The sequence below is a fragment of the Micromonospora sp. DT63 genome (assembly GCF_049841615.1).
Classification (GTDB): Bacteria; Actinomycetota; Actinomycetes; order Mycobacteriales; family Micromonosporaceae; genus Micromonospora.
Genome location: NZ_JBNCKQ010000001.1, coordinates 504159 through 732436, shown reverse-complemented (window position 1 = coordinate 732436; position 228278 = coordinate 504159). Strand labels below are relative to the sequence as shown.

The window sequence follows — 228278 nt, the reverse complement described above, 5'->3', positions numbered from 1 at the left end:
CGACCCCGTACGTGGCGATCATGTCGGCGGGGTAGCCGCGACCGTGGATCGGGTCGAGCCACCAGCGGTTGACGTGCCCGTCGGCCCGCCGGGCCGCCGCGACGTCCTCGGGTCGGTCGGTCGCCGGCTCGATCGGACTGAGGTTGAGCACCAGACCGACCGACGCCGCGCGGGCGGCGTTGGCCCGGATCGCCTGGGTGGCCAGGCCGTGCCCGAGCAGCGCGTGGTGCGAGGCGTGCACGGCGCGGGTCAGGTCCCGCTCGCCGGGGGCCATGTTCCCGTCCAGGTGCCCGATCCAGCACACGCAGAGCGGCTCGTTGACCGTGTTCCAGTCGGCCACCCGGTCACCGAGGCGGGCGGCGACAACCGCCGCGTAGTCGGCGAACGCCTCGGCCGTGGCGCGCTCCGGCCAACCGCCGCGGTCCTGCAGAACCTGCGGCAGGTCCCAGTGGTAGAGCGTGACGAACGGCCGGATCCCGTCGGCGAGCAGCGTGTCCACCAGCCGGTCGTAGAAGTCCAGCCCGGCGGGGTTGACCCGCCCGACACCGTCGGGCATCACCCGGGGCCAGGCCACCGAGAACCGGTACGCGTCCACGCCGAGCCGGCGCACCAACGCGAGATCCTCCGGCCACCGGTGATAGTGGTCGCAGGCCACCGCTCCGGTGTCGCCGTTGTCGACGTTGCCGGGGACGGCCGAGAAGGTGTCCCAGATGGACGGCGCCCGGCCGTCGACGTCGACGGCCCCCTCGATCTGGTACGCCGCCGTGGCGACGCCCCAGAGGAAGTCGGGTGGCAGCTTGGACAGGTCGGGCACGGGAAGGCTCTCCTCTGGGATGGGGTGACTCACTTGACGGCGCCGGCGGTGAGGCCGGCGACGAAATACCGCTGCAGGGCCAGGAACCCGGCCACGACCGGGATGCTGACCACCAGCGAGGCGGCCATGATCTGGTTCCAGTAGACGTTGAACTGGGTGGAGTAGCCCTGCAGGCCCACGGCCAGGGTGCGGCTGCCCTCGTCGGTCATCACCGAGGCGAACAGCACCTCACCCCAGGCGGTCATGAACGCGTACACGGTCACCGCGACCACGCCGGGCACGGCGGCCGGCAGGATGACCCGGAACAGGATGCGCAGCGGCCCGGCCCCGTCGACCTGCGCCGCCTCGTCCAGCCCGCGCGGGATCGAGTCGAAGTAGCCGACCAGCATCCAGATCGAGAACGGCAGCGAGAAGGTCAGGTACGTGATGATCAGGCCGGTGCGGCTGGCGTACAGCTCGATGCCCGTGGCGTTGCCCAGGTTGACGTAGATGAGGAACAGCGGCAGCAGGAACAGGATGCCGGGGAACATCTGCGTGGACAGCACAGTCACCGAGAAGACCCCCCGGCCGCGGAAGCGGTACCGGCTGACGGCGAACGCCGCGAAGATCGCCACGGCCACCGAGCAGACCGCCGCGACGCTCGACACCACCAGGCTGTTGACCAGGTAGCGGGCCAGCGGCACGGTGCTCCACATGTCGACGAACGGTTGCAGGGTGGGCCGGCTGGGCAACCAGGTGAACCCGTTCTGCACGTCCCGCAGCGGCTTGGCCGCCGAGGTGACCATCACGTAGAGCGGAATGACGACGAAGAGAGTGAGCAGGGTCAGCACGATGCGCCGGCCCCAGCGCTCACCTGCGGTCTCACGCATGGTCGTCCCTCCGGCGGTTGGTGATCAGCAGGTACGCGGCCGAGACGACCAGCAGGAACAGCAGCAGCGCCACCGACATCGCCGAGCCCGACCCGAAGTCCCAGGTCTTGAAGGAGCTGCGGTAGATGTGGATGGAGATCAGGTCGGCCTGTTCGGGCGCGGACCCGCCGAACAGGACGTACGGGGTGTTGAAGTCGTTGAACGTCCACAGGAACAGCACCAGCAGCAGCACCAGGTTCACCGGCCGCAGCATGGGCAGGGTGACCGAGCGCAGCCGGCGCCAGAACCCCGCGCCGTCGATCGCGGCGGCCTCGTACAGCTCGCCCGGCACGTTCTGCAGGCCGGCCATCAGGCACAGGAACGCGAACGGCCAGTTGCGCCAGACCGACACCACCAGCAGCGACCAGAAGCTGTTGTCGCCGATCAGCCAGAACGGGCGCTCGTTGAGCAGCCCGAGCTGGTCGACGAGCACGTGGTTGACCAGGCCGGTGTCGCGCTGCAGCAGGAAGCTCCAGGTGATCACGGCGGTGTAGACCGGCAGGGCGTACGGGGTGAGGAACAGCGCCCGCAGGATGGCCCGCCCGCGAAACGGCTTCTGGAGCACGACGGCCGCCGCGATGCCGAGCAGCCAGGCGAACCCGACCGAGAGCACGCTGTAGATCAGGGTCACCCAGAACGAGTGCAGCAGCTCCTTGCCGGCGGCGGAGTTCAGATCGAGCGTGGCCCGGTAGTTCTCCAGGCCGACGAAGGGCGCGGTGGACCAGTCCCGGATGTGGAACTGGGTCAGCTCCAGCAGACTCATCCAGACCCCGACCACCATCGGGATCACGTGGACGGCGAGTTCCAGCACGATGGCCGGGGCGAGCAGCAGGTACGGCAGGAGGGAACGGCGCGGGCCGCGCGGCCGGCGGGCGGCCCCCCGGGCGGGTGACCCGGCCCGGGGTACGCGCCGGTCGGCGTCCGGCGCGGTGGTGCTGGTTGCCATCGGGGTCCTCTCGGAGGCGGTGGCCGTGGTCGGGCTCGTCGCCCGACCACGGCCACCGGCGCTGCGTGGGTCAGCGCATCTTCTGCTGCGCGTCGGTCAGCTTCGCCTTCACCGATGCCTCGGTGACCGGCTTGCCGCTCGCCGCGTCGGCGAACAGCTCCTTCATCGCGGTGCCGACCAGGGTCTCGAAGGTGCTCTCGTCGGGCACCTGCGGCAGCGGGGCGGCGGTGGTGACGAGCGTCTCCTGGATGCTCTTCTGCTCCGGGGCGCTGAACGCCGGGTCGGAGGCGGCGGTCTTGACCGCCGGCAGCGACCCGTACGTCTTGTTGAGGATCGTCTGCTCCTCGTCGCTGGTCATGAACTTGACGAAGCTCAGCGCGCCGTCCTTGTTCTTGGTGTGCTTGAAGACCGCCATGTTGATGCCGGCGACCATGCTGTTGACCTTCTTGCCGCCGGCCGGCGGGCTGGCCAGGAACGGCACCGGGGCCACCCCGTACGCGTCGGCGGGCATGTTCTGCGTCTTGAGGTTCGAGCCGGCGGACTGCCAGAGCAGCATGGCGGCCTTGCCGTTGGCGAAGTCGGAGACCGACTGGTTCTGCGCGTACTCGGCGTTGCTCGGGTTGGTGATCTTGTCGGCGGCCATGAAGTCGATGTAGCGCTTGATGGCCGAGACGTTCTGCGGGGTGTCGAAGGTCGGCTTGCCGGCCGAGTCGAACCACTCGCCGCCGTACTGCTGGCTGAAGGTGAAGGCGTGGTGCGCGTTCTCCGACGGGTTGGCGCCCTCGATCGCCAGGCCCCACTTGCCGCCCTTGGTGAGCTTCTTGCCGTACTCGGAGACCTGCTCCCAGGTGGTCGGCGGCGCGGTGATGCCGGCGTCGGCGAACGCCTTCTTGTTGTAGTACAGGCTGTACGCCATGCTGTAGAGCGGCACGGCGGCCGGCGGCTTGCCGGGGGCGCCGGCGGCGGCGAGCGCGGCGGGCACGATCCGGTCCTTGCCGCCCACGGCCTGCAGGGTGGCGTCGTCGAACTCGACGAGCGCGCCGGTGGCCTGCAACGACGCCGACCAGGTGTTGCCGATGTTCACCACGTCCGGGCCCTTGCCCGACGCGGCGGCGGCGAGCAGCCGGTTGAGCAGGTCCGACCAGGGGACGACCTCGAGGTTGACCTTGATGCCGGACTGCTTCTCGAACTTGTCCAGCTCCGGCTGGAGGGTGGTCTTGTCGACCTCCAGGCTGGCGCCCTGGTTGCTGGCCCAGTAGGTGAGGGTCTTGGGCGATGCGGCGGAGTCGTCGCCGGAGCCGCCGCAGGCGGTCAGCGATGCGGCGGCCAGTACGGCGGCGGTGAATATCCCGAGGTGTCGTCTCGACACGGTCAGCCCTTCCGGTGCGTGGTGGGGGTCCGCCGACCGCCGTCGTCGATAGGGGTGCGGCGACGGTTGCCGGCTGCGGACGGGGTTTCTCCGGATGCGCCGTCGGGGGTCCGTCGGCGTTTCCCGGGAGTTACATCACGGCTTAATGAATGTCGTCATTAAAGTTGCTGGCAGGTGGGTCGTCAAGCACGGTGCGGTTACAGTCGCCACCAACGGCCGACGGGAACGAGGTGACGAGTGGAGCTGGCGCGTGCCACCAACCGGAGCGTCCGGCTGCGCAACCGGTCCGCCCTGCTGACGAAGCTCTTCCTCGATGCCCCGCTCACCCGGCAGGACCTGGTGCGCAGCACCGGGCTGAGCCAGCCGGCGGTCAGCAACGTGGTGGCCGATCTGATCGACGAAGGCATCGTCGCCGAGGCCGGTGCCGCCGAGTCCGACGGCGGCCGCCCCAGCATGCTGCTGCGCGTCGCCCCCCGGTACGCCTTCGTGATCGGCGTGGACGTCGGCGAGACCCGGGTCCGGGTGGAGCTGTTCGACTTCGCGATGACCCTGCTCGCCAGCATCGAGTACCCGCTCGACCCCGCGCGCACCGAGCCCGACGTGGTGGCCGGGCACGTGCTGGCCGGCATCGAGGTGGTCACCGGCAAGGCCCGGGTGGCCACCGCCGACGTGCTCGGCGTCGGCATCGGCGTCTCCGGCGTGGTCGAGCAGGGCGTCGAGGCCGTCGTGCACGCCCAGGCCCTCGGCTGGGACCGGGTGCCGCTGGAGCGGCTCATCGGCGCCGGCACCGACCTGCCGCTGCACATCGACAACGGCGCGAAGACCCTCGGCCAGGCCGAGATGTGGTTCGGCGCTGGGCGCGGCGCCCGGCACGCCGTGTTCGCCCTGGTCGGCTCCGGCGTGGGCGCGGCAGTGGTGACCAACGGCGCCACCTACCGGGGCGCGTCCAGCAGCGCGGGGGAGTGGGGGCACACCACCCTGGTGTACGGCGGCCGGGCCTGCCGGTGCGGCGCGCGCGGCTGCCTGGAGGCGTACGTGGGGGCGGAGGCGATCATCGACCGCTACCGCGAGGCGCGTCGGGGTCGCGCCGTGCCGGGCGAGGACGAGGAGTCGCAGCTCGCCGCGCTGGTCAGCGCCGCCGATTCGTCGGCCACCGCCCGCCGGGTGCTGAACGACACCGCCGGCTACCTCGGCGCGGGGGTGGCCAACCTGATCAACCTGTTCAACCCGGAGCGGGTCGTCCTCGGCGGCTGGGCGGCGATGGCGCTGGGCGACCTGCTGCCGGCCGTGCGCGAGGCCGCCGGTCGGCAGGCGCTGCGCCAGCCGTACGAGCAGGCGTCGATCGAGCTGTGCCGCCTCGGCGTGGACGCGGTGGCGCTGGGCGCGGCGACCCTCCCGATCGCCCGCTTCCTCACCGAGGGTGGTGTCCGCCGCTGAGCGGGTACGACGGCGCCGCCGACGGCAAATTACACAAAGTCGAGCTCTCGGGATAAATAACGAAGTTATAGATCGATGTCTTGACGCCGTCGCAATCTCGCCGCAACACTCCTACGAGAGCGCTCTCCTCCCCGCGGCGTCGCATCGGCGGCTCCACCCACGGCACCACGGGCGAACACCGATCCCCACCCTCTGGCGTCCGTAACGCCCTATCGACAGGCGATGTCATGACATCTCGTGCTACATCCGTACGCCCGCGTCCCCGGCGGCGGACCGTCCGGCACCTCCTCACCGGTGTCGTCGTGGCCCTGGTGGCGGCCCTGACCCCGGCCGTGGCCAGCACCGGCGCGCAGGCCGCGCCCACCCTGCTGTCGCAGGGACGCCCGGCGACTGCCTCGTCCACCGAGAACGCCGGCACCCCCGCGTCGGCAGCTGTCGACGGCAACACCGGCACCCGCTGGGCCAGCGCCTTCAGCGACCCCCAGTGGCTCCAGGTCGACCTGGGCGCGCGGGCCACCATCAGCCAGGTCAACCTGCTCTGGGAGGGCGCCTACGGCCGCGCCTTCCAGCTCCAGACCTCGGACGACGCCGCCACCTGGACCACGATCTACTCGACCACCACCGGCGCGGGCGGCACCCAGAACCTGACCGTCACCGGCACCGGCCGGTACGTGCGCATGTACGGCACCGCCCGGGGCACCGGCTACGGCTACTCGCTCTGGGAGTTCCAGGTCTACGGCGAGACCGGCGGTGACACCTCCACCTGCGGCAGTGCCAACGTGGCGCAGGGCAGCCCGGTGACCGCCTCGTCCACCGAGAACGCCGGCACCCCCGCATCGGCAGCTGTCGACGGCAACACCGGCACCCGTTGGGCCAGCGCCGCCAGCGACCCGCAGTGGCTGCGCGTCGACCTCGGCAGCACCCGCACGATCTGCCGGGTGACGCTCACCTGGGAGGCCGCGTACGCCCGGGCCTTCCAGCTCCAGACCTCCGCGGACGGGTCCACCTGGACCACCATCTACTCGACCACGACGGCAACCGGTGGCACCCAGAGCCTCACCGTCACCGGCAGCGGTCGCTACCTGCGGGTGTACGGCACGGCCCGGGGCACCGCCTACGGCTACTCGCTCTGGGAGCTGGCGGTGAACACGACCGGCGGCGGCACCACCGAACCCCCGGTCGGCACCACCGACCCGTACAACCCCAACCTCGGGCCGAACACGTACGTCTTCGACCCGGGCACGCCGACGTCGACGATCCAGAGTCGACTGAACACCCTCTTCACCCAGCAGGAGACCAACCAGTTCGGCCCGCAGCGCTACGCCGTGCTGTTCAAGCCGGGCACCTACACCGCCGACGTCAACCTCGGCTTCTTCACCCAGGTCGCCGGGCTCGGCATGGGCCCCGACGACGTCAACCTCAACGGCCACGTCCGCACCGAGGCGTTCTGGATGGGCGGCAACGCCACCCAGAACTTCTGGCGGGCCGCGGAGAACCTCTCGGTCACCCTGCCCGCCGGGCAGACCGTGGAGCGCTGGGCGGTGTCGCAGGCCGCGCCGTACCGGCGGATGCACCTGCGCGGCGCGCAGAACCAGATCCAGCTCTGGAACGGCGGCGACGGCTGGTCCAGCGGCGGCCTGCTGGCCGACACCCGCATCGACGGCCTGGTCGTCTCCGGTTCGCAGCAGCAGTGGTACTCCCGCAACAGCGAGTTCGGCAACGGCTGGACCGGCTCGGTGTGGAACATGGTCTTCCAGGGCGTCGTCGGCGCTCCGGCGCCGAGCTTCCCCAACCCGTCGCACACGGTCATCGCGCAGACCCCGCAGGTGCGGGAGAAGCCGTTCCTGTACGTCGACGGCAGCGGTGAGTACCGGGTCTTCGTGCCCGCCCTGCGCACCAACTCGACCGGCACCAGCTGGTACAACAAGACCCCCGCCGGCTCGTCGATCTCGCTGTCGCAGTTCTTCGTCGTGCAGCCCGGCACCAGCGCGGCCACCATCAACGCCGCCCTCGCCCAGGGCCGGCACCTGCTGTTCACCCCGGGCGTGCACCACGTGACCGAGCCGATCCAGGTCAACCGGGCCGACACGGTCGTGCTCGGTCTCGGCCTGGCCACCATCCAGGCCGACAACGGCAGCGTGGGCATGCGGGTGGCCGATGTGGACGGCGTCAAGGTCGCCGGCCTGATGTTCGAGGCCGGCACGACCAACTCGCCGGTGCTCATGGAGGTCGGGCCGTCCGGCTCGGCGGCGAGCCACGCCAGCAACCCGACCTCGCTGCACGACGTGTTCTTCCGCATCGGCGGCCCGCACGTCGGCAAGGCCACCAACACGCTGACCGTCAACAGCGACAACGTGATCGGTGACCACATGTGGCTGTGGCGGGCCGACCACGCCGCCAGCGGCGTACCGACCGGGTGGACGTTGAACACCGCCGACACCGGGCTGACCGTCAACGGCGACAACGTCACCATGTACGGCCTCTTCGTCGAGCACTACCAGAAGTACCAGACCGTCTGGAACGGCAACGGCGGCCGGACGTACTTTTATCAGAACGAGCTGCCGTACGACGTGCCCAACCAGGCGGCCTGGATGAACGGTTCGACCCGGGGCTACGCCGCGTACAAGGTCGCCGATTCGGTAACCAGCCACGCGGCGTGGGGGCTCGGAAGTTACAGCTACTTCAACGTCAACCCCGCGGTGGTCGAGGAGCACTCCTTCGAGGTGCCCGTCAACCCGAACGTGCGATTCACCAACATGGTCACCGTCTCGCTCGGTGGCGTCGGCACCATCAACCGGGTGATCAACAACGCCGGTGGCACCGCGAACGCGGCCAACCAGACGGTGTACCTGACCACCTACCCCTGACCGGGGCGCCCGCGCCGGCCCGCTCGCACGAGCGATCGGGCCGGCGCGGGTGGCACCCAGGGCCGAGCCGGCCCGGTCCCGCCGAAGACCGGGCCGGCCACGGTCCTGCCTCAGTACGCCAGCACCTCGGCCGCCGCGCGCTCACCGGCGCGTACCGCCCCCTCCAGGTAGCCGGCCCAGCGGGTCGCCGTCTCGGTGCCCGCCCAGTGCACCCGCCCGACCGGCGCGCGCAGCCGCGGCCCGTACGTGCGCCACGCCCCCGGAGTCAACACGCCGCCGAAGCAGCCCCGCGTCCACTCGTCGGCCGACCAGTCGTACTCCACCAGCGCCACCGGATCCGCCGCGCGCGGCCCGACCACGGCGGCGAACGCGTCCAGCACGCACTCGCGCCGTCGCGCCGGGGACATCTCCCGCAGCGCGGCGGCGTCGCCGGCGTAGCTGAACCCGGTCAGCACTCCGCGCGGCGAGGTCGGGGTGGAGTTGTCCACCGTCTCGGTGAGCGGTCCGGCGCTGCTGGTGGACACGCCGGAGCGCCCGTCGGCACGCCAGAACGGCTCGGCGTACACGGCGTGCACCTTCCACGCCGACCCCATCGGCATCCGCTGCGTCAGGCCGTCGCGCACCGCCGGCAGCGGCGGGTCGTACCGGATCCGCCCGGCCAGCGCCGGCGCCAGCGCGACCACCACGGCGTCGCCGTCGACGCGCCCGTCGTCAGTGCACACCGTCACCCCGTCGGCGTCCTGCCGGATCGTGCGCACGGCGACGCCCAGCCGCAGCGTCTCCGGCGGCAACCCGGCCGCCATCCGTTCGGCCAGCGCCGGTGGGCCGCCCACGATCCGGTCCTGCTGCGCGCCGCCGGCCATGCCCAGCAGTGGCCCGGTGCCGCCCGCGCTGCGCAGGTAGAACAGCAGGTGCAGCAGGGACAGCTCGTCCGCTCCGGTGGCCAGCAGCCCGCCGGCCAGCAGCCGCCCCAGGTAGTCGGCCGTGTCGGCGTCCCCGGCCGTGGCACGCAACCAACCGCCGAGCGTCGTCGCGTCCCACCGCGCGGCCTCCGGCGCCCGCCACGGCTCGGCCGGGTCCAGGACGGAGGCGTACTCGTCGAGCAGCCTGAGCACCCGGGCCACCTGCGCCGGCGGATCGGGTCGCCGCCCGCCGGCCCACAGCACTGTGGACGCGCCGACCGCCGCCGAGGCGAAGGTGACCAGGCCGTGCTCGGCGACCAGCGCGTACATCCGGTCCTGGGTCGGGCCGATCCACTGGGCGCCCAGGTCGAGTTGCGTGCCGTCGGGCAGCCACCGGGTCAGCACCCGCCCGCCGACGCGGTCCCGGGCCTCCAGCACCCGCACGCGCGCGCCGGCCCGGTGCAGCGCCGCGGCGGCGGCGAGACCGGAGAAGCCGGCGCCGACCACGACCACCCGGATGCCCTCGGACACGGCCACGGTCTACCCCAAAGCGTCGGGCATATGACTCTGCGCGGGCCAGCGGCGATGATCGCGGCCCGGGTGAGGTGGCATCGACGGTCCTATACTGTGCCTACCGGTCGTGGAACCCGTGAGCGGAGGCGGGCGTGCCACTCTTTTTCCTGAGTTACGCCCAGGAGGACAACCGCAACAGCCAGATCCAGGAGTTCTTCGTCGATCTCAGTGAGGCCGTCGCCGGGCTGGCCGCCCTCCATTGGGACGAGGCAGGGTTCATCGACGGGCACATCCCGCTCGGCAGCACCTGGCCGGACACCCTGTCCGACGCGTTGTCCACCAGCGCCTGCCTCATCGCGCTCACCTCGCCCCGGTACGTCGTCAGCGACTACTGCGGCCGGGAGTTCCAGGTCTTCGTCGACCGGATCGACGAGCACGAGCGGCAGTTCCGCGTCCGTCCACCCGCGATCGTGCCGGTGCAGTGGCTCCCGTGCGACCGGCTGCCCAAGGCGGTCGCCGGCTTCCAGTACCGCAACTTCCACACCGGCACCGCCTACGCCCAGGACGGCCTGCTCACCCTCAAGCAGCGCAAACGGCACGAGGACGACTACAAGGACTTCGTCGACGCGCTCGCCCGGCACATCGTGCAGACCGCCCGCGACCACACCCTGCACCGGCCGGCGCAGCGTCCCGTGCTGTCCAAGGTGACAAGTGCCTTCGACCGGCCGACGCGGCCGCAGGCGCACCACGGCCCGAGCGTGTCGACGACTGTGCAGCGGGCCACCAGCGCCCGGCACGTGCACATCGTGCTGGTCGCCGGCAGCTCCGCCGAGCTGGCCGGCAGCCGGCCCGGCGCCGAGGAGCGCTACGGCGCGGTCTCGCGGGACTGGCGGCCGTACCGGCCCGAGCTGGAGGTGCCGATCGGCAGCTGGGCCGGGGCCATCGCCACCACCAAGAGCTACGGCTGGACGGTGGAGGACGCCGAGGAGCTGGCGGCGGTCCGGGAGTGGGCGCGGGCGCACAACCAGATCGTCGTGCTGGTGGTCGACGTCTGGTCGGCCGACCTGCCGCGTTACCAGGTCAGCCTGATCGGCTACGACCGGGACGTGGACTCGCCGCGGGCGCCGGTGCTGGTGCCGTGGACGGCCGCCGACGACGCGGCCGCCGGCGGCAACCGCAAGATGTGGGACACCCTGGCCCGGGTGCTCCCGCATCACGTGCTGCACAACACCCGCGACGTGTGGCGCACCGAGATCGCGACCTCCGCACGCTTCCAGGAGGAACTGGAGGACGTGCTGGTGGTCGAGCAGGGCCGGATCTACCGCACGGGCACGGTCTACCAGGAGCCGCCCACCGACGGCTCCGGTCTGCGCCCGATCCTCGAAGGTCCCTAGGGGAGGCACGCCATGGCGGTGAACGAGACGGCACGCGGCCAGATCGTGACCTTCTACTCGTACAAGGGCGGCACCGGCCGCACGATGGCGCTGGCCAACGTGGCCTGGATCCTGGCCAGCCAGGGGTTGCAGGTGCTGGTCGTCGACTGGGACCTGGAGTCTCCGGGCCTGCACCGCTACTTCCACCCGTTCCTGCGGGACAAGGAGTTACGCGCCACCCCCGGCGTCATCGAGATGATCTGGGATTACTCGATCGCCACGATGCAGCGCAACCGTGACGAGGACTCCCAGGAACTCCTCACCGGTCACGCCAAGATCCAACGTCGTGCGGTCTCGCTGAACTGGGACTTCAGCCACGGCGGCGTGATCGACTTCGTGGCCGCCGGGCAGCAGGACTCGGCGTATTCGCGGCTGGTGAGCACCTTCGACTGGGCCAACTTCTACGAGCGCCAGGGCGGCGCGTCGTTCATCGACGCGGTCCGGGCACAGATGCGCACCGAGTACGACGTGGTGCTGATCGACAGCCGCACCGGTCTCAGCGACGTCGCCGGCATCTGTACCGTCCAACTGCCCGACCTGGTCGTCAACTGCTTCACCATGTCCACCCAGAGCATCCGCGGCGCGGCGGCGGTGGCCCGGTCCATCCGCAGCCAGCGCCCGGACGACCCGCCGCTGCTGCTGCCGGTGCCGATGCGTGTGGAGGACGCCGAGCTGCGCAAGTTGGAGACCGGCCGAGACCTGGTCCGCGCCGAGTTCGCCCCGTTCCTGGACCACCTCTCCGACGCGGCGGCCGCCCGCTACTGGAACACCATCGAGGTGCCGTACCGCACCTTCTACGCGTACGAGGAGATCCTCGCCGCGTTCGGCGACCGGCCCGAGCAGGTCGGCACCCTGCTCGCCGCGTACGAGCAGCTCGCCTCGGTGATCACCGACGGGCGGATCACCCAGCTGCACCCGATCGGCGAGTCGGACCGTCGCCGCTCGCTGGCCGAGTTCGAACGGAGCCGGCTCACCGCCGAGCAGGCCGTGCTGCTCAGCTACGCCTCCGCCGACCGGCTCTGGGCCGAGTGGATCACCGACCAGTTGGAGGACGCCGGGTTGCGGGTGGACCGGCGCGCGCTGGACGTGCCGCTGCTCGCCGGCGGGCGGGCCGAGTTCGACCGGGCGGTCAGCGGTGCCAGCCGGGTGCTGGCCGTGCTCACGCGGCACTACGCGAGCACCCCCCTCGCGGGTGAGGTGTGGAAGAGCGCCACCGGCCGCGACCAGCTCGGCGGCGGGGGAGTGCTGGTGCCGCTGCGGGTCGACGAGTCGCGGCTGACCGCCCCGTACAGCGAGCACAGCCCGGTCGACCTCACCGACAGCGACCCGTCCACGGCACGGACCCGGCTGCTGGAGGCGGCGGGAACGGCGACGGTCACGGCCGGCGGCCGCGCGGTCGGCCGGTTCCCCGGCCCGTTCCCGGCGATCTCCAACGTCCGCCAGCACGGCACGCCCTTCGTCGGCCGCGCCGCCCAGTTGGAGGCGCTGCGCGACCGGCTCACCACCTCGCCGGACTCGGCCACCCAGGTCGTGCACGGCCTCGGCGGCGTCGGCAAGACCCAGCTCGCCGCCGAGTACGCGCTGCGCTTCGGCCGCGACTACGACCTGGTCTGGTGGATCCCGGCGGACAGCGAGGACCGCATCCGCGGCGGTCTGGCCGACCTCGGCCAGGCGATGGGTCTGGGCACGGGCGGCGGCGCCGAGGCGGCCCGCCGGGTGCTCGACACGCTGCGCCGCGCCGGGCCCGACCGGCGCTGGCTGATCGTCCTGGACAACGCCGACAAGCCCACCCGCGCCACCCGGGCGCTGCTGCCGCAGGGGCCCGGCCACGTCCTGCTCACGACCCGCGACCAGAGCTGGAGCGAGTACGCCACCGCTACCGAGCTGACCGTGTTCGACCGCGCCGAGAGCGTCCAACTGCTGCGCGACCGGGTCCGCGGGCTCACCGACGCCGAGGCCGCGCAGGTGGCCGAGAAGCTGGGCGACCTGCCGCTCGCCGTCGAGCAGGGCGCGGCGTACCTGCGGGCCAGCGCCATGCAGGTCGAGAAGTACCTCAGTTCGCTGGACACCCCCGGCCTGCTGCGCATCCTCGACGGCCGGCAGTCCGCCGGCTACTCCAAGGCGCTCGCCGCGACCTGGCTGTTCACCCTCGGCCAGTTGCGCGAGGAGAAACCGGCGGCGGCCCGGCTGCTGGAGCTGTGCTCGTTCTACGCGCCCGAGCCGATCCCGGTCGCGATGCTCACCGGCGACCGCTTCGCCAGCTTCATGGCCCCGATCGACCCGACGCTCACCGACCCGATCCTGCAGGGTCTGGTCACCGCCGAACTGGGCCGCTACGGTCTGGCCCAGGTCGACGCGGAGAACAACTCGGTGCGGATCCACCGGCTGGTGCAGCTCGTCATCCAGGACCAGTTGGACGACCCCGACCAGGCCCGCCGGGAGGCGCAACTGCTGCTCGCCGCCGCCAGCCCGCGCGACCCCGACAAGCCGGTCAACTGGCCGCGGTACGCCGAGCTGTGGCCGCACGTACGCCCCAGCGGTCTGCACCTGTCCACGATGGACGAGGCCCGGCAGCTGGTCGTGGACATCGTGCGCTACCTCTACCGCCGGGGTGACTACGACACCAGCCGTGCGCTGGCCGAGGAGTCGCTGGCCGCGTGGCGCGACACCGACGAGGACGACCCCACCACGCTGCGGATGCGCTTCCACCTGGCGAACGTCCTACGCGCGCAGAGCCACTTCGACCGGGCGTACGAGATCGACCGGGACGTCTACGACCGGCAGCGGCGGATCTTCGGCGAGGAGCACCTCTACACCCTGATGACGGCCCGCAGCCTCGGTGCGGACCTGCGCGCCCAGGGCCTGTACCACGAGGCCGAGGCACAGGACCGGCGCACCCTGGAGCTGAGCGTACGCAGCTTCGGCGACGACAGCGGTCGTACGCTGACCGCGGAGAACAACCTCGCCGTGTCGCTGCGCCTGGTCGGCGACTTCCGGGGCGCCGCCGCGCTCGACCAGCACATCCACGAGCGGCGGCGGGACCGCTTCGGTGAGGAGGACCCGTCCACCCTCGCCTCGGCCAGCAACTACGGCCGCGGCCTGCGCGACACCGGCGAGCTGTGGCGGTCGCACAGTGTCCTGCAACGCACCTACGCCACCCAGCAGAAGGTGATCGGCGCGGACCATCCGGAGACCCTGCGGACGGCGAAGGAGTTGGCGCTGACCCTGCGTCAGCTGGGGCGCTTCGCCGACGCGCACCGGCTGATCGAACGGACCGTGGTCCGCTACCAGCGCACCCTCGGCGGTGAACACGCCGACACGCTCTCCGCCGAGATGGCCCTGGCCACCACCTGGTCGGCGGTGGGCGACAACCAGACCGCCCTGCGGGTGGCACGCCGCCTGCGCGACGGCTACAACGAGGTGCTCGGCGAGTCGCACGCCATCACCCTGGCCTGCCTGAACAACCTCGGCGTGCTGCTGCGCAAGCAGGGCGACCACACCCAGGCCCGCGAGCTGTCCCAGCGGGTCCGTGACCAGTTGCTGACCAACCTCGGCGAGCGGCACCCGCACACCCTGCTGGCCACCCTCAACCTGGCCAACGACCTGTTCGCCCTCGGCGACGGCGACAACGCCCTGCTGCTGGACACCACCGCGTACGTGGAGCTGACCCGGGCGCTGGGCGCCGAGCACCCGGACACGCTCTCCGCCTCGGTCAACCTGGCGCTGAGCCGGCAGGCCACCGAGAGCGAGGCGGACGCCGGCCGGGCCCTCTACGACGAGGCGTTCGGCCAGTTGGTGCAGCTCTTCGGCGGTGACAACCCCCGGGTGACGCAGGCCCGCCAACGCGAGCGCTCCAACGCCTACATCGAGCCGGCGCTGCTCTGACCCGTCCCGCCCCGCCGTCCCGCCCCGCCGCCCCGCCGCCCCGCCGCGCCGTCCCGCCCCGCCGTCTCGCGCTGCCGTCTCGCGCTGCCGTCTCGCGCTGCCGTCCCGTGCCGCCGTCCCGCGCCGTACCGGGGCCGCCGTCCTGTGCCGCCGCCCGCCGCGCCGTCCCGCGCGGCCCCGCCTCGACGGCGTCGCGGTCCCGCCTCGGACATCTCTCGTGCGTCCTTTGCTCTGCTTCACTCCACGCAACACCTCTCGGCCGCAAGTGTTGCGCCCGTTGAAGCAGAGCAAAGGACGCAACTGCCCCCTGCCCCCTGGCCTCGCGGCCGGGCCGGGGCAGGGCGGGGGCAGGGGGCAGGGGCGGGCCGGGGCGGGCAGGGGCGGGCCGGGGCAGGCCGGGGCAGGGCAAGGCAGGCCGGGGCGGGCCGGGGCGGGGCAGGGCGAGGCAGGCCGGGCCGGGGCGGGGCAGGGCGAGGCAGGCCGGGCCGGGGCGGGGCGGGGCGGGGCGGGGCGGGGCGGGGCGGGGCGGGGCGGCGTTACTGTCCGCAGCCGACAGGTCAGGCGGGCTGCGCCAGCCAGGTCGCGAGCGCGAGCGGGTCGGCATCGGGGAGCGTGTGGCTCAGCGCCCGCACCAGCTCGGGCCGGCTGGTCAGCACCCCGGCCGCGACCGGCTGCCCGGTGTGGTGGGCGGTCAGGGCCAACCCCACCCAGGCGTCGACGTCCCCGCAGTCGGCGGCGACACGTCGCCGGTACCCGGCCAACGCGTCCTCGGCGTTGCCCGCCGCGTACGCCTGGTCGCTCGGGCTCGACCCCGGCGGCCCGCCGGAGCCCAGGAGCCGATGGCGGACGGCGCCCTCGGGACCGCTGCCCATGGTGAGGGCGGGACGCGGCGCGGCCGGGACGACCGTCGACGCCTGGCGACCGGTCTCCGGCGGCACGCCCTGTCGCCAGGCGTGCGCCAGGCGGGCGACCTGGTCCGGGTCGGGGAGCAGGTTGGCCAAGCCCCAGCGCACCGCGCTGGCGTCCGCCACGTCCCGCACGGCCGCCTCGACCGCGCCGTCGACCGGGTCACGCCAGCCGCGCAGGGTGCTCGCCATGTCTGCCACGAAGGACCGGCCGGCCGCGGTCAGCTCGTCCGCGTCGGCGAGCTGCCGGACCGCGCGGATGGTCTGCTCCCGCCAGTACGCGTACTCGAACGCGGCGGCGGTCCCCTCGTGCCGCCGGCAACGCCACACCTCGGCCACCCCCAGGTGCGCGTACGCGCCTTGCAGCAGCGCGCCGACGGGGCGTGGGTCCAGTCGCCAGGGCGCCCGGTAGCGGGCCGGCCCACCCGGGCGGTGCAGCGGCACCAGATCGGAGAGCGCGCCGAGTTTGGTGTGCTGCAACTCGTGCACGAGCAACAGCGCCAGGGTCGGCGCGTCGGCGGGCACCGAGAGCGCGATGGCACCGAGAGCGTCCCTGCTGGTGGCGCTCACCGGGTTGCCCGAGGGCGGCGGTCGCAGCGGCACGAGTGTGCGCAGCAGCCCGGCCAGCGCGTCGGCGTGCGCCGGAAGATGGGCCCGCAGCCACCGCCCGGCCTCGGCGGTGAGCCGGGTCAGCCGGTCGGCCGACACGTCGTCCAGCCGGGGTGCCGACGGCCGGTGGTAGCAGTCGCGCCACGGGTCCTGGTCGTCGACCAGCACCTCGACCGCGTCGAACGGTGTGGTCCGGCGTATCGGCAGCCAGCCGATTGCGCCGCCACCCGCGTCGAGTAGCCGGCCACCGCCCGCCTCGATCCGTACGCCCTCGTCCGCGCCGCTGCCGATCCGCACCGTGCCCGCCTCGCCGGTGAGCCGTACCGGGCTGTCGAAGGGCAGGCCGGTCGCCGCGCCGACGGTGGGCAGGGACAGGACACCGTCGCCCGGGCGGGGCAGTGTCAGCGTGAACGTCAGGCCGGCGCGTGTCGCCGCGGCCGCCGCGAGGGCGGCCAGGTAGGCGGGGCCGGCGGCGCCGTCGAGCGCGGCGCGGGCCCATCCGGTCACCGGTGGGTGGGTCAGCACCGCGGCGACCGTTGCCGGGTGGGCGTGCTCGGCGCGGGTGAGCAGCTCCAGACTCTGCCGGACCAGTGGCTCGCCACGGCAGGCGCGGGCGGCGGCCACGGTCAGCAGCCGACGGCGACCGAGCTGCCCGCCCCGCAACACCGCGATGGTGGAGGCGTCGCCGTGGCCCTGGGCCAGTCCGGCGAGCTGCGCCGCCGACAGGGGGCCCGTCACGGGCGTGCCACAGGCGTCGGCGCGCTCGCCCCGGCGACGCGGCGGCGCAGCGCGTCCAGGTCGGCGGTCACCACCGCCCGCACGTGCTGGATCAGCCGCAGCAGGTCGGCACAGTAGACGGACGGGTGGGTGAAGCCGGCGCCGTCGCGGAAGCGGTGCGCGTACAGGCCGCCGCCGCAGACGTCGACGACCGGGCAGGCCCGGCAGGCCGCCGCGAGCGCCGCGGTCCCGGTGGGACGCCCGGCCAGCGACGGGTGACGCAACGCCTCGTCGAAGCTGTGCCGAAAGACGTCGAAGCCGGTCCGCATCGCCGACGCGGTGGTCGTCTTGAGCGTGTCGGCGCCCTCGATCGTGCCGTCGGTCTCGATCGTCATGACGTCCGGCTCGGCGGCGCCCAGCGCCTGGGTACCGCTGCGTCCGCCCAGCAGCAGCACGATCAGTGACTCGAACAGTCGGATGCCGGTACGCCGGGGGGTCTCGGCGTACCAGCGATCGAAAATGGCGATCAGCCAGTCCGCGTACGGGGTGGCGGGGTCGTCGGGGTGGCGCCCGGGTGGGGGAATGCTCCAGTTGCCGTGCGGCAGCAGCAGATCCAGTCGGGGCGGGTCGAACTCCCGCAGGCCCTCGTAGACGGCGATCGGGTCGTTGGCCAGGTCGACGGTGCACAGCAGGCCTGCGTAGCGGGCCCGGTGTTCGGGTCGGGCCAGCAGGCGCAGCGCGGCGGCCACCTCGGCGAAGCTGCCCCGGCCGTCGGCGTGGCGGCGGTGGCGGTCGTTGGCTACGCGGTCGCCGTCCACGCTCACCCCGACGTCGATGCCGTGCGTGTGGCACAGGTCGAGCGCCGCCTCGTCGAGCAGGAGCCCGTTGGTCTGCATCGCCACGTCGAGTGCGACGCCGCAGGGCATCGCGGCGCGCAGTGTGCGTACCGTCCGGTCGAGCACGGCGGGGCCGGCGAGCAGCGGCTCCCCGCCGTGCAGCACCACCCGGACCCGGTCGGTGCCGTGCCGGGCCACGTGGGCGGCGAGCCGGTCGGCGACCCGGCTCACGGTGCCGGGTGCCATCACCCGTGGCCGGTCCCGCCAGCCCTGGTCGGCGTGGCGGTAGACGTAGCAGTAGTCGCAGGCCAGGTTGCACCGGGAGTGGACCTTCAGCACCACCTGACGGATGCGGGGCGCGGCCACGGCAGGGCGGTGTCGGGTGGCCGACGGCGGGGCGTCGGCCGGCACGGTCAGAAGCTCGACTCGAATGCCGACACGTCGCCGGGCCGGCCCGGCTCACCCTCGGCGGCCAGCGTGCCCAGCACGTGGGCCAGGACGCCGTCACCGGCGCCGGCCAGCAGGTCCGCCAGAGGGACGTCGCCGAGCTGCACCAGAGCGGCGCCGACAGTGCCTCCGATGGGTGGCTGGTCGTGGTCAGCCACCGTGGACCGTCCTTCGGTCGAAGACCGGCACCTGAGTCACCGCTGCGCTCACTCCGCCTTTCTACACCATCGCACCCGACCCCGGACGGCACGACACCGCGGCCCGTACGCGCTGGCCACCGTGCCGTTACCTGGCGTACGACAGGGCCGCCCGGCGCGGCGTGGCACACCCGGTGGCCGGGACCGCCGATTTTTCCGGCCGGCCTGTCGAGATGGGCGCTGGTCGTTCGTGTGGAGGATGAGAGGTCGGCGTCGCGCCGGCCGTCACGAGGAGGAACGATGACGCTCTACCTGCTCAGCATGCACCAGCCGCAGGGTGGGGTGCCGGAGCCGGAGTTTCTGGCACAGGTGATGCGCGAGGTCGGTGAGCTGCGCGACGAGCTGGCAGCCGCCGGGTCCTGGGTCTTCGGTCAGGGTCTGCACGGTCCGGAGACCGCCACGGTGCTGCGCGCCCGCGACGGTGACGTCCTGACCACCGACGGACCGTTCGTGGAGGGCAAGGAGTACCTGGGCGGCGTCACCATCATCGACGTGCCGGACCTGGACGCCGCCCTGCACTGGGGTCGCCGCTACGCGCTGGCCACCACCCTGCCGATCGAGGTCCGCCCCTTCCGGGCCGGGGCCGGAGACTGACCGTGCCCGACGTGGAGGCGGTGTTCCGCGCCGAGTACGGCCGCGCGGTCGCCGTGCTGGTGCGCCTTCTCGGGGACATCGACCTCGCCGAGGAGGCCGTCCAGGACGCCTTCGCCATCGCGCTGCGACGCTGGCCGGACAGCGGCCCGCCGCCCAGCCCGGCCGGTTGGATCATCACGACGGCCCGCCACCAGGCCATCGACCGGCTGCGCCGGGAGGCGACCCGCGCGCACCGGCACGCCCAGGCGGCCCTGTTGTACGCCGCCGACCCGCCCGACGAGGAGGGGCCCGTGCGCGACGACCGGCTACGTCTGATCTTCACCTGCTGCCATCCGGCGCTCGCCCCGGCCACCCGCGTCGCGCTCACCCTGCGTCTGCTCGGCGGTCTGCGCACCGCCGAGATCGCTCGCGCGTTCCTGGTGCCGGAGGCGACGATGGCGCAGCGACTGGTCCGGGCCAAGTCGAAGATCCGCAACGCCCGCATCCCGTACCGGGTGCCGCGCGACGCCGACCTGCCCGACCGGCTGCACGCCGTGCTCGCCGTGCTGTACCTGATCTTCAACGAGGGGTACACGGCCAGCGCCGGTCCGCACCTGGTTCGAGCCGAACTGTGCGTCGAGGCGATCCGGCTGGCCCGGCTGCTCGTCGAGCTGATGCCGGACGAGCCGGAGGCGTCGGGCCTGCTCGCGCTGATGCTGCTCACCGAGTCCCGCCGGGCGGCGCGCACCTCGGCGGCCGGCGAGCTGGTGCCGCTTGGCGAACAGGACCGGGACCGGTGGGACCGCGCCCTGATCGCCGAGGGGCAGACACTGGTGCGTCGCTGCCTGCGCCGCGACCGGCCGGGGCCGTACCAGATCCAGGCCGCGATCGCCGCCGTGCACAGCGCCGCGCCGCGCGCCGCCGACACCGACTGGCGTCAGATCCTTGCCCTGTACGACCAGCTGACGGTGGTCGCCCCCGGTCCGGTGGTGGCGCTGAACCGGGCTGTCGCGCTCGCCGAGGTCGCCGGCGCGGCGGCGGCGCTGGCCGAGGTGGACCGCCTTGATCTGCCCGGCTACCACGTGCGGCACGTCGTGCGCGCCGACCTGCTGGCCCGGCTCGGCCGGGGCGGCGAGGCCGTCGAGGCGTACCGGACGGCCGCCGCGTTGACGGACAACGCGGCCGAACGGGCCTTCCTCGACAGTCGGGCGGCGGCGGTGTCGGCGCTCTGACCGCGCGTTTGCCGACGGCCCGGGCCGGGAAACCGAGCCGCCCGGCCGGGGTGTCCACCCGTGGCCGCAGCAGCGGATGGAGGCGGCCATGGCGTATCGTCCGACGACCGTCGACACCGTGCCCGACATCGGCACCCTCACCCTCGGCGTCGAGGAGGAGTTCCTGCTCCTCGACCCGCACAGCGGCCGGAACCTGCCGGTGGCCGACCAGGTGCTGGCTGCGCTGCGCGGCCCGGCCCGCGACCAGAGCCGCCAGGAGTTCCGGCACAGCATGGTGGAGATGGTCACCCCCGTCTGCGCCGATCTCACCGAGCTGCGCACCCACCTGGTGACGCTGCGCCGCTCCGCCGTCGAGGCCGCCGCAGCGGCCGGGGCCCGGCTCGTGGCGGTCGGCGCCACCCCGGTGGCCGAGCCGCACCGGACGGTGCCCGACCGGCCGCGCTACCACGCGATGTCCCGGCGGTACGGGCCGGTGGCGCACGACCCGGCGGTCTGCGGCTGTCACGTGCACGTCGGGCTGCCGGACCGGGAGCTGGCCGTGCAGGTCTGCAACCACCTGCGGGTGTGGCTGCCGGTGGTGCAGGCGATCACCACCAACTCGCCGCTGCACGACGGGTACGACACCGGCCACGCCAGCTGGCGGTCGATGCAGTTGGAGCGCTGGCCCAGCATCGGGCCGACGCCGTACTTCGACTCGGTCGCCGACTACGACCGCACCGTCGACGAGCTGATCGCCGCCGGCATCATGCTGGACGCGGCGATGGTCTACTGGTACGCCCGGCCGTCGTCGGCGTACCCGACGGTGGAGGTCCGTGTCGGTGACGTCTGTCCGACAGTGGACGACGCCGTGCTGGTCGCCGCCCTGGTCCGCAGCCTGGTCGCGACACTTGCCGACGACGTACGCGCCGGTGCGCTCGCGCCGCCCGTGCGCGACTGTCTCGTCGCCGCGGCGCACTGGCGGGCGGCCCACGACGGCCTGGACGGCGAGCTGATCGACCTGCGCGCCGGCGGCACCCGACCGGCCTGGGACCTGGTGGACGAGCTGATGGCGGCGATCGCCCCGGCGCTGCTGCGTCACGGCGATCTCGGCTACGTGCTGGCCCAACTGGCCCGGCTGCGCCGCGACGGCACCGGCGCGACCCGACAGCGACGGGTGCTGGAGCACACCGGGGACCTGCTCGCGGTCATCGACGACCTCGCCGCGCACACCGCCGCCGGCTGACGGGCCGTCCTCACCGGATGTCGTGGGTCTGCAACCACAGTTCCAGCAGACCGAGCTGCCACAGCTTGTTGCTGCCCGCGGCGGCCTCGGCGCGGTCCGGCTCGGCGAGCAGCCGCGCCACGTACTCGGGGCGGAACAGGCCCCGCTCGCGCGCGACCGGAGCCTGCAACGCCTCGGCGACGAGCTCGCGCACCGGCCCGTCCACGTTGCGCAGCGCCGGCACCGGGAAGTAGCCCTTCGGCCGGTCGATCACCTCGGCCGGCAGCACCTCCCGGGCGACCTCCTTGAGCACCCCCTTGCCACCCTGGGCCACCTTGTGCTCCGGTGGGCAGTGCGCGGCGAGGGTGACCAGGTCCTGATCCAGGAACGGCGTACGCACCTCCAGCCCCCAGGCCATGGACATGCTGTCCACCCGCTTCACCGGGTCGTCGGGGAGCATCAGGTGGGTGTCCAGGCGCAGGACGGCGTCCAGCGCGGTCTGCGCCCCGGGCGCGGCGAGGTGGCCGGTGAGCAGGTCGCGGCTGGCGTCGTGTTCCAGCGCGTACGCCGGGCCGACGATGGCGCGCAGCTCGTCGTGGTCACGGTCGAAGAAGGCGGCGGCGAACGTCTCGGCGGCGCCGTGGCGGGGCGCCTCGGTCAGCGGCTGGTGGTAGCCGTAGCCGGCGAACACCTCGTCGGCGCCCTGCCCGGACTGCGCCACCTTCACGTGCCGCGCCACCTGCTCCGACAGCAGGTGGAAGGCGACCACGTCGTGGCTGCCCATCGGCTCGGTCATGGCCAGCACGGCCCGTCGTACGGCGGGCGCCAGGTCGTCGTCGGCGAGCCGGATCCGATGGTGGTCGGTGTCGTACGCGCGGGCCACCAGGTCGGAGTAGTGGAACTCGTCGCCGGACTCGTCGCCCCGGCTGTCGAAGCCGATGCTGAACGTGCGCAGGTGCTCCTGGCCGGCCTCGGCGAGCAGCGCCACGATGAGGCTGGAGTCCAGGCCGCCGGAGAGCAGCACCCCGACCGGGACGTCGGCGACCAGCCGCCGGCGTACCGCCGCGCGCAGCGCGTCGCCGATCGCGGCCCGCCAGTCGGCGGCGTCCATCCCCGCGTCGGCCGGCTCCCGCACGTAGTCGGGCTGCCAGTACACCTGCTCCCGGCTGCGCCCGTCGGCCTCGATCACCCGCACGGTGGCGGGCGGCAGCTTGCGCACACCGCGCAGCACGGTGCGCGGCGCGGGCACGATGGAGTGCCAGGACAGGTAGTGGTGCAGCGCCACCGGATCGATGCCCGTGTCGACGTCGCCGGCGGCCAGCAGTGCGGGCAGGGTGGAGGCGAACCGCAGCCGTCCCGGTGCCTCGGCGAGGTAGAGCGGTTTGATGCCGAGCCGGTCGCGAGCCAGGATCAGCCGCCGCCGGGGCCTGTCGACCAGCCCGATCGCGAACATGCCGACCAGGTGGTCGACGAAACGTTCACCCCAGTGGGCGTACGCCACCAGGATCACCTCGGTGTCGCTGGTGGAGCGGAAGGAGTACCCGGCGTTCCGCAGTTCCTCGCGCAGCTGCGGGTAGTTGTAGATGCAGCCGTTGAAGACCAGTGCCAGGCCCAGGTCGTCGCGCACCATCGGCTGACCGCCGGCATCGGACAGGTCGATGATGGTCAGCCGCCGGTGCCCGAGGAGCACCCAGTCGTCGGCGTACAGGCCCTCGTCGTCCGGGCCGCGCGAGCGCATCGCCTCGGTCATCCGGGTGACCGCCGCCGCGTCGGGCGGCCGGCCATCGAAGCGCGCCTCCCCGCTGATCCCGCACATCAGGCGGGGTGGTGGTTCAGGGCAGACATGGGCGCCTCCTGTCACGTCTCCCCGGCTGGTGGTGGCGGGGGTCCGGCGAACGAACGGGGCGGCTGCCTACCCGCGCGTGGGGCGGTTATGCGCGCAGGGTGCGCAGGATGCGGGCCAGTTCGGCGCGGTCGCTGTCGGGGAGGTGGCCGAAGAAGCGATCCGCCTCGGCACGGCGGGCGGCCCGGATGGCGGCGCTGACGCGGGTGCCCTCGTCGGTGAGCGCGACCAGGGTCGCCCGGCGGTCGGCCGGGTCGGGTCGGCGCTCGACGAGCCCTCGGGCCTGCAGATCGTCGACGACCTCGGTGGCCGAGCGGGGCGCGATGTGCAGGTGCTCGGCGAGCGTGCCGGGGCGTACCTCGCCGTGGCGGCCGAGCACCCCGAGCGCCCGGGACTGGCTGGGGGTGACGTCCCACGGCGCCAACGACTCCCGGGTCTGTCGGCGCAGACGGGACGCCACCGCCCAGAACGTCTCGGCCAGGCTCTCGTCGCCGCTGTCGGTGGTGTCCTCGGTCACCGGAATACGGTAGCAGCCGATACTGTTGTTCCCTCATGTTGAGGTAACCTCAGCATATCCCGACTGGAAGGCAGTGCCCCTTGGAACGCACCCCCATGGGCCGCGACCGCGGCCACCGCACCGTCAGCGCCGAGGAGAAGACGCAGGCCCGCCAGGTGTCCCTGCGCCGCATCGGCCGCCTGTTCACCCCCCACCGGCCCGCGCTGGCCATCGTCACCGCGATCATCGTGCTCTCCTCGATCGTCGCGATGGCCAGCCCGTTCCTGCTGCGGGAAGTGATCGACAGTGCCCTTCCGCAGGGCGACGTGACCCTGCTGGTCTGGCTGGTCCTCGGCATGGTCGCCGTGGCCGCCGTGACCGCCGCCCTCGGCGTCGTCCAGACCTGGATCTCCACCCAGGTCGGGCAGCGGGTCATGCACCGGCTGCGCACCGACGTGTTCAGCCACCTCCAGCGGCAGTCACTCGGCTTCTTCACCCGCACCCGCACCGGCGAGGTGCAGTCCCGCATCACCAACGACATCGGCGGCATGCAGTCCGTGGTCACCTCCACCGCCACCGCCGTTGCCGCCAACCTCACCACTGTGGTCGCCACCGCCGTCGCCATGGTCGCGCTCTCCTGGCAGCTCTCCCTGGTCTCGCTCGTGGTGCTCCCGCCGGCCGTCTGGCTGACCCGCCGGGTCGCCCGGATGCGCCGCGAGATCACCGACCAGCGCCAGCGTGAACTCGCCGACCTCAACGTCACAGTCGAGGAGGGGCTGTCGATCAGCGGCGTACAGCTCGCCAAGACCCTCGGCACCGGCCCCGCCCTGATCGACAGGTTCACCGCCTCATCGGCCCGCCTCGTCGACCTGGAGCTGCGCAGCGAGCTGGCCGGCCGCTGGCGGATGGCCTCGATGAGCATCATCTTCGCCGCCGTACCGGCAGTCATCTACCTCGCCGCCGGCCTGCCCGGCACCGCCGGCACGCTGAGCATCGGCACCCTGGTCGCCTTCACCGCCCTGCAGGGCGGCCTGTTCCGCCCCCTGATGGGCCTGCTCAACGTGGGGGTGTCGCTGACCGCCTCGCTGGCGCTGTTCGCCCGGATCTTCGAATACCTCGACCTGCCTGTCGACGTGGCCGACCCCACCGAGCCGGTCCACCTCGACCCCGCCCAGGTCCGCGGCCACCTGCGCCTGGACGACGTCACCTTCGGCTACCCCGGCAGCGACACCGCAGCCCTCGCCGGCATCACCCTCGACGTGCCGGCCGGCACCAGCCTCGCCCTCGTCGGCGAGACCGGCTCCGGCAAGAGCACCCTCGCCGGACTGGTCAGCCGCCTGCACGACCCCACCGCAGGCCGCATCACCATCGACGGCATCGATCTGCGCGACCTGCGCCTGACCGACCTGGCCGCGATCGTCGGCGTCGTCAGCCAGGAGACGTACCTGCTGCACACCACAGTCCGGGAGAACCTGCGCTACGCCCGGCCGGACGCCACCGACGCCGAGATCGAGGCCGCCGCCCGTGCCGCCCAGATCCACGACCTCATCGCCGGCCTGCCCGACGGGTACGACACGATGGTCGGCTCCCGCGGGCACCGGTTCTCCGGCGGCGAGAAGCAACGACTCGCCATCGCCCGCACGCTGCTGCGCGACCCGCGCATCCTGGTGCTCGACGAGGCCACCAGCGCGCTGGACACCGAGACCGAACGCGCCGTGCAGCGAGCGTTCGACGTGCTCGCGCAGGGGCGTACGACGATCACCATCGCCCACCGCCTGTCCACGATCCGCGACGCCGACCAGATCGCCGTGCTCGACCACGGCCGGATCGTCGAGACCGGCGACCACGACAGTCTGCTCAACCGCAACGGCCGCTACGCCACACTCGCCGCCTGAGAACGGCGAATACAACACCACGGTGGCGGGATGACAGGCTCAGCATATGGAGAGCGTTCTGACGCAGCTGCCCGCCCTGCTCGGCGTACTGGTCGGCACCATTGGCACGATGGTCGCCACCACGGTGACGGAGCGTGCCCGATGGCGACGCAGCCAGAACGTCCGCTGGGACGAGCGGCGGTTGGACGCGTACGCCGATTTCACCCGCGCAGTGAAGGAGATCCACCTGGTCTCCCTGGGGATGCTGAGCGGTCACCGCCCCGGCTCCCGTACGCCCACGTTGGACCGCGAGGACGGGCTGGCCCGGCTGGCCGAGGCGGACGTGCGTCATACCCTGACCTGGGAGGCGGTCCTGCTGCTCGGTGACGCGACGACCGTACGTGCGGCCTCCACCTGGCGGCGTGCCGTGCGGAACCTGGAGCAGGCGGCGCGGAGTCTGCCGACCCCACCGGACAACCTGGCAGCCATGGTCGGGCAGGCCGACGAAGCCCGCGACGACTTCTACCAGGCCGCCCGCGACGGCCTCGGCGTACGCGGCGGGACCGTGGAGCAGTTTCGGCGTCCAGTCGAGGGACGGATCCCGACGGCACGGCACTGAGCAGTGTGGAAGCCGAACTCGTTGCCACGCGAGGACCGGCTCTGATCGAACATGTCTAGACATGCTAGGTAAGTCAACGCTGCTTGTTAGGTGCGTCGCGGTGTGATCAAATCGGGTTGCCACGCGAGGAGTGCCATGCGAGAAGTGCCGGATTACTGGCGCATCGCCGATGATGTGATCGCCGACGTCAGGTCGAAGAAGGTCAAGCCGGGGGACAAGCTGCCCTCGATCGCTGAACTGCGTTCGCGATACGACGTCAGCCACGGGACTGTGCAGATGGCCTACGCCCGGTTGGAGGCGCTGCGCGTGATCCGGCGGCAGCAGGGCAAGGGCGTCTTCGTGACCGACCCGAAGACGTGGATGCGCGAGCCGTAGGTGGCGTGGGACATCTCGGAACACGCCGCCTACGCGGGCGGCCTCGCTACACGTGTGGCCAAGTTGCGGCAGCGTTTTCCCGACGCGCTCGTGACGTGCGACGTTGCCGGCAAGTTCTCCGGGCCCGAGCTCATTTGCTGGAACGCGCACCCGCGCGAGACCTGGGTGTGGGTGTTCGAGGCGGATGATTCTGCGGGGGCACGGCGTGCTTCGGCTCGGCTGGAGCAGCTCCTCACGGCTCCGCACGAGCTGACCGCTGTCGTGGACAAGCCGGTGGTGGCCGGCCCGAACGACGTCTTCGAGAAGGACTCCGTCACCGCGTCCAGCTATGTCGACGTGGACCGGCGGATCGAGGTCCGGAACGGGCCCGGAGACGGCATCCAGCTGTTCCGGGCGTTCGACATCGAGGGTTTCGACGACACCGCGGAACGGGTCGCGATCAACCTGGCGCTCGGTGCCGCCTACAAGGCGGATCGCGCCTCCCGAAGGGCGTTGGGTTTCCGGCGCGACGGTCTGTCCACGCACTCGCGTGGTGACGAACGGCATTGACACAGATCGCTTCGCATCCCATGGTCGATGGATTCATCCCTCCGTCGAAGGGCCGCAGGATGCTCAGCAGTGAACACCGGTACGTCATCGTCGGGGCGGGGCCTGCCGGCCTACAACTGAGCTACTACCTCCAGCAGCACGGCGCCGACTACCTGACGCTGGAGAGCGGCGACGAGCCCGGCGGTTTCTTCCGGCGGTTCCCGCGCCACCGTCGGCTCATCTCGCTGAACAAGGTGCACACCGACAGCGCCGATCCGGAGATCCGCCTGCGCTGGGACTGGAACTCGCTGCTCAACGACTCCCCGGACCTGCTGTTTCCGCGCTTCAGCGAGGAGTACCTGCCGGCCGCCGACGACCTGGTGCGTTACCTCGCCGAGTTCCAGCGGGTCCACGCGCTCAACATCCGTTTCGGCACGACCGTCGAGCGGATCACGCGCAGCGGCGACGGCTTCGTCGTGGGCACCGACCAGGGGGAGGTCCGCGCGCGCTGCCTGGTCGTCGCGACCGGCTGGGGCCGGCCCTTCGTGCCGGCCATCAAGGGCATCGAACATGCCATCGGGTACGAGGACATGGACGTCGATCCCACGGCGTACGACGGTCAGCGGGTCCTGATCATCGGTAAGGGCAATTCGGCTTTCGAGACCGCGTCGGCCATCCTCGGCCGCGCGTCGATGGTGCACCTCGCCAGCCGGCAGCCCCTGCGACTGGCGTGGAACACCAAGCATCCCGGGGACGTACGTGGCCAGTACGGCGCGATCCTCGACAGCTACCAGTTCAAGACGTTGCACTCGGTGCTGGACTGCACCATCGACGAGATCCGGCCCGTCGACGGGCGGTTCCGGGTGTCCATCACGTACACCCACGCGGAGGGGGAGACCGCCGAACTGGACTACCACACGGTGCTGCGGTGCACCGGGTTCCGGATGGACACGACGATGTTCGACGAGACGTCCCGACCCGACCTGGTGCGTGACGGCCGCATGCCCGGCCTGCGCCCCGACTGGCAGTCCAGCAACATCGACGACCTGTACTTCGCCGGCACGATCGCCCAGGCGCGGGACGCGAAGCACGCGTCGTCGCCGTTCATCGACGGCTTCCGGTACAACCTCCGCACCTTCACCCGGATCCTGCGGGAGCGCTACGAGGGCGTGCCGCTGTCGTACGCGACGACGCCCGCCGATCCCGTGTCGCTGACGAAGCTGATGCTCGACCGCGTCAACTGGTCGTCGGCGTTGTGGACCCAGTTCGAGTACCTGTGCGACGTCTTCGTCCGCGACGACGAGACCGGCGACATCCACCACTACGAGGACCTGCCGGAGGACTACGCCGTGGAGCGCTTCGCGGCGGCCACGCAGTGGTACACGCTCGCGTTGCGGTGGGGCCGTGACGACTACGGCGACGTCTTCGCCATCGACCGGCACCCGACGCCCGACCGGGCCCGGGAGAGCGCCTTCATCCATCCGGTGATCCGGCGTTACCGCGGCTCGGAACTCGTCCACGAACAGCACCTGCTGGAGGATCTGCTGGCCGAGTGGCGGCGCCCGGACCGGCACGTCGAGCCGTTGGTCGAGTTCCTGACCGGGGACCTCACCAGCGGATCATGATCTCGTCGAGGGGTTTGCGGGCCAGATCGGGGACGTGGGCGTCCGCTGTGGGATAACCCACGGGCATCACGACGTACGGGCGCTCCTCCGCGGGTCGCTCGCACACCTCGTTGAGGAACCGCATCGGGCTGGGCGTGTGGGTCAGGGTGACCAGGCCGGCGTGGTGCAGCGCGGTGATCAGCAGGCCTACCGCGATGCCGACGGACTCCTTGACGTAGTACGGCTTCGGGCTGTGCGGCCCCTGATGCACCTCGAACACGACGATGACGGCCGGTGCGGTCTCCAGGAACGGTTTGCGCCAGTCGGTGCCGAGCCCGGCGATCGCACCCAGCCACTCCGGCGAGGCACGGCGGTCGTAGAACGCCCGTTCCTCGGCCTCGGCGGCCTCGCGCAGCCGGCGTTTGCGGGCCGGGTCGGTCAGGACGACGAACCGCCACGGCTGCACGTTGGCGCCGCTGGGCGCGGTCGACGCCGCCCGGATCGCGGCCTCGACGACCCCGTCGGGCAGCGGGTCGCTGGCGAAGTCCCGCACCGACCGGCGCTGCGCCATCCGCTGTGCGAACGCCTCCGCCTCGCGCACCATCTCGGCCGCCGGTCGGCGGTGGTGCTGGATGGGCACCCTGGGTACCAGGTCGGTGTCGTTCACCTGTGGCCTCCGTGCTGACGTGTGCCGGCCTTCCGGTTCGTCCAGCATCTCGGAGCCGACGCCGCCTGTCGTTACGCAGGCGTGCCCTCTTCACGGGTGGGCACGTCGGGGGCGGTCCGGCTGACGAGCTCGTCGACCACGTCGCTCAGACGGCCGCGCACCGTCCGGGCGGCACGCTGACGGGTCGCGCCGTCGCCGTCCGCGGCGAGCCACTTCAGCCAGCCCTGCACCCGTTCGCGGTCACCGGCCGCGTCCAACGCCGGCCGGGCGCGCTCGACGAGCCGCTCGGCCAGGGCGGACGCGGGCAGCAGCCGGCCCGTGCCGACGTCGACGCCGTGGCCGCCCATCCCGTCGCGGGCGGCCCGCCAGTACGCGAGCCGCAGCAGGTCGGGAACCAGTCGGGGCCCCTCGTCGCCCTCATCGACGGCCTCCCCGGCGACGACGACCAGGGCCCGCACCAGGGCGGCGAGCGCCGCGGACTCGGCGGCGGTCACGGGAACGTCGGCCACCCGTACCTCGAGCGTGGGGTGGTGTGCGGACAGGCGCAGATCCCAGAAGATCGTGCCGTGGTCGACCAGCGCGCCCGCGTCCAGGAGCATGTCCACGTGGTCGTCGTACTGCCGCGCGGACGTCAGGTACGGCGGCGGGCCGGCCACCGGCCAGCGCCCCCACGTGACGCTGCGCCAACTCGCGTAGCCGGTGTCGCGCTCCGCCCAGTAGGGCGAGTTGGCGGTAAGGGCGATGAGCACCGGCAGGTGCGCGCGCAGGTGGTTGCCGATCAGCACGGCCCGGTCCCGGTCGGGCTGCTGCACGTGGACGTGCACGGCGCAGATCGCCAGCTCGTCGTGCAGCCCACGGAAGGTGGCGGTGCCCCGATCCTGCCGTGGCCCCTCGGTCAGCGGCGGCGGCACGGCACGGCCCAGCACCGGCGAGCCGCTGGCGATCACCCGCAGACCCGCCGAACGGGCCGCGGTCTGTACGGCGGCCCGGCCCTCGACGAGCTGCGCGGCGAGATCGTCGACACTCTGGCACGGGTCGGTGCGGGTTTCGAGCTGGAGCTTGGTGATCTCACCGCCCACCCGGGCACCGAGCGTCGGGCGCGCGCCGTCGACGACGGTGGCCGCCTCCGGTACGACCTCGCCCCGGTCGGCGTCGACGACGAGGAATTCCTCCTCGACGCCGAGCGGGGGAATGAGCGATTCCGAGTGCTGTCCCGTAGGCATGCCGAAGCCGACCCCTCGCTGCCGGTCACGCACCGGCGAGAAGCACGTTACGGGATGTCGTCGATGGGTCGCACCCTGCCATCCTCCATCGTGGACAGCGCGTCGACGAGTCCGGCGAGCAGCGCCGTCCGTTCGGGCATCCGGTCGAGGCAGACGTACTCGTCGGCGGCGTGTGCCCCGCCGCCGACCGCGCCCAGGCCGTCGAGGGTCGGTACGCCCAGCGCGGCGGTGAAGTTGCCGTCGGACGCGCCGGCCGCGTACGCGCCGGTGAGGCGCGGGATGCCCAGCCGGCGGGCGATCGACTGGGCCACCTCCAGCAGTGGCCGCGCGAGCTCCGGGGCCATCGGGTAGCGGTTGATTCCACCCTGCACGGCCAGCGTCGCCTCGGGCAGGAACGGGACGAGCCCGCGGATGGCGTGATCGACGCGTTCCAGTTCGTCCCTCGTCCAGGCCCGGACGTCGACGGCCAGGCTGGCGCGCTCGGGCACCGTGTTCGTCGTGGTGCCGGCGGAGAGCAGGGTAGGTGTGACGGAGGTGCCGCCGCTGTCGGCCGCGCCGAGCGTGCCCAGGGTGAGCACCTGGTGGGCGACCTCGACCGTCGCGTTGACGCCGCGCTGGGGTTCGACGCCGGCGTGGGCCGCCCGACCGGAGACGGTGAGGCGGTAGACCGAGCCACCCTTGCGGGCCACCTTCAGGTGCCCGTCCGGGGTGGCCGCCTCGCAGACGAGGACCGCGCCCGAGCGCCGCGCCTCGCGCTCGATCAGCTGCCGCGACGAGCCGGACCCGCTCTCCTCGTCGCAGGTCAGCAGCACGCCTACCGACGAGGTGTCCTCGATCAGGCCCAGGGCCGTGAACATCTGCACGATGCCGGCCTTCATGTCGCACACGCCGGGCCCCGTCGCCACGTCCCCGCGGACGGTGAACGGCCGGGACCGGATCGTGCCGACCGGGAAGACGGTGTCGAAGTGGCCGAGCAGCAGCACGCGCTGATCGACGGCCGGCCACAGCAGGTGCGGCAGGCCGTCGATCACGACCCGCTGGGCGGGCCGGCCGAGCACGTCCTTTCCCCAGTCGGCGAGCAGGTTGGCGCAGGACTCCAGCTCCGGCAGCGAGCCCGGCGCCGACTCGCAGGCGACGAGTGTGCTCAGCCGGTCGACCATGTCGGCTCGGAGCCGGTGGGCGGCGTCGAGCAGGAAGCGGGGACGGTCCATCGATCCCTCCTACCGCACGGCCGACGGGCTTCATCAGGCGTGCCCATCGACAATCGCAGGGGGATCGGGGTGCGGTCACCCGTGGTTGTGCTCAGACCGTCGGTGTCGCGGCCGCCGACCCGTAGCCGACGTCGACGATCCGCTGTGCCATCTGCGCGTACGCCTCCTGGCCCTCGGGTGCGAACGTGCCGAGCCCGTCGACGTACCTGTTGAACATGCAGAACGCGGCGGCGATCAGGACGGTGTCGTGGATCTCCAGGTCGGTGGCGCCCTCGGCGCGGGCGTCGGCGACCAGCGCGGTGGTGACGTCGCGGCCACTGATCTGCACCGCGCCGGCGATGCGCAGCAGCGCCCGCAGCTTGGCCGAGATGGGCGCGCTGTCGAGGTCCGCGCGTACCTGGTCGACGAGGGTCATGCCCTCGTCGAGCTGGGCGGCCGCGAACGCCGAGTGTGACGCGCAGCAGAAGGTGCACTCGTTGCGCCCCGAGACGTACGCGGCGATCAGCTCGCGCTCGCCGGGCGGGAGCGTGTGCGGGGCGCGCAGCAGCACCTCGGCCAACTCGTTGAGCGGTTTCGCCGTTTCCGGACGGTACCGCATCGGGCCGGTGACGCCGGGAAACTCCTTCTCGTCGATCCCGAGATCGATGTGCGCCATGGTGATCCGCCCTCCAACCGTGAACCGCGGCCCGACCGGGAGGACACCTCAGCCGGCGTACGACTGCCCGAGCGGGGCGGCGTGACAGGCGCCGCGCAGCCACGATCTCATCCCGTCCGATGTACGTCTTTCTTCATTCATGCTCTTTTCCACGCCGCAACGCGGCCCTGACCACCGCCTACCACAATCGGATGCGACGTGGGTCGTCGTCCACAGGTGTTGTCGCCGTCCACAGGGGCCTCCGGGCGAACACCTGTCGGCGGCAGGTCGGGGCAGGGTCGGTGCCATGGACCCGAGGCCGTGCGACAGGCTCGTGCGTGGCGGCGGGCTCCTCGTTCGTCGGGACGTGGCGCGTGTGGCGCCGGCGTGGACGATCCAGACCGCCTGGCGCGCGGGGCGGATCGTGCGACTGCTGCCCGGGGTCTACGTTGACGCCGCGCTGATCCGGGACCGCACGTCCGACCTGCCGCCTCTGGCCCGGGTCGAGCCCGAAATGGCCCGCCGGGCGGCACTCGCGTACGTCAATGGGCGTGGCGCGCTCAGTCGGCTGACCGCGCTCGACGCGTGGGGCCTGCGCCGGCAACCACCCGGTGAGCCGGTGCATCTCGACCTGCCCACCGGGTCGGGCCTGCGTAGTCGACCGCATCTCGTGGTACGCCACCGCGTCGGGTTCGCGATTGCGCCGCCGCAGGTGGTGGTACGGGGCGGGATGCTGGTGACGCGACTCGACAGGACCCTTGTGGACTGTTGGTCGCTGCTGGCACCGGTCGACCGGCCTGGGCCCCTCATCAGGGCGGTCGATGACCGACTCACCACGCCACAGCGGCTCGTCGTCGCCCTGGCCGACCTGCCCCGGTCGACCGATCGAGCCGCGCTGCGCGGGCTGCTGGATCGGCTCGCCGCCGGTTGCCGAAGCGCACTGGAGATCTGGGGTCACGACCACGTCTTCACCGGTCCGGACATGCCGGCGTTCACCCGGCAGGCGCGGGTGCGGGTCGGAGCCCGGACCATCTACCTCGACATGTTCGCCGAGGTGGAGCGCGTCAACGTCGAACTGGACGGTGCCACCACCCATGGCGATCCGGCCGAACGCGAGATCGACCTCCGCCGCGATGCCCTGCTGGCCACCGTCGGAATCCTCGTCGTCCGTTTCAGTCACCGTCGCCTTGTGACGAGTCCCGCCCAGGTCTGCGAGGAGACCCGCGCGATCCTCGCCGCCCGCCGTCATCTCTCCATGATCAGGTGATGAGAAGTAGGTCTCAGAAGCTCTCCGGACCTACTTCTCGTCACTTGATCATGGGGGGCTAGGTGGTGGCGAAGGCGAGGGCTCCGCAGCCGATCACCAGTACGAGCACCGTCACCAGGACGATGCTCAGGATGGCGCCCGGACGCTGGATCAGCGGCTTGCCGGGGTCGAGCGGCGCCGGCAGTGACGCCGCGACACCCGGCGTGGGCTGGGGCGGGGCGAGGCGCAGGATGCGACGCAGCCGGAAGCGGTCGACGCCGAGGAAGATCGGAATGCCGATGACACCGACTCCCCACCAGCCGGCGAGCAGGGTCTTGTTCGTGTAGTGACGGAACATCGCGAGACCGCAGCTGCGGCACATCCACCCGCGCTGGGAGGAGACGACGTACAGGATGACGATGCTCGTCATCGACTGGAAGGAGACGTGGGCGGCGGGGTGGCTGCCGCAGAACTGACATTCCCCGTCGGCGGGTGGGCGTAGGGCAGGCGGCGGTACGGGCGCGGGCATTGTCGTCACGGGTCGCTCCGGCTGGCGAGAGGGCTGGCGGGTGAAAGAGCTGGCGAGTGCAGGAGTTGCTGCGAGTGTCGTCAGCCGGCCGGTGTGGGGTAGCGGTCGCCGCCGTACTGGCGCAGGGCCGCCGCGACCTGGTCGCGCGACTGCCTGGTGCTCTTCAGGTCGGCGATGCGGTAGCCGCGCAGGCCGGTCAGCTCGACGTCGGGCGCCAGCGCGCGCTCGGTCTGGTCGCCGACCCAGACGGTCAGGATGCTCGGCTTCTCCAGCTTGCCGGCGTTGGGCCTCTTCTCGATCGCCACCCGGCTCACGTCCGACCAGGCGAAGTCCACTGTCGCCTCGCCCCTGGTCCAGGTGATGCCCTGCGCACCGATGCGGACGGCGAACGCCTGGCGGCTCTCCCGCACCGCGCCCAGCCCGCCGATCAGGGCGAGCAGCGCCATCACGTAGCCGACCCAGCTGCCGAAGGTGAACTCCCGGCCCATCGCCGCCAGGATCTCCGGCGAGAACACCAGGACGACCGCCAGCACGAGCAGTGCGGGGCCCTTGGCGTACGGCTTCCAATTCCGTTCGAGTTCCATCGTGTGTTCCTCCCCCGTGCCTCCCCCGAGCGGAAGGACGGGAGGATGCTAGCCAGCCGGGCCGGCGTTGGCGATCATGGCAGAACGCGCGGATCAGGAACAATCGGCACGAAGGTCGATGCCAACCCGATCAAGATTTGGTAGCGCGGAGATGAAGAAGTTCGCCTATCCACCGCGCGGCCTCCCGCTGGGCGGCGAGCAGGTGCTGGCGGGCGTCGACCACCTCCTGGTCGGCGTCCGCGTCGAGGTGGTCGCCCAGCAGCGTCGTCCACCGTCGGCTCAGTTCCTCGGCGTACGTCGCCCGGCGCAACTGCTCGTCGAACTGGTACTCCAGTTTCACCATCCGGTCGACGTGCGGCCGCAGCGCCGGCATGATCCGTTCGTCGAGCCGGACGGCGGCGTCCGGTCGGCAGGTGATGACGACGTCACCGCGCTGGTAGCGCCACTCGGGCTCGTCGGCGAGCGCCCGCTGCAACGCCACCTCCAGGTCGGCTGCCCGGTGCGGCGGCAGGTCCCGGGCGGCGTCGGCGGCGAGCCGGGTCAGCCGTTGGACGGCGTTCGGTTGGAAGTACTGCACGTACCAGCTCAACACCTCGGCGCGCAGGCTGGCCGGTGAGGACCAGGCGAACGTGGCCCGGACGTAGAACGAGTAGACGTATCCCCGCGCGGGGACCGCGATCGGCCGGGGCGCGTCGCGCTGTTCGATGAGCGGACCCGGTGGGGACGGTCCGGCCCCCGCGCCGACGGGCGCCTCGTCCTGGAGCGCCGCCACCAGCCGATCCCACGTCCGCGCCCACCACCGCCAACCCCGGGCACTCACGTCCCGGACGATGGTCAGCCCACGTACGCCCCGCCGACGCCACAGGTCCGCGGGCCTCGGCCTCTCCTCGGGAGCGTCCGTCATGGCACCCCTTCACGGTCACCGATCCGCTTGCCACGCTAACAACCAATGACCGATATGCCCGTAGCCGCGCCGATGGCCCCGGTTGGGTCGGCACTGGTCTGGGCGGGGTGCGCCCGCGGGGCCGTCGTCCGGGGTTCACCGATCATTGTGGAGCAGTTGAGGTGGCGCGGGCTGTCGCTGACGGCCCGCACGGGCGAGACTGAGTCCGGTCCGCCAATCACGCGGATCGATGGATCGGATGGTCTGGAGGCAGCCTGTGTCCACCCTCGTGTCCCCGCTGGCCACGCTCGGCGCGATCCGCCGGCGTACCACCACCCTCGCCCTGCTCCTCACCATGATCGCCGCCGCGCTGGTCGGCCCGTCCGTGGTGGCCCCACGGTTGACCGACTCCGCGTCGGCGGCGGTCTACAGCTCCTGCACCGTCAGCCGCTGCGCGGACGCGCGCACCGCCCGCTCCGGCTGGTCCGCCAAGGGCTTCCCGACCAGCCGCGGCTGGTACTCCTGGAGTGGCGGGCTGTCCAACTTCGCCGGCGGCCGGTTCTACAACAACGAGGGTCAACTGCCCGCCAACGCCACCTACTACGAGTACGACGTGTACCCGCGTACCCAGGGCGCCGCCCGCGACGCGTACCGCATCGTGGTGAACCGCAGCAGCGGCGTCACCTGGTTCTCGCCCAACCACTACACCGACTTCTACCGGCTCTGACCGACCCGAGGGCCGGCCGGTCGCGGTCGGCCGGCCCTCGAGTCGTCGCCCCGGCCGGATCGGCGCGCTCGGTGCCGGCCCGCTCGCACGCGTGACCGGGGCCGGGCAGCGTCGGGTCGCGCGTCCCGCCGGGACCACGCCAGCCCGAAGACGCCCTGGGCGCAAACAGCCGGCCCCGACTGTGCGGGTGCTCAGTTCCCGACAGTCCGGGCCGCGTCCGGGCGCGGTGACGGTGGTGGTGACGCTCGGGTGACGGCCCCTTCGCGATCCTCGTGCCCAGCCGGGCGGCGTGCCCTGGCCGGGGCAGCGGGGAGGCCGGTGCGGTGGACTTCGTCGACGGGGTGCTGGTGCGGTTGGCCGATCCGGGCACCCGCGCCGCCGTCTTCGACGACGCGTCGCTGGCCCACCTGGTCGAGGCCGCGTACGACACCGAGGCGATGCCTGTCGCGCCCCCGTACGCGGCGGTCTTCGACGAGCTGACCCTCGGCTTCGCCGCCGCGCCCGCGACGCTGGCCGAGGGGGAGTGGCTGGGCTCCGGCGGCACCACCCGTACCGAGCTGCGCGTCCGGCTGCACGGACTCGGCGGGTCGGCGCTGCGCATCGACGCGCTCTGGCGGGGCAGCCTGGTGGTGCGTACGAGCCTCGCCCGGGACCGGGTCGAGGACCTCGACGTGGCGGTGCCGGCCTTCGACGTCGACCCGCAGATCATCGCCGACCTCGGCGCGTTGCCGACCGACCCGGCGCTGCTGGAGACCGAGCGGCGCACCCGACTGGTGGCCCGGCTGCGCGCCGGCCTGCACCAGCCGGCCGCGTTCACCGACGCGCACCTGGACCGGCTGCTCGCCGGCGTCGGCGCCGCGAACGCGGGTGACCTGGTGGCGCGGATGCGCGGGCAGACCGCCGGCGCCACGGTACGGCTGCGGTACGCGGCGCCGCCGGCCGCGCCGCCCACACCCCGTCCACTGCCGTTCGCCGCCGCCGTGCTGATCCGCGACCGGGGCTTCTCCCTCGCCGACCTGCTCGTCGAGACGCGGCTGGTCCGGGCCCGCGCCGAGGAGTTGGGCCTGGACGTGCCCGCACCCGACGACGTCCGGCGGCGGCACCGGGTGGTCGCCGTCTGGGTGGTCCCCATCGAGACGTTCGACGACGACGGTTGGCCCGGCGGTGACGCCGGGACCGCCGCGCAGAAGCGGGCCACCCGGTTCGCCCGCGCCGGCCAGTGGCTCGCCCGCAGCGGCATCGGACTGGCCGCCGTGCCGACCTGAGAACCCAGACCAGCAGCAACTTCGTCCGGGAGGACCCGTGGCACCGACAGCAGCATTCCCGTTCATCGAGGTCCGGATCGTGCCGCCACCGGCGCCGCTGGCCCAGCGCTCGCCGGGCGTCATCGCCGTGGTGGGCAAGGCGCCGTCCACGGCCGACGGCGGCTCCGCAGCGGCGAACACGCCGGTCCGGATCGAGACCCTGGACGACGCGGTCACCAACTTCGCCCGCCGGCAGGCCGGCAACGTGGTCCGCAACGCCCTCTACAACTCCCTGGAACTGGCGTTCCTGCAGGACCCGCGGCCGGCCAAGGTGTACGGGGTCAAGGTCGCCGGCGACGACTACGCCGCCGCGCTCGGCGGTCTGGAGGCCGCCGACGACGTGACAATGGTGTCGCTGGCCAACGAGTCGACAGTCGGCAACCCGGCCGGAGCCGGAGCGCCCACCGGGTTGCAGGCGCTCAAGGCGCACGTCGAGACGATGTCGGCCGCCGGCCAGCGGCGGATCGGCTTCGCCATGGTCAACCCGGCCACCGAGAAGAGCCCCGGCTACGTCGCCGACATCACCACCGCGGCGAACCCGCTCAAGAGCAGCACCAGCCGGATGGTGATGATCGCCGCCCGGGGCGCCGACGGCGACGCCGCCACCGCCGCGATGGCGGCCGTGGCCGGCCTGCCGGTGCACCACAGCATCGTCCTGAAGAAGATCCGTGGGGTGGCCATCCCGGTCGCCAAGCAGTACAGCCCGGCCGAGATCAAGGGCCTCTCCGAGGCCAACCTCACCCCGATCATCGACCCGACGCTGATCACCGGCGAGAGCCTGCACTTCGCCGACGGGCGGCTGTTCACCACCGACGCGAGCCTGCTGCACGTCGATCTGGTCCGCACCCTCGATGCGATCGAGTTCATGCTCCGCGCCGGTCTCATCGGCCTGGTCGGCGACGCCCGCATCACCAAGCCGGGCATGACCCTGCTCAAGACCCAGGTGGACGGCATCCTCGGCCCGCTCAAGCGGCAGGCGGTCATCGACGACTACCGCGTCGAGATCCCGGTGCTCGACATCCTCACCATCCCCGAGGTGGCCCGTACCGCCACCGACACCTCGATCGTCACCGCCGCCCGGGCCGACCGCACCGTCGACCTGGTCGTCACCGTCACGTACGGCCCGGCCGTGAGCCGCCTGCTGGTCACGCTCGTGGCCAAGTTCTGACCGGAGGAACCAGACCATGGAGTGGAAGACCCGCCTCGCGGTGCAGTACACCAAGGGCACCGAGACGGTGTTGATCAGCCCGATCGACTCGTTCAGCCCGTCCTTCTCGCTCAACGTCGAGGCGCTGCACTCGTGCGAGGTGACCCACATGGGCGTCATCCACGCGCCGGTGTCGATGAACTTCACGATGACCGTCAAGGCGATCGGGGACGTGGCCGGCCGGCTCACCAAGCTGGCGCTCGACGGCGAGCTGTTCGACATCGCCCTGCTGGAGCACACCGGCGACGACTGGGCGTTCTCGTCGTTCGTGCTGCGGGACTGCCTGATCACCAGCGCGACACCCACCACCGCCACCATCTCCGGCGCCCCGGCGGCGACCTTCAGCGGTTTCAGCCTGGCCGCCTCGGTCGACCCGAAGACCGGCGACCCGTCCGTCCTGCCGTAACCGACCGACGAGGAACCGGAGGTAGCAGATGGCGACCGGAGCTGGCCGCGCCGCGCGGGTCACCCGTACCGGGCTGGCCCTGGTGCACGCGGGTGAGCTGGTGCTGCCGGCGGCCGGCAGCGAGGCGGAGGCCGAGCAGGTGGCCGAGGACGACCGTGCGGTCATCGCGTACCACTTCCCGGTGGAGATCGAGGTGGTCGCGGCCGGCGGCGCCCTCGACGCCGACGCGCTCGCCGACCTCGCGCTGGCCCGCCTCGCCGAGCACCTGGACGGGCGGTTCTGACGGTGGCCATCTCGGTGCACGTGCCGGTGCGGATCCGGCTGGACGCCCGGTCGGTGACCGAGCGGCCGGCGGTCGTGAGCGACGCGCTCGCCGCGGCCCTGGCCCGCGCCCTGGAACGCTCCCGGCAGGAGGTGGTCGCGCCGCGCGGCGGCTATCTGGAGGTACGCGCCGCGGCGCCGGACTTCCGGTGGACCGGCGCGGCAGCCGAGCGGGTGTCGCCGGACGATCGGCGGGCCTTCGAGGCCCGGCTGCGCCGGCGCATCGACGAGGTGGTCGGCGCGGCGCGGTTGGACCCGGGGCTGCCCGCCGGGGTGGCCGCGCCGCTGAGCCGACCGGCTACCGAGCTGTTCGACCCGCAGCGGATGCGGCACCTCCTCGCGGTCTACCGGGTGCCGTCCTACGACGACGGTGGTGACGCGGCCGAGGTGCCGGTGGACGGCGACGAGCCGCCTCCGGTGACCTACCAGTGGCTGCTGCGACCAGCCACCTACCTGGCCGATCACTTCGCCGAGCTGGCCCGCGAGGCGGTACGCCAGCACGGCGGCCTGCCGTCGGGCGCACCACAGGGGATCATCGCGCGGGTGGTCGGCCCCGACGGCCGCCCGGTCTGGGCGATCATGGTGACCACCACGCCACTGTCGGTCCTGACCTTCGAGCGGTTCGGCGAGACGGTGTTCCGGGCGACGCCGCAGCCGCACTTCGAGGTGGAGGAGCGGGTGCCCAGCCCGCAGCCCGGAACGGTGCAGCGACGGCCGGTCGCCGACCGGAGCGCCCTGGTCGCCATGGTGGACGAGGAGCTGAGCGCGGACATCCGGCAGCGGCTGCGAACCGCCTCGCCGCGCGGCGAGACCACCAGCGCCGAGGAGTACCAGGCGCAGATCGAGCGGGCCGTCGACGCGGAGGTGACCCGGCGGGTCGACGCGATCCTCGCCTCGGTGGGCGGGGCGACGCCGACGTGCCTGGTGGTGGTCAGCATCGGCGGGGTGTCCCTGCTGCTGGTCGGCACCGAGGAGACCGACGCCACCCTGCACTGGACCGGTACGGCAAACCTGCTGCCGATCACCGTCGAGCAGCACCCGGCGGCCCCGCCGGACCCGAACGCGCCACCCGGCACCGGCACCGGCACCGGCACCGGGACGGGCACGGGCACCGGGACGGGCACGGGCACCGGGACGGGCACGGGCACCGGGACGGGCACGGGCACCGGGACGGGCACGGGGTCGGGTGGCGCCGGCGGCACCGGGGACGGCAGCGGCAGTGGCCGGCGGGGCGGGTTCGTCTTCGACCCGAGCAGCCCGAGCGCGCCGGCCGGCGCCGAGGGCAGCCGGTTCCCCGTCGTCGGCGCCGGGCACTCGACGATGCCCGCGTGTGCGTCGTTCAACGGGGAGCCGGAGCTGGCCGCCCTCGGGCCGGACGGCGACGAGCTGCGTCGGCTGATGGACGACATCGCGTTCCGGCTGCAGATGGGTGAGCCGTGCCGCTACCCGGCGAACTTCTGCCTCCAGGCCGCCGCCGTGCTGCGCGGCCGGGCCGCGGCGATCAGCCTGCTCGTCGGCGCGGCCGAACGCGAGGCGTTCACCCGACCCGTCCCCGAGGGCTCCGGCCGCCTCGGTCCGCTGGACTTCCGGCCGGTCGCCTCGCCGGCCGTGCAGTTCCTGCGCCACCTGGCCGGCGTGGTGCCCCGCCTGGACCACCTCGCCCAACTGGTCATGCGCCGTTACAGCCAGCCCGAGCACTTCGCCCGCGTCCAGGGCGGCTGGATCGACACGTCCGCCTCCTGGAACCTGCACTTCGTCCAGGCGCTCAGCCCGGCCGTCAAGGCAGCGGTGGGGCAGCTGTTCGTCGTCGGCAGCCAGGCCATGCTCGTGCAACTGCTGCTCAGCTCGCAGAGCGGCATCAACGCGCGGATCACCAACTTCGACAGGTACGCGCCGATCTTCGAGCGGTTGATGGTCTCCCAGCTCACCGACTACGCCGAACTGCAGGGGCTGCGCGAGCGGCTGCGCCGGCACGAGGCGGCCCGGTGGACGGCCCAGCACACCGACGCCGGCGGCGGCGTCCTCGCCACGGTGAGCATGGCCAACCCGTCCACCGCCTGGTACGGCGCGGCCCGCGCCATCTCCACCGCGTTCCTGGCCACCGAGGCCGCCCTGACCAGCCCCGGCGCGGCCGGTGAGATCGTCGAACGCGACGGCGTCACCCGCATCCGCGACTCGCACGCGGTGCTGTGGACCCTCGCCGAGATCGAACAGGCGCTGGTCATCCAGCGCGGCGAGGCCGAGGGCGTCGACCCGCTGGTCAAGCAGATCACCGACCTGCCCGACGTGCTGGAACGCTTCGCCGGGAACCGGTCGGCGATCCGCGACGAGTTGTGGCGGGTGCTGCAGGACATGCGGCGCAACAACACCGAGATGCTGGGCCGCGCCCGCACCGACGCGCACTTCGCCTTCCGGTCCAGCCGGATCAGCGAGCACATCCCGTCGGCCACCATCGCCGGCGGACGGTTCGCGTTGCAGGGCATCCACCTGGTCACGCACCAGCAGCTCGGCGAGTTCTTCGGCGGCAACCTCTACTACGCCACGGGCGTCGACAGCCTGTTCAGCACCGAGCTGGGCCGGGAGGCGCTGAGCGCGTTCGCCATCATGGTGGGGATCATCGCGCTGTCGCTGCTCTGCCCGCCGCTGGGCTTCGTGGTCGGGGTGGCAGTCGCCGCCGTCGACGTGGCGCACGCCCACCAGCGGTCCCGCCTCTACTCCTCCATGCTCGACCCGGAGCTGGTGCTCACCCGCACCGAGGTCGAGGTCGAGCTGTTCGCCGCGTACCTCGGGCTGGCCCTGTCGCTGATCCCGGAGGCCGGCACCATCGGCGGCGCGGCCGTGCGCGGCGGCCGGGTCGCGCTGCGCTTCGGCGTCCGCGCTGGGCTGCGCGCCGCCCGGGGGTACGTGGTACGCCGGGTCACCCGGCAGATCGTCGAAGCCGCCTCCCGCGATCTGCTCCAGGGGTTCCTCACCGAGATCCTGCTCAACGAGGTGCTGGAACGGGTCGTGCAGAAACTGATGGAGCCGATCCTCGCGTACGTGGAGCGCGAGGCGATGCTCAGCGGCGCGGTCGGCGGCCCGGAGGGCGCCCGGTTCATCCTCATGGTGCTCGACTCGCAACACGCTGCCGGGGCCGGCCCGCGCGTGCCTGTGGTGCGGCAGTGACCGGGCCCCGCCGGTTCCGCGCCGGCCGGTTCCTCGACGCCGCCGCCGTGCACGCCGCCGCCGACGCGAACCCCCGGCTGCGCCGGTTCATGCGGACGATCGCCGAACACAGCGAGGCCGGCGAGGTGCGGTCCCGGCGGCTGCTGGAGCACCTCATCCGCCGCATCGTCGACGACGTGGGTGACCTGCACCTGGGCAATGCGCTGAACCGGCTGGAACGCATCGCCGTCCTGCGGGACAACATCGCCGCGATCCTCGACCACGTGCTGGAGGGCGGCACCCTGCCCGACGGGGTGCGGGTGGCCACCCTCGGGGAGTACTTCGACCAGCTCAGCACCGAGATGCGCGAGCTGAGCCGACCTCGCGAAGGCATCGTCGGCGACGCGCCGCTGCGGTTGGCCGACGACGCCGGCGCGTACGCCGACTCGCTGCTGCGCGAGTTCGACGGCGGCGGCGCGGCCGGTCGGCACGTCGAACCGGCCGCGATCGTCGGCGACGCGTTCCGGGCCATGCCGGCGGACCGGCAGGCGGCGCTGCGCCGCGCCGCCGAGCTGGAACCGGCCGCGCTGTGGCGCGCGGTCGCCGCCGAGAGCGAGGGTGGCAAGCGGGCCGCAGTCGCCGCCCTGGAGACGCGCCTCGGCGGCCGGCTCACCCCCGACGAGCTGGCCCGGCTGCGCACCGCCGTCGACGACCTCGGCCGGGCCCGCTCGCGCGGCCTGCAGATGAGCGACGCCCGCCTCGCCGACGCGCTGGCCCGCATCGGCGATCCGGACCTGCGGGCTGTGGTGGCCGGCGGTGACGTCTGGCTCACCCAGCAACTCGCCGTGCACAACCCGGAGGCCCTGGCCACCCTGTGGCGGCGCTTTCGCGAGCGGGGCGGACGCGCCGACGACGGCCCCGGTTTCCGCGCCTACCTGCGCCACGACATGGTCACCTACGGCCGGGGCGTCCTGGGTGAGTACAGCGCCGCGTTCTCCCTGAGCAGCGTCGAGCTGTTCCTCAAGGGACCGGACGCCAACGTCAAGGTCGCCGGCACCGACCTGGTCGGCATCGGCCACGACGGCTGGGTGTGGCTCCTCGACGACAAGTCGCACCGGGCGAGCAGCGTCGCCGGGGTCAGCGCGCTCACCGACAACCTGGCGGTCAACCTGCGCCGCGACGCCGCCGACTTCCGTGACGCCATCGCGCGGCTGCAACGCGACGACCCGGGCTTCACCCCCGACCCGCGCATCCTCGACGCGATCTCCCGGATGGAGGACGCCGCCGCCGAGATCGACCGGATCAACCGGCGCGGCTCCGCGTCCACCCGACCCGCCCGCATCAGCGCGGCGTTGGAGGAACGACGGCTGCGGCTGCGGGTCACCAGCGCCGCGGGCGAGGTCCGCGAGATCACCCAGGCGCTGCGCGACCTGGGCCTGGCCGTCGAGCCCACCGGTACGCCGGTGCCGCTGCCACCCACCGGAGGGCGTTGAGCATGGCCATCACCAGCAGCTTCATGCGCTACGGCACGGTCCCGTCGGCGATCATCAGCGACGGGGTGCTGCCGATCCCACTCTGGGCGGTCACCGCCATCTCCCTCGCCCAGACCTACCACCTGCCGCCGATCGGCTCGACGGCGCACAAGGCCATCGTGGCCACCCACGACGACACCATCACCCTGACCGGCGTGCTGGTCGGCGCGGAACGCTACGCCTGGAAGTTCGCCCTGGAGACGATGGCCGAGGCCAGTAAGCGCGGCACCGCCCTCGCGGCGTACTCCGGGGGCAAGTTCGGCGGACTCATCCTCGTCACGTCGATGACCATCCGCACCGACATGCAGGTGCAGTCGCTGACCTTCAACGCCTCGGCCGCCCGCCGCGACGTCCTGGACACCACCATCACCCTCGTCCACGTGCCCCGTCCCAGCCTGCTCGGCAAGCTGCTCGACGTGGCCAGCATCGGAGTCGGCGCGCTCGCCGACGGGTTGGGCAACTGATGCCACAGTTTCCGATCGACCGCTACCTGCTGCCGGAGACGCCCATCGAGGTGCCCGACGGATTCACCGAGGTCCGGCAGAGCCTCACCGCCGGCCTGCCGCACCGCGTCGAGCTGGGCGCCGGTGTGCACGGGGTGCTGATCCTGCCCACCGGGCTGGCCCGGCAGTGGCTGACCACCGACCCCCTCGCGGTGGTGAGCACCTCCGCCGACGACCTGACGCCCCGACCCGCGCCGCCCGCCACGCCCCGGGCGCCGGCACTGGTCGGCCGGGTGCCGCTGCGCCTGGTCGTCCGCCAGGGCACCCGGATCCTCGGCTCGGTGCCGCTCGCCGCGGGCCTGCGCCGGGTCTGCCCCGACGCCGGCACACCCGTCGACTCCGCCGGGCCCGCCCCGGTCGCCGTCGAGGTGGTCGTGCTCGCCTGGCTGCTGCACGCCGGCACGGTACGCGGCTCCGGCGACTACGGCTCCACGCTGACGGTGGCCTGGCGGCCCGCCGACCGGGCGGTCGACACCTTCGGGCCGCCGCCCATCAACGAGTTCGTCTGGCGTCGCCGCCCACCCGCGCAGCGCGTCGAGTCCGAGCTGGGCCCCGGCAGGCTGCGCTACCGCTACCTGCTCGACAAGAAGATGCGGAGGGTGCTGCGGTGACGCTCACGCCGTTCCAGACCGGCCAGGTGCGCCAGGGCGCGGTCGGCAACGACGCCGGCTGGACCATCACGTTCCACCGGGAGACGTCGACCGGGCTCAGCCCCGACGTCGCGCTCACCCTGTCCAGTGCCGACTACTACGCGGCCATCGACGCCGCGCTGCCCGACGGGCTGGGCCCCGGCGCGTACACGATCACCGTGCAGGGGCTGATCGACGAGCACTTCGCCGCGCTGCGCACCGCCGAGGGGCAGCCGCCGCTGGTGGCGAAACTGCACCTGTACTGGCGCGACGCCAACACCTCCGTCGGCGCGTTCTTCACCAACCTGATCGGCGTCAACGCCGGCCCGACCCCGGCCGAACTGACCCAGGCACTGGTCGCCGTGCTGCGGGTCACCAAGGTGCGCCGGCTCACCGGGGAGCGGACGTACGACACCGAGCTGACCCTCGTCGAGCAGGCGTACGCCCGGCTCGGGCAGCGCGTCGCCGAACGGTTCGAGGCGGCTACCTTCACCGCCGCGATCCAGGCCATCGGCGAGCGGACCCGGGTCGACGTGACCGGGTGGGGCGCCAACCCCGACGGCACGATGACCACCGGCGCCACCGAGGCGGCCGGCGACGAGCGGGTCGCCTTCGGGGCGGGGCTGCTCTACCGCGCCGCGCTGGAACGCATCGGCGGCGCGTTGCAGCAGTCGCTCAACGCGTACGGGCGGGGGATGCTGCTGATCCGCGACGGCACCGTGCACGTCGGGAAGCGGCCGATCCCGTACCCGCAGGGGGAGCCGAAGCCGCTGACCCTCGCCACCGGCCTGCTGGAGTGCACCGAGAACGGCACCCAGGACACCGACCCGTACGCGGCCACCGAGGCCGGCGGCACGGCCGCGCCGCGGCGCAGGGCGTGGACGCTGACCCTCAAGGGCCGCCCCGACCTGAAGCCCGGCGACCTGGTGCGCTTCGATCCGCCGGCGACCGACGAGGCCACCACGCTGGGCAGCGTCGGCGCGGCGCTGCTGGGCTCGTTCGCCGCGCCGTTCGCCCCGTCGACGGGGGAGCTGGGCGCGGGGGCGAAGGTGCTCTACCTCAGCGCGGCCCGGCACACCCTCTCGCGTACCGCCGGGTTCGTCACTGTCGTGCAGGGCGTCGAGGTCACCTCGGGCGCGAGCGCGTGGGACACCTGGAGCGACTCGTCAGGTGTGGCCACCGCCGAGCCGGCCGGCCCGGCGTCGTCGCCAGGGGTGGCCGCCGCCGAGGCGGTGCGCCGCGCGGCCCGGGCCGCCCGGGGCGAGACGCGCGGCCTGGAGATCGGCGAGGTGCGCGCCGCCGCCACCAACGCCAGCGGCGCGGTCGAGCCGCCCGCGCAGACCGAGACGGTGTGGGAGGGCCTGGTCCGCCCGGACGGCCGGCCCAACGCCGCCCGCCGCCTGCCGGTACGCCGGGAGCAGCCCGCGCCGCTGCCCGGGGTGACCTACCTGACCCCGTTCGCGTGGGGTGGCTGCGGGCTCATCCTGCCCCGCTACCCGGGGACCCGGGTGGCGCTGGCCTACCGCAACGGCGCCCCCGACGACCCGGTCGAGGTGGGCGCGCTCTGGCCCACCGGGCACGCCCCGGTGTCGCAGCCGGGGGACTGGTGGCTGTCGCTTCCGGTCGGGGTGGCCACGAACAGCCGCTCGTCGATCGGCGACACGGTGGTGCCCGCCGACCACGACGGCAAGGTCACGCACGACCTCACCGACGGCGACGGCAACCGGGTCATCGAGCTGGGCGAGCTGACCGTGCGGGTGGGCCGCGCCCAGTTGCAGGGACGCGGGCAGCGCCCGGCCCGCGCCGACGAGGCCGACAGCATCACCATCGAGCACGCCGCCGGCGGCTCGTCGATCGTCATGAAGCAGGACGGCTCGATCACCATCACCGCCACCCGGATCGACCTGGACGCCGGCGACGGCGCGGTGAACATCAGCGGCGGCACGGTGAGCATCGCCGCCGACGACGTCGACGTCCAGGTCGACAACGCGATGAACGTCCACTGAGGAGAGCGAGATGGCATTCGTGCTCACCACGTCCAGCGACGTGCACTGCCCCAACCAGGGGAAGGTCTCCCCGACCGGGCAGAGCAAGCTCACTGTCGATCACGTCGCGGTGACCCGGCCGGACGGGATCAGCGGAAAATCGGTGGCCGGGTGCACCATCACCACCAGCAACTCCACCAAGCAGTGCGCCACGGTGACCACGGCTACCGGCTCCGCCGGCAAGCTCAAGGCCGGCGGGGCCGGGGTGGCACTGGACACCCTCAGCGGCGCCACCGACGGCTCCAGCCCCGGCCTGTCGGCCAGCGCCGGGCAGAGCAAGCTGAAGGCGGTCTGAGATGGACCGCACCGAACGCGAACGGCAGGCCGCCCAACGCCGCTACCTCGGCTGGGGCCTCGCCTTCGAACCCACAATGCCCGGCGTCGACCTGGCCCGCGACATCGTCTTCGACGACGGCCCGAACGGCCGGGCGCTGGCCCTCGTCGAAGGAACCGGCAACGTGGCGCAGAGCCTCGCGGTGGCGCTGACCACGCTGCGCGGCTCGAACGTCTTCGACGCCACCTTCGGCTTCGACGGGCTCAACGCCCTCGCCGAGCAGATCGAGCCGAACCTCATCCGCGAGCAGGTCCGCATCGGCATCATCACGCTGCTCGACCGCGACCCCCGCGTCCGCAAGATCGTCGACGTGAACCTCGACGACGGTCGACTCGGCGCGGGCCGCGCCGACGACGCGTCGGCCGCCGCGCTGCGCGCCTCGCGCACCCTGCAGGTGCAGGTCCAGTTCGAAACCATCACCGACGACCGGCTCTCGGTGCGCCTCGGGGAGCTGCCCAGTGTCTGACCCGACCCTCCCGGCCGAGCTGGCCGACGTCCTCGCCGTCGACGCCGCCGCGCTGCGGGCCACCGGCTCGACCGGCTTCGGCATCGTCGAGACCGGCTTCGTGCCCAAGTCCTTCGCCCGGCTGCTCGCCGAGAAGCTGGCCACCGCCCGACTGCTCTTCGGTGAGGACGTCGACCTGACCAGCGGCGCGGTGCTGCGCAAGGTCCTCGAACTGGCCGCCCTGGAGGACGCCCGGCTGTGGGCGGCGCTCGGCGCGGTCTACGACAACTCCTTCGTCGTGTCGGCGACCGCCGACGCGCTGACCCGACTCGGCGAGGAACTCGGCATCGCCCGGCCGTACCTGCCGGCGCGGGGCACGGTGAAGCTGAAGCTGAAGGCGGCGCTGCCCACCGGCCACACCCCGCTCACGCTGCCCCGGGGCGCCCGGCTGTCCACAGCCGGCGGGCACCACGTGGCCCTCGACGAGACAGTGGTGCTCTCCGCCGCCGTCGCCGAGCGCGAACCGGCCGTCGCCGCCTTCTATCCCGGCCCGGCGCACAACCTCGACCCGACGCAGGCCAACCAGAAGATCGACCGCTGGAACCGGGCCGACACCCTGCTGGCCGATCTCGACGACGCCGAGCAGGCCGCCGGCAAGGAGCTGGTCGAGATCACCCACACCGTCGCGCTGACCGGGGGTGAACAGCAGGTCTCCGACGCCCGCTACCGGCAACTGCTGCTGGCCGCGCCCCGCTCGATCTGGACGGCCGAGGCGATCGGCCTGGCCGTGGCCACCGTGCCCGGCGTACGCCAGGTGCAGGTCTTCGACGGCCGGGGCGGGCTGGACCTCAACCAGTCGATCTTCGGCAACTTCAACTTCATCGAGCGGGTCTTCAGCACCGAACGCGATCTGGGCAACCCGTACTACGTCACGGTGCTCGTCGCGCCCACCGCCGCCGCGATCTGGGACGGGCCGGACGGGCTGCACGCCGCCGTCGAGTCGGTCATCGAGGACCTGCGCCCGGTGGGCATCTTCGCCTCGGTGGACCGGGCCGACGAGGTCGGCATCGGCGTCGAGGCGGACCTGGTGATCCGTGGCCTGCCGCTGCCCACCGGCTCGAAGGAGACGGTGAACGCGTCCACCGCCGCCACCGAGCTGCGCGCCCGGCTGCACGCGCGGCTGCGCCGCTACGTCGACGAGCTGCCCTTCGGCGAGCCGGTCCGGGCCGCCGAGGTGATCTGGACGCTGATGAACGAGCCGGGCGTCGCCGACGTACGCGGACTGCGCCTCGTGCGCTTCCCGGCCGACTCGGCGGTGGTGGTGACCGGCAGCGCGCCCACCGGCGACGGCGTGCAGCGGCTGCCGGTCGGCGACAACGCGGTGCTCGCCGCCAACCAGGTGCCCGTCTACGTCGACCGGGACGATCCCCGGCCGTTCCGGATCGTCTGAGCGGGGGCGCGATGACCGACATCCGGGTGCCTGTGGACGGCGCCGACCCGTCCGTCGAACGCAACCTCGTCGACCAGTTGGAGGGCCCCTATCCGGGAACCGTCCGCCGGGTCGTCGTGCCGATCGCGACCACCGGGGCCGCCGCGGTGGACTGGACCAGCCGACACCCTCTGCTCACCGTCGTGCTGCGCGGCGATCTGGTCGAGGAGTCGGTCCGGGTGACGGTCACCGTCGACCCGGGCGGCGCGCACGAGCGGGTGCTGCCGCCGGTGGTCTTCGCGCCCTGGTCCGCCGCGGGAGCGTCGGTGCCGGCGTACGCGCCGGACACCGCCGACGAGCCGCTTGTCGCGCCGTTCACCGTCGCCGTGACGGCCGAGCGGGCCGTCGACGGGGCGGCCGCCACGGCGCTCACCGGTGCGGCGCTCACCGCAGTGGTCGAGCTGGCCGTCGTCGAGGGCAACCTGGGCCGGCTGCTCTACCTGGTGTCGTACGAGAAGCACCGGCTGCGCCGCGCGGCGCGGGAGGTGCACGCGTACCGGACCCTCGCGCACGCCCGCCGCGACGCGCTGGACCGGATCGGCGCGGACGTCGGGGTGGCCCGGTTCGTCGACGAGCTGGTGCACGAGCCGACCAGCGGCGACGTGTACGCCCGCCGGCTGGCCCCACCGGCCCGCGAGCCGGACGCCGCGTACGCCCACCGGTTGGGGCTCTACCGGCGGTTCCTGCTGCCCACTCCGGGCGCGATCCGCCGGCTGCTCAACGGCCCCGGCGCGGACACCGACCCGAACGCGGGGCTCTTCGCCGACCTGCCCGGCGGCGCCCGGTTCACGCTGCGCGAGGACGACGACCGGTTCGCGGTGGCGATCCGGCTGGTCGCCGCCGGTGACCCGCAGCACCGCACGAACTTCCTCGCCCAACTGCGCCGCGACCGCCTCGTGCTGCCCGCCAACACCCCGCCGAACAACACCACGCACGCCGCCCGGGCGCTGCCGTCCGGCCGGCTGGCCGAGGTCACCGCGCTGCGCGCCAGCCTGCGGCAGTCGTACGCCTTCGACAGCGGGCACGCCATCGCGCCGCCGCTGGCCGCCGCGCTGGACCGGGCCGGGCGGGTCTGCCGGGCCCTCGGGTCGACGACCGTGTGGCAGGTGACCCGGGCCCAGGACGACACCGGTGGCAGCCGCTACGAGCTGGGTCTCGGCGTGGACGTGAGCTGGCCGACCCCCGCGCAGGCCACCGACCTGCGCAACCGGGTGCTGGACACCGGCCGCGCGGTCACCGGCGACCGGACCGCCGAGGCCCTGATCGCCGCGGCCCGCGCCGCCGGCGTGCCCACGGTCGGGGCCGACGGCGAGGTGGCCTGGCTGTGGCGCGTGTGCGGGGTGCAGACCACGCACCGGATCAGCACCACCAGGATGTACCTGTCGCACCTGCCCACCCGTGGGCTGGCCGTGACCGCGCCGACGACCGCCACGGTCGGCGCCGACGTGGCCGTCGAGGCGCAGTTCCACGCGCCCGGTGACCCGGGTGGCAACGCGCTGCTGCTGGCCGGCCTGACCGCCGCCGCGACGGCCTGGACGGGCGCGGGGGAGCCGGCGTGGACGCCGATGACCGACGCGGCGGCCCGGACCCGGTGGGCGGGCGTACCGACCCGGCCGGCCGGGCAGCCGGTCGACGCGGTCCTGGCCGCCGCCGGCCTGCCCGCCGTGCGCGACCCGGCGCCCGTGGTGGCCGCACTGAACCGCCTCCCCGACGAGCTGGTGGAGACCATCGAGCTGCCGGCGGCGCTGGCGTCCGCGCTGATCGCCGGGCAGCCGGCCGCCGCCGACCGGCTGGCCCGGCTGGTCGGCCTGCTACGCGACCAGCACCTGGCCGCCGCGCTGCCGCTCGTCGACACCGGCAACCGGGTGCTGCTGGTGTGCAGCGTGATCGGGCTGCCCCAGGCCGGGCTCAACCTGGCCGAGCGGCGGGCCACCGGCTTTCGCTGGTACACCGTGGGGCTCGGCGGCGGCACCGCGGACATCAAGGCGGTCGGCGCGCGGACCACGCTGCGCCCCACCCACGCCGGTCTGGTCGCGGTGGTGGCGCTGTCCTACGTGCGGACCGGGCTGACCGACCCGTACGAGTTCCGGGTGGAGCTGCCCGATTCGGTGGCGTTGACCCTGGCCCAGTACGAGCGGCTGATGAACACGCTGACGCGGGTCTGCCCACTCGGCGTGGAGATCAACACCTTCGGTATCCGGCATGACCACGTCGACCTCGACGCCGACGGCGACGCCGAGCCGCTGCGCCCCGCGGTGGCCCGCACCTTCCGCACCTTCCAGCAGCGCCGGCACCGCGGCGTGTACGACCAGCTCTGAGAGGGACACCACAATGGCGAGCGAGATCAACTACGACGGGGTGACCGTCACCGAGCTGTACGAGGCGTTCACCAAGCACGGCATCCCGGCCTCGGACGCCAGCGTGCTGGTCTCCTCCTGGATCTACGAGAACGTGGGCACCGCGAAGCGGGTGTTCAGCTACGCCGAGCCGTTCGCGGCGGTGGAGCCGGGCTGCGCGCCACCACCGTTCGCCCGCACCTTCGCGCACACCGACTGGGTCGACGGCGAGGACGTCGTGCAGGCCGGGCAGACGCCCGGCGAGCAGGGCTTCAACGAGCGGTTCCACCGCATCGAGCACGACCTGGACCACCTCGGCACCGACCTGGCCAAGGCGTTCTCCTGCATGGCGGCCATGCGGGTGAGCCTGCGCCGGCTGCTCGACGAGATCCGCGCCGAGATCAACCGCCTGCACTCCACGGTGCACGAGACGAAGGTCAGCCCCGGCCCGTACCAGATCGAGCAGATCCCCAACTACATCGGCACGCTCGACTTCGGCAGGTACATGGGCACCACGATGTTCATGGACAAGAAGGTCAGCATCTGGCAGACCAAGGCCGGCACGATCGTGCTGCCGGCTGTCGAGACCCTCGGCGTGGACGTGGTCGCCGGCCCGAAGGTCCGGGGCGCCGCCTACCTCGACCGGTACGCCGTCGAGAACGCCGACGTCCGGCAGCGCTTCCCGCGCGAGGTGAAGGTGGTGGAGTTCATCCGTACCTTCGGCGAGGACGAGGTGGCCGACGGCCGGACGATCCGCGACGTGCTCAAGGTGCTGCCGGCGGACAGCAGCTACCCGAGCCTGGACGCGATGGTCCTCGAGGTCAGCGAACGGGAGGCCGCCATCGTCCGGACCACGGCGGGCGCCCAGTCGGCGGTCTCCGCCGCGCTCGGCATCGACGCGGAACTGGAGAACGTCGCCGACGCCGACATCGCCATGCTCGCCGGGGTGCCCACCAAGGCCCGCGCGGCACTGACCCGCGCCGGGATCAGCACGCTCGGCAAGCTGGCCGAGGCGCCCGCCGAGCGGGTGCTCGGCATCATGAAGGAAGCCGGCGTACGCGCCGACGTCGGCGACGCCGCCGAGTGGACCGGCTACGCCCGGACGCTGAGCAAGCTGCGCTGAACGGCCGGCCATCGCTCCGGCGAACGGCTGATCCCCGCCGTTCGCCGGGTCGGTGTGACGACACTGCGCTGGCGTGCCGAACGTCCACACCCGAACGTGGAACTCCCACACCGGTGATCGGGTGCGAAGGGCGCAGGGATGGCAGTTCACGAGGCGACGCAGGGCCTCCGCTCCGGGGCGCAGGAGGCCGGTGTGGCGCGACCGACCCGGTACACGCTGCGTCTGCTCGGCGGGTTCGGGCTGGAACGCGAGGGCCGGTCCGTCGTGGTGCCGCAGGGCGCACGCCGGCTGCTGGCCTATCTCGGCGTACGCCAGCGGTGCGCCCGCTGGGAGGCTGCCGGCACGCTCTGGCCCGGCTCGCACGAGGAGCGGGCCCGCGCCAACCTGCGCACCATGCTCTGGCGGCTGCACCGGATCACTCCCGAGCCCCTCGTCGAGGAGGACGACCGGCTGGCCCTGGCCGCCGGTGTGACGAGCGACGTCGCCACGCTGGGCGCGGCGTCCGCGGCGCTGCTGGCCGGCGGGGCGCCGGCGGGTGTCGGCGCGGGTGTGCCGGCGCTGGCGACGGGCGAGCTGCTGCCCGGCTGGTACGACGACTGGGTGCTGACCGAGCGGGAGCGGCTGCGTCAGATGCAGCTGTACGCGCTGGAGGCGCTCGCCGAACGGCTCACCGCGCAGGGGCGCTTCAGCGAGGCGGTGCAGGTGGCGTTGACCGCCGTGCAGTTGGAGCCGTTGCGCGAGAGCGCCACCCGCGTGCTGATCGCCGTGCACCTGGCCGAACGCAACATCAACGAGGCGGTGCGCCGGCTGGAGCTGTTCCGTGCCGACCTGGGCCGGGAGCTGGGCGTCGCCCCGACCTCCTGGCTGGAGCACCTGGTGCGCGAGGGCCTGCGCCGGGACGGGTTCGCGCCCGCCCCAGGCGCCGGCGTCTGACGGCCCGCCCAGCGGCTCAGTGCGTGTGGGCCGGCCGGTCCAGGATGGCGCTGAACCGCTCCTCGGCAAGGTCCAGCTGGCCGAAGATGTGGGCCTTCACCGCCGGCGAGAGCGGGGTGTCCGCACGACCGATCAGGTCCCGGAAGAGCGGCACCAACGGCCGGTACTTGCGGGCCGACGAGACGACCTTCGGCCCGACGGTGTGGATCACCCCGACGCCGTTGTCGGTGAAGTCCGACACCTTGATCACCCGCGCCCAGGGCTCCCGGTCCAGGCTGACCGCCAGGTGCTCCCGGTACTGGTCGTTGCGGTCACGCTGCGGGTCGTACACCGGATTGGTGACCGCGGCGACCAGGGTGGCCACCCGCGACCCGAACCGCGCGGCGAGCGTGGCCAGCGCCGCGGCCCTCGGGTCGCCACCGCCCTCGGCCAGCTCGGCCGGGTGGTCCTCCACCGCGTCGTGCAGCAGGCCCGCGACGATCACGTCCACGTCGCGGACCTGGTAGTGGTGCATGAGCCGGATGGCGACCCGCAGCAGGTGGTTGAGGTACGGCTCGCGGACCCGCCGGTCGTCGCGGTGCAGCTCGGCGGCGAGGTCGAGCGCGGCGGACAGGCGGGCGCGTTCGCCGTCGTCGAAGCGTTCGACCTCCAGCCGGAAGCGCTCCAGCAGGCCCGGTTCGCCGTGGATCTCGGTGATCGCGTGCATCGGCATACTGCCCAGGTGCGGCGGGAAGTCCATGCGTCACTTATAGCCGATCTTCCCCACATCGATGGGCCCGTGCGTCGTCGACCCGACCACGGCGAGTCGTCACAGCGGCAGCCGGTCGGCGCCCGCGAGCGGACCCACCAGCAGCGGGAGCAGCGCCGCCGGCAGGACCGGGTCGCGGCGCAGGGTCGGTGTCCAGCCGGCGTCGGCGCCGAGGTCGGGCTCGTGCGCCGCGTTGTACGCCGCCAGCAGGTCGACCGGCCGGGCCGGGCCGGCGCCCTGGCGCACCCAGGAGCCCCGCTCGGTGAGCGCGGTGCCGCCCCAGTCGTAGAGCAGGTCGGCCGGGTCGACGCCGGCGTCGAGGGAGAAGAAGTTGTTCTGCGCGTAGATCGCCGACTGCACGCCGACGCCCAGCGCGTACTGGAAGCCGTCGCCGCCCAGCCGGTACAGGTTGTTGTAGACGTCGACCTGACCGAACCGCACCCGGGGCAGCCGTTGCAGATCCCCGTCGAAGAGGTTGTGGTGCAGAGTGACCTTCAGCCGACCCACGTCCGGGCCGACGGTGTTGGACGAGCCGATCAGCATCAGCTTGTCCCGTCCCGTGAAGCGGTTCCACGAGGCGGTGACGAAGCTGGCGGTGTGCGTGACGTCCAGCGAGCCGTCGTGCACCTGGTACGGCCGGCCGAAGTAGCTCGGCTGGGCGCTGTCCGGGTTGTCGCCGTCGGTGAACGTGGTGTGGTCGACCCAGACGTGCTCGCTGCGGCGTACCGAGATCTGGTCGTACTGGCTGTTCCAGTTGCCGGTGTCGCCGTCGGTGGGCGACCACGCGGGGAAGCAGTCCCGGGCGTCGACGAAGGTCAGGTTGCGCACGATGACGTTGGACGCCCGGTCGATCATGAGGGTGAGCCCGGTCAGTCGAGCGCCGCGCAGCCCCACGATCGTGGTGTTCGGCCCGACGTTGATCTGGGTCTGGCGGGTCTGGTTGGCCACCGAGCGCACCCGGGCCTCCTCCAGCGGCCCGGCCGGCGCCACCCGACCCCACACCGCCGGGTCGTACGCGGCCAGATAGGCGTCCAGTTGGTACGCCGGGTCGGCCAGGTCGGCGCAGCTCAGCGGCGTGCCGTCGGGCCCGGTGAAGCCGTCGACGGCGCCGTCCACGTAGATCAGTTTGGGGGTGGCGTCGGTGGCGTTGCCGGCGTTGTCACCGCCGAGGGCGTCGACCAGTTCCGCCCGATCGTGGACCACCCTTGTCCGCTCGGGCGTCGCGGCCGAACCGCCGGTGGTGCCGATGCCCTCAGCCGCCCATCCGTCGCGCTCGGGCAGGGCCTGCCGACCGAGGTGACGGGCCGACCAGGACAGCCGATCGGCGGCGGACGTGTCGGGGCGGGGAGCGGCGGCGGCCGGTGTGGCACCGACCAGGACGGCGATCACCGTCGCCCCGATGAGGGGTGCACGCATTGATTTTTCCATTCGCTGGTGGTGGTTCGGCATTCACCAGGAACGGTAGGTTCGCGGTTTTGTATCGGTCAATATAAATTGTTTGCAGGAATGTTGCAGTGGTGCCGGCCGCCAGTGGGCGGTCTCATTCCGCGCGAGTCGCACGTGCCCCGGCGGCGACCAGCACTGCGGTGACGAGAGCAGCCACCAGCAGGACCCGGACGACGATGAACAGCACCGCGTCGCCCGTGGAGTGGGGCGGGAAGATGTCCTTGACGAGCCAGCCGACCCCCAGCCCCAGCCCCAGGCAGGCGTGCATCGCGGCCCGCAGGCGGGGGAGCGGCTGCGGGCGGCCGAAAATCCGGGGTGCCACGGTGCCACCGCGGCTCCTGGCGAGCAGCACGGCGGCGACGACCAGGTTGGCCACGCCGGCCGCGACGGCCAGGGCCAGGTCAACTGCTCCCATGTGGACACACGTTAGCGCACGGACAGTCGCTCCGAGGGCCGTCTCTCCTGACGTCGGTGCTCTGCCCCGAATGCCGCAGGAGGGGCGGACACTGACCCGTCGCCTCCTTTGCTCTGCTTCAACCCAGGCAACACCTGCGGGGCAAAAGTGTTGCCTCGGTTGAAGCAGAGCAAAGGACAACAGCAGCACCCTCGCCACCGCAGGGCGCCACCACTACGCCAGGTGCGCGCGGTACGCCGGTACGGCCCACGGCACGCCCTGCTCGCTGGGCAGCGCGCCCTGCTCGGCCGCCCGACGCAGTACCTCGACCACGCCACGGATCCGCACCACCCGCTCGTCACCGTCGCCCACCACGTCGACCAGCTCCCCGTCGAGCAGTCGAGGGTCGGGCGCGGCCCGCAACGCGTCGAGCAGGGCGGTGAACGGCGCGGTACGGGCCAGCGGGGCGATCAGCGGCACTCCGGCCGGGTCGACGCGGTGGGCGAGCAGGTTCTCCAGCAGGCCCTGTCGACCGGGGACGCGGCGGGTCACCACGTCACCGGGCAGGCGCAACCGGTCCGTGGGGTACTCCAGCACGGCCCGTCCCGACGTGCCGGTCACCACCACCTCGCCGGCCACGAACTCCTCGGCTGCCAGGGTGACCGCCGCCAGCACCGGTGGGCCGGCGCGGAACCGCACCCGCAGCACCGCCGTGTCCTCCACCTCGATCGGCCGCACCCGGTAGCGCTCCACCTCGATGGCGACCGGCCACGGTGGCGCCCCGCCGAGCGCCTCGGCGACGGCCAGGCACTGCATCACCGCGTGCGCGAGCGGGTTGGCCAGCGCGCCGTCCAGCACCGGCCGGCCGTCCACGCTGCGGCGACCGGCCCACGGGGATCGGGCGTAGTAGGCGTCCGGCCGTTGCCACGCGGCGACTGTCGCGATGCCGGTGACCGCGCCGAGGCGGCCGGCGGCCAGCGCGTCGGTCAGCGCGGTCAGCGCCGCCGAACCGAGCGCCTGGAAACCGACCTGGGCCACCCGGCCGGTCGCCGCCAGCGCGCCGGTCAGCTCGTCGTGCTCGGCCAGCGACAGCACCGGCGGCTTCTCCAGCAGCAGGTCCGCGCCGGCCTCCAGGGCGTCCCGGGCGATCGGCAGGTGCGTGTGCGGCGGGGTGCAGATCACCACCACCTCCGGTCGGGTGGCGGCGAGCATCGCCCGGTGGTCGGTGAACACCCCGACCCCGGGCGGCACCGGCGCCTCGCGTTCGTCGCGCACCGGTTGGACGTCGACCAGGGCGACCAGCCGCAGCCGGCCACCGGCGTGCAGCGGCGCGATCACCCGCCGGTGCCAGTGGCCGTGCCCGTTGGCCCCGATCACCGCCACCGTCGGCGGCGGCACCGACCCGTTCACGAGCCACCAGCGAATGCCGACCCGCTCACCGGGCGCCGGCCAGGGTCGCCTCGACGCCGTGTCGTCCGAGCGCGGTCAGCCAGGCGGTCACGTCGGCACGTACCTCGTCGTCCTCGGCCACCTCGCCCGGGATGACCTCGCGTAGCGCGAAGACGGCGTCCACCGCGCCGGCCGGGCTCTGCGCGCCGGCGTCCAGGGCGGCCCGGATCGGTCCCGCGAGGGGGTCCTGCAACGGCAGCGGTCCGCCGTCGTCGGCGTACCCCAGGGCGAAGCGCAACCAGGACGCCACGACCAGCGCGCCCCAGCGCGCGGACCGTCCGGCCGCGCGCAGGTCGGCGATGGTGTGCAGGATGCGCTGCGGCAGCTTCTGCGAGCCGTCCACCGCGACCTGGAGGGTGCGGTGCCGGATCGCCGGGTTGGCGAACCGGGCGAGGACCTGCTCGCCGTAGTCGATCACGCGCACCCCGTCCGGTGGCGTGAAGCTGGCCGCGACGTCCTCGGCGATCAGCCGGCGCAGCACGTCGGTCAGGTGTGGGATCTCCAGGGCGTCGGCGATGGTCTCCCGGCCGGCCAGCGCGCCGAGGTACGCCACTGCCGAGTGCACGCCGTTGAGGGTGCGCAGCTTCAACCGTTCCCACGGTCCGGCGTCGCCGGTGAGCACCGCCCCGGCGTGCTCCCAGCCCGGCCGCCCGCCGGGGAAGTCGTCCTCGATCACCCACTGCGCGTACGGTTCGGCGGCCACCGCGGCCAGGTCGGTCACGCCGAGCGCCCGGCGGGCCGCGTCGATGGTCTCCGGGGTGCTGGCCGGCACGATGCGGTCCACCATGGTGCCGGGGCAGGTCACGTTGGCGACCACCCAGTCGACGAGCCCGGCGGGCACCCCCTCGGCCCGTTCGACCGCCTGGTCGACCAGGCCGCGCAGCCGCCGGCCGTTGGCCGGCAGGTTGTCGCAGCTCACCAGCGCCAGCGGCCCGGCGTCGGCGGCGGCGCGGGCGGCCAGCCCGCGCAGCAGCAGCCCCGGCACGGTCGTCGGGGCCTGCTGACCGGCGAGGTCCGCAGCGAGCGCGGCGTCCGGGGACAGCCGGCCGGTCACCGGATCGAGCTGGTACGCCTTCTCGGTGACGGTGAGCGTCACGACGCGCACCGCCGGGTCGGCCAGCAACGCCACCACGGCGTCCGGGTCGCTGGGAGCATGTCGTACGCCGCTGAGCGCGCCCACCACCCGGGTGGCGGTGCCGGCGGCGGACAGGGCGCTGACGCTGAACAGGTTGTCCTGGGCGGCGAGCGCCTCGACCACTGCGGTGCTGCGCGGGGCGACGGCCACGATGCCCCAGTCGCCGCCGGCCGCGCCGACCGCCGCCTCGGTGTAGACGGCCTGGTGCGCCCGGTGGAACGCGCCCAGGCCCAGGTGTACGACGCCCGTCGGCACGGTGCCCGGCCGGATGAGGGGACGGGACTCGACGGGCAGGTGGCGCAGCACCCCCAGGCCGAGGCGGGACGCGCCGACGGTCACCGCCATGCCGGACCGTCCGGGAAGCGGAACTCGGCGATCGACGACTGTTTCATGGTGGCGCTGTAGCCGGGCCGGTCGGGCAGCAGATAGCGGCCGCCGCGGGTGCGGACCGGGTCGACGAAGTGCTCGTGCAGGTGGTCGACGTACTCGATCATCCGACCGTCCAGGGCGGTGCCCACCCGCAGGTAGTCGAAGATCGCCAGGTGCTGGACGTACTCGCAGAGACCGACACCGCCGGCGTGCGGGCAGACCGGCACCCCGAACTTCGCCGCCAGCAGCAGCTCGGCCAGCACCTCGTTGACGCCGCCGACCCGGCACGCGTCGATCTGCATCACGCCGATCGCCTCGGCCTGGAGCAGCTGCTTGAAGATCACCCGGTTGGCGGCGACCTCGCCGGTGGCGACCCGGCACCGGCCGCCGGTCAGCTCGTCGACGGCGCGCGCGATCCGGGCGTGCCCGAGGATGTCGTCGGCGTGGGTCGGCTCCTCGATCCAGTACGGGTCCACCTCCGCGAGGGCGGTCATCGCCGTGATCGCCTCGTCGACGTCCCACACCTGGTTGGCGTCCATCATCAGCAGTGCGTCCGGGCCGATCTCGGAGCGGATGATCCGGGCCCGGCGTATGTCGTCGGCCAGCGGGCCGCCCACCTTCATCTTCATCGCCCGCCACCCGTCGTCGTACGCCTGCCGCGTCAACGACCGCACCTTGTCGTCGGGGTAGCCGAGCCAACCCACCGAGGTGGTGTACGAGGGAAAGCCGTCGCGTTCGAGGGTGGCCAACCGGTCGGCGAGGCCGTCGCGTCCCTTGTCGAGGATGGCGGCGGCGTCGTCGGGGGTGAGCGCGTCGGTGATGTGCTTGAAGTCGACGCTGGCGACCAGCTCGTCGGTCGGCAGTTCGGCGAGGAACCGCCACATCGGCTTGCCGGCGATCCTGGCCCGCAGGTCCCACACGGCGTTGACGAGCGCGCCGGTCGCCATGTGGATGACGCCCTTCTCCGGCCCCAGCCAGCGCAACTGCACGTCGGCGCTGAGCGAACGCCAGAACGCCACGGGCTCGGCCGCGATCTCCTCGACCGTCCGCCCCTTCACGTGGTGGGCCAGCGCCCGCACCGCCGCGCAGGTGATCTCGTTGCCCCGGCCGTTGGTGAAGGTGAACCCCGCGCCGACCGGCCCGGCGTCGGTGCCCAGCTCGACGTACGTCGCCGAGTAGTCACCCCGGTTGATCGCGTCGGACCCGTCGCCCCGAGCGGCGGTCGGGAACCGCACGTCGTGCACCTCGACGGACGTGATGGTGACACTCAATGGCCAACCCCTTCGAAGTTGAAGACCCGCTTGGGCAGCCGGTACGCCAGGTCGACGATCGTCTCGGCGGCCTCGTCCAGCGGCAGCCGGTGCTCGGCGACCAGCCGGGCCAGGAAACCGGCGTCGACCCGGCGGGCCACGTCGTGGCGTACCGGGATGGAGCAGAACGCCCGGGTGTCGTCGACGAACCCGGTGGTGTTGTAGAAGCCGGCGCTCTCGGTGACCGTCTCGCGGAACCGGCGCAGCACCTCGGGGGAGTCCAGGAACCACCAGGGTGCGCCGAGCAGCAGCGCGGCGTAGCCGCCCGCGAGGGGCGCCAGCTCGCGGGTGAAGGTGTCCTCGTCGAGCGTGTAGAGCACCACCCGCAGCCGAGGATCGTTGCCGTGGCGCTCCAGCAGCGGCGCGAGCGCGTGCACGTACTCGGTGGCCTGCGGCACGTCCCCGCCGACGTCGCGGCCGTGCCGCTCGTACAGCCAGCGGTTGTGGTTGCGCACCGCGCCGGGGTGCAGCTGCATGACCAGGCCGTCGTCGAGCGACATCCGGGCGAACTCCATCAGCATGTGCGCCCGGAACGCCTCCGCGTCGGCCGCGTCGGCCTCGCCGCGCAGGCCCCGGTCGTAGAGGCGGGCGGCCTCGGCCGGGGTCAGGTCCAGGGTGCGGGCGGTGGGGTGGCCGTGGTCCGACGAGGTCGCCCCGGCCGCGATGAACGCGGCTCGCCGGGCCCGCAGCGCGGCCAGATAACCGGTGTACGTGCCGGTGTCCTCGCCGGTCAACGCGCCGAGACGCGCCACGTTGGACGACCAGCCCTCGTACTCCATGTCCACCACGTCGTCCGGGCGGAACGTGGTGACCACCCGGCCGCCCGGCCCGCCCCACCCGTCGGCGGCGAGCTTGGCGTGCTGCGCGAGGTCGTCCAGCGGCGACTCGGTGGTCGCGAGCACCTCGATTCCGAACCGCTCGAACAGCGCCCGGGGCCGGAAGTCCGGCTCGGCGAGGCGGGCCGCGATCTCGTCGTAGACGGTGTCGGCGGTGGCCGTGCCGAGCGGGGTGTGCACCCCGAACACGGTGCGGAAGGTCTGCTCCAGCCAGAGCCGCGACGGGGTGCCCCGGAACAGGTGCCAGTGCGCGGCGAAGCGCCGCCAGATCGTCCGGCCGTCGGTCTCGGTCGGGCTGCCGTCGCGGGTCGGCACGCCCAGGTCCGACGGGGGGACACCCTGGCTGAGCAGCATCCTCGTCAGGTAGTGGTCGGGCACGATGAGCAGCCGCGCCGGGTCGGGAAACGGCTGGTCCTGCGCGAGCAGGGCCGGGTCGACGTGCCCGTGCGGCGAGATGATCGGCTGCTGCGCCGCGAGGGCGTACAGCTCCCGGGCGATCGCGCGCTGCCCGGGCTCGGAGGGCAGGAGCAGGTCGGTGTGGTCGGACGTCGGCACGGGGCTGGGCTCCTCGTCGATGGTCAGCGGGGGGTGAGCAGATCGGCGACCCGCACCGGTTGCCCGGTCTCGAAGGACCGGTTGGCGGCCAGGCCGGTGAGCAGGGCCAGCGCGCCGTCGTCGGCCGTCGCGGCGCGGCCCAGCGGATCGGGCTGGCCGCCCAGGAGCACCGCGGTCATCCGGGCGTCCGCGCCGCCGTGCCCGTGGCGGGTACGACCCTCGACGGGGATCTGCCGGGGTGGTTCCCAGAACTGGCGCAGGGTGAGCGTCGCGCCGCCCCCTTCGGCCGGCGCCTCGACGCCGTGCAGCGCCGCGCCCTTGACCGCGCCCGCCGTGCCCCGGTCGACGAAGTCGTTCTCGGTCACCTCCAGTTCGAGGCGCCCCCGGCTGCCGTTGACCATCACCCGGTAACCCTCCCAGGGGGCGTACGCCGTGAGGTGGTAGGTCATCGTGGCGCCGGTGGAGTAGCGGGCGAGCACGGCCATGTCGTCCTCGATGCTCACGCCCGGGGCGAACACGTTGCGGTCGCGCTGGTAGCCGTCCTCGGCCTCGGCGTCGAGGTACAGCTCCCGCAGCCAAGGGTGGGCGTCGAGGCGCAACGCGAACGGGTCGTCGACGGCGGCGGGGGAGCCGTACGCCCGCTCGTAGTCGCGGGCGTAGCCGTGCCGGCGACCGGCCTCGCCGTAGAAGAACAGGCGGCCGGCGGCGTACACCTCGACCGGGGTGGCCCCCAGCCACCAGTTGACCAGGTCGAAGTGGTGGCTGGCCTTGTGCACCATCAGCCCGCCGGAGGTGGCCTTGTCGCGGTGCCAGCGGCGGAAGTAGTCGGCGCCGTGCCGCACGTCGAGCAGCCACTCGAAGTGCACCGAGCCGATCTCACCGACGGCGCCGTCGGCGAGTAGGCGCCGGACCTGCTCGTGCAGCGGGTTGTAGCGGTAGTTGAAGGCGACAGTCACCCGGCCGCCGGTCTCGGAAACCGCGTCCAGGATGCGCCGGCAGCGCGCGGCGTCGACGGTCATCGGCTTCTCGGTGACGACGTCCCGGCCGGCGCGCAGCGCGGCCACCACGTACTCGTCGTGGGTGACGTCCACACTGGTCACCAGCACGACGTCGACCCGCTCCTTGTCCAGCATGGCCCGGAACTCACCGGCCGGGTACGTCGGCACCGGACGGTGACCCAGCTCGGCGAGCCAGCGGTTGTGCGCGTCCATCCGGGCCTGGTTGACGTCGGCGAAGGCGACCAGCTCGGTGGTGTCGGCGTGGTCGAGCACCAGGGCACGGACGAACATCTCGGCCCGTGCGCCGGTGCCCACGACGGCGTGGCGGACGCGGCCGTCGGATCTCGGTGACATGCGATCGCCCCCAGGTGATCCCTGCAAAGGTTTGCAGTGAAGTAACCACGATCAATGCGATGGCGTCAACGGCGACGCCGCAATCGGCGATAAATGTCCGTGTATGCGGCGTTGTATGTCACCACGGGGAGCGTCGACGCAACAGAACCGCAACCATTGACCGTTGACACTGGCGCAACCGTTTGCATTAATTGGCGGCACCCACGTGACCGTCGCCACATCGGACGAAGGGCCCGCCGTGCCAGTCACCATCCGGGACGTCGCCCGCGCCTCCGGGGTGCACATCTCCACCGTGTCCCGCACCTTCTCGGCCCCGCACCTGGTCAACCCCGAGACCCGGGTCCGGGTGCTGGCCTGCGCCGAGGACCTGGGCTACCGGCCGAACCGCGCCGCCCGGGCCCTGATCACCGGGCGGACGCACAACATCGGCCTGATCATCGCGGACATCGCGAACCCGTTCTTCCCGCCGCTGATCAAGGCGGCGGAGAGCCAGGCCCGCCATCGCGACTACCACGTCTTCGTGGCCGACACCAACGAGGACCCGACCGCCGAGGAGGAGCTGGTCCACGCGCTCGCCAAGCAGGTCGACGGGGTGCTGCTGTGCAGTCCGCGGATGAGCAACAGCCTGATCGAGCAGCTCAGCCGGGAGGTGCCGCTGGTGGTGGTGAACCGCCAGGTCACCGGCCTGCCGTGCGTCCTGATGGACGTCGGGCAGGGCGCCCGGGCGGCGATCGAGCACCTGATCGGTCTCGGTCACCGCGGCATCGCGTTGCTCGGCGGCCCCCGCAGCTCGTGGACCAACCGGGAGATGCGCCGCTCCGCAACCACCGCCGCCCGCAGCGGCGGCGTGGAGCTGACCGTGCTCGGCCCCAACGCGCCCACCGAGACCGGCGGCCTCGCCGTCGCCGACCAGGTGCGGCGCAGCGGCGTGACGGCAGTGCTCGCCTACAACGACCTGATGGCGATCGGCCTCATCGAGGGGCTGGACGCGCTCGGGGTCCGGGTGCCGCAGGAGGTGAGTGTCGTCGGGGTCGACGACATCGCCCTGAGTCGGCTCACCCGCCCCAAATTGACGACGGTGGCCACACCCACCGGGGCCGCTGGCCGGACGGCCGTCGACATGCTGCTGCAACAGGACATCGAGTCACCGCGCGGCGCGCGGGGGCCCGGTGCCGGCACGGCGCTCGGCGTCCGTCGTACCACCGCACAGGTAATGCTCCAGACCGACCTGGTCATCCGCGACTCGACCGGCCCGGGCCCGCACGCCCGACCGGCACGTCCCCTGGCCGCGCCGCCTGGCCCGGACCCGCATTGCCCTGCGGGCCCGGGCGTCCCGACCGCGGCCACCGGTGACGCCGTCGCCTCCTAATGCCGAGGAGTGAGCGCACATGCACCCCGCAACGCCCCCCACCACCGACACGTCCGTCGGGCGCCATCACGGTACCCCGGTGCCCCGGCGGCGACTCCTGCGCGGCCTGCTCGCCGCGACCGTCGCCGCGCCGCTGATGTTCGGCGCCGCGGCCTGCGGCGACGATGACGGCGCCGCCGATCCGAACGCCCCGGTCAAGCTCTCGATCTTCTGGTGGGGCGGCGACGCCCGCGCCAAGCTGACCGAGGACGCCCTGGCCCTCTACACCAAGAAGCACCCGAACGTGACCTTCGAGAAGACCTGGCAGGCCAACCAGGGCTACTTCGACAAGCTCGCCACGCTCACCGCCGGCGGCAATCCGCCGGACCTGTTCCAGATCGACGACAACTACCTCGCCGAGTACGCGGCCCGCAGCACCACACTCGACCTGAAGAGCTACCAGGACTCCGGCAAGCTCGACGTCACCAAGTTCCCCAAGAGCCTGCTGGAGTACGGCGTGGTCGACGGCAAACTGGCCGGGGTGGCCGCCGGGGAGAACACCCAGGGCCTGGTCTACAACAAGACCCTGCTGACCAAGCACAACCTGCCCGAGCCCACCACCGGGATGACCTGGGAGCAGCACATCGCCTGGGCCGCCCAGGTGTCGGAGAAGACCGGTGTGCCCGGCACGCAGGACCCCAGCGCCGACTACAAGGCGTACTGGATCTGGCTGCGCCAGCAGGGCAAGGACCTCTACAAGGGCAACGAGCTGGGCTTCGCGGCCGAGGACGTGACCGCGTGGTTCGACCTGTGGAAGGGCGCCCGGGACCGCAAGGCCACCCCGAGCGCCGACGTCATCCACGAGGGCAACTCCAGCGACGTCACCAAGCAGCTGGTGGTCACCGGCAAGGCCGGCACCAGTTGGGTCTGGGCCAACCAGATGCCCGACCTGAAGAAGAACACCAAGGACGAGCTGGGGGTCGTCGCCTATCCCGGTGACCCCAGCGCGCAGTGGGCCCGGGCCTCCATGTACTGGTCGGTGTTCAAGGGCAGCAAGAACAAGGACGTCGCGGTCGACGTGATCGACTTCTTGAACAACGACCAGGAGGCGGTCAAGCTGCTCGGCACCGACCGCGGCCTGCCGTCCAACCTGGACCTGCGCCGGGTGGTCAGCGACGACACCACCGACCCGGCGATGAAGCAGTCCATCGCTGTCGAGACCGAGCTGGCGCAGAAGTTCGGCCAGTCCCCGCAGGTGCCGATCAAGGGACACAGCAAGGTCAAGTCCGAGCTGGTCAAGGCTGCCGAGAACGTGCAGTACGGCCGGGCCACCTCCGCGCAGGCCGCCGCCCAGTTCGTCGAGGCGTGCAAGTCCGCCATCGCCTGACCGCCGCACGAGGCGAGGAGAGGAGCTGTTCGTGGCGTTGACCACGGCGCCCGACCCGACCCGACGCGGCCCCGGATCCGACCGGGCCCACGCCTCGCGGCGTGGGCCCGGCAGCATCCGGCACAGCGAAGGTCTGGCGGGGTACGTCTTCCTGTCGCCGTGGCTCATCGGCCTGATGGGTGTCACGGCGGTTCCCATGCTGCTGTCGCTCTACCTGAGCTTCACCAACTACGACATCCTCACCCCGTTCTCCGAGGTGGAGTGGGTGGGGTTCGCCAACTACGAGCGGATGTTCACCGCCGACCCGTCGTACTGGCACGCGGTGCGGGTCACCCTGACGTTCGCGCTGGTCGCGGTGCCGCTGAAGCTGGCCGCGGCGCTCGGCGTGGCGTTGCTGCTCAACCGTGCCTGGCGCGGCGTCGGCCTGTTCCGCGGGCTGTTCTACCTGCCGTCGCTGCTCGGCGGCAGCGTCGCGCTGGCCATCGTCTGGGTCAACATGTTCAACCGCGACGGCGCGTTCAACTCGCTGCTGAGCCTCGTCGGCATCACCGGCAGACCGTGGGTCAACGACCCCGACTGGGCCCTTCAGACGCTGATGGTGCTCGCCATCTGGCAGTTCGGCGCACCGATGGTGATCTTCCTGGCCGGGCTCAAGCAGGTGCCCACCGAGCTGTACGAGGCCGCCTCGGTCGACGGCGCCGGCAGGTTCCGCCAGTTCCGCAACGTCACGCTGCCGATGCTCTCCCCGGTCATCTTCTTCAACCTGGTGCTGGAGACGATCAACGGCTTTCAGGGCTTCACCGCCGCGTTCGTGCTCAGCAACGGCACCGGCGGCCCGGTCGACTCCACCCTCATGTACACGCTGAACCTCTACATCACCGGCTTCACCGACCTCAACATGGGCTACGCCTCGGCGATGGCCTGGGTGTTCCTGCTCGCCATCGCGGTCATCACCGCGATCTTCTTCAGCACCGGACGGTTCTGGGTGCACTACTCCGACGGGGAGGACCGGTGATGGTGGCGGTGAATCCGGCGGCCGACGTACCGACGCCTACCGCGCCGCCGACAGTCCGCCGGCGGCCCGGCGGCCGGTCCCTGCTGCGGCTGCTGATCCTGGTGGTGATCGTCGCCGCGGTGCTCTACCCGCTGATCTGGATGGTCGGCACATCGGTGAAGTCCCAGGAGGAGATCGTCAACAACATCGGGCTGCTGCCCGAGCGCTTCACCCCGGGCAACTACACCGCCGGGTGGTCCAACTTCGACGTCAGCTTCGGCCGGTTCTTCCTCAACAGCGCGATGGTCAGCCTGCTCACCGTCGTCGGCAACGGGCTGTCCTGCCTGCTCGCCGCGTACGCCTTCGCCCGGCTGCGGTTCCGACTGCGTGGCATGTGGTTCGCCGTCATGATCGGTACGCTGCTGCTGCCCCAGCACGTGCTGATCGTGCCGCAGTACATCCTGTTCCGGACGCTCGGGCTGGTCGGCGGCGACTGGCCGTACCTGCCGCTGCTCATCCCGCAGTTCCTGGCCACCGAGGCGTTCTTCGTCTTCCTCATGGTGCAGTTCATGCGCGGCGTCCCGCGCGAGCTGGACGAGGCGGCCCGGATCGACGGCGCCGGCCCGTACGGCATCTTCCGGCACATCATCCTGCCGCTGAGCCGTCCCGCGCTGGTCACGACCGCGATCTTCTCGTTCATCTGGACCTGGAACGACTTCTTCCGCCAGCTGGTCTTCCTGTCCCAGCTCCAGGACTACACCGTGCCGGTAGCGCTGACCCTGTTCATCGACTCGACCAGCCAGAGCGCGGTCGGGCCGATGTTCGCCATGTCGGTGCTGTCGCTGCTGCCGGTCTTCCTGTTCTTCGTCGCCTTCCAGCGGATGCTCGTCGAGGGGATCAACACCAGTGGCATCAAGGGCTGAACCGGTCGACGCCGTCGGGCGGCGGGACTGGCGCGACGTCGCCCGCGACGCCGCCGACCTCGCGCTGCTCGGCATCCTGCTGACCCTGGCGGCGGCGCCGGTGCTCACCGCCGCCGCGGCCGTCGGCACGGCCAGCGCGGCCGTGCACGACCTGACGCGTACCGGCAGCTGGCCGTCGGCGCGGACCACCGCGCGCCGGTTCGGCCGCGCGGTGCTGCCCGGCGTGCCGGTCGGTCTGCTCGCGCTCACCGTGGCCGGGCTGCTCGCCGCCGACCTGGCGGCGCTGGCCGCCGGCCGGGTGCCGGGCGGCCCGCCGACGCTGGCGGTGACCGCGCTGATCGCGGCCGGTCTGGCCGGGTACGCCGGGCTGGTCGTCGTCGAGGTGGGCGGCGACGGGGGCGGGCGGTGGCGGGTCGCGGCCCGCCGGGCCGCCCGCGCCTGCCTCGACGCGCCGATCCGCTGGGCCGCCCTCACCGGGGTGACCGCGCTGGCCGGGCTGCTCGCCGTCCTCGTCACGCCGGTCGCGGTGCCGATCCTCGCCGGCTACACCGTGGCCGCCCTGCACGCCGTCGCCGGCCGCCGACCGGCCCCCGCCGGTGTCGACGGCGCCCGGCCGGCTTGCGTCGGTGTCCACGGCGCCCGGCCGGCCCCCGCCGGGCCCCGGCCGGTCTCCGCCGCGCCGGAGCTGCCGTGAGCGCCGACCCCGCCGCCGGCGGCGGCGCGGCGGCCCGCACCGGCACCGACCCCGCCGAGGAGCCGGCGCGGCTGCTGGTGGGCGGGACGGAGGTGGCCCGGTACGTGGTGGACCCGGCGCTGGACGCGCGGCACGGACCCCGGCCGTACCTGCACCCGGTACGCACCCTCGGCGGCACTGTGGTCACCGACGCGCTCCCCGCCGACCACGTGTGGCACCTCGGCGCGTCCCTCGCCGTGCAGGACGTCAACGGCACCAACCTCTGGGGCGGGCGCACCTACGTGCGCGGCGTCGGCTACACGTGGCGCGAGGACCACGGGCGGATCGCGCACACCGGCTGGTCGCAGCGGTCCGCGGACCGGCTGGCCCACCGGCTGCAATGGCGCGACCCGGGCGGGGCGGTGCTGCTCGACGAGCGCCGCAGCCTCGCTGCCGTCGGCCTGACCGGCACGGGGCCGGCGGGGGAGCTGCCGGCCTGGCGGCTGGAGGTGGACTACACGCTCAGTGCCCCTGCTGGGCAGGACGTGCGGCTGGGCAGCCCGGCCACCAACGGTCGCCCCGGCGGGGCCGGGTACGGCGGGTTCTTCTGGCGGGCGGTCTCGGCCGAGCCCGCCAGAGTGTTCAGCGCCGGCGCGACGGGGGAGGAGGCCGTCAACGGTTCCGCCGAGCCGTGGGTCGCCCTCGTCGGCGTCGGGGCGGGCGGTGGGGCGTACACCCTCGTCTTCGACGGTCTCGGCGACGGCGACCAATGGTTCGTGCGGACCGCGATGTATCCGGGGGTGGGGGTGGCCTTCGCGTTCGAGCGACAGGTGACCATCGCGGCCGGCGCGACACGGCGCGGCCGACACCGGGTCGTCGTCGCCGACGGTGCCCTGGACGTCGCCACCGCCGGTGCCCTGGTCCGATCGGCCGGGGGTCACCGCGTTCGGTAGGCAGCCGCGTGGTCAGGACCGGCCGGCCAGCTCGGCGACCGCCACCTGGTACGCGGCCTGCGTGTGGTACGGCCAGTGCCGCTCGATCGGGGGCGGCACGGTGTCCGCCGGGTCGATGGTCAGGCTTCGGGGATCGCGGAGCCGGATGTCGACGTCGCCCGCCGCCGGGTCGACGCGCACCGGTGGTGCGTCGGCGAAGATCGGCCCACCGATGGGATCGGTGTCCCGCCACAGGTTGCGCCACCGCCACCCGATCCGCTCACCCAGGTCGACGAGCGTCGGCGGTCCCAGGTACGCGGGATAGAGCCGGGCGTACGTGCGCCCCAGCGGCGATCCGTAGGTCAGCAACGAGACCCTGGCCAGCACGGCGGGCGGTAGCTGCAGGATCGTGGCGGCGGCGAGCACCGAGCCGTGGCTGTGCCCCGAGAGGACCACCGGGCCGGCCCGGGCCAGCCCGGTGACCCGTTTCGCCAGCTCCGGGACGGCGCGGGCGGCGTAGCAGGGCGGCGCGAAGGGGTGCACCGTACGCGGCCAGAAGGTGCCGAGGTCCCACAGCACCGCCACCAGCCGCCGGGTCTGGGACGACCGGTACGCGCGAAAACCGAGGATCAGGAGGCAGATCACCAGCAGGCTGATCACCCAGACACCGGCATCGGTCAGATACGCCACGACGAGCCCCGCCGCACCGCCCTCTGCACCGACGTGGGCGGCGAGCTGGGTGGGACCGATCCCGATCACGTCGAGGGCGACGGTGGCCAGGCCGAGTGTCGCGATCACCAGAAACGCGAGCAGCACCGGTCCCAGCTCCTCGGTGATCTGGGACCGGGCGATGGTCTCCCGGACCAGCCGCAGCCGATGGGCGTCCTCGGGCGACGCGTCCGGGTAGTCCCGTTCGATGATGCTCGCGGCCAACCCGTGCCGCCGCCGACGGCTCAGCAGGAGGGTGGCCGAGGCGGCCGCCGCCCCGATCAGCAGCGCCGCGAGTCCGGCGAGCGCCGCCCACCAGTAGGCGACCGGCGGCTCCAGCGGGCCGACGACCGGCGCGTTGGGTCGCAGCGGGTCGGGGATGTCACCGTGGTCGAGGATGTCGGCGGTCCGGTAGACCAGGCTGGCGGTGAAGGCCGCGCCGATGCTCACCGCCGCCGCTGCCAGGATCGGGGTGCCGAGCCCGCGGAGGAAGGCGCGGTGGCGGCCGCCGCGTTGGCGGGCGTACGTGACGGCCGTCAGGACGATGAGCAGGACACCCTGCACCGCGACCACCCCGGCGGCGGCGCCCTCGTAGCCGGGCAGTTTGCCGGAACCGGACGGCCGCGCGCCGGCGAGCACTGCCGTACCGAGGCACAGCGCGGTCACCGCCACGACGATCGCCCACAGCGGCCGCAGCAGGCGCCGGCCCTGTGCCATGCTCGTGGGCACGGGCCGGCCGAGCAGGACGACACAGAGCACGAGCAGCCCGACGGCGGCGACGAACTGCACGACGTGCCCGGGTGCGCCGGGGCCGCCCGGCGAGATGCCCGCGAGCAGGCTGACGTCCAGGGTGCCGACGCCGAGCGCGATGTGGATCTGACGCAGCCATCCGATCGTCCGCTCGTCGTTCCAGAAACCGGCGTCGTCGAGATCGTCGGTCCCGCTGGTGGTGTGCTGGGCGGACGACGGGCCGAATCCCTCGAACGCCCGCGTGGACCGGGTGCCGATCGCCCAGACGACCTGCAGCGCGATCAGTGGGACGACCGACAGCAGGGCCAGCCGCGGGCCGGACGGCAGCGCGTAGAGCCAGGCCAGGTAGGGACGGCCGGCGCGGCAACCGGGGTACGGGACGCACTGCCAGCCGACCAGATCCAGGGTGACGCCGACGATCGCCAACACGAAGGTGACGGTGAGGGTGCCGGCGAGCAGGCGGCACAGTATGCCGAGCAGTCCCCACCGGTCCCGGCCGGGCGGCCGCATCCAGATCGCCAGGTTGCTCAGCATGAACGGCAGCAACAGCAGCATCGAGGCCGTCCGGACGGCGGCGCCGGCGGTCAGGGACCCCCAGCGGTACGCCTCGACGGCAACCCCGGCGGCGGCGCCCACGGCGGCGCCGCTGCCGCTGCGTGGTCGGAAGAAGCCCGCGTGCCGGTCCCCTGCGACGCGGACCACCATCGGGTGGTCGAGGATCCGTTCCGCGCTCACCCCGGAGATGCCGTGCACGCGCAGCTCCACCGCGTCGCGCGCCGGCGTCGGATCCACGCCGTCAGGGTCACAGACAATTCACCGGCGCGCTGGCGATACCGCGAACGTCAGCGGGTGGGCAGGGCGGCGGTCACCCGCACGGACTTGACGATGGCGGGGATGGAGCCGATCAGCAGCACCAGACCCCAGACGATGGCCACGATGGCGAAGATCAGCGCCCCCACGTCGTCGAGGATGCTCACCACGATGACCGGGACGAGCCGGTGCAGGAACTCCAGCACGACGGTGCAGAGCAGCGTGGTGAGCGCCAGCAGCACGAGGCCCTTGTTCTGGGCGAACCGTGGCTGGGCGAGCAGCAGCAGCACCGCCCAGACCAGCTTCAGCAGCAGCGCCAGGCCCAGCAGCAGGCTCGCGTCGCCGACCGGGAAGAAGCCCCACAGCGCCAGGTACGCCAGGGTGCCGAACGGCACGGCCAGGAACAGCGACACCATGATGGTCAGCTCCACGAAGGCGATGATCAGCAGCACGAGCGAGCCCAGGATGAGCAGGATCGAGAAGATCAGCGTCGCCACACCCTGGATGCGGCCCTGCACCCGTTCGGGCACGACCAGGCTCAGGCAGAACAGGCCCGTGGTCCACAGCGCCACCACGTCGATCAGCGCCAGGTAGCTCGTACCCCGCCCGGAGGGCTCGCTGATCCCGCCGGCGTCCACCTCCACGCCGAGGTCCGCCGCGCCGGCCAGCAGCGCGCCGGTGGCGTCCCCACCCCCGGTGAGCAGTGACGATCCGACCTCGACGAGGACCACAAGCGTGACCGCGACAAGCGCGAGCAGCAGGAAGGGCTTGCGCAGGTCACCCATGTCGGGCCTCCTCGCGGTCGTGCCGGCCGGCGGGCGCGGGATCGGGCCCGACCGGTGGGCGGGTCAGTCGGCGGCGACGGTGACCGTGCATCCGACACCTCCCGGGCAGCTCAGCAGCACGGTGACCGCACGGTCGACGGCGATCCGGGCGACCGCGTCGCCGCCGTCGTCCGGCTCGACCTCGGAGCGCACGGTGAGGTCGGCGTCGCCGGGCGCCGGAGCGCGCACCACGAACGGGCGACCGCTGCGCAGCACCAGCGTCCGCAGCTCGCCCGGGTCGGCGACCCGCACCGCGCAGCCGCCGACGAAGCTGAGCACGTCACCGGTGCGGTCGCAGTCGGCCTGCACTGTCGCCGGGTCGACGCCCGTGCTCGCGCCGGCGAGGCGGCCCAGCCGCTCGACGACCCCCGGCGGGTCGTCCGCGCGGCCCTGCTCGCCGCCCAAGGCGCCGACGGCGAGGACGAAGAACGCCACCAGCAGCGCCGCCACGGTCACCAGCAGCACCTTCTGCCGACCGCTCATCGCTGCGCGACCGCCCCGGTCACCTCGGTGAACCGGATCTGGTCCACGCCCGCGAAGTACCTGTCGAAGCCCTGCGTCTTGCCCACCGCCACCAGCGTGAGCGTGTGCCGACCCGGCCCGAGCCGGACGGTGCCCACGTCGGTGAAGTCCTGCAGGACGACCTTCGGCGTGAAGCCGAAGAAGGTGCCGCCGAGCTGCGCGCCGTCGACCTGCCAGATCGTGTTGGCGTAGTCGAACGAGGTGGTGCGCGTGGTGGAGAACCGCCAGAGGGCGTCCGCCGGCAGCTCGACTGTGACGCTCACCCGGTCACCGGGCGCCAGGCCGGTGAAGAACAGCTGCTTGTCGCCCGACCAGGTCACGTCGCAGCAGTTCGGCTGCGCCCCGACCGCCGCGGCCGTCTTCGCCGGGGAGTCGATCCGAGCGCCGTCGACCAGACTCTCGGCCTCCACCGTCACGACCCGTGGCGTGCCCGGCGCGGGTGTGCCGTCGGGTCGGGTCAGCAGGTAGCCGACCACGCCGGCGACCACGAGGACCAGCGCCGCAGCGGCGGCGATCCACGGCCACGGCGTCCGCTTCGGCGCGGCGACCGCCCGGACCTCGTACGTCACCCGGCCGCTGGAGCGCGAGCTCTCCTCCGGCGCGGTGTTCGCCGAGTACGCGAACCCGGTCATGTCGTAGCGGCGCGGCGCGGTGCCCGCCGGTACGGCGAGGCGGACCAGGAAGGACACCGAGCCCTGCCCGGGGACCACCCGCTGCGGTTCGGTGACCGTGAACCAGGCCCGCTGGCTGCCCTCGCCGGGTGCCACGTCGAAGACGACGGTGTCCGGCGCCAGGCCCGGGTTGGAGACGGTGAAGGTCAGCTCGCCGTGGTTGGCGGCATCCAGGGTGAACTGCGACGCGGCGGCGACGACGGCCCATTCGGTGGTCATGACGGCTCCTCTGCGGACGGTGCCGCGCTCGGCGGGGTCGGTGGCGACGAAGCGGCGACGACGATCTCGGCGGTGGTCGACGCGGGCTTCTCCGCCTCGACGATTCGGGTGATCACGGCGAGTTGACCGGCGGCGGCCGCCGGCACCCGCACCACGATGTGAAAGGGCCGCTCGTCGGGTTCGTCGATGACGAATCCCGGCAACCCGGTGGCCAGCTCCAGGGCTCGGCGCATCCCGTACGGGGTGCCGCGCCACCGGGCCAGCAACGCGCCGTTGGCCACCAGGTCGCGCAGTCGGCCCACCGGCAGCGGCAGTGGGGCGTCCGGTCGGGGCGAGGCCACCACGTGGTCCATCGCCACCCAACGGGTCAACCGCACGACCAGGTGGTCGGGCGCCCGGTACGGGTCGAACAGGGCGTCCACCTCGGCGAGGATCGCCTCGTCCGGGGCGTGCAGCCCCTCCATGACGTCCAGCAGCGCCCAGAGCACGCTGCCCGGCACGCACGCCCGCTGGTAGGCGGCGGGCAGCAGCCGCTCAATCGCCGAGCGTCGCATCCTGGCGCACCACCTCGATGTCGTGCTCGCCGGAGCAGAGCAGCCACGTGTCCGGGACGGTCACCACGTCGGCGGTGGCCTGGTTGGCGCTGGCAGTCCAGTTGACGGCGTCGGCACTGCGGTACACGCCGCGTTCACCGCAGGCCAGGACCAGTCGGTCGTCCGCCGTGGGACCGTTCGCGCCGAGGGTCGCCGGGCCGCTCACGGCGACGGCGTCCACCGGCACGAACCGGGTCCGGTCGCGCAGCGGCAGCCCGCAGTTGACCGACACCGACTGCCACTGCGGCTGGGCCGCGAGGGTGTCCAGCCGCAGCACCCCACCGCTCTGCGTGGCGGCGAGGACCTGCGATCCGGCGAACGCCAGGTCCCGGCAGGTCCCGCCGATCCAGCCGCTCTGCACGGTCTGCCACTGCACGTCGGACTCGAACAGCCGGGTGCGGTGGCAGCCCTGGCCGGGCTTCTTCGGGTCCGGCTCGCCGGCGCCGCTCCACAGCAGGGTGGCCGGGCCGTCGTACTGCACCGCGAGGACCCGGTTGTCCACGTTGGAGAGGCCGACGTGCGCGAAGCTGCCCGGGCGGCCACCGGCGGTGGACAGGTACACCCCGAAGCCGGCCTGCGCGGCGACCGCCACACCTGGGGCGCCCCGCTCGGAGACGAACGCGCGTACGGCGTAGAAGCCCCGGTCGGCGTCGGACGGATCCACGAGGATCTGCAGCGGCACCGCGCCGGGCAGCAGCGACACCTCGTACAGGCCGGTGTCGGTCGCCACCAGCAGCGCGCCGGCGCCGTCGCGGTCCAGCCACGCCACGTCCGAGATGCGCGAGTCCAGGTCGGTCAGCAGCGACCACGTCTCACCCAGGTCGGTGCTCAGGTGCACCCGGGAGCCGCCCGAGGCGCGCAGCGTCACCACGGCCACCGATCCGGGCCGCGCGACGATGCCCGGTCGCACCGGCGCGGGAGCGGGCGCCACCCGCAGCACCGTCTCGTCGTCGAACCGGCCGGCCGGCTCCCAGCCGGCGCCGGAGTTGCTGGAGCGGAACAGCACCGGGCCGCGCCCGGCGTACCAGGTGCGCGGCTGGTACGCATCGACGGCGAGCGCGCGCACGTCGGCGTCTGGGGCCTCGTCGACGACGAACCGCACCGACTCGACGTAGCGCACGCCCGGCTCGGCGTGCTCCAGCAACCGGTACACGTTGGACGCGCGCAGCGGCTCACCGAACGGCCAGCCGGTCGGGTTGAGCGCGGTGGGCAGCGGGCTGAGCGTCTGGTGCAGCCGGTCGTGGATGCGTCGCCGGACCGCGTCCACGTCCTCCTCCCGGCGCACCACCACCCGGGCCCGCACCGACACCGCCTTGAACCGGGCCCAGGTGGCCCGCGAGCGGGTGCCGACCATCCGGCGCTGTTCCAGGTCCGTCTCGACGCGGTGGCGGGCCTCGGGCACCTCGTGCTCGCGCAGCACCGCCACCGGCAGTCGGCCGCCCGGGCGGGCCGTCGGCGGCACGTACGGCACCAGCACCACCTCGACCTCACCGGGCCGGGCGAAGCTGTAGACGGCCGAGCGGGTGAACGCGCGGGCCCGCGCCACCGCGCCGGAGCTGGTGGCCAGCACCTCGAAGTCGCGGGCGGTGACGGCGCGCTGCTGGGCGAAGAACTCGTACGGGCCGCGCAGCAGCACCGATTCCAGCGCCTCCATGTCCCGGCCGCCGGCCGCGGGCGCGGGGTTGTCGACCCGTACCCCGGGCAGTGGATCGCGCAGGCTGGTGAGGGTGCCGGCCGCCACGTTGCCGGTGGGACCGCCGCCGGAGCGGTACCAGAGCCGGACCTGTCGCCCGGCCGGTGGCACCGCCGCCACCGTCACCGCCCCGCCCGCCCCGGCGGCCTCGCCCGCGCCGGCGGGCGGTCGCAGGTCGAGGGCCGGAGCGAAGGTGAGGGTCCCCGAGCAGCGGTCGACGAGGTACGACTTGGCCTGCGGGCCGAGCCCGGCGAAGCTGTCCACCGGCTGCCAGATCTCGAACGTGCGGCCGTCGTGCTCGCGGGCTGCCACCCCCAGCTCCACCGAGCCGGCCGGCACCTCCACCCCGAGCAGCAGGTCCAGCGGCTCGCCGGTGTGGGCCAGGGGAGCGTGCGCCGCCCGGAGCACCTGGCCCGGCTGGCCGGTGCCGACACCCAGCAGCTCCGCCTCGACGGGCTCGCAGTGGTGCATCCGGACCGTCACCGACGTCTCCCCGGCGGCCAGCACTGCCGGTTCGGTGGTGACGAACAGGACCGGTCGGGGATCGGCGCCGCGCGCCGCCGCGACCCGCAGGCCGGCCGGGATCCGCACCGCGCCCCGGTCGGTGCCGGCGCGGGTGAACACGACGTCCGCCCAGGCCGCGGTGGGCGCGTGCCGCGCCACCCCGAGCAGGTTCAGAAACGAGACGTACGCCTTCTCCGGCAACTGGTTCAGCCGGTAGATCATCACTTCGGTGAGGTGTGCGAACGCCTCCACCAGCGCCATGCCCGGGTCGTGCGCCGACAGGTCGGTCCAGGCGGGGCAGGACTGGTGGATCCGCTCGCGGGCCTCGGTGACGAGGTCGAGGAACCCACGGTCGTCCAGGTGCGGCACGGGCAGGGTCATGACTGGTCTCCCGGTTCGTCGTCGGCGGGGAGCAGATCCACGGAGAACACCAGCTGCCCGGGCGTCAGGCTGGCCCGCACCCGGTAGTCCAGCCGGATCACCAGCCGCCACGCGTCGTCCGGGTCCGGTCCGGCGTCCACATCGATCACCTCGACCCGGGGCTCCCAGCGGGCGATGGCCTGCCGGACGTAGTGGATGGCCAGCCCGGCCGTCGTGTCGTCGTTGGGCGCGAAGACCAGCCGGTGCAGCCGGGAGCCGTACCCGGGTCGCATCAGCCGTTCGCCAGGCGTCGTGGACAACAACAGAAACAGCGCCTGGCGTACGCTCTCGTCGCCCTCGGTCATGGCCAGGCCGCCGGCAGCGGTGAGCGCCAGCCCGCCGCCCCGACCGGCGTCGAAGCCCGCGCCGACGAAACGGAACGCCCTCATCGGTCCGCCCCCAGGAACCGCTGCCGGGGATCGCGGACGGTGTGGTGGACCATCCCCGGTGGTGTGCCGTCGGTGAACCCCTCGAGGTGTGACAGCACCACCCGGTGGCCGTCGACGCGCAGCCAGTCGCTGTAGCCGACCCGGACGGTCAACGTGTTCGTGCACGGCTTGACGGTCGGGCCGTAGTTCGGACAGGCCTTGATGGTGCGGCCCTGCGGGTCGTCGTCCACCAGCACCGGCACGGCCGTGACGGTCACCCAGAGCTGCGAGGGCTGGTTCTCGACCCGGCCGTCGTGGTCGCAGGTGATCACCGAGTCGCGGTGGATCCAGCGCATCAGCCGCCTCCTTCGTGATGGGCGCGGGCGAGCGAACGGGCCTGCTGCGCCGCGGTGCTCGCGTCCTCGGGCGCGTCGGCGTGCAGGAAGTCCACGCTGCGGGCGCGGATCACCATGGCCCGGCCCGGCGCGGAGATCACCAGGTCGCTCGCCGCGTGCAGGGTGGCCAGGTCGGGGGTGAGCTCCAGCCAACTGCCGCCCTCGGTGGCGAGGCGCAGGCTGCGCTGGACGTCGTCGACGACTATCGACTGCCCGCCGGCGGTGCGCAGCGACCAGCGGCGGGACCTCCCGTCGTCGACACCCGCGTCGTACGGCTCGACGGCGCCGAACAGCGAGCCGAGCACGATGCCCGAGGCGGGCTCGCCGCCGGGCAGCACCACGAGCACTGTGTCGTCTGGATCGGGGAGCGCCACCAGGCCCTTGCCGCGGCCGGCACCGGGACAGAGCACACCGAGCCAGCCGGCGTCCAGATCCCCGTACGCCGGCAGGGTCAGCCGCACCCGACCCAACCCGTCGGGGTCGGTCACGTCGGTGACGGTGCCCAGGGTGACCACCGCCGGGCCCGCCGCCGTGGGGGCGGGAGCCGGTGGCACGGTGGAGAACCGGGTCAGGTGCCCGTCGCCGTCCACGGTGTGCACCACCTCGGTCAGCACGTACGCCCCCGCGAGGGGGTCGGGCACGCCGGTCAGGTCGATCCGCCGGCCGGGCCGCAGCGCCGGATCGCCCTCGGCCAGCCCTTCGGCGGTGGCCAGCGCGGCGGCGCGCAGGTCCAGTCGTGCCTGGGCCAGGGCCGCCAACTCGTCGTCGCTGCGCCCGGGCTGGTCGACGGCGGTGCGTACCCCGTCCGCCCCGACGTCGGCCGCGTCCGGCCGGTCGCCGGCCGGTCGACCGCAGCGCGCCTCGTCGGCCTGCTGGCTGATCGGCTCGGCCCGCTGCGGGTGCCAACCCAGCGCGGCGCTGGCACCGCTGGCCTGGTCCGCGTTGGTGGACAGCCGCAGGGTGTGCACACCCGCGCCCAGGGCCAGCGCGACGGGCTCCCCGTAGCCGGCGAGGGTGATCAGCCGGACGTCGTCGCCGTCGGCGGCCAGGTGCAGTCCGGCCCGGCCGGTGACCTCCCGGAGCAGCTCCAGGTCGCTGTGCCGGTGCTGGAGCAGCCGTTCCAGTCGCGGTCCGTCGCTGTCCGCCGTCACGGTCAGGCCCACCGCGCCGCACAGCTCACGGGCCAGCTCGGCCGCCGTCACCGAGGTGAAGACCCGCAGGTCCTGGCGCTTGCGCAGACGGTGTAGCGCGTCGTACGCCCGCAGGCGCAGCACTGCCGCGCCGTCGGCGGCGTACTCGACCTCCACGGCGGTGACCTCGCCGGTGAACAGCGCGTCGGGGTGGTCGGCGAGCCGTACGTCGACTGTCGTGCCGGGCCGCGCCGCCGGGTCGAGAGCGCCGGCCCCGGCGGCGGTGGCGAGCACCAGCTCGGCCTGGGTCGGCTGGTCGAGCCGGGCGGCCACCCGCAGCGAGCGGATCCGCTGGCGGGCCGTGGCGTCCAGTTCCACGCCGTCCAGCAGAACTGTCAGCGCGCGGGGCGCGACGCTGGTCATGGCATACTCCCCGGGCCGGTGCCGGGCGGCGTGTCGTCCGGGTTGGTGCTGGCGGTCGCCGTGCCGGTCGGCGTGGCCCAGCTCGCGGTGGCGATCGAGGCGCCCACGTACGACGCGCCGGCGCCCACCGCGCCGGCCACCGCCCGCGCCATCGAGGCCAGCGTCGACTCCGATCCGCCACTGCCCGGCGCGCTGCTGGGGACCGCGAGGGTCGTGCCGGCGGGCACCTGGAGGGGGTCGGTGATCCGGTTGTGCTCGGCCAGCAACCGCCACCGCAGCGGCGACCCGAGCGCGTCGTTGGCCAGCAGGTCGAAGCGCACCCCGGAGTTGCCCGGCTCGGCGGCGCCGTCACCGGCGGCGACCACGGCGCTGCCCGGGGCGGCGGTCGGGGTGCTCACCGCGGCCAGCTCCTCGGCGAATCCCGCCTGTGCCTGGTCGGCGGTTTCGGCGGCCCGGACCAGCTTCAGCCGCAGCCACGAGCGCCGGGGCGAGCCCGTACCGGTGAACGCGTCGAACCGTTCGGCCACGGCGATGATCACGCCGGGCACGTTCCAGGTCTTGCCCCAGACCAGCCGGACCAGCGGCGGGCGCAGCCACCCGTGCTCGGCGGTGGAGTTCTCGGCGAGCATCCACAGCGGCCGGGTGAGCACCCGTACGTCGGTGGGGCGGACCTGGGCCTGGACGAAGTCGACGTCGAACAGCAGGTCGAGCACCAGCTCCGTACGGCCGCCGCCGGTGAAGACCAGCGGGTCGTCGGCCAGTCCGGCCCCGGTGAGCTGCCCGCCGCCCGCGCCCCGATGGCGTACCCCGGCGAGCCGGGTCACCTGCACGGTCTCCGGGTTGAGCAGGCAGTCCACCCGCTCCCCGGAGGAGTCGATGAGGAAGGCGACACGTTCCATCAGCCGCCCGCCTGTTCCCGATCCAGGCGGTCCACGTGGCGGGCGTCGAGCGCCGCCGGGGGGACCGTCCACAGCGGAGTGTCGTCCGGTAGCTCCGGCCACGGGTCGACGGCCGTGGACGCCGGGCCGACCGGCAGTTGCGCGGCACTCGGCTCGCGCTGATCGCGGTGGCCGCGGTCGTCGTGCCGGTGGTCGGGCTCGCCGCGCTGCGTGGCCCGTACGCCGCCCAGCGGTGCGCGTTCGTCCGGGAGGGCGGGCCACAACCCGCTGCCCGCGCCGCCCGCCGTCACCCCGTCAACGGCGGTGGGCGCGGTGGTGATCCGTGGTGGGAAGGTGCCCCTGGAGGGGCCGAGGTCCGTCGCGATCCCGGGCGGGGAGCCGCGCCGGGTGGGCGGGGCGGCGGGCACGCCTGCCCGGGTCGGGTCGGGTGCGTCGGTGGTCGTGGTGTCCCGTGGTAGCGGTCCCGGCGGTGCGGCGGTCCGGGTCGTCGCGCCCCGCCAGGATGGCTGACGCGCGGGCCACGCCTCCAGGATCCGGCCGGACAGGTGCCGGTTCGCCGGTGGGGACGCCGTCGGCGCGTCGTGCCCGCCCGGCAGGTGGGTGGCGTCGGAACCGCCACTCGTGCCGGCGCGGCCGACCCCCGAGCCGCCCGGTCGACCGCCGAGGCCGGAGACGTCGGGCACCCGCCCCGACCCACCGGCCCGGCCCGCCTGCCGAGATCCGTCCGGCCCCACCGCACCCGCCCGGCCGCGGGCACCCGTCCCGCCGGGGCGGTCTGCCTCGCCCGTCCGGGCGGTGCCAGCTGTCCGGCCGAGGCCGGCGGCCCTGCTGAGGCCGTGGCCCTCGGGTGCGCCGGGACCGTCCACCGTCCTCGGGTCGTCCGTCGCCCCGCGGTCGTCCGCCGTATCGGCTGCCCGGCTGCCGGCAGCGTCGTCGGGCTGGGCGGCCGGGCCGCGAACGCGGCGACCGGTCCGCCCGGCGACACGCCGGTACGTCTTCCAGGCGGAGCCGGCTCCTTCGTCGATCTCGTGAGCCGGAGTGGACGATGGCAGGCCACCGTCTCGCCTGTCGTCGCCGCCCGGCGTCCGCTCGACGCCGGTGGGGGTCGCGTCGAGGTCCAGTTCGCGCAGCAGGCCGGGGGCGTGTGCCGCGACCAGGTTCAGCCAGTGCGCGGGCGGCTCCCCGAGACGGCGCGGCACCTCCGCCGGAGGCGCCGCAGGTGCGCCGGTGTTCTCCACCAGGCCGGCGAGGCGGTGCACCGCGCCGGCCGCCGAGCGGAGCCGACCGGCCAGCCAGCTACGCGGGCGTCGGCGCGGCGGCACCGCCGGTCTCCAACTCCAGGCCCTCGTAGCGCAGCGTCAGCGACGCGATGGCGATCTCGTGGCCAACAGTGTTGAGGTGCGCCCCGCGCCACCGGGTGGGCCACGCGTCGATCAGGTTCCAGCGCAGCACCTCGGCGGTGCCCGCGGAGTCCAGCAGCACCACCGACACGTTGCGGCGGTTGAGGGTGCCCTGGGCGGTGGCGTTCACCCAGTCCCACAGCTCGCGGGACGCGGTGAGGCCGAAGTGCAGGGTGACCGGCTCGTACTCGGCCTGGCCGGGGACCATCCGCGTCGGTCCGGGGCCGTGCTCGCGGTACGGCTGCCCGGGGATGTTCACCTCCAGCCCGCTCATCTCGGTGAAGTGGCCGTTGGTGACGCCGTTGATGAGGAGCCGGAAGTTGTACGCCCGGTACGGGTCGACCGGGGCGCCCGGCTGCGGGGTGGCTGTGGTGGGCATGTGTCAGCCTCCGATCGTCTCGGTCTCGGTGCCGCCGGCCCACTGGCTCAACTTGAACACCACGAACTCGGCGGGCTTGACGACGGCGATGCCGATGTGGGCGATCACCATGCCGGCGTCGCGGACGTCCACCGGGTTGGTCTCCTCGTCGCACTTGACGAAGAACGCCTCCTCGGGGGTGCGCCCGAGCAGCGCGCCGTCACGCCACACGCGGGTCAGGAACGCCCCGATGTCGCGCCGGATCGAACGCCAGAGGGTGAAGTCGTTCGGCTCGAAGACCATCCAGCGGGTGCCGTTGGCGATGGCCTGCTCGATGGCGATGCTGAGTCGCCGTACGTTGAGGTAGCGCCACTCGCTGGCCTCGGCGGCGAGCGTACGGGCGCCCCAGACGCGGATGCCCTCGCCGGCGAAGTAGCGGATCACGTTGACGCCCTTGGGGTTGAGCACGTCGTGCTCCGGGCGGGTGACCAGGTAGCCCAGGTTGACCGCGCCGCGCACGGGTTCGTTGGCCGGCGCCTTGTGCACGCCCCGCAGGGCGTCGGTGCGGGCCCAGATGCCGGCGAGGTGCCCGCTCGGCGGGGTGAGTTCCAACTCCCCGCTGATCGGGTCGCGTACCTCGATCCACGGGTAGTAGAACGCGCCGAACTCGGACTGCCGGGGCCGGTACGCAGGTCCCTCGCCGCCGCCGGACCCACCGGGTCCGGCGCTGGCGGCCGCGCCCTCGGCGGGCTTGGCCGGCTTGCCGGAGGACGGGGTGGCGACCCGGGTCAGCGCGGAGATGTCGTCGATGTCCGGTGCCGGGTCGCAGATCGCCACCATGGTGCGGGTGCGCTCGGCCATGCTGAGCAGCGCCTCGTGGGACACCACGTCGTGAAAGCCCGGAGCGGCGATGATGGAGATCTCGTCGATGGCCTCCAGCAGTTGCAGGCCGCCGCGGCGCTGACCGGCGCCGGTGATGGCGCCGCCCTCGCCGACGTTCACCACCCAGCAGCGGGCACCCCCGTTGTCGAGGAATCCGAACACGGCCCGGGCCAGCGGGGTGCTCTCGACCTGGTTCCCGTCGGCGAACAGCCGCAGGAACTCGGTCCAGTTGTTGACCGGTACGGCCTTGCCCACGTGGGCGCCGCGGTTCGGGGCGACGCCGACGAACGCGGCGATGCTGGTGCTCGCCGGTCCGATCGGTCGGGCGCCGCTGGGGACCTCCTCGACGTAGATGCCGGGGGAGAAGTAGCTGGGCATCGGTCCTCCTGTACGGGTGGGCGTCAGTGGGTCGGTGGCGCGCAGACGATGACGATGTCGTCCTCGTCCGCGTCGACGTCGGCGGTGAGCACGAGACCGCGCCCACGCAGCCGCAGCCGTACCGGGCCGGGGTGGTCGGGGTCGTGCGGGACCCCGGCGATCAGGAACCGGCCGTCGGGGCCGGTGCGGGTCGCGGAGGCGGTGCCGGGCAGCTCGACGCGCATGGCGGCGAGCGGTTGGTCCTCGGGGCCGACGACGCGACCGGCGAGGGTGCGCATCGACAGTTGGCGCAGCCGCAGCGGTTGCAGGACCGGCGGCGCGGCCGGCGTCGGGTGGTCCACCTGCGTCGGCACGTCGATCAGCAGCGCCGGTCGGGGCGGGGCGTCGAACGCGCTCCACAGCGCGGCGTCGCCAGCCTCCAGCACCACCGGGTAGCTGCCGTCGCTGGTGGCGGCGGTGAGCACCCGGTCCAGGACGGCCAGCCCGGCGGGCCCGGCCACGCAGAGCAGGTAGCGGACCGTGAACCGGTACGGCTCGCGGACCGCGCCGCCCGAGCGCGTCTGTCGGGCCGGGCGCAGTTCGAGGGGCCACAGGGTCAGCCCGTCGGCATCGACGCCCGCGTGGGGCGGGCCGGTCGGGACGGGTTCCCCCGCCACGCCGGTCAGCCATGCGGCCAGCTCGGCGGTGGCCGTCTCGATCGGTCCGCGCCCGTCGGTGGTCATCGCGGCGGCGTCCCCTGGATCCGGTACGCGATGGCCTCGTTCCACACGTGCGGGTAGACGCCGATCTCGAAGTAGCGGGTGAACCGGTTGATCGGCGCGTTGGTGTGGTCGTGGTAGAGCAGCCAGACCGGCGCGATGGTGAACAGCACGTAGTTCGCCAGCACCAGCGGGATGTAGAGCGGGCCGAGCAGTCGCGCCTGGAAGATGTGCACGTCCTCGTGGCGCTGGATGCCCGAGCTGGAGCCGGCGCAGACGGTGCCGATGGTGGTGGCGTAGCGGGGTGAGACGCCCTCCACCACGCTGACCCGGCCGCTGCCGGCCGAGGTGGGCCGGTCCAGCGAGTGCCCGAAGATCAGGTGCACGGCCAGGTAGATGGCCCCGACGACAGTGTTGAGCAGGCTCCACGTGTGGTCGACGACGAAGAGGAAGATGCCGCGGGCGTCTGGCGCGTACACCCCGGCGGAGGTGACCGCCCAGCCGAACACCACGCCGACCACCAGGCCCACGACGGCGCCGATGAGCAGGCCGACCGGGCCGCCGGCCAGCAGGCCGAGGACGGCGCCGACAGCGACCTGGATCGCCGCGCTGAGAATTCCGAAGATCATGACGTCACCCCTCAGACCCAGGAGCGGAAGACACGGGGCTCGCGACCGCTCGCGAGCTGGGTGGGCGTCGCCTGCCGGTTGCCGGGCGGGAACTGGTTGACGCCGAGCGCGGCGGAGAAGATCACCAGCGCGTTGAAGAACGCGATGACCCACTTCTCGCCGCCGGCCTCGTCGGCGAAGGCGGCGGTCAGGTAGGACAGCAGCAGCGCGATGACGATGGCGATCCACTTGCGGAGCTTGTCGCCGCTCGGGCCGAGGAGCCCGCCGATGACGTTGGTGGCCAGCAGGGTGGCGGCGCTCGCGCCGGCGATGGTCCCCAGGGCGGCCCAGGTGAAGAGATCGTTCACGGCGATCCCCCTTTTCTGCGATGGTGCGACCGGGATGTGGTGGTGGTGAGGTCCGGTGCTCCCGCTGGGGAGCACCGGCGCCGGTCGCCGTCGTCGCGGGCGGCCGGGGCCGGACGTGGCCGGCGGGGCCGGCCACCGGATGGATCAGCCGGGCCCGGGAGCGCCGGCGGGCGGGCCCGGCGAGGTCGGTCCCGGTGCGGGAGGTCCCGGTGGGGTCGCGCCGGGTGCGGCCGGCGCCGTCGGGCGACGGCGGCGCAGCAGGAGTACGCCCACCGCGGCGAGCACCAGCAGCAGGAGTACGCCGCCGCCGACCAGCAGCCACGGGAAACCGCCGGAGTCGGCGTCGGCGGCTGCCGGTGCGGCCGAGGGGCGGGGCGGCGCCTCGGCGACGGCCCGCAGTTCCATCGGCTTGTCCTGGTTGGAGTCGACCTTCCAGGTGACCGATCGGCCGTTGACTGTGCCATTGGTGTCGATCACGCGGCCGGGAAACGTCACCGAGATCTCGAACGACATCAGCTTGAGGAAAGCCTGCTGTTGTTGGGGATTCTGCTGGGCAATTTTCCCGCCGTATTTCGCCGGGTCCAGCGGCAACGTGAAACGGTAGAATTCGCCGTCTCGGACCAGTTTGACGCTCTCGCTGTCGAAGCTCGCCAGCGGTGCCCTGCGGTAATTGATCTGGGTGCCGAAGAGTTTGCTGTCCTCGTAGCTGGTCTCCTCGCCCGGCGGCAGCGCCGGAATGTTCTGCCGCAGCTCGGCGAAGGCCGCCGGGATGTTCTTGTTCCGGGAGCTGAGCAGGGACTTCTGGGCGGTCAGCAGCAACTGCCCGTCCACCGTGTCGTCGGCGTTGACGGTGAGCCCGATGTTGAGTTGCATGCAGCCGCTCAACGCGGCGAGAAGCAGGAGGCACACCGCGACGCGGAGTGCCCTACCGCGGTTGACTCTCCTGTTCATGCGCTCAGTGTGTGTGATCGCTTTCACCATGAGCAGTCAGCGATCGGTCACAAGGCAGTCGCCGATTGTACCGGCGCGCTGTCGTATTCGCCCGCTGTGGAAAGCGGCGCGAAAGAATAAACTGGAGTTTTGCGTCCGGGTGGGGGTGACCCCCGGGCCGAGCCGATGATCGTGGCCGATTGAGTGGCCGCTCAGCCCGCCGGTGGTCGCCAGTCGACCTGCCGGGTCATGCCGCGCAGGACGGCGCCGGCGGGGATCAGGCGCAGCACGGCACCGCGTACGGCGAGGGCGAGCGGGTTGCGCAGTTGTTGGCCGTACCTGCCGGCGCGCAGCGAGGCGCGGGCGATGGCCTGGCTGCGGGGGCGACGCTGCGCGTTGTACGAGGCCAGGGCGGCCGGCAGTCCCTGCGCGCCGCCGGAGCAGGCAACCCCGAGCACTACCGCGTCCTCGATCGCCTGCCCGGCGCCCTGTCCGAGGTTCGGCGTCATCGCGTGGGCCGCGTCGCCGAGCAGCGCCACCCGTCCCCGCACGTACGAGGGCAGCGGTGTGGCCAGGTGGTGGATGTCGTTGCGCAACACCACCCCGGGTGGAGTCGCCGCCAGCAGCGCGGGAATGGGCTCGTGCCAGGCGCCGAAGTGCTCCCGTACGGCCGCCAACTCGTCCGGGGCATGACCACCCGGCGGAGCGGTGAGTGCCGCGTACCAGTAGACCTGGCCCTCGCCGAGCGGCACCATGCCGAACTCGGCGCCGGGGCCCCAGGTGATCGCCGTCGGGATCGGGTCGGGGAACGCGACGGCGGCCCGCCACGCCGTCGAGCCCGCGTACACCGGGGCCGGGATCTCCGGCCAGAGGTGGGTGCGCAGTCGGCTGTGCAGGCCGTCGGCGCCGACGACCAGGTCGGCGTCGAGGGTTCGCGGGCCGTCGGGGCGGCGGTAGCGCACGGTGGCCCGGTCGGGACCGGACTCCACGTGCTCGACCTCGGCGCCGGTGTGCAGCGACGACGCGGGCAGCGCCTCGCGCAGGATGCGGTGCAGGGTGGCCCGGTGGATGCCGAGCGCGCTGGTGCCGAGCTGCCGGATCATCTCCGCCGCGTCCAGCCGGGACAGCCACCGGCCCCGCCGGTCGCGGATCCCGCCGGGGGCCTCGGCGTGCGCGCTGGACCGCAGCGCCGGGCTCAGACCGAGGGCGTCCAGGGCGCGCAGCGAGTTGGCCATCAGGGTCAGCCCGGCGCCCACCTCGCGCAGTTCGGGGGCGCGTTCCAGCACCGTCACCCGCCATCCGTGCCGGTGCAGGGCGAGCGCCGCGCTCAGCCCGCCGATGCCGCCGCCGACCACCACCGCGTGTGGCTCACCCATGTCGCCCGCCCTTCTACACCTGTAGAAGAGTGATACTACCTGCGGACCCCAACGCCGAAGGAGACCCGTGACGGCCCGCGCCAACCGGATCGCGCTGCTGACCGACGCCGCCATCGAGCTGATCGCCGACGGCGGGATGCGGGCGCTGACCCACCGGGCCGTCGACGGTCGCGCCGGGCTGCCCGCCGGCACCACCTCCGCGTACCTGCGCACCCGGCAGGCACTGATCGAGGCGGTGGTGGAACGCCTCGCCGAGCGCGACCGGGTCGACCTGGCCGCGTACGACCTGCCGACCGGGCCGCCCTCGGCGGCGCCGGGTCCCCGGCTCGACGGCGACGACCTCGACCGGCTCGCCGCCGGGGTGGCCGAGGTCCTCGACAGCTGGCTGAGCACCGGACGCAGCCGGACGCTGGCCCGCTACGCCTGCCTGCTGGAGGCGGTCCACCGCCCCGAACTGCGCGGCATCCTGCACCACGGCACCGGGCTGCGGGTGCAGGCACGGGACCTGCTGTCCCGGGCCGGAGCCACCGATCCCGACCGGCAGGGCGACCAGTTCGTCGCCTTCGTCGACGGGCTGCTCTTCGACCGTCTGGTCGGTGCCGGCGCGCTCACCGCCCCGGACCCCGGCGGTCCGGCCAGCCGCGCCGATCTCGCGGGCGCCGTCCGCACGCTGCTGCGCGCCCTGACCGGGAGCTGAGCCTCGGGCCGGTGACCGGCAGGCCGGTGCGCCGGTCCGGCCCTCGATCGGCGGCGCGTGCGGCGGGTCGACCACCGAGCGCGCCAGGACGGCGCGGAGGCCGTCGAGCAGCCCGGTGAGCAGGTCCGGCGCGCGATGGTGGACGATCGCGAGGCGCGCTCCGGGCTGCCGCACGGGCGCCGATGACCATGGGCGGGCCTGCGTGCGGTCGAGGTGGCGGAGGTGGACGATGGCGTGGTTCGGGGGCCTGCGGGTCGCCGGTCACCGGCTGCGGCAGGGCTGGCGGCCGGTGCTGGAGGCGACAGTCGCGGCGACCGTGGCCTGGCTGCTCGCCACCCGCCTGCTCGGGCATCCGCAGCCCTTCTTCGCGCCGGCCGCCGCGCTGATCGTGCTCGGTCAGGCTCGCGGGCAGCGGATCCGGCGGGCCGTCGAGGTGGTGCTCGGGGTGGCCGCCGGCGTGCTCGTCGCGGACCTGGTCGTGCAGGCGCTCGGCCCGGGCAGCACGTGGACCGTCGGCACCGTCATCCTGCTCACCGTCCTGCTCGCGGTCGCCTTCGGCGCCACCGGCGTGACCCTGGTCCAGGCCGCGGTCTCCGCGCTCTACCTGGTGGTGGTCGCACCACCGGACGGGTCGCTGGTGCCGTTCCGCTTCGTCGACGCGCTGGTCGGCGGCGCGGTGGCGCTCGCCGTCAGCCTCCTCGTCGACGCCCGGCACCCGCTCGCCCCGCTCGTCGCCGAGGTGCGGCGGACCTTCGACGAACTGGCCGGTCTGGTGGGCGGGATCGCCGACGCGCTGGACGGTCGCGACGAGTCGGCGGCGATGGCCGCGCTGACGCGGGCCCGGGGCATGGACGCGCGGGTCGGCGGGCTGCGCGAGGGCGTGCTCGCCGCCGGGGAGGCGCTGCGGCTCAACGTGCGCCGGCGCCGCCACATCGGCCGGCTGCGATCGGTGGACGAGTCGATCCGGCAGACCGACTACGTGGTCCGCAACGTCCGGGTGCTGGCCCGCGCCGGGGTGACGCTCAGTCGACTCCGGACCCCCACGCCGCCGGAGTTGGGCGAGGCGCTGCGCTGCCTGGTCGACGCGATCCGGGAGGCCGGCGACGCGCTCGCCGCCGACCTGGACGGGCGGGAGGAGGCCGCCGACCGGCACGCCGCCCGGGCGGACGAGACGGCGCTGGCCGCCGTCCACACCGCCGGGCAGCTCTTCGGGTCGACCCAGACCCTCCCACTCGCCATGGTCATCGGTCAGATCCGCGCGACGGCCATCGACCTGCTGCGGGGCGTGCACCCCGACGACGACGCCGCCGTCCTGGCCCGCGTGGACGAGGCCCTCGGCCTGCCCGCCGTGTGACCGGCGACCCCGTCATCCGGTGAGCCACTCGACGGCCCTCGCGCGGATCGGGTCGGGGACGTCGTGGCCGCCGGGGAACTCCTCGTACGTGACGTCGTAGCCGAGGCCGCGCAGGTGCGGCACGAAGCGGCGGCTGCACACGTCGATCGGCAGGACGCGGTCGTCCACCCCGTGCGAGACGAAGATCCGCGGCCGGCCGCGGACGAGCGGCGGCGCGGCGAAGCCGGGGGAGAAGGCCAGGACCGCGTCCACCAGGTCGCCGTTGGCCAGGCCCAACGAGAGGGCGTACGAAGCCCCGTCGGAGAAGCCGCCAAGCGTCACACCACTGACGGGGTAGCCGTCGAACGCGCTGGCCAGCAGCGCGTCGACGTGCTGCACGTCCACCCCGAAGCCGCCGGCGATCAGGTCCCAACTGGTTCCCGACGACTGCGGGGCGACCAGCAGCAGGTGCTGCGCGTCCGCCACCGACAGCAGCAGGTCCAGGCCCTGCCGTGCGACGCCGCCCGCCCCGTGCAGCAGCACCACCAGCCGGTACGCGGCCCCGTCGGCCGCCGGCTCCGGCACGTACGCCATCGCCGGCCGGCCGCCGTCACCGCCGGGCAGCGGTACGAGACCGGTCGGACCCGACACCACCGGCGGGTGCGCACGGGTGGTCAACCGGCCGTGCCGGGGACCCTGCGCGGACGCTCCGGTCGGCGGCGCGGAGTCGGACACGGACCACCACTCCTCGCGGTCGGCGAACGGTGCGAGGCGCTTACCCGACCGTCCGCCGGTTAACCGGCCGGCCCGCTCAGGCGCTGTCGCGGGTCACGAGGGCGGACGGGAAGAGCGTCACCGGCGCGGCCGGGCGGCCGGCCAGCACGGCGGTGGCCGCCGCGGTGGCGATCCGGCCCACGGGGTGACTCGCGGTGGTCAACGCCGGCGCGGTCATGCCGGCCAGCGGGATGTCGTCGAACCCGGCCACCGCGACGTCACCGGGCACCCGCACACCGCCGTCGCGCAGCGCCGCGATCACCCCGAACGCGGTCTCGTCGCTGATCGCGAAGATCGCGTCCACGTCGGGCCAGCGGCGCAGCGCCTCGCCGGCCGCCGCGCGGCCACGCGCCGCCGTGAAGTCGCCGTCCACCACCCGCTCGGGCAGGCCGGCCTGGTGCATCAGATGGCGGTACGCCTGCACGGGGCGCCGCGAGCACGGCAGCCACGCCGGACCGGTCACCATGGCGATCCGGCGGCGGCCCGTCGCGTACAGGTGGCGCAGCACCGCGCCGGCGCCAGCGGTGTTGTCGACGTCGAACGACGGGACCTCGGCCGAGCCGATGCCGATCGAGGCGATCCGTCCGTGCAGCGACCGGGGTACGGCGTCCAGGAGGGCCTCGGTGGTGTTGACCAGCACGACGCCGCACACGCTGCGGTCGGCGGCGAGCTGGTCCAGGCCGCGTGGGTCGCCCAGCGGCAGCCAGTGCAGCGCCACCCCGACGCCGGCCGGCGCGCACACCCGGGCGGCCGAGCCGACGACCCGGTGGACGTACGGGTCGTCCAGCACCGCCGCGCTGGCCCCGGCGGCGGCCACCACCAGCCGTACGCCGCCGCCGCGCACCAGTGCCCGGGCGGCCGGGTTGGGCACGTATCCCAGCTGGTCGGCGGCCGTCACCACGCGCTCCCGGGCGTCCGGCGAGGCGAACCCCGTCCCGGCGATCACCCGCGAGGCCGTGGACCGGGACACCCCGGCGGCCCGGGCGACGTCCTCCAGAGTCGCCGGCCGGTGTGCCGCTGCCGTCATCGTGCCCTCCCCCCGGCGCCCGCCCGGGGCGGGCGTACGCCTGCCAGGAATCATCCTCCGGCCCGCGCCTCCCCGGTAAGGGGCCAACCCGCTTGTGGTGGTAGCGCTCTCAGGTGTGCGATCGTGCCAGGAGATCACCTGAGAGGAAGAGGACCCACAGCTGTGAGCGCCCCCACCAGCCCGGCCGTCGTCCCGGACGCCACCGTTCCCGAACGGATCGTCCGGCTCGCCCGCAACGGCGTCGCCGTCACCTTCACCCTGAACGGCCTGGCCGTCGGCAGCTGGTTCTCCCGGGTGCCGGCCGTCCGGGAGGCGCTGGACCTGTCCGCCGGGCGCCTCGGCCTCCTGCTGCTGGCGATGAGCGTCGGTGCGCTGCTGGCCATGCCGACCTCCGGGCTGCTCGCCCAGCGTCTCGGCTCGACCCGCACCGTGACCATCGCCACCGTGCTGGTCGCGGTGGGCCTGATCGTGGCCGGGGTGGGCGCCACGGTTGCCGGGTCGGTCGTCGTCGTCGCGGTCGGGCTGGTTGCCTTCGGCTACGGCTCCGGCGCCTGCGACGTGGCGATGAACGTCGAGGCCGCAGCCGTGGAGCGGCGGTTGGGGCGGACGATCATGCCTCGTTTCCACGCGGCCTGGAGCCTCGGATCGGTGGCCGGCGCCGGCCTCGGCGCCGGGGCCGCCCGCCTGGACGTGCCGGTCGGCGCGCACCTCGCCGCCGTGGCCGTGGTGGTGCTCGTCGGCACCGTGCTCGGCAGCCGGCTGTTCCTGCCGGTCGTCGACGACGCGGTCGACGGGTCGACCGATACCAGCCCGGCCGGCCGCCGCCGGGCCCAGCTCGCCGCGTGGCGGGAGCCGCGCACCCTGCTGATCGGGCTGTTCGTGCTGGTGGCGGCGTTCACCGAGGGCAGCGCCAACGACTGGTTGGCGGTCGCGTTCGTCGACGGCCGGGACTTGAGCGAGGCGGCCGGCGCGGCGGTCTTCGGCGTGTTCGTCGTCGGCATGACCCTCGGGCGCACCGCGGGCACGCTCGCCCTGGACCGGTGGGGCCGGGTGCCGGTGCTCTGCGGCACCGTCCTGCTCGCCGCCGCCGGCGCCGCTCTGGCCGTGCTGGCCGGCTCGGGCCCGGTGGCCATCGTCGGCGTCGCGCTGTGGGGGCTCGGCGCGTCGCTGGGCTTCCCGGTCGGCATGAGCGCGGCCGCCGACGAGGAGGCGCACGCGGCGGTGCGGGTCAGCGTCGTCGCGGTGATCGGCTACACGGCCTTCTTGGGCGGGCCGCCGCTGCTGGGCCTGCTCGGTGACCACGTCGGCATCCTGCGGGCGCTGCTGGTGGTGCCGCTGCTGCTCCTGCCGACGCTGGCGCTGGTGCCGGCGCTGCGCCCACCGCGGGCCGGTGGGTCGGCTCCGGAGCGGGCCGACGAGCAGGCTCCGGCAGCACAGAAAAACTAACCCAGATCTCCCCGTGGCGGTATCGGGTGCGCGGCCGAGTGCGTCGCGCGCCCGCGCTGGCTACGGTCGCCCGATGCCAACCGACGAGATCACCGCCGCCGCGGCGGGCAGCTGGACCCTGGGCGACCGCACCGTGCACCGGATGGGCTTCGGCTCGATGCGGATCACCGCGAACCCCGACCGCGACCGCGCGATCGCGCTGCTGCGCAGCGCCGTGGAGCTGGGCGTCAACCACATCGACACGGCCGCGTTCTACGTCTCGCCCGGAGGGACCCTGCGGGTGGGCAGCGGCCCCACCCGGTACGCCACCGAGCTGATCCGCGCGGCGCTCGCCCCGTACCCCGAGGATCTGGTCATCGCCACCAAGGTCGGCTTCGGCTACGACCCGGTGGCCGGATTCACCGAGGCGGAGACCCCCGCGCAGCTGCGCGCCCAGGTCGAGGAGAACCTGCGCCGCCTCGGCCGCGACCGGCTGGACGTGGTGAACCTGCGGCTCGGCCGGGGGCCGGGCGCGGTGCCGCTGGCCGAGCGGTTCGGCGCCCTGGCCGAGCTGCGCGCCGCCGGTCTGATCCGGCATCTCGGGCTGTCCAGCGTCCGGCCCGAGCAGGTGGACGAGGTGGCGGGCATCGCGCCCGTGGTCTGCGTGCAGAACAACTACGGCGTGGACGCGTACCGGGAGCAGGACGCCTTCGTCCGCGCCTGCGGCGAGCGGGGCATCGCCTACGTGCCGTTCTTCGCGCTGGCCGGCACGAATCGGGAGGCGGGTGCGCGCGCCGAGCAGGGCGCGGCAGTCGAGGCGGTCGCCTGGGCCCACGGCGTCACCCCCCAGCAGGTACGCCTGGCCTGGACGCTGCACCAGGGCCCGCACGTCCTCGCGATCCCCGGCACCGGCGACCCGGCCCACCTGCGGGAGAACATCGCCGCCGCGTCCCTGCGCCTGACCCCCGAGGACCTGACCCGCCTGGCCTGACCCTCACCGGAGCCAGACCCGGAGGGGGCCCACGGGCAGGAAGCCGGCTCGGCGGGCGGGTGCCAGGTCGGGGATGGTTTCGTAACCGACCAGGGGCACACCGGGCAGGGTGGCCACGATCGCGTGCCAGATCTCGTCCGGGTCGTCGCCGTGGCTGAACACGTTGGAGACGCCGGCCGGGTCGTCGCCGCTGACGACCGCCCCGCCGACGACAGCGCCCCGCTCATCGTGACGGGCCAGCACCCGGATGCGCCTGTCGGCCAGCAGCGCCGGGCGGAACAGCTCCCCACCGCCGTGCGCGCTCGCCCAGGCCGCCAACCCCTGCCCGGTGGTGACCGGGGTGAGCGGCGTGCCGGTCGGCGTGCCGGTCGGCGGGCGGTGGATCCACTGCGCGTCGAAGAGCACCCGGAATCCGTACGCCGAGAGGTCGAGGTCGGCGAAGCTGTCCTTCACCGACGCGCCGGGCCCGACGTCGATCCGCGCCAGCAGCGCCTCGGGGTCGACGCCGGGGCGCAGGGTGACCGCGTCCGGATACCACTGTGGGGAGCGGCGGGGCACCGACCACGCGTCGGCGTCGAACCGGCCGGCCAGCCCGTGGCTGGCGCACACGGCGTCGCACCATCGCGCGTTGTCGTGCGCCGCCGCCTCCCGTACGTCAGTCGTCACGCCCGGCAGCCTACGAGGTCAGGACCCGGTGAGGACGACGAGTTTCTGGGTCGCGCGGGTCATCGCGACGTACCTGTCGACAGCCCCCTGGACGCCCTCGCCGAACGCCTCCGGGTTGACGAGGACGACCAGGTCGAACTCCAGCCCCTTGGACAGTTCCGGGGTCAGCGACCGGACGCGGTTCGTCGTCGGCCCGAACGTGGGGTCGCCGATGACGCAGGCGATCCCGTCGGCGTGCTCCGCGAGCCAGCCGTCGACGATCGTGTCCAGCTCGCGTACCGATCCGTGGGTCACCGGAATCCCGTTGCCGCGGATCGAGGTCGGCACGTTCGCGTCCGGGAGCACGGTCCGGATGACCGGCTCGGCCTCGGCCATGACCTCCCGTGGCGTCCGGTAGTTGATGCTCAGCGAGGTCATCCTCACCCGGTCGAGGCCGACGCGCCGCAGTCGTTCCTGCCACGACTCCGTGAACCCGTGCCGGGCCTGGGCGCGGTCCCCGACGATGGTGAAGCTGCGCGACGGGCAGCGCGACAGCAGCATCTGCCACTGCGCGTCGGTCAGCTCCTGCGCCTCGTCCACGACGATGTGCGCGAACGGGCCGGCCAGCAGATCCGCGTCCGCGCTGGGGAGCACGGCCTCGTCGACCAGCGCGTCCTGCAGGTCCAGTTGGCGCAGGCTCGACAGCACACCTTCGCCGTCGTCGTAGGCGTGGGCCTCGATCAGCTCGTCGACGACAGTCGCCATGCGCAGGCGTTCGGCGGCGATGGTGGCCTCGCGGCGGCGGGTACGCCCCGACGCCTCCGGGTCGCCGAGGCGCTGCCGTGCCGCGTCCAGCAGCGGCAGGTCGGACACCGTCCAGGCGCGGGCGTCGACGCGCTGGAGCCGGCGGATGTCCTCGGGGCCGAGCCAGGGGGCACACCTGCGCAGATAGGCGGGCACCGACCACAGGTCGGCGACGATGTCCGTCGCTTCGAGCAGCGGCCAGGCGCGGTTGAACGCCGTGCGCAGCTCCCGGTTGCGCACCAGCGACCCGCGCACCAGGTCGTCCGACTCGTCGCCGTCGTACCTCCCGAGCAGGATCGCCAGCAGCTCCTGAAAGATCTCGTCACGCGCCTCGTTGTGCGGCGTGCCGGGTCCGGGCGCCTCGAACGCCTGGGCCCAGTCGTCCGCGCTCAGCCGCACGTCGGTGTCGCCGGCCGTGACCGTCATCGCCGTGGTCGGCGGCTCCTCGTAGAACCGCACGGCCGCCTCGATCGCCCGCACCAGGTCCGCGGAGGACTTCAGGCGGGCCACATCCGGGTCGGCCTCGACCGTCGCCGCGGCACCCTCGGGTACGAGGTCACACAGGGTGCAGGTCTGCACGTCGTCCTCGCCGAGGCTGGGCAGCACGTCGGCGACGTACGCCAGGTAGGGCTCGTGCGGGCCGACGAACAGCACCCCGCCGCGGCGGTGCCCGAGGCGGGGGTCGGAGTAGAGCAGGTACGCGGTGCGGTGCAGCGCCACGACGGTCTTGCCGGTGCCCGGCCCGCCGTCCACGACGAGAGCGCCCCGCGATCCGGCCCGGATGATGGCGTCCTGGTCGGCCTGGATGGTGCCGAGCACGTCGCGCATCCGGGCCGACCGGTTGCCGCCGAGGCTGGCGATGAACGCGGACTGGTCGTCGAGCGCCGCGTGCCCCTCGAATCCGTCCGGGGTGAACACCTCGTCCCAGTAGTCGCTGATGCGGCCGAGCGTCCAGCGGTACCGACGCCGGCTCACCAGGCCCATCGGGTTGGCGTGGGTCGCACCGAAGAACGGCTCGGCCGCCGGGGAGCGCCAGTCGAGCAGCAACCGCCGGCCGTTGCCGTCGGTGAGGCCGAAGCGTCCGATGTAGACGGGCTCGGGGTCGTCCGCGCTGACGATGCGCCCGAGGCACAGGTCCAGACCGAAACGACGCAGGGCACGCAGGCGATTGGTCAACCGGCGGATCTCCTCGTCCCGGACGACCGCCTGGCGGCCCTTGCCGGCCGGTGCCCGGCGCTCGACGTCGAGGCGGTCGGACAGGTCGGCGATCGACCGCTCCAGGCTCGCCGCGATGACCGCGAAGTGCTGCTCGTCGCGGGCGATCAACGCCGGATCGGCCTTGGCGGCGAGGTTGTCGGGAAGATCAAACACGCTGGTGTTCAGCGGGTTCACGTCAGGTTGCTCCGATCTGGGGTGCATGTGCCGAGCGGAGTCGGGCCGTTGCTCAGCGTGCGAGAACGTGGTCCGGCCGGCAATTCTGCGGTACGACCCGGGTCTTGCGGCAAGGCCCCCATTGCGGTATACGTTAAGAGTGGCAGGGATTGAGTGCATTCCTCTCCCTTGATCAACCCTCCTTCGAGCTACCGCCCGTTTCTGTCGGGTGCGCGTCTCGTCAGCCTGCTCTCATGCGCCGTGCAGCGTATTGCCAGGAATCGGTGCTGAACTGGAGAGGCGTCCGAGGAGAGGGGCTGAGCATGGGCTGGTTCAACCGGCGGTCACGGGGCACCGAGGCGACCCCGACGAAGCTGGACCGCGAGGCCACCCGGGACGATCTCGCCGCGCTGGAGTCGTTCGTCGCCAGCCGGCGGGGAGTGGAGTTCTACCTGGAACCGGAGACCACCGCGACCGACACCACGGTGGTGGCGATCGCCCACGACGGCGAATGGATCCGTCGCCGCACCGGCACACCCCGCGCGGCGGGCGCCATCGCCCGCAAACACGCGGTGCCGCTGTACGAGGCGGCCCGCACGGGCTACCCGGAGCGGATGCGGGTGTGGAATCGGGCCCACCCGGAGCGCCACGCCCGCTGATCGGGCCTGCTGTCCCGGTCAGGCTGCCGCACGCGCCAGCGACCGCTCGACGAGCGTGAGGATGTCCGGCAGCAGCAGATCGTTGCCGCCGACGGTGGCGGTTGCACGGGTGCTGTGGGCAGTGCCATCGAGGTCGACCACCTGAGCGCCAGCCTCCTGAGCGATCACTACACCGGCGGCGGTGTCCCAGGGCTTGTTGTTGAGCATGATGAACGCGTCGATCCTGCCCTGGGCCAACCACGCGAGGTCGATCGCGGCGGAGCCGTGCATGCGTACTCGCTGAACGTGCCGGGTGAGTTCCTCGGTAATGGCGAGTCGATCGGCGTTCTTCCGGCTGGCGTCGGCACCGACGGCGTAGTCGCCGATGGCGACGACGGCGTCCTTCAGGTCGCTGACTCGGCTGGCGCGGATGCGGTCGCCGTTGGCGTACGCGCCATGTCCCTCAACGGCGTGGTAGCGGGTGCCGAGGAACGGCAGGTCGATGACGCCGAGGACGGATCGGACGCTTTGGACGAGACCGAGCGAGATTCCGCACAGCGGTGAGCCGTGGATGAAATTGACGGTCCCGTCCACCGGGTCGAAGGTCCACGTGAGTGTGCTGGCGTTACCACTGGTGCCGTACTCCTCGCCGAGGAACCCGATGTCGGGTGCCTTCGCGGCCAGAAGCTCGCGAACCTCTCGCTCGATGGTGTAGTCCAACTCGGAGGCCATGTCACGGTCGTCCTTGAAGGTGAGAGCACCAGGCTGGACGGTCCGCATAAGGCCATGCGCCAGATCGATGGCCTCGTGTGCGAGCGGAAGGAGATCGACGTAGTCATTCATGGCTGGCTGCTGCGCTCCCAGAGCGAGGTGAAGATCCCGTCGAATACCGCGTACAGGCCGGAGGTGTGCACGGTGCGTTCGATCACCATCGTCGGGCAATCGACGCCGCGCATTCGCGGCAGATAGTGCTGGACGACGCAGAGCCGGTCGTCGATCAGGAGGACGTTGGCACGGATCGACTCGTCGTACACGCGCACGGCGAGACGGTCACGCGCGCCCGACGTGAGCTGGGTGCGGATCCGGCGCGTCAGGTTCTGAATGTTGAGGTCGGTGAGCGCGCTGAGATGCCCCTGCGGATAGTCGTCCTCGCGCTCCTGCCGTCTGATCGCCTCGCCCCCGGGGTCGAGGAAGAGGCAGCGGAGGTGACCGCCACCGTCGAGGAACCTCAGAAGCTGAGTGTCGGCGTACTGCTGGCAGATGATGTTGAGTGACAGGCCGGCCGCCCGGATGTCCCTGGCATTGTCGAAGAGGACGTGCGGAGGAAGTTCGGCGGTGAAGTCCGACCGGCTGGCGAAGATCGCGGCAACATCGGCATACCGGCCCGGAACAGTCATGTCGAATTGTCGTTCATCGACGTCGTGTATTGCGGAGGCCGATTGATGCTCGCCCAGAAGGAGTGTCATCTGAGCGTGCCTGGGCATGGACAGGCCGGCGCAGATACGGGTCAGGACGTCAATGCTGCTGACCCGTCGGGCGCCGCTGGTGATCTCGCTGACCTGAGCCTGGCTGAGGCCGGTGGCGCTACCCAGAGTGGTCTGGCTCGCTCCGGTGGCATGCTGCACGAGCCGGAACACCTGAGCGATGTCCCGGGCGGCCAACGCGTCGAGCAGGTCCGCGCTGTCCCAGAGTGACTGGGGAACGGTGAAGGGTCCAGTCGTTCGGACGGGCACGGTGGCTCCCTTCCCGCGTGGGACGAGGGTCACTGTAACCAGCGGCCGAAGTGAACTGCCGTGGCGACATCCGGAGGAAGGATGAAAAGTATCCGTCGAGGAACCACCCGCCGTGATGGGATGCGACGGCTACGGCCAGCATGGTCAGGGGGTGAGACTTCCGTGCCGCCCGCACTTGCCGATGCGACCCGCTTGGCTGTGCCGCAACTGTGCCGCCCCGTGGCCGTGCTCTCGGGCGCAACTCGACCTCGTCGGGGAGTTCTACGGTCATTCCCTCGCGCTTGCCCTCTATCTGGCGTCCTGCATGAACGAGGCGATCCAGGACCAGTTCAACCTGGGCGGTCATCCCGACCTCGTCGAGATGCACGCGCGTTTTCTCGGCTGGCTGTCTCTGACTCGTCGACCCCGCCACCGTCGGCCCGAGCGGTGAACCTCGCCGGCAACACCTCTGATCGCAATATGTCGATTAATCGTGGCCGTTGGCGTGCGCAGGGGTGGCGTTGACCGGCAGCCGACCGGTGTGGCAGCATTCGCGGCCTGACGGCAGTGAAGGAAGTCGGTGCGAATCCGACGCGGTCCCGCCACTGTCACCGGGGAGCGATCCCCCCTCGTGAGTCACGGCCGTGTGTCTGCGGTTGGAAGGCCGGGGGAGAGCGTCGATCCGGAAGCCAGGATACTTCGGCCGTCGGGACGTACCCCAGGGCGTGGACACCCGAGGAGGACCCGATGACGCTTGGCGTCTCCATCATCATCGACGGCTGCTGCCGTCTTGCGCACCGCGGCCGTGCCGTCGCCGCGATCGGCATCGTCTCCGTTCACCGCTGAGTTCCGGACCGCCCCGCCCGTCGCTCCCGGCCGCAGGCCGCTGAGCCGGCCGGATCGCGGCGTCCGCTGAACCCTGCGCCCATCCCACGTCGCCAGGCCGCTCTCGCGAGCGTGCCGACGTTACCGTCCGGAGCCTGCCGTGCGCGTTCTGCTGCTCTCCACCGCCGACACCGACCTGCTGGCCGCCCGCGCCAGTGACGCCGACTACCGGCTCGCCAACCCGGCGCGGGTGGCGGCCGACGAGGTGCCCGCCCTGCTCGACGGCGTCGACCTCGCCGTCGTACGCCTGCTCGGGGGTCGGCAGGCGTGGCCGGACGGCCTCGCCGCGGTCCTCGCCGGCGGCGTGCCGACTGTCGTGCTCGGCGGGGAGGCGGTGCCCGACGCGGAGCTGATGGCGGTCTCCACCGTGCCGTCCGGAGTGGTCACCCAGGCCCTCGCCTACCTTGTGGAGGGCGGGCCGGACAACCTCGGACACCTGGCCCGGTTCCTCTGCGACACCGTGCTGCTCACCGGCGAGGGGTTCGCCCCGCCCGCGCCCACCCCGGCGTACGGCGTGCACGGCGACCACCCGAGCGACCCGGATCGGCCCACCGTGGGGATCGTCTTCTACCGGGCGCACGCCCTCGCCGGCAACACCGCCTTCGTCGACGTCCTGGCCGAGGCCGTGCGGGAGGCCGGCGGCAACCCGCTGCCGATCTTCTGCGGCTCGCTGCGGGGCCTGACCACGGGCGCGGGCCCGCTCGGGCTGTTCGCCAGCTGTGACGCGCTGCTGGTCACCGTGCTCGCGGCCGGCGGCGCGGTCGCCGCCGACGCGTCCGGGGGCGGTGACGAGGACGCGTGGGACGTCGGCGCGCTCGCCGCCCTGGACGTGCCAGTCATCCAGGCACTCTGCCTGACCAGCACCCGGGAGCAGTGGGCCGCCAGCGACGCCGGGCTGTCCCCGTTGGACGCGGCGATGCAGGTGGCCATCCCCGAGTTCGACGGCCGGATCGTCACCGTGCCGTTCTCGTTCAAGCGCATCGACGCGGACGGCCTCTCGGTCTACGCCGCCGACCCGGAGCGGGCCGCCCGGGTGGCCGGCATCGCGGTGCGTCACGCCCGGCTGCGGTACGTGGCCAACGCCGACAAGCGGGTCGCCGTGGTGCTCAGCTCGTACCCCACCAAGCACTCCCGGGTCGGCAACGCCGTCGGGCTGGACACCCCCGTCTCGGCGGTCCGACTGCTCGCCGCGCTGGCCGAGGCGGGTTACCACCTTGGGGACGCGCCGGCGCCCGACGACGGCGACGCGCTGATCCACGCCCTGATCGCCGCGGGCGGGCACGACGTGGAGTGGCTCACCCCGGAGCAGCTGGCCGCCGCCGAGGCGCGGGTGCCCGGCGAGACCTACCGGCGGTGGTTCGATCAGGTGCCGGCCGGGCTGCGCGAGCGGATGCGGGAGCACTGGGGTGAGCCGCCCGGCGAGCTCTACACCGACGGCGGGGACCTCGTGCTCGCCGGGCTGCGCTTCGGCAACGTGGTGCTGCTCATCCAGCCGCCGCGCGGCTTCGGGGAGAACCCGATCGCCATCTACCACGACCCGGACCTGCCGCCCAGCCACCACTACCTGGCCGCGTACCGCTGGCTCGCCGCGCCCGTCGCGGACGGTGGCTTCGGCGCGGACGCCGTGGTGCACCTGGGCAAGCACGGCACCCTGGAGTGGCTGCCCGGCAAGGGCCTCGGCCTGGCCGCCGACTGCGCCCCCGACGCGGTCCTCGGTGACCTGCCGCTGGTTTACCCGTTCATCGTCAACGACCCCGGCGAGGGCACCCAGGCCAAGCGCCGCGCGCACGCCGTGGTGATCGACCATCTGGTGCCGCCGATGGCCCGCGCCGAGACCTACGGCGACCTGGCCAAGCTGGAACAACTGCTCGACGAGTACGCCACCGTGCAGGCCCTCGACCCGGCCAAGGTGCCCACCGTGCGGGCCCAGATCTGGGACCTGGTGCGCGCCGCCGAACTGCACCACGACCTGCACGCCGAGGCGATGCCCGACGCCGACGACTTCGACGACTTCGTGCTGCACCTCGACGGGTACCTCTGCGAGGTCAAGGACGTGCAGATCCGCGACGGGCTGCACATCCTCGCCGACGCGCCGACCGGCGAACCCCGGGTCAACCTGGTGCTCGCCGTCCTACGCGCCCCGCAGATCTGGGGCGGCGCCCACGCCCTGCCCGGCCTGCGGCAGGCGCTCGCCGCCGCGTACGGCCTCGACGAGCAGGAGCTGCTCGCGTCGCCCGGACAGCGGATCGCCGTGCCCACGGTGCTGACCGACGCGGTGGACGGGCCGGCCGGCACGGCCGCCGACGCCGTCGACCTGATCGAGGCGCTCGCCCGGCGGCTGGTCGTCGGCATGGAGACCCTGGACTGGGCCGTGGACGCGGTCGACGCGGTGGTCGCGGAGGTGACCGGCCAACCCATCCCGGACGCCGCCGCGGTGCTGCGGTTCGCGGCCACCGAACTGGTGCCCCGGCTGGCGCGCACCACCGACGAGCTGAGGAACACCCTCGGGGCGCTCGACGGGCGGTTCGTGCCGCCCGGCCCGTCCGGTTCGCCCACCCGGGGCCTGGTCAACGTGCTGCCCACCGGCCGCAACTTCTACTCCGTCGACCCGAAGGCCATCCCCAGCCGCAACGCCTGGGACGTCGGGGTGGCCCTCGCGGACTCGCTGCTGGCCCGGCACCTCGCCGACACCGGCGCGTACCCCCGCTCGGTGGGGTTGACCGTGTGGGGCACCAGCGCCATGCGCACCCAGGGCGACGACATCGCCGAGGTGCTCGCGCTGCTGGGCTGCCGTCCGGTGTGGGACGAACGGTCCCGGCGGGTCACCGGCGTCGAGGTGGTGCCGACCGCCGAACTGGGCCGGCCCCGCGTCGACGTGACAGTGCGCATCTCCGGCTTCTTCCGCGACGCGTTCCCGCACGTCGTGGCGCTGCTCGACGACGCCGTGCGGCGGGTCGCCGCGCTCGACGAGCCGGACGAGGAGAACTACCTGCGGGCGCACGTCGCCGCCGACCTGGCCGAGCACGGTGACGAGCGCCGGGCCACCGCCCGGATCTTCGGCTCCAAGCCCGGGGCGTACGGCGCGGGCCTGCTGCCCCTGATCGACGCCCGGACGTGGCGCAGCGACGCCGACCTGGCCGAGGTGTACGCGGTGTGGGGCGGCTACGCGTACGGCCGGGGCCTGGACGGGCGGGAGGCGCGCGCCGACATGGAACGCTCCTTCGCCCGGATCGCGGTGGCGGTGAAGAACCAGGACACCCGCGAGCACGACATCGTCGACTCGGACGACTACTTCCAGTACCACGGCGGGATGGTGGCGATGGTCCGTCACCTGACCGGCACGTCACCGGCGGCGTACGTGGGTGACTCGGCGATGCCGCACGACGTGCGCACCCGCACGCTGGGCGAGGAGACCCGGCGGGTGTTCCGGGCCCGGGTGGTCAACCCGAAGTGGATCGCCGCGATGCGCCGGCACGGCTACAAGGGTGCGTTCGAGCTGGCGGCCACAGTGGACTACCTCTTCGGCTACGACGCCACCGCCGGCGTGGTCGACGACTGGATGTACGAGCACCTGGCCGCCGCGTACCTGTTCGACGACACGACCCGGGAGTTCCTGGAGCGGTCCAACCCGTGGGCGCTGCGTGGCATCACCGAGCGGTTGCTGGAGGCCGCCGACCGGGGGCTGTGGGCCAAGCCGGAGCCGGCCACCCTGGACCGACTCCGTGACACGTACCTGGCCAGTGAGGGCGACCTGGAGGACCGAGCATGATCACGTACCCGTTCAGCGCGGTGCTCGGCATGGCCGACATGCGGCTGGCGCTGCTGCTCAACGCTGTCTCCCCGGCGATCGGCGGGGTCCTCGTGCGCGGCGAGAAGGGCACCGCCAAGTCCACCGCCGTGCGGGCCCTCGCCGCGTTGCTGCCCCCGGTGCTCCGCGTCGCCGGCTGCCGCTTCGCCTGCGATCCCGCCGAGCCCGACCCGGGCTGCCCGGACGGGCCGCACCCGGCCGACGCCACCGCCGAGACCCGTCCGGCCCGTCTCGTGGAGCTGCCGGTCGGCGCCGCCGAGGACCGGGTCGTCGGCTCGCTCGACCTGGAGAAGGCCCTCGGCGCGGGCGTACGCGCCTTCGAACCGGGCCTGCTCGCCGCCGCGCACCGGGGCGTCCTCTACGTCGACGAGGTCAACCTGCTGCACGACCACCTCGTCGACCTGCTGCTCGACGCGGCGGCGATGGGCCGCAGCCACGTCGAGCGCGAGGGTGTGTCGGTCAGCCACGCGGCCCGTTTCCTGCTGGTCGGCACCATGAACCCGGAGGAGGGGGAGCTGCGCCCGCAGCTGCTGGACCGCTTCGGGCTGACCGTCGAGGTGGGTGCCAGCCGCGATCCGGAGGTGCGGGTCGAGGTGGTGCGTCGCCGGCTCGCCGCCGACGCCGACCCGGCGGGCTTCGCCGCCCGGTGGGCCGACGCGGACGCCCAGGTCGCCGCCCAGGTGGCCGCCGCCCGCCGCCGGCTTCCCGGGGTACGCCTTCCGGACGCCGCGCTGCGGCAGATCGCCGAGGTGTGCGCCGCCTTCGACGTGGACGGTATGCGCGCCGACATCGTCACCGCCCGTGCCGCTCTCGCCCACGCCGCCTGGCACGGCCGGGACCGGGTCACCATCGACGACGTACGGGTCGCTGCCCGCCTCGCCCTGCCGCACCGCCGCCGCCGTGATCCGTTCGACACGCCGGGCCTGGATGAGAAGCGCCTCGACGAGGCGTTGCAGCGCGCCCAGGACGCCCACCCCGACGAGCCGGACGACGAGGACGGCCCGCACGACGGTGGCCCCGCCGGACCGCGTCCCGAGGGGCCGGACCCCGACGGCGGTGGCTCCGGCGGGCACGGCGGCCCGGACGACGGCAGCTCCGACAGTCGCGGCCTGGACGGCGGCGACCCGCGGAGCGGTGCCGACGGCGGCGGCAAACCCGTTGACCAGGCTGCATCCGGCGCGGCCGAGCGCGCGAGGGCAGGTGCCGACGCCGGCCCGGACGGACGCGCCGAGTCGCCGAACGGGCGGGACGACGGATGGCCCCCCACCGACGACCCGGGCGGGCGCCGTCGGAGCGCGGGGGCGCAGGTCGGCGACGACGATCCGACCCGGCAGCGGGGCTCCGGTGGGCAGGGTCAGCCGGTGGCCGTACCCCAGGGTGGCCTGCGGGCCCGGTTGCTCACCGCGCCCGGCGTCGGTGACGGCGTGCCCGGGCGGCGGTCGCGCGCCCGCACCGGGCGGGGACGCACCACCGGCGCCCGGGTGCCGGCCGCTCGGGTCGGCGCGCTGCACCTGCCGGCCACGATTCGCGCCGCCGCGCCCCACCAGGCGGCCCGGGGGAGGGTGACCGGCCCGCTGCGACTGCGCCCGGACGACGTGCGGGAGGCGGTCCGGGAGGGGCGGGAGGGCAACCTCGTGCTGTTCGTGGTGGACGCCAGTGGGTCGATGGGCGCCCGGCAGCGGATGACCGCCGTGAAGGACGCGGTCCTCGCCCTGCTCACCGATGCCTACCAGCGGCGGGACAAGGTCGCGGTGATCGCCTTCCGGGGCAGCGGTGCGCGGACGCTGTTGCCGGCCACCTCGTCGGTGCTGGCCGCCTCGACGCGGCTGGCCGAGCTGCCCACCGGTGGTCGGACGCCGCTGGCCGAGGGCCTGCTCGCCGCCGCCGACCTGCTGCGGGTGGAGCGCCTGCGCGACCCGAAGCGCCGCCCCCTGGTCCTCGTGGTGACCGACGGCAGAGCGACCGCCGGGCAGCGTCCCCTGGACCGGACGGCAGGAGCGGCGGCGGTCCTCGCGGCAACGGGCGCCCCCTGCGTCGTCGTGGACTGCGAGTCCGGCCCGGTCCGCCTGAACCTCGCCCGCCGCCTGGCCACCCAGCTCAACGCCCCACTGCAACCCCTGACCACCCTCACCCACCCCCGCGATCTTGCACGTTAGGTGCCGACATGAGGGGACGAGCTACGCAGATGAGCAACCGAAACTGCACGATCGCGCAGACGAGGGAGGACGGCTGATGCCGCAGGGACAGCCGAGCGTGGTGCCCGCTGACGGGTTGACGACCCGGCAGCGACGGCACCGGCCACTGCTGATCGTCCACACCGGACAGATGAAGGGGAAGTCGACGGCCGCCTTCGGGTTGGCGCTGCGGGCGTGGACCGCCGGCCTGCCGGTCGGGGTGTTCCAGTTCGTCAAGAGCGCCAAGTGGCGGGTGGGGGAGGAGAACGCCTTCCGGGCGCTCGGCGAGGTGCACGAGCGTACCGGCCAGGGCGCACCTGTCGCCTGGCACAAGATGGGCGAGGGCTGGTCCTGGATCCAGCGCGGCGGCGAGGCCGACCACGCCGCCGACGCCCTGGAGGGCTGGCGGCAGATCCAGCGCGACCTGGCCGCGCAGCGGTACGGGTTGTACGTGCTGGACGAGTTCACCTATCCGATGAAGTGGGGTTGGGTGGACGTCGACGAGGTGGTCGCCACCCTGGCCGACCGCCCCGGCTTCCAGCACGTCGTCATCACCGGCCGGGACGCCGACCCGCGCCTGGTCGCCGCCGCCGACCTGGTGGCCGAGCTGACCAAGGTCAAGCACCCGATGGACGCCGGCCAGAAGGGCCAGAAGGGCATCGAGTGGTGAGCGCTCCCTGGGCGCTGCCCCGAGTGGTGGTCGCCGCGCCGGCCAGCGGCCACGGCAAGACCACTGTCGCCACCGGGCTGCTCGCCGCGCTGCGCCGTCGCGGCCTGACGGTCAGCCCGCACAAGGTCGGCCCGGACTACATCGATCCCGGCTACCACGCCCTCGCCGCCGGGCGGCCCGGCCGCAACCTCGATCCGTTCCTGGTCGGGGCCGAGCGGATCGCCGGTCTGCTGCGCCACGGCGCGAGCGTGCCGACGCCCGCCGACATCGCCGTGGTGGAGGGTGTGATGGGCCTGCACGACGGCGCGGTGGGCCGGCGCGACTTCGCCTCCACCGCGCACGTCGCCCGCCTCCTCGACGCGCCGGTGCTGCTGGTGCTGGACACCACCGCGCAGGGCCGCTCGGCAGCCGCGCTGACCCTCGGCATGGCCGCCTTCGATCCGGCCGTGCGCATCGGCGGGGTGATCCTCAACCGGGTCGGCTCGCCCCGGCACGAGACGCTGCTGCGCGACGCGCTCGCCGAGGTGGGCGTACCGGTGCTCGGAGCGGTCACCCGCGCTGCCGAGGTCGCCGCGCCGGCCCGGCACCTCGGGCTGGTCCCGGTGGCCGAGCGGGCTCCCGAGTCCCTCGCGATCGTCACCGCCCTCGCCGAGCTGGTGGAGGCCACCGTGGACCTCGACGCCGTCCTCGACCTGGCCCGCACCGCCGCGCCGCTGACCGCCGCGGCCTGGGACCCGGCCGTCGCCGTCGGCGGTCCGGCCGGCGACGACCGCCCGCTCGTCGCGCTCGCCGGTGGTCCGGCCTTCACCTTCTCGTACGCGGAGACCGCCGAACTGCTCACCGCCGCCGGCGCCGACGTCGTCACCGTCGACCCGCTGCGCGACCAGGCCCTGCCCGCCGGCACCCGCGCGGTCGTGATCGGCGGCGGTTTCCCCGAGGCGTACGCGGAGGCCCTCGCCGGCAACGGCACACTCCGGGCCGAGCTGGCCGATTTCGACGGGCCGATCGTGGCCGAGTGCGCGGGACTGCTCTACCTCGGGCGGGCACTGGACGGCGTACCGATGTGCGGTCGGCTGGACCTCACCGCCCGGATGACCGGCCGGCTCACCCTCGGCTACCGCGAGGCCCGGGCCGTCACCGACTCCCCGGTGGCCCGCGCGGGCGAGCCGGTACGCGGCCACGAGTTCCACCGCACCACCACCGACCCCGCGCACGGCGAGGCGCCGGCGTGGCGCTGGAATGGCACCGACCACGGCTTCGTCGCCGGCCGCGTGCACGCCTCCTACCTGCACACCCACTGGGCCGGCCACCCCGCCGCCGCCCGCCGGCTGGTCGAGGCGTGCCGATGAACGCGCAGCGCGCCGACGCGCGGCCGACCATCGACGCGGGTCCCACCGACGCCACGCTGACCGGCGTCGGCGTCGGACCGGGTGACCCCGAACTGCTCACCGTCAAGGCCGTGCGGACCCTGCGCGAGGCCGACGTGGTCTTCGTACCCGTGATGGCGGACCGGGTCGCGCCGACCGCGACCGGCGGTGCGACGCCGCCGGGCGCGCAGGCCGGGCGGGCCGAGGCGACGGTCCGGGAGTACGTGCCGGCGGACCGGCTGCGTCGGCTGCCGTTCGCCCTCGACGACCGGGGTGGGGTGACCGCCCGCCGGGCGGCGGCCTGGGACGACGCCGCCCGGAGCGTGGTCGACGCCCTCGACGCGGGCGCGCGGTCCGTCGCGTTCGCCACCATCGGCGATCCCAACGTCTACTCCACCTTCGGCTACCTGGCGCAGGGCGTCCGCGCGCTGCGCCCCGCCGTGCGGGTGGCGACAGTGCCCGGCGTGACCGCCATGCAGGAGTTGGCCGCCCGCAGCGGTGTCGCGCTGTGCGAGGGACGCGAACCGCTCACGCTGCTGCCGGCCACCGCCGGTCTGGCGCTGTTCGCCGACGCCCTCGCCGGGCCGGGCACCGTTGTCGCCTACAAGGGCTGGCGGCGGCACCCGGAGCTGCTCGCCGAACTGCGCCGACAGGGCCGTCTCCACGACGCGGTCCTCGGGCGCAACCTCGGCCTGCCCGGCGAACACGTCGGCGCAGTCGACGACACCGCGCACGACCTGCCGTACCTGTCGACGCTGCTGGTGCCCGCCCGCCGCGACCACCGAGGAGGAAAGCTGTGACCAGCAACGGCAAGGTGTGGTTCGTCGGGGCCGGCCCCGGTGCGGCGGACCTGCTGACCCTGCGAGCCGCCCGGGTGATCGCCGCGGCGGACATCGTGATCTGGGCGGCCAGCCTGGTGCACGCCGACGTCCTGCACCACGCCCGCCCCGACGCGGAGATCGTCGACTCGTCGCAGCTACCCATCGAGGGCGTGCTCCCGATCTACCAGCGCGCCGCCGAGCAGGGGCTGACAGTGGCCCGCATCCACTCCGGCGACCCGGCGCTCTGGGGCGCCGTGCAGGAACAACTGGACCTGTGCCGGACGCTCGACCTCGCCGTCGAGATCGTGCCCGGAGTGTCGTCGTTCACCGCCGTCGCGGCGCTCGTCGGGCGGGAGTTGACAGTGCCCGAGGTCGCCCAGTCGGTGATCCTCACCCGCCTCGAAGGCGGCAAGACTCCGATGCCGCCCGGCGAGCGGGTCCGCGACTTCGCCCGGCACGGCACCACCATGGCGCTGTTCCTCTCCGCCGCCCGCTCCGGTCAGGTGCAGGCCGAGCTGCTGGCCGGCGGCTACCCGGCGGACACCCCGGCCGTCGTGGCGTACCAGGCGACCTGGCCCGACGAGCTGGTCGTGCGCTGCACGGTCGGCACGCTGGAGGCCACTGTCAAGCAGCACAAGCTGTGGAAGCACACGCTCTTTCTGGTCGGGCCGGCGCTGGCCGCCGAGGGCACCCGCTCGCACCTGTACCACCCCGGGCACTTCCACACCTTCCGTCGCGCCGAGCCGGTCGCCCGTGCCGAGCTGCGCCGCCAGTCCGGCGTCCGCGCCGGGGGAACAGGCACACCATGACGTACGCCGAGCCGCCGCTGCGCGAACCGGACCTGCCGCGTACGGCGAAGGTCCGGCCCACCGCGCTGCGGACCGGCTGGACCACCGGCGCGTGCGCGACGGCGGCGGCGAAGGCGGCGGTGACCGCCCTGGTCACCGGCGAGATCCAACCGGACGTGGAGATCGGGCTGCCCGCCGGTCGCCGGGTGCGCTTTCCGGTCGAACGCTGCCAGGTGACCGGCAGCCCACCGGTGCACGCCGAGGCGGTGGTCGTGAAGGACGCCGGTGACGACCCGGACGTCACCCACGGCGCCGAGCTGACCGCCACCGTGGACTGGACCGACGTCCCCGGGCTGCGCCTGGCCGGCGGGCCCGGGGTCGGCACCGTCACCAAGCCGGGCCTCGGCCTCGCGGTCGGTGGTCCGGCCATCAACGACACCCCACGCCGGATGATCGGCGACGCGGTGGCCGAGGTCGTCGACCTCACCGAGGTCGGGGTCCGCGTGGTCATCAGCGTGCCCCGGGGCGAGATCATGGCCCGCAAGACCACCAACCGGCGGCTCGGCATCCTCGGCGGCATCTCGATCCTCGGCACCACCGGGATCGTCCGTCCCTTCTCCACCGCCTCCTGGCGGGCCAGCGTCGTGCAGGCCGTGCACGTGATGGCCGCCCAGGGGGAGCGGACGGTGGTGCTGTGCACCGGCGGGCGTACCGAGCGGGCTGCCCGCGCGCTGCTGCCCGAGCTGCCCGAGGTGTGCTTCGTCGAGGTGGGCGACTTCACCGGCGCGGCCGTCACCGCCGCCGTGGGCGACGCGATGACCGGTGTGGTCTTCGTCGGCATGGCCGGCAAGCTCGCCAAGCTCGCCGCCGGGATCCTGATGACCCACTACACCCGCTCGAAGGTGGACCTGTCGCTGCTCGGCGCGGTGACCGCCGACGCCGGCGGCGATCCCGCACTGGTCGCCGCGGTGACCGAGGCGAACACCGGGCGGCACGCGTACGAGCTGTGGGAGGCCGCCGGGCTGCTCAGCCCGGCCGGGGACCTGCTCTGCCAGCGGGTCGGGCAGGTGCTGCGGCGCTTCGCCGGGCCTACGGTCACCGTGGACGTGGCGATGGTCGACTTCGCCGGCACGCGGGTGGTCGCCTCGTCGGGCCGGTGGCCGCGATGAGCCGGCCGACCGCAGCGCCCTCCGACCGGCCGGCGACCGTGGCCGCTACGGACCCGCCGGTGACCGTGACGTCCCCGGACCCGGTGGTGACCGTGGCGTCCCCGGATCCGCTGGTGACGGTGGTCGGGGTGGACGCGGCCGGTGCGCCACCGCACCCCGCAGTCGTTCCCGCGCTGGCCGTGGCCGGGCTGGTCGTCGGAGCGGCCCGGCACCTGGCCACCGTCTCCGTGCCGCAGGGCGTGGACACCGTCGTCCTCGGGCCGCTCGCCCCGGCCGTACGGCGGCTGAGCGCCGCCGTGGCCGCCGGCGTGCCGGCGGTGGTGCTGGCCAGCGGCGATCCCGGACTGTTCGGCATCGTCCGGCGGCTGCGCGCGGCCGGGCTGCCGCTGCGGGTCGCGCCGGCGGTGTCCAGTGTGGCCACCGCGTTCGCCCGTGCCGGGCTGCCCTGGGACGGCGCAGCCGTGGTCACCGCGCACGGTCGCGACCCGCGACCGGCCCTGAACGCCTGCCGGGCGCTGCCACTGGTCGCGGTGCTCACCGCGCCGGGCGTCGGCGCCGCCGAACTGGGCGCCGGACTGATCGGCTGGCCCCGCCGTCTGGTGGTCGCCGAACACCTCGGCACCGACGCCGAACGCGTCCGGGCGGTGACCCCCGAGCAGGCCGCCGCCGGCGCCTGGTCCGACCCGCACGTCCTGCTCAGCATCGCCGTGCCCGTGCCCGTGCCCGCCGTGCCCGTGCCCGCCGTGCCCGTGCCCGCCGTGCCCGTGCCCGCCGTGCCCGTGCCCGCCGTGTCTGCCGCGCCCGCGACTGCCGCGCCCGCCGCGTCTGCCGGGCCCGTGAACGCCGCGCCGGACCCGGTCAGGCCGGCTGGGATGCGGGTGGACAACCAGCCGGCCGCCGCGCCGGCCGGCGGCTGGGCGCTGCCGGAGGACCGGTACGCCCACCGCGACTCCATGATCACCAAGACCGAGGTGCGGGCCCTCGTCGTCGCCCGGCTGCGGCCTCGCCTGGGCCGGCTGGTCTGGGACGTCGGCGCGGGCAGCGGCTCGGTCGGCATCGAGTGCGCGCTGCTCGGCGCCGCAGTGCTCGCCGTGGAGCAGGACGCCGCCAGTGCCGCGATGATCCGGGACAACGCCGCCGTGCACGCCGTCGACGTGCGGATCGTCGTCGGGCGGGCCCCGGCGGCGCTGGCCGGGTTGCCCGAGCCGGACGCGGTCTTCGTCGGCGGTGGCGGCACCGACGTCCTTGCGGCAGTGGTGGCCCGCCGACCCGAGCGGGTGGTGCTCACCCTGGCCGCGCTGGACCGCGTCGCGCCGGCCGTGGGCCTGCTGCGCGCCGCCGGCTACACGGTCGAGGGCAGCCAGCTCTCCGCCGCCCGCCTCGCCGACCTGCCCGGCGGGTCGATCCGCCTCGCGGCCACCAACCCGGTGGTCGTCCTCACCGGGGAGCGCCCGTGCCCGACCTGACCGTCACCACCCGCGTCGGCCTGGTCGCGGCAACCGCCGCCGGCCGACGACACGCCGACACCGTCGCCGCCGCCTGGCCGCACGCGCGGCTCGTCGAGAGGGAGAGCGTCGCCGACGCGCTGCGGACCGCCTGGGCGCGCTGCGACGCCGTCGTGGCGTTCCTGGCCACCGGCGCGGTGGTGCGCATCCTCGCGCCGCTGCTCGGGGACAAGCGCACCGACCCGGCCGTGGTGGTCGTCGACGAGGCCGCCCGGCACGCGGTAGCGCTGCTCGGCGGCCACGCCGGCGGCGGCAACGACCTCGCGGAAGCCGTCGGCGCGCTGCTGGACGCCCGACCCGTGATCACCACCGCCACCGACGCGGTAGGCCTGCCCGGACTGGACACCCTCGGCTGGCCGGTGCAGGGCGCGGTCGCCGCGGTGTCCCGGGCCATCCTGGACGGCGAACCGGTCCGGCTGATCGCCGACGCCACCTGGCCGCTGCCCGCCCTGCCTCCGAACGTGCACGTCATCGCCCCCAGGGCAGCCTCCGACGACCCGGCCGGCCACCACGACCCCGCCGGCGATGCCGCCGCCCCCGCCGACCCCGCCAACAACGACCCCGCCGACGACGAACCGGCCGACGGCAACGGGTACCGGGTGCTGGTCACCGACCGGGTGGTGCCGCCCGACGGGCGGACCGCCGTGCTGCGGCCACCGTCGCTGGTCGCCGGCGTGGGCGCGAGTCGGGGCGTACCGGCCGCCGAGGTGGCGGAGCTGCTGCACCGGGTGCTTGCCGAGGCCGGCCTCGACCCGGCGAGCCTGCGCTGCCTGGCCAGCGCCGACGTCAAAGCCGACGAGGCGGGCATCCGCAGCACCGCCGACGCGCTCGGCGTACACCTGGTGACCTGGCCGGCGACGCGGCTGGCGACTGTCGACGTGCCGCATCCCAGCGAGGTGGTCCGCGCCGCGGTCGGCACGCCGAGCGTCGCGGAGGCCGCGGCGCTGCTCGGCCCGGACGGCCGGTCCGACGACGCGACGCTGCTCGTGGGCAAGACCGCGACGGCGATGGCCACCGTCGCGGTGGCGCGGCACGCGCCGCGCGGCCGGCTCGCGGTCGTGGGGCTCGGGCCGGGCGCCGCCGACCTGCGGACCACGCGCGCGGTCGCGGAGCTGCGTCGCGCGGCGGTGGTGGTCGGCCTGGACCAGTACCTCGACCAGGTGCGGGACGTGCTGCGGCCGGGCATCCGGGTGCTGTCCAGCGGGCTGGGCGCGGAGGAGGCGCGGGCCCGCGCGGCCGTCGCCGAGGCCGCCGCCGGCCGGGCGGTCGCGCTGATCGGCTCCGGCGACGCCGGGGTGTACGCGATGGCGAGCCCCGCCCTGGAGTACGCCGACGAGCGGATCGACGTGGTCGGTGTGCCCGGGGTGACCGCCGCGCTCGCCGCCGGGGCGCTGCTCGGGGCGCCGCTCGGCCACGACCACGCCTACGTGAGCCTGTCCGACCTGCACACCCCGTGGGAGGTCATCGAGCGGCGGGTGACCGCCGCCGCCGAGGGCGACTTCGTGACGCTGTTCTACAACCCGCGCAGCCGTGCGCGTGACTGGCAGCTCGGCAAGGCGCTCGGCATCCTCGCCGCGCACCGGCCACCGGCCACCCCGGTCGGCGTGGTGCGCAACGCCAGCCGACCCGGCGAGCGGCTGCACCTGGCGACGCTGGCCACGCTCGACCCGGGCATCGTCGACATGTACAGCGTGGTGGTGGTCGGTAACAGCGACACCAGGCTGGTTGCCGGCCGGATGGTCACGCCCCGGGGGTACCGGTGGCGATCGTGACCATCGACGCCTGCCAGGGCTGCGGCGCCTGCCTGCTGACCTGCCCCACGCACGCGATCCGGCCGGTCGCCGGCGGCCTGACGGTACGCGCCGACCGCTGCACCGGCTGCCTGGAGTGCCTGGAGATCTGCCCGGTCGACGCGATCCGCGTGGCCGAGTCCTGGGAAGGAGCCCGATGAGCCGGGTGGTGCATCCGATCGAGGTCGAGTCGTACCGCATCCTGCGCGAGCGGGTCGACCTGTCGCACCTGCCGCCGCTGAGCCGGGCGGTGACCGAGCGGGTCGTGCACGCCAGTGCCGACCTCGCGTACGTCGACGAGCTGGTCTGCGACGAGGCCGCCCTGGAGAAGGGGCTGGCCGCGCTGCGCGCCGGTGCGCCGGTGGTCACCGACGTGGGGATGGTCGCCGCCGGCATCACCCGCGGCGGCCTGGAGCTGGTCTGTCCGGTCGCCGAGCCGGCCGCCGCCGAACTGGGCCGCGCGGCCGGCATCACCCGCTCGGCGGCGGCCGTGCGGATCGCGCTGGACCGGGTCGGCCCCGGCGCGGTGTGGGTGGTCGGCTGCGCACCCACCGCGCTCGTCGAACTGCTCACTCTGGACGCCGCGCCCGCGCTTGTCGTCGGCCTGCCGGTCGGCTTCGTCGGCGCCGCCGAGTCGAAGGCGGCGCTGCGGGCCAGCGGCCTGCCCGGGGTGTCCAACGTGGGCGAGAAGGGTGGCTCGGCGGTCGCCGCCGCCGCCCTCAACGCCCTGCTCTACATCGAGGAGAAGTCATGACCGGTCTGGTCATCGTCGGGCACGGCACGCGCAGCGCTGCCGGGGTCGACCAGTTCGCCGCGCTCGTCGAGCGGGTCCGCCGTCGCGGTGCCGTCGCGGACGTCGAGGGCGGCTTCATCGAGCTGTCCCGCCCGCCGCTGACCGACGCGGTCGGCGCGCTCGTCGCCCGCGGGCACCGGGCCCTCGTCGCGTTGCCGCTGGTGCTCACCGCCGCCGGGCACGGCAAGGGCGACATTCCCGCCGCCATGGGACGCGAGCAGCAGCGCCACCCCGGGCTGACCTACCGCTACGGACGCCCGCTCGGCCCGCACCCGCTGCTGCACACCGCCCTCGAAGAGCGCATCGACGCGGCGCTGGCGGGTGTCGACCGGGCCGGTACGTGGGTGGCGTTGATCGGGCGGGGCTCCACCGACCCGGATGCCAACGCCGAGGTGGCCAAGGTCGCCCGGCTGCTCTGGGAGGGACGCGGCTACGCGGGTGTCGAGCCGGGCTTCATCTCCCTGGCGCAGCCGTCGGTGCCGGAGGTGCTGGACCGGTTGCGCCGGCTCGGCGCGCGGCGGATCGTCGTCGCGCCGTACTTCCTGTTCGCCGGCGTGCTGCCCGACCGGATCGTCGCCCAGTCTGCGGAGTTCGCCGCCGCCCACCCCGACCTCGACGTCCGGGTGGCCGAGGTGATCGGCGACTGTGACGCCCTCGCGGAGCTGGTGCTCGAACGCCACGCCGAGGCGCTGGGCGGGGACATCCGGATGAACTGCGACACCTGCGCGTACCGGGTGTCGATGCCCGGCTTCGCGGACAAGGTGGGTCGCCCGCAACGCCCGCACGACCACCCCGACGACCCGGTCGGCCACCACCATCACCACGGCCACGACGGCCACGACCACCACGACCACGGTTCGGTCGCCGTCGTCGGCGGCGGGCCGGGGCCCGACGACCTGATCACGGTACGCGCACAGGCCCTGCTCGACGCCGCGGACGTCGTCGTTGTCGACCGGCTCGCCCCGCAGGGGTTGCTCGCCGGGCTGCGCCCCGACGTCCTGGTCATCGACGCCGCGAAGGTGCCCCGCGGCCCCTCGATGGCCCAGGCCGCGATCAACGCGGCCCTGGTGTCGCACGCCCGCGCCGGCCGTCGGGTGGTACGCCTCAAGGGCGGCGACCCGTACGTCTTCGGACGCGGCCACGAGGAGGTGCTGGCCTGCCGGGCGGCCGGTGTGCCGGTGACGGTGGTCCCGGGGGTCAGCAGCGCCCTCGCCGCGCCGGCCCTCGCCGGCGTGCCGGTCACGCACCGGGGCGTGGCGCACGACGTCACAGTGGTCTCCGGGCATCTGCCGCCCGGGCATCCCGACTCGCTCGTCGACTGGGCCGCGTTGGCCCGTGCCCGGGGCACCGTCGTGCTGCTGATGGCCGTGGACACCATCGCCAAGATCGCTGCGGTGCTTGTCGAGCATGGTCGCCCCCCGGAGACCCCGGTGCTCGCCGTGCAGGACGCGGGGCTGCCCGGCCAGCGGTCGGTGCCCGCCCGGTTGGACGAGATCGGCGCGGTCGCCGCCGCCGAGGGCATCGGCCCGCCCGCCGTCTTCGTGCTCGGCCCGGTGGTCGGCGTCGCCGCCACCGGGCCGAGCGCCTGACGGCTACTCGCTGCGGGCGGTCTCCGGCCCGGTGACGCGTTCCAGCAGCGGCATCGTGGAGGCGATGACGCCGAGGCAGGCGACCAGCCCGACGACGACGATCACGTAGAAGCCCGGCTGCGGAGCGACGAGCGTGTAGCCCATCTGCGCCCGCAGGAACAGGTGCGCGGCGAGCAGACCCATGCCGATGGCGACGGCGGCGACGGCCAGCATCGGTACGGCGCTCTCCAGCGCCACCACCCGACGCAGGACCCGCACCGGAGCGCCGCTGAGGCGCAGCAGGCTGAACGGACGGCGGCGTTCGGTAAGGCCACCGATGACGCTTACCGCGAGGCTGCACCCGCCGAGCGCCAGGCTGGCGATGATGATGACGTTGGCCAGTTGTTCCCAGCCGCGCAGTGTGTCGGCGAAGTCCGACTCGAAGTCGCCGGGCACGTTCGGCCCCACCCAGAAGGTCGGGAAGGCGACCTCCAGCACGGTGCGGACGCGTTCGATGGCCGCAGCCGAGCCGTCCGTGCCCACGACGACCGAGCTCACCGGCAGCCGCTGGAGCTCGTCGAGCGTGATCGACGCCGCGCGCCACTCCGTTGTGGACGACGCAGACTCCTCCCAACGGCTCAGACCCGTCGGCACCTCGATGACGACGGCGCCCTGGGCGCACCTGCCGTACGCGCTCGGCAGGTCGGCGCAGGCGATCACCCCGCCCTCGCCGCCGGTGTTGATGTCCGGGGCTTCCCGGATGGCGGTCGCGGACCGCACGCCGGTGATCGCGTGCAGTTCGGCGAAGAGCGTGTCGGGCACCGACGTCGTCTTCTCGTCGAAGACTGTGGTGACAGTGCCCGCGTCGGTCGAGCCGATCGGGGCCGGGCCACGTTCGTCGACGATCGTGGTGATCACACCGACGGCGACACTGGTCACGAAGAGCGCGAGCATGATGCCGCTGATCGCCCGGAAGCCGGCCTTGGGGTTGTCGGCGAGGCGTCGCGCGGCGATGAGCGTGGCCGGACGGTTGGCGTACCGGGCCATCACCCGGGCGCCCACCATCGTCAACCACGGGCCGGCGAAGACGAGACCGGCCATGATGAGCAGCAGGCCGGGCAGGAAGATCGCGGTCTGGCCGTCGGACGTCTCGGGCCGGTAGCCGAGGGCGAACACCAGCACGGCGACGCCGAGCACCATCGGGATCAACCGGTAGGCGCGCGGCGCGCGGGGGGTGACCCGCCGGGTGACGCCCAGCGGCGAGATCCGGACCTTGCGGAGCGAGATCTGGGCGGCCAGCGCCGCGCCGGCCGGGACGCCGAGCGCCACGAGCAGGATGTTCAGCAGGCCCAGGGACATGTCGCCGGGGAAGAACGGCATGCCGGTGAACGGGATACCCGCGAGCGGCTCGCGGAAGGCGTAGAACAGGGCGAAGCCGACGGCGGTGCCGGCGACGGCGGCGGCCGCCGCCTCCACCGCGGCGACCGTCGAGATCTGCCGGGGTGTCGCGCCGACCAGGCGCATCGCGGCGAAACGCTGCTCCCGGCGGGCGGCGCTGAGCCGGGTGGCGGTGCCGATGAAGATCAGCACCGGGAAGAGCAGCCCGCCGGCGATCACGCCCAGGATCAGGTTCACCGTGGTCTCGGGGAGGGCGGGCTTGTCATCGATGGTGTCGACCTGCCGGGAGTTGGGCAGCTTGCCCACGCTGTCCGGCGTGCCGCCCACGATGGCGAGCAGCGTGTCCGGTGAGGTCAACCCGGACGGTCCGACGGTGCCGAGGTCCCGTCCCGGGTACCGGTCGGCCAGCTGGTCGGCCGGCTGTGCCGCGAACAGCTTCCGCAGCGCCGGCGAGACGTAGAACTCACCGGGGCCCGGGGTGGCCGGGATGCCGGCCGGGATCGGCGCGCTCGGCCCGGTGGCGGCGACGTCGATCCGGAGGATCGGCTTGCCGTGGAAGAAGTCGTCCCTGGTCGACCACCACAGTGGATCGGCTGCGCCGGCGGTGGAGGCCTGGGGATAGATCGACGCGTACCGGGTGAGCTGGGCGTCGACCGCGTTGACCCCGGCCAGGGTGGTCAGCAGCAGCCCGCTGCCGATCGCGACGGCGGCGGCGATGACGAGCAGGCGGGTGAGTGCCTCCCGGCCGCCGGCCAGGGCGAGGCGGAGCCCGAAGCGGATCATGAGGCGATCCGGTCCGGCGCGTTGACGCGCCCGTCGCGGACCATGACCTCGCGGTCGGCGTACGCGGCGATCCTGGCCTCGTGGGTCACCAGGATGACAGTGGTGCCCTGCTCGCGGGCCGCGCTGACCAGCAGGTCCATGACGTGCTCGCCGGTGAGCGAGTCGAGCGCGCCGGTCGGCTCGTCGGCGAAGAGCACCTGCGGCTCGGCGACCAGGCCCCGGGCCAGGGCGACGCGTTGCGCCTGCCCGCCGGAGAGCTCGCCCGAGCGGCGCTGCTCCAGGCCGTCGAGGCCGAGGCGCGCGAACCAGGCGCTCGCCCTGGGCAGTGCCTGCTTGCGGTGTACGCCGTTGAGCAGTAGCGGCAGCGCGACGTTCTCCACAGCGGTCAGCTCGGGGACGAGCTGGCCGAACTGGAACACGAAGCCGAACCGGTCGCGGCGCAGGCTGCTGCGTTGGGTCTCGGGCATGGCGTCGACCCGGGCACCGTCGAACAGGACCTCGCCGGAGCCGGGCACGAGGATGCCGGCGAGGCAGTGCAGCAGGGTGGACTTGCCCGAGCCGCTGGGCCCCATGACAGCGAGGATCTCGCCGGCCTCCACGGCGACGCTCGCGCCGCGCAGGGCGGGTGTCTGGCCGAAGGAGAACGTCACGTCGCGTGCTTCGAGCACCACGCTCATGGTCGTACCTCTTTCCGCAGGGCGTCCAGGCGGGCGCCGGTCATCTCGATCCATCGGAGGTCCGCCTCCAGGTGGTACAGGCCGTGGTCGGCGAGCAGCGCGTCGACCAGGTTGCCGGCGCGCTTGATCTCGGTCAGCTCGCGCATCCGGTGCAGGTGCGCGCTGCGCTGGGTGTCGAGGTATTCGGCGGCGGGACGGTCGAGCATCAGCGCGAGCACGACCTTCGCGAACAGCACCGTCTGCAGGTGCGGCTCCGGGTCGACCGGCTGGGTGAGCCACTGCTCGACCTCGGTCGCGCCGACATCGGTGATGACGTAGCGCTTGCGGTCGGGGCCGGAGCCGGGCGCGACGTCGCTGATCACCACCTTTCCGTCGCGGGCCAGGCGGCTGAGGGTGGAGTAGACCTGGCCGAACGGCAGCGGCTTGCCCCGGCCGAAGAACGCGTCGTAGTCGCGCTTCAAGTCGTAGCCGTGGCTGGGCTCTCGTTCGAGGAGGCCGAGAAGGGTCAGTGGCACGCTCATGCCCAGGAGAATACACCGGGGGTATACCTCGCGTATATACCCTCGGAGTATTCGCGGTGGGTCCCCTGTTCCGGGAAGGACTTTCCGAAGGTCAGCCCAGCAGGGCGCGGGCCAGGGCGTAGCCGACGGCGGCCGCGGACAGCCCGGCGGCGACGCTGCCCAGCACGTTGGCCAGGGCGAGGAACCGGTCGCCGCGCCGGGCCAGCCGCAGGGTCTCGTAGCTGAAGGTGGAGTAGGTGGTCAGGGCGCCGCAGAACCCGGTGCCGAGCAGGGCGCCGACCGCGGGGTCGACAGGCCACCCGACCAGGGCACCGAGCAGCAGCGACCCGGCCACGTTGACGCTGAACGTGCCCCACGGGAACGCCGAGGCGTGGCGGGACTGCACGGCCCGGTCGGTGAGGTAGCGCAGCGGTGCGCCGACCGCCGCGCCCAGGGCGATGAGCAGCACGGTCATCGGACCGCCCCGCGCCGCAGCAGTCCGGTGGTGACGGCGTCGCCCAGCCCGACCGCGACGAGAGCCCCGAGCACCGTCGCGGCCAGGTACGCCAGCGCGACGCCGGGTGCGCCCGCCACGAGGGCCTGCTGGACGTCCACCGCGTACGTGGAGAACGTGGTGAAGCCGCCGAGCACCCCGACACCGAGGAACGGGCGGGCCAGCGGGTGCCCGCCGCCGAGGTGCCCGAGCACCGCCATCAGCACGCCGATCAGCAGGCAGCCGGACACGTTGACGCCGAACGTCGCCCACCCGAAAGCGGTGGGCGCGTGCGGGACTAGGTGTTGCAGGCCGGCCCGGCCCAGCGCGCCGAGCACCCCGCCGGCCGCGATCGTGGCGAGAACCGTCGCGGGTCGCGCGCCGAGTTCCCGGCGGTCGGCGGTGACCCGCAGGTCGACGTCGGGGTCGGTACGCGGTTCGAGCGGTTCTGACACGGGTCCTTCCTACCAGCACGAACGCCGCGACGGCTGGTCAGCGTACCGCCGCGACGGCGGCGTCCGTTCCGCCGCGCCACACCGTGCCGACCTCGCTGAACCCGGCCTCGGTGAGCGCCGCCAGGTGCCAGGAGACCGGCGGGTTCCACTCCGGGCTGTGCCCGGTCGGGTAGATGGCGTGTCGCTGGGCGACCAGCGGGGCGAGCGTCGGGTCGGCGGCGGCGCGCTCCCACCAGTCGGACCAGGACAGCACCGAACCGGCGGCGTAGCGGGCGTCGCGCCGGTCCCGCGCCCGGTCCAGCAGCCGTTTGGTCAGCTCGGGCAGGGTGTCGTCGGGCATGTGGTCGGCGTTGATGAAGATCCCGCCCGGTCGCAGCACGTCGCGCAGGTCGGCGTAGAGCGCGCGGAGCCGGTCGGCCGGCAGCCAGTGCAGGGCGGTGGCGGTGAGCACGGCGTCGTACTCCTGGTGGGGGAGCGTCTCGCGCCAGTCGGCTGTGGTGAGGTCGGCGGTGACGATCGTGGCCCGCCCGGCCAGCGAGGCGCCGGCGATGGCGAGCAGCGCCGGGTCGAGGTCCACCAGCGTCACCTCGGCGTCCGGGAAGCGCGCCAGCGTCCGCAGCGAGATGGTGCCGGTGCCGCCGGCCAGGTCGAGCAGGCGCGGACGGCGGCCCTCGACTACCGCGTCGACCGCGTCGAGCATGGCGGCGAGGCGGTGTTCCCGGTCCGGTAGGTAGGCCTCCTGCTGACGGTCCCAGCTCTCCTGCCAGGCCGACGGATCCATGATGTAAGGACTCATGATGGCCAGGCTAGTTACTCGAACGGTCCCGGTCCAGACCTTGTTGCACATCTTTTGCAATTGCAGGATGATGGCGGGGCGATGATCGGAGTGACGCCGGGTCGGGCATCCCGCCCGACCCGGCGCCCTCACCTCGCGCCCTCGGCCGACGGCCGGCGTACGGTACCCGCAGCCCGCACCGGGACCGTCGCGCAAGGAGGCAGGCGATGCAGGACCGCACCCCTCGTCCGCACGAGCTGGAGCCGATCGAGCGTGCCGACATCGACGAGCTGCGCGAACTGCAACGCGAACGGCTGCGCTGGTCGCTGCGGCACGCGTACGACCACGTGCCGCACTACCGCCGGGCGTTCGACGCCGCCGGCGTGCACCCCGACGACTGCCGCGACCTCGCCGACCTGGCCCGCTTCCCGTTCACCGGCAAGGCGGAACTGCGCGACAACTACCCGTTCGGCATGTTCGCCGTACCCCGGGAGCGGGTCGCCCGACTGCACGCCTCCTCCGGCACCACCGGCCGGCCCACCGTCGTCGGCTACACCCGCGACGACCTGCGGACCTGGGCCCGGCTGATGGCCCGGTCCATCCGCGCCTCCGGCGGCCGTCCCGGCGACCGGGTGCACGTCGCGTACGGCTACGGGCTCTTCACCGGCGGCCTGGGCGCGCACTACGGGGCCGAGGAACTCGGCTGCACGGTCATCCCGGTCTCGGGCGGCATGACCGAACGGCAGGTGCTGCTGATCCGCGACTTCGAACCCGAGGTCATCATGGTCACGCCGAGCTACATGCTCGCCATCGTCGACGAGATGCAGCGCCAGGGCATCGACCCCCGCGCCACCTCGCTGCGGGTCGGCATCTTCGGCGCGGAGCCGTGGACCGAGGACATGCGCCGCGAGATGGAACAGCGGTTGGACATCCACGCGGTCGACATCTACGGGCTCTCCGAGGTGATGGGCCCCGGCGTGGCCACCGAGTGCGTCGAGACCAAGGACGGCCTGCACCTCTGGGAGGACCACTTCTACCCGGAGATCATCGACCCGGTCACCGGGGCGGTGCTGCCCGACGGCGAGCGGGGCGAGCTGGTGCTCACCTCGCTCACCAAGGAGGCGATGCCTGTGGTGCGCTACCGCACCCGGGACCTCACCCGGCTGCTCCCCGGCACCGCGCGGCCGATGCGCCGGATCGAGAAGATCACCGGCCGAACGGACGACATGATGATCGTGCGCGGCGTGAACGTGTTCCCCACGCAGATCGAGGAGCTGATCCTGCGTACGCCGCAGCTGTCGCCGCACTTCCAGTGCGTCCTGGACCGGCGGGGCCGGCTGGACACCCTCACCGTACGGGTGGAGCGGCGCGTCGGGGTCGCCGCGGACGCCGCCGAGCGGGCCGGCGCGACGCTCGTCGAGCTGGTGAAGAACACCATCGGGGTGAGCGTCGCGGTGGCCGTGCTCGCCCCGGACTCGGTGGAACGGTCCATGGGCAAGATGCGCCGCATCGTCGACCAGCGCGACCGAGGCTGACCACCATCCGCCGAGGTGCGGTCAACGGGGCAACGCGCCCAGCGGCGTCGACATAGGATCCGCGAGATGCGCGTGCTGGTGGTGTCCGCCCCGCTCGTCGGGCACGTCTTTCCCCTGGTGCCCCTCGCGGTCGCGCTGCGCGACGCCGGCCACGACGTGCTGGTGGCCACCGGCGGTGCGGCGATGGCCGCCGCCGACGCCGGTCTGGCCGTGCACGACGTCGCGCCGGGCTTCGACTTCGGCCGGATCGCGCGGCGGGTCCTGCTCCGCCATCCGCTGATCGCGCGCGCCGAACTGGCCGGCACCGCCGGCACCCGGGGCGCCGGCCTGCTCTTCGGCGCTCTCAACGACCAGCTCACCGACCCGGTCGTCACGCTGGCCACCCGGTGGCGGCCGGATCTGGTGGTGCACGAGCCGTTCGCGGTCGCCGGCGCGGTCGCGGCGGCGCGGCTCGACGTGCCGGCCGTACGCCAGGAGAACACCCTCTTCGACGGCCGGGACCTGGTCGCCGCGACCACCGCCCGACTCGGGGCCGCGCTGCGCCGGCACGGCCTCGCGGAGCTGCCACCGCCCGCCGCCGCCCTCGCCGTGGCCCCGCCCAGCGTGGCCACCCAGGCCGGCTGGCCGATGCGCTACACGTCCTACGTGGGCGGTGGTGAGCTGCCGGCCTGGCTGCGCGAGCCGGGCGAGCGACAGCGGATCCTGGTCACCCGCAGCACCCTGACCGGCCCCGGCGACCGGGGTCCGATGCCCGCCGTGGTGGCCGCCGCGGCCCAGGTGGACGCCGAGATCGTGCTGGTCCGGCCCGATCAGCGCTCGGCCCGTTCGCTGCCCGGCAACGTCCGGGTGGTCGACTGGATCCCACTCGCGGAGGCGTTGCCGGCGAGCGCGGCGCTGGTGCACCACGGCGGGGCGGGCAGCGCCTTCGGCGCCCTCGCCGCCGGCCTGCCGCAACTGGCCACCGTGGGCCCGGGGGACCGGCGGCACAACGCCGAGCTGGTGGCCCGCCGGGGCGCCGGCCTCGCGCTGCGTCCGGCCGACATCACCGCGCGGACACTGACCCGGCTGCTCACCGACGAGAGCCTGCGCACGGCCGCCGGGCAGGTCAGCCAGGAGATCGCCGCGATGCCACCGCCGGCGGCCCTGGTGGCCCGGCTGACGGCGTTGCTCTGACGCCCTCCCGCGTGCCACAGCCGGGTCCGCGCCCGGCTGCGGCAGGATGGCCTGATGCGACACGTCGTGCTGTTCCACTCCGTGTACGGGCTGCGGCCCGCCGTTCGTGCCGCCGCCGACCGGTTGCGCGCCGCCGGGCACCGGGTCACCGCCCCCGATCTGTACGGCGTCCCGGCCGCCGACACCGTCGAGGAGGGTTTCGCGCTGCTCGACAAGATCAGCCACGAGGTGGTGCTCGACCGGGCCCGCGCGGCGCTGCGCGACCTGCCGCCGCAGACGGTCCTGGCCGGCTTCTCGATGGGTGCCGGCGTCGCCGGGGCGCTGCTCGCCGAGCGTCCCGACGCCGCCGGCCTGCTCCTGCTGCACGGCACCGGTGGCGGGCCGGACACGGTCCGGCCCGGGTTGCCGGTGCAGCTGCACGTCGCCGACCCGGACCCGTACGACGCGCCCGACGAGGTCGACGAGTGGCAGCGGGCGATGACCGACGCCGGCGCCGACCTGAGCGTGTTCCGCTATCCCGGCGTCGGGCACCTGTTCACCGACCCGGACGTCACCGAGTACGCCCCGGACGCCGCCGCGCAGGTCTGGTCCCGGGTGCTGGCCTTCCTCACGGGGTGCGGAAATGACGACAACAGCCTTCGATGACCACGAGCGGTCGCGCTGGGCCGGGCGGGCGGCGGCGTTCGACGGCAGCTTCGCGCTGCTGTGCGCCCATTCCGCCCCGGCACTGTTGGACGCCGCCCACGTCGAGGCCGGAACCCGGATGCTCGACGTCGGCACCGGTTCCGGGACCGTCGCCGGGCTGGCGTGCGCGCGCGGCGCCAGCGTGGTGGCCGTCGACGCGGAGCCCAGCATGGTCGACCTGGCCCGCAGCCGGCTCCCGTTGGCCGACGAGGTTCTCCTCGCCGCGCTGCCCCGCCTCCCGTTCGAATCCGGGCAGTTCGACGCGGCCGTGGCGAACTTCGTGATCAACCACGTGGGTGATCCGCTCGCCGCGATCGGCGAACTCCGACGGGTCGTCCGGACGGCCGGACGAATCGCGGTGACGGTCTGGCCCGACCCGCCGCCCGAGGCGCAGAGCCTCTGGGGCGAGGTCTTCGACGCCGCCGGGGTCGACCGTCCGACGTCGGTGCCGCGGGTGGACGCGGAGAAGGACTTTCGCCGTACCGTCGAGGGGTTCGCCGGGTTGCTCGAGGCCGCGGGCCTCGCCGACGTGCGGTGCGAGACGATCACCTGGGTGCACCGCACCGACCCCGAGGCCTGGTGGAGCGGGCCGGCGAACGGCATCAGCAGACCGGGGCTGCTGATGGAGACCCAACCGGCGGACGTGATCGTGCGGATCCGTGCGGCGTACGACGAGCTGACCGCCCCCTACCGCGACCCGGACGGCAGGCTCGCGCTGCCCACCGCGGCACTGCTGGCCTCGGCGTCCGTGCCGTAGGACGACTCGGCGGCGCCCGCCCCCGCAGGCGGTGGGGCACGGCGTCGAGAATGGGTGGCATGGAATTCCTGTGTTACCACCGCGACCGGCCCGACTCGGCGGCGTTGCGCGACGAGCTGCTGGCCGAGCACTGGACCTACATGGACGGGTTTGCGGCGGAGATGATCGCCCGCGGCCCGACCCTGTCCGGCGACACGGCCACCGGCAGCGTGCACATCGTCGACCTGCCCGACGCGGGCGCCGCGCGGGCGTTCGCCTTCGACGAGCCGAACTACCAGGCCGGCGTGTACCGGGATGTGCTGGTGCGCCGGTGGCGCAACACGCTGGGCCGCACGATGTGGGACTTCGCCGGCGGCCGGACCGGCGGCAACCGGTATCTGGTGCTCGGCCTCGGCGCGGGGCCGGCCGTCGACCTGGCCGTGCCGCCGGACCCGGACGAACTGATCGCGTACGGGCCGCTGCTGTCCGACGACGGCGACACCTGGCTCGGCACCGCCGCGCTGGTGCGGGCGCCGACCCCGGACGCGGCGCGCGCCATCCTGACCGTGGACCGGTACGCCGACGTCGAGGTGCACCACTGGCAGTTCGGCGGGCGGCCGACCTGACCCTCAGGCGGCGGTGGCCAGGCCGTTCGGCCAGTGGATCAATGGCGGACGGGGTGCGGCGCGCACGACTCCGGCCGGTGGGCCGACACCGACCGGTCCGCCGCGCTCGGGTGGCCCCGGCACGGTAGGCACCGCTCGGATCGTCGCCGGGGTCCGGGCCACGTCCGCGGGCCGGGGCCCGGCCGTGCTGCTCGCCGTCGCGCACCCTCGCGTCGGTGGCCCGTCGCTGGCGGACGCGACGGCGCGCAGGCGGCGGGTACCCGCCGGGTGGTTGGTTCCGCGACCCGGCTCGGCCGGCGCGGTGGTCGTCGTCGCCGCAGGAAGACGTCGGCGCGGCGGTGCGGTTTGGCGCGTTGAGACCGTCGGGGCCACCACCGCGAGGACGGCGCCGGAGCGGCCTGCCCGGGGGTGAACGACGTCGAGACGCACCACGTCGGCGGGACGGTCCGCGACCGGGTGAGCTGCGGCGGAACGGCCTGCGGTGGGGTCGAGGGCGTCCGGGCGGACCGTGTCCAGGCGCGGCGCTTCGGCGGCACGACTGCCGAAGACGGCCCGCAACGCGCGGGGCAACCGCTCGGCGGCGACCTGGCGCAGCGCGGGCGCGGCGAACACGTACCCGTCGGTGCGGCGGGCGAGCAGCAGTCCGGCCGCGACCAGTCCGCGTAGGGCCGGTGCGGATCGGCCGGGCACCCAACCGAGGGTCCGGTCGACGGCGTCGCGGGAGACCGGCCCGCCGATGGTGGCGGCGGCCATCAGCACCGCTCGTCGTTCACCGTCGAGGTGGTCCAGTTCCGCGCCGACGGCCCGGCGGACCGCGTCGGGCAGCGGAAGCGTCAGCCGGTCGGCGCCCTCCACGATCGACCGCACGTACGCCGCCGCGTGGCCGGGTCGGCCCGCCACCAGTGGCAGCAGCCGGTCGACCAGGGCCACCGGTTGCCCGGCCCGGGTGAGCAGGTGGCGCAGCAGCCGCCCGGACTGCACCGTGGCCAGGGGACGGATCGGCACGCGGCGGGCCGGGCCGGGTCGGGTGTCGGCCCACTGCGGCTGATGCACGGTGAGCACCGCGAGCGGCAGCCCCCGCGCCGCCGCCGCGGTGAACAGCGCGTGCAGGAAGTGGCTCACGGCCGGCGCGGCGCGGTCCACGTCGTCCACGGCGACGACAAGCGGTCGGTGGGCGGCCAGGCGCAGCAGCGCGTCCCGGCAGACCGCCGCGGCGGCCAGCGTCCCGGCCGAACCGTCCGGGGTGGTCAGCAGCGATTGCAGCGCCGCCACCGCCGCCGCGACCCGGTTCGGCGGGTACAGCGGTGTCAGAGCGTCGGTCAGGCGGTCACGGACCGCCGCCGGGCCGTCGCCGTGTCGGATGCCGGCGACGCCGCGGACCAGTTCGGCGACCGGCGCGAGCACCTGGTCGGGGTACGGCGGGCAGCTCACCACGCACCAGCGCACCGGCATCCCGTCCACCGTGCGCAGCGCGCGGGTCAGCTCGTGCAGCAGTCGGCTGCGGCCGCTGCCGCTCGGGCCGACCAGGGACACCCAGCGCGGGTCGTGGTCGTGCAGCGCCCGGGTCAGCTGGTCGGTGACGCTGGCCAGTTCGCGGCGTCGCCCGATCAGCGGGCCGTCGTGCCGGTCGGCGCCCGGTCGCGCCAGGCCGGCGGCATGCCACACCGGCATCGGCGGCACCCGGCCGGCGACCGGCACCGGCGCCAGTTGACGCTGCACGATGAGACCGGCGGTGGCCCGTGCCGTGGCGGCGCAGAGCGCGACGGTGCCGGGTGCGGCGTACTCCTGCAGGCGGGCCGCGGTGGTGATCACCGCGCCGCTGGCCACGCCGTGGCCGCCGCTGACCGCGTCGCCCAGGTCGACCACCGCCTCGCCGGTGGCGACCCCGACGCGCAGCCGCAGGGTGATGTCGCCGAGGATGGGCCGGCGATCCAGCGCGGCCTGGATCTCCAGCCCGGCCCGCACCGCCCGGTACGCGTCGAAGCCGTCGGAGTGTCGCGCCCCGAACAGTGCCATCACCGCGTCGCCGACGTACTTCTCGACCACGCCGTGCCAGCGGCGCAGCACGGCGGCGACCGTGTCGAAGTACGCCCGTTGCAGCGCGCGGACGTCCTCCGGGTCGAGCCGGTCGACAAGCGCGGTGGAGCCGACGATGTCGGCGAACAGCACGGTGACCGTCCGCCTCTCCTCGGGCACCGGCCAGTGTGGGCGGTCGGTCCGCTGCGTGTCGGCGACGACAGTGATCATGGGTGCGCACCGGTCCTTCCCCCGCTGGTGGCTGACGACCCTCGGAGATTGGCATTCCTGGGCTGACGGGGGATCGGCAGAACGACGTATGTCGGCCACTCGCAACCATTAGTCGCAATGTCGACGCGAGGAGTACCACAAGCGGCAGATGGCCGTAGAACGGTACGGGGGCGTGTGATTAGGCTGCGTCCCATGGCCAGCGATGTGGACACCGCACCGCTCGTGGGCCGGGCCGAGCTGGTGCAGACGGTTCGGTCGGCGTTGCTCGGTGACGTGGCACAGGGGCAGACGGCCGCCGTCTTCCTGACCGGTGAGAGCGGTGTGGGCAAGACCCGCCTCCTCGGTGAGATCGGTGCCCGATTGCGCGACCAGGGCGCATTGGTGCTCACCGGCAGTTGCCTGGACATCGGCGACGCCTCGCCGCTGCACCCGTTGCTGCAGGCGTTGCGGCGTTTCGACGCGGACCTGTCCGCGGCGCAGGCGCGCACCTCCTCGGCGGTGCGCGGGCTGTTGCAGATGTTCGCCGACGAGACGGGCGGCCCGGACGGCGCCGGTGCCCTGCTGGAACGCGTCTCCAGGGGCCTGCACCTGATCGCCGAGGGGCGACCGCTGGTGCTGATCCTGGACGACCTCCAGTGGGTCGACCGCAGCACCCGCCAGCTGCTGCTCTATCTGCTGGCCGGTCTCGGTGACCTCCAGCTGTCGGTGCTGGCCGCGGTGCGGGCCGAGTCGTTGCAGGGCGCGCACCCGCTGCGCCGGGTGCTCACCGAGCTGCGCCGGCTGCGGACGGTCCGGGTGCTGGACCTGTCCCCGCTGGACCGCGCCGGCACCGAGCAGCTCGCCGCCGCGGTGGTCGGGCGGACGCTTGCGCCCGACGCCGCCGAGCAGGTGTGGCAGCGCAGCGGCGGCAACCCGTTCGTCATCGAGGAGTTGGCCCGCGACCTGCGCGACGGGCGGGACGGGCTGTCCGAGACCCTGCGGGAGATCTTCCTCGATCGGGTCGACGCGCTGCCGCAGCACGCGCACGCCGTGGTGCACGCCGTGGCGGCGGGCGTCGAGCCTGTGCAGCACTGGCTGCTGGCCGAGGTGCTGCGGCTGCCGGAGGACGAGCTGATCGACGCCGCGCGCGCCGCGGTCGCGCACCGGCTGCTGGTCGGCGCCGATGACGGCTACCGGCTGCGGCACCGCCTGGTCGCCGAGGTGCTGTCGCACGAACTGCTGCCGGCTGAGCGCTCCGGCCTGCACCGCCGCTACGCCGAGGCGCTGACCGCCGCGCCGGGCGAGCTGCACCAGGCCCGGTTGGCGTATCACTGGCGGCTGGCGGGTGAGCCGGCGCGGGCGTTGCCGGCGGCGGTGGCCGCCGCGCAGGAGGCCGAGCGGCTGCAGGGTTACGCCGAGGCGCACCGCCACTGGACGGCGGCGTTGCACCTGGCCGGCGACTCCGGCTCGGTGGAGGTGGACCGGATCGAGCTGCTCGGCAACGCCGCCGAGGCGGCCCACCACTGTGGGGAGCACGCCCGCGCGTTGGCCCTGCTGGAGGAGTTGGCCGCGCTGCGGGGCGGTGAGCCGAGCTGCGCGCTGCACATCCGCCGGGCCCGTTACCTGGCCGCCGCCGGTCGCTCGGCGCTGGCCGAGGAGGAGTACGAGCGGGCGCTGGAGGCGGCGGACTGCTCGCCGCGGGACCGGGCCGCCGCAGCGGCGCGGCTGGCCGAGCTGTTGCTGCACCTGGGCCGCTACGCCGACGCCGGCGCGCGGGCGCGCGAGGCGCTGGCGCTGGCCGAGAACGCGGAGGGTTCCGCCACCGAGGTCGTGCTGGCCAGCTCGGCGCTGGGCTTCAGCGACGCCTTCCTGGAAGACCCGGACGCCGGTCTGGCGGTCATGCGCGACGCCCTCGACACCGCCGAGCGCGCTGGCCAGCCCGAGGACGTGGCGTGCGCCTACCTGCACCTGGCGGAGCTGCTGACCGGGCCGCTGAACATCCTCGAAGAGGGCGTGGTGGTGGCACGGCGCGGCGCCGAACGGGTGGCCGAGCTGGGGCTGGGGCGTACCTGGGGCACCCGGCTGCTGGCCATCGCCATCAACGGGCTGTTCCGGGTGGGCCAGTGGGCCGAGGCGGAGAAGGTGGTCGCCGTGGCCCTGCGGCACCGACCGTCCGGCGCGGACGCCGTCGAGTTGCTGCTCGCCCGATGCCGGCTCTCGGTGGGCTACGGCGACATCGAGGCCGCCGGCCGGGACCTCGACGCGGTGGCGACCCTGCTCGCCGGCGGTGGGGCCCGCCACGTCATCCCGCTGCTCACCCTGCGGTCCGGGTTGGCGATGTGGGAGGGCCGGCACGACGTCGCGCGGCTGGCGGTCCAGCGCGGCCTCACCGAGAGCCGCTCCGACGACGTGATGATCCTGTCCGCACTGGTCTGGCACGGGCTGCGCGCCGAGGCGGAGGCGCACGCCAGCCGCGCCGTGGCCGTGGACCCGACGGCCGTACGCCGGCTGCGGGACGTCGCCGACCGGATGGCCCGCAAGAGCGCCGGAGCGGCCCGACCGGTGCGCTCGGTGGTGGAGGGCTTTCTGGCCCTGTGCGCCGCCGAGGTGAGTCGTCTCGACGGCAGCGACCCGGAGCTGTGGGCCACCTCGGCCGCCGAGTGGGACCGTCGTAACCACCCCTATCCGGCGGCGTACTCCCGGCTGCGGCAGGCGGAGGCTCTGCTGGCCCGGCGCAGTCGGGTGGCCACCGCGGGCAAGCTGCTGCGGGAGGCGTACCGGGTGGCGCAGGGGTTGGGCGCGGTGCCGTTGACCTCGGAGATCCGGGAGTTGGCGGGGCGGGCCCGGGTGCCGCTGGCCGAGCGCGACGCCGACGGCGCGCGGCCCGTCGCGTCGGCCGAGCCGGTCGACGACGAGTTGGCGGCCCTCACCGCGCGCGAACGGGAGGTGCTCGCGCTCGTCGCCGAGGGGTTGACCAACAAGGAGATCGGGCAGCGGCTGTTCATCAGCGAGCGGACCATCGGTGTGCACGTGTCGCACATCTTCGACAAACTCCAGGTCCGCACCCGCGTCCAGGCCAGCGCGATCATGTTGCGCAACTCCCGCGGCTGACGGCACCGGTACGTATCCCGGCGCGTGTGCGCGCCGGGATACGTCGTTCTACTGATCCGGGCGGCGGCCCTCGGCTGAGAGGCTGAGCCCCGTCGACGGCGTCACGGGGGCGTCACGACCACTATGGAGGAGAGATGACCGAACCCGTCTGGGGGCCCGTGCACCGGGACATCGTCGACCTGTTGGCCGACCACCCGGCGGACGTGCCAGCGGTGGTCGATCACCTCACCAAGCTCCAGGACATGCTGGTGCGGCTGCCACCGCTGGAGGCGAGTTGCCCGCTCGCCGACTTCAACAAGCTCTACCTGACGATCACCAGCAGCGTTCTGGACGGCCTGTACGACGACCGTTTCGTCGACCCGGTGTTCCTCTCCCGGCTGGACGTCGAGTTCGCGGCCCGCTACTTCGACGCCCTGCGGCTGTGGACCGACTCCAGCCCCGGGACGCCGAAGGCGTGGTCGTGTCTGTTCTCGCGGATGCGCGGGCCGGACGCCCGCCCGTTGCCGTCGGCGGCGGCCGGTGTGAACGCGCACATCAACTTCGACCTGCCGTTCGCGTTGGTGACGACGTTCGACCACCTGGAGTCGGAGCCGGTCGACGGCACCGACCAGCACCACGACTACCTCGAGATCAACAACATCTTCGCGGACAAGATCCCCGGCCTGCGGCGAGGCTATCTGGAGCGGTGGCAGCTGCTCATCGACATGCTCAACGGCGACATCGACGACTGGTACCAGGGGGAACTGGTCGAGTACACCCGCGATGTCGCCTGGCGCAACGCGCAGAAGATCTGGCGGTGCCGGCACGATCCGGAGGCCCGCGAGTGTGAGCGCACGCGGCTGGACGACAACGCCGCGGCGCTCGGCCGGTTGCTGCTCTCGCCCCTCGGGGCGTTCCTGCAGTAGCCGGGACGGGGGGTCCCCGCGCTCCGCCCGTGGGGGCGGCGGAGCGCGGGGGCGCGTCCGCCCCACCAGCTCCACCACCCGCGAGTCGGCCGGTGCTCACCGGCGACGGCGGGGAGTCAGCCGGTCGGCCCGGGGGGTGTCGACCGTCTGCCGCCGTCGGCCGGCCCGGGGGGTGCCGGCCGGCGGCGGGGGAGCCGGTGCGGGCCGGGCTCGCTGGGCCGGCCGGCGGCGACGGGACGGGTCGCCGGCCGGCCCAGCGGCCACGCGGGGGACGGCCGCCGGCCGGTGGCGGGGGATCAAACCGGCCGCGGGGCGTTCGGTGGTCGACAGGACACGGCCCAGGGGTGTCGGTTGGCTCGTACGGGGTACGCCCGCGCCATGACCGTCCTGGCCCGGCGCCGCCCCGCCGCCCGACCCCGACCCGCGCCGCCCGGCCCGCTACGCCCGGGCGGTCCGGTGCCGCGACCCGCCGCCCGGCCCGGGGCGCGATGAGCGCCGCTGCGGCCCGGTTCCCGTTCCGCTTCGACCCGGCGTTCCGTCCACCGTTGGCGCTGCTGGGCGTCCGGCCGGCGACGGCCTGGGTCACCGTCACCGACCAGGACCTGGTGATCCGGTACGGGCCGTGGCGGCTGCGCACCGGCCGGGACAACGTGATCGGCGCCGAGCTGAGCGGTCCGTACCGCTGGTGGCGGGTGATCGGCCCCCGCCTGTCGATGGTCGACCGCGGCGTGAGCTTCGGCAGCAGCACGGCGGGCGGGGTCTGCCTGCGCTTCGGCGTACCGGTGCCGGCCCTGGCGCCCGGCGGCCGGCTCCGGCATCCGGCGGCCACCGTCACCGTCGCCGACCCACCGGCCCTGGCGCGGCTGCTCGCCGGATGAGGACCTGCCCTGAGTAGGCCATCCGCGTACCCGGTTCCGCCGGTCGGACCGCCGCGCACCACCTACCGTCGGAGCAGGACCTGCGAGGGTGGGACGGGCGATGGCTGACGAGCACCGGGCGAGACCGCGACGCTGGAGCGGACGCCGCCATACGCCTACCGGACCGGACCCGGCGCTGCGCGCCGCCCGCGACCCGGCCCGCCCGCACTCCGGCGGCCGTCAGGGTGTCGTGGTGCCCGAGCGGGTCGACAGCCCGGCCCGGTCGGCGCCGCCGGCCAGCCCGCTGCGGCGGTGGCTCTTCGAACACCAGGTGCAGCCGCCGGGCCCGGAGACGGCCGAGGGGCAGAACCGCAGGCACGCGTGGTGGCAGGTGATGTGCCTGACCGGCGTGGACTACTTCTCGACCCTGTCGTACCTGCCGGGCATCGCGGCGGTGGCGGCCGGCGCGCTGTCCCCGCTGGCGACCCTGCTGATCGTCGCGCTGACCCTGTTCGGCATGTTGCCCATGTATCGCCGGGTGGCCCAGGAGAGCCCGCACGGGCAGGGCTCGGTGGCGATGCTGGAGCGGCTGCTGCCGTTCTGGCGGGGCAAGATCTTCGTGCTCGTGCTGCTCGGGTTCGTGGCCACCTCGTGGATCATCACGATCACCCTGTCCTCGGCCGACGCCACAGTGCACCTGCTGGAGAACCCGTACCTGCCGGACGCCCTGCACGGCCCGGCGGTGCCGGTGCTGGTCACCGTGGCGCTGCTGCTCGTCCTCGGCGGCGTGTTCCTGCTCGGCTTCCGCGAGGCCGTCGTGGTGGCCATCCCGCTGGTGGCGGTCTTCCTCGTCCTCAACGCGGTGATCGTGGTGGTCGCGGTGACCCGGATCGTCGAGGACCCCGCCATCGTGTCGGACTGGACGACCGCGCTGACCGCCGGCGGCGGGGCGGGTCACGTCCTGCTCACGGCAGTGCTGGCGTTCCCGCTGCTGGTGCTGGGGCTGTCCGGCTTCGAGACCGGTGTCAGCATGATGCCGCTGGTGTCGGCCGACGGCCCGGACCGGCCGGCCCGGCTGGCCGCCCGGATCCGCAACACCCGCCGGCTGCTCACCACCGCCGCGCTGATCATGTCGGTGTACCTGATCTCGACGACCTTCGTGACCACCGCGCTCATTCCCGCTGCCGAGTTCCGCCCGGGCGGCCCCGCGAACGGTCGGGCGCTGGCCTTTCTGGCGCACACCTATCTCGGCGAGGTGTTCGGCACCGTCTACGACGTGAGCAGCGTGCTCATCCTCTGGTTCGCCGGCGCGTCGGCCATGGCCGGGCTGATCAACATCGTGCCGCGCTACCTGCCCTCGTACGGCATGGCCCCGGAGTGGGCGCGCGCGGTACGCCCGGTGGTGGTCGTCTACACCGTCGTCAGCGTCGCCATCACGATCGCGTTCCGGGCCGACGTCAACGCCCAGGCCGGGGCGTACGCCACAGGCATCCTGGCGATGATGGTCTCCGGCGCGGTGGCGGTGACCATCTCCGCGGTCCGGCACCGCCAGCGCGTCGCCGGCATCGGCTTCACGGTGCTGACCCTGGTGCTGCTGTACGCGCTGCTGGAGAACGTCGTCGAGCAGCCGGACGGGATCACCATCTCGGCGCTGTTCATCCTCGGCATCATCGTGGTGTCGCTGATCTCCCGGGTCACCCGGACGACGGAGCTGCGCGCGGAGCGGATCGAGTTCGACGAGCCGGCCCGCCGGTTCGTCGCCGAGTCGCTGGCTCATGACGGGCAGCTGCACCTCATCGCGAACAAGCGCCAGAGCGGCTCGGTGAAGGAGTACACGATCAAGGAGCGGGCGCAGCGGGGCATGAACCCGGTGCCCGGGGCCGCGGACGTGCTGTTCCTGGAGATCGACGTGGTGGATCCGTCGGGGTTCAGCCAGGTGCTGCGGGTGCACGGCGTCGAGGTGGCGGGCTTTCGGGTGCTGCGGGCCAGCAGTCCGGCCGCGCCGAACGCGATCGCCGCGATCCTGCTGGCGCTGCGCGACGCCACCGGGGTACGCCCGCACGCGCACTTCGAGTGGTCCGAGGGCAGCCCGATCGCGCACCTGCTGCGCTACCTGATCCTCGGCCGGGGGGACACCCCGCCGGTGGTACGGGAGATCATCCGCCGTACCGAGCCGGACCCGCTGCGCCGGCCGGGCATCCACGTCGGCGGGTGACCGCACGCACCGTCTGGTGTCGTTAAAGATGAATGGCAGCACTATTCACGTTCACACCTTCCTGTCCGTATTGCGGCCATATGGTGACCTTTGGTGGTCGACGGCACGTCGAGCACCCCACGCCCCGATTGGCGTGGACCGTCACGTACCCAGGAAGGCAGGCACCTGATGTCCACGTACCGAGGAGGAGACCGCCCGGCACGACCCCGACGGCGGTCCCGATGGTTCTTAGCCGGCGGGCTCCTGGCCGGGAGTCTGGTGGTGGGAGCGGCCGGCGCCGCCGCCGCGGCCGACCGCGACCTCTCCCTCCCGGGCCTGGACAGGTTGACCAGCGCGGCCAGCCGCGACGACGACCGGCGGGACGACGACCGGTCCGGGCCGGAGCGTGACGGCGATGACGCCGAGCGGGCCAGACCGCACACCCCGGGCACCGGCAAGCGGGGCGTGGTCGCTGTGCCGTGCGACGCGGCGAAGCTGGTGGCCGCGCTGGTGGCGGCCAACGCGGAGGGCGGCGGGGAACTGCGGCTCGCGCCCCGGTGCCGGTACACCCTCACCGAGGCGTTCCACGAGACCGACCAGTACGACGGCGGGATCCGTGACGCCCGGGAGCAGGCCGACGCGGCGGAAACCCCCGGCGACGCGGACGCCCCGCCGCACAACCCGGCCGACGACACGTCCGGCCTGCCGGTGATCTACCAGGCCATCACCATCGACGGCGCCGGCGCGACAATCGCCCGTGACGCCCAGGCCGCGCCGTTCCGCTTCTTCACCGTCCGCGACGGTGGCGAGCTGACCCTGCGCGACGTCGAGCTGCACAACGGCCGTTCGGCCATCGAGGGCGGCAGCGTGCACGTCGTGCACGGCGCGACGGCAGTGGTGGAGCGGGTGACTGTCACCCAGAGCACCTCGCTCTCGCCCGAGGGCGGCGGCGGCGGGATCTTCAACGACGGCAACATGGTGGTCAGCGACTCCACCTTCATCGGCAACAGCGCCTCCGGCGCCGCGGGCAAGGGCGGGGGCCTGCTCAACGGCGGCGTGCTGACGCTGAAGCGCTCGGAGTTCCGCCACAACAGCGCCAACGGCTACGGCGGCGGGCTCGGCAACTACCGGGGCGCGGCGGACGTGGACACCACCACGCTCGCCGAGAACAGCGCCGCGCAGGGCGGCGGGCTGGCCAGCTTCTCGGCCCGCACCAAGGTGTACGACACCGAGCTGCTGAACAACACCGCACAGGTCGGCGGTGGCGCCGCCAACTCCGACGCGGTGCTGGTGATGCGCAAGATGACCATCCGCGGCAACACCTCCACCGTCAACGGCGGGGCCATCTCCACAGTCAAGGGCCTGCTGCCCCTGGACGACAGCGTGGTCGCCGGCAACACCACGCACGGCATCGGGGCCGGCATCTACGCCGAGAAGTCCAACCTGCTCGTGCGCGGCAGCGACGTGACCGGCAACGAGGCGGTCGGCGCGACGTCCAAGGGCGGCGGCATCTACGCCACCGCCGGCTCGGTGGCGCTCTACACGAGCAAGGTCACCCACAACGCGGCCACGGTGAAGCCCGGCGGCATCTTCGCCGAGCACGCCCAGGTCAAGATCGACGATGAGAGCGTGGTCGTCGAGAACGAGCCGACCAACTGCGAGGGCAGCGCGGTGCCGATCGCGCACTGCTTCCGCTGAGGCGTCGACCCGCGCGCCTCGTCCCGAGCGCAGCCATCCTGAGCCCGCCCGCCCGGACAGCCGTCCGGGCGGGCGGGCGTTTCCGTGCGCCGCTGCCGGCGTGGTCGCACGCCGCGCCCCGACCGCGGTCGGTCCAGCGTCCGAGCTGGCGGGCTCAGCTCGGCGAGCGCAGCCGGCCGGAGAGGTCGGCGGCGAAGAAGTCGAGGAAGCCGTCGGGGTCGCCACCGGCGTTCTGCAGCACGATGTGGTCGAAGCCGGCGTCGACGTACGACCGGACCTTCGCCACGTGCGGCTCGGGGTCGGGGCCGACGGCGAAGAGCTCGCGGATGTGCTTCTCCTCCACGTGCGCGCTGGCCGCGTCGAAGTTGACCGGATTCGGCAGCTCGCTCATCACCTTCCAACCGGTGACCATCCACCGGCTGGTCTGCAACACCGCCTGCACCGCCTGGTGCTCGTCGGCGGCCCAGGCCAGGGGCACCTCTGCGTAGCGCGGGCCCGACCCGTCGGCACGCCGGTAGTGCTCGACGATCGAGGGGTCCGGATCGGTGGCGAACAGCCCGTCGCCGAGTTCGGCGGCGAGCCGGGCCGATGCCTCGCCGCTCGCCGCGACCGCGATCACCGGCGGGGTGTCCGGCAGGTCGAAGACCCGGGCGTCCTCCAGTTGCAGGTGTCGTCCCTCGTACGACTGGTAGCCGCCCTGCCAGAGCAACCGGATGATCTCCAGCGCCTCGCGCAGCCGTTCGTGCCGGCCCCGCACGCTGGGAAAGCCCTGGCCCACGACGTGTTCGTTGAGCCGTTCGCCGGCCCCGACGCCGAGGGTGAAACGTCCGTCGGAGATCAGCGCCATGGTCGCCGCCGCCTGCGCGATGATCGCCGGGTGGTAGCGCACGGTCGGGCAGGTCACGCCGGTGGCCAGGCCCAGCGTGGTGGTGCGCGCCGCGATCGCGCCGAGCACGCTCCAGGTGAAGGACGAGTGGCCCTGCGCGTCCAGCCAGGGGTGGAAGTGGTCGCTCATCTCGACGAAGTCGAAACCGGCCTGCTCGGCCCGGACGGCCTGGCGGATGATCTCCTGCGGTCCGAAGCCCTCCGAGGCCAGCTTGTAGCCGATCTGCATGGCACGCTCCCGATTCCGTCCGCCCGCTGACGCGGGTCGGTTCCCGCCTGCGGGACCGACAAACGCCGCCCCGCGTCCAAACCAGCCTCCTAGGACGCCCTACGCGGTGTGGCAGCGCCCCCGGACTCCGGACAGCGGACGGCCCGCGCCCCTTTCGAAGGGGCGCGGGCCGGTGGGTCGCGTACGCGTCCTACTTGGACGGCTCGGGCAGCTTGCAGTCGACCTTGGGGTTGGCCCCGATGTAGTTCAGCGGTCCGGCCACGATGGTGACCAGGATCGTGCCGGCCTCGGCGCAGTTGGTGTCGTCGCCGCTGTAGTAGCCCCGCTGACCGCCGGCGATGGCGCCGATCACCAGCCAGATCACGACGATGACTCCGAGTATCGAGGTGCCGCGCATCGCTGCCTCCTGAAGGAATGTGGTGGATCTGAGGTGCAGGCGTTGTACCCAATCGGGTCGCGCGGCTAACGGTGGGCGTCCGACACCCCCGCCGGATCCTCCGTCCGGCCGATGCCGTCCGCCGTCGGTACCGCACCGGCATCGGCCGCCCGCATCGCGTACCGACCGTCGGCTATCGGATCGCCGACCGACCCGGCCCCCGGGCGGGCCACCGGACGTAGAACTGCGTCACGGCCCCGCCGAGGAGGACCCATGAACGCCCCGACCCCGTCCCTGTACATCGACCGCCCCGAGGACGTCGCGGTCGCGGCCCGCGCGCTCGCCGGCGGCGCGGTCGTCGCGGTGGCGTTCGCCAACTTCTACGCGATAGTCACCCGGCCCGACGCGGCCACCGTCGGCCGGGTCAACCTGGCCAAGGGCCGCCCGGTCCACCAGGTCGGCAGCATCACCACAGCCATCGGGCGGATCCCGGGAATGTTCGACTGGTCCCGGGTCTCGCCCCGGTTGCCGATCGCCCGGGTGCGGGCGCTGATGGACGCCCTCTACGGCGCCGGGCCGTTCGGCTTCCGGGGCCCCGCCGCCGACCGGCTGCCCGAGCACGTCACCCAGCGCGACCGCGGCCTGCGTACCACCCAGGTCATCGCTCCCGGTCTGACCTGCCCGTCCAACACGTTCTTCGAGCGGGCACTCGCCGAGACCGGCACCGATCACCTGTACATCACGTCGGCGAACCGGTCCCGGCACCACACCGGGGCCGTCGAGGAGCCGGCGCACTGGAAGGCCGGCGCGCTCGCCGCCGACTTCGCCCACCTCGACGACCTGCTGGTGCTGGCCCACCCGGACGAGGCGGCCGCCCGTGCCGCCTACCCCGGCTACCTCACCACGTCGGTGACCCTGCTCTCCTTCCACGCGCCGGAGTGCGAGCTGGAGGAGCCGCCGGTACTGACCGTGGACCGGCACGGTTCGCTGCACCTGGACGACGTGCGCCGGGCCGCCGCACCGCTGGGCCTTCAGGTGCGCCTCGGTACCGCCGCCGGACAACGGTTGCAGGTCCGGGGGTACGCGGGAGCGCTGGTGTGAGCCACCGCCGGGTCGGCCGGGTGGTGCCCGGCGCGGGGGCTCAGTGCGGCGGAGCGGGAGCCTCCGGCGGTTTGCCGCGACTGCGGCGGTAGTCGGCGTACGCGACGCCGACCAGCACCAGCAGGGCGCCGAGGGAGGCGCACAACGGCGGCAGGTACAGCACCCCCGGTGCGATCGTCAGCAACGCCAGGAGACCGCCGGCCCGCGACGGCGACACCCGGCTGAACACTTCGTACTCGAATGAGGACCGACCGACCAGGAACAGCGCCGGGCCGCCGAGGATCACCGCCGCCCAGGCCGGCGGCGTACGGCCGGGGTCGTCGTGCAGCACCAGGTCGAACCCGGAGGCCGTGACCACCACCCCGGCGATCATCAGCAGGTGGGTGTACGGCGCGGTGAGCAGGAACCGGCCCGGCGCTCCGGACATCTTGATCGCCGTCGGCAGCAGCTGGCCGGACTTGTGGACGTAGATCCGCCAGAGCACCAGGGTGGTCGCGAACGCCACGGCGAACGACGCGATGTTCTGCGCCTCGGAGTGGGCCAGGTTGAACATGGTGCCGATGGTCAGGATGCAGTCGCCGAGGGCGATGATGAAGAACTGCTGGTACCGCTCGGAGAGGTGCTCGGCCGTGACGTTGCGCTGCGGCTCCGGCACCGCTCCCAACCCGGGCACCGGGTACGCGAGCCGGAAGCCGCTGTAGTCGATGGCGAGCGCGATGGCCCAGCACGCCAGCCGGGCGTCGCCGCTGACGTACGCCCCGATGATCCAGGGGATCGCCGACACCGCGAACCAGACGAAGATGCGCACCGCCCTGCGCTGGGTCTGCGGTTCCCGGCGCACGGCAGGCATCAGGAACAGCCCGCGCCCGAGGTGGATGGTCACGTACGTGGCGGCGAAGACGATTCCCCGTGCGCCGAACGCCTCCGGGATCGCGGTGGTCATCAGCAGGGCGCCGAACATGACGGCGCTGATCAGCAGCTTGATCTCGGTGCGTTCCGGGTCGTACAGGTCGGTGACGAGGGTGGTGATCGCCCACGTCCACCAGACGGCGGCCAGCAGGATCAACGACTGACCGGCCCGATGCCAGTCGAGCTGGTTGACCATGCCCCGCGAGATGAGGGCGAGCGCGACCACGAACACCAGGTCGAAGAAGAGTTCGAGCAGCGTCACCCGGCGGGGGGCGTCCGGGTCGCGCACCGGCGGTCGGGTCTTGCGGTGCCCGGGCTCCGGCGCGGAGTACTGCACGATCGCTCCCGCGGTGCCGGTGGACTCGGCGAGCCGTCCGGCCCACCTTGACCGACGCTAGCCGGCGGCCGGCCGCGCCAGTGGGGATTCGTCCAGCCGTCCCCCGACCGGGGAGGGGCCCCCCGTCCGCTCCGCCGAAACGACGGAACCCCCGGGCCCGACCGTCGAGAAGACGGGCGGTCCCGGGGGTTCGCTGTCGGCACTCAGCCCTGGCTGCCGCCCGGCAACACCGCTGTCGCCTGGTCACCGGCGCCGGCCAGCACCCGCGCCTGCTGCGGCCAGGTGGCCAGTGCGGGTGCCGCACGCAGACCGGCGGCCCGGATCAGGTCGCGCAGCGCCGGCTCGTCCAGCTCGCCGAGCTGGCGGTAGGTGCGTACGCCGGCCGCCTGCAGGGCGGCCGCCATCTTCGGCCCGACCCCCTGGATCCGGCGGAAGTCGTCCGCCGGGCCCGTCGGCTCGGTGTCGACCTGCGTCGCCGTGGTGTCGGCCGTCCGCACCGGCGGGGCGGCCCGCACCGGCTCGACGTCCTCGACGTCCGCCGAGGACGCGACCGCCGCGACCGCCGGCGCCGCCTCGGCCGGGGTGGCCTCGGCGTACGTGGTCTCGGTCTGCGGGGCCTCCGCCGGCTCGGTCCCGGCGTCGGTGGTGTCCGCCGGGCTGGTCGCGGCCGGGCTGGTCTCGACGTCGGTGGTCTCGGCCGGGCTGGTCGCGACGTCGCTGGTCTCGACGTCGGTGATCTCGGCCGGGCCGGTCTCCGCCCGCGTGACCTCCGCCGGGGTCACCTCGGCGTGGGACGCCTCGGACGGCAGGGTGTCGGTGCTGTCGTCCATCGGCTGGCGCGGGGCGATCACGGTCGCCGGGGCGGGCTGCTCGTCGACCGCTACCGGCTCGGGGTCCGTCGTGAACGCGGGCACCTCGTCGACCGCGTCGGTCCGCTCGGGGGCGGGCGGCGGCGCGTCGGTGAGGGCCATGTCGCTTGTGTCGACGGCGTCCGGGGCGGAGTCGTCACGCGTGGTCACCGCGGCCGGTGCGCTGACCGTGTCCACCGGGACCGGCTCCTCGCTGACCGCGGCCGGGGGAGCGTCCACGGCCGCCGCCGGGGTGGACTCGTCGGTGGCGGCCGGCGGCACCGGAGCGTCGATCACGGCCAGGCCGGCGACGGGGTCACCGTCCACGATCGACTGACCCCGCCCGCTGGCCCGCGTGTCCTGCCGGCCGCGCAGCAACCATCCGGCGGCCAGGCCCAGCAACAACGCCAGTACCACTATCAGCGAGTGTCCGATAGACCACTCCACGGCGAACCTCCCTCTCTGCTCGTCGAATAAGTCACGAGAAAAACTCGCCGCAGCTTTGCACACGCGCTTTGCCGACGACAGAGAGGACCGGCCGTCGGGACGGTCATCCCGTGGGGTGCCTGGCGGGTGACGCAGCGTCGCAGCCCCGACAGGACGTGACAGGCAGCGGCCACGCCACCGATGTGCGCGACGACGCAGGGCCGGACCGCCGCACACGAAGCGACCCGGGCCGGCGCGGTCGCCGTGCCCGGGTCGGTGGTGCCGCGTTCAGTCCTGGTCGCCCTCGTAGGTGTGGAAGTCGTCGACGAAGCGGCGCCGCAGCGGGGGCACCCGGCTGGTCACTCCGAAGTAGCCGCGCGCACCGAGCAGCGCGAGTCGGCCCACCACCGGCCGGTACATCCGGTCGTCGCCGCTGGTGCCGCTGCGGTGCAGCGAGTCGGCGACCCGCGCGAAGCCGTACGGCACCATGGCGGCCTCGTAGTCCGCGACCGCCTGCACCAGCGTCTTGTCCCCGGCGGCGGCGCGGGTGAGGTGCTTGCAGAGCAGGCGTGCGTCGCGCAGCGCGGTGTTCGCGCCCACCCCACGCCCCGGCGTCATGGTGTGGATGGCGTCGCCGAGCAGCGTGACGGTGCTGCTCTTCCAGGGCGGCGTCGGCTCGGACGTGCTCACCTTGATCGGCAGGGCGCTGTCCGGATCGCTCATCCGCAACAGTTCCCGCAGGTGCGGATGCCAGTTGGGGGTGAGGTCCAGGGCGACGCGGATCAGGTCCGCACCTCGGCGTTGCAGCACGTCGGCCGGGAAGCGGCGGGCCGTGCTCCAGATGATCAGGTTGATGTAGTCGGCGCTGGTCTGCGCCGACAGGCCGGACCAGGCCCGCAGCAGGGCGGCGTCGTCGTCGCTGACGCCCGGCTTGATCGCCCGGTCGGCGTCCCACTTGAACTCCATCACGTGCAGCACACCCATGGTCCCGCCGGCGCCGAAGATCAGCGAGATGCCCTTGCGGACCCGTTCGGGTACGAGGTCGCGGGTCTGCGCCGTCAGCGGAATGCGGGTGGCGATGTTGATGGTGCCGGCGTCGCGGGTCACCGCGTGTGGCAGGTACTGGCGGCGGACCGCCGAGTGTGTGCCGTCCGCCGCCACCAGCAGGTCGCCGGTGGCGCTGGTCCCGTCGGCGAAGTGCGCGGTGACCGTGCCGTCGTCGTGCTGCTCGTACCGGACGAAGGTCTTGTCGAAGCGCACCACGTCGCCCAGGTCGGTCAGCAGCACCTGCCGCAGCACCATCCGGGCCACCGAGTGTTCGGTGTGCACCGGGTCGACGGCCGGCCGCAACTCGAACGAGGCGGTCTGGCGCAGCCGCTGGGTGACGACGTTGAAGTAGCTCGGCGGTCGGGCGCAGGTGGCCAGGAACGTGGCGAACAGCTTCGGCGGCAGGCACTCGCGCAGCGCCAGGCTGCCGGTGGGGCCGATGCCCACCCGGTAACCGAGCAGCCCTTCGGCGCTGTTGCGGTGGCGTTCGTAGACGGCGACGCTGATCCCGGCGCGGCGCAGCCCGTGCGCGAGGCACAGACCTCCGGTGCCGGCGCCGATGATCAGGACGTGCGGTCCGGCGGCGGACATGTCAGCCGGCCGGGTGGGGCGCTGCCACGTCGGCCGCGTCCCAGCGGTAGAAGCAGTCGGCGATGGCGTCGCGGGGGGAGCGCCAGGTCGACAGGTACGGCGAGGTGTGGGCCGCGAGCCGCTCGTTCACCTGCGCAAAGAGCGGGTGGTTGCGGGCTGCGGCGAGGGCGCCCGGGTCGACGTCCGAGGTTTCGATGAGGTGCACGAACACGTCGTGCAGGCAGTACAGGGACCGGTGCGTGACGCCGGTCAGACCCGGTAGTTCGGTGGCGTCGGACTCGGCGAAGATCTGGGCGACCCGCTCCTCCGCGCCCGGGATGATCCGGCTGACGATCAGTAGACGACTCATGGGAACCCTTCCGCCGGTGGCCGGTTCCGACCCGTGGGCCGGTGGTCACGTGCTCGTTGTGCCCACCGTGCCGCAGGGTGTGTCACGTCACCGTCACGTGGGCCGCCCGGCCGGTGACGGCCGGGCGGCGGTCACCGGGCCGACGGTCGCGGGGCGGGTGGCCGCCCGGATCGGGGCGAGCGTGTCGTCGAGCAGGGCGCTCATCGCCGGGCTGGGCTCCAGGCGCAGCTCCCGGCGCAACAGGTCGCGGTATACGTAGAAGGCGTGCACCGCCTCGAAGGCGTTGCCCTCGGCGAGATGGATACGCACCACCAGTCGGTGGGGCGTCTCGCGCAGCGGCTCGGCGGCCATCGCCTCCAACGCGGCCTCCAGCGCCTCGCCGTGCCGGCCCGCCGCGAGGTGCTGCGCGGCCACCTGCTCCAGCATGTGCAGGCGCAGTTGTCGCAACCGTTCCCGGTCCAGCAGGACCCAGTCGTCGTACCAGCCGGGCAGCAGGTCGTGCCGGCCGGCGGCGAGCGCGCCGGCGGTGGTCCGCGGGTCGTCGCCGTTGCGGACGCGGGCGGCCGTCTGGACGAGGTCGTCGACGTCGAGCCGTACCGCCGGGGCCAGTCGGACCGTGTCGCCGGCCACGACCATCGGGCAGCACGGGTCCTGCCGCAGCCGCCACAGCGCGGTACGCAGCGACGACAGCGCCCGCTCCTCCGACACGTCGGGCCAGAGCAGCCCGGCCAGCTGGCTGCGGGTGGCGCCGGGACGCAGCCCGATCAGCGCGATCACCCGTTGCAGGCCGCGCGGCACCACGATGTGCGCGGTGGCGTGCAGGAGCCGGAAGCCGCCGAGCAGATGCAGTGCGAGGTCGGCCTCGCCGGGACCTGCGGCGGTCGGCACGGACGGCTCAACGGCCACGGCGGCACCCCCTGCGGAACGCTCGTCCCGACTGTCTGCTGTGTCCCGGATCGGCTGCCGCCTCGCCACCGTCGACCCCGTCGATGGAATGCGACCACGGCTGTGAAGACGCGGCACCGCCCGCCGGAGCCGCCGGGCTGACCACCGTGAAGATTATCAATAATGGTCACGGTGAGTCAACGCCGATGTTGGCCTTCCCCCGACTGGGGGCAACCGTGAGATCGGTTCTGAACTGGTAAAACGTCATTCCTTTGGCTCGGGATGCACGCATGGGACGCATAGCTCATACACAGGTTGCGTCAACGCAGCGTCACCGTGCAGCGTCGACGGTCGGTTCGTCGCGGTGACGCCGCCGTGACGACGACTGCCGCATCGTGGCGGCAGTCGTCCAGCGCGACCGGAGGTTCACCGGCCGGCCCGGACGCCGTGGGGGGAGGCCCAGCCATGGAGCGATCGCTGATCGTCGCGAAGGTCGTACCGACCGCCGAGGAACAGGTCGCGGACATCTTCGCCGAGTCGGACGCGACCGAGCTGCCGCGCCTGGTCGGCGTCCGGCACCGCGCGCTGTACCGACTGCACGACCTCTACGTGCACCTGCTCGACACCGAGCATCCGGCGCAGGAGGCGGTGGAGTCCGCCCGTGGTCACCCCGAGTTCGTCCGGGTCAGCGAGCGGCTGCGGCCGTACGTCTCGCCGTACCTGCCGACCTGGCGCTCACCGCGTGACGCGATGGCGCACTGCTTCTACCGCTTCGACGCCCCGGACGCCGGAGGGCGCTCGTGACCGCCACCGCCGGGCCCGCGGAGCAACTCTGGTCCCGCTGCGCCGGCTGTGCGAGCCTGCTCTACCGTAAGCGGCTGCGCCGCAACCTGGACGTCTGCCCGGAGTGCGGTGAACACACCCGGCTCGGCGCCCCGGAACGACTGCGCCAGCTCGTGGACCCGGGCTCCCTGCGCCTCCTGCCCGACCGGCCGAGCGAGGCGGACCCGCTCGACTTCGTCGACGTGCTGCCCTACCCGCACCGGCTCAGCGCCGCGCGGGTCAGCACGGGCCTGGCCGAGGCGGTCCTGTGCGGCACCGCCACCATCGGCGGACAACCGGCCGCCCTGGCCGTGATGGACTTCCGCTTCCTCGGCGGCAGCCTCGGCTGCGCGGTGGGTGAGCTCATCACCCGAACCGCCGAGCAAGCGCTTGACGATCGCCTGCCACTGATCCTGGTCACCGCGTCCGGTGGGGCGCGGATGCAGGAGGGCGCCCTGTCGCTGATGCAGATGGCCACGGTCAGCCAGGCCATCGCCGCGCTGCGCGAGGCGGGTCTGCTCACCGTCAGCGTGCTGACCGACCCGACCTACGGCGGGGTGGCGGCGTCGTTCGCCACCAACACCGACCTGGTGCTCGCCGAGAGCGGCGCCCGGATGGGGTTCGCCGGACCACGGGTGATCCGCCAGGTCACCGGCCGGGCGTTGCCCGAGGGGTTCCAGACCGCCGACTTCCTGCTGCGCCACGGTCAGGTGGACATGGTGGTGCAGCGCCGGTCGCTGCGGGGTCGACTCGCGGCGCTGCTGGCCGCGGCCCGCGCCGGCCGTCCGGCGCGGGCACCCGTACCCCGTCAGGAGCCGGCGCGGCACCACGAACGCCTGGCCGGCGCGACCCCGACCGTCCCGCCGGCGGAGGCCGACGGCCACCGGCCGGCCGACGACGGCCCGACACCTGCGGTACGCGACGCGTGGGACACCGTGCGCACGGCCCGCCACCCGGGTCGACCCACCACCCTGGACTATCTCGACTCGGTCTTCGACGGGTTCGTCGAGCTGCACGGCGACCGGCTCGGCGGGGACTGCCCCGCCATCGTCGGCGGTGTCGCCCGGCTCGCCGGCCGGCACGTCATGGTCATCGGCCACCAGAAGGGACACACCACCGCCGACCTGGTCGCCCGCAACTTCGGGATGGCCAGCCCCGCCGGGCACCGCAAGGCGCTGCGACTCATGCGGCTCGCCGCGCGCCTCGGCCTGCCGGTGGTCACCCTCGTCGACACCCCCGGCGCGGACCCGGGGATCAGCGCCGAGGAGCAGGGCCAGGCGGCCGCCATCGCGGAGAACATCCTCACCCTCACCGTGCTGCCCACCCCCGTCCTCGCGGTGATCACCGGTGAGGGCGGCAGCGGTGGCGCGCTGGCCCTCGCCGTCGCCGACCGGGTGCTGATGCTCCAACACGCGGTGTACTCGGTGATCAGCCCGGAGGGCTGCGCCGCAATCCTCTGGCCGGACCGTTCCGCCGCGCCGCAGGCCGCCCGCGCGCTCCGGCTGACGGCGCCCGACCTGTGTCGTCTCGGCGTCGTCGACGAGATCGTCCCCGAACCGGCGACGGCCGCCCACGACGACCCTGCAGAGACCGCCCGACGGCTGCGCGCCGCGCTGCTGGCGAACCTGCTGCCGCTGCTGGACGTGCCGCCCGCCATGCTGGTCCGCCTGCGCCGGCAGCGGTTCCGCCGGTTCGGCGCCACCCGCGCCGGTGCCCGGGCGGGTGCCCGATGACCGCCGCGCCCACGGTCTCCACGGTGGACAGCTCGAACGGTGGGCCGGACGCCGGGGCCCGCACCGACGAGGGCCGGGTCGACGCGGACGACGGGCGCGTGGCGCAGACCGGCCCCGAGCCCGCCGACGCCGTCCTCCCGGCCGGACGTCAGCCGGCGGACGGGCAACCGGGGACCGACGCGGACGCCGAGGAGGTGCTGGCCGGGCTGCGTCGACAGGCACGGCACCTGCTCGCCGAACTCCCCGGCCCGGTGCGTCGGATCCGGCTGCGCAGCGGGACGACGGTGCTGGAGGTCCAGTGGCACCCGGACGAGCCGGCCGCCCGACCGGACGTACCCCCGGCACCGCCACCGGCCGGCGTCCCGCCCTCGGCGGGCGCGGGCGTGCCCGGCCCGCCGGCCGCGCTGATCCGGCCGCCGGTTCCCGGGCGTCCGGCGGTCCGGGCACCGATCGTCGGCACCTTCTACCGCGCGCCGGAGCCCGGCGCGAGACCGTTCGTCGCGGTGGGCGACCTGGTCCGCCCCGGCCAGCCGGTCGCGATCGTCGAGGCGATGAAGCTGATGAACGAGGTGACCGCCGACCGGGCCGGGCGGGTGGCCGCGATCCTCGTCGAGGACGGCCAGCCGGTGGAGTACGACCAGCCACTGGTCGAGCTGGATCCGGCCTGACGGCGGGAATGGGTGAGCGATGTTCGAGACCGTGCTGATCGCCAACCGTGGCGAGATCGCGCTGCGGGTGCTGCGGGCGTGTCGGGAGCTGGGCGTGCGCACGGCGGTGGTCTACTCCGCCGCCGACGCCGACTCGGCGGCCGTACGCCTCGCCGACCAGGCCGTGCGCATCGGACCGGCGTCGAGCCGGCGCAGCTACCTCAACGCCGCAGCGATCATGGAGGCAGCCCGGCAGGTGGGCGCGCAGGCCGTGCACCCCGGGTACGGCTTCCTGTCCGAGGACGCCGACTTCGCCGAGATCTGCGCGGACAACGGCCTGACGTTCATCGGCCCGCCGCCGGCGGTGATGGCGGCGCTGGCCGACAAGTCCTCGGCCCGGGCCCTCATGAGCCGGGCCGGGCTGCCGCTGCCGGCGGGCAGCGTCGCGCCGGTGGCGACCGCCGCCGCGGCGGCCGAGGTCGCCGAGGCCGTCGGCTACCCGGTCATCGTGAAGGCCGCCGCCGGTGGCGGGGGCCGGGGGATGACAGTGGTGCGCCACCCGGCCGAGCTCGCCCGGGCGTACGCGCGGACACGGGCCGCCGCGCAGGCCGCCTTCGGCGACGACCGGGTGTACGTCGAGCGGTACCTCACCGAGGCCCGGCACGTCGAGGTGCAGGTGCTCTGCGACTCCCACGGCAACGGCGTGCACCTGGGCACCCGCGACTGCTCGGTGCAGCGCCGGCACCAGAAACTCGTCGAGGAGGCGCCCGCTCCCGCGCTGTCCGCCGCCGTGCTCGACACCATCGCCGAGACCGCGCTGCGGGGCGCCCTGGAGGTCGGCTTCGTCGGCGCGGGCACGCTGGAGTTCCTGGTGGACGCCGAGGAACGCTTCCACTTCCTGGAGATCAACTGTCGGATCCAGGTGGAACATCCCGTCACCGAGATGGTCACCGGGATCGACCTGGTGCACGAGCAACTGCACATCGCCGCCGGCGTGCCGCTGCGGTGGCGGCAGGAGGAGATCCGGCTGCACGGCGTCGCCGTGGAGTGCCGCGTCAACACCGAGGACCCCGAGCGTGACTTCGCGCCCACGCCTGGCCGCCTGGAACGGTTCACCCCGCCCGGAGGGCCGTTCACCCGCGTGGACACCCACGCCAGCGCCGGCTACCTGGTCGGCCCCTGGTACGACTCGCTGCTGGCCAAGGTGATCGTCTGGGCGCCCGACCGGGAGCTGGCGCTCAATCGGCTGGAGCGTGCCCTGGAGGAGTTCGACATCGCCGGGCCGGGCGTGCACACCACCATCGGGTTCGTCCGGCGGGTGCTCGACGACGCCGCGTTCCGCAAGGGCCGCTACACCACCGGCCTGGTCGACCGACTGCTCACCACGCCGCCGCCGGTGCCCGCGCAGCGGTCGACGGCCACCCCCACACCCCGCGCCGCGCCCGCCGCGGAGCCCGACGTACCCAACCGGAGGACCCGATGACCGTCACCCATGGTCGCCCGATGACCGCCGAGATCACCGACATCCTGGTGGCGCACTGCGGGCTGGACGCCGACGCCGCCGCGCGGGCGCCCGCCGCGTCACTTGAGGAACTGGGCATGGACTCGCTCGCGCTGCTGGAACTCTCCGCGGTCGTCGCCGACCGGTGGCAGGTGAGCATCCCCGAGCAGGCCGGGCAGCTGAGCATCCCGGCGGTGGCCGACCTGGTCGCCCGGCGCACCGACCCGCCCGGGCACACCGAGAACTCCGTGGTCATCGACGCGCCGCTTCCGCTGGTGTGGGACGTCACCAACGACGTGGCGAACTGGACCGAGCTGTTCACCGAGTACGCAGTGGTGGAGATCCTGCACCGCGACGGGCACACCGTGCGGTTCCGGCTCACCATGTACCCCGACGAGAACGGGGTGTCGTGGAGCTGGGTCAGCGAACGCACCGCCGACCCGGTCAGCCGGCAGGTGCGGGCGCACCGGGTGGAGACCGGGCCGTTCGAGTACATGCGGATCCACTGGCGCTACACCGAGGAGGCCGACGGCACCCGGATGACCTGGACGCAGGACTTCGCCATGAAGCCCACCGCGCCTGTCGACAACGCCGGGATGACCGAGCGGATCAACACCAACAGCGTCATCCAACTCGCGGTGATCAAGGACCGGGTGGAACGGATCGCCCGCCAGCGCGAGGAGCAGAGCCGCACGGCGACCGCGCAGGACAGCACGGTTGCCGGCGACGAGCCGACGGGGGCCCGCGATGAGTGACCTGGGCACCCGGCCGATCGCCGCGGCGGACGTACCTGCCGACCGGCGGCGCGGCGGCGAACTGCGGGTGCTGCTCGGACCCCGCACCGTCGGCAGCACCTCCGGCTTCCTCGGGGTGGCCACCCTCGCGCCGGGGGAGCGGATCGCCGAGCACTACCACCCGTACAGCGAGGAGTTCCTGTACGTGGCGCGTGGCGCGATCACTGTCGACCTGGACGACCAGCCCACCGAGGTCGCCGCGGGTGAGGCGCTGTTCGTGCCGGTCAACGTGCGACACCGGCTGCGCAACACCGGATCCGAGCCGGCCGAGGTGGTCTTCCACCTGGGCCCGCTGGCCCCGCGGCCGGAGCTGGGACACGTCGACACCGAGCTGGTCGAGCAACGGGGCGGGTCGTGAGCGCGCGGAGTGGGCCGGGTTTGCGAGCCCCGCAGTCGCGAACAGGGGTGCCGCGATGACCGGGCGTCGCACGGTGGTGACCGGCATCGGGGTGGTCGCTCCCGGCGGCGCGAGCCGGGACCGCTTCTGGAAGACCATCACCGAGGGACGTACGGCCACCCGGCGGATCAGCTTCTTCGACCCGTCGCCGTTCCGCTCCCAGATCGCCGCCGAGTGCGACTTCAACCCGATCGCCGCGGGGCTCACCGACGCCGAACGGAGCCGCGCCGACCGGTACGTGCAGTTCGCGCTCGCCTGTTCCACCGAGGCGATCGCCGACGCCGGCCTGGTGCTCAGCGACGCCGAGCGGGACCGCACCGGTGTGGTGCTCGGCACCGCAGTGGGCGGCACGATGGCTCTGGAACAGGAGTACGTGCGGGTCAGCGAGCACGGTCGGCGTTGGCTGGTCGACGCGGCGCTCGGCGGCCCGTACCTGTACCAGGCGTTGGTGCCCAGCAGCCTGGCCGCCGACGTGGCCTGCCGGCACGGGCTGCACGGTCCGGCGCAGGTGGTCTCGACCGGCTGCACGTCGGGCATCGACGCCATCGGCTACGCCCACCAGCTGATCGTGGACGGCGAGGCGGACATCGTGCTGGCCGGCGCGGCGGACTCGCCGATCTCGCCGGTGACCGTCGCCTCGTTCGACGCGATCAAGGCGACCAGCCCCGACAACGACGACCCCGCCCACGCCTCCCGTCCCTTCGACGCGGACCGGCACGGGTTCGTGCTGGCCGAGGGTGCGGCGGTGCTGGTGCTGGAGGAGGCCGGGCACGCCCGCCGGCGCGGCGCGCACGTCTACTGCGAGGTCGCCGGCTACGCGAGCCGCAGCAACGGCTACCACATGACCGGGCTGCGCCCGGACGGGCTGGAGATGGGCCTCGCCGTCACCGACGCGTTGCGGCAGGGCCGGATCATCCCGGAGCAGGTCTCCTACATCAGCGCCCACGGCTCGGGGACGCGGCAGAACGACAGGCACGAGACGGCCGCGTTCAAGCGGGCGTTGGGCCAGGCCGCGTACCGGGTGCCGATCAGCTCGATCAAGTCGATGGTGGGGCACTCGCTCGGCGCGATCGGGTCGATCGAGATGGCCGCCTGCGCCCTCGCGATCGAGTTCGGCGTCGTGCCGCCCACGGCCAACTGGAGCACCCGCGACCCGGAGTGCGACCTGGACTACGTACCCAACGAGGCGCGGGAGGTTCCCGTCAACGTGGCCCTGTCGGTAGGCAGCGGGTTCGGCGGCTTCCAGTCGGCGATGGTGTTCCGTCGGCTCCCCCCGGTGGCGGCGTGAGCACCGCCCGGGCGGTCGTCACCGGCATCGGGGTGGTCGCGCCGAGCGGCGTCGGCGTGGACGCGCACTGGCGCACCGTGCTGGCCGGCACCCGGCGCACCGGGCCGATCACCCTGTTCGACCCGGCCAGCTACCCGACCCGCTTCGGCGGCGAGGTCCCCGACTTCACGGCCGACTCCTACGCCGACAGCCGGCAGCTGGTGCAGACCGACAGGTGGACGCACCTCGGCTTCGCCGCCACCCGGCTGGCGCTGACCGACGCCGGCCTGCCCGAGCGGGCACCCGACCCGTACGGCTACGCGGTGTCCCTGGCCAGCTCGTCCGGGGGCAACCTGTTCGGCCAGCGGGAGCTGCAACGGCTGTGGGGCGGCACGTCGCGCACCGTCGGGGCGTACCAGTCGATCGCCTGGTTCTACGCCGCAAGCGTCGGGCAGCTCTCCATCCACCACCAGTTCAAGGGGCCGAGCGGGGTGCTGGTCGCCGAGACGGCCGGCGGGCTGGACAGCCTCGCGCACGCCGCCCGCGCGGTACGCCGGGGCACGCCCGTGGTGATCGCCGGGGCGACCGAGTGTCCACTGAGCCCGTACGCGCTGGCCTGCCAACTGCGCTCCGGGCTGCTCAGCGACGTCGCCGACCCGGAGCTGGCGTACCGGCCGTTCGACGCGGCGGCCAGCGGCTACCTGCCGGCCGAGGGCGGCGCGGTGTTCGTGGTGGAGGAGCTGGGGCACGCGCTGTCGCGGGGCGCCCGGATCTACGGCGAGGTGAGCGGCTGGGGCTCGACCCACGACGCCGCGCACACCACTGCCGACAGCGCCGGCGACCCGACCCAGTACGCCCGCGCGATGCGGCTGGCCCTGGACCGGGCGGGTGTCGCGGCGGCCGGGATCGACGTGGTGCTGCCGGACGCTCTCGGTGTGCCCCGGTACGACCGCAGCGAGGCCCAGGCGCTGCGCGCCGTGTTCGCCGACCGGCCGCCCCCGGTCACCACCCAGAAACCGTTGACCGGGCGGGCACACCAGGGCGGCTCGGCGCTGGACGTGGCGACCGCGCTGCTCGCGTTCGCGCACGACACGCTGCCCGCGTCCGCCGGCCCGGACGAGGTGGCCGACGGGTGCGAGCTGGACTTCCTGCGCGAGCACCGCCGGCCGCGCAGTCGGCTCGCGCTGGTCTGCGCGCGGGGCTTCGACGGATTCAACAGCGCGTTGGTCCTGCGGGGGGCCGCGCCGACGACGGGAGAGACGCCATGAGCGAGCAGCGGGCCCGAGTGGTCTTCCTGGTCCGGGTGCCGACGCCCCGCACCGACGAGTTCCTCGCCGCGTACGAGCAGGTCCGGCATCTGGTCGCGGACGGCGTACCGGGGCATCTGGTCGACCAGGTCTGCCGCTCGTCGACCGACCCGGAGCAGTGGCTGATCACCAGCGAGTGGGCGAGCCTGGCCGACTTCGAGAACTGGGAGCGCACCGAAGAGCACCGGGACCTGGTACGCCCGATGCGGGAGTGCTTCACCGACGCCCGTTCACTGCGGTTCCACATCCACGCCCAGACCCCGGAGCGGGCCCGCGATGAGGTCACGGTCCGCTAGAACCGCCCGGCGGCGGTGACCGTCACCGCCGCCGGCCCAACACCTGCACCGCCTGCGACCGGTGGCCGTTCATCGTGGCGACCTCGATCCGGTCCTCCTCGGCCAGGTCGAAGTCGGCGAGCAGACTACGCAGGTGCGTTATCTCGTGATGCCGGCACACGGCACCGTCGTCCGTGGTGAAGACCCCGTACGGCGCCCCGAAACGCTGGGCGTGTGCGCGGTAGCGCTGACGGTTTCGCGCGTCGTCGTCCTGAAGGAGCAGATCGCTGACGTAGAGCAGTCCGCCGGGCACCAGGACACGGCTCAGCTCGGCGATCAGTGCCCGCTGAGCGTCATCGTCGGGGACGCAGGTGAGTACCGCGAACAGCACGACGGCATCGAAGCTCGCCGCGGGGTACGCGAGCGCCGGCGACGACTCCAGGACGGCGAACCGCAGATCGGGCCACACCTGACGGCCCCGCTCGATCAGGGCGGGGGACGGGTCCACGCCGGACACGTCGCGGAAGCCGTGTTCGGCCAACTCGCCCATGACCCGGCCGTAGCCGCAGCCAAAGTCCAAGATCCGCGCGGACGGCCGTAGCCCTGACAGCCACGTGAGATTGACCGGATGAGTGAACGTCTTGGTCGCGCCGACGCTGTCCCAGTACGCGATCTGATTTGCCGAACCGTTCATGCGCGGCGAGTGTACCCACGGCATCGGGGCACGCTCGCATATCACCCTCTGCACAACACCGGTTCGATCGGCGAACGTCGCGGCGACAACCCTTGGAGAGGACACGTCCGCGCCGGTACGTCCGGGTCGCCGCAGGTGCTGGAGGTGCGTAGGGTCCTGGGGTCATGAAGGTCCTGATCTCTGTTGACATGGAAGGCATCTCGGGGATCGTGCATCCCACCGAGACGAATCCGGATCGGTACGACTACGAGCGCGGCCGTGCCCTGATGACGGCCGAAGCGAACGCGGTGATCGGCGGCGTTCTCGATGCCGCACCCGACGCCGTGGTGTGGGTCGCCGACGCGCACGGACCGTTTCGGAACCTTCTGCCGGAGGACCTCGATCGACGTGCTCATCTCGTGCGCGGCAAACCCCGCCCGCTGGGCATGCTGGCGGGGCTGGACGAGCACACGGATGCCGTCATGTTGATCGGGTATCACGCTCGGGCCGGCGCCGGGCCTGCCGTACTGGCGCACACGATGAGCGACGCGATCCTCGACGTACGCGTGGCGGGGCGGACGCTGGGCGAGATCGGTCTCAACACCGCCATGGCTGGGCACCTGGACGCTCCGGTCGTCCTGCTCAGCGGAGACGACACCGCCTGCGCGGAATTCGGTGAGCTGGTGCCCTCGGCGGTCACCGTCGCCGTCAAGCAGACCCTGGGCCAGGCCGCCGCAGTGGCCCTCCATCCGCAGGAGGCACGCGAGCGGCTGCGCCGCGCTGCCGCCGGCGCCATCTCCCGACGCGCCTCGATTCCCCCGTGGACGATGGCCGGGCCGTTGGACGTCGAGGTCGACCTGTACGGCCCGTACATGGTCGACCTCGCGGTGCTGGTGCCGGGTGTGACCCGCGTCCGCGGCGGCCGGACTGTCGCCTTCCACGCCGCTGACGTCGCCGAGGTCTACCGGCTCATTCAACTGCTCGTCCAGCTCGCCAGCATCAGACCGGACTAGTACGCCAGCCACCGTCCGGTTCCTGCTGCCCCTCAGCAGCTCAGGCCGTAGGCCGACAGGGCGGCGTCGAGCATGCGTTCCTGCTGATCCGCCGGGTACGCAGCGGGATCCGCGGCGGCGAGAGCCGCGACGCCCTCGGTCATCGCGATCAGCCCCAGGGCGACCGCGCCGACCTGGTCGACCGGCCAGTCCGGGGCGGCCGCGGCGACCAGTCGTTCGACCCGTTGCCGCCAGGCTCGGTTGTTGCGGCGGTGCATGTCGGTCAGTTCGGCGTCCGCCACTGCCGCGGCCAGGAAGCCCACCCAGACGACGCTCCAGGTGATCGTCTCCGGATCAGTCGCCATGCACTGGCGGAGCACCGCGCGCAATGCTTCCCGCGGCGAGGTGGCCGCGGCCTCGAGTGCCTCGACCCGTTGCCGGGTGGTGTCGTGCAGCAGTTGCCGGGCGTGCAGCAGCAGCGCTCGACGGTTCGGGAAGCGGTGCATGACCAGGCCCGTCGTGCAGCCGGCCGCCGCGGCGACCGCGCGCACAGTCAGCTTTTCCAGGCCCTGCTGCGCGAGCACGTCCCAGACCGCGCGCGACAGCGCCTCGCCCTGGGCCGCTCGGTCTGCGGGCGGCGGTGACACGGCTCTCACCCCTCCATCGTCGTAACGAATGTTACCGTAACGCTTGTTACCGAGTCTCGGTGAGGAGCGGCATGGCCTGGATCATCACGCAGCGGCCGTGGACCGACCCGGTGGGCGAGGCGTTGCGTGTGGCGCAGAAAGCCGAACTCGACCTCCGCTACGGTACCGACGAGCATGAGCCCGGCACGCCGCCGACGGCCGAGAACATCGACCTGTTCCTGGTAGCGGTCGACGACGCCACCGGCCAACCACTCGGCTGCGCCGCGCTGCGCCGCCTCGACCCGGTCACGGTCGAGGTGAAGCGGATGTACGTGGTACCGGAGAGCCGCGGCTCGGGGGTGGCGACCGACCTGCTCCGCAGGCTGGAGGAGGCCGCACGGGAGCGTGGTTGGACGACCGTCCGGCTGGAGACCGGGACCGCCCAACCGGACGCGATCCGTTTCTACGAGCGCGAGGGCTACCGCGAGATCCCGCTGTTCGGCGCGTACGTGGGCTCCGACGACTCGGTCTGCTACGAACGCGTCCTACCCGACGGAGCACCCCGGCCGCAGCCCACAGCGCGGCTCTGATCACGCGGTGGCCGCCCTGCGTCCACCGGCCCTGACGTGGATCCCCAACGGCGGCTGCCGTACCGGCGCGAGGCGCATGATCGACTCGGGTTCCCGGAAGCCGGGGTGTCCCGCTTGCCCGGACACCCCGCCTTCACGGAACCCGAGTCGATCATGCGCGGTAGGCCGGGATGGCGGCCCGCGTGACGGTGGGCACCGGTATGTGGCAATCGGTCCGGGCGCTCTGTTTGATCTAGCCATTTGCATCTAGCGATGCTCCGCGCGGCTGTCGTAGGGTTCCGTCAGCACCTAGAAAGTTGTTCACAAACGGTTGCTATGCCCTACTTTGTGCTGCGGGTTGAACGGCGAGGGCGATGGATCAATCGACAGGAAACCTTACGGCTGAAGACCCTGGATGGGTGGACGACATCCTGTTCTCCGGCCATCCGACCGACGTTTGTCTCCGCCTGCCGGAACCGATCGACCGGGTCACCCTGCACCGGCTGGTGACCGCCGCGCAGGACCGCCTGATCGCTGCCGGCCTGCGCCCCGGTGGCGCGGCCGCGCTACGACTTCCACCGTCACTGGCGTACGTGGTGAACCTGCTGGCCACCTGGCGCGCTGGCGCACAGGCGATCCTGCTCGACCACCGGCTGACCGACCACGAGGTGGATCGGGCGCTGACCCGACTCACCCCGCAGGTGGTGATCGCGCCGCTGCGCACCGCCGGCGGCGCGCTGAAGGTCTTCGTCGACGTCACCGAGAGCGTCACCCGCCACGCCGACCGTCCGGCGGTCAGCGGGCACGCCGTGATCCAGCTCAGCTCCGGCTCCACCGGCCCGTCCAAGGTGATCGGCCGTACCGCAGCCGACCTGGTCGCCGAGGTGGGCCGCTACACCCGCATCGACGGCGTACCGCTGCCCGGCGAACGCATCATCCTGCTGCCCTCCATGGTGCACGTGCTCGGGCTCGTCGGCGGACTGCTCTACGGCCTGCACGCCGGAGTCGAACTGGTGCCACCGCAGCGACTCAGCGGCGACGCCGTGCTGGCCGCGATCGCCGCCGACCCGACACCGGCCACCGTGCTGGGTGTGCCGTTCCACATCGGTCTGCTCGCCTCCACCCGGCCGTCCGGCCCCCTGCCACAGCTGCGGCGGATGACCACCGGTGGCGAACTGGTGCCGGCCGCTGTCGCACAGGCGTTCACCGACCGGTACGGGGTGCCGCTGGGCAACATGTACGGGATGACCGAGGTCGGGGTGATCGGCACCGACCTGCACGGAGCACACCGGCCGTCGATCGCCCCGGCGCCCGGCATCGAGGTCCGCGAGTCCGAGGGCGAGCTGTGGGTGTCCTGCCCGGCGTCGCCGTACGTCGGGCTCAGCGACCCGACCCGCTGGGCCGACGGCTGGCTGCACACCCGCGACGCCGGCACCGTCGACGCCGACTCCGGGCTGGTCACCGTGCGCGGCCGGCTCGACTCGCAGGTCTCGGTGGGCGGGATGAAGGTCGACCTCACCGAGGTGGAGGCCACCGTCGCCGAGCTGCCCGGCGTGGCCGCCGCCGTGGTGGTGTGGGACGACGGCATCACCGCGTACGTCCAGCCCGACGGCCCGCTGTCGGAGGAGATGCTGGACAAGCTCCTCGCCGAGCGGTTGGCCGGCTACAAGCGACCCCGGGTGCTGCGCCTGCTCGACGCGTTGCCCCGCACCACCACCGGCAAGCTGGTCCGCTCGACCGGCGCGCTGCGGTCGGCGGCGACACCGTGACCGGCCCCCTGCACCGCCTCGACACCGGGACCGGGCCGCTGCGCCACGTCGACACCGGGACCGGGCCACTGCGCCACGTCGGCCTCGACGTCGGGACCGGGCCCCTGCGCCACGTCGACGTCGACACCGGGACCGGCCCGCTGCACCACCTCGACGGCGACCTCGACGCCCGCCTCGGCGCGTACCGCGACGGCCAGCACGAGACCGCCGGCCAGCTCCGGATGACCGACCCGCACGGGCTCGCCGCCGGGCACCTGACGCAGCGGCAGGCCGGGCGGAGGCATCTCCCGGAGCAGTCCGCCGCCGCGCAGCCCGACACCGAGCGCCTTGCCGACCGCCTCCTTGGCGGTCCACAGCCGCAGGAACTCGGCCGCCCGGCCGGCCTCGGGTCGATCGGCCAGCCAGGCCAGCTCGGCCGGCGGGAACCAGCGACGGGCCAGCGCGAGCGCGGGCAGCGCACGGACCTGCTCCACGTCCACGCCGACCGGGCCGGCCGCACGGGCGGCGACCACCACGACCCGACCGGCGCGGCTGAGGCTGACCGGCAGCTCGACGGGCCCGGAGTCCACCGGCGCGGCGACGCGTACGACCGGGTTGCCGGCGGGGCCGTGTGCCAGCACCACCTCCGCCTCGGCGCGGCCGAGCAACGCCGCGCCCGCCTGCCGCAGCAACCGCACGGCGGGACCCGGCCGACCGCCGGTGTCCCGACCGACCCACACGTACGCGGTGTCCCGATCGGACACCGTCAGTTGGTCCACGCAGAGAGGGTATCCATGAGAGCCGAGGTCCGCGCCTTCGTCGTCGAGCAGCTCGCCGACATGAACTACGACGTCGAGGGGCTCGACGACGACACCACGCTCGGCCCGTCCGGCGTCGACCTGGAATCGCTGGCACTGGCCGACCTGTCCGTCCGCGTCGAGGACCGCTACGGCGTGACGTTCGCCGACGACGAGTCGGAGAAGTTGGCCCTCATGACGGTAGGCGAGTTCACCACGATGGTCGCCGACCGTGTCGCCGAGGCGACGAGCGACAACGCCTGATGCCCGGTCAGCCCGACCTGGGGCGAGCTGACCTGCTGACCATGCTCGCCGAACTCACCGCGAAACCCGCCGCCGAGGTCCCCGACCGGATCGGCTCGATGGAACTCGCCTGGCTCGTGCACCTCATCGAGCAGCGCTACGAGCGTCGGCTCGACCTCACCGACGACGACCTGGCCGGCATCCGTACCGTCGACGACGCCCTGGCGGTCTTCCGGGCGTCGCTGACCGCTACCGCAGATGGCTGAGCCACCCGTCGCCCAGCTCACCGGTGTGTACGCGGTCAGCGCCCTCGGTCGCGGCGCCGACGCGCAGCTCGCCGGCGTCCTGGCCGGTGCGCCGGCGTTCGGCCCGGTACGCCGCTTCGACACCACAGGCCGCCGGGTCGCCGTGGCCGCCACCCTGCCCGACGTCGGCACCCTCGCCGACGAACTGGCCGACGCGATCGACGCGGCCTGCGCGGCGGCCGTCCTGACCGACGTACGGCGGGCGGGGTGCGCGTTGCTGCTCGCCGTGCACGGGGGTCCGGCGCCGGGCGCGGGGCCCGCCCCGGCCGCGCTCGCCGGCCAGCTCGCGCTGCGCACCGGAGTGTCCGGGCCGACCCGCGTCTACACCAGCGCCTGCGTGTCGGCGAGCACGGCGGTGGCCGACGCCGCCGCCCTGATCGCCCGGGGCGACCTGGACCGGGCGGTGGTGGCCGCCGGCTACCTCGTCGAACCGGACCAGTTCGCGCTCTTCGACGCCGGCAGGGCTCTCGCCGACGACGGTGCGGTACGCCCGTTCAGCGCCGGCCGACGGGGGTTGCTGCTCGGCGACGGGGTGGCCGCGGTGGTGCTCGAGTCCCGCGCGGCGGCCCGTCGACGGGACGGTGGACCGGTGGCCACAGTGGTCGGTTGGGGGCGGGCCGGGGACGCGTTCCACCCCTGCCAGCCGGACCCGTCCGGCACCGGGCTGGCGCACGCGGTCCGCGCCGCGCTGCGTCGGGCCGGGCTGTCACCGCAGGCCGTCGGCTACGTCAACGCCAACGCCACCGGCACCGCGCAGAGCGACGCCGCGGAGGCGGCGGCGCTGCGTCAGGCCCTCGACGGGTACGCCGCTCAGGTGCCGGTCAGCTCCACCAAGGCCCTGCACGGGCACGCGTTGGAGGCGTCCGGGCTGCTCGAACTGGTGGTCACCGCGCTGGCGCTACGCCACGGTGAACTGCCGGTCAACGCCGGCTGGCGAGGGCCGGACGAGGCGTGCCCGCTGGATGTCATCACGGATCGTCCCCGGAGGACGACGGCGACGCACGCCCTGACCCTCAACGCCGCCTTCGGTGGCGCCAACACGGCACTTCTGGTCGGCGCCCCGTGACCACCCCGACCTCCCCGCGGTCCGGCACCTTCTGTCCCGACGAATCCGCTGACGCCCGCGAAACGACCACCGAAACCGCACGAGCGCGCCAGGCGGGGATGCGGGAGCTGGCGCGGGCCTGCTGGCCCGAGGCCGGCGACGGGGACGTGCCGGGCGTGCCGGGGTTCGTGTTCTCCGGGTTCGCACCGGTCGTGGTGGCCGTCGCCGAGCGGTGTCTGCGGCGACGGTACGGCACGGGACCGGTGCCGGCCGCCACGCGGACGGCGATCGTGCTGGTCACCGCCAGCGGCGACCGGGCCAGCGCCGAGCACGTGCGGGCCACTGTCGAGGCCGGCGGGCGGGTCGGCCCGCTGTTCTTCTACCAGTCCGTGCCCAACAGCGTCGCCGGGCACATCGCGGCCCGCTGGGGGCTGCGCGGCCCGGTGGTCTGCCTCAGCCCGACCGGTGACCCGTACGCCGACGGCACCGCCGAGGCGACCCTGCTGCGCGACGACGGCGACGCCGACGAGGTGTTGCTGGTCCTGATCGAACAGGCGCTCGACACGTCCACCGAGGCGGTCGCGGTGCTGCTGGGTGAAGGAGCACGACCATGAGGACACGGGGACTGCGCGGCGCACTGGCCGCCGACACCGAGCTGGGCGCGGGCAACATGCTGGCCCGGGTGCTGGCGCACGGCGCCGACCCGGACGGGCCCGGCCTGACCTTCGACACCGCCGTCGACGGGCACCCGGCCGAGGCGCCGCTCACGCTGGGCCAGCTCGACGAGCGGGTCGCCGCCCGCGCCGCCTGGCTGCACGAGCGCGGGGTGCGTCCCCGCGACCCGGTCGCCGTCTGGGCCACCGCTGCCGCCGACATGGTGCTGAGCTTCCTGGCGCTGGCCCGGCTCGGTGCGATTCCGGCGCTGATGAACGGCAAGCTCCGTCCCGAGATCGCCGCCGAGTACATCCGCCGCCTGCGCGGCGTCGGTGTGCTCGCCGACGACGCGCACACCGCGCTGCTGGCCGGGCACGACCTGGGCGTACCGCTGCTCGGCACGCCCGCGCGGGCCGGCACGGGCGACCCGGCCGCCGCACCGGCGCACTACCGGCACCACAGCGACGACCCGATCGTGATCACCCACACCTCCGGGACGACCGGGGTGCCCAAGGCGGTGCTGCACTCGCACGCGAGCCTCTTCGCCGCCACCCGGCACCTGCTCACCATGCCGCAGGCGCAGGGCACCCGCCGGATCCTCAACGCGCTGCCCGCACCGCACACCGCCACCGTGCTGATGGTCAACCAGGCGCTGGGCAACCGCGCGGAGATGTTCCTGCTGTCCGAGCAGGGCGGCGAGCGGGTGCTCGACGCCATCCAACGCTGGCGCCCCGACGGGGTGTTCGGTTTCTCGGTCACCTGGGCCGAGCTGGCCCGCTTCGACCTGTCCGGCTACGACCTGGACTCGGTGCGGCTGTGGTTCAACACCGGCGACTGCTCGCACGAGCCGCACATCCGCCGGCTGGTCGCGACCGGCTGGCGGGACACCGTCACCCGCGACGGCGTGGCCCGGGTGCCCGGCTCGGTCTTCATCGACGGGCTGGGCTCCAGCGAGATGGGGCACTCCATGTTCCACATCACCCACCGCGCCGACACCGACAGGTACGGCCGCTGCATCGGCCGGCCCTACGAGTTCGCCCGGGTCGCGGCGCTCGACGCCGACGGCGAACCGGTGCCGGTCGGCGAGGTGGGTTTCCTGGGCGTGGACTCGCCGTCACTGTTCCGGGGCTACTGGAACGACTCGGTCACCACCCACCGGTTCCGCCAGCGCGGCTGGTACCTCACCGGCGACCTGGTCCGGGCCGACGCCGACGGCCGCTACTACCACCTGGACCGGGCTGTCGACTCGGTCGACGCCGGAGACGGCCGGCGGTTCTTCACCGCCCTGTCCGAGGAGAAGATCCTCGCCAGCTGCCCGGACGTCACCGACTGCACCGTGGTGATCGTCGCCGGGGCCGAGGGTGTGGTCACCGACGTGCTGCTGGAGTTGGCGGCCGGCGCCGACGAGGCGCAGGACCGCACCGAACGGGTCCGCGCGGCGCTCGGCGCGGACGTCGGCGCCACGCTGCGCCGGGTGGTGCCGGTGCGCTCGGACGACATCCCGGTCACCGTCACCGGCAAGGTCCGCAAGGTGGCCCTGCGCGAGCGCTACCTGACCGAGGCGTCGTCGTGAGCGGGCGATCCGGGGTGGCGGCGTGAGCGCGCTGATCACCGGGATGGGCCTGTTCACCCCGGTCGGGCGGGGCGTCGAGGAGACCTTCGACGCGCTGACCACCGGCCGTTCCGGGCTGACCCGGCCGCCCGCCGGTCATCCGGCGCGCGAGTCGCTGGACGTCGCCGGCCTGCTGCCGGACATCGACCCGCGCAGCGTCGTGTCCGGGCCGGAGAGTCGGGTGCTGGACCGGATCGTGGTGCTCGCTCTGCTCGCCGCCGCCGACGCGCTCGCCGACGCCGGCATCGAGGTGGGCCGCGACGTCGACGAGTCCCGGATCGGCGTGATCGTCGGCGGGGTCGGCGGGATGGCGACCCTGGAGACCCAGGTGCTCGCCCGCGCCGCGCGGGGTCGCGCGGCGGTCAGCCCGTACCTGCTCACCGGCATCCTGCCGAACATGCCGGCGGCGCGGATCGCCATCGCGCACGGCATCCGGGGCTACAGCTCGTCGGTCGGCACGGCCTGCGCGTCCGGCGCGCAGGCGGTCGCCGACGCGGTCCGGTTGATCCGGGCGGGGGAGGCCGACGTGGTGCTCTGCGGGGCCAGCGAGGCACCGCTGTTTCCCACCTTCGCCGACACCTTCGCCAATGCGCGGGCGCTGGCCCGCGCCGGGGACGACCCGTCCCGGGCGAGCCGGCCGTTCGACACGTCCCGCTCCGGGTTCGTGCTGGCCGAGGGCGCGGCGCTGCTGGTGGTCGAACGTGCCGAGCACGCCGCCGCCCGCGGTGCCACCGGGTACGCCGAGGTGGCCGGCTACGGCGCGACCACCGACGCGTACCACCCGACGGCCCCGCGCCCCGACGGCGCCGGCGCCGCCGCGTGCATCCGTGGCGCGCTGCGCAGCTCGGGCGTGCCGGCGGCCGCGGTCGGCTACGTCAACGCGCACGGCACCGGCACGAAGCTCGGCGACATCGCCGAGACCACCGCGCTCGGGGACGTCTTCGGCGACGGCGGTGTGCCGGTCAGCTCCACCAAGGCGCTCACCGGCCACCTGCTCGGCGCCTCCGGGGTGCTGGAGGCGGCGGTGACCGCGGTGGCGCTCGGTCGAGGGCTGCTGCCACCGACGTACCACCTCGACGACCCGGACCCGGCCTGCCCGGCGGACCACATCCGTGGCACGCCCCGCAAGGCCGACCCGGAGTACGCGCTGACCAACTCGTTCGGGTTCGGCGGCCAGAACGTGAGCCTGCTGCTCGCGCGGGTCGCCGAGCCGAGGAGGTGAGCGACGCGGCATCCCGGACGGGGGGCGTCCGGACGGCAACACGGGGGAAGCATGGGGAAGGGCACAGAGACATGGACATCCGTGGGATCGACCACATCGAACTCTACGTAGGTGACGCCCGACAGGCGGCCTTCTACTTCAGCACCGCAGTCGGTTTCCAGATCTGCGGCCAGGGTGGCCCGGAGACCGGCCTGGCCGGGCAGCGCTCACTGCTGCTCTGCCACGGCGACATCCGCCTGCTGCTCACCTCCGGGCTGAGCGCCGAGCATCCGGCGGCCCGGTACGTGCAGCGCCACGGCGACGGCATCGCTGTCGTCGCGGTCGAGGTCGGCGACGTCGAGCAGGCGTACGCCGAGCTGGTCGGCCGGGGCGCGACAGGCGTGACGCCACCGACCACGCTGACCGGCGCGGACGCCGAGGTGGTGACCGCCGAGGTGGACGGCTTCGCCGACGTGCGGCACCGCCTGGTGCAGCGCCGGGGGAGCCGCGCCGACCTCCTGCCCGGCGTGATCACACCGATGCCGTTCACCGCGGACGAGGGCAAGCCGGTCCTGGCCGAGGTCGACCACCTGGCGGTCTGCGTGCCGCCCGGCCAGCTGGACGAGACGGTCCGGCACTTCGAGGGGCTGTTCGAGTTCGCGCAGATCTTCGAGGAGCACATCGAGGTCGACGGGCAGGGGATGAACTCCAAGGTGGTGCAGAGCCCGTCCGGGCAGGTCACCGTGGTGCTGCTGGAGCCGGACCGGACCCGCCGGCCGGGGCAGATCGACGCGTTCCTCGACCAGCACGCCGGTGGGGGAGTGCAGCACCTGGGGCTGCGTACCGACGACATCGTGGCTGCCGTGGAGTCGCTGGGCCGGCGCGGGGTGCGCTTCGCCGGCACCCCCGCCAGCTACTACGAAGCCCTGGAGGCGCGGGTCGGCCGGGTGGACGCACCGCTGGAACGACTGCGCGAGCTGGGGGTCCTTGTCGACTCCGATCACGGCGGGCAGCTGTTGCAGATCTTCGCCGAGTCGATGCACGTGCGCCGCACGCTGTTCCTGGAGCTGATCGAGCGGCGGGGCGCGAGCGGCTTCGGCAGCGGCAACATCAAGGCGCTGTACGAGGCCAAGGAGCGGGAACTGGCCGCGGCCGCGGCGGTGGGCGCATGACCGCGACCGGGTACGACTCGACGCTCACCGAGCAGGAGCGGGCGCTGCTGCCGTCCGACGACGACGTGCGGCACTACGCCGAGCACGGCTGGTACCTGTCGAAGAAGCTGTTCACCGACGACGAGGTGGACGCGCTCGCCGCCGCCGCGCAGCGCTACTACGACGGTGAACGGGACCGGCGGCTGCCGGTGCGCCCACCGAAGCTCGCCTACTGGGAGCCCGCCAAGGGGCCGGTGCAGCGGCACAACGACTACGTCCACCACGAGCACGACGGGCTGGGCGCGATCCTGCGCAAGCCGCTGATCGGCGCGGTCGCCGCCCGGCTCGCCGAGGCCGACGAGATCCGCGTCTTCCAGTCCACGCTGATCTACAAGCCGCCGATCTCCGGCGAGCCGAGCAACATCGTGCCGTGGCACTTCGACAAGCACTACTGGGCGTCGTCCTCGTCGGAGAAGATGCTCACCGCGTTCATCCCGTTCCACGACTGCGGCCAGGAGATGGGCACCATCACCATGGTCGACGGCTCGCACCGCTGGAAGGAGATCGGCGCCGACGACACGGTCGTGCGGCACTTCGCCGACCGCGACCGCAGCCAGCTGGAGGAGATGCTGGCCGAGAATGCCGCGTACAACGGCGCGGAGATCCGCAAGATCCCGATGGTGATCCCCAAGGGACACGTGAGTTTCCACCACTGCCGCACCTACCACGGCAGCGGCCCGAACGTCAGCGGTCGCCCCCGACAGGCGATCTCGCTGCACCTGCAGGACGGCGACAACGCCTGGCGGGAGTATCCGCTCTCCGACGGCACGCTCGCCGCGTACAACCACGACGTGCTGGTCCGCCGCACCCACGACGGGCGGCCGGACTACGCGGACCCCGACTACTGCCCGGTCATCTGGCGCCACCGCGCCCAGCAGGGAGGCTGACAATGTCACGGTACGACTGGGGTAGGACGCACCCGGGCATCGAGCGGCTGGAAACGGCGGTGACCGAGCGGCGCGACGCCGTGGTCAAGCACCCGCTCTACGCCAACCTCGACACCCACGAGTCGCTGGTCACATTCATGGAGCACCACGTCTTCGCGGTGTGGGACTTCATGTCGCTGCTCAAGTCGTTGCAGCGGCAGTTGACCTGCGTGAACGTCCCGTGGATCCCGACCGGCCCGACCGGCAGCCGCCGCCTCATCAACGACATCGTCATGGTGGAGGAGAGCGACGAGCTGGGCGAGGGCTACATCAGCCACTTCGAGCTGTACGTGCGGGGCATGGTCGAGGCCGGCGCGGACACCACAGCCGTGAACAGCCTCGTCGACCTGCTGCGCGCGGGCCGGCCGGTGACCGACGCGCTCGCCGAGGCGGGGGCGCCGGCCGCGTCCGCGCGGTTCGCCGCGACCACCTGGCACATCATCGAGTCCACCCCGGTGCACTGCCAGGCGGCGGCCTTCGCGTTCGGCCGGGAGGACCTCATCCCGGACATGTTCACCCAGGTCGTCGCGGTCAACGAGCGCAGCAACCGGCTGCACGCCTTCGTCGACTACCTGGAACGGCACATCGAGGTCGACGGCGAACAGCACACCCCGATGGCCATGCAGATGCTCGCCGACCTGTGCGGCGACGACGACACCAAGTGGCAGGAGTGCGCCGACACGGTCAACACCGCCCTCGCTGCCCGCGCCCGGCTCTGGGACGACATCCTCGCGGCGATCAAGGCGCCGGCGTGACCGACGCCGACCCGGTCCGGCTCTACCGCACGGTCCGGCTGATCCGCCGGTTCGAACAGCGTGCGGTGGAGCTGGTCCACGGCGGGCAGATCGTCGGCGGCATCCACCCGTACCTCGGTCAGGAGGGGATCGCCGCCGGCGTCTGCGCCGCGCTCGGGGCCGACGACGTGCTCGCCGGCACCCACCGCGGGCACGGGCACGTCCTGGCCCGCGGCGCCGACCCGGCCCGGATGCTCGCCGAGCTGTGCGGCCGGCTGACCGGCCTCAACGCCGGGCGGGGCGGCTCGATGCACGCCGCCGATGTCAGCATCGGCGTGCTCGGCGCGAACGCCATCGTCGGCGCGTCCGGGGCGATCATCACGGGCGCGGTGTGGGCCCGTCGACGGCAGGGCCACGACACCGTCGGGGTGAGCTTCTTCGGCGACGGCGCGGTCAACGAGGGGATGCTGCTGGAGGCGTTCAACCTGGCCGCGCTGTGGCGGGTGCCGGTGCTGTTCGTCTGCGAGAACAACGGCTACGCCACCACCATGCCGGTCGCCGGCGCGGTGGCCGGCAGCATCGCCGGCCGGGCCGCCGCCTTCGGCATCCGGGCCGTCGAGGTCGACGGCCAGGACCCGGAGGCGGTACGCGACGCCGCGGCCGCCGCCGTCGACCGGATGCGCGCCGGCGGCGGCCCCGAGCTGATCGAGGCCCGGACCTACCGCTTCGACGCCCACCACACCTTCGAACACGCGGTACGCCTCGACTACCGGCCGCCCGACGAGGTGACCCGGGGCCGGGCCCGGGACCCGGTGCACATCCAGGGCGAACGGCTCTCCGACGCCGACCGCGCCGCGGTGGACGCCGAGGTGGAGGCGACAGTCGACGCGGCGGTGCGCTTCGCCCTGGACAGCCCGGAACCCGACCCGGCCGACGCGCTGGCCTACCTGTACGCCAGCGGAATGACCGCCCGCACCGGAGGTGGCTGAATGACCCTGCGCACCGGAGGTGGCTGAGGTGCCCCGACTGTCGTACCGCCGGGCCCTGACCCGGGCCCTCGCCGACGAGCTGGCCCGCGACGAGGCGGTGTTCCTGCTCGGCGAGGACATCCAGGTCGGCGCGTCACTGGTGACCACCGGGCTGGCCAAACGGTTCGGCGTCGACCGGGTCCGCGACACACCGCTGTCGGAGCAGGCGTTCACCAGCTTCGCCACCGGGGCGGCGCTGGCCGGGCTGCGGCCGGTGATCGAGTTCCAGATCCCGTCGCTGCTGTTTCTGGTCTTCGAGCAGATCGTCAACCACGCGCACAAGTTCCCGTTGATGACCGGCGGGCAGTGCGCGGTGCCCGTCACCTACCTGGTGCCCGGCTCCGGGTCGCGGACCGGCTGGGCGGGGCAGCACTCCGACCACCCGTACAGCCTCTTCGCCCACGTCGGGGTGGTCACCGTCGTGCCGGCCACCCCGGCCGACGCGTACGGACTGCTGGTCAGCGCGATCCGGCACGACGACCCGGTGGTGGTGTTCGCCCCGGCGGGCGCGATGGACGTCCGCGACGACGTGTCCGATCTGGAGCCGGTGCCGCTGGGCCGGGGGCGCATCCACCGCTTCGGCGACGACGTCACGGTCGTCGCGGTCGGGCATCTCGTGCACGACGCGCTCGCGGTCGCCGCGGAGCTTGCCGACCAGGTCTCGGTGGAGGTGTTCGACCCGCGCACCCTGTACCCCTTCGACATCGACGGGTTGGCCGAGTCGGTGGCCCGCACCGGGCGTCTCGTGGTGCTCGACGACGCCAACCGCTCCTGCGGCATCGCCGCCGAGGTCATCGCCTCGGTGGTGGAGCGGGTCCGACTGCTCGCCCCGCCGCGCCGGGTCACCCGCCCGGACGGGGCGGTGCTGCCGTTCGCCCCCGCCCTGGACCGCGCCGTGCAGCCCTCCCGGGAGCAGCTCGCCACCGCCATCCACCTGACCATGAAGGACTCATCATGATCGACCCGAACTACTCGTGGCCGCCGGCCGACCGGGCCTGGACCGACCTGCCGGAGCCGGCCCGCCAGGCCATGGTGGCCAGCGGCGCGGCCGCCTGGGAACGCGTCTTTCACGGACGGGCCACCTACAACAAGGAGTGGCGGTTGGCCCGCCCCCCGATCCTGACCGCCGACGCCTGGCGGGAGCTGAACGAGGTCTGCGACCGGCTGGCCCACCTCATCCTGGACACCTGCCGGCGCCGGGTGGACACCGCCGGCGAGTTGCGCCGGCTGCTCGGCGTCCCGGCGGGGGAGACCCGGCTGCTGGACGAGTCGGAGCCGCTGACCGAGGCGCTGCTGGCCGCGTACCGACCGGATGTGATCTTCACCGAGGGCGTGCCGAAGTTCGTCGAGTACAACATCGACAGCAGCCTCGGGGGAGGGTTCGACGCCGACACCGTCATCCAGCGGTTCGCGCAGCTCTACGCCGAGCACGGCATCCTCGACGACCTGCCGGTACGCGCCGCGCCGTCGCTGCTGGACCAGCGTTTCGTGGCGATCCGTGACGAGCTGGGGTTGCCCGACGGCGCCCGGTTGGCGCTGCTGATGGACTTCGACGCCGACTATCCAGGGCTGGACGACCCGGAGACGTTCATCCGCATCCTCAGCCCGCTCGCCGTGCGGGCCCGCGACTTCGGCATCGACCTGGTCATCGCGCCCCTGGCCACCGCCACCCTGGCGGACGACAAGCGGCTCGTGGTGGACGGTGCGCCGGTCGACGCGCTGTTCCGCCTCTTCGTGCCCAACCGGGTCACCCCGACCGCCGGCCTGGACGCGGTGGCCGGCGCGCTGGCCGCCGGCACGCTGCCGATGTTCGTGTCGGCGGCGGCCTGGCTGCTCGGCAACAAGACCACCTTCGCCTGGCTGTGGGAGGACGTGGACGCCCTGCCCGCCGACGACCAGACGCTGATCCGCCGGCACGTGCCGTACACGGTGCCGTTGACCGTCGCGGTGCTCGACCGCGCGATCGCCGAGCAGGCCGAGCTGGTGGCGAAGCCGGCGGACGGTTCCGCCGGGCACGGGGTGCTGATCGGCCCCGAGCTGAGCCCGGCGGAGTGGGCCGAGGGCCTGCGCGCGGCCGTCGACCGGGGCGGCAACATCCTGCAGCAGTACCTGCCGGCCGACCGGGTGCCGATGGACTTCGTGCAGATCGAGACCGGCGAAACGGTGACGGCCGATGTCCCGTACTCCCTCGCCCCCTACCTGTTCGGCCGTCAGGCCTCCGGCGGCCTGGCGAGGGTCGGCTTCCCCGGCGGCGACGGAATCCTCAACCTGGCCCACGGAGTCCTCCTGACCGGAGTCCTCCTGTCCGGCCCCCCAACCTCCGGTTGACCATGAAGTTGTTGCCGCGCCACACCGCGCCCGAGGGCAACAACTTCATGATCACCGGGCGCGGTGGGACGGAGGCGGTCGTCGGAGGGCGCGCAGGGTTTCGGCAGTCGCTATCGCGTCGCTGCGGGCGCTGCCGTGGCGGCCGTCGGTGCTGTAGAGGGTCGGGTCGGCCGTCAGCGGGTGGTCCGTGAGGTGCACGTGGACAGTTCCCAGGCGGTCGGCCAGCCGCGCCGTGTGCGCGGAGAGGCGGCGCATCCGTTCCCCGAGGCCGGCCCGCACGTGCTCGGGCACGGCCGGGCTGTGCGACACGTCGAACATGCCCACCGTGATCACGTCCGCGCCGACGTCCCGTAGCGCGCTGATCATCGCGGTCAGCTCGGCGTCCACCGCGTCCGCGTCGTACGCCGGGTGAAAGGCGTCGTTGCCGCCGCAGACGACCAGCGCCAGGTCCGGCTCGAAGGCCAGCGCCGGGGCGAGCTGCGCGGCCCGCACCTGGTGCGCGCGCAGCCCGCGCCGACCCAGATTGCGGTACGCCAGCTCGGGGCGCACGGCCCTCAGCTCGGCGGCGACCCGGTCCACCCACTGCACGTCCGGGTATCCCGGCGTCGGCTCGCACATGCCCTCCACGACGCTGTCGCCGATCGCCACGAACCGCCGCCACGGGTGCCCGCGCAGCAGCTCGGTGGCCTCACCGGGGCGGAGACAGTACGGGTCTGTCGATTCGTCGAGCGTCGATGGCATGCCGGCACGCTAACCGACAGGCGCCTCCTCGGCCAGGCTGACCTCGGCCAGGTGGAACTGACGACGAACGACGAGGTTCGTTGCCCCTGTCGGATTGGCGTCGTCGGGGCGGTGGCGTCGGCGCGGTGGGCCGGTGTGCTGGCACAGGTCCGCCACGATGACGGTGGGCCGGCCGCCGTGGGGCTGGCGACTCGCTCGGAGGGAGGTGGCGGTGCTCAACGCCTTTCTGCAGGCGCTGGCGAGCAAGCTGGTCGAGGCGATCCTCGGCAAACTGACCGAGTGGCTCGCGCCGAAGGCGCTGCGGGCCGTGCCGCACCGTGCCTCGCCGGACTGTCCACGCTGCGGCGGGTACGGCGTCCGGCGATGGGCCCCCGGCGGCATGTGGGCGGTGTTCCTGCTGTCGCTGCTGGCCTTCGCGTGGGGCTTCGGGTTCACCCTGCTCGGCGTGCCGATGGTCGTTGTGGTCGTGGTCGGCGCGGTGCTGTCCGACGGCGTCGGCGCCCTGTGGCCCGCCCTGCTCGCGCCGCTGGGCCTGCTGGTCCCCGGTGCCCTGATGGTCGGGGGAGCGTTCGGGCTGGCCTGGTACAACAGCTACCCGCCGAAGTGGTGCGCCCGCTGCCACAGCCGGTGGCCACGGCGCGACCGCGCCGAGTACCTGCGCTCGGCCCGGGAGTTCACCTGCGGCTGCGGGCAGCGCCTGCGCGTGCCGACCGCCGTCGCCGGGTCGAAGCTGCGCTGCCCGCGCTGCCGGACCGAACACGCCACCCCGGTCCGAACCGGTCACTGACGAGACGCCCCAGCCGGGGCCGGTGCGCGGGGGATCAGCGGGACACGGCGTGCTCGGCGAGCAGTTCGCCGAGCACCCGCCGGGCCCAGGCCGCCGTGGCCGGCTCCGGGGCGTCAAGCGTGATGAGCGCCTTCCACAGCGCCCACCCGCGTCCGCGCGCCCAGGTGGCCGCGTCGACGTCGAGCGCGTCGCGGAACGCCGCCCGGGCGGCGCCGCGCAGCAGCGTCCAGGCGATCACCGTGTCGCAGGCGGGATCGCCGACACCGCAGCAGCCGAAGTCGATGACGGCGGCGAGCCGGCCGTCGCGGACCAGCAGGTTGCCGTCCGCGACGTCGCCGTGGAACCAGACCGGGGGCCCGTCCCAGGCGGCGTCGAGCGCGGCCTGCCAGATGTCGGTCACCACGTCGACGGGCAGCCGGTCGCGGTGCGTCCCGATGGCCGCGCGGGTCTCCGCGTCGTACGTGGACAGCGGGCCACCGCGCCAGGCGCTGTGCGGGCCGGCCGCCGGGCCCTCGGTGGTGTCGACGTCTCGCAGGGCCCGCAGGAAGGCGGCGAGGTCGGTCGCGAATCGGGTCAGGTCGTCGATCCGCTCGACGGCCGCGGTCCGGCCGTCGATCCAGCCGTAGACCGACCACGGGTACGGGTAGCCGGCCCCGGGCCGGCCCTGGGCCAGCGGGGTGGGGATGTCCAGCGGCAGCTGGCCGCCGAGGAGCGGCAGCCAGCGCTGTTCCTTGGCGACCTGCTGGGCGTAGCCCTCGCCGCTGGGCAGCCGGACGGTCATCTCGTCACCCAGGTGGAAGGTGCGGTTGTCCCAGCCGCCGACCTCGACCGGGCGCACCGGCAGCTCGGCCCAGCGGGGGAACTGCTCGGCGACCAGTCGACGGACCAGGCCCACGGTGATGCGCCGGGCCGTCGTCTCGTCGGTGTGCGGCGCGTCGGGTGCGGGCTGTGCGCTCATCCGCCCGAGCCTGCGGGCTCCGCCGGGCGCCCGCAACCGATTTGCGCCGACGGTGGGGCCGGTCGGGCCAGCGCCTGGGCCACGCGTGCGGGAGGTGCGCGCCTGGCCGTACCTCAACCGGCTCCTTTGCTCTGCTTCCACCCAGGCAACGGTTGGGGCCTCGTACTGTTGCCTCCGTTGAAGCAGAGCAAAGGCGGCGGGCGAGGTGGTCGCCACCCGCCCGCCGGCCAGCAGGACGTCAGGCGGCTGCAGGTGTGGGTCGCGTCGGTGTCTTCGGGTTGGATGCCCTGGCCACCAGGGGGAACGCGGTGACGAGCAGGCACGCCACGGCCATGACCAGCAGCGCCGGGGTGAGCCCGAGCGCGTCCACCGACCAGCCGCCGAGCAGCGCGCCGACCGGCAGGCCCACGAAGGCCAGCGATCCGGCGATGCCGAGCACCCGGGTCTGCAGATCCGGCGGCACCCGCTCGTAGAGCGCCACCCCGAGCAGCGGGTTGACCGCCGCGATGCCGATGCCGGACAGGAACGTCACCACGAGCACGACCGGCAACTCGTCGCTGATCGCCAATGCGATCAGTCGAGGCGTGCCGGCGACCATCGCCCCGAGCAGGAACGTCAGCCGGCCGGGTAGCCGCGGGCCGAGCGCGGTGAACAGCACGTTGCCCAGCAGCGCGCCGGCCGAGAACGCCGCAAGCACGAGACCGAGGCCGCTCGGGCCGTGCAGCTCCCGGGCGACCCAGAACGGGATGTAGACGGCCACGCTGGCGTTGGCGACCATGTTCAGTGCCGAGACGACGACAAGCATCCCCAGCAGCGGCCGGTCCCGGACGAGGTAGCCGAACCCGTCACCCAGCGCGCGCAGGTAGCCGACCGGGGCGGCGGGCTGCGCCGGAGCGGCCGAAGGGCGGACCAGGAGACCGATCAGCAGGGCGCAGATCGCGAAGCTGGCCGCGTCGATGAGGATCGCCTGGCTCACCCCGAACGCGGCGATCAACAGACCGCCCACGGCGGCGCCGAACAGCGTCACCACCCGGCTCAACCCGTCGTACGCCGAGGTCAGGCGGATCAGCGGCACCCCGGCGGCCTCGGCGACCGGCCGGAACATGACGTGCTTGACCCGGTCCCCGATGCCGCGCAGCGCGCCGGCCACCGCGACCAGCGCCACCAGGGGGGCGAAGCCCAGCCACGGAGTCAGCGCGACGACGACCATGGCCACCGCGCTGCCCGCGTCGCACAGGATGGAGGTGCGGCGCAGGCCGAACCGGTCCGCCCAGGGCGTGCCGAGGGCGCTGGACAGCAGGTACGGCAGCGTCTCGGCGAACGCGACCAGACCCATCTTGGTCGGGCTGCCGGTGGTGACCAGCACCAGCCAGGGGATGGTCACCACCGAGATGCGGGTGCCCAGGTTGGAGATCAGGTCCGCGCTGACCAGGACGACCAGCTGCCGGCGGGGGGTCATGTCCCGACCGCCGCCGTCCGGCGGGCGGCGTACCGCGCGCGCAGCGCCTGCTTGTCCACCTTCACCGACCGGTTCACCGGCAACCTGTCGACGAACTCCACCCCGGCGGGCGCCCACATCTCGTTGAGCTCGGCGGTCACCAGGTCGATCAGCTCCCGTTCGGTGACTGGCGCGTCCGGCGCCGGCACGACGTAGGCGTACGGCACCTCGCCGGCCGTGGGGTCCGGCACGCCGATCACCGCGGCGGCGCGTACCTGCGGGTGCCCGGCGAGCACGTCCTCGATCGGGCGGCTGTAGATGGGCCAGCTGCGCTGGCGGGTCAGGATCATGTCGTGGGTCCGGTCGACCAGGTAGAGGTAGCCGTCGGCGTCGAGGTGGCCGATGTCGCGGCTGCGGACCCAGCCGTCGACCAGCGTCTGCGCGGTCAGTTCCGGCTCGCCGTGGTAGCCGGCGAAGCTCAGCTTCGTGTGCACCCACACCTCGCCGTCGCGGCCCGGCGGCAGCACCGTGCCGTCGTCGTCGCGGATCTCGACGCGTACGTCGCCGTAGGGCCGCCCGCAGGAGCGCAGCCGCTCCGGGTGCTCCGGATCGTCGGTCAGGCCGGGTAGAGCGGTGATGACCACGGCCTCGCTGAGGCCGTACACGATGCGCAGTACCGGGCCGAACCGCGCGATGGCCTGGCGCAGCCGGGCGGGCGCGGCGGGCCCGGCGCCCACGTTGAACATGAACATGGCCGAGAAGTCGGCGCCCACCAGCGCCGGGTGGTCCAGCAGTTCGTAGAGCATCGGCGGGGTGACGAACGTGGAGTTGATCCGCTCCCGCTGCACGGTGGCCACGAACGCCGCCGGGTCCCAGTCGTCGCGCAGGAACAGCACGCCACCGGTGAACAGGTTGATCAGGGCGGTGATCTGGCCGCTGGCCAGCCACATCGGCGAGTGCGACAGGTGCCGCAGCAGGGGGAACCCGGCGGCGCGGAAGTCGGCCGCGAGGGTGAGGATCTGGGCGTAGAAGCTCTCGGTGTGGTGCACCAGCTTGGGTGTGCCGGTGGTGCCGCTGGTCTGCAGGAACGACTCCGGCGCGCGGGCGGCCGCCGGCAGCGCCATGGAACCGGCCGGATCGGTGTCGGCCGTGACGTCCGGGCCGGCGCCGCCGGGGCCCAGGCAGCACACCGGCACGCCCGGCAGCGCGGCGGCCAGCTCCGGTCCCAGGCTGGCGGGGTCGCGGGCGTCGTAGACGAGGGCGTCGGGGCAGGCCAGCCGGATGAACTCGTCGACCTCCCGGCGGGCGGTGACCGGGGCGACCCACATCGTCCGGCAGCCGATCAGGTGCAGGGCGAGCTGGAGCAGCGGCCCCTCCACGGCGTTCGCGACGGTCACCAGCACCGCCGAGCCGGGCCGTACGCCGTGCCGGGTCAGAGCCCCCGCCATCGTCCGCACCAGCGCGGCGGCCTCGGTGTACGTGATGCGGCAGTCCCCGCCGACCAGCGCCTCCCGATCGCCGAAGTCGGCGAAGAGATCCAGCGCCCTGTCCACATAGGTCGCGTGCCCGGGCCCGTCAGTCATCCGGCAAACCCCCATCGTCGCAAGGAAGCGGCGGTCTCCGGGTCGGTCTTCCCGGTGACACCGCGGGCGGTGGGCGCGCGTTCGGCGACCGCACCGCCGCCGCCTGCGAGCCTAGGCCGGCGAGGGCGCTGCGGGACCGGGCCGAAGGGCGATCCGGCAGGCCCGGTGGACATTTGATCGCGTCGATCAGGTTGATTGACGCCCGTCATCGGCGGCGGCTAGGTTTCTGGACCATCGTCCAGGCGGGAGCCGTCAGCGGACGGCCCTGGGCTGCCACACGATGGAGGTTCAATGTCGACCCCGAAGAGATGGCATGTCGTCGCCGCGGCCGCGGCGCTGCTGGTCACGGCAACACCCGCCGTCGTCGCCAGCGCCGGCGGATCCCCGACCGTCGCGGCCCGGCCGGACCGGGGCGAGTGGGCGGGCAGCTGGGCCGCCGCGGTCACCCGGGGCAACTCGGTCGGGTTGACCAACACCGGCCTGAACGACCAGAGCGTCCGGATGGTCGTGCACGTCTCGGTGGGTGGCCCGGCGTTGCGCGTACGGCTGAGCAACCTCTACGGCGAGCAGGCGGTCCGGGTGGGCCGCGCCACAGTCGCCCGGCCGAACACCGCGACAGTCGACGACGTCTCCGACATCGACCCGGCCTCGCTGCGCGCGTTGACGTTCACCGGCGCAGCCTCGGCCACCATGAACCGGGGCGCCGAGCTGCTCAGCGACCCGCTGACCTTCACCGTCGCGGACGACAGCGACCTGGTGGTCACGCTGCACTTCCCGACGCCGACCGGGCCGACGACCTTCCACGGGCAGTCCCAGCAGAGCAACTTCATCGGCGCCGGCGACCTGACCGGGGCCGCCGACGGCGGCGGGTTCACCATCCGACCCACCTGCTGCTGGTTCTTCCTGTCCGGCGTCGATGTGCAGCGCAAGGGCAGTCCGGGGGCGCTGGTCGTGCTCAGCGACTCGATCGGCGACGGCAACGGCAGCACTGTCAACGCCAACCGGCGCTGGCCGGACCTGCTCTCCGACCGGCTGCTCGCGGACCGGCCGGACCGGCGCACCCCCGGCGTGCTCAACCTGAGCCTGGCCGGCAACCGCCTCAACCACGAGGGCACCGAGCCGGGCGCCGGCGACTACCCCGGCTACTTCCAGCTCGGCCCGAACGCGGCGGCCCGCCTCAACGAGGACGTCTTCCCCCAGACCGGGGTCCGTACGGTCGTCACGCACCTGGGCATCAACGACATCTGGATGTCCAACGACTCGCCGGAGGCGATCATCGCCACGCTCCGGCAGATCAACCAGCAGCTTCAGCAGCGCGGGCTGACCAGCCTGGTCGCCACGCTGACCCCGTACGAGGGGCACGGCGCCCCGGGTGTGTGGACGCCGGAGAAGGAGGCCACCCGGCAGGCAGTGAACGCGTACCTGCGGGGCAGCCGGGAGTTCGACGGGCTGCTCGACTTCGACCGGGTGGTGCGCGACCCGGCCCGGCCCAGCCAGCTGCTGCCCGCGTACGACTCGGGGGACCACATCCACCCGAACGACGCCGGCAACCAGGCGATGGCCGACGCCGTTCCGCTGCGACTGCTCAACCTGTGACACCGGTCCGGGGGCGGCGGCCGATCCCGCCGCCCCCGGGCACCGACATCCTGGGGAGGAGAACGTCGTGACGGTGCAGGACCTGCTCACCGGCCTCTACAGCGAAGAGGGCCGCCAGAATCCGTACCCGTGGTACGCCGAACTGCACCGGCTCGGGCCGGTCAGCGCGGTACCACCTCGGGCCGAGCACCGCACGGTGGCGGCGGTGGCGGTCGGGTACGACCTGATCGACGGGCTGCTGCGCGATCCGCAGTGGACCAAACAGCCGCCGCCGGGTTGGGAGGAGCACGAGATCCTGCGCACCTTCCAGACCTCGATGATGTTCCTCAACCCGCCCGATCACACCCGGATGCGGCACGTCTTCTCCCGTACCTTCACGCCACGGCGCCTCGGCGCACTGGAGCCGGTGATCCTGCGGGTCGTCGACGAGCTGCTGGACCGGATGGCCGACGCCGGTGGCGGGGTCGTCGACTTCGTGGCCGACTTCGCGTACCCGATCCCCGCCCTGGTCATGGCGGAGTTCATCGGCATCCCGGCGGGGGAGCTGCCCTGGTACCGGGACCAGGTGGAGCGCATCGACGAGTTCCTGGACGTGGCCGGGAAGACCCCGCAGCGGCTGGCCGCCGCGAACACGGCGGCGCAGCAGCTGCGGGCGTTCTACCGGGAGTTGCTGGCCCACCGCCGCCGTACTCCCGGCGAGGATCTGATCAGCGCGCTGGTCGAGGCCGTCGGCTCGGGCGAGGTGGAGCTGACCGAGGAGGAGCTGATCAGCAACCTGATCGTCCTGTTCAACGCCAGCTTCGTCACCACTGTCTACATGTTCAGCAACGGCCTGCCGCTGCTGCTGGCCCACCCGGGGGCGGTCGCCGCGCTGCCGACCGACGACGACCTCGCCCGGGGCTGCGTCGACGAGGTGCTGCGTCTGCAGAGCCCGGTGCACTTCCTCGCCCGGGCCGCGCCGCAGGACACCGTGCTGGCCGGCGTGCCGGTCGCCCGCGACGACAACGTGCTCATCATCATCGGCGCCGCCAACCGCGACCCGGCGCGGTTTGCCGACCCGGACGTCTTCGACCCCACCCGTTCCGGCCCGCCGTCGCTGGCCTTCGGCGTGGGCCTGCACTTCTGCCTCGGCGCGGCGGTGTCCCGGCTGGAGGGACGCCTCGCCCTGCCCCGCCTGTTCGCCCGGTTCCCCCGGCTCGCGGTCACCGAGACCCCGACGTACAGCGGCAGTCTCTTCCTGCGTGGCATCGACAAGCTGCTGGTCAGCACCGGCGGATAGGAGACCCGCATGGCCCTGCACCCGGAGGTGGCGGCCTACCGCGCCGCCCGCGTCGCGGCCGGCACGCCGCCGCTCTACACGCAGACCCTCGGCGAGGCGCGCGCCGCGGACCTGGCCGCGATCCGTGCCGGCGGCGGCGTAGTCGAGCAGGTCGATGAGGTACGCGACGAGCGGATCCCCGGGCCGGGCGGTGACCTGCCGATCCGGGTGTACCGGCCGGCCGGGCCGGGACCGCTGCCCACCCTGCTGTACTTCTTCGGCGGCGGGTGGACGCTCGGCAGCGTGGACACCGCCGACGGCATCTGCCGGCGACTGGCCAACGCGGCCGGATGCCAGGTGGTGACCGTCGGCTACCGACTGGCCCCCGAGCACCCCTTTCCGGCCGCGGTGCACGACTGTCACGCCGCCACCGTGTGGATCGCCGCGAACGCCGACCGGTTCGGCGTGGACCCGACCCGGCTGGCGGTGGGCGGGGACAGCGCGGGCGGGAACCTGGCCGCGGCGGTGACGCTGCTCTGCCGCGCCGACGGGCCCCCGCTCGCCGCGCAGCTGCTGGTCTATCCGAACACCGACGTCAGCGGCGAGCCGTCCGGCCCGCTCGACGACGACCCGGCGCTGTTCAACCGCCGGTCGGTGGCCTGGTATCGGACGCACTACCTGGCCGACCCGGCGCACTCCCGGGATCCGCTGGCGTCGCCGCTGCTCGCCGACGACCTGTCCGGCCTGCCTCCGGCGCTCGTGGTCACCGCCGAGTTGGACCCGCTGTGCGCGGAGGGGCAGCGCTACGCGCAGCGGCTGCGCGCCTGTGGCGTGCCCGCCCGCCTCGACCACTATCCACGGATGATCCACGGGTTCTTCGCCATGCCCGGCGCCTTCAGCGACGGCCAGCGGGCGCAGCAGCGGGCGGCGGCGTTCCTGCGGGAACGGTTCGGGCTGCCGCCCCGGCCGGACGAACCGGCCGCCGGTGAGGCTGACGGTGACCCGGCCGCCGCGGGATCAGGTGTCGGCGCAGCCGCCACCGACCCGGACGCCGCGGCCGACGCGGGGGTGCGCGGTGGCTGAGCCGGTGCTGGCGGACCTGCCGACCGTTCCTGCGGCGGCGGTGACGTTCGCCGACTACGGCCAGCGGGCGCGGGCGGTGCTGGCCCCGGACGTGTGGGACTACATCGCCGGCGGCAGCGCCGCCGAGGTGACCCTGGCCGCCAACCGGGCCGCGCTGGACCGGGTGGCAGTGCTGCCCCGGGTGCTGCGCGGCAACGACGCCGTGGACCTCGGCGCCCGCCTGCTCGGCCGGCCGTACGCGATGCCGGTCGGGGTCGCGCCGATGGCGTACCAGCGGCTCGTGCACCCGGACGGGGAACCGGGCCTCGCGGCGGCGGCCGGCGCCGCCGGCGTGCCGTACCTGGCGAGCACGTTGAGCAGCACGCCGATCGAGGAGATTACCGAAGCGGGCGCGGACGTGTGGTTCCAGCTCTACTGGCTGCGCGACCGGGCGCTGGTCCGCGATCTTCTGGACCGGGTCGTCGCTGCGGGCTGTCACGCGCTGGTGGTCACCGTGGACGTGCCGGTGCTCGGCCGACGCCCCCGCGACCTGCGCAACGCGTTCCGCCTCCCGGCCGACGTGGTCGCCGCGAACCTGCCGCACGGCCGGGACGCGCTGGCGCACGCCGGCGCCCCCGGTGTGTCCGCGATCGCCACCCACACCGACGCGTCGTTCGAGTCGGCCCTGCGCTGGGCGGACCTGGCCTGGCTGCGGGAGCACGTCGACCTGCCGCTGGTCGTCAAGGGGGTGCTGGATCCCCGGGACGCGGTCGAGGCGGTACGGATCGGGGCGGACGCGGTCGTGGTGTCCAACCACGGCGGGCGTCAGTTGGACGGAACGCCGGCCAGCGTCACCATGCTGCCCGAGGTCGTCGACGCCGTCGGCGACGGTGCTCAGGTGCTGCTGGACAGCGGCATCCGTGGGGGCACCGACGTGCTGCGGGCGCTGGCGTTGGGCGCGGCGGGCGTCCTGGTCGGCCGTCCGATGCTCTGGGCGCTGGCCGTCGGGGGACGGCCCGGCGCGCAGGACGCGTTGGCGCTGCTCGCCGCGGAGGTGCGGGACGCGCTGATCCTGGCCGGCTGCGCCGATCCGGCGGCGGCGGCCGAGCTGCGGACGCTCGGGGTGGGCTGAGCGGTGACATCGACCGAGGCGGTCGACCTGAGCGTCGCCGACCTGCACCCCGCGCTGGGTGACCCGGCGCTGACCTCGATGAACTTCCTCAATGAGGTGTCCGAACGCTATCCGGCGGCGGTGTCGCTCGCGGCCGGACGCCCGTACGAGGAGTTCTTCGACGTCGCGGCGGTGCACCGGCACCTGGACACGTTCCACCGGCACCTCGTCGACGACCTGGGTCACACGCCCGAGCAGGCCCGACGGCTGCTGTTGCAGTACGGCCGGACCAAGGGCGTCGTGCACCACCTCATCGCCCGCAACCTCGCGGTCGACGAGGGGATCACTGTCGACCCGGAGGCCGTCGTGGTGACCGTCGGCTGCCAGGAGGCGATGTTCCTGGTGCTGCGGGCGTTGCGGGCCGGCCCGCAGGACGTGCTGCTGGCGGTCGCCCCGACCTACGTCGGGCTGACCGGGGCGGCCCGGCTGGTGGACCTGCCGGTGTGGCCGGTCGCCGGTGGACCGTCCGGTGTGGACCTGGCCGACCTGCGGGCGCAGGTGCGTCGGGCCCGCGCGTCGGGTCTTCGGCCGCGCGCCTGCTACGTGCTGCCGGACTTCGCCAACCCGTCCGGGATCAGCATGACCGTCCCGGACCGGCAGCGGCTGCTGGCGCTGGCCGCCGAGGAGGACCTGCTGCTGCTGGAGGACAACCCGTACGGGCTGTTCCCCGTCGACGACGGGCCGCGCCCGCCCACGCTCAAGGCGCTGGACACCGACCGGCGGGTGGTCTACCTCGGCTCGTTCGCCAAGACGGTGCTGCCCGGGGCGAGGGTCGGCTACGTGGTCGCCGACCAGCGGGTGGCCGGCTCCGACGGTCGGGTCGGCCCGCTCGCCGACCAGCTCGCGATGATCAAGAGCATGGTCACGGTGAACACCTCACCTATCGCGCAGGCGGTGATCGGTGGACGGTTGCTGGAGCACGGGTGCAGCCTGGTGCCCGCGAACACCCGGGAGCGGGCCGCGTACGCCCGCAATCTGCGTCACCTGGTCGCCGGCCTGGCCCGGCGTTTCCCCGATGAGCCGGACCGGCCGGCGGCGGTGCGGTGGACGGTGCCGGCCGGCGGGTTCTTCGTGGTGGTGACGGTGCCGTTCGCTGTCGACGACGCGCTGCTGGACACCTCGGCGCGTGACTACGGGGTGCTCTGGACGCCGATGGCGCACTTCTACGACGACACGGCGCCGGTGTGCGCGCTGCGGTTGTCGGTGAGCGCGGTGACACCCGAGCAGATCGACAGGGGGTTGGACCGGCTCGCCGCCCTCATCGCTGACGAGCTCCTGCGTGGACGGTCATAATGGGCCGCATGGTTGCCTGGGAGTACGCCTTGCTCGTCCGCCGCTATCAGGGGCAGGGCCGCAATTTCACCGTCTCGTTCGTCTGGTACGGCCCGGACGGGTCGCGTAAGGACATCACCCCCTACGGCGACACGGCCATCGCGCACCTGAACCGCGCCGGCCGGGAGGGCTGGGAGCTGGTCTCGGCCGCCGAGGACGTGAACAACGTCCAGGGCAGCACCGAAGTCCACCGCTACCACCTCAAGCGCCCCCTGAACTAACCCCCCGCCCCGCGCCCCGCGCCCCGCGCCCCGCGCCGCGCGCCCCGCCCCCGTCCGCGTCGATCATGGGGTTGTGGTGGTGGACAAAGGTTGCCACCCGCCCTGATTCGGGCACCACGACTCCATGATCGACGCGGAACTCACGTGCGGGTCCGGGCCGGCGTCAGGTCAGGTTGATGGCCGGGTAGAGCGGGTGGGGGGCCAGCAGGTCGGTGGCCTGGCGGGCGACCTTGTCGGCCAGGTCGGCGTCGAGCGTGTACTTCGCCTTGGACGGGGTGCCGTCGGCGTTGGCGCCGGCCGTGGTCTGGGTCAGCACGGTGTGGATCAGCTCGGCGGTCTGGTCCATCTCGGCGGTGCCCAGCCCGCGGGTGGTCAGCGCCGGCGTGCCGATCCGGATGCCGGACGTGTACCAGGCGCCGTTCGGGTCCTGCGGGACCGAGTTGCGGTTGGTGACGATGCCGGAGTCGAGCAGGGCCTGCTCGGCCTGCCGGCCGGTGAGCCCGTACCCGGAGACGTCGATGAGCACCAGGTGGTTGTCGGTGCCGCCGGTGACCAGCGTCGCGCCCCGGCGCAGCAGCCCGTCGGCGAGGGCCTGCGCGTTGTCCACGATCCGCTGGGCGTAGTCGGCGAAGTCGGGGCGGCGGGCCTCGGCGAGAGCGACGGCCTTCGCGGCCATCACGTGCGGCAGCGGACCGCCGAGCACCATCGGGCAACCCCGGTCCACCTGGTCGGCCAGCTCCGGCTGACAGAGAACCATGCCGCCGCGGGGGCCGCGCAGCGACTTGTGGGTGGTGGTGGTGACGATGTGCGCGTGCGGCACCGGGTCGAAGTCGCCGGTGAAGACCTTGCCGGCCACCAGGCCCGCGAAGTGCGCCATGTCGACCATGAAGGTGGCGCCGACCGAGTCGGCGATCTCCCGCAGGATCCGGAAGTTCACCTTCCGGGGGTACGCCGAGTAGCCGCCGACCAGGATCAGCGGCTTGAACTCGCGGGCGGCCTCGGCGACCCGGTCGTAGTCGATGAGGCCGGTGGCCGGGTCGGTGCCGTAGCTGCGCTGGTCGAACATCTTGCCGGAGATGTTCGGCCGGAAGCCGTGGGTGAGGTGACCGCCCGCGTCCAGCGACATGCCGAGCATCCGCTGGTTGCCCAGCTCGCGGCGCAGCGCGAACCAGTCGGCCTCGGTGAGGTCGTTGACCTGGCGGACCTGGGCCTTCTTCAGGGCGGGGGACTCCACCCGGTCGGCCAGCACCGCCCAGAACGCGACCAGGTTGGCGTCGATTCCCGAGTGCGGCTGCACGTACGCGTGGGCGGCGCCGAACAGCTCCCGGGCGTGCTCGGCGGCGAGCGCCTCGACGGTGTCGACGTTCTGGCAGCCGGCGTAGAAGCGACGGCCGACGGTGCCCTCGGCGTACTTGTCGCTGAACCAGTTGCCCATGGCCAGCAGGGTGGCCGGGGAGGCGTAGTTCTCGCTGGCGATGAGCTTGAGCGACTCCCGCTGGTCGGTCAGCTCGGCGCCGATGGCGTCGGCCACCCGCGGCTCGACAGCCCGGATCACCTCGAGGGCGCTCCGGAATGCGGTGGACTCGGCGTTGTGCGACATACGACCTCCTACAGACGTGCGGAAGGCCCAGGCGCTCGGCAAAAACGTCCTCGTGACGGGACCGCTTCCCGATGGTTGTCCATCCCCACGCGCCAGTAACGGCCCGCGCCGATCCTACCGGGCCGGCCCGGGGCGACCCGGCCGACCTCCCGACGTGCGCCCGGCGAGGTGGTGGGACGGCGCTGCTGCCCGGCCGGACACGACGTGGGGCCCGGTCCGGCCGGGCCCCTCGTCGAACGGTTGGTGGCTCAGGCGGTCACCGCGTCGCGCGCCTTCTTGATCGCCTTCGGCTGGGTGGGGGTACGCGGCGCGTCCGCGCGCAGCGCGATCATCTTCTCGCCGATCTCCTGGAGCTGCTTACGGCCCAACGCCTCGCGGACCTTGGGGAACCACTCCTCCTCTTCCTCCTCGACGTGGTGCGTGACGTTCTCGATCAGCACCGTCGTCTTGGCGGTGAAGCGCTCGTCGTCGGCGTCCATCGCGGCCAGTTCGAGGCAGAGCACGTCGGCCACGTGGTGCTCCTCGTACGACTCGAGGATGTCGTCCTCCAGGTCGGGCAGGAGCCGGCGGACCTCCGGGTACATCACCTCGTTCTCCAGGTAGGTGTGCACCGTCAGGGCCTCGAGGATCTGGTTCACCAGCTTCTGCCGCTGGCTCGCCGGCCCCTCCTCGGCGTCCTGGAAGGCCTTGAACAGGCGACGCATCTCCTTGTGGTCCTCTTTGAGCAGGACGATGGCATCGGTTGACACCGGCGTGCCCCCTTTCGTAGCTCGGCTGGGTGTTGATCCGGTACCCCGACGGTCAGTGGCGAAACGGGCGAATGTGGCCGATCTCGCCTGGTCAGACGGTGGCCAGTGTGCGCGGGATCTCGTCGAGCAGTTCCCGTGCCAGGAAACCGATTCGGCCGTAGCGGGGGATCAGCCGTTGGCCGCTCACGGCGTGCGCGAACGCTCCCCAGCAGGCGGCCTGCGCCGGGTCGGCGCCCCGGGAGAGCAGCCCGGCGAGCAGGCCGGCGAGCACGTCTCCGCTGCCGGACGTGCCGAGGCCCGCGTCGCCGCTCTCCTCCCGCCACCCGCGCCCGTCCGGAGCGGCCACGTGGCCGTAGAGCGAGACGACCGCCTCGTACCGGTGCGCCAGTTCGGCGGCTTCGGCGCCCAGGTCGTCGCCGGGTTCGCGGCCGAGCAGGTGCCCGGCCTCGGTCACGTTGGGGGTGAGCACCACCGGACGGCCCGAGCCGACCAGCAGCTTCGGCTCGTGGCTGAGCGCGCCCAGGGCGTACGCGTCGAGGACCAGCGGGGTGCGCGTCCCCGCCGCCTCCAGGACGAGACCCAGCAGCTCGGTGGTCTCGTCGATGCCCTTCAGTCCGGGGCCGAGCGCCACCACGTCGGCCGCGCCGACCAGTTCGCCGAGCTGGCCGGCCCGGTCCGCGGCGACCGCGCCGTCGGGCGTCTCCGGCAGCCCGACCACCAGCGCCTCGGGCACCTGGATGCTCAGCGTGGCGGCGGTGGACTCGGCGGCGGCGAGCTGGAGCACCCCGGCGCCGGCGCGCAGCGCGGCCACCCCGGCGAGCAGGACCGCCCCGGGCGTGAAGCGGGAGCCGCCGATCACCAGGACGGTGCCCCGGCTCTCCTTGCCGCCGGCCGGCACCGGCAGCTCCCAGTCGCGCAGCAGCCCCGGCGTGATCACCTTGACCTCAGACCGGTTCGGCATGGATCTCGTCCTCCCTGGTCGACTCGGCGCCCTGCCGGTGCAGGTGGCCGACCTCGTTGAAACCGCCAAGCGTCAGCCTGCCCTGGTCGTCGGCGGACCAGTCGGTGATTGAGCAGTTGGCGATGACGTGTTCGCGGGTCAACGTCATCAGCTCCGGCTCGGTCAGCCCCTCCACCAGGTACCGCAGGAGGAAGACCAGCGCGTCGTGGCCGAAGAGCAGCACCCGCTGGCCCTCGTGGTCGCGGCGCAGGTCGCCGAGGAGCGTGCGCAGCCGCAGCGCCACGTCGGTCCAGGCCTCACCGCCGGGCGGCCGGTAGTAGAACTTGCCCAGCCGGGTGCGGCGCTCGGCCTCGTCGGGGAACCGGCGGCGGACCCCGTGCCCGGTCAGGCCGTCGAGGATGCCCAGCTCCCGGTCGCGCAGCCGCTCGTCCCGGCTCACCGGCACCCCGGTGCCGTGCAGCGCCAGCTCGGCCGTGGACACCGCCCGCAGGTACGGCGAGACCACCGCCACGTCGGGCCGCCGATCCTCGGGCAGCCCGGCGAGCCAGCGGCCGGTCGCCCGCGCCTGCTCCTCGCCGGTGCCCGAGAGCGGCACGTCGGCGTCGCGGTGGCTGAGCCCGATCACGTCCGCGCCGTTCTCCTCGGCCCGGGTGGCCGCCACGTTCGCGGTGCTCTCACCGTGCCTGATGATCCAGAGGGTCGACATTTCCGCCATGCCGACCCCCTACCCGGGCGCCGGGCGCGGTAACCGCGCCCGGGTGGGCACCGGACGGCTGGTTCGTCGCCTCAGCCGCGGCGCCACGCTGGTCCCCGGCCGGTAGCCCACCGGGCCCGCCGGGACGTCGTACCCTCGGGGGCGTGGCCACGGCGGCGGAGGAGATCCGGGTGGGGGAGCGGCTGGTCCGCGTCTCCAGCCCCGACAAGCCGTACTTCCCGGAACGCGGACTGACCAAGCTGGACGTGGTCCGCTACTTCCTGGCGGTCGGCGACGGCATCCTGCGGGCGCTGCGCGACCGGCCGACCATGCTGGAGCGCTGGCCGCGCGGCGTCTTCGAGGGCGCGACGATCGCCACCCGGCAGACCAACCGTGGTGACGCCTTCTATCAGAAGCGGCTGCCGGCGGGCGCTCCGGAATGGGTGCGGACCGCGCACATCACCTTCCCCAGCGGCCGGACCGCCGACGAGGTCGCGCCGAGCGAACTGGCCGTGGTGATCTGGGCGGCCAACCTGGGCACCCTGCGGTTCCACCCGTGGCCGGTCACCGCCGCCGACGTGGAACGCCCCGACCAGCTGCGCATCGACCTCGACCCGATGCCCGGCGTGGGTTTCGAGCAGGTGGTGCCGGTGGCGCACGAGGTGCGGGCGTTCCTCGCCGAGCTGGGCATGACCGGCTATCCGAAGACCACCGGCGGGCGCGGCCTGCACGTCTACCTGTCGATCGAGCCGAGGTGGAGTTTCGGCGAGTGCCGCCGGGCGGTGCTCGCGCTGGGCCTGCAGATGCAGCGCAGGCTGCCGGATCTGGTCACCACCACCTGGTGGCGGGAGCAGCGGGACCGGCCGGTCTTCGTCGACTACAACCAGATGGCCCGCGACCACACGGTGACGTCGGCGTACTCGATCCGGCCGACACCGCAGGCCCTGGTGTCGGCGCCGCTGGACTGGGCGGAGCTGGACGACGCCCGACCGGAGGACTTCGACGTGCTCAGCATGCCGGCCCGCTTCGCCGAGCGCGGCGACCCGCACGCCGGCCTCGACGGTGACCGGCACTCGCTGGAGCCCCTGCTGGAGCTGGCCGACGCCGAGGGCCTGGAGGCGCCGCCGGAGCGGTGAACGGCGCGGCCCGCCCTACTGCCACGGGCTCTGCGTGCCGTCGAACTCCTCGAAGACCAGCCACGACCGCGTCGACAGCACCCCGGCGATGCGCTGCACCCGATCGAGCACCACGTCGCGCAGGGCGGCGTTGTCCGGCGCCCGAACCAGGGCCAGCACGTCGTGTTCGCCGCTGAGGAGCGCGACGTGCTCGACGTAGCGCACCTGGGCCAGCTCGGCCGACACCTCCCGCCAGGTGTTCTGCTCGATCGTCAACGCCATGTACGCCGACGTGCCCAGCCCGGCGGCCTCGGGCGCCACCTGCGCCCGGAAGCCCGTGATCACGCCTTCGCGCAGCAGGCGCTCCACCCGGGCGTACGCGTTGGTGCGCGAGATGTGGATCCGTTCGGCCAGGGTGCGCACCGACGTGCGCCCGTCGCGGACCAGCTCGTCCAGGATCCGCCTGTCGACCTCGTCCATGGCTCGGGCCGATCGTCCCGATCCGGTTCCCCGGCTCGCTCCGTCGCCGTTCTCCTGGCTCACCGATGCGCCTCCCACATGCCAGACGTCCCGCCTTCTGCGTGGATCTTGAGTCAATCATCCGTCAGGCGGAAGCATAGGCTCACCACACGTCCCAGGAGGTCCCGCCGTGACGACCACACCCCAGGCGGTCCGCAGGGCATCCCCGCGCGCCCGTCGGACGGTCACCCCGCCCGACCCGGCACGCCCGCTGCTGCCGGCCGCCGAACCGGTCCGCCTGCTCGATGAGACCGGTACGCCGCTGCCGGCCCGTACCGACTACCCGGAGCCGCCCGTCGAGGCGCTGCGCGAGCTGTACCGCCGGATGGTGCTCGGCCGCCGGTTCGACACCCAGGCGACCGCGCTGACCAAGCAGGGCCGCCTCGCCGTCTACCCGTCGTCGCGGGGCCAGGAGGCGTGCCAGGTCGCCGCCGTGCTCGCCGTCCGCGACACCGACTGGGTGTTCCCCACCTACCGTGAATCGATGGCGCTGGTTGCCCGGGGCATCGATCCGGTCGAGGTGCTCACGCTGCTGCGCGGCGACTGGCACTGCGGCTACGACCCCACCGAGGTGCACACCGCGCCGCAGTGCACCCCCCTCGCGACCCAGTGCGTGCACGCCGCCGGTCTCGCGCACGGCGAGGCGTACCAGGGGCGCGACACAGTGGCGCTGGCCTTCATCGGCGACGGCGCGACAAGCGAGGGCGACTTCCACGAGGGCATCAACTTCGCCGCCGTGTTCAAAGCCCCGGTCGTCTACTTCGTCCAGAACAACAGGTACGCCATCAGCGTCCCCCTGTCCCGGCAGACCGCCGCGCCGTCGCTGGCGTACAAGGGCGTCGGCTACGGGGTGCCCAGCGAGCAGGTCGACGGCAACGACCCGGTCGCGGTGCTCGCCGTGCTGACCCGCGCGGTCGCGCACGCCCGCGCCGGCAAGGGGCCGTTCCTGGTCGAGGCGCACACCTACCGGATGGAGCCGCACACCAACGCCGACGACGCCACCCGCTACCGCGACGGCGCCGAGGTCGACGCCTGGCGCGACCGCGACCCGCTCGCCCGCCTGGAGACCTACCTGCGCGCCCGTGGCGTGCTCGACGACGCGGCGGTCGCCGAGATCGCCGAGCAGGCCGAGGCGTACGCGGCGGACCTGCGCACCCGGATGAACACCCAGCCCACGGTCGACCCGCTGAGCCTCTTCGACCACGTCTACGCCGAGCCCACCCCCCAGCTCGTCGAGCAGCGCGAGCAGGTCCGCGCCGAGCTCGCCGCCGCGCACGACGAAGAGGGTGACGTCTGATGGCCACCACCATGGCGAAGGCGCTCAACTCCGCGCTCGCCGACGCCCTCGCGGCCGACGAGCGGGTAGTCGTCTTCGGCGAGGACGTCGGCGCGCTCGGCGGCGTCTTCCGGATCACCGACGGCCTCCAGGCCCGCTTCGGCGAGAAGCGCTGCTTCGACACCCCGCTCGCCGAGGCCGGCATCGTCGGCTTCGCCGTCGGCCTGGCCATGTCCGGGCTGCGGCCGGTGGTCGAGATGCAGTTCGACGCGTTCGCGTACCCGGCGTTCGAGCAGATCGCCTCGCACGTGGCGAAGCTGCGCAACCGCACCCGGGGCAAGCTCAGCGTGCCGATCGTCATCCGGGTGCCGTACGCCGGTGGCATCGGCGGGGTGGAGCACCACTGCGACTCGTCCGAGGCGTACTACGCGCACACCCCCGGCCTGAAGGTCGTCACCCCGGCGACCGTCGAGGACGCGTACTCGCTGCTGCGGGAGGCGATCGACGACCCCGACCCGGTGGTCTTCATGGAGCCCAAGAAGCTCTACTTCGGCAGCGCCGAAGCCGAGCTGCCGGTGCGTACCGAGCCGTTCGGCCGGGCCGTCGTGCGCCGTACCGGACGCGACGCCACCCTGGTCGCGTACGGGCCGGCGGTGCCGGTCGCGCTGGAGGCCGCCGAGGCCGCCCGCGAGGAGGGCTGGGACCTGGAGGTGGTCGACGTGCGCACCATCGTGCCGTTCGACGACGCCACCATCACCGCGTCGGTCCGGCGTACCGGCCGGTGCGTGGTGATCCAGGAGGCGCCCGGGTTCGCCGGCGTCGGCGCGGAGATCGCCGCCCGGGTGCAGGAGCGCTGCTTCCACGCGCTGCACGCGCCGGTGCTGCGGGTGGCCGGGCTGGACATCCCGTACCCGGCGCCGATGCTGGAGCACACCCACCTGCCCGGCGTGGACCGGGTGCTCGACGCGGTGGCCCGCCTCCAGTGGGACGACCAGCCGGACGCGCGTTGGGCGGCGGCATGACCACCGTCGAGCGGACGCAGGTCTTCCTCCTGCCCGACCTGGGCGAGGGGCTGAGCGAGGCCGAGATCGTCGAGTGGCGGGTCGCCGTGGGCGACATCGTCACCGTCGACCAGAGCGTGGTCGAGGTGGAGACCGCCAAGGCGGTCGTGGACGTGCCCTGCCCGTACGCCGGACGGGTCGTGACCCTGCACGGCGCGGCGGGTGAGGTCCGGCCGGTCGGCCAGCCGCTGATCACCATCGCGCCGCTGGACGGCGCCGGCGACGAACCGGCCGGGCACGCCACCTACCGCGAGGAGGAGCGGGCCGGCTCCGGCAACGTGCTGATCGGGTACGGCACCGGGCACGGCGGCGCGACCCGTCGTCGGCGACGGCCCCGGCTGGCGCTGGCGCCCGAACCGGCCGACGCCGCCCCGGCCGACGCGGTCCGGCCCGACGCGGGCCCGACGGGCGGCACCGGCCCGTCGGCCGGCGCTTTTTCGGCGGGCGGCACCGGCCCGGCGGCGGCACAGGCGGCCCCGGTCGCCGGCAGCGTCGCCGCCGAGGTGCGGTCGGCGAGCGCCCTGGTCATCTCGCCGATCGTCCGGCGGCTGGCCCGGGAGCGCGGCGTCGACCTGGGCACCGTCCGTGGCAGCGGGCCCGGCGGGGTGATCCGCCGCGCCGACGTCGAGGCGGCGCTGGCAGTCCCCGTCGCCCGGCTCGCCGCCGTACCGGACGCGCACGCCGAGCCGACCCCGCAGGGCGACGGCGACCTGATCGTCCCGCTCACCGGCGTGCGCAAGGTGATCGCCGACAAGCTCTCCCGCAGTCGGCGGGAGATCCCCGAGGTGACCATCTGGGTCGACGTCGACGCCACCGGGCTGCTGGAGACCCGCGCGGCGATCAACGCGGCGACGCCCGACGCGCCGGTGAGCATCCTGGCCCTGCTGGCCCGGATCTGCCTCAGCGGCCTGCGCCGGTTCCCGCAGCTCAACTCCCGGGTCGACACCGAGGGTCAGCGGATCGTCCAGTCCGCCGGGGTGCACCTGGGCATCGCCGCGCAGACCGACCGGGGCCTGCTGGTGCCGGTGCTGCGCGACGCCCAGCGACTCACCACCGCCGAGCTGGCCGCCGAGCTGGCGGCGACCACCGCCGCGGCGCGGGCCGGGACGCTCGCGCCGGCCCGGCTCACCGGCGGCACCTTCACGCTGAACAACTACGGGGTGTTCGGCGTGGACGGCTCCACGCCGATCATCAACCACCCCGAGGCGGCCCTGCTCGGCGTGGGCCGGATCGTGGACAAGCCGTGGGTGGTCGACGGGCAGTTGGCCGTGCGCAAGGTGACCCAGCTGAGCCTCACCTTCGACCACCGGGTCTGCGACGGTGGGGTGGCCGGTGGCTTCCTGCGGCACGTCGCCGACTGCGTGGAGCGCCCGGCGCTGCTGATCGCCGCCGTCTGAGGCGTACCGCCGGCCCCGGCACCGCCCGCGCGGCGCCAGGGCCGGCGTGCGTCCCGGGGTTTCGCGGTCCCGTCATCGGGAAGTCGGCCCCGCCGGTACGCACCGCAGGCGTCGAAGGGAGCCGATCCGTGGTCGTGGCGAACGAGCTGCTACTGAATTCGGTACGGGTGCGGCGACCCGCCGCGGCCGGCGCACCGCTGTACTGCGACGCGCTGGAGTACGGGCTGACCGGTGACGGCGCGACCAACGACCAGCCGGCGTTGGCAGCCCTCGTGGAACGTCTCGGCGCTGGATACGCCTCGGACGGGCGGGCCCGCGTCATCTACTGCCCGCCGGGCATCTACTCGATCCGGGACGCGGGCACGGTGTGGCGCAGCGGCGTGTCGCTGATCGGGGCCGGCCCGGCGGCGACCCGGTTCATGCTCAGCAACGAGGGCAACCGGGCCGATCCGACGCCGCTGGCCTTCTGGACCACCGTGCAGCACGGCGCGGACCGGGACCGGCACATCGCCGACTGCACCTTCGCCGACTTCCAGATCGACGGCTCCGGCGTGGCGATGGCCGAGTACAACTACCTGGCCAAGGGCCTCGGCCTGCAGTACGTGGTGCGGGGCGTCTTTCGCAACCTCTACATCCACCACACCGCCGCCACCGGGTTGGGCTGCGACTTCCTCCAGGATTCGCTGATCGACGGCGTGGTGACTGTCGGCTGTGGTCGCCTCGACAACGGCGAGCAGATCGGTGGCGCCGGCATCGGGGTCGGTATCGGCGGGTGGGGGCCGGTGGAGCGGTTGACCATCGCCAACTGCACCGCCCTGGCCAACGGCACCAACGGGATCTTCCTGGAGCTGCAGAAGGACTACTGGGAGCCGCCACGCGGCTACCGCATCGTCGGCTGCCACAGCCAGGGCAACCGGTTCGGCATCTCCGACTGGGGCGCCGACGGTCTGATCGTCTCGGCCTGCACGATGACCGGCAACCTGGAGACCGGCTTCGACGTGTCGTCGCAGGGCACGGCGTCGGTGGCGGGCCGGGGCGGGCTGCTCACCGACTGCGTCATCGACGGCAACCTGCGCGACGGGGTCAGCATCGGCAACACCCCCGGCCCGTACACCGTCCGGGGCAACCGGATCAGCGGCAACGGCCAGCACGGATATCACACGCGGAACCTCGGGCGCGGCTACCAGGGCGCGATCCGGGACGTGGTGATCGAGAGCAACGAGCTCTGGGGCAACGGGTTGGACGCGGTGCGCGTCGACCACCAGATGACCGACGCGGTGGTGCTCAACAACCGGATCCGCAACAACGGGCAGCAGTACGCCGAAGGCACCGGCGGGACGGGTGACGCCGTGCGCTACGGCGAGCGGTCGCTGGTGGACCGGTCGGCCGCCTGGCCGCACGACGGGCACCGGGGCAAGATGCTGCGGGTCGGACGCGCCGTCGCCATGGTCGCCTCCAACACCGGCGACGAACTCACCCTCGCCCCGGTCCGCCCGGACGCGTTCAGCGCGTGGAGCGGCGACATCCCCCCGCCGGGATGTCGATACGAACTGGGTGCCGCACCGCAGCGGCGGGCCGGTATCACCATCGACGCGCCGTTCGACTCGGCCACGATTCGCGGCAACCGGATCTGGGACAACCACGACCACCAGACCCAGACGCACGGGCTGTGGATCACCGACCGCGGCAGTTGTGTGGACTGCCGGGTCGAGGACAACGACCTCGCCGGCAACGCCGACGAGGGGATGCGGCTGGACACCCCGCCGGTGGGCGGACGCTGGCGGGACAACCACGTCGACAGCGACTGGACCTGAGCGACCCGGCGACGGCGCCCACCCTGGCGACGGCCGTCGCCAGGGTGGGCACCTGTGGTGCGACGCGCGGCGGCGGCGTACGGCCCGGTTCGTCGTCAGGTGGTCCCCGAGGTGGTCAGTACCGGAGTGCGGCGAGGTAGTCGAAGCCGACCCGGGCGGTGTCGAGGGCGTCGGCGGGGGCGCGCGGCGGGGTGCCCGCGTCGTCCCGCTCCACGATGTACTCCTCGATGCCCGCCTCCCGCTCGTGGTCGAAGATCCGGCCGAAGTCGATGACGCCGTCGCCCAGGTCCGCGAAGCCACCCTCGACGTCCAGGTCCTTGACGTGCACCTGGCGGATCCGGCCGCGGTTGGCCCGGATCACGTCGACCGGGTCGTGCGCCCCTCGCCAGGTCCAGTACAGGTCGAGCTCGAAGTGGACCAGCCGGGGATCGGTCTGCCCGGTGAGGATCTCGAAGCCGGTCGAGCCGTCGGTAAGCGGCACGAACTCCAGCTGGTGGTTGTGGTAGCCGAAATCGAGCCCGGCGCGCTGGGCCAGCCGGCCCGCCTGGTTGAGATCCCGGGCCAGGGCCCGGTAGACGGCGGGGTCCCGGTACGGACGCCCCTCGGCGTCCCGACCGAAGTACGGGTGGACGATCTTCTCGCAGCCGACCGTGTTGGCGTCCTCGAGCGCACGTTCCCAGGTGGCGGCGTCGAACGGCTGCGGGATGCCGGTGTGACCGGAGGTGGAGCGCAGCCCGGCCGCGTCGAGCGCGGCCCGGAACTCCGCCGCCGTACGCCCCACGAAGCCGGCGTGCTCCACCCGCCGGTAGCCGATGCGCCGCAGGGCCGTCAGGGTGCCGGGCAGGTCGGCGGCGAGCTGGTCGCGCACGGTGTAGAGCTGGATGCTGATGCGGTCCACCGGCACCCGACGCCGGCCGTGGGACTGACCCCGGGCGGCGGTGTCGCCGGCGGGCGCGGCGCTCGCCGGGCCGGCGAGAAGCCCGGCGGCGCCGACGGCTGCGGCGGAGACGGTCGCGGCGCGGAGCAGTCCGCGCCGACTGACCGACTCGGCGGTCGCTGTCGGCTCCGAGCGGTTGGTCTGGCGATCCATGGTGGTGGTCCCTTCCTGACGGCTGGTGTGCCGTCGACCGCTTGCCGGTGCCGGAGCGCGCTGAACCGGCCGGAGGCGTGCTCCGGCGGAACGGTGAGGACGACGCGTGGGCGCGGTCGGCGCCCCTGAAGGGGGACCGCGGCCGACCCGGGCAAGGGAGGCAGGCAGGCTGATCGACGAATGGGCAACCTTCTATCTGAAAATCGACCTTACCCTTGCCTCCGGACGAAGGCAAAGCTCCGTCTCGACGAGCAGAAGCTTCGCTCCACCTGACAAAAGTCCTCCCGGCAGGTGCGGCAGCCGCCCCGACCCCCGCGCGGCCGTCGCGCACGCCATCGCGGGCGAGCGCGACCCGAGGGGTGAAGTCGTGCAATGGCGGCGATAGGTGCGGGCGTGGCGGGGTCGGGGTGGGACGGGACGTTGCGGGTCTGGTGACGTGCGGGAGTGCGGACGTTGCCTCAAGGCGGCACTCGTGCGCTTTTCTCGTCAACGGCGCAGGGCCGGAAAATGCGCCGATAAATGCGCCGCCGATTATTTCCGAATGCCCTGGATACTCCTGTCGGGGCCGACAGAATGTGGCAGAGGGAAGTCGAAAACGGGGGGACTGAACATGACACCTAGGCGGCGATTGACGCTGTTGGCGGTAACTATCGCGGCCGCACCGCTCGTGCTGGCCGGATGCACCGCCGACCGGGACTCGGCGGCCGGGCCGGCCAAGGGGCACGTCGCGGCGCCGGAGCTCACCGTGACACCGGGGGACAAGACCCGGGACGTGCCGATCAGCGCCGAGGTCGGCGCGGTGGTCAAGGGCGGCCGGGTCACCGGCGTCCGGCTCACCGACGACAAGGGCGCGCAGGTCAAGGCGGAACCGCGTGAGGATGGCTCCGGTTGGGTGCCGAGCGCGCCGCTGCAACCTCGGCGTACGTACACCGCGGAGGTGACCGCGACAGGTGACTCGGGTGCGACCACGACACGGACCACCACGTTCACCACGATGGCCAAGTCCACGAAGCCGCAGATCACCAGCACCCTCTATTTCGTCGGCAACCGGACGTACGGCACGGCGATGCCGGTAACCGTGGCGTTCGACCCGGCAATTCCGAAAGAGGCCAGGGCGGATGTGCAGCGCCGGTTGTTCGTGAAGACGAATCCGCCGCAGCCGGGTACCTGGTCGTGGCTGGAGGACGGAAGTCAGGTCTATTACCGGGCACCCGATTTCTGGCGACCGGGGACGACGATCAGTGTCCGGGCGGGGCTGGAGGGCTTGCCGATCGGCAAGAACCTGGTCGGGGACGCCGAACGGACCGCGACCTCGAAGATCGGCAAGCAGGTCTCGCTGGAGATCGACAACGCCACGAAGCAGATGACGGTGCTGCGCGACGGAAAGTTGGTTCGCCGTATCCCGGTGAGCCTGGGCAAGCCGAGCACGCCCAGTTCCAGCGGCAAGATGGTGATCATGGAGAAGCACGAGCGGACCACCTTCGACACCCGGGGTGAGCCGAACGGCGGCTACGTGGTCGACGTCGACGACGCCCAGCGGCTCACCTGGGGTGGCGAGTTCATCCACTCGGCCCCCTGGTCGGAGGGCGAGCAGGGCTACACCAACACCTCGCACGGCTGCGCGAACGTCTCCGCCACGGCCGCGGACTGGCTGATGGGGGTGACCCAGGTCGGCGACCTGGTCACCGTCAAGGGCACCGAGGTCGACCTGCAACCCGGCAACGGCTGGACGGCGTGGAACGTGAGTTGGGACGAGTTCGTCAAGGGCAGCGCCCTGCCGGTGCCGTCCGGGCTCAAGCCCGCGCCGGTCGCCCCGGCGCACCCGGGCGCGGTGGCCGGCGGGTCACCCGCGCCGGCGCCCTCGGTCAGCGGACGCTGAGGCACCGGGCCGACCCACCATCGCGGTGGGTCGGCCCGTTCGCCGTGCACGCACCCCGGCCGCGCCGGGGTGGGGCGCGCACTACAGGGGTACGCGGGCCACGCCCGGCCCGATGAGGCTGCCCAGCCAGAGCTGGTCGCCGTGCTGTCGTACCCCGGTGATCATCCAGTAGTTCCCGGCCGGGCCGTGCAGCGTACGACAGACCGTGCCCTCGCCGTCGACGAGCGCGACCAGCCCGTAGCGGCGCGGCTGCGGCTGCATCGCGTCGGGCAGCAGCGCGGCGAGCTGACGCAGCCGCGGGTGTGGCAGCAGCCGTTCGGCGATGGGCACGCGAGGGCTGGGCAGGGCGATCCAGTACGTCCCGTCGCCAACGGCGGAGAGATTGTCCGGGTACGCGGGCAGGTCGGCGAGCACCCGCACCCCGCCGCGCAACTCCACCCGGAGCAGCCGGTGGGTGGTGGTCTCGACCAGCATCAACGCCGACTCGTCCGGGGTCAACGCGATCCCGTTGGGGAAGTACAGCCCCTCGGCCACCACCTCGGTGCGCCCGCTGCCCGGATGGTGGGCCAGCACGCGGCCGTTGGGGCGGTGCTCCAGCAGGTCCCGCTTCCAGTGCGAGACCGGAAACCGGTCCGACGAGTCGGTGAAGTAGACCGTGCCGTCGCGGGCCACCGTCGCGTTGTTGGCCAGGTGCACCGGCGGCGCCGTGCCGGTCAGCTCGCGGACCGCCCCGTCCGGCGTGACCCGCAGCAACCCCCGGTACGCGTCGCAGACGATGAGGGCCTCCCCGGACGGATCCGTCTCGATGCCGAGCGGCCGGCCGCCGGTCTCGGCCAGCAGCCGTCCTCGCGTGCCGGCCGGCGCGTCGGCCGGCCACCACCAGAGGTTGCCGTCCTCGTCGCCGCTGATGACCCGGCCGCCCGGGTCGACGAGCACGTCCTCCGGCCCGACGGCCCCCTCGGGGAGGGGCAGGAGGTCGACCTGGTCGAGCCGCCGGTCCGTGGCCGCCCACACACCGTTGAGCGGAGGCGGGACGGTGGCCGGTTCGCGGACGGGACGGATCAGCCGTGGCGGCCGGGGCCGGGGGATCACCATCGGGTCATTGTCCACCGCCGATGCCCTGCGTACCCGGAGCGCCGTGCACGCGGCGCGGCACCGGCCGTTCGGTCGACCGCGAGGCCCCTGGCCTCCACCCCTAGGGGGATGAGGGGCACCCGGGGGATGACCCTGGGCGTACCCGGAATCACTCCGCCGAGGGGCGAAACTGTCGGTGGTGGGGGATAGATTTCACGTCATGGAAGAGCGCAGCGACCGGATCGACGTGCAGGTCAACGTCGGTGACCGGGTGGTCCAGGTGCGGGTGGCCGGCGAGGTCGACATCGCCACCGTCGCCGCGTTCCGCTCCGCTCTGTGGTCCGTGCCGGCGCGACCGGTCGTGCAGCTGGAGATGTCCGGGCTGCGCCTGCTCTCCGCGGCCGGGGTGCGCGCGTTGCTCGCCGCGCACCTGCGCGTGCGGGCCCGGGGCGGCGAGCTGGTCCTTGTCGATCCCACCCCGGTGGTGGCCCGGGTGCTGCGCGCCACCGGCCTGCACCGGGTGATGCCGATCCTCGAGCCCGCCCGGGTGGTCGAGGCCGCCCGTCGTCCGCTGCCAGCCGACCTGGTCGAGGCCGCTCGTCGTCCGCCGGCCGCGGCCGGCGGCCTGGTGCTGGCGGCCTGAGGCTGACCGGGGCGTGAGCCGGCGGCACGCCCGACCTCGGACGTGCGCCCGCCCACCCGGCGCCTGACGCCGACGGCGGACGCGCCCGGGGGCCGCCCGGCATCGAGCCGAACGACCCCCGCCACGTTCGATCAGCGCACGCCGAGCAGGTCGACGACGAAGATCAGCGTCTCGCCCGGCTTGATGACGCCGGCGGCGCCGCGGTCGCCGTACCCCAGGTGCGGCGGGATGGTGAGACGGCGACGGCCGCCGACACGCATCCCCACCACGCCCTGGTCCCAGCCGGCGATGACCTGACCGCCGCCGAGCGGAAACTCGAAAGCCTCGCCCCGGTTCCAGGACGAGTCGAACTCGCCGCCGGTCGAGTGGGACACGCCGACGTAGTGAACGCTTACCAACTGGCCCGGCTCGGCCTGCGGGCCGTCGCCCACGGTGATGTCCTCGGTCACGAGGTCGGCCGGCGGCGCACCCTCGATCGGACCCACCTCGGGCTTGCCCGATCGGGCGCCTGCTGCCTGGTTCATGCGGGGATCTCCTGCCGTGTTGGGTGATGTGTCCGGTCACCGTCGATCCTGCCGGATAGCGCGTCACCGATGTGCGGCGGACCCGCCACCTGCCCCGACACGTCCGGACCGACCCCCAGATCACCGAACTGGGGACACGTCTCGGCGGGCGTCACCTGTGGTGACGCCCGCCGTGCGACGGTGCGGTGGTGCTCACCGCAGCCAGGGCACCCGCGTGACGATCGGCAGCTTCGCCCAGAGCTTCCCGAGGCCCCAGGTATCGCCGGCGTTGACCAGCGCCAGGACCGCGAGCACCCCGGCGTAGATCAGGTGGTCGTCCATGAAGAGGTTGTTCTCCGGAGGCAGGACGGCGGTCCACATGAGGACCAGCAGCAGCCCACCGGCCACGGCCGCGACCCGCATGCCGACGCCGAGCAGGAGGGCGATGCCGATCCCGGCGAGGCCGGCCATGAACAGCCAGTCGGCCCAGGCGGCGCCGGCGATGCCGGTGTAGACGTCCTTGAACGGGCCGGCGACCCCGAAGGTGAGGAAGCCCTTGGTGGGGCTGCCCCCGTTGATCCAGGCGTTCTTCGACTCGGTCTCGTGGCCGAGGCCGAACAGCTTGTCGAGGAACGCCCAGAGGAAGATCCAGCCGAGCGCCATCCGGACGCCGGCCAGGACGTAGCGGGTGGCCTTCTCTCGGGTGGTGCCGGTCGCCGGAGCGGTGGTCTCGGCGGTGGTCCGCTCGATCGTCGCGGTCATGGTGTCCACGTCCCTTCTCTGCCTCGCACCGCGCTTCCCGGTGACATCTCCATCAGACGCTCTCGGCGGCGCCCCCGGCAGGGCCGACCGGACCGCACCGGCCCGGGACCTTGGACCCCTGACGGCCCGGGCCGTAGACCCTGACCAAGGCCGCCGTCCGGCCGTAGCGTCCGAGGTGGAGGTACGAAAGGGAGGCCGTGATGAGGACCTGGCAGGTGGGTGACGTGATGACCAGGGAGGTCGTGACCGTGGAGGCCGGGACCCCGTACCGGGAGATCGTCGATGTGCTGTTGCGCCGCGGCATCAGTGCCGTGCCGGTGATCGACGGGTTCCGCCGGGTGCTGGGTGTGGTGTCCGAGGCCGACCTGCTGCACCGGATCGAACGAGCCGGTGAGCCGGCGCAGCGGCGGGTCTTCGAGAGCCGGCGTCGGCGCGACGCCCGGGGCAAGGGCGAGGCGTTGCTGGCCGGCGACCTGATGACCGCGCCGCCGGTGACCACCGGCCCGGACGCGGCACTGTCCGCCGCCGCGCGGCTCATGGATCGCGAGCAGGTCAAGCGGTTGCCGGTCCTGGACGACCTCGGTCGGCTGGTCGGCATCGTCAGCCGTGCCGACCTGCTGCGGGTGCACCTGCGCTCGGACGCGGAGATTCGTGCGGACATCGTCCAGGAGGTGCTGCACCGGGTGCTCGCCGTGCGGGACGGCCTGGTGACTGTCGAGGTCCGCCACGGTGACGTCACCCTGGCGGGCCGGTTGGACCGTCGCTCCGCCGTCGACCTCGCCGGCCGGCTGGCGGGCCAGGTGAGTGGCGTCGTGCGGGTGACCAACGCGATCGCCTACGACGCCGACGACACGGTCGTCGATCCGGGGCAGATCATGCCGGTCGCCTGAGCGCTCCCCGACGGAGCAGACCGCCGGGCCAGCCGTTGACCCGACGGAGCCGGACGACCGGCTCAGGGGTGCACCGGCTCGATCCGGGCCGTCACGTCGAGGTGTGCCGGTCGGCAGCCGGCCGTCGTGGCGAAGCGGCGGACGGCGTCGTGGACGTGCTCGCGGACTCCGCCGGCGCGGGCGTCGCTGGTCAGGTCCACCCGGACCCACACGTCGGGGCACGGTGGCGTGCCGGTGAGCACCACCCGGGCCCGCCGCACCCCGGGTGCGCGCAGCAGGTCCCGTTCCAGCGCGCGGACGAGCACCTCGCTGGCCAGCCGGGTGCGACCGGGCAGACGTCCGGTGCGGCTCAGCGTGCCCCGCAGTGCCCGGTCGGGTCGGCGTAGCGCCCGGTGCAGCAGGCGCTGGCCGGCGACGGCGGTCAGCAGCCCGGCGACCGTCGCGGCCAGGGTGCTCCAGGGCGTAGCGACCCGCCAGGCGTCCACCAGGCCGCTGCCGAGCAGGACCGCGTCGGGTTCGCCGAACGGCAGCGCGCCGGAACCGGCTGCCAGCGCCGTCGCCCCGCCGGCCACCAGCAGCAGCGCGACGATCGTCCACAGCAGGCGGTGCGCGGCGTCGGTCATGCCGGCCGCCGGTGGGGCAGCAGCCGGACGTCGACGCGGTCGGCGCGTGGCGAGGCGAGCTGACGCAGTTCCTGACGCACGGCGAACTCGACCTCGGCACGGGCCGCCGGGTCGCCGGTGGCGCGCAACCGGGGCCGCCACCGGTCGCCGTGGCGCCGGACCCGCACCCGGGTCCCGCGTACGCCCGGCACGGTGTCCGCCGCGTCGGTCAGCCGGCGCTCCACGCACCGCCGGTGCAGGTGCCAGCCGTCGCGCTCGTCGACCCGTAGTCGGACCGGTGTCCACCGGCGTAGTTGGGCGACCAGGACGAGCAAACCCAGCAGTACGGCGGCGCCGGCTGCCGCCTGTACGACGGGATCGTGCCACCGGGTGGTGGTCAGCGCGTCGTACCAGCCGGGGCGGATGAGAAGCGGCGTCGGGCGCCCCAGCGTGACCAGCAGCGTCTGCCCGGCCAGCAGGACGCCGCCGGCGAGCAGGGCGAGGCCCAGCAGCGCGGACGCCACCCGGTTGACGGTCGCGGTGGTCAGCTCGGGGCGTGGGCCCGGTGGGCGCGACGGGGCGTCGTCGGCCGAGCCGGTGACCACCACGTCCCGCACCGTGATGGTCACCGTGGCCACCGCGCGACCGGTGCCGGCGAGCACCTGTTCGGCGACCGTTTGGCGGACCGCGTCGGCGACGGCGGGCACGCTGTGGCCGTACCCGATGATGAGGTTCAGGTCGAGGCCCACGGACCGGTCGCCCACGCGGACCGTGGCCGGGCGGACGTCGGACACGCCCGGCACCTGAGCGGCCGCGTCGGCCGCGATCCGCCTGATCTGCGCCGCCGCACCGGTTTCGCCGCCGGGGCGCGGCCCGCCGCCGGTCGGCGCGACGCTCCGGGCGGAACGGGTGGGGATGGGGCGCGGGGGAAGCCGGTGGTGTCGTCCGGTTCGGTCGGCGTTCGGTCGGCGGCGGATGGTCGGATCCCCGGCGGGGCGCGGCTGGCGAGCCTGACGCGGGCGGTCCCTCCGGGGGCGGCGAGCACCCGGCCCGCGCGCGGCGAGGGTGCCGAACTGCTGACGCGACATGCTCTGACCTCCCAGCCGGTCCGCTACGGGCGACCTCGCTGGATACACGCCGCCGGGTGCTCTGGAACGCGAACGAGATGTGATCCGGGTCACAGCAACAGGTCGAGCGCTGGCGTCGCCCGTCGACCCTTGCCACGCTTCTACAACGTTGTAAGACCTGCGTCGTCCGCCCGAGGAGGCTCCGATGCGCGTACCCCCGGCTCAGTCAGCGGCACCCGCCACCCACCCCGCGGCCGACGACGACGTCCCGGTCGAGGCGCTCGGCGACCTCTACCGCGACGGCATCACCGCCTGTCGGGGCGCCTTCGACCCGGCCTGGGTGGAGCAGGTCGGCAGGGACGTGGCCGCCGCGTTCGAGGAGGCGCGTTCGCGTCCCGACGGTGCGGTCGGACGCGGCCCGCAGCGGTGGTACGTGGAGATCCATCCGGAGCAGCTGACCGGTTTCGTGGAACTGGTCACCCATCCGTGGGTGATGTCGGTCTGCCGGGCGGTCCTCGGCGACGACTACGAGATCGTCGAGCTGGGCTTCGACATCCCCTTCCCCGGGGCGGCGATGCAGCCCTGGCACCGGGACTTCCCGATGCCGGACGAGACCCGCCGGCAGCGCAGGCTCACCTCGCTGGCGTTCAACCTGACCACCGTCGACACGGTGGAGGAGATGGGGCCGTTCGAGATCGCCCCGGGCACCCAGTGGGACGACGGGGCCGACTTCGACCACGAGATGTTCCCCCCGAGGGAGCGCTATCCCCGCTACCAGCGGCGGGCCGTGCGCAAGTACCCGCGGCGCGGTGACATCTCGGCCCGGTCGGCGCTGACCATCCACCGCGGCACCCCGAACGTCTCGGACCTGGCCCGCCCGGTCCTGGTGCTCGGCGTCGACGCCCCCGGCGCGGGCAACGCCGCCCACCATGACCTGGCCGTCACCCGGGGCTACTGGGAGCGGTTGCCCGTGACGGTTCGGGAGCATCTGCCCTGCCCGGTGGTGGACCAGCTGGAGCCGATCCGGCAGAAGCACACCATCGAGGGCCTGGTCATGGGCGCTGCGGAGTAGGCGCACCGGCGACCCCTGCTCGCGCGCCGGAGGGGTGCGCCCGGCGTCGCCAGCCTTGACTTCCGGCGTCGACCGGAGCGAGGATCCAGTGACGTTTATCGATGACGGGGGTCGTTGATGAGGAACCGGGTCGTCTCTCTGGCCGTCGCCGCGCTCGCCGCCGCCTCGGGTGTTCTCGCCGTGGTCGTCCCGGCATCCGCCGCCAGCGGGTGTGCGGCGCAGCTCCAGGTCCGCTTTCAGTACCCGTCGATGCTGCGCGGCGACCTCAGGGTGCTGAGCGTCGGCCAGCCACTCACGGAGTGGACGTTGAGCTTCCCGCTGCGCTACCCGACCGAGCAGATCAAGAACGTCGACGGTGTGCGCTGGGAACAGCACGGCGGTGAGGTCACGATCCGCAACCTACCCGGTGTCACGTTGCCAGCCGACGAGCAGCAGTTCTTTCCCTTCGTCATGACGCACGGGGTCCGGACCGGCCTGCCGCAGAACTTCACGCTCAACGGCGTCACCTGCACGACCGTGCTGCCCCCACGCCCGCCTCCGTCGACCCCGCCGCCGGTCTCGCCGAGCCCGCAGCCGACCGGGTCACCCAGTCCCGTTCCCGACCCGAACCGGCCGTCCGTCGCGATCATCAGGCCGGAAGATGGTGACCACTTCTTCGCCCCGGCCACCATCAACGCGGAAGCCGTCGCCACGCCCGCGCCCGGCCGGCGGATCACCCGCGTCGAGTTCTTCGGCTGGGGCAGCGGGCTCGACACCATCTCGCTCGGCACCGACACGACCGCGCCATACACCGCCCAGTGGCGTGACCTGCCGGCTGGCTCCTACTACCTGCACGCCCAGGCGTACGACGACCAGGGCGCGACGCGGTGGACCGACCTGAACCCGTCCGTCCGCGTGTTGACACCGGGCGAGGAGCGGCAGGCGCCGTACGTCAGCGTGGTGCGCGACCAGCTCTGGGGCATCTCCCCGGTCATCGACGCGGCCGCCCCCCGACGCCTGACACCGCTCGTGCGCACCGGCGCGGAGGCCCGCTGCGTGCAGGGGCGCGGCATCTGGGACGGCCCGGTCGACGCCACCGCCGTGGCGAGGCTCGCCGCCCGCGGCGTCCAGGCGGTGTACGTCCCGCTCAACGAGGCCTGCTGGCTCGGCCTGTCGTACGTGGACCCTCGCTACGGCGGTGAGCCGTACCGGCAGGCGATCGTCGCGTACACGCAACGCTTGACGGTCGCCGGCATCACGCCCATCCTCGCTCTCGGCTGGAGCCACGGCCGCTACACCGGGCCGGGGGCGACCTGCCGGGACGAACGTGCCGTCTGCGCCAAGCCGGCACCCGACCTCGAGTACGCCCTCGACTTCTGGCAGAGCGTCGGTCGGACCCTCTACTACGGCGAGACGGTGATGTTCGACCTGTTCTCGGCGCCGTACCCGGATCGGGCGATCGCCGACCCGGCCCTCGCGTGGAAGTGCTGGCGTGACGGTGATGTGGCGTGTTCCGCGCTCGGCTATCCGGCGGTCGGCATGCAGCAAATGCTGGCCGCGCTCCGGGTTGGAGGTTCCAACGGTGTGCTGCTCGCCAGTGGCCTGAACGGCGGCAACGACCTGTCCCGGTGGGCCGAGTACATGCCGGAGGACATGGTCCACAACGTCGCGGCGGCCTGGCGGCCGGCAGCGCCCGGGGCCTGCCACCCGCCGACCCTGCCGCAGGCCCCCGTCGTCGTCACGGCGGTCTGCCGCTAGGGCAGCGGGAGCGGCGCTGCGCAGCCGGCCGGGCCGCAGCACCGGGACGGGTGATCGACCGCCTAGACTCGGCGCGGTTCGACCGACCGGCGGATGGATCAGGCACATGACGAGCAGTGTGGATCGCGGCTGGCTGCGGGCGATGCCCGCCGATGGTGGACGCGACGCGCTGTTCGACCGCGCCGGCCACCGGGTGTACGGGACGCGCCGGCTCAGCGAGCTGGTGCAGGGGCGCCCGCCCGGCGTCACCGGCAGCCAGTGGGGGTCGGCCAGCCGGACGGCGTTCGACCTCGTGGTCGGTGACGCCGACACCGGGCGGCCGGTCGTCGCCGTGGCGATCGGCCCGGTCCCGCCCGCCGGGTCGGCCGAGCAGCGCGCCGAGCGCCTCACCGACGCCGTGAGCGCGGCCGTCGGGCTGCCCGTGCTGCGCGTCGGGTCACCGACGTTGCGGGCCGCCGAGCACGGCCGGCGCCTCGTCGAGTACGTGCTCGACGCGCGCGCCTACGCGGCCGGTGCCACCGTGGCGGGCGCCGAGGACGAGCCCGCTCCGGTGGGCTTTCGCGACATCCTCGGGCGGCTTCCGGACGGCCGGACCGGCCCGGTGAACGACCTCGGCGCGCTGACCCGGGCGGCGGCGGTCGAGGCGTACGTGGCCGGGCGCCTGGCCGACCCGATCGTGCGCGGGTTGCACGTGCACTGGACCGAGGGCCCGGCGCAGGGCTGGAGCTGGGTGCAGGTGCGCCCGGACGCGTGCCTGATCGAGCGGGTCTCGGTGACCGCGCAGCGCTTCTCCTGCGGCGTCGACGTGGCCCGGCTGGCCGAGGACCTCGCGACCGTCGCGATCGGCGAACGGCTGCGCGCCGTACGGCCGGACGGCCCGGACCTGCTGGCGCGCGCGGACCTCACCACGGAGATCGTCGCGCTGAGCCGGCGGCGGGACGAGCTGGTGGGTGGTTTCGCGTTCGACCACCTCTGCGCTGACTGACCGGCCACTTTCCCTGCTGAACCCCGCTCCGCAGCCGATTCGCTCGGCGGCGGAGCAATTTTCTGTGCGCGGGTTGAACCTTCGCCGTCGCCGTCCCGTACTCCTGCGCGAACGAAGAGGATCTCCCCGACCGCGTCGACCGGACGCGGGAGACGGTGCGGAAAGGGCATCGTCGGCCATCGACACGTTACCGGGTAGGTCGCGGTGGTCGCCGCCGTGGCGTGCCATCTCACATCCGTCGGTCCGCCGAGGGCAGGAATCCACTACCGGATCGAGAAGGAGAGCAATTCGATGCGCAGGTCCACTCGGGCGGGCCGGTCACCCGGCATCGCGCGGAGCAAGCGTCTGCTGGCCGTTGTCGGCACGCTCGTGGTGTTCGGCGGAGTAGTCGCCGTCACCCAGATCTCGTCGGCCCAGGACCGGCGGACGAACAAGCCCCGGCCCGCCGCCGGACAGTGCGTGGAGCCGAGCCCCGGCTCGACCGCGCCGAGCGGCGCCTCGACCAGCCGTACCTGGCAGAACGGTCGGTGGGTGCGTAACCACTGGGGTGACGGTCAGGAGTCGGTGGCGGAGTGCGAGGACGGCAAGGACGGCACGGTGGGCACCGGCTCGGCCGTCGCCTGCCCCGATGTGGCGGCCAAGCTGCCGCAGGTGCCGGATCGGGCGCGAGCCGAGGTCGACCGTAATCTCGCGCAGTTGCAGACCCAGATCGCCGAGGCCGATCGCCGGCTGGCCGCCGAGGGCAACAAGGGCGCCGCTTTCATCCGCAATGCGATCCTGCAGCCGCTGGCCGGTAAGCGGAAGGCGGTGCTGGACCGGATTACGACCGCTATCGACCGGGTCGGACCGCGTCCGCAGGGTTTGGCGCAGCTCGCCGAGTGCCAGGTGCAGCCCACTGGTAACAACAACGGCGGCAGCACCGGCGGTGGGAACAACAACGGTGGGAACACCGGCGGTGGCACCAACAACGGTGGGAACACCGGCGGTGGAAACAACGGTGGCGGCAACAACGGCGGAAACAATGGTGGCACCGCCCCCGGCGCGGGTCTCGGCGTTCTGGCCAACAACTGCGACGAGAGCCAGTTGCAGGCGCACGACGGTTTCCAGAACGGCAACCGGTGCGTGAGCACCGAGTTCGGTGAGGTGGGCGCCGCCGCCAACAACCCGTCGCTGCTGATCACCCAGTTCCCGCAGCAGGTCGGCCGCAACCAGCCCTTCACCCTGCGGGTCAGCACCAAGAACCTGGTCCGTGACCGCTTCCTCGCGGCCGGTCAGGGTGGCTACTACGTGGAGAGCTCGCTGCTCAACGACCAGGGCCTGGTCCGGGGTCACTTCCACACCGCCTGCCGGATGCTGGACAGCCTGACCGCGCCGCCGGAGCCGCAGGAGGTGCCGGCGTTCTTCGTCGCGACCGAGGATGGCCGCGGTGGCGCCCAGCCGGACGAGGTGACCATTCAGATTCCGGGCCTGCCGGAGTCGGGTACGGCGCAGTGCTCGGTCTGGGCCGGTGACGGCTCGCACCGTCTGCCGATGATGGAGCGGGCCAACCAGACCCCCGCGTTCGATTCGATCCGCATCAACGTCAACTGATCGTCGATCGGCGGCCGGCCACCTGGGCGGACAGCACCCGGGTGGCCGGCCGCGCACACAGCGACGGGGTCCCGCCGTATTGGCGGGACCCCGTCGTCGTGCGGTGTGTCAGCGGCTCTTGTACGCCTCGACGACCTCGACCGGGATCCGGCCCCGCTCGGAAATCTTGTAGCCGTTCTGGACGGCCCATTCCCGGATCGCCCGGTTCTGCTCGCGGTCCATTCCGGCGCCGCTGGGTCGCCCCGGCCGCCGAACTGTCCGCGTGTTCTCCGCAGGGCCCCGACCGATCCGCCGACCCGCATTGATGTACGGGTCCAGCGCCTTCCGCAGGACGCCGGCATTCTCGTCCGAGACATCGATCGTGTAGGCCACGCCGTCGAGACTGAACTCGACCGTCCGGTCGGCCTTCCCGCCGTCGAGGTCGTCGGTCAGCACCGTGATTACTTTTCTCGCCATTGCCGATTACTCCCTGTGTGTGGCGGGATGTGTCCAAAGTCTGACCTACTACCCGGGGAATCCGCAACAATATGCGTCCCATTCATTTCGGCGCGTCGCGATTGAGTGCGTACAAAACCGTGAACCGACGCGGAATCGCGGGCGTTGAACCCCGCGTCAATCGGTAAGCAGGCCGGCGTGGCCGGCGACGGCCGCCGCCTCCGCGCGGTTGGCGACCCGCAGCTTGCGCAGCAGCGCGGCGGTCATCCGTTTCACCGTCCGTTCCGAGACGTGCAGTTCCTCGGCGACGTCGACGGTGCTGCGGCCGGCGGCGATCGCTCGCAGCAGGCGGCGCTCCTCGGCGTCGAGGTCGACCGACGCGGCGCGGGAGGGCCCCAGCAGGGCGCGCAGCAGCTCGGCCGGCAGCACCGCCCAGCCGTCGAGAATGGCCAGCAACGGGGGCAGCAGCTCCTCGGGTTCGCTGGTCTTGGGCAGGAACCCCTCCGCGCCGGCCCGCAGCGCCTCCAGCGCGGGTGTCGGATCGGTGGAACCGGACATGGCGACCACCCGTACGCGGGGCGTGGTCCGCCGGATGGCGGCCACCGCCCGGACGCCGCCGGGCGGTGGCATGTGCAGGTCGACGAGCGCCAGGTCGGGGTGGCAGCGGCTGACCAGGGTGGCCGCCGCGGCGGCGTCGCCGGTCGAGCCGACCACCTCGGCGCGTCCGTCGGTGGTCGCCGGAAGCAGCAGCTCAAGGCCACGGACGAAAAGGGGGTGGTCGTCCACGACAGCGAGTCTGAGGGTGGGGGCGTCCGGCATGTCTACGCCGTTCCCCAGCGGGTACCGATCATGCGGGTACGCACCGAACGGGGGGAGTCGGATGCATGCGGGCACGCCACGGCTGGCAGGGGTTGTTGCGAGGTTTGCGTCGGACCGGGCCGGAACCGGGCGCCGAGCCGACCGCGGGTGTCGACGCCGACCTGCTGCTGCGCGTGTTGTGCCACGAGTTCCGTACCCCGGTCAGCGCCCTGACCTCGTTGACCCGGGCGTTGGCCGATGAGCGCCGGACGCTGACCGGCGCGGACCAGCGGGCCATCATCGAACTCGCTCGTGACCAGGCCGTCCACCTGCAGGGCCTGCTGCGGGACGCGACGGCCGGCGCCGGCGCGTTGGCGCCGACCGCCCCACCGGATGCCACAGTGCCACTGGCGGGGCTCCTGCGGGAGGCCGCCGCGCTGGTGCCGGCGGGCCGGCGACGGGCCCGCGTCACCCGGCGGGCGGGTTCCTGGCCGGTCCCGGCCGGCCGGACCCGGCAGGTGTTGGTGAACCTCGTGGAGAACGCGCTGCGCCACGGGCCGGCCGGGGGGCACGTCGGGATCTACGCGGCGCTGCGCGGTCCCGGCCTGAGCATCGTCGTCACCGACGAGGGGCGGGTGGACGAGGCGCTGCTGGTGGCGCTGCGCCGTCCGGCACCGGCGGCCGGGATGTCCGGGCTGGGGCTGTGGATCGCGCGACACCTGGTGGCCGCCGACGGGGGAGTGCTGCGCGCGCACCGGCTGCGGCCCCGGGGCGTGGCGCTGGAGGTGCTGCTGCCGGTGGTCCATCCGCTGCGCTGACCCCGGCGGGACACGGGTTGGCACCCTCGGGTCAGCGGGGCGGGAATCGTCCTCGATGCCAGCATGCCGGCACCGAGGAGGTCGAATGTTCAGCCACGTCAAGGACCTGCAGTTCGAAGCCAAGCCGGACGCTCCGGACGCCGCGTTCGCCCGCCGCCTGCAGGAGGTGCTGGGCGGCAAGTGGGGCGAGATGACCGTCGCCAACCAGTACCTGTTCCAGGGGTGGAACTGCCGGCTGCCCGGCAAGTACAAGGACCTGCTGCTCGACGTCGGCACCGAGGAAATCGGCCACGTCGAGATGATCGTCACGATGATCGCCCGGCTGCTGGACAACGCCCCGCTGTCGCTCTCGGAAGCCGTCGCGGACAACCCGGGCGGTGGGGCGGTCTACGCCGGGTCGAACCCGGCGCACTTCATCCACAGCGGTGCCGGGGCGCTGCCCGCCGACAGCAACGGGGTGCCCTGGAACGGGGCGTTCATCACCGCCAGCGGCAACCTGCTGGCCGACTTCCAGCTCAACGTCACCGCCGAGGCGCAGGGCCGCCTGCAGGTCTCCCGGCTGTTCAACATGACCGACGACCCCGGCGTCAAGCAGATGCTGCGCTTCCTGCTGGCCCGCGACACCATGCACCAGAACATGTGGCTGGCCGCCATCGAGCAGCTCCGGGAGGACGGCCTGGAGGACATGCCGGTGCCCGACGCCTTTCCGGATTCCGGGGAGTTCACCGAGGAGTTCGGCTACACCTACCTGGGCTTCTCCTCCGGCACCGACGCCGCCCAGGGGCGCTGGGCGTCCGGGCCCGCGCCGGACGGCAAGGGCGAGTTCCGCTACGACGACAATCCGCGCGCGAACGCCCCCGAGCCGGTCCTGCCGCCGGGCGACCCCCGGTTGTACGGCACGAACCCGGCCGCGTCGTGAACACGGTCGGGAGCCTGTCGCGTACCCGGGTGAAGCTGGTGGTCTGCACGGTGTTGACGGCGCTCGCCGTCGGCGTCGGGCTGCCCGCCCGGGTGGTGCTGGCCCTGGTGTTGACCAGCCTGGCCATTCCCGTCGCCGTGGCGCTGGCCGGCGGCGTCCGGGCGGTCCGGGCGTTGTTGCTTCCGGCTCGCCCGACGGCACCCGGCAGTGGTCTGGGTCACACCCCGGAACAAGGGGAACGCTTTGTTACTTGAGTGAGACACGCTCAACTCAACGCGATAGCAGGTGTTCGATGGCAACTCTTCCGGTACTTCCCCTGACCGACGCCGTGCTGCTGCCCGGCATGGTCATCCCGGTGACCCTCGACCCGACCACCCAGGCCGCCATCGACGCGGCCCGGGCGACCGGCGACCGCAAGCTGCTGGCCGTGCCGCGCATCGACGGCGAGTACGGACCGGTCGGCGTGGTCGCCACCATCGAGAAGGTCGGCCGGCTGCCCGACGGTGAGCCCGCCGCCGTGGTCCGTGGCCTGTCCCGGGCCCGGATCGGCTCCGGCGTGCCCGGCCCCGGCGCCGCCCTCTGGGTCGAGGCGACCGAACTCGACGAACCCGCTCCCGCCGGCCGCGCCCGGGAACTCGCCCGCGAGTACCGCGCCCTGGTGACCTCAGTGCTCCAACAGCGCGGCGCCTGGCAGGTCATCGACGCGGTGGAGCGGATGACCGACCTGTCCGAGCTGGCCGACTCGGCCGGCTACGCGCCCTGGTTGACCCTGGAGGAGAAGACCGAGCTGCTCGCCGCACCGGACGTCACCGCCCGGCTGGAGCTGCTGGTCGGCTGGGTCAAGGCGTACCTGGCCGAGCAGGAGGTCACCGAGCAGATCAACAGCGACGTCCGCGAGGGCCTGGAGAAGTCGCAGCGGGAGTTCCTGCTGCGCCAGCAGCTCGCCGCGATCCGCAAGGAGCTGGGCGAGGACGAGCCGGACGGCTCGGCCGACTACCGCTCCCGCGTGGAGAGCGCCGACCTGCCGGACAAGGTCCGCGAGGCGGCGATGCGCGAGGTCGGCAAGCTGGAACGGGCCAGCGACGCCTCCCCGGAGGCGGGCTGGATCCGCACCTGGCTGGACACCGTGCTGGAAATGCCGTGGGGTACGCGTACCCAGGACAACACCGACCTGGCCGCGGCCCGGGCGGTGCTCGACGCCGACCACGCCGGCCTGGCCGACGTGAAGGACCGCATCCTGGAGTACCTCGCGGTGCGCAACCGCCGGGCCGAGCGCAACCTCGGCGTGGTCGGCGGTCGCGGCTCCGGCGCGGTGCTCGCCCTCGCCGGTCCTCCCGGGGTCGGCAAGACCAGCCTCGGCGAGTCCGTGGCCCGGGCGCTCGGGCGCAACTTCGTCCGGGTGTCGCTCGGCGGCGTCCGCGACGAGGCGGAGATCCGCGGTCACCGGCGCACCTACGTGGGTGCCCTGCCCGGCCGGATCGTGCGCGCCCTGCGCGAAGCCGGCTCGATGAACCCGGTCGTGCTCCTCGACGAGGTGGACAAGCTGGCCGCCGGCTACGCCGGTGACCCGGCCGCCGCCCTGCTGGAGGTGCTCGACCCGGCGCAGAACCACACCTTCCGGGATCACTACCTGGAGGTCGACCTGGACCTGTCCGACGTGCTGTTCCTGGCCACCGCCAACGTGGTGGAGTCCATCCCCGGCCCGCTGCTGGACCGGATGGAGCTGGTCACCCTGGACGGCTACACCGAGGACGAGAAGGTCGCCATCGCCCGCGACCACCTGCTGCCCCGGCAGCGGGAGCGGGCCGGTCTGACCGCCGACGAGGTAGGCGTCGCCGACGAGGCGTTGGCGCTGATCGCGGGCGAGTACACCCGGGAGGCGGGCGTCCGCCAGCTCGAACGGGCTCTGGCCAAGATCCTGCGCAAGGTGGCGGTGACGCTGGCGACCGACCCGTCGCCGGTACGCGTCGACACCGACAACCTCACCGGCTACCTGGGGCGGCCGAAGTTCACCCCGGAGTCGGCCGAGCGCACCGCGGTGCCCGGCGTGGCCACCGGCCTCGCCGTCACCGGCGCCGGCGGGGACGTGCTCTTCATCGAGGCGACGAGCATGGAGGGCGAGCCGGGGTTGACCCTGACCGGCCAGCTCGGCGACGTCATGAAGGAGTCGGCGCACATCGCGCTGTCGTACCTGCGCTCCAACGGGCGTCGGCTCGGCATCGACCCGAACGCCCTGGCGGGACGCCGGATCCACCTGCACGTCCCGGCGGGCGCGGTGCCCAAGGACGGCCCGAGCGCCGGCATCACCATGGTGACGGCCCTGGCGTCCCTGGTCACCGGGCGGGCGGTGCGCCCCGAGTTCGGGATGACCGGTGAGGTGACGCTCTCCGGTCGGGTGCTGCCGATCGGCGGGGTGAAGCAGAAGCTGCTCGCCGCGCACCGGGCCGGCCTCACCGAGGTGATCATCCCGGCGCGCAACGAGCCGGACCTGGACGACCTGCCGACCGAGGTGCGCGAGGCGCTGACCGTGCACACCCTGGCCGACGTGGCCGACGTGCTCGCCCTGGCGCTGCGCCCGGCCGACGTCCAGGCGCTGGACGGTCCGGCGCTCTTCGCGGCCTGACACTCCGAACCAATGGCCCCCGCCGTCTCTCCGACGGCGGGGGCCATTGATGTACGCGCACCGAGGGCTACTGTCTCGCTGGAACCCCTCAATCACCTCTCCGCCGCGAGGCGGTGCCCCCGGAGGTAACCCCCGTGAACCTGGTGCTCTGGATAATCCAGATCCTGCTCGCCGTCGTCTTCGCCGGCGCCGGCCTGGCCAAGCTGACCCAGCCCAAGGACAAGCTGCGCGACATGATGCGGTGGGTGGACCCGGTCCCGCCGTCGCAGGTCAAGGCCCTCGGCGCGGTCGAGGTGCTGGCCGCCGTCGGGCTCGTGCTGCCCGCCCTCACCGGCATCGCCACCGTGCTCACCCCGCTGGCCGCCCTCGGGCTGGTCATCGTCATGGTCGGCGGCATCCTGGTGCACCTGCGCGACCGGAACAAGCGCGACACGGCGGCCGAGCGTCGGACGGAGATCCAGGGCGCGATCACCTGCGCGGTGCTGCTCGTCCTCGCCGCCGTCGTCGCCTGGGGCCGCTTCGGGCCGTACTCCTTCTGAGGCTGACACGCCGGCGACCGTCGTACCCCGGCGGTCGCCGGCGGCGTGCTCAGCGCCCCTCGCCGCCGCGGTCGCGACGAACCGTGGCCTTGCGGCCCTTGATGGTGCTGGAGCGCAACCCCGAGATCACCTCGTCGGCGACGCCCTGCGGCACCTCCACCAGGGAGAACCGGTCGGCGATCTCGATCGAGCCGATGTCCCGGCCGCGGATTCCGGTCTCGCCGGTGATCGCGCCGACCAGATCCTGCGGGCGCACCCCCGCGCGCCGGCCCAGACCGACGAAGACCTGGACGGTGTTGCCGCCGCCCGAGCGGGGACGACCGCCGCCGCGCCGGTCGCCGCCCCGGCCACCGGCCTCCGGCCGACCCTCGCGCGGGCCGCGCACCGGCGCCTGCGGGATCTCCTCCTCGTCGTCCGAGCCCGGCGATGTCACCTCGTGCGCCAGCTTCACCGCGGCGAGCGCGACCTCCATCAGGTCGAACTCGTCGGTGAGCGTCTCCACGATGACCCGGAACGGGTCCAGGTCGTCCTCCAGCAGGCTCTCCCGCAGCGCCGCCTGGGTCAGCTCCAGCCGGCGGGTCCGCATGTCGGCCACCGTGGGGATCTTGTCGATGGTGATCCGCTGGCCGGTCACCCGCTCGATCGTCTTGAGCATCCGGTGCTCGCGCGGCTCGGCGAGGGTGATCGCCACGCCCTCCCGACCGGCCCGGCCCACCCGGCCGATCCGGTGCACGTACGACTCCGGCGCCGACGGCACGTCGTAGTTGACCACGTGGGTGAGCTGCTCGACGTCCAGCCCACGCGCGGCCACGTCGGTGGCGACCAGCAGGTCGGCGGTGCCGGCCCGCAGCCGGCCCATCACCCGGTCGCGCTGCTCCTGGCTCATCCCGCCGTGCAGCGCCTCGGAGCGGTAGCCCCGGCCGTTCATCGTCTCGGTCAGCCGGTCCACCTCCTCGCGGCTGCGGCAGAACACGATCGCCGCCGTGGGCGACTCCACGTCCAGGACCCGGCCCAGCGCGGCCGGCTTGTGCGCCCGTGTCACGATGTACGCGCTCTGGCGCACCCGGGGCGCCTCGCCGGCCACCGTCGGTTCCCGGCCGATCTCGATGCGGACCGGCTCGCGCAGGTGCTGGCGGGCCATCCCGTCGATCCGGGACGGCATGGTGGCCGAGAACAGCACCGTCTGGCGCTGCGCCGGAGCGTGCTCCAGGATCGCCTCGATGTCCTCGGCGAAGCCCATGTCGAGCATCTCGTCGGCCTCGTCGAGCACCACCGTGGCCAGGCCACCGAGGCGCAGGGTGCCGCGAGCGATGTGGTCGAGGGCCCGACCCGGGGTGGCCACGACCACATCGACGCCGCTGTCCAGTGCCCGCAGCTGCCGCCCGATCGGCTGCCCGCCGTAGATCGGCAGCACCCGCGCACCCAGGTCCTTGCCGTAGCGGTGGAACGCCTCGGACACCTGCACCGCCAGCTCCCGCGTCGGCACCAGCACCAGCGCCACCGGGTCCCCGCCGTCGCGATGCGCCTCCATCCGGTGCAGCAGCGGCAGCGCGAACGCAGCCGTCTTGCCGGTGCCGGTGGCGGCCTGACCGAGCAGGTCCCGACCGTCGAGCAGGGGCGGGATGGCCTCGCGCTGGATGGGGGTCGGCTCCTCGTAGCCGAGGGCGGACAGCGCGCCCAGCAGTTCGGCGCGGAGCCCCAACTCCGTGAACGCGTTCACCTCGTCGGCGCCGGCGGGGGTGGTGTCGGTCGGTGCGTCGTGCTGTGCAGGTGCGGAACTCATGGGGTCAAGCCTTTCATCACGACTCAGCGGGCGCTGAGCCGACCGGCACAAGAGCGCCTGCGCCCCTCAAGATCCACGCAACTTCGGGGAAAGTGCTGCCTCCGCGACGCCCGAAGCAGCACTTTCCCCGAACTTGTGTGGATCACGAGCGGCGTGGGCGTGTCAGGCATCGGTGGTGAGGATCGCGAGGATCATGATGCCGGCCAGTGCCGTGTCCAGGACCCCGCAGAACTCCGCGTAGCCGTGGGGCACCACCCGGCCGCTGCGGTGGTGCACCACGTCCCAGCCGGCGTGCGCCAGCCAACCGAACGCCACCAGCCACGCGGCCGTCCGCCCACCGGCCAGGATCGCGATCACCATCAGGGCGACCCAGACGGCCAGACCGGCCAGCTGGCTGGCGAGCACGCCCGGCCCGCGCAGCGTGCGCCGCACCACACCGATCAGCAGGTACCCGCCGGGCAGCACCAGCAACGTCCACGGGCTGAGCACCGTCGGGTCGACCCACATGTCCACGGTCACCAGCAGCGCCAGCCCGGTCGGCCAGCGGCGGGCCAGCGCCAGCGCCGCCGGGTGCCGGCGTACCGCCGCCGGTGTCTCGTGCCGGTGTCGCACCGCCACCAGCACCATGGCCGGCACCATCAGCAGGTGCCCGCCGACCATCAGCGCGTCGCCGTCCAGCAGGCCGGCCCAGAACGGCAGGAGCAGCAGCAGGAACGGGACGTACATCGCGGCGACCATCTCGCCGATCCCACGCCAGTGGTGCGCCCGGTAGCGCATCCACACCGTCATCCCGACGCTCATGTTGGTGGCCATCACCAGCGCCGCCACCTCGGGGCGGTCGAGCGTCCCGGCGACCCCCGACGCGCCCCCGGCCGCGCCCCACAGCGGGCCGAGCAACACCATCCCGGCGATCATCGCCAGTGCCATCTCGCCGAGATGCCACAGCAGCCGTCGTGTGCCGCCGACCGCCGCCGCGTCCGAGGGCGTCGCGTCGGCGGGTGCCGGGCAGTCGCCCGGCAGCGATCCGGGCTGCGGTACGGAGGGAGCGTGGTCCGCGTACATCCGTGTCTTCTCCATGGCGTTGACCCTGCCGGCGGTCCGGGGCGGTGGGCAGGTTCGTCCATCACGGGAAATCCGTGCGAAGCGCGCGGTCCGACCGTGACAACTCGCACGGGTGGACCGGGCGCGGGGCGGTCCTACGATCGACGCGTGACGAGCGAGGTGTCGACGCCCCGGGCGGATCGCCGGCTGCGCCGGGCCCGGCTGGTCACGTTGCTGTCGCTGGCCGGCGGTGTGTGGGCGACCGTGCTGCTGCCCGCGGTCGGCCTGACCCGGGAGCCGCACGCCGGCCGCGTCGCACTCGGCGCGGTCGGGATCCTCGCCTTCGCGGCCACCCAGACCGCTGTGCTGTACGCGGCGGTCACCCCCTGGCTCGCCCAGCGGTGGCGACGCCGCGCCCAGCTCGCGCTGGCCGTCATGGCGGCGCTGACCGTGCCGCTGGTGGCCCCGGTCGCGGCCGGGGTCTGGCCCACCTGGGCCTGGATCGGCGCTGCCCTGGTCGGGATGGCCCCGCTGGTGGTCCGTCTCCCCGGCGCGCTGGCGGTCACCGCCGGCACCCTCGGGGTGTCGGCGGCGGTGGCCTGGTGGACCGGCGGCCCGGTCGGGCGGTCCCTGGCCGTGACGGGCGGGATCGGCGTGGCCGTGGCCGCGGTGAACTGGTTCCAGGTCTGGTTCTGGGACCTGCTGGTGGAGGCCCGCCAGGGTCAGGCCGCCCAGGCCCGGCTGGTCGCCGCCGAGGAGCGGCTGCGCTTCGCCCGCGACGTGCACGACCTGCTGGGGCACAGCCTCACCGTGATTGCGTTGAAGGCCGAACTGGCCGCGCGGCTCGCCCCGGTCGACCCGGCGCGGGCCGGCCGGGAGGCCGCCGAGGTGCAGCGGCTCGCCGCGTCCGCGCTCACCGAGGTCCGCGAGAGCGTGCACGGCTACCGCGCGGTCGATCTCGGTGAGCAGTTGCAGGCCGTGGCGGAGGTGCTCCGGTCCTGCGGGGTGCGCTGCACGGTGCCGTCGCTCCCCGTCGACCTGCCGCAGCCGGCCGCTACCGAGCTGGCGGCGGTGTTGCGCGAGGCGGGCACCAACGTGCTGCGGCACAGCCGCGCCGACTGGTGCCGGATCCGCATCGACCGAAAGGAGAACGTGGCCAGGATGACCGTCACCAACGACGGGGCCGACGAGAGCGGCCCGGACGCGCACAGCCACGGCCTGCGGGGTCTGGCCGACCGGCTCGCCGCGGCCGGGGGAGAGCTGCGGGTACGTCGGCAGGACGCGGTGTTCACCATCGAGGCCACCGTGCCGGTGCCGTCGTGATCCGCGTCCTGCTGGCCGACGACGAGGACCTCATCCGGGTCGCGGTCGCCGCGCTGCTCGGCCTCGAACCGGACATCGAGGTGGTGGCCCAGGCCGCCGACGGGCCGACGGCGGTCACCGCGACGCTCGCGCACCGCCCGGACGTGGCAGTCGTGGACCTGGAGATGCCCGGCCTGGACGGCATCGCCGTCGCCGCGGAGCTGGCCCGGGCGCGTCCCGAGTGCGCGGTGGTCGTGTTGACCGGGCACGGCCGGCCGGGGCACCTGCGCCAGGCGCTGACCGCCGGGGCGCGGGGTTTCGTGCCCAAGGGCTCGCCCGGCGGCGCGTTGGCCGACGTGATCCGCCGGGTGCACGCCGGCGGCCGGTACGTCGACCCGTCCCTCGCCGCCGACGCGCTGACCCTGCCGGCGTGCCCGCTGACGCCACGGGAGTTGGAGACGCTGCGGCTGGCCGAGTTCGGCGCACCGGTCGCGGTGATCGCCCGTCGGGTGCACCTGTCCACCGGCACCGTGCGCAACCACCTCTCCGCGGCCGTGCAGAAGCTCGGCGCGACCGACCGGGCCGAGGCGGTGCGGGCCGCCAGGGACAACGGCTGGCTCTGACCCGCGCCCATCCCGGGGGAGGGCGTTGATCAACGGGCCCGTCCCGCAGGGCCGGCACTCGGGTCACCGCGTTCGGGCTAGCGTGTCTGCGTGCGTACGGTGGAACTGGTCTGCTCGCCCGGGTTGGACGTCGCGATCCGGACGGCCTGGGGTCGGTTGGCGGCCGCCGGGTTGCCGAGTCTGGCCCGCAACATCCATCCGACGAACCGGCCGCATCTGACCATGGCGGCCGTGGACGGGTTCCCGTCCGGTGTCGAGCACCGCCTGGCCGAGTTGTTCGACGCCGCGCTGCCGGTGCCGGTGACGCTCGACCGGGTCGTCGTCCTCGACGGCAGCGCCCCGCTGGTCTGGCTCGTGCGGCCCACGACGGCGTTGACCGCGCTGCACGCCGCCGTCTGGGACGTCCTCGACCGGGCCGACGGGCACCGCCCCTGGCACGCCCCGGGGGCGTGGGTGCCGCACCTGAGTCTGGCGCTGCGGTTCCGCGACGCGGACCTGCGGATGGCCCGCGCCGTGACCGGTGGGCAACGGCCGGCGGGAACGTTCGTGGCCGCCCGCAGCTACGACGGTACGGACCGGACGGTGACATCGCTCGGATGAGCGCGGTCGGTGGCAGCTCAGCAGTGCGATACGCCGAGTGTCGTCCTGCTGAACTGCCACCGATCGCCGCGTAGTGCCGACCAGGGGCGACGCGTCAGCGGTAGAAGCGCAGGTAGTCGAACCGCGCGGTGACGGCCGGCTCGGCGCCGCCGTGCGCGACCAGCCCGATCCGGGGAGTCGTGTCGGCGGGGAACGTCCACACCGCACCCCAGGTCCAGATACGCCCGTCGCGGCTGGACCCGGCCCGGAACTCGTGCTCCCCGGTGGCGCGGTCGACGTGGTGCGCCAACCGCAGCCAGGTGGTGGCGGCGGGGGTGCCGACGATGCTGCCGCCGTACACCGGCTGGCCGGCGAAGGGCAGCTCGTAGCCGTACTCGACCTGGCGGGTGTTCCAGATCGCCACCTGGGTCAGCCGGGCGAACCGGTCGTCGTCCACGTAGGCGACCAGGCCGGCCTGCTGGTAGTTGCGGACCGTCTCCTCGCCCAGGTCCAGCGTCACAGTCGTCTCGACGACGTAGTCGCCCCTCGGGGCGTCGCGCAGCAGCACGCCTGCCGTGTTGCCGGTGCCGGTCAGGTCGGCGGCCTGCACGGGCCAGCGCAGCGCCCCGTCGGCGACGGTGGCCGCCGGGTCCGCGCGTACCCACCGCCAGTCGCCGTCGAGCCCGCCGTTGAACTCGTCGGAGTACGCCGGCAGCGGCGCACCGACCCGGGGCTCGGGCACGGCCCGCCTGGCCGGCTGGTACAGCCGCGCCACGCTGACGTTGTCGAACTCGGCGGTGCCGCCGGTGGCCGTCAGCCCGGGTCGGCCGGCGACCGGGCGGTCCAGCCGCAGGGACACCACGGCGAGCTGGTCACCGAGACGGGCGGGGCTCAACTCGGCGACGAGCTGCTGTCCGCGTACCTCGATGGCCAGGTTGTGCCGATCGCCCACGTCGAGCCCGGCGGGCAGCGGCGTGCTGGCCTGGCGGCGGCCGTCGCGGGCGACCAGGCGGCCGGCGGCGGCGTCCACCCGGACCTCGACCCGGTCGCCGAGGGTGACCCCGGCGCTGCTCGCGCCGGTGACTCGCAGGTCGGCCTCCGCGCGCACGTCCCCGCCCACTGTGGTACGGCTGGTGAGCGCGCCGCTGCCGCTGAGCCGGCCGTCGGTGACCCGCCACTGGCCGGCGCGCTGCCAACCGGCGAGGCTCGCGGTGTCGAAGCGTTCGTCGACGCGGCCGGTGGTGACCGGCGCGGGTCGGGTGCCCTCGGACGGGCCCGCGCCGGCGTTGACCGTCGGCCAGCCGTCGATCCAGTCCAGCCGGTCGAGGAGCATGGGGCGCTCGTTGATGCCGAACGGCTCGTCGAGGTACGGGTCGGCCCGGTCGATGGCGTGGTAGACGATCCAGTCCTGACCGGACAGGTCGGTGAGGAACCCGTTGTGCCCGGTGCCGATCCAGCGGTTGCCGTTCTGGGTGAGCACCGGTGTGCCACCGGCCCGGGACGCGGTCAGCGCGACGCCGTCGCGGTCGGTGAACGGGCCGCGTGGGCTGCGGGCGCGTCCGACCTGGACGGAGTAGCCGGTGGCCGGGCCGGCGCAGCAGTTCGCGGTGGACGCGAACAGGTAGTACCAGTCGTCGTGGCGCAGCACGTAGCTGCCCTCGAACTTGTTGTCGATGGCCACCGGCGTCGGGGCGCCGACCGCGCGCAGGCCGTCCGGGCTGAGTTCGGTGACCGAGATGCCGCCGTAGTAGCTGCCGTAGTAGAGGTAACTACGACCGTCGACGTCGGTGAACTGGCTCGGGTCGATGGTCCACAGCCAGCCGCCACCGCCGCCGGGGCGCGGGGCGACGACCGGCTGGTCGGCGAACGTCCACGGCCCGGCGGGGCTGGGGGCGGTGGCCGCCCCGATCGCGTAGTCACTGCCCTCGGCGGAGACTGTGGTGTCGGTGACCGTCACGTACATCACCCACCGGTCGCCGAGCCGGCGGACGTCCGGGGCCCAGTACGCCGCGCCGGGCGCCGCGTAGGGCGGGCGCTGGTCGGGGCCGAACGCGTCACCGACGGACGTCCAGTCGACCAGGTCGGCCGAGCGGGCGGTGGGCACCCGGTGGAACGCGCCCTCGCCCTCGCGCAGCGGGTCGGTGGTGCCGTAGGCGTACCAGAAACCGTCGTCGCCGCGCACGACGACCGGGTCGGCGAAGGTGTCGCCGATGTCGGCGGAGACCGGGTTGCGATAGCCCGACGGGCGGTCGGGGGCGGTCGCCGCAGCGGAGGCGGCGGCGGAAGCGGAAGCGGTGGCGGCCAGGATCAGACCGAACGCGGCGGCGAGCGCGCCGCCCCGGCGGAGGTTTCGCATGGGGCCTGCCTCTGGTGTGGGGGAGTGTCGACAAGGGTCGCTGTGTGCCTCGTTTCTACAACGATGGATACAACGTTGTAAAGGGTCGGCCCGCTGCTGACGCGGGCGGCGACCGGCACTTCTCGACCAGGCCTGTCCGATCGGTACACCCGGTGATCGGCGATGATGGGGCCATGAGTGGTGGCGTCGGCGGCGGGGGGATGGCCGAGTTGGCCGCCCTGCTGGCCGACGGCACCCGGGCCGGCATCTGCCTGGCGCTGCTCGACGGGCGGGCCTGGACCGCCGGCGAGTTGGCCCGACGTGCCGGGGTCGCCCCGTCCACGGCCAGTGAGCACCTCACCCGGCTGGTCCGGGGTGGGCTGCTGGTCGAGGAGCGGCAGGGCCGGCACCGTTACCTGCGCCTGGCCGGACCGTCGGTGGCCCAGCTGATCGAGGACCTCGCCGGACACGCGCCAGCCCCTCCCGCGCCGACCACGTCACTGCGCGCGGCGGGTGCCAGCGCCGCCCTGGCGTACGCCCGGACCTGCTACGACCACCTCGCCGGGCGGCTGGGCGTCCTGCTGTACGACGCGCTGCTTGCCGACGGCCGGCTGGACCGATCCAGTGGGTTGGCGCTGACGCCCGACGGGTGGGCCTGGGCGGCCGGGTTGGGCGTACCCGTGGACGTGCTGCGCGCCGCCCGCCGACCGGTGGTCCGCGACTGCCTGGACTGGACCGAACGCCGGCCGCACCTCGCCGGAGCGCTCGGCGCGGCACTGCGCCGCCGCTTCGCCGAGCTGGGCTGGATCACCCAGGGCACCGGGCGGGCGGTACGCCTCACCCCGATCGGCCGCGCCGCCCTGGCCGGGAGCCTGGGCGTACCCGAGCACATCCTCATCCGCGACACGCCCGCGGCACCGTCCAGCGGCCGAGCCTGACCCGCCGCCCGCCGCCCGCCGCCCGCCGCCCGCCGATCGAGCACGATCTTGTGGTGTGCGGCGCGGAACTGTTCGGTGGGGAGCGAACGGTTCGGGTCCTACGGTCGAGCGGTGATCGACATCTGGCCGGACATCGCGCCCGCCGCGGGAACGCCGGCGTGCGGCCCGCCCACCTTCGAGCCGGGCGGCGGGTGGTGCGTGACCCGGCACGCCGACGTCCGGGCGGCGCTGACCGACCCGGCGTTGCGGGTGCCCGCCGTCGACAGCGGTCCGCCCGGCACGCTCGCCTGGCTGCGCGCCTCGGTGAGCAGGTTCAGCCCGCCCCGACGGCACGCCGAGCGCCGCGCGATCGGGGTGACCGCGCTGGCCGGGCTGGACCCGGACGAGCTGCAAAACGAGGCGGCCCGGCTGACCGTCGCAGTGCTCGACCGGGCCGACGGCCACCTGGACGTGATGCGTGACCTGGCCCGGCCGGTGCCACTGCGGGTCCTGGCCGGCCAACTCGGTCTCGTCGATCCGGCAGCCGCCGGGACGGCGGTCGCGGTCGTCGCCGCGGCGTACCACCCGGGGGTCGACCCGGCGCTGGCCGCGCGGGCCGACCGGGCGGTGGCGGCGCTGCTGGCGCTCTGCCCGCCGGCCCCGCCGGAGGTGCGGGCCAACCTGATCGGTCTGCTGGTCCAGGCGTGCGACGCGACCGCCGGCCTGATCGGCGCCGCCGCCCACCACCTGCTGAACCCGGCCGTCGCGACCACGGCGGCGACCGCCGACCTGCTGGCCGAGGTGCTGCGCCTGGACCCGCCGGTCCGGGCCACCCGACGGGTCACCGTCGACGCGGTACGACTGGGCGGACGGGACCTGCCCGCCGGCAGCGCGGTGCTGCTGCGCTTCGACGCGGCCAACCGTGACCCGCGGGCGTTCGGCGAGCCGGCGGCGTTCCGCCCCGGCCGACCGGGCGCCGGTCTGCTCACCTTCGGCGCGGGAGAGCGCGGCTGCCCCGGTGACCGGCATGCTCTCGCGCTGGCCGGCGGGGTGCTCGACGTGCTGCGTAAACGCTGCCGGCGCACCCCGACTCCGCTGCGCCACGAGCCGCACCCGACCCTGCACGTCCCGACCACAGTCGAGGTGAGCGTCCGATGATCGAGCGCCGTGCTGCGTTCCATGCCCTGCACCACACCGGCCGTCCCCTGTTGTTGCCCAACGCCTGGGACCACGCCTCGGCGGCGGCGCTCGCCGCGCGCGGCCATCCGGCGGTCGGCACCACGAGCCTCGGGGTCGCCGCGACCGCGGGCCTTCCCGACGGCGCGGCGGCCACCGCCTCCGAGACCCTGGCCCTGGCCCGCCGGCTGGCCCGGTTGCCGGTGCTGCTCACCGTCGACGTGGAGGCCGGGTTCAGCGACGACCCGGCCCAGGTCGCCGGGTACGTGGCGGAGTTGGCCGGCCTCGGTGTGGTCGGGATCAACCTGGAGGACGGGCGCTGTGACGGCACCCTCGCCGACCCCGAGTGCGTCGCGGAGAAGATTGCGGCGGTCAAGGCGGCGGTGCCGGACCTGTTCGTGAACGCGCGCACCGACACGTGGTGGCTGAACGTGCCCGACCCGCTGCCGCAGGCCCTGCGCCGCGCCCACGCCTACCGGGCGGCCGGCGCGGACGGCATCTTCGTGCCCGGCGCCGTCGACGTGGCGACGCTGCGCCTGCTCACCGAGCGGCTCGACGCGCCGGTGAACGCGCTGTACCAGCCGGGCGGCCCTGGGCTGACCGAGCTTGGTCGGGCCGGGGTGGCCCGGCTCAGCACCGGCTCCCTGCTGTTCCGGGCCGCGCTCGGGGCTGCGGTCGCCGCTGCCGACGCCATCCGCGCTGAAGGGGGCAGCGCGGCGGGACTGCCGTCGTACGCCGAGGTGCAGGACCTGGTTCCGGCGGACGGCGACTGAGGGTCCCCGCCCGCCTGCCGGTGGTGGTCGCGTCCGTTCGGGGGTAGATCGGAGGATTGTTCGGTAGCTGCCTGGTCCGGACGATTACGGTGTGTTTCAGGGCGATTCATCCCGCGCCGTGACCGGAGAAGGGACCCCGTCATGCGAGTGCCCAGCCGTAGTCCGGGGCAGCAGCCCGGACCGCCCGCGTCGCCCACCGCCCCCGCCCGCCGCCGGCCACCCGGCGCCGCCGCCCACCGGCTGCCCACCGCCGCGCCCGACCTCGCCGCCTACCGTGCTGCCGTGGCCGACCTGCTGGTCGAGGTGGGCGCCCTGGCCGACGCCACCAGCACCCGCGCCCGTCAGGTGCTCATCGACGAGCGACTGCGCGAGCCGGCCCTGGCGGCCGTGCTCGACGCCACCCCGCAGGGTCTGCTCGGCGCGCGCGAGACGTTGCTGCTGGAGATGGCCCGCTACCAGCCGAACGAACGCACCTCGGCGCGGGACCTCACCGCGCTGGTCCGGATCTACCTGCTCTCGCGCATCGACGTGCTGTGGTGGCAGGACGCCCCGATCTTCGTCACCGACGACCAGGTCAACGGCAGCGCCGACCTCGTCGACCTGGAATGGCTGCGCCGCCGGGACCTGCTGCGCTTCCGGTACCAGGAGCAACCCGCCACCGTCCTGGGCCGCGCCGCGCGCGGACTGCGCCGGCGACTGCGGCCCCACGCGAGCCCGCACACCGCCGGACTGCTGTTCCGGCGTGCCCGCCGGGAGGTGGTGGCCCTGCTCAACGAACTCGGCCGGGAGTTCGCCGCCGCCGCGCCACCGGCCACCCCGCCGCTGTGGGTGACCAGCCTCGTGCGCAGCACCGAGCACCAGTACCGGCTGCGCCGCCTGGGCTACGCCGCCATGCTGCCCAGCGGGCACTGCCTCGGCTACTCGGCCGACGTCGAGCTGGCCTGGTTCGAGCGGTTCGGCGCCCGCGACACCCTCGCGGAGCTGCTGTTGGCCCGCCAGGACGCCGGCGAGCTGAACGTCATCGACGAGGGGCAGGCCTGGCACCTGTGCCTCGCGCCCTCCGCCCGGCGTCGTCTGCGCCGGGCGTACGAGGCCGAGATGGGGGTCTGAGCCCATGTGCGGCATCGCGTTGAGCCTCGGCCCCGAGGCCGACCCCGCGACCTTCCGGCGGATGCTCGCCGTCCTCGCCCCACGCGGCGAGGTCACCGAGACCCGCTCGGAGCGCGGACTGCTCGCCGGCACCCGCCGGCTGCGCGTCGTCGACCGCGACCGGGCCGTACAGCCCTGGACGTCGACCGACGAACGTTGGCTGCTCTGCTTCAACGGCGAGATCTTCAACCACCGGGAGCTGCGCGCGCAGCTCACCCGGCTCGGACAGGTGTTCCGCACCGACAGCGACACCGAGGTGCTGCTGGCCGCGTTCCAACAGTGGGGCGAGGCGGCGGTGACCCGGCTGCGCGGCGAGTACGCCTTCGCGGTCGTCGAACGCGCCAGCGGCCGGGCGTACCTGGCCCGCGACCCGCTCGGGGTGAAACCGCTGTACTGGTCCCGGCGCCCCGGCTGCCTGCACCTCGCCTCCGAGGTGAAGGCGCTCGTCGGGCACCACGCCCCGGTCGCCGAGGTGCCGCCCGGACACCACGGCTGGGCGGCGCCGGACGGGCCCGTGCGGCTGCGCCCGTACGTCGACCTGCTCACCATCGGCGAGGGTCTGCCGGTCATCGACGACCCGGACGAGGCCACCCTGCTCGTCCGGGCCGCCCTGACCGACGCCATCCGGATGCGGGTGGAGACCGACCTGACCGTCGGGGTGGTGCTCTCCGGCGGGCTGGACAGCTCGTTGACGCTGCGGCAGGTACGCGACATCCACCCGGACTGCGTGGCGGTGACTGTCGGCGTGCCGGACAGCCCCGACGTGGCGTACGCCCGGCGGCTCGCCGCCGACCTCGACGTGCCGCACGTGGTCGTCGAACTGCGCCCGCGCGACATCCGGCTGGCCGACGTCCGCGAGGCCATCCGGATCTCCGAGCTGACCGAGTACGGCGACATCATCAACGCCGTCGTCTCGGTGCCGATCTTCCGGCGGCTGCGGGACCTCGGCGTGAAGGTGGTACTCACCGGCGACGGCTCCGACGAGCTGTTCGGCGGGTACCCCATGTACCGCCAGGTCGACCCGATCGCGTCGCGTCGGCTGTTCCTGCACCGCATCCGCAACCTGTGCCGTACCGAGTTGCAGCGGGTCGACCGGACCGCCATGGGGCACGGGGTGGAGGCGCGGGTGCCGTTCCTCGACCTCAGCGTGGTGGAGTTGGCGATGCGTCTGCCGATGGATCTGAAGGTGCGCGACGGCCAGGAGAAGTGGATCGTGCGTCGGGCGTTCGCCGACGTGCTGCCCGAGTACGTCCTGCGGCGGCCGAAGAACCCCATGTCGTACTCCTCGGGGCTGCACGAGCGGGTCCGGCTCTACAAGCCGCTGTTCGCGCGGATGCACCGGACGTTCGGCTACGACCTGCTGGAACCGGTCCGCCGTGACTTCGACACGGTGCTCAGCCGCTGTGGCAACGACCTGGACCGGGCCATCGCCGACGGGATGAACCGGCCCGACTACACAGTCCTGGAACACGCCCGCGACCTGGTCGGGGCGGCGAGGTGGAACGCCGCGCCGATGGTCCGTCGGCTGGTCGGGCCCCGCCCGCCCCGCCGCTCACCCGTCGGCTGAGCACCCACCCGACGCTTGACTCTGACACCGTGTCAGGGACGAGCGTGAGGGGACCATGTTCAGCATCGGAGACTTCGCCCGCCTCGGCCGCGTGTCGGTGCGGATGCTGCGCCACTACGACAGCATCGGCCTGCTCCGCCCGGCCAGCGTCGACGCGCACACCGGCTACCGCTCCTACCGGGCGGACCAGCTGCGCCGGCTCAACCGGGTGCTCGCCCTCAAGGACCTGGGTCTCACCCTGGAACAGGTGCGGGCGATCCTGGACGACGCCGTCGACACCGCCGAGCTGCGCGGCATGCTGCGGTTGCGCCG

Annotated in this window: 203 protein-coding genes, 3 pseudogenes and 2 riboswitches (2 of these 208 cut by a window edge); of the genes and pseudogenes, 120 read left to right on the top strand and 86 right to left on the bottom strand. The window is 73.4% G+C overall.

What is annotated here, in order from left to right; genetic code table 11:
* From ACLQ27_RS03460 to ACLQ27_RS03445, 4 genes are all read right to left on the bottom strand, one after another.
* On the bottom strand, positions 1-814 hold the 5' portion of the coding sequence (locus ACLQ27_RS03460) for a GH1 family beta-glucosidase (protein WP_425865558.1). The gene continues 563 nt to the left of window position 1, outside the view; only the first 814 of its 1377 coding nucleotides appear in the window; the start codon lies at positions 812-814; its stop codon lies off the left edge, out of view.
* Positions 815-843: 29 nt separating this feature from the next.
* A complete protein-coding gene (locus ACLQ27_RS03455) occupies positions 844-1683 on the bottom strand; it encodes a carbohydrate ABC transporter permease (RefSeq protein WP_234582475.1) in 840 nt (279 codons plus the stop codon).
* Positions 1676-2668 (bottom strand): carbohydrate ABC transporter permease, encoded by a 993-nt coding sequence (locus ACLQ27_RS03450; protein WP_234582474.1) that lies wholly within the window; start codon positions 2666-2668, stop codon positions 1676-1678. Before ACLQ27_RS03450 ends, ACLQ27_RS03455 begins: the two co-directional genes overlap by 8 nt.
* Before the next feature lie 70 nt (positions 2669-2738).
* Positions 2739-4037, bottom strand: a complete 1299-nt coding sequence (locus ACLQ27_RS03445; RefSeq protein WP_234582473.1) for an extracellular solute-binding protein — start codon at positions 4035-4037, stop codon at positions 2739-2741.
* A 237-nt stretch (positions 4038-4274) separates the two neighbouring features.
* Here ACLQ27_RS03445 and ACLQ27_RS03440 point away from each other — a divergent pair, with 237 nt between their 5' ends.
* On the top strand, positions 4275-5474 hold the full coding sequence (locus tag ACLQ27_RS03440) for an ROK family protein (RefSeq protein ID WP_425865557.1): 1200 nt from the start codon (positions 4275-4277) through the stop codon (positions 5472-5474).
* 227 nt (positions 5475-5701) lie between these two features.
* Positions 5702-8341: a discoidin domain-containing protein gene (locus tag ACLQ27_RS03435; RefSeq protein ID WP_425865556.1), complete on the top strand. Its 2640-nt coding sequence runs from the start codon at positions 5702-5704 to the stop codon at positions 8339-8341.
* Between the two features lie 110 nt (positions 8342-8451).
* Here the strand turns inward: ACLQ27_RS03435 and ACLQ27_RS03430 are convergent, their stop codons facing one another.
* Positions 8452-9774 carry a flavin monoamine oxidase family protein gene (locus ACLQ27_RS03430; RefSeq protein WP_425865555.1) on the bottom strand — a complete coding sequence of 441 codons (1323 nt, stop codon included), beginning with the start codon at positions 9772-9774 and terminating at the stop codon, positions 8452-8454.
* A 134-nt stretch (positions 9775-9908) separates the two neighbouring features.
* On the opposite strand from ACLQ27_RS03430, the gene ACLQ27_RS03425 reads away from it, so the two are divergent.
* Entirely contained in the window at positions 9909-11150 is a 1242-nt protein-coding gene (locus tag ACLQ27_RS03425; RefSeq protein WP_357573904.1) for a TIR-like protein FxsC, read from the top strand.
* A 12-nt stretch (positions 11151-11162) separates the two neighbouring features.
* A complete protein-coding gene (fxsT, locus tag ACLQ27_RS03420) occupies positions 11163-15074 on the top strand; it encodes an FxSxx-COOH system tetratricopeptide repeat protein (protein WP_425865554.1) in 3912 nt (1303 codons plus the stop codon).
* A gap of 557 nt (positions 15075-15631) precedes the next feature.
* On the opposite strand, the gene ACLQ27_RS03415 is transcribed toward fxsT, so the two are convergent.
* Genes ACLQ27_RS03415 through fxsA form a run of 3 tightly spaced genes read right to left on the bottom strand, consistent with a single transcriptional unit; the run spans position 15632 to position 18746 of the window.
* A complete protein-coding gene (locus ACLQ27_RS03415) occupies positions 15632-17326 on the bottom strand; it encodes an aKG-HExxH-type peptide beta-hydroxylase (RefSeq protein ID WP_425865552.1) in 1695 nt (564 codons plus the stop codon).
* Positions 17323-18552 (bottom strand): FxsB family cyclophane-forming radical SAM/SPASM peptide maturase, encoded by a 1230-nt coding sequence (locus ACLQ27_RS03410; protein ID WP_425865551.1) that lies wholly within the window; start codon positions 18550-18552, stop codon positions 17323-17325. Before ACLQ27_RS03410 ends, ACLQ27_RS03415 begins: the two co-directional genes overlap by 4 nt.
* Positions 18553-18554: 2 nt before the next feature.
* Positions 18555-18746 carry an FxSxx-COOH cyclophane-containing RiPP peptide gene (gene fxsA, locus ACLQ27_RS03405; RefSeq protein WP_234582465.1) on the bottom strand — a complete coding sequence of 64 codons (192 nt, stop codon included), beginning with the start codon at positions 18744-18746 and terminating at the stop codon, positions 18555-18557.
* 279 nt (positions 18747-19025) lie between these two features.
* Here fxsA and ACLQ27_RS03400 point away from each other — a divergent pair, with 279 nt between their 5' ends.
* From ACLQ27_RS03400 to ACLQ27_RS03390, 3 genes are all read left to right on the top strand, one after another.
* Entirely contained in the window at positions 19026-19379 is a 354-nt protein-coding gene (locus ACLQ27_RS03400) for a YciI family protein (RefSeq protein ID WP_357497169.1), read from the top strand.
* Positions 19380-19381: 2 nt separating this feature from the next.
* The gene (locus ACLQ27_RS03395; RefSeq protein WP_425865550.1) at positions 19382-20590 is read left to right on the top strand and encodes an RNA polymerase sigma factor; all 1209 of its coding nucleotides are present in this window, start codon (positions 19382-19384) and stop codon (positions 20588-20590) included.
* An 88-nt stretch (positions 20591-20678) separates the two neighbouring features.
* Positions 20679-21812 carry a carboxylate-amine ligase gene (locus tag ACLQ27_RS03390; protein ID WP_357573899.1) on the top strand — a complete coding sequence of 378 codons (1134 nt, stop codon included), beginning with the start codon at positions 20679-20681 and terminating at the stop codon, positions 21810-21812.
* 10 nt (positions 21813-21822) lie between these two features.
* Here ACLQ27_RS03390 and ACLQ27_RS03385 read toward each other — a convergent pair whose 3' ends face one another.
* On the bottom strand, positions 21823-23607 hold the full coding sequence (locus ACLQ27_RS03385; RefSeq protein ID WP_425865549.1) for an N-acetylglutaminylglutamine amidotransferase: 1785 nt from the start codon (positions 23605-23607) through the stop codon (positions 21823-21825).
* Positions 23608-23722: 115 nt separating this feature from the next.
* The gene (locus tag ACLQ27_RS03380; RefSeq protein ID WP_234582460.1) at positions 23723-24151 is read right to left on the bottom strand and encodes a MarR family winged helix-turn-helix transcriptional regulator; all 429 of its coding nucleotides are present in this window, start codon (positions 24149-24151) and stop codon (positions 23723-23725) included.
* 95 nt (positions 24152-24246) lie between these two features.
* Between ACLQ27_RS03380 and ACLQ27_RS03375 the strand changes: the two genes are divergently transcribed.
* From ACLQ27_RS03375 to ACLQ27_RS03355, 5 genes are all read left to right on the top strand, one after another.
* Positions 24247-26025, top strand: a complete 1779-nt coding sequence (locus ACLQ27_RS03375; protein WP_425865932.1) for an ABC transporter ATP-binding protein — start codon at positions 24247-24249, stop codon at positions 26023-26025.
* Positions 26026-26071: 46 nt separating this feature from the next.
* Positions 26072-26623 carry a hypothetical protein gene (locus ACLQ27_RS03370; RefSeq protein WP_357497161.1) on the top strand — a complete coding sequence of 184 codons (552 nt, stop codon included), beginning with the start codon at positions 26072-26074 and terminating at the stop codon, positions 26621-26623.
* A 135-nt stretch (positions 26624-26758) separates the two neighbouring features.
* On the top strand, positions 26759-26998 hold the full coding sequence (locus ACLQ27_RS03365) for a winged helix-turn-helix domain-containing protein (RefSeq protein WP_357497159.1): 240 nt from the start codon (positions 26759-26761) through the stop codon (positions 26996-26998).
* 90 nt (positions 26999-27088) lie between these two features.
* Positions 27089-27547: a hypothetical protein gene (locus ACLQ27_RS03360; RefSeq protein WP_425865548.1), complete on the top strand. Its 459-nt coding sequence runs from the start codon at positions 27089-27091 to the stop codon at positions 27545-27547.
* 59 nt (positions 27548-27606) lie between these two features.
* Positions 27607-29151: an NAD(P)-binding domain-containing protein gene (locus ACLQ27_RS03355; RefSeq protein ID WP_357497155.1), complete on the top strand. Its 1545-nt coding sequence runs from the start codon at positions 27607-27609 to the stop codon at positions 29149-29151.
* Here the strand turns inward: ACLQ27_RS03355 and ACLQ27_RS03350 are convergent.
* The 4 genes from ACLQ27_RS03350 to ACLQ27_RS03335 form a co-directional block, all read right to left on the bottom strand.
* Complete coding sequence (locus tag ACLQ27_RS03350; RefSeq protein WP_234582562.1) at positions 29135-29734, bottom strand: nitroreductase family protein; 600 nt, start codon at positions 29732-29734, stop codon at positions 29135-29137. The two genes, ACLQ27_RS03355 and ACLQ27_RS03350, sit on opposite strands and share 17 nt — an antisense overlap.
* A 134-nt stretch (positions 29735-29868) precedes the next feature.
* Complete coding sequence (locus tag ACLQ27_RS03345) at positions 29869-31020, bottom strand: carboxylate-amine ligase (protein ID WP_425865547.1); 1152 nt, start codon at positions 31018-31020, stop codon at positions 29869-29871.
* A 47-nt stretch (positions 31021-31067) separates the two neighbouring features.
* Positions 31068-32231, bottom strand: a complete 1164-nt coding sequence (locus ACLQ27_RS03340) for a M20/M25/M40 family metallo-hydrolase (protein WP_357497151.1) — start codon at positions 32229-32231, stop codon at positions 31068-31070.
* 91 nt (positions 32232-32322) lie between these two features.
* On the bottom strand, positions 32323-32886 hold the full coding sequence (locus ACLQ27_RS03335; protein WP_425865546.1) for a carboxymuconolactone decarboxylase family protein: 564 nt from the start codon (positions 32884-32886) through the stop codon (positions 32323-32325).
* Between the two features lie 286 nt (positions 32887-33172).
* Here ACLQ27_RS03335 and ACLQ27_RS03330 point away from each other — a divergent pair, with 286 nt between their 5' ends.
* A complete protein-coding gene (locus ACLQ27_RS03330; RefSeq protein ID WP_425865545.1) occupies positions 33173-34132 on the top strand; it encodes a DUF559 domain-containing protein in 960 nt (319 codons plus the stop codon).
* Positions 34133-34190: 58 nt separating this feature from the next.
* Here ACLQ27_RS03330 and ACLQ27_RS03325 read toward each other — a convergent pair whose 3' ends face one another.
* The 3 genes from ACLQ27_RS03325 to ACLQ27_RS03315 form a co-directional block, all read right to left on the bottom strand.
* A complete protein-coding gene (locus ACLQ27_RS03325; protein ID WP_357497145.1) occupies positions 34191-34541 on the bottom strand; it encodes a hypothetical protein in 351 nt (116 codons plus the stop codon).
* A 179-nt stretch (positions 34542-34720) separates the two neighbouring features.
* Positions 34721-35224 carry a hypothetical protein gene (locus ACLQ27_RS03320; protein ID WP_357497143.1) on the bottom strand — a complete coding sequence of 168 codons (504 nt, stop codon included), beginning with the start codon at positions 35222-35224 and terminating at the stop codon, positions 34721-34723.
* Positions 35225-35354: 130 nt separating this feature from the next.
* The gene (locus tag ACLQ27_RS03315; RefSeq protein WP_425865544.1) at positions 35355-36128 is read right to left on the bottom strand and encodes a hypothetical protein; all 774 of its coding nucleotides are present in this window, start codon (positions 36126-36128) and stop codon (positions 35355-35357) included.
* 256 nt (positions 36129-36384) lie between these two features.
* Here ACLQ27_RS03315 and ACLQ27_RS03310 point away from each other — a divergent pair, with 256 nt between their 5' ends.
* The 16 genes from ACLQ27_RS03310 to ACLQ27_RS03235 all read left to right on the top strand — a co-directional run bounded on the left by ACLQ27_RS03310 (position 36385) and on the right by ACLQ27_RS03235 (position 54585).
* Entirely contained in the window at positions 36385-36834 is a 450-nt protein-coding gene (locus ACLQ27_RS03310; RefSeq protein WP_234582449.1) for a ribonuclease domain-containing protein, read from the top strand.
* 323 nt (positions 36835-37157) lie between these two features.
* Entirely contained in the window at positions 37158-38099 is a 942-nt protein-coding gene (locus ACLQ27_RS03305; protein ID WP_357497139.1) for a hypothetical protein, read from the top strand.
* Between the two features lie 37 nt (positions 38100-38136).
* Positions 38137-39306 carry a hypothetical protein gene (locus ACLQ27_RS03300; protein ID WP_234582447.1) on the top strand — a complete coding sequence of 390 codons (1170 nt, stop codon included), beginning with the start codon at positions 38137-38139 and terminating at the stop codon, positions 39304-39306.
* Positions 39307-39322: 16 nt separating this feature from the next.
* Positions 39323-39751 (top strand): hypothetical protein, encoded by a 429-nt coding sequence (locus tag ACLQ27_RS03295; RefSeq protein ID WP_234582446.1) that lies wholly within the window; start codon positions 39323-39325, stop codon positions 39749-39751.
* A gap of 28 nt (positions 39752-39779) precedes the next feature.
* A complete protein-coding gene (locus ACLQ27_RS03290; RefSeq protein WP_088989350.1) occupies positions 39780-40034 on the top strand; it encodes a hypothetical protein in 255 nt (84 codons plus the stop codon).
* 2 nt (positions 40035-40036) lie between these two features.
* Positions 40037-43237: a hypothetical protein gene (locus tag ACLQ27_RS03285; RefSeq protein ID WP_425865543.1), complete on the top strand. Its 3201-nt coding sequence runs from the start codon at positions 40037-40039 to the stop codon at positions 43235-43237.
* Positions 43234-44709 (top strand): hypothetical protein, encoded by a 1476-nt coding sequence (locus tag ACLQ27_RS03280; RefSeq protein ID WP_425865541.1) that lies wholly within the window; start codon positions 43234-43236, stop codon positions 44707-44709. Before ACLQ27_RS03285 ends, ACLQ27_RS03280 begins: the two co-directional genes overlap by 4 nt.
* A 2-nt stretch (positions 44710-44711) precedes the next feature.
* The gene (locus ACLQ27_RS03275; RefSeq protein WP_053659787.1) at positions 44712-45212 is read left to right on the top strand and encodes a hypothetical protein; all 501 of its coding nucleotides are present in this window, start codon (positions 44712-44714) and stop codon (positions 45210-45212) included.
* Positions 45212-45862 carry a hypothetical protein gene (locus tag ACLQ27_RS03270; RefSeq protein WP_357497132.1) on the top strand — a complete coding sequence of 217 codons (651 nt, stop codon included), beginning with the start codon at positions 45212-45214 and terminating at the stop codon, positions 45860-45862. Before ACLQ27_RS03275 ends, ACLQ27_RS03270 begins: the two co-directional genes overlap by 1 nt.
* The gene (locus ACLQ27_RS03265; RefSeq protein WP_425865540.1) at positions 45859-47886 is read left to right on the top strand and encodes a hypothetical protein; all 2028 of its coding nucleotides are present in this window, start codon (positions 45859-45861) and stop codon (positions 47884-47886) included. The genes ACLQ27_RS03270 and ACLQ27_RS03265 overlap by 4 nt, the downstream gene beginning before the upstream one ends.
* A gap of 10 nt (positions 47887-47896) precedes the next feature.
* Positions 47897-48220: a hypothetical protein gene (locus tag ACLQ27_RS03260; protein WP_425865539.1), complete on the top strand. Its 324-nt coding sequence runs from the start codon at positions 47897-47899 to the stop codon at positions 48218-48220.
* Between the two features lies 1 nt (position 48221).
* Positions 48222-48725 carry a hypothetical protein gene (locus ACLQ27_RS03255; RefSeq protein WP_234582440.1) on the top strand — a complete coding sequence of 168 codons (504 nt, stop codon included), beginning with the start codon at positions 48222-48224 and terminating at the stop codon, positions 48723-48725.
* Complete coding sequence (locus tag ACLQ27_RS03250; RefSeq protein ID WP_357497124.1) at positions 48718-50154, top strand: baseplate J/gp47 family protein; 1437 nt, start codon at positions 48718-48720, stop codon at positions 50152-50154. The genes ACLQ27_RS03255 and ACLQ27_RS03250 overlap by 8 nt, the downstream gene beginning before the upstream one ends.
* 11 nt (positions 50155-50165) lie before the next feature.
* Complete coding sequence (locus tag ACLQ27_RS03245) at positions 50166-52511, top strand: hypothetical protein (protein WP_425865538.1); 2346 nt, start codon at positions 50166-50168, stop codon at positions 52509-52511.
* Positions 52512-52524: 13 nt separating this feature from the next.
* Entirely contained in the window at positions 52525-53652 is a 1128-nt protein-coding gene (locus ACLQ27_RS03240) for a hypothetical protein (RefSeq protein ID WP_425865537.1), read from the top strand.
* A 138-nt stretch (positions 53653-53790) separates the two neighbouring features.
* Positions 53791-54585 carry an AfsR/SARP family transcriptional regulator gene (locus ACLQ27_RS03235; protein ID WP_425865536.1) on the top strand — a complete coding sequence of 265 codons (795 nt, stop codon included), beginning with the start codon at positions 53791-53793 and terminating at the stop codon, positions 54583-54585.
* A 16-nt stretch (positions 54586-54601) separates the two neighbouring features.
* On the opposite strand, the gene ACLQ27_RS03230 is transcribed toward ACLQ27_RS03235, so the two are convergent.
* The 8 genes from ACLQ27_RS03230 to ACLQ27_RS03195 all read right to left on the bottom strand — a co-directional run bounded on the left by ACLQ27_RS03230 (position 54602) and on the right by ACLQ27_RS03195 (position 64179).
* A complete protein-coding gene (locus tag ACLQ27_RS03230) occupies positions 54602-55324 on the bottom strand; it encodes an HD domain-containing protein (RefSeq protein ID WP_357573882.1) in 723 nt (240 codons plus the stop codon).
* Positions 55325-55393: 69 nt separating this feature from the next.
* Complete coding sequence (locus tag ACLQ27_RS03225; RefSeq protein ID WP_425865535.1) at positions 55394-56749, bottom strand: pectate lyase family protein; 1356 nt, start codon at positions 56747-56749, stop codon at positions 55394-55396.
* Positions 56750-56873: 124 nt separating this feature from the next.
* On the bottom strand, positions 56874-57194 hold the full coding sequence (locus ACLQ27_RS03220; protein WP_425865534.1) for a hypothetical protein: 321 nt from the start codon (positions 57192-57194) through the stop codon (positions 56874-56876).
* 213 nt (positions 57195-57407) lie between these two features.
* Positions 57408-58583, bottom strand: coding sequence for a Gfo/Idh/MocA family protein (locus ACLQ27_RS03215; protein ID WP_357497110.1), 1176 nt, complete (start codon positions 58581-58583; stop codon positions 57408-57410).
* A 25-nt stretch (positions 58584-58608) separates the two neighbouring features.
* Positions 58609-60102, bottom strand: coding sequence for a mannitol dehydrogenase family protein (locus ACLQ27_RS03210; protein ID WP_425865533.1), 1494 nt, complete (start codon positions 60100-60102; stop codon positions 58609-58611).
* Positions 60093-61397 carry an enolase C-terminal domain-like protein gene (locus tag ACLQ27_RS03205; RefSeq protein ID WP_425865532.1) on the bottom strand — a complete coding sequence of 435 codons (1305 nt, stop codon included), beginning with the start codon at positions 61395-61397 and terminating at the stop codon, positions 60093-60095. Before ACLQ27_RS03205 ends, ACLQ27_RS03210 begins: the two co-directional genes overlap by 10 nt.
* The gene (gene uxaC, locus ACLQ27_RS03200) at positions 61394-62827 is read right to left on the bottom strand and encodes a glucuronate isomerase (RefSeq protein WP_357573878.1); all 1434 of its coding nucleotides are present in this window, start codon (positions 62825-62827) and stop codon (positions 61394-61396) included. Before uxaC ends, ACLQ27_RS03205 begins: the two co-directional genes overlap by 4 nt.
* Before the next feature lie 23 nt (positions 62828-62850).
* Complete coding sequence (locus ACLQ27_RS03195; RefSeq protein WP_425865531.1) at positions 62851-64179, bottom strand: Gfo/Idh/MocA family protein; 1329 nt, start codon at positions 64177-64179, stop codon at positions 62851-62853.
* 238 nt (positions 64180-64417) lie between these two features.
* Here ACLQ27_RS03195 and ACLQ27_RS03190 point away from each other — a divergent pair, with 238 nt between their 5' ends.
* Genes ACLQ27_RS03190 through ACLQ27_RS03165 form a run of 6 tightly spaced genes read left to right on the top strand, consistent with a single transcriptional unit; the run spans position 64418 to position 70457 of the window.
* Positions 64418-65548 (top strand): LacI family DNA-binding transcriptional regulator, encoded by a 1131-nt coding sequence (locus ACLQ27_RS03190; RefSeq protein WP_425865530.1) that lies wholly within the window; start codon positions 64418-64420, stop codon positions 65546-65548.
* 19 nt (positions 65549-65567) lie between these two features.
* Positions 65568-66914, top strand: a complete 1347-nt coding sequence (locus ACLQ27_RS03185) for an ABC transporter substrate-binding protein (protein WP_234590843.1) — start codon at positions 65568-65570, stop codon at positions 66912-66914.
* Between the two features lie 31 nt (positions 66915-66945).
* Positions 66946-67929, top strand: a complete 984-nt coding sequence (locus ACLQ27_RS03180; RefSeq protein ID WP_357497100.1) for a carbohydrate ABC transporter permease — start codon at positions 66946-66948, stop codon at positions 67927-67929.
* A complete protein-coding gene (locus ACLQ27_RS03175) occupies positions 67929-68831 on the top strand; it encodes a carbohydrate ABC transporter permease (protein ID WP_357497098.1) in 903 nt (300 codons plus the stop codon). The genes ACLQ27_RS03180 and ACLQ27_RS03175 overlap by 1 nt, the downstream gene beginning before the upstream one ends.
* Positions 68815-69525, top strand: coding sequence for a hypothetical protein (locus ACLQ27_RS03170; RefSeq protein WP_357573875.1), 711 nt, complete (start codon positions 68815-68817; stop codon positions 69523-69525). Before ACLQ27_RS03175 ends, ACLQ27_RS03170 begins: the two co-directional genes overlap by 17 nt.
* Positions 69522-70457, top strand: coding sequence for a PmoA family protein (locus ACLQ27_RS03165; protein ID WP_425865529.1), 936 nt, complete (start codon positions 69522-69524; stop codon positions 70455-70457). Before ACLQ27_RS03170 ends, ACLQ27_RS03165 begins: the two co-directional genes overlap by 4 nt.
* A gap of 12 nt (positions 70458-70469) precedes the next feature.
* Here the strand turns inward: ACLQ27_RS03165 and ACLQ27_RS03160 are convergent, their stop codons facing one another.
* The 18 genes from ACLQ27_RS03160 to ACLQ27_RS03075 all read right to left on the bottom strand — a co-directional run bounded on the left by ACLQ27_RS03160 (position 70470) and on the right by ACLQ27_RS03075 (position 88363).
* Positions 70470-72686, bottom strand: a complete 2217-nt coding sequence (locus ACLQ27_RS03160) for a hypothetical protein (protein WP_425865528.1) — start codon at positions 72684-72686, stop codon at positions 70470-70472.
* A 50-nt stretch (positions 72687-72736) separates the two neighbouring features.
* A complete protein-coding gene (locus ACLQ27_RS03155; protein WP_357497090.1) occupies positions 72737-73489 on the bottom strand; it encodes a hypothetical protein in 753 nt (250 codons plus the stop codon).
* A gap of 63 nt (positions 73490-73552) precedes the next feature.
* Positions 73553-74011 (bottom strand): hypothetical protein, encoded by a 459-nt coding sequence (locus tag ACLQ27_RS03150; RefSeq protein ID WP_357497089.1) that lies wholly within the window; start codon positions 74009-74011, stop codon positions 73553-73555.
* Positions 74008-74940 (bottom strand): hypothetical protein, encoded by a 933-nt coding sequence (locus ACLQ27_RS03145; RefSeq protein WP_425865527.1) that lies wholly within the window; start codon positions 74938-74940, stop codon positions 74008-74010. Before ACLQ27_RS03145 ends, ACLQ27_RS03150 begins: the two co-directional genes overlap by 4 nt.
* Positions 74937-75494 (bottom strand): phage tail protein, encoded by a 558-nt coding sequence (locus tag ACLQ27_RS03140; protein ID WP_357497085.1) that lies wholly within the window; start codon positions 75492-75494, stop codon positions 74937-74939. Before ACLQ27_RS03140 ends, ACLQ27_RS03145 begins: the two co-directional genes overlap by 4 nt.
* A complete protein-coding gene (locus tag ACLQ27_RS03135; RefSeq protein WP_425865526.1) occupies positions 75475-78111 on the bottom strand; it encodes a putative baseplate assembly protein in 2637 nt (878 codons plus the stop codon). The genes ACLQ27_RS03140 and ACLQ27_RS03135 overlap by 20 nt, the downstream gene beginning before the upstream one ends.
* On the bottom strand, positions 78108-78539 hold the full coding sequence (locus tag ACLQ27_RS03130) for a GPW/gp25 family protein (RefSeq protein WP_425865525.1): 432 nt from the start codon (positions 78537-78539) through the stop codon (positions 78108-78110). Before ACLQ27_RS03130 ends, ACLQ27_RS03135 begins: the two co-directional genes overlap by 4 nt.
* Positions 78536-78874: a hypothetical protein gene (locus tag ACLQ27_RS03125; RefSeq protein WP_357497079.1), complete on the bottom strand. Its 339-nt coding sequence runs from the start codon at positions 78872-78874 to the stop codon at positions 78536-78538. The genes ACLQ27_RS03130 and ACLQ27_RS03125 overlap by 4 nt, the downstream gene beginning before the upstream one ends.
* Positions 78874-80466, bottom strand: a complete 1593-nt coding sequence (locus tag ACLQ27_RS03120; protein WP_425865523.1) for a contractile injection system protein, VgrG/Pvc8 family — start codon at positions 80464-80466, stop codon at positions 78874-78876. Before ACLQ27_RS03120 ends, ACLQ27_RS03125 begins: the two co-directional genes overlap by 1 nt.
* Positions 80463-81365 (bottom strand): hypothetical protein, encoded by a 903-nt coding sequence (locus ACLQ27_RS03115; RefSeq protein WP_425865522.1) that lies wholly within the window; start codon positions 81363-81365, stop codon positions 80463-80465. The genes ACLQ27_RS03120 and ACLQ27_RS03115 overlap by 4 nt, the downstream gene beginning before the upstream one ends.
* On the bottom strand, positions 81365-82687 hold the full coding sequence (locus ACLQ27_RS03110) for a hypothetical protein (RefSeq protein WP_425865521.1): 1323 nt from the start codon (positions 82685-82687) through the stop codon (positions 81365-81367). Before ACLQ27_RS03110 ends, ACLQ27_RS03115 begins: the two co-directional genes overlap by 1 nt.
* Positions 82662-83144: a phage tail protein gene (locus tag ACLQ27_RS03105; RefSeq protein ID WP_234589447.1), complete on the bottom strand. Its 483-nt coding sequence runs from the start codon at positions 83142-83144 to the stop codon at positions 82662-82664. Before ACLQ27_RS03105 ends, ACLQ27_RS03110 begins: the two co-directional genes overlap by 26 nt.
* A gap of 3 nt (positions 83145-83147) precedes the next feature.
* On the bottom strand, positions 83148-84383 hold the full coding sequence (locus ACLQ27_RS03100) for a phage tail sheath family protein (RefSeq protein WP_357497071.1): 1236 nt from the start codon (positions 84381-84383) through the stop codon (positions 83148-83150).
* A 23-nt stretch (positions 84384-84406) separates the two neighbouring features.
* Positions 84407-85105, bottom strand: coding sequence for a carboxypeptidase-like regulatory domain-containing protein (locus ACLQ27_RS03095; RefSeq protein WP_357497069.1), 699 nt, complete (start codon positions 85103-85105; stop codon positions 84407-84409).
* Entirely contained in the window at positions 85102-85710 is a 609-nt protein-coding gene (locus ACLQ27_RS03090) for a glycine zipper family protein (RefSeq protein ID WP_234589458.1), read from the bottom strand. The genes ACLQ27_RS03095 and ACLQ27_RS03090 overlap by 4 nt, the downstream gene beginning before the upstream one ends.
* 11 nt (positions 85711-85721) lie before the next feature.
* The gene (locus ACLQ27_RS03085; protein ID WP_357497067.1) at positions 85722-86057 is read right to left on the bottom strand and encodes a hypothetical protein; all 336 of its coding nucleotides are present in this window, start codon (positions 86055-86057) and stop codon (positions 85722-85724) included.
* A gap of 144 nt (positions 86058-86201) precedes the next feature.
* Positions 86202-87008, bottom strand: a complete 807-nt coding sequence (locus tag ACLQ27_RS03080) for an LppM family (lipo)protein (RefSeq protein WP_425865519.1) — start codon at positions 87006-87008, stop codon at positions 86202-86204.
* 191 nt (positions 87009-87199) lie between these two features.
* A complete protein-coding gene (locus tag ACLQ27_RS03075; RefSeq protein WP_425865518.1) occupies positions 87200-88363 on the bottom strand; it encodes an FAD-dependent oxidoreductase in 1164 nt (387 codons plus the stop codon).
* Between the two features lie 67 nt (positions 88364-88430).
* Here ACLQ27_RS03075 and ACLQ27_RS03070 point away from each other — a divergent pair, with 67 nt between their 5' ends.
* The gene (locus ACLQ27_RS03070) at positions 88431-89060 is read left to right on the top strand and encodes a TetR/AcrR family transcriptional regulator (RefSeq protein ID WP_357497061.1); all 630 of its coding nucleotides are present in this window, start codon (positions 88431-88433) and stop codon (positions 89058-89060) included.
* A 229-nt stretch (positions 89061-89289) separates the two neighbouring features.
* The gene (locus ACLQ27_RS03065) at positions 89290-90414 is read left to right on the top strand and encodes an FUSC family protein (protein WP_234589489.1); all 1125 of its coding nucleotides are present in this window, start codon (positions 89290-89292) and stop codon (positions 90412-90414) included.
* A gap of 12 nt (positions 90415-90426) precedes the next feature.
* Here ACLQ27_RS03065 and ACLQ27_RS03060 read toward each other — a convergent pair whose 3' ends face one another.
* Both ACLQ27_RS03060 and ACLQ27_RS03055 read right to left on the bottom strand, forming a co-directional pair.
* A complete protein-coding gene (locus ACLQ27_RS03060; protein ID WP_425865516.1) occupies positions 90427-91128 on the bottom strand; it encodes an alpha/beta hydrolase in 702 nt (233 codons plus the stop codon).
* A 76-nt stretch (positions 91129-91204) separates the two neighbouring features.
* On the bottom strand, positions 91205-92194 hold the full coding sequence (locus tag ACLQ27_RS03055) for a LacI family DNA-binding transcriptional regulator (protein WP_425865515.1): 990 nt from the start codon (positions 92192-92194) through the stop codon (positions 91205-91207).
* Positions 92195-92356: 162 nt separating this feature from the next.
* Here ACLQ27_RS03055 and ACLQ27_RS03050 point away from each other — a divergent pair, with 162 nt between their 5' ends.
* Positions 92357-93640 (top strand): MFS transporter, encoded by a 1284-nt coding sequence (locus ACLQ27_RS03050; protein ID WP_357497053.1) that lies wholly within the window; start codon positions 92357-92359, stop codon positions 93638-93640.
* A gap of 73 nt (positions 93641-93713) precedes the next feature.
* A complete protein-coding gene (locus ACLQ27_RS03045) occupies positions 93714-94610 on the top strand; it encodes an aldo/keto reductase (RefSeq protein WP_425865514.1) in 897 nt (298 codons plus the stop codon).
* 3 nt (positions 94611-94613) lie between these two features.
* Here the strand turns inward: ACLQ27_RS03045 and ACLQ27_RS03040 are convergent, their stop codons facing one another.
* A complete protein-coding gene (locus tag ACLQ27_RS03040) occupies positions 94614-95276 on the bottom strand; it encodes a hypothetical protein (protein WP_425865513.1) in 663 nt (220 codons plus the stop codon).
* Between the two features lie 18 nt (positions 95277-95294).
* A complete protein-coding gene (gene helR, locus ACLQ27_RS03035) occupies positions 95295-97478 on the bottom strand; it encodes an RNA polymerase recycling motor ATPase HelR (RefSeq protein WP_425865511.1) in 2184 nt (727 codons plus the stop codon).
* Between the two features lie 275 nt (positions 97479-97753).
* Between helR and ACLQ27_RS03030 the strand changes: the two genes are divergently transcribed.
* A complete protein-coding gene (locus tag ACLQ27_RS03030; protein ID WP_234589536.1) occupies positions 97754-98089 on the top strand; it encodes a hypothetical protein in 336 nt (111 codons plus the stop codon).
* A gap of 18 nt (positions 98090-98107) precedes the next feature.
* On the opposite strand, the gene ACLQ27_RS03025 is transcribed toward ACLQ27_RS03030, so the two are convergent.
* Positions 98108-98911, bottom strand: coding sequence for an inositol monophosphatase family protein (locus ACLQ27_RS03025; RefSeq protein WP_425865510.1), 804 nt, complete (start codon positions 98909-98911; stop codon positions 98108-98110).
* On the bottom strand, positions 98908-99801 hold the full coding sequence (locus ACLQ27_RS03020; protein WP_234589541.1) for a DUF5919 domain-containing protein: 894 nt from the start codon (positions 99799-99801) through the stop codon (positions 98908-98910). The genes ACLQ27_RS03025 and ACLQ27_RS03020 overlap by 4 nt, the downstream gene beginning before the upstream one ends.
* 524 nt (positions 99802-100325) lie before the next feature.
* A riboswitch (cobalamin riboswitch) is annotated at positions 100326-100502 on the top strand.
* 263 nt (positions 100503-100765) lie between these two features.
* Between ACLQ27_RS03020 and cobN the strand changes: the two genes are divergently transcribed.
* From cobN to cobA, 12 genes and pseudogenes are all read left to right on the top strand, one after another.
* Positions 100766-104434 (top strand): cobaltochelatase subunit CobN, encoded by a 3669-nt coding sequence (cobN, locus tag ACLQ27_RS03015; protein WP_425865509.1) that lies wholly within the window; start codon positions 100766-100768, stop codon positions 104432-104434.
* Positions 104431-106629, top strand: a complete 2199-nt coding sequence (locus ACLQ27_RS03010; protein WP_425865508.1) for a VWA domain-containing protein — start codon at positions 104431-104433, stop codon at positions 106627-106629. Before cobN ends, ACLQ27_RS03010 begins: the two co-directional genes overlap by 4 nt.
* A 76-nt stretch (positions 106630-106705) precedes the next feature.
* Positions 106706-107317, top strand: a complete 612-nt coding sequence (gene cobO, locus ACLQ27_RS03005; RefSeq protein ID WP_425865507.1) for a cob(I)yrinic acid a,c-diamide adenosyltransferase — start codon at positions 106706-106708, stop codon at positions 107315-107317.
* Positions 107311-108666, top strand: a complete 1356-nt coding sequence (locus ACLQ27_RS03000) for a cobyrinate a,c-diamide synthase (RefSeq protein WP_425865506.1) — start codon at positions 107311-107313, stop codon at positions 108664-108666. The genes cobO and ACLQ27_RS03000 overlap by 7 nt, the downstream gene beginning before the upstream one ends.
* Positions 108663-109484: a precorrin-2 C(20)-methyltransferase gene (gene cobI / locus ACLQ27_RS02995; protein ID WP_357573857.1), complete on the top strand. Its 822-nt coding sequence runs from the start codon at positions 108663-108665 to the stop codon at positions 109482-109484. Before ACLQ27_RS03000 ends, cobI begins: the two co-directional genes overlap by 4 nt.
* Positions 109481-110314, top strand: coding sequence for a precorrin-4 C(11)-methyltransferase (gene cobM / locus ACLQ27_RS02990; RefSeq protein WP_425865505.1), 834 nt, complete (start codon positions 109481-109483; stop codon positions 110312-110314). Before cobI ends, cobM begins: the two co-directional genes overlap by 4 nt.
* Positions 110311-111462, top strand: coding sequence for a cobalt-precorrin-5B (C(1))-methyltransferase (locus tag ACLQ27_RS02985; protein ID WP_357573856.1), 1152 nt, complete (start codon positions 110311-110313; stop codon positions 111460-111462). Before cobM ends, ACLQ27_RS02985 begins: the two co-directional genes overlap by 4 nt.
* Before the next feature lie 59 nt (positions 111463-111521).
* Positions 111522-112928 carry a precorrin-6y C5,15-methyltransferase (decarboxylating) subunit CbiE gene (gene cbiE, locus ACLQ27_RS02980; RefSeq protein ID WP_425865503.1) on the top strand — a complete coding sequence of 469 codons (1407 nt, stop codon included), beginning with the start codon at positions 111522-111524 and terminating at the stop codon, positions 112926-112928.
* Positions 112916-114739, top strand: a complete 1824-nt coding sequence (cobJ, locus tag ACLQ27_RS02975; RefSeq protein ID WP_425865502.1) for a precorrin-3B C(17)-methyltransferase — start codon at positions 112916-112918, stop codon at positions 114737-114739. The genes cbiE and cobJ overlap by 13 nt, the downstream gene beginning before the upstream one ends.
* A pseudogene (locus ACLQ27_RS02970) lies at positions 114727-114894 on the top strand (DUF362 domain-containing protein); the annotation flags it as partial. The gene cobJ and the pseudogene ACLQ27_RS02970, both read left to right, overlap by 13 nt.
* Positions 114895-114914: 20 nt before the next feature.
* Positions 114915-115511, top strand: coding sequence for a precorrin-8X methylmutase (locus tag ACLQ27_RS02965; protein WP_425865500.1), 597 nt, complete (start codon positions 114915-114917; stop codon positions 115509-115511).
* The gene (gene cobA / locus ACLQ27_RS02960) at positions 115508-117139 is read left to right on the top strand and encodes a uroporphyrinogen-III C-methyltransferase (protein WP_425865499.1); all 1632 of its coding nucleotides are present in this window, start codon (positions 115508-115510) and stop codon (positions 117137-117139) included. The genes ACLQ27_RS02965 and cobA overlap by 4 nt, the downstream gene beginning before the upstream one ends.
* Positions 117140-117142: 3 nt before the next feature.
* On the opposite strand, the gene ACLQ27_RS02955 is transcribed toward cobA, so the two are convergent.
* From ACLQ27_RS02955 to ACLQ27_RS02930, 6 genes are all read right to left on the bottom strand, one after another.
* Complete coding sequence (locus ACLQ27_RS02955; RefSeq protein ID WP_425865498.1) at positions 117143-119299, bottom strand: FtsX-like permease family protein; 2157 nt, start codon at positions 119297-119299, stop codon at positions 117143-117145.
* Complete coding sequence (locus tag ACLQ27_RS02950) at positions 119296-119976, bottom strand: ABC transporter ATP-binding protein (RefSeq protein WP_425865496.1); 681 nt, start codon at positions 119974-119976, stop codon at positions 119296-119298. Before ACLQ27_RS02950 ends, ACLQ27_RS02955 begins: the two co-directional genes overlap by 4 nt.
* A complete protein-coding gene (locus ACLQ27_RS02945) occupies positions 119973-120497 on the bottom strand; it encodes a PadR family transcriptional regulator (protein ID WP_234590435.1) in 525 nt (174 codons plus the stop codon). The genes ACLQ27_RS02950 and ACLQ27_RS02945 overlap by 4 nt, the downstream gene beginning before the upstream one ends.
* Positions 120498-120588: 91 nt before the next feature.
* Entirely contained in the window at positions 120589-120951 is a 363-nt protein-coding gene (crcB, locus tag ACLQ27_RS02940; protein ID WP_234590438.1) for a fluoride efflux transporter CrcB, read from the bottom strand.
* Entirely contained in the window at positions 120948-121424 is a 477-nt protein-coding gene (locus ACLQ27_RS02935; RefSeq protein ID WP_234590440.1) for a fluoride efflux transporter FluC, read from the bottom strand. Before ACLQ27_RS02935 ends, crcB begins: the two co-directional genes overlap by 4 nt.
* Before the next feature lie 37 nt (positions 121425-121461).
* Positions 121462-122220, bottom strand: coding sequence for a class I SAM-dependent methyltransferase (locus tag ACLQ27_RS02930; protein ID WP_425865495.1), 759 nt, complete (start codon positions 122218-122220; stop codon positions 121462-121464).
* A gap of 206 nt (positions 122221-122426) precedes the next feature.
* Here ACLQ27_RS02930 and paaK point away from each other — a divergent pair, with 206 nt between their 5' ends.
* The 5 genes from paaK (at position 122427) to ACLQ27_RS02905 (ending at position 126953) form a co-directional block, all read left to right on the top strand.
* Positions 122427-123734 carry a phenylacetate--CoA ligase PaaK gene (gene paaK / locus ACLQ27_RS02925; protein WP_357497014.1) on the top strand — a complete coding sequence of 436 codons (1308 nt, stop codon included), beginning with the start codon at positions 122427-122429 and terminating at the stop codon, positions 123732-123734.
* Positions 123735-123800: 66 nt separating this feature from the next.
* On the top strand, positions 123801-124907 hold the full coding sequence (locus ACLQ27_RS02920; RefSeq protein WP_357497012.1) for a nucleotide disphospho-sugar-binding domain-containing protein: 1107 nt from the start codon (positions 123801-123803) through the stop codon (positions 124905-124907).
* A 54-nt stretch (positions 124908-124961) separates the two neighbouring features.
* On the top strand, positions 124962-125552 hold the full coding sequence (locus ACLQ27_RS02915) for a dienelactone hydrolase family protein (RefSeq protein WP_425865494.1): 591 nt from the start codon (positions 124962-124964) through the stop codon (positions 125550-125552).
* The gene (locus ACLQ27_RS02910) at positions 125530-126348 is read left to right on the top strand and encodes a class I SAM-dependent methyltransferase (protein ID WP_357573849.1); all 819 of its coding nucleotides are present in this window, start codon (positions 125530-125532) and stop codon (positions 126346-126348) included. The genes ACLQ27_RS02915 and ACLQ27_RS02910 overlap by 23 nt, the downstream gene beginning before the upstream one ends.
* Before the next feature lie 59 nt (positions 126349-126407).
* Positions 126408-126953 carry a YciI family protein gene (locus tag ACLQ27_RS02905; RefSeq protein ID WP_357573848.1) on the top strand — a complete coding sequence of 182 codons (546 nt, stop codon included), beginning with the start codon at positions 126408-126410 and terminating at the stop codon, positions 126951-126953.
* A gap of 3 nt (positions 126954-126956) precedes the next feature.
* Here the strand turns inward: ACLQ27_RS02905 and ACLQ27_RS02900 are convergent, their stop codons facing one another.
* On the bottom strand, positions 126957-129200 hold the full coding sequence (locus ACLQ27_RS02900; protein WP_357573847.1) for an adenylate/guanylate cyclase domain-containing protein: 2244 nt from the start codon (positions 129198-129200) through the stop codon (positions 126957-126959).
* Positions 129201-129392: 192 nt separating this feature from the next.
* Here ACLQ27_RS02900 and ACLQ27_RS02895 point away from each other — a divergent pair, with 192 nt between their 5' ends.
* The 5 genes from ACLQ27_RS02895 (at position 129393) to ACLQ27_RS02875 (ending at position 137944) form a co-directional block, all read left to right on the top strand.
* A complete protein-coding gene (locus tag ACLQ27_RS02895; RefSeq protein WP_425865493.1) occupies positions 129393-132290 on the top strand; it encodes a helix-turn-helix transcriptional regulator in 2898 nt (965 codons plus the stop codon).
* A gap of 134 nt (positions 132291-132424) precedes the next feature.
* Positions 132425-133195, top strand: coding sequence for a DUF5995 family protein (locus ACLQ27_RS02890; protein ID WP_234590474.1), 771 nt, complete (start codon positions 132425-132427; stop codon positions 133193-133195).
* Between the two features lie 488 nt (positions 133196-133683).
* Positions 133684-134073 (top strand): hypothetical protein, encoded by a 390-nt coding sequence (locus ACLQ27_RS02885; RefSeq protein ID WP_234587034.1) that lies wholly within the window; start codon positions 133684-133686, stop codon positions 134071-134073.
* A 100-nt stretch (positions 134074-134173) separates the two neighbouring features.
* A complete protein-coding gene (locus ACLQ27_RS02880; protein WP_357496999.1) occupies positions 134174-136267 on the top strand; it encodes an amino acid transporter in 2094 nt (697 codons plus the stop codon).
* 168 nt (positions 136268-136435) lie between these two features.
* On the top strand, positions 136436-137944 hold the full coding sequence (locus ACLQ27_RS02875; RefSeq protein WP_357496997.1) for a hypothetical protein: 1509 nt from the start codon (positions 136436-136438) through the stop codon (positions 137942-137944).
* A 154-nt stretch (positions 137945-138098) separates the two neighbouring features.
* Here the strand turns inward: ACLQ27_RS02875 and ACLQ27_RS02870 are convergent, their stop codons facing one another.
* Both ACLQ27_RS02870 and ACLQ27_RS02865 read right to left on the bottom strand, forming a co-directional pair.
* The gene (locus ACLQ27_RS02870) at positions 138099-139058 is read right to left on the bottom strand and encodes a TIGR03557 family F420-dependent LLM class oxidoreductase (protein ID WP_357496995.1); all 960 of its coding nucleotides are present in this window, start codon (positions 139056-139058) and stop codon (positions 138099-138101) included.
* A gap of 190 nt (positions 139059-139248) precedes the next feature.
* The gene (locus ACLQ27_RS02865; RefSeq protein ID WP_007460667.1) at positions 139249-139455 is read right to left on the bottom strand and encodes a hypothetical protein; all 207 of its coding nucleotides are present in this window, start codon (positions 139453-139455) and stop codon (positions 139249-139251) included.
* A 252-nt stretch (positions 139456-139707) separates the two neighbouring features.
* On the opposite strand from ACLQ27_RS02865, the gene ACLQ27_RS02860 reads away from it, so the two are divergent.
* Positions 139708-140535, top strand: coding sequence for a hypothetical protein (locus tag ACLQ27_RS02860; protein ID WP_357496993.1), 828 nt, complete (start codon positions 139708-139710; stop codon positions 140533-140535).
* A gap of 40 nt (positions 140536-140575) precedes the next feature.
* Here the strand turns inward: ACLQ27_RS02860 and ACLQ27_RS02855 are convergent, their stop codons facing one another.
* From ACLQ27_RS02855 to ACLQ27_RS02835, 5 genes and pseudogenes are all read right to left on the bottom strand, one after another.
* Positions 140576-141781, bottom strand: coding sequence for a low temperature requirement protein A (locus ACLQ27_RS02855; protein ID WP_425865492.1), 1206 nt, complete (start codon positions 141779-141781; stop codon positions 140576-140578).
* Between the two features lie 203 nt (positions 141782-141984).
* Positions 141985-142248, bottom strand: a pseudogene (locus ACLQ27_RS02850) (hypothetical protein); the annotation flags it as partial.
* Between the two features lie 1095 nt (positions 142249-143343).
* Positions 143344-144693: an FAD-dependent oxidoreductase gene (locus ACLQ27_RS02845; RefSeq protein WP_357496989.1), complete on the bottom strand. Its 1350-nt coding sequence runs from the start codon at positions 144691-144693 to the stop codon at positions 143344-143346.
* A gap of 1 nt (position 144694) precedes the next feature.
* A complete protein-coding gene (locus tag ACLQ27_RS02840) occupies positions 144695-145042 on the bottom strand; it encodes a TcmI family type II polyketide cyclase (protein ID WP_357496987.1) in 348 nt (115 codons plus the stop codon).
* A 93-nt stretch (positions 145043-145135) separates the two neighbouring features.
* A complete protein-coding gene (locus ACLQ27_RS02835; protein ID WP_234587055.1) occupies positions 145136-145948 on the bottom strand; it encodes an AfsR/SARP family transcriptional regulator in 813 nt (270 codons plus the stop codon).
* 444 nt (positions 145949-146392) lie between these two features.
* Between ACLQ27_RS02835 and ACLQ27_RS02830 the strand changes: the two genes are divergently transcribed.
* The 9 genes from ACLQ27_RS02830 to ACLQ27_RS02790 are packed head-to-tail and all read left to right on the top strand — an operon-like array spanning position 146393 to position 154691.
* Positions 146393-146731: a TcmI family type II polyketide cyclase gene (locus tag ACLQ27_RS02830; RefSeq protein WP_234587057.1), complete on the top strand. Its 339-nt coding sequence runs from the start codon at positions 146393-146395 to the stop codon at positions 146729-146731.
* Positions 146728-148482 (top strand): acetyl-CoA carboxylase carboxyltransferase subunit alpha, encoded by a 1755-nt coding sequence (locus tag ACLQ27_RS02825; protein ID WP_357573843.1) that lies wholly within the window; start codon positions 146728-146730, stop codon positions 148480-148482. The genes ACLQ27_RS02830 and ACLQ27_RS02825 overlap by 4 nt, the downstream gene beginning before the upstream one ends.
* The gene (locus ACLQ27_RS02820) at positions 148479-149150 is read left to right on the top strand and encodes an acetyl-CoA carboxylase biotin carboxyl carrier protein (RefSeq protein ID WP_425865491.1); all 672 of its coding nucleotides are present in this window, start codon (positions 148479-148481) and stop codon (positions 149148-149150) included. Before ACLQ27_RS02825 ends, ACLQ27_RS02820 begins: the two co-directional genes overlap by 4 nt.
* A 19-nt stretch (positions 149151-149169) precedes the next feature.
* A complete protein-coding gene (locus ACLQ27_RS02815; RefSeq protein WP_357496982.1) occupies positions 149170-150612 on the top strand; it encodes an acetyl-CoA carboxylase biotin carboxylase subunit in 1443 nt (480 codons plus the stop codon).
* The gene (locus ACLQ27_RS02810) at positions 150609-151385 is read left to right on the top strand and encodes an SRPBCC family protein (protein WP_425865490.1); all 777 of its coding nucleotides are present in this window, start codon (positions 150609-150611) and stop codon (positions 151383-151385) included. The genes ACLQ27_RS02815 and ACLQ27_RS02810 overlap by 4 nt, the downstream gene beginning before the upstream one ends.
* The gene (locus ACLQ27_RS02805) at positions 151378-151782 is read left to right on the top strand and encodes a cupin domain-containing protein (protein WP_357573841.1); all 405 of its coding nucleotides are present in this window, start codon (positions 151378-151380) and stop codon (positions 151780-151782) included. Before ACLQ27_RS02810 ends, ACLQ27_RS02805 begins: the two co-directional genes overlap by 8 nt.
* Before the next feature lie 55 nt (positions 151783-151837).
* Positions 151838-153109: a beta-ketoacyl-[acyl-carrier-protein] synthase family protein gene (locus ACLQ27_RS02800; protein ID WP_425865489.1), complete on the top strand. Its 1272-nt coding sequence runs from the start codon at positions 151838-151840 to the stop codon at positions 153107-153109.
* Positions 153106-154356 (top strand): beta-ketoacyl synthase N-terminal-like domain-containing protein, encoded by a 1251-nt coding sequence (locus ACLQ27_RS02795; RefSeq protein ID WP_357496974.1) that lies wholly within the window; start codon positions 153106-153108, stop codon positions 154354-154356. Before ACLQ27_RS02800 ends, ACLQ27_RS02795 begins: the two co-directional genes overlap by 4 nt.
* Entirely contained in the window at positions 154353-154691 is a 339-nt protein-coding gene (locus ACLQ27_RS02790) for an antibiotic biosynthesis monooxygenase family protein (RefSeq protein WP_357496972.1), read from the top strand. The genes ACLQ27_RS02795 and ACLQ27_RS02790 overlap by 4 nt, the downstream gene beginning before the upstream one ends.
* 22 nt (positions 154692-154713) lie before the next feature.
* Here ACLQ27_RS02790 and ACLQ27_RS02785 read toward each other — a convergent pair whose 3' ends face one another.
* Complete coding sequence (locus tag ACLQ27_RS02785; RefSeq protein ID WP_357496970.1) at positions 154714-155364, bottom strand: class I SAM-dependent methyltransferase; 651 nt, start codon at positions 155362-155364, stop codon at positions 154714-154716.
* Positions 155365-155528: 164 nt separating this feature from the next.
* On the opposite strand from ACLQ27_RS02785, the gene ACLQ27_RS02780 reads away from it, so the two are divergent.
* Positions 155529-156356, top strand: a complete 828-nt coding sequence (locus ACLQ27_RS02780; protein ID WP_357496968.1) for a M55 family metallopeptidase — start codon at positions 155529-155531, stop codon at positions 156354-156356.
* Between the two features lie 32 nt (positions 156357-156388).
* Here ACLQ27_RS02780 and ACLQ27_RS02775 read toward each other — a convergent pair whose 3' ends face one another.
* Complete coding sequence (locus ACLQ27_RS02775) at positions 156389-156991, bottom strand: TetR/AcrR family transcriptional regulator (protein WP_234587085.1); 603 nt, start codon at positions 156989-156991, stop codon at positions 156389-156391.
* 62 nt (positions 156992-157053) lie between these two features.
* Between ACLQ27_RS02775 and ACLQ27_RS02770 the strand changes: the two genes are divergently transcribed.
* A complete protein-coding gene (locus ACLQ27_RS02770; RefSeq protein ID WP_357496966.1) occupies positions 157054-157551 on the top strand; it encodes a GNAT family N-acetyltransferase in 498 nt (165 codons plus the stop codon).
* A gap of 353 nt (positions 157552-157904) precedes the next feature.
* Positions 157905-159299, top strand: a complete 1395-nt coding sequence (locus ACLQ27_RS02765; RefSeq protein WP_357496964.1) for a class I adenylate-forming enzyme family protein — start codon at positions 157905-157907, stop codon at positions 159297-159299.
* On the opposite strand, the gene ACLQ27_RS02760 is transcribed toward ACLQ27_RS02765, so the two are convergent.
* Entirely contained in the window at positions 159194-160057 is an 864-nt protein-coding gene (locus ACLQ27_RS02760) for a 4'-phosphopantetheinyl transferase family protein (protein WP_425865486.1), read from the bottom strand. The two genes, ACLQ27_RS02765 and ACLQ27_RS02760, sit on opposite strands and share 106 nt — an antisense overlap.
* Positions 160058-160072: 15 nt before the next feature.
* Between ACLQ27_RS02760 and ACLQ27_RS02755 the strand changes: the two genes are divergently transcribed.
* From ACLQ27_RS02755 to ACLQ27_RS02700, 12 genes are all read left to right on the top strand, one after another.
* Complete coding sequence (locus ACLQ27_RS02755) at positions 160073-160339, top strand: acyl carrier protein (RefSeq protein ID WP_354862635.1); 267 nt, start codon at positions 160073-160075, stop codon at positions 160337-160339.
* Positions 160339-160584 carry an acyl carrier protein gene (locus ACLQ27_RS02750; protein ID WP_357496960.1) on the top strand — a complete coding sequence of 82 codons (246 nt, stop codon included), beginning with the start codon at positions 160339-160341 and terminating at the stop codon, positions 160582-160584. The genes ACLQ27_RS02755 and ACLQ27_RS02750 overlap by 1 nt, the downstream gene beginning before the upstream one ends.
* Positions 160577-161689: a beta-ketoacyl-[acyl-carrier-protein] synthase family protein gene (locus ACLQ27_RS02745; RefSeq protein ID WP_425865485.1), complete on the top strand. Its 1113-nt coding sequence runs from the start codon at positions 160577-160579 to the stop codon at positions 161687-161689. The genes ACLQ27_RS02750 and ACLQ27_RS02745 overlap by 8 nt, the downstream gene beginning before the upstream one ends.
* Before the next feature lie 98 nt (positions 161690-161787).
* Complete coding sequence (locus ACLQ27_RS02740) at positions 161788-162282, top strand: beta-ketoacyl synthase chain length factor (protein ID WP_425865484.1); 495 nt, start codon at positions 161788-161790, stop codon at positions 162280-162282.
* Positions 162279-163895, top strand: coding sequence for a class I adenylate-forming enzyme family protein (locus tag ACLQ27_RS02735; RefSeq protein WP_425865483.1), 1617 nt, complete (start codon positions 162279-162281; stop codon positions 163893-163895). The genes ACLQ27_RS02740 and ACLQ27_RS02735 overlap by 4 nt, the downstream gene beginning before the upstream one ends.
* A gap of 22 nt (positions 163896-163917) precedes the next feature.
* Positions 163918-165156, top strand: coding sequence for a beta-ketoacyl-[acyl-carrier-protein] synthase family protein (locus tag ACLQ27_RS02730; RefSeq protein ID WP_425865482.1), 1239 nt, complete (start codon positions 163918-163920; stop codon positions 165154-165156).
* A gap of 71 nt (positions 165157-165227) precedes the next feature.
* The gene (gene hppD, locus ACLQ27_RS02725) at positions 165228-166307 is read left to right on the top strand and encodes a 4-hydroxyphenylpyruvate dioxygenase (protein ID WP_425865481.1); all 1080 of its coding nucleotides are present in this window, start codon (positions 165228-165230) and stop codon (positions 166305-166307) included.
* Positions 166304-167233, top strand: a complete 930-nt coding sequence (locus ACLQ27_RS02720) for a phytanoyl-CoA dioxygenase family protein (protein WP_425865480.1) — start codon at positions 166304-166306, stop codon at positions 167231-167233. Before hppD ends, ACLQ27_RS02720 begins: the two co-directional genes overlap by 4 nt.
* Before the next feature lie 2 nt (positions 167234-167235).
* Complete coding sequence (locus tag ACLQ27_RS02715) at positions 167236-168027, top strand: DUF3050 domain-containing protein (protein ID WP_425865479.1); 792 nt, start codon at positions 167236-167238, stop codon at positions 168025-168027.
* Positions 168024-168995, top strand: coding sequence for a thiamine pyrophosphate-dependent dehydrogenase E1 component subunit alpha (locus ACLQ27_RS02710; RefSeq protein WP_425865478.1), 972 nt, complete (start codon positions 168024-168026; stop codon positions 168993-168995). Before ACLQ27_RS02715 ends, ACLQ27_RS02710 begins: the two co-directional genes overlap by 4 nt.
* A 28-nt stretch (positions 168996-169023) precedes the next feature.
* Positions 169024-169992, top strand: a complete 969-nt coding sequence (locus ACLQ27_RS02705; protein ID WP_425865477.1) for an alpha-ketoacid dehydrogenase subunit beta — start codon at positions 169024-169026, stop codon at positions 169990-169992.
* Positions 169989-171362, top strand: coding sequence for a hypothetical protein (locus tag ACLQ27_RS02700; protein ID WP_357496940.1), 1374 nt, complete (start codon positions 169989-169991; stop codon positions 171360-171362). Before ACLQ27_RS02705 ends, ACLQ27_RS02700 begins: the two co-directional genes overlap by 4 nt.
* Before the next feature lie 51 nt (positions 171363-171413).
* On the opposite strand, the gene ACLQ27_RS02695 is transcribed toward ACLQ27_RS02700, so the two are convergent.
* Entirely contained in the window at positions 171414-172103 is a 690-nt protein-coding gene (locus ACLQ27_RS02695) for an SGNH/GDSL hydrolase family protein (protein WP_425865476.1), read from the bottom strand.
* A gap of 211 nt (positions 172104-172314) precedes the next feature.
* Between ACLQ27_RS02695 and ACLQ27_RS02690 the strand changes: the two genes are divergently transcribed.
* A complete protein-coding gene (locus ACLQ27_RS02690; RefSeq protein WP_357573828.1) occupies positions 172315-172890 on the top strand; it encodes a hypothetical protein in 576 nt (191 codons plus the stop codon).
* A gap of 34 nt (positions 172891-172924) precedes the next feature.
* On the opposite strand, the gene ACLQ27_RS02685 is transcribed toward ACLQ27_RS02690, so the two are convergent.
* The 3 genes from ACLQ27_RS02685 to ACLQ27_RS02675 all read right to left on the bottom strand — a co-directional run bounded on the left by ACLQ27_RS02685 (position 172925) and on the right by ACLQ27_RS02675 (position 176869).
* Positions 172925-173848, bottom strand: coding sequence for an aminoglycoside phosphotransferase family protein (locus ACLQ27_RS02685; RefSeq protein WP_357573827.1), 924 nt, complete (start codon positions 173846-173848; stop codon positions 172925-172927).
* 238 nt (positions 173849-174086) lie between these two features.
* On the bottom strand, positions 174087-175307 hold the full coding sequence (locus ACLQ27_RS02680; RefSeq protein ID WP_425865475.1) for an MFS transporter: 1221 nt from the start codon (positions 175305-175307) through the stop codon (positions 174087-174089).
* A complete protein-coding gene (locus ACLQ27_RS02675; protein WP_425865474.1) occupies positions 175304-176869 on the bottom strand; it encodes an AMP-binding protein in 1566 nt (521 codons plus the stop codon). Before ACLQ27_RS02675 ends, ACLQ27_RS02680 begins: the two co-directional genes overlap by 4 nt.
* 291 nt (positions 176870-177160) lie before the next feature.
* On the opposite strand from ACLQ27_RS02675, the gene ACLQ27_RS02670 reads away from it, so the two are divergent.
* From ACLQ27_RS02670 to ACLQ27_RS02645, 6 genes and pseudogenes are all read left to right on the top strand, one after another.
* A complete protein-coding gene (locus ACLQ27_RS02670) occupies positions 177161-178465 on the top strand; it encodes an SGNH/GDSL hydrolase family protein (RefSeq protein WP_357496928.1) in 1305 nt (434 codons plus the stop codon).
* Between the two features lie 67 nt (positions 178466-178532).
* Positions 178533-179744, top strand: coding sequence for a cytochrome P450 (locus ACLQ27_RS02665; RefSeq protein WP_425865472.1), 1212 nt, complete (start codon positions 178533-178535; stop codon positions 179742-179744).
* Between the two features lie 9 nt (positions 179745-179753).
* Positions 179754-180674 (top strand): annotated as a pseudogene (locus ACLQ27_RS02660) (alpha/beta hydrolase); the annotation flags it as partial.
* Positions 180675-180798: 124 nt separating this feature from the next.
* Positions 180799-181917: an alpha-hydroxy acid oxidase gene (locus ACLQ27_RS02655; protein ID WP_425865471.1), complete on the top strand. Its 1119-nt coding sequence runs from the start codon at positions 180799-180801 to the stop codon at positions 181915-181917.
* Between the two features lie 78 nt (positions 181918-181995).
* Positions 181996-183249 (top strand): PLP-dependent aminotransferase family protein, encoded by a 1254-nt coding sequence (locus tag ACLQ27_RS02650; protein WP_425865931.1) that lies wholly within the window; start codon positions 181996-181998, stop codon positions 183247-183249.
* Entirely contained in the window at positions 183249-183509 is a 261-nt protein-coding gene (locus ACLQ27_RS02645) for a hypothetical protein (RefSeq protein ID WP_234587138.1), read from the top strand. The genes ACLQ27_RS02650 and ACLQ27_RS02645 overlap by 1 nt, the downstream gene beginning before the upstream one ends.
* Positions 183510-183672: 163 nt before the next feature.
* On the opposite strand, the gene ACLQ27_RS02640 is transcribed toward ACLQ27_RS02645, so the two are convergent.
* From ACLQ27_RS02640 to ACLQ27_RS02625, 4 genes are all read right to left on the bottom strand, one after another.
* On the bottom strand, positions 183673-185109 hold the full coding sequence (locus ACLQ27_RS02640) for a glycine hydroxymethyltransferase (RefSeq protein WP_425865469.1): 1437 nt from the start codon (positions 185107-185109) through the stop codon (positions 183673-183675).
* 18 nt (positions 185110-185127) lie between these two features.
* A riboswitch (ZMP/ZTP riboswitch) is annotated at positions 185128-185219 on the bottom strand.
* A gap of 138 nt (positions 185220-185357) precedes the next feature.
* Positions 185358-185858 (bottom strand): hemerythrin domain-containing protein, encoded by a 501-nt coding sequence (locus ACLQ27_RS02635; RefSeq protein ID WP_234587142.1) that lies wholly within the window; start codon positions 185856-185858, stop codon positions 185358-185360.
* A gap of 91 nt (positions 185859-185949) precedes the next feature.
* Complete coding sequence (locus ACLQ27_RS02630) at positions 185950-186819, bottom strand: NAD(P)H-hydrate dehydratase (protein ID WP_357496918.1); 870 nt, start codon at positions 186817-186819, stop codon at positions 185950-185952.
* Positions 186803-187534: a histidine phosphatase family protein gene (locus ACLQ27_RS02625; RefSeq protein ID WP_425865468.1), complete on the bottom strand. Its 732-nt coding sequence runs from the start codon at positions 187532-187534 to the stop codon at positions 186803-186805. Before ACLQ27_RS02625 ends, ACLQ27_RS02630 begins: the two co-directional genes overlap by 17 nt.
* A 143-nt stretch (positions 187535-187677) precedes the next feature.
* Between ACLQ27_RS02625 and ACLQ27_RS02620 the strand changes: the two genes are divergently transcribed.
* Entirely contained in the window at positions 187678-188649 is a 972-nt protein-coding gene (locus ACLQ27_RS02620) for a DNA polymerase domain-containing protein (RefSeq protein ID WP_357573822.1), read from the top strand.
* Positions 188650-188664: 15 nt separating this feature from the next.
* On the opposite strand, the gene ACLQ27_RS02615 is transcribed toward ACLQ27_RS02620, so the two are convergent.
* Entirely contained in the window at positions 188665-189171 is a 507-nt protein-coding gene (locus ACLQ27_RS02615) for an Lrp/AsnC family transcriptional regulator (protein WP_374109294.1), read from the bottom strand.
* A gap of 106 nt (positions 189172-189277) precedes the next feature.
* On the opposite strand from ACLQ27_RS02615, the gene pdhA reads away from it, so the two are divergent.
* From pdhA to ACLQ27_RS02595, 4 genes are all read left to right on the top strand, one after another.
* On the top strand, positions 189278-190444 hold the full coding sequence (pdhA, locus tag ACLQ27_RS02610; RefSeq protein ID WP_425865467.1) for a pyruvate dehydrogenase (acetyl-transferring) E1 component subunit alpha: 1167 nt from the start codon (positions 189278-189280) through the stop codon (positions 190442-190444).
* Entirely contained in the window at positions 190441-191445 is a 1005-nt protein-coding gene (locus ACLQ27_RS02605) for an alpha-ketoacid dehydrogenase subunit beta (protein WP_234587160.1), read from the top strand. Before pdhA ends, ACLQ27_RS02605 begins: the two co-directional genes overlap by 4 nt.
* Positions 191430-192881, top strand: coding sequence for a dihydrolipoamide acetyltransferase family protein (locus ACLQ27_RS02600; RefSeq protein ID WP_357574365.1), 1452 nt, complete (start codon positions 191430-191432; stop codon positions 192879-192881). The genes ACLQ27_RS02605 and ACLQ27_RS02600 overlap by 16 nt, the downstream gene beginning before the upstream one ends.
* Before the next feature lie 134 nt (positions 192882-193015).
* Positions 193016-194695 carry a right-handed parallel beta-helix repeat-containing protein gene (locus tag ACLQ27_RS02595; protein ID WP_357497334.1) on the top strand — a complete coding sequence of 560 codons (1680 nt, stop codon included), beginning with the start codon at positions 193016-193018 and terminating at the stop codon, positions 194693-194695.
* Positions 194696-194810: 115 nt separating this feature from the next.
* Here the strand turns inward: ACLQ27_RS02595 and ACLQ27_RS02590 are convergent, their stop codons facing one another.
* Entirely contained in the window at positions 194811-195785 is a 975-nt protein-coding gene (locus ACLQ27_RS02590; protein WP_357496914.1) for a sugar phosphate isomerase/epimerase family protein, read from the bottom strand.
* Positions 195786-196395: 610 nt separating this feature from the next.
* On the opposite strand from ACLQ27_RS02590, the gene ACLQ27_RS02585 reads away from it, so the two are divergent.
* A complete protein-coding gene (locus ACLQ27_RS02585) occupies positions 196396-197664 on the top strand; it encodes a L,D-transpeptidase (protein ID WP_357496912.1) in 1269 nt (422 codons plus the stop codon).
* An 81-nt stretch (positions 197665-197745) separates the two neighbouring features.
* Here ACLQ27_RS02585 and ACLQ27_RS02580 read toward each other — a convergent pair whose 3' ends face one another.
* On the bottom strand, positions 197746-198759 hold the full coding sequence (locus tag ACLQ27_RS02580; RefSeq protein WP_357573821.1) for an SMP-30/gluconolactonase/LRE family protein: 1014 nt from the start codon (positions 198757-198759) through the stop codon (positions 197746-197748).
* A 199-nt stretch (positions 198760-198958) separates the two neighbouring features.
* Here ACLQ27_RS02580 and ACLQ27_RS02575 point away from each other — a divergent pair, with 199 nt between their 5' ends.
* Positions 198959-199381, top strand: coding sequence for an STAS domain-containing protein (locus ACLQ27_RS02575; protein WP_357573820.1), 423 nt, complete (start codon positions 198959-198961; stop codon positions 199379-199381).
* A gap of 131 nt (positions 199382-199512) precedes the next feature.
* On the opposite strand, the gene ACLQ27_RS02570 is transcribed toward ACLQ27_RS02575, so the two are convergent.
* The gene (locus ACLQ27_RS02570) at positions 199513-199905 is read right to left on the bottom strand and encodes an FKBP-type peptidyl-prolyl cis-trans isomerase (RefSeq protein ID WP_234588781.1); all 393 of its coding nucleotides are present in this window, start codon (positions 199903-199905) and stop codon (positions 199513-199515) included.
* Positions 199906-200097: 192 nt separating this feature from the next.
* A complete protein-coding gene (locus ACLQ27_RS02565) occupies positions 200098-200655 on the bottom strand; it encodes a hypothetical protein (RefSeq protein WP_357573819.1) in 558 nt (185 codons plus the stop codon).
* A gap of 191 nt (positions 200656-200846) precedes the next feature.
* Here ACLQ27_RS02565 and ACLQ27_RS02560 point away from each other — a divergent pair, with 191 nt between their 5' ends.
* Positions 200847-201536: a CBS domain-containing protein gene (locus ACLQ27_RS02560; RefSeq protein WP_357496906.1), complete on the top strand. Its 690-nt coding sequence runs from the start codon at positions 200847-200849 to the stop codon at positions 201534-201536.
* A 62-nt stretch (positions 201537-201598) separates the two neighbouring features.
* Here ACLQ27_RS02560 and ACLQ27_RS02555 read toward each other — a convergent pair whose 3' ends face one another.
* Both ACLQ27_RS02555 and ACLQ27_RS02550 read right to left on the bottom strand, forming a co-directional pair.
* The gene (locus tag ACLQ27_RS02555; RefSeq protein ID WP_357496904.1) at positions 201599-202159 is read right to left on the bottom strand and encodes a hypothetical protein; all 561 of its coding nucleotides are present in this window, start codon (positions 202157-202159) and stop codon (positions 201599-201601) included.
* A complete protein-coding gene (locus ACLQ27_RS02550; RefSeq protein WP_425865466.1) occupies positions 202156-202932 on the bottom strand; it encodes an Asp23/Gls24 family envelope stress response protein in 777 nt (258 codons plus the stop codon). Before ACLQ27_RS02550 ends, ACLQ27_RS02555 begins: the two co-directional genes overlap by 4 nt.
* Before the next feature lie 478 nt (positions 202933-203410).
* Between ACLQ27_RS02550 and ACLQ27_RS02545 the strand changes: the two genes are divergently transcribed.
* The 4 genes from ACLQ27_RS02545 (at position 203411) to ACLQ27_RS02530 (ending at position 208589) form a co-directional block, all read left to right on the top strand.
* Complete coding sequence (locus ACLQ27_RS02545) at positions 203411-204277, top strand: phytanoyl-CoA dioxygenase family protein (RefSeq protein ID WP_425865465.1); 867 nt, start codon at positions 203411-203413, stop codon at positions 204275-204277.
* Between the two features lie 117 nt (positions 204278-204394).
* Positions 204395-206014: an Ig-like domain-containing protein gene (locus tag ACLQ27_RS02540; protein WP_357496898.1), complete on the top strand. Its 1620-nt coding sequence runs from the start codon at positions 204395-204397 to the stop codon at positions 206012-206014.
* A gap of 106 nt (positions 206015-206120) precedes the next feature.
* Positions 206121-206999: a hypothetical protein gene (locus tag ACLQ27_RS02535; RefSeq protein ID WP_357573814.1), complete on the top strand. Its 879-nt coding sequence runs from the start codon at positions 206121-206123 to the stop codon at positions 206997-206999.
* A 291-nt stretch (positions 207000-207290) separates the two neighbouring features.
* On the top strand, positions 207291-208589 hold the full coding sequence (locus tag ACLQ27_RS02530; protein WP_357496894.1) for a hypothetical protein: 1299 nt from the start codon (positions 207291-207293) through the stop codon (positions 208587-208589).
* Between the two features lie 108 nt (positions 208590-208697).
* Here ACLQ27_RS02530 and ACLQ27_RS02525 read toward each other — a convergent pair whose 3' ends face one another.
* Together ACLQ27_RS02525 and ACLQ27_RS02520 are read right to left on the bottom strand one after the other, a co-directional pair.
* Positions 208698-209045 (bottom strand): histone-like nucleoid-structuring protein Lsr2, encoded by a 348-nt coding sequence (locus tag ACLQ27_RS02525; RefSeq protein WP_234588764.1) that lies wholly within the window; start codon positions 209043-209045, stop codon positions 208698-208700.
* 156 nt (positions 209046-209201) lie between these two features.
* Positions 209202-209810, bottom strand: coding sequence for a response regulator (locus tag ACLQ27_RS02520; protein WP_234588763.1), 609 nt, complete (start codon positions 209808-209810; stop codon positions 209202-209204).
* 98 nt (positions 209811-209908) lie between these two features.
* Here ACLQ27_RS02520 and ACLQ27_RS02515 point away from each other — a divergent pair, with 98 nt between their 5' ends.
* The 5 genes from ACLQ27_RS02515 to ACLQ27_RS02495 all read left to right on the top strand — a co-directional run bounded on the left by ACLQ27_RS02515 (position 209909) and on the right by ACLQ27_RS02495 (position 214721).
* Complete coding sequence (locus ACLQ27_RS02515; RefSeq protein WP_357496888.1) at positions 209909-210640, top strand: sensor histidine kinase; 732 nt, start codon at positions 209909-209911, stop codon at positions 210638-210640.
* A gap of 85 nt (positions 210641-210725) precedes the next feature.
* Positions 210726-211559, top strand: a complete 834-nt coding sequence (locus tag ACLQ27_RS02510; protein ID WP_425865464.1) for a manganese catalase family protein — start codon at positions 210726-210728, stop codon at positions 211557-211559.
* A complete protein-coding gene (locus ACLQ27_RS02505; protein WP_425865463.1) occupies positions 211556-211813 on the top strand; it encodes a hypothetical protein in 258 nt (85 codons plus the stop codon). The genes ACLQ27_RS02510 and ACLQ27_RS02505 overlap by 4 nt, the downstream gene beginning before the upstream one ends.
* 38 nt (positions 211814-211851) lie before the next feature.
* Positions 211852-214182: an endopeptidase La gene (gene lon / locus ACLQ27_RS02500; RefSeq protein WP_357496882.1), complete on the top strand. Its 2331-nt coding sequence runs from the start codon at positions 211852-211854 to the stop codon at positions 214180-214182.
* Between the two features lie 134 nt (positions 214183-214316).
* Positions 214317-214721, top strand: coding sequence for a DoxX family protein (locus ACLQ27_RS02495; RefSeq protein ID WP_234588757.1), 405 nt, complete (start codon positions 214317-214319; stop codon positions 214719-214721).
* 49 nt (positions 214722-214770) lie between these two features.
* On the opposite strand, the gene ACLQ27_RS02490 is transcribed toward ACLQ27_RS02495, so the two are convergent.
* Together ACLQ27_RS02490 and ACLQ27_RS02485 are read right to left on the bottom strand one after the other, a co-directional pair.
* The gene (locus ACLQ27_RS02490; RefSeq protein ID WP_234588756.1) at positions 214771-216504 is read right to left on the bottom strand and encodes a DEAD/DEAH box helicase; all 1734 of its coding nucleotides are present in this window, start codon (positions 216502-216504) and stop codon (positions 214771-214773) included.
* 162 nt (positions 216505-216666) lie between these two features.
* A complete protein-coding gene (locus tag ACLQ27_RS02485; protein WP_425865462.1) occupies positions 216667-217581 on the bottom strand; it encodes a hypothetical protein in 915 nt (304 codons plus the stop codon).
* Positions 217582-217713: 132 nt separating this feature from the next.
* Here ACLQ27_RS02485 and ACLQ27_RS02480 point away from each other — a divergent pair, with 132 nt between their 5' ends.
* The 3 genes from ACLQ27_RS02480 (at position 217714) to ACLQ27_RS02470 (ending at position 220070) form a co-directional block, all read left to right on the top strand.
* The gene (locus ACLQ27_RS02480) at positions 217714-218868 is read left to right on the top strand and encodes a sensor histidine kinase (RefSeq protein ID WP_425865461.1); all 1155 of its coding nucleotides are present in this window, start codon (positions 217714-217716) and stop codon (positions 218866-218868) included.
* On the top strand, positions 218865-219470 hold the full coding sequence (locus ACLQ27_RS02475) for a response regulator transcription factor (protein WP_234588753.1): 606 nt from the start codon (positions 218865-218867) through the stop codon (positions 219468-219470). The genes ACLQ27_RS02480 and ACLQ27_RS02475 overlap by 4 nt, the downstream gene beginning before the upstream one ends.
* Before the next feature lie 90 nt (positions 219471-219560).
* Positions 219561-220070 carry a 2'-5' RNA ligase family protein gene (locus tag ACLQ27_RS02470; protein ID WP_357496873.1) on the top strand — a complete coding sequence of 170 codons (510 nt, stop codon included), beginning with the start codon at positions 219561-219563 and terminating at the stop codon, positions 220068-220070.
* A gap of 94 nt (positions 220071-220164) precedes the next feature.
* Here ACLQ27_RS02470 and ACLQ27_RS02465 read toward each other — a convergent pair whose 3' ends face one another.
* Positions 220165-222405: a family 43 glycosylhydrolase gene (locus ACLQ27_RS02465; protein WP_425865460.1), complete on the bottom strand. Its 2241-nt coding sequence runs from the start codon at positions 222403-222405 to the stop codon at positions 220165-220167.
* A 173-nt stretch (positions 222406-222578) separates the two neighbouring features.
* Here ACLQ27_RS02465 and ACLQ27_RS02460 point away from each other — a divergent pair, with 173 nt between their 5' ends.
* The 6 genes from ACLQ27_RS02460 to ACLQ27_RS02435 all read left to right on the top strand — a co-directional run.
* Entirely contained in the window at positions 222579-223322 is a 744-nt protein-coding gene (locus ACLQ27_RS02460; RefSeq protein ID WP_425865459.1) for an ArsR/SmtB family transcription factor, read from the top strand.
* Between the two features lie 111 nt (positions 223323-223433).
* Complete coding sequence (locus ACLQ27_RS02455; protein WP_425865458.1) at positions 223434-224459, top strand: cytochrome P450; 1026 nt, start codon at positions 223434-223436, stop codon at positions 224457-224459.
* On the top strand, positions 224456-225250 hold the full coding sequence (locus ACLQ27_RS02450; protein ID WP_425865457.1) for an isocitrate lyase/PEP mutase family protein: 795 nt from the start codon (positions 224456-224458) through the stop codon (positions 225248-225250). The genes ACLQ27_RS02455 and ACLQ27_RS02450 overlap by 4 nt, the downstream gene beginning before the upstream one ends.
* A 141-nt stretch (positions 225251-225391) precedes the next feature.
* Positions 225392-226360, top strand: a complete 969-nt coding sequence (locus ACLQ27_RS02445) for a hypothetical protein (RefSeq protein WP_357496863.1) — start codon at positions 225392-225394, stop codon at positions 226358-226360.
* Between the two features lie 4 nt (positions 226361-226364).
* Positions 226365-227966: an asparagine synthetase B family protein gene (locus ACLQ27_RS02440; RefSeq protein ID WP_357496861.1), complete on the top strand. Its 1602-nt coding sequence runs from the start codon at positions 226365-226367 to the stop codon at positions 227964-227966.
* 55 nt (positions 227967-228021) lie between these two features.
* A protein-coding gene (locus tag ACLQ27_RS02435; RefSeq protein WP_357496859.1) for a MerR family transcriptional regulator crosses the window boundary here: on the top strand, positions 228022-228278 show its start. The gene runs 574 nt beyond the window's last position; 257 of the gene's 831 nt are visible here — the first part of the coding sequence; its start codon is at positions 228022-228024; its stop codon lies beyond the right edge, outside the window.

What these genes read in the sequence shown, in the direction of transcription:
- crcB (WP_234590438.1), bottom strand. Translation starts at nt 120,951, where the DNA reads ATGACCGTGCTGCTCATCGCCCTGGGCGCGGCGGTCGGCGCACCGCTG.
- ACLQ27_RS03030 (WP_234589536.1), top strand. Translation starts at nt 97,754, where the DNA reads ATGGGCTGGTTCAACCGGCGGTCACGGGGCACCGAGGCGACCCCGACG.
- ACLQ27_RS02915 (WP_425865494.1), top strand. Translation starts at nt 124,962, where the DNA reads ATGCGACACGTCGTGCTGTTCCACTCCGTGTACGGGCTGCGGCCCGCC.
- ACLQ27_RS02580 (WP_357573821.1), bottom strand. Translation starts at nt 198,759, where the DNA reads ATGGTGATCCCCCGGCCCCGGCCGCCACGGCTGATCCGTCCCGTCCGC.
- ACLQ27_RS03075 (WP_425865518.1), bottom strand. Translation starts at nt 88,363, where the DNA reads ATGGGTGAGCCACACGCGGTGGTGGTCGGCGGCGGCATCGGCGGGCTG.
- ACLQ27_RS02750 (WP_357496960.1), top strand. Translation starts at nt 160,339, where the DNA reads ATGCCCGGTCAGCCCGACCTGGGGCGAGCTGACCTGCTGACCATGCTC.
- ACLQ27_RS03055 (WP_425865515.1), bottom strand. Translation starts at nt 92,194, where the DNA reads ATGACGGCAGCGGCACACCGGCCGGCGACTCTGGAGGACGTCGCCCGG.
- ACLQ27_RS02545 (WP_425865465.1), top strand. Translation starts at nt 203,411, where the DNA reads ATGCGCGTACCCCCGGCTCAGTCAGCGGCACCCGCCACCCACCCCGCG.
- ACLQ27_RS02585 (WP_357496912.1), top strand. Translation starts at nt 196,396, where the DNA reads ATGACACCTAGGCGGCGATTGACGCTGTTGGCGGTAACTATCGCGGCC.
- ACLQ27_RS03080 (WP_425865519.1), bottom strand. Translation starts at nt 87,008, where the DNA reads ATGAACAGGAGAGTCAACCGCGGTAGGGCACTCCGCGTCGCGGTGTGC.
- ACLQ27_RS03390 (WP_357573899.1), top strand. Translation starts at nt 20,679, where the DNA reads ATGGCGTATCGTCCGACGACCGTCGACACCGTGCCCGACATCGGCACC.
- ACLQ27_RS03090 (WP_234589458.1), bottom strand. Translation starts at nt 85,710, where the DNA reads ATGATCTTCGGAATTCTCAGCGCGGCGATCCAGGTCGCTGTCGGCGCC.
- ACLQ27_RS02575 (WP_357573820.1), top strand. Translation starts at nt 198,959, where the DNA reads ATGGAAGAGCGCAGCGACCGGATCGACGTGCAGGTCAACGTCGGTGAC.
- ACLQ27_RS03120 (WP_425865523.1), bottom strand. Translation starts at nt 80,466, where the DNA reads ATGACCAGCGTCGCGCCCCGCGCGCTGACAGTTCTGCTGGACGGCGTG.
- ACLQ27_RS02910 (WP_357573849.1), top strand. Translation starts at nt 125,530, where the DNA reads ATGACGACAACAGCCTTCGATGACCACGAGCGGTCGCGCTGGGCCGGG.
- ACLQ27_RS02570 (WP_234588781.1), bottom strand. Translation starts at nt 199,905, where the DNA reads ATGAACCAGGCAGCAGGCGCCCGATCGGGCAAGCCCGAGGTGGGTCCG.
- ACLQ27_RS03320 (WP_357497143.1), bottom strand. Translation starts at nt 35,224, where the DNA reads ATGGAACTCGAACGGAATTGGAAGCCGTACGCCAAGGGCCCCGCACTG.
- ACLQ27_RS02885 (WP_234587034.1), top strand. Translation starts at nt 133,684, where the DNA reads ATGAGCGCCGCTGCGGCCCGGTTCCCGTTCCGCTTCGACCCGGCGTTC.
- ACLQ27_RS03195 (WP_425865531.1), bottom strand. Translation starts at nt 64,179, where the DNA reads ATGTCACCGAGATCCGACGGCCGCGTCCGCCACGCCGTCGTGGGCACC.
- cobI (WP_357573857.1), top strand. Translation starts at nt 108,663, where the DNA reads ATGAACGCGCAGCGCGCCGACGCGCGGCCGACCATCGACGCGGGTCCC.
- ACLQ27_RS03065 (WP_234589489.1), top strand. Translation starts at nt 89,290, where the DNA reads ATGGCGTGGTTCGGGGGCCTGCGGGTCGCCGGTCACCGGCTGCGGCAG.
- ACLQ27_RS02640 (WP_425865469.1), bottom strand. Translation starts at nt 185,109, where the DNA reads ATGTCGCACAACGCCGAGTCCACCGCATTCCGGAGCGCCCTCGAGGTG.
- ACLQ27_RS03435 (WP_425865556.1), top strand. Translation starts at nt 5,702, where the DNA reads ATGACATCTCGTGCTACATCCGTACGCCCGCGTCCCCGGCGGCGGACC.
- ACLQ27_RS03235 (WP_425865536.1), top strand. Translation starts at nt 53,791, where the DNA reads ATGGCAGTTCACGAGGCGACGCAGGGCCTCCGCTCCGGGGCGCAGGAG.
- ACLQ27_RS03135 (WP_425865526.1), bottom strand. Translation starts at nt 78,111, where the DNA reads ATGACCCTGCCCGTGCCGCACCTGGACGACCGTGGGTTCCTCGACCTC.
- ACLQ27_RS03210 (WP_425865533.1), bottom strand. Translation starts at nt 60,102, where the DNA reads ATGGCGGTGACCGTCGGCGCGTCCCGCCTCGGCCTGGGGGTGCTGCGC.
- ACLQ27_RS02535 (WP_357573814.1), top strand. Translation starts at nt 206,121, where the DNA reads ATGACGAGCAGTGTGGATCGCGGCTGGCTGCGGGCGATGCCCGCCGAT.
- ACLQ27_RS02985 (WP_357573856.1), top strand. Translation starts at nt 110,311, where the DNA reads ATGACGTACGCCGAGCCGCCGCTGCGCGAACCGGACCTGCCGCGTACG.
- ACLQ27_RS02880 (WP_357496999.1), top strand. Translation starts at nt 134,174, where the DNA reads ATGGCTGACGAGCACCGGGCGAGACCGCGACGCTGGAGCGGACGCCGC.
- ACLQ27_RS03225 (WP_425865535.1), bottom strand. Translation starts at nt 56,749, where the DNA reads ATGCGTGCACCCCTCATCGGGGCGACGGTGATCGCCGTCCTGGTCGGT.
- ACLQ27_RS03275 (WP_053659787.1), top strand. Translation starts at nt 44,712, where the DNA reads ATGGCCATCACCAGCAGCTTCATGCGCTACGGCACGGTCCCGTCGGCG.
- ACLQ27_RS02460 (WP_425865459.1), top strand. Translation starts at nt 222,579, where the DNA reads ATGAGTGGTGGCGTCGGCGGCGGGGGGATGGCCGAGTTGGCCGCCCTG.
- ACLQ27_RS02485 (WP_425865462.1), bottom strand. Translation starts at nt 217,581, where the DNA reads ATGGAGAAGACACGGATGTACGCGGACCACGCTCCCTCCGTACCGCAG.
- ACLQ27_RS03315 (WP_425865544.1), bottom strand. Translation starts at nt 36,128, where the DNA reads ATGACGGACGCTCCCGAGGAGAGGCCGAGGCCCGCGGACCTGTGGCGT.
- ACLQ27_RS02530 (WP_357496894.1), top strand. Translation starts at nt 207,291, where the DNA reads ATGCGCAGGTCCACTCGGGCGGGCCGGTCACCCGGCATCGCGCGGAGC.
- ACLQ27_RS02625 (WP_425865468.1), bottom strand. Translation starts at nt 187,534, where the DNA reads ATGGCGGAAATGTCGACCCTCTGGATCATCAGGCACGGTGAGAGCACC.
- ACLQ27_RS02790 (WP_357496972.1), top strand. Translation starts at nt 154,353, where the DNA reads ATGAGCGAGCAGCGGGCCCGAGTGGTCTTCCTGGTCCGGGTGCCGACG.
- ACLQ27_RS03335 (WP_425865546.1), bottom strand. Translation starts at nt 32,886, where the DNA reads ATGGCGCACATCGATCTCGGGATCGACGAGAAGGAGTTTCCCGGCGTC.
- ACLQ27_RS03345 (WP_425865547.1), bottom strand. Translation starts at nt 31,020, where the DNA reads ATGCCTACGGGACAGCACTCGGAATCGCTCATTCCCCCGCTCGGCGTC.
- ACLQ27_RS02695 (WP_425865476.1), bottom strand. Translation starts at nt 172,103, where the DNA reads ATGCCATCGACGCTCGACGAATCGACAGACCCGTACTGTCTCCGCCCC.
- ACLQ27_RS03230 (WP_357573882.1), bottom strand. Translation starts at nt 55,324, where the DNA reads ATGGACTTCCCGCCGCACCTGGGCAGTATGCCGATGCACGCGATCACC.
- ACLQ27_RS02675 (WP_425865474.1), bottom strand. Translation starts at nt 176,869, where the DNA reads ATGACTGACGGGCCCGGGCACGCGACCTATGTGGACAGGGCGCTGGAT.
- ACLQ27_RS02830 (WP_234587057.1), top strand. Translation starts at nt 146,393, where the DNA reads ATGGAGCGATCGCTGATCGTCGCGAAGGTCGTACCGACCGCCGAGGAA.
- ACLQ27_RS02815 (WP_357496982.1), top strand. Translation starts at nt 149,170, where the DNA reads ATGTTCGAGACCGTGCTGATCGCCAACCGTGGCGAGATCGCGCTGCGG.
- ACLQ27_RS02945 (WP_234590435.1), bottom strand. Translation starts at nt 120,497, where the DNA reads ATGAGCGTGCCACTGACCCTTCTCGGCCTCCTCGAACGAGAGCCCAGC.
- ACLQ27_RS02740 (WP_425865484.1), top strand. Translation starts at nt 161,788, where the DNA reads ATGCGGGAGCTGGCGCGGGCCTGCTGGCCCGAGGCCGGCGACGGGGAC.
- fxsT (WP_425865554.1), top strand. Translation starts at nt 11,163, where the DNA reads ATGGCGGTGAACGAGACGGCACGCGGCCAGATCGTGACCTTCTACTCG.
- ACLQ27_RS02685 (WP_357573827.1), bottom strand. Translation starts at nt 173,848, where the DNA reads ATGAGCGCACAGCCCGCACCCGACGCGCCGCACACCGACGAGACGACG.
- ACLQ27_RS02810 (WP_425865490.1), top strand. Translation starts at nt 150,609, where the DNA reads ATGACCGTCACCCATGGTCGCCCGATGACCGCCGAGATCACCGACATC.
- ACLQ27_RS03220 (WP_425865534.1), bottom strand. Translation starts at nt 57,194, where the DNA reads ATGGGAGCAGTTGACCTGGCCCTGGCCGTCGCGGCCGGCGTGGCCAAC.
- ACLQ27_RS02955 (WP_425865498.1), bottom strand. Translation starts at nt 119,299, where the DNA reads ATGATCCGCTTCGGGCTCCGCCTCGCCCTGGCCGGCGGCCGGGAGGCA.
- ACLQ27_RS02670 (WP_357496928.1), top strand. Translation starts at nt 177,161, where the DNA reads ATGTCGACCCCGAAGAGATGGCATGTCGTCGCCGCGGCCGCGGCGCTG.
- ACLQ27_RS02865 (WP_007460667.1), bottom strand. Translation starts at nt 139,455, where the DNA reads ATGCGCGGCACCTCGATACTCGGAGTCATCGTCGTGATCTGGCTGGTG.
- ACLQ27_RS03260 (WP_425865539.1), top strand. Translation starts at nt 47,897, where the DNA reads ATGGCATTCGTGCTCACCACGTCCAGCGACGTGCACTGCCCCAACCAG.
- ACLQ27_RS03045 (WP_425865514.1), top strand. Translation starts at nt 93,714, where the DNA reads ATGCCAACCGACGAGATCACCGCCGCCGCGGCGGGCAGCTGGACCCTG.
- ACLQ27_RS02630 (WP_357496918.1), bottom strand. Translation starts at nt 186,819, where the DNA reads ATGCCGAACCGGTCTGAGGTCAAGGTGATCACGCCGGGGCTGCTGCGC.
- ACLQ27_RS03100 (WP_357497071.1), bottom strand. Translation starts at nt 84,383, where the DNA reads ATGCCCAGCTACTTCTCCCCCGGCATCTACGTCGAGGAGGTCCCCAGC.
- ACLQ27_RS02870 (WP_357496995.1), bottom strand. Translation starts at nt 139,058, where the DNA reads ATGCAGATCGGCTACAAGCTGGCCTCGGAGGGCTTCGGACCGCAGGAG.
- ACLQ27_RS03140 (WP_357497085.1), bottom strand. Translation starts at nt 75,494, where the DNA reads ATGCGACGCTCGGCGATTGAGCGGCTGCTGCCCGCCGCCTACCAGCGG.
- ACLQ27_RS02845 (WP_357496989.1), bottom strand. Translation starts at nt 144,693, where the DNA reads ATGTCCGCCGCCGGACCGCACGTCCTGATCATCGGCGCCGGCACCGGA.
- ACLQ27_RS03145 (WP_425865527.1), bottom strand. Translation starts at nt 74,940, where the DNA reads ATGACCACCGAATGGGCCGTCGTCGCCGCCGCGTCGCAGTTCACCCTG.
- ACLQ27_RS02875 (WP_357496997.1), top strand. Translation starts at nt 136,436, where the DNA reads ATGTCCACGTACCGAGGAGGAGACCGCCCGGCACGACCCCGACGGCGG.
- ACLQ27_RS03240 (WP_425865537.1), top strand. Translation starts at nt 52,525, where the DNA reads ATGGCGAGCGAGATCAACTACGACGGGGTGACCGTCACCGAGCTGTAC.
- ACLQ27_RS02930 (WP_425865495.1), bottom strand. Translation starts at nt 122,220, where the DNA reads ATGAGTCCTTACATCATGGATCCGTCGGCCTGGCAGGAGAGCTGGGAC.
- ACLQ27_RS03375 (WP_425865932.1), top strand. Translation starts at nt 24,247, where the DNA reads ATGGGCCGCGACCGCGGCCACCGCACCGTCAGCGCCGAGGAGAAGACG.
- ACLQ27_RS02890 (WP_234590474.1), top strand. Translation starts at nt 132,425, where the DNA reads ATGACCGAACCCGTCTGGGGGCCCGTGCACCGGGACATCGTCGACCTG.
- ACLQ27_RS03130 (WP_425865525.1), bottom strand. Translation starts at nt 78,539, where the DNA reads ATGAGGGCGTTCCGTTTCGTCGGCGCGGGCTTCGACGCCGGTCGGGGC.
- hppD (WP_425865481.1), top strand. Translation starts at nt 165,228, where the DNA reads ATGGACATCCGTGGGATCGACCACATCGAACTCTACGTAGGTGACGCC.
- ACLQ27_RS02965 (WP_425865500.1), top strand. Translation starts at nt 114,915, where the DNA reads ATGAGCCGGGTGGTGCATCCGATCGAGGTCGAGTCGTACCGCATCCTG.
- ACLQ27_RS03245 (WP_425865538.1), top strand. Translation starts at nt 50,166, where the DNA reads ATGACCGACATCCGGGTGCCTGTGGACGGCGCCGACCCGTCCGTCGAA.
- ACLQ27_RS03175 (WP_357497098.1), top strand. Translation starts at nt 67,929, where the DNA reads ATGGTGGCGGTGAATCCGGCGGCCGACGTACCGACGCCTACCGCGCCG.
- ACLQ27_RS02905 (WP_357573848.1), top strand. Translation starts at nt 126,408, where the DNA reads ATGGAATTCCTGTGTTACCACCGCGACCGGCCCGACTCGGCGGCGTTG.
- ACLQ27_RS03330 (WP_425865545.1), top strand. Translation starts at nt 33,173, where the DNA reads ATGGACCCGAGGCCGTGCGACAGGCTCGTGCGTGGCGGCGGGCTCCTC.
- ACLQ27_RS02860 (WP_357496993.1), top strand. Translation starts at nt 139,708, where the DNA reads ATGAACGCCCCGACCCCGTCCCTGTACATCGACCGCCCCGAGGACGTC.
- ACLQ27_RS03105 (WP_234589447.1), bottom strand. Translation starts at nt 83,144, where the DNA reads ATGCCCACCACAGCCACCCCGCAGCCGGGCGCCCCGGTCGACCCGTAC.
- ACLQ27_RS03290 (WP_088989350.1), top strand. Translation starts at nt 39,780, where the DNA reads ATGGCGACCGGAGCTGGCCGCGCCGCGCGGGTCACCCGTACCGGGCTG.
- ACLQ27_RS02650 (WP_425865931.1), top strand. Translation starts at nt 181,996, where the DNA reads ATGAACTTCCTCAATGAGGTGTCCGAACGCTATCCGGCGGCGGTGTCG.
- ACLQ27_RS02900 (WP_357573847.1), bottom strand. Translation starts at nt 129,200, where the DNA reads ATGATCACTGTCGTCGCCGACACGCAGCGGACCGACCGCCCACACTGG.
- ACLQ27_RS03010 (WP_425865508.1), top strand. Translation starts at nt 104,431, where the DNA reads ATGATCACGTACCCGTTCAGCGCGGTGCTCGGCATGGCCGACATGCGG.
- ACLQ27_RS02560 (WP_357496906.1), top strand. Translation starts at nt 200,847, where the DNA reads ATGAGGACCTGGCAGGTGGGTGACGTGATGACCAGGGAGGTCGTGACC.
- ACLQ27_RS03355 (WP_357497155.1), top strand. Translation starts at nt 27,607, where the DNA reads ATGCTCAGCAGTGAACACCGGTACGTCATCGTCGGGGCGGGGCCTGCC.
- ACLQ27_RS02645 (WP_234587138.1), top strand. Translation starts at nt 183,249, where the DNA reads ATGGGCCGCATGGTTGCCTGGGAGTACGCCTTGCTCGTCCGCCGCTAT.
- ACLQ27_RS02840 (WP_357496987.1), bottom strand. Translation starts at nt 145,042, where the DNA reads ATGAGTCGTCTACTGATCGTCAGCCGGATCATCCCGGGCGCGGAGGAG.
- ACLQ27_RS02510 (WP_425865464.1), top strand. Translation starts at nt 210,726, where the DNA reads ATGTTCAGCCACGTCAAGGACCTGCAGTTCGAAGCCAAGCCGGACGCT.
- ACLQ27_RS02465 (WP_425865460.1), bottom strand. Translation starts at nt 222,405, where the DNA reads ATGCGAAACCTCCGCCGGGGCGGCGCGCTCGCCGCCGCGTTCGGTCTG.
- ACLQ27_RS03095 (WP_357497069.1), bottom strand. Translation starts at nt 85,105, where the DNA reads ATGACCACCGACGGGCGCGGACCGATCGAGACGGCCACCGCCGAGCTG.
- ACLQ27_RS03115 (WP_425865522.1), bottom strand. Translation starts at nt 81,365, where the DNA reads ATGGAACGTGTCGCCTTCCTCATCGACTCCTCCGGGGAGCGGGTGGAC.
- ACLQ27_RS02780 (WP_357496968.1), top strand. Translation starts at nt 155,529, where the DNA reads ATGAAGGTCCTGATCTCTGTTGACATGGAAGGCATCTCGGGGATCGTG.
- ACLQ27_RS02715 (WP_425865479.1), top strand. Translation starts at nt 167,236, where the DNA reads ATGTCACGGTACGACTGGGGTAGGACGCACCCGGGCATCGAGCGGCTG.
- ACLQ27_RS02755 (WP_354862635.1), top strand. Translation starts at nt 160,073, where the DNA reads ATGAGAGCCGAGGTCCGCGCCTTCGTCGTCGAGCAGCTCGCCGACATG.
- ACLQ27_RS02590 (WP_357496914.1), bottom strand. Translation starts at nt 195,785, where the DNA reads ATGGATCGCCAGACCAACCGCTCGGAGCCGACAGCGACCGCCGAGTCG.
- ACLQ27_RS03340 (WP_357497151.1), bottom strand. Translation starts at nt 32,231, where the DNA reads ATGGACCGTCCCCGCTTCCTGCTCGACGCCGCCCACCGGCTCCGAGCC.
- ACLQ27_RS03385 (WP_425865549.1), bottom strand. Translation starts at nt 23,607, where the DNA reads ATGTGCGGGATCAGCGGGGAGGCGCGCTTCGATGGCCGGCCGCCCGAC.
- ACLQ27_RS03185 (WP_234590843.1), top strand. Translation starts at nt 65,568, where the DNA reads ATGCACCCCGCAACGCCCCCCACCACCGACACGTCCGTCGGGCGCCAT.
- ACLQ27_RS02700 (WP_357496940.1), top strand. Translation starts at nt 169,989, where the DNA reads ATGATCGACCCGAACTACTCGTGGCCGCCGGCCGACCGGGCCTGGACC.
- ACLQ27_RS03450 (WP_234582474.1), bottom strand. Translation starts at nt 2,668, where the DNA reads ATGGCAACCAGCACCACCGCGCCGGACGCCGACCGGCGCGTACCCCGG.
- ACLQ27_RS03365 (WP_357497159.1), top strand. Translation starts at nt 26,759, where the DNA reads ATGCGAGAAGTGCCGGATTACTGGCGCATCGCCGATGATGTGATCGCC.
- ACLQ27_RS02540 (WP_357496898.1), top strand. Translation starts at nt 204,395, where the DNA reads ATGAGGAACCGGGTCGTCTCTCTGGCCGTCGCCGCGCTCGCCGCCGCC.
- ACLQ27_RS02680 (WP_425865475.1), bottom strand. Translation starts at nt 175,307, where the DNA reads ATGACCCCCCGCCGGCAGCTGGTCGTCCTGGTCAGCGCGGACCTGATC.
- helR (WP_425865511.1), bottom strand. Translation starts at nt 97,478, where the DNA reads ATGCACCCCAGATCGGAGCAACCTGACGTGAACCCGCTGAACACCAGC.
- ACLQ27_RS02820 (WP_425865491.1), top strand. Translation starts at nt 148,479, where the DNA reads ATGACCGCCGCGCCCACGGTCTCCACGGTGGACAGCTCGAACGGTGGG.
- ACLQ27_RS02735 (WP_425865483.1), top strand. Translation starts at nt 162,279, where the DNA reads ATGAGGACACGGGGACTGCGCGGCGCACTGGCCGCCGACACCGAGCTG.
- ACLQ27_RS02450 (WP_425865457.1), top strand. Translation starts at nt 224,456, where the DNA reads ATGATCGAGCGCCGTGCTGCGTTCCATGCCCTGCACCACACCGGCCGT.
- lon (WP_357496882.1), top strand. Translation starts at nt 211,852, where the DNA reads ATGGCAACTCTTCCGGTACTTCCCCTGACCGACGCCGTGCTGCTGCCC.
- ACLQ27_RS03370 (WP_357497161.1), top strand. Translation starts at nt 26,072, where the DNA reads ATGGAGAGCGTTCTGACGCAGCTGCCCGCCCTGCTCGGCGTACTGGTC.
- paaK (WP_357497014.1), top strand. Translation starts at nt 122,427, where the DNA reads ATGCAGGACCGCACCCCTCGTCCGCACGAGCTGGAGCCGATCGAGCGT.
- ACLQ27_RS03400 (WP_357497169.1), top strand. Translation starts at nt 19,026, where the DNA reads ATGACGCTCTACCTGCTCAGCATGCACCAGCCGCAGGGTGGGGTGCCG.
- ACLQ27_RS02895 (WP_425865493.1), top strand. Translation starts at nt 129,393, where the DNA reads ATGGCCAGCGATGTGGACACCGCACCGCTCGTGGGCCGGGCCGAGCTG.
- ACLQ27_RS02555 (WP_357496904.1), bottom strand. Translation starts at nt 202,159, where the DNA reads ATGACCGACGCCGCGCACCGCCTGCTGTGGACGATCGTCGCGCTGCTG.
- ACLQ27_RS02785 (WP_357496970.1), bottom strand. Translation starts at nt 155,364, where the DNA reads ATGAACGGTTCGGCAAATCAGATCGCGTACTGGGACAGCGTCGGCGCG.
- ACLQ27_RS03255 (WP_234582440.1), top strand. Translation starts at nt 48,222, where the DNA reads ATGGACCGCACCGAACGCGAACGGCAGGCCGCCCAACGCCGCTACCTC.
- ACLQ27_RS03155 (WP_357497090.1), bottom strand. Translation starts at nt 73,489, where the DNA reads ATGGGTGACCTGCGCAAGCCCTTCCTGCTGCTCGCGCTTGTCGCGGTC.
- ACLQ27_RS02765 (WP_357496964.1), top strand. Translation starts at nt 157,905, where the DNA reads ATGGATCAATCGACAGGAAACCTTACGGCTGAAGACCCTGGATGGGTG.
- ACLQ27_RS03025 (WP_425865510.1), bottom strand. Translation starts at nt 98,911, where the DNA reads ATGAATGACTACGTCGATCTCCTTCCGCTCGCACACGAGGCCATCGAT.
- ACLQ27_RS02720 (WP_425865480.1), top strand. Translation starts at nt 166,304, where the DNA reads ATGACCGCGACCGGGTACGACTCGACGCTCACCGAGCAGGAGCGGGCG.
- ACLQ27_RS03350 (WP_234582562.1), bottom strand. Translation starts at nt 29,734, where the DNA reads ATGGTGCGCGAGGCGGAGGCGTTCGCACAGCGGATGGCGCAGCGCCGG.
- ACLQ27_RS02805 (WP_357573841.1), top strand. Translation starts at nt 151,378, where the DNA reads ATGAGTGACCTGGGCACCCGGCCGATCGCCGCGGCGGACGTACCTGCC.
- ACLQ27_RS03150 (WP_357497089.1), bottom strand. Translation starts at nt 74,011, where the DNA reads ATGAGCGGTCGGCAGAAGGTGCTGCTGGTGACCGTGGCGGCGCTGCTG.
- ACLQ27_RS03295 (WP_234582446.1), top strand. Translation starts at nt 39,323, where the DNA reads ATGGAGTGGAAGACCCGCCTCGCGGTGCAGTACACCAAGGGCACCGAG.
- ACLQ27_RS02515 (WP_357496888.1), top strand. Translation starts at nt 209,909, where the DNA reads ATGCGGGCACGCCACGGCTGGCAGGGGTTGTTGCGAGGTTTGCGTCGG.
- ACLQ27_RS02445 (WP_357496863.1), top strand. Translation starts at nt 225,392, where the DNA reads ATGCGAGTGCCCAGCCGTAGTCCGGGGCAGCAGCCCGGACCGCCCGCG.
- cobO (WP_425865507.1), top strand. Translation starts at nt 106,706, where the DNA reads ATGCCGCAGGGACAGCCGAGCGTGGTGCCCGCTGACGGGTTGACGACC.
- ACLQ27_RS02950 (WP_425865496.1), bottom strand. Translation starts at nt 119,976, where the DNA reads ATGAGCGTGGTGCTCGAAGCACGCGACGTGACGTTCTCCTTCGGCCAG.
- ACLQ27_RS02525 (WP_234588764.1), bottom strand. Translation starts at nt 209,045, where the DNA reads ATGGCGAGAAAAGTAATCACGGTGCTGACCGACGACCTCGACGGCGGG.
- ACLQ27_RS03455 (WP_234582475.1), bottom strand. Translation starts at nt 1,683, where the DNA reads ATGCGTGAGACCGCAGGTGAGCGCTGGGGCCGGCGCATCGTGCTGACC.
- ACLQ27_RS02440 (WP_357496861.1), top strand. Translation starts at nt 226,365, where the DNA reads ATGTGCGGCATCGCGTTGAGCCTCGGCCCCGAGGCCGACCCCGCGACC.
- ACLQ27_RS03325 (WP_357497145.1), bottom strand. Translation starts at nt 34,541, where the DNA reads ATGACGAGCATCGTCATCCTGTACGTCGTCTCCTCCCAGCGCGGGTGG.
- ACLQ27_RS02800 (WP_425865489.1), top strand. Translation starts at nt 151,838, where the DNA reads ATGACCGGGCGTCGCACGGTGGTGACCGGCATCGGGGTGGTCGCTCCC.
- ACLQ27_RS02745 (WP_425865485.1), top strand. Translation starts at nt 160,577, where the DNA reads ATGGCTGAGCCACCCGTCGCCCAGCTCACCGGTGTGTACGCGGTCAGC.
- cobA (WP_425865499.1), top strand. Translation starts at nt 115,508, where the DNA reads ATGACCGGTCTGGTCATCGTCGGGCACGGCACGCGCAGCGCTGCCGGG.
- ACLQ27_RS02770 (WP_357496966.1), top strand. Translation starts at nt 157,054, where the DNA reads ATGGCCTGGATCATCACGCAGCGGCCGTGGACCGACCCGGTGGGCGAG.
- ACLQ27_RS03270 (WP_357497132.1), top strand. Translation starts at nt 45,212, where the DNA reads ATGCCACAGTTTCCGATCGACCGCTACCTGCTGCCGGAGACGCCCATC.
- ACLQ27_RS02490 (WP_234588756.1), bottom strand. Translation starts at nt 216,504, where the DNA reads ATGAGTTCCGCACCTGCACAGCACGACGCACCGACCGACACCACCCCC.
- ACLQ27_RS03125 (WP_357497079.1), bottom strand. Translation starts at nt 78,874, where the DNA reads ATGCGCTGGATCCACCGCGACTCGGTGATCACCTGCGACCACGACGGC.
- ACLQ27_RS02920 (WP_357497012.1), top strand. Translation starts at nt 123,801, where the DNA reads ATGCGCGTGCTGGTGGTGTCCGCCCCGCTCGTCGGGCACGTCTTTCCC.